193 protein-coding genes, 6 tRNA genes, 5 pseudogenes and 1 riboswitch (1 of these 205 cut by a window edge) are annotated in these 213,545 nt (G+C 63.2%); of the genes and pseudogenes, 113 read left to right on the top strand and 91 right to left on the bottom strand.

Translation table 11 applies throughout. The features are described from left to right. Nucleotides 1-331 precede the first annotated feature (331 nt). From AC19YT_RS01310 to recX, 5 genes are all read left to right on the top strand, one after another. Nucleotides 332-895 carry a glycoside hydrolase family 19 protein gene (locus AC19YT_RS01310; protein ID WP_500609585.1) on the top strand — a complete coding sequence of 188 codons (564 nt, stop codon included), beginning with the start codon at nucleotides 332-334 and terminating at the stop codon, nucleotides 893-895. Further along, nucleotides 877-1,413 (top strand): lysis system i-spanin subunit Rz, encoded by a 537-nt coding sequence (locus tag AC19YT_RS01305; RefSeq protein ID WP_500609584.1) that lies wholly within the window; start codon nucleotides 877-879, stop codon nucleotides 1,411-1,413. Before AC19YT_RS01310 ends, AC19YT_RS01305 begins: the two co-directional genes overlap by 19 nt. An 81-nt stretch (nucleotides 1,414-1,494) precedes the next feature. Continuing rightward, entirely contained in the window at nucleotides 1,495-1,995 is a 501-nt protein-coding gene (locus AC19YT_RS01300) for a CinA family protein (RefSeq protein WP_095108036.1), read from the top strand. Nucleotides 1,996-2,078: 83 nt separating this feature from the next. After that, entirely contained in the window at nucleotides 2,079-3,131 is a 1,053-nt protein-coding gene (gene recA, locus AC19YT_RS01295; RefSeq protein WP_095108037.1) for a recombinase RecA, read from the top strand. Nucleotides 3,132-3,139: 8 nt separating this feature from the next. Next, nucleotides 3,140-3,607 carry a recombination regulator RecX gene (recX, locus tag AC19YT_RS01290; RefSeq protein ID WP_500596771.1) on the top strand — a complete coding sequence of 156 codons (468 nt, stop codon included), beginning with the start codon at nucleotides 3,140-3,142 and terminating at the stop codon, nucleotides 3,605-3,607. Between the two features lie 5 nt (nucleotides 3,608-3,612). Here the strand turns inward: recX and AC19YT_RS01285 are convergent, their stop codons facing one another. Continuing rightward, nucleotides 3,613-4,731 (bottom strand): LOG family protein, encoded by a 1,119-nt coding sequence (locus AC19YT_RS01285; protein ID WP_500609583.1) that lies wholly within the window; start codon nucleotides 4,729-4,731, stop codon nucleotides 3,613-3,615. A 200-nt stretch (nucleotides 4,732-4,931) separates the two neighbouring features. Between AC19YT_RS01285 and AC19YT_RS01280 the strand changes: the two genes are divergently transcribed. Then, nucleotides 4,932-5,126 (top strand): hypothetical protein, encoded by a 195-nt coding sequence (locus tag AC19YT_RS01280; protein ID WP_095108040.1) that lies wholly within the window; start codon nucleotides 4,932-4,934, stop codon nucleotides 5,124-5,126. Here the strand turns inward: AC19YT_RS01280 and AC19YT_RS01275 are convergent, their stop codons facing one another. Beyond that, nucleotides 5,127-5,549: a quorum-sensing-regulated virulence factor family protein gene (locus tag AC19YT_RS01275; RefSeq protein ID WP_095108041.1), complete on the bottom strand. Its 423-nt coding sequence runs from the start codon at nucleotides 5,547-5,549 to the stop codon at nucleotides 5,127-5,129. It abuts the gene before it with no gap. 194 nt (nucleotides 5,550-5,743) lie between these two features. Between AC19YT_RS01275 and AC19YT_RS01270 the strand changes: the two genes are divergently transcribed. The 3 genes from AC19YT_RS01270 to AC19YT_RS01260 all read left to right on the top strand — a co-directional run bounded on the left by AC19YT_RS01270 (nucleotide 5,744) and on the right by AC19YT_RS01260 (nucleotide 7,779). Continuing rightward, a complete protein-coding gene (locus AC19YT_RS01270; protein WP_500609590.1) occupies nucleotides 5,744-6,520 on the top strand; it encodes a tRNA-uridine aminocarboxypropyltransferase in 777 nt (258 codons plus the stop codon). Nucleotides 6,521-6,691: 171 nt separating this feature from the next. Then, nucleotides 6,692-7,342: a response regulator transcription factor ErdR gene (erdR, locus tag AC19YT_RS01265; protein WP_095108042.1), complete on the top strand. Its 651-nt coding sequence runs from the start codon at nucleotides 6,692-6,694 to the stop codon at nucleotides 7,340-7,342. Between the two features lie 74 nt (nucleotides 7,343-7,416). Further along, the gene (locus AC19YT_RS01260; RefSeq protein ID WP_500609582.1) at nucleotides 7,417-7,779 is read left to right on the top strand and encodes a diacylglycerol kinase; all 363 of its coding nucleotides are present in this window, start codon (nucleotides 7,417-7,419) and stop codon (nucleotides 7,777-7,779) included. Between the two features lie 6 nt (nucleotides 7,780-7,785). Here AC19YT_RS01260 and AC19YT_RS01255 read toward each other — a convergent pair whose 3' ends face one another. Next, complete coding sequence (locus AC19YT_RS01255) at nucleotides 7,786-8,712, bottom strand: LysR family transcriptional regulator (RefSeq protein WP_095108044.1); 927 nt, start codon at nucleotides 8,710-8,712, stop codon at nucleotides 7,786-7,788. 122 nt (nucleotides 8,713-8,834) lie between these two features. Between AC19YT_RS01255 and fpr the strand changes: the two genes are divergently transcribed. Continuing rightward, nucleotides 8,835-9,614: a ferredoxin-NADP reductase gene (fpr, locus tag AC19YT_RS01250; protein ID WP_019827846.1), complete on the top strand. Its 780-nt coding sequence runs from the start codon at nucleotides 8,835-8,837 to the stop codon at nucleotides 9,612-9,614. Between the two features lie 63 nt (nucleotides 9,615-9,677). Here fpr and tsaA read toward each other — a convergent pair whose 3' ends face one another. The 6 genes from tsaA to rimO form a co-directional block, all read right to left on the bottom strand. Then, nucleotides 9,678-10,376, bottom strand: a complete 699-nt coding sequence (tsaA, locus tag AC19YT_RS01245) for a tRNA (N6-threonylcarbamoyladenosine(37)-N6)-methyltransferase TrmO (protein WP_095108045.1) — start codon at nucleotides 10,374-10,376, stop codon at nucleotides 9,678-9,680. A gap of 146 nt (nucleotides 10,377-10,522) precedes the next feature. Then, on the bottom strand, nucleotides 10,523-11,293 hold the full coding sequence (locus AC19YT_RS01240) for an SDR family oxidoreductase (RefSeq protein WP_095108046.1): 771 nt from the start codon (nucleotides 11,291-11,293) through the stop codon (nucleotides 10,523-10,525). A 132-nt stretch (nucleotides 11,294-11,425) separates the two neighbouring features. After that, nucleotides 11,426-11,887: a YehS family protein gene (locus tag AC19YT_RS01235; protein WP_095108047.1), complete on the bottom strand. Its 462-nt coding sequence runs from the start codon at nucleotides 11,885-11,887 to the stop codon at nucleotides 11,426-11,428. Nucleotides 11,888-11,964: 77 nt separating this feature from the next. Next, nucleotides 11,965-12,675, bottom strand: coding sequence for an rRNA pseudouridine synthase (locus AC19YT_RS01230; protein WP_095108048.1), 711 nt, complete (start codon nucleotides 12,673-12,675; stop codon nucleotides 11,965-11,967). Between the two features lie 93 nt (nucleotides 12,676-12,768). After that, on the bottom strand, nucleotides 12,769-13,242 hold the full coding sequence (locus AC19YT_RS01225; RefSeq protein WP_500609581.1) for a GNAT family N-acetyltransferase: 474 nt from the start codon (nucleotides 13,240-13,242) through the stop codon (nucleotides 12,769-12,771). 98 nt (nucleotides 13,243-13,340) lie between these two features. Continuing rightward, the gene (rimO, locus tag AC19YT_RS01220; protein WP_095108050.1) at nucleotides 13,341-14,678 is read right to left on the bottom strand and encodes a 30S ribosomal protein S12 methylthiotransferase RimO; all 1,338 of its coding nucleotides are present in this window, start codon (nucleotides 14,676-14,678) and stop codon (nucleotides 13,341-13,343) included. Nucleotides 14,679-15,045: 367 nt separating this feature from the next. Between rimO and AC19YT_RS01215 the strand changes: the two genes are divergently transcribed. After that, nucleotides 15,046-16,887, top strand: coding sequence for a potassium transporter Kup (locus AC19YT_RS01215; protein WP_371856227.1), 1,842 nt, complete (start codon nucleotides 15,046-15,048; stop codon nucleotides 16,885-16,887). A 65-nt stretch (nucleotides 16,888-16,952) separates the two neighbouring features. On the opposite strand, the gene AC19YT_RS01210 is transcribed toward AC19YT_RS01215, so the two are convergent. The 5 genes from AC19YT_RS01210 to AC19YT_RS01190 all read right to left on the bottom strand — a co-directional run bounded on the left by AC19YT_RS01210 (nucleotide 16,953) and on the right by AC19YT_RS01190 (nucleotide 21,680). Then, nucleotides 16,953-18,248, bottom strand: coding sequence for a virulence factor family protein (locus tag AC19YT_RS01210; RefSeq protein ID WP_500609580.1), 1,296 nt, complete (start codon nucleotides 18,246-18,248; stop codon nucleotides 16,953-16,955). Then, nucleotides 18,248-20,890, bottom strand: a complete 2,643-nt coding sequence (gene mprF, locus AC19YT_RS01205; RefSeq protein ID WP_500609579.1) for a bifunctional lysylphosphatidylglycerol flippase/synthetase MprF — start codon at nucleotides 20,888-20,890, stop codon at nucleotides 18,248-18,250. The genes AC19YT_RS01210 and mprF overlap by 1 nt, the downstream gene beginning before the upstream one ends. Nucleotides 20,891-21,164: 274 nt before the next feature. Then, nucleotides 21,165-21,241: transfer RNA gene (locus AC19YT_RS01200), tRNA-Met, on the bottom strand. 132 nt (nucleotides 21,242-21,373) lie between these two features. After that, nucleotides 21,374-21,450: transfer RNA gene (locus AC19YT_RS01195), tRNA-Met, on the bottom strand. A 153-nt stretch (nucleotides 21,451-21,603) separates the two neighbouring features. Further along, a tRNA-Met gene (locus tag AC19YT_RS01190) sits at nucleotides 21,604-21,680 on the bottom strand. A 300-nt stretch (nucleotides 21,681-21,980) separates the two neighbouring features. Between AC19YT_RS01190 and dinB the strand changes: the two genes are divergently transcribed. Then, nucleotides 21,981-23,042: a DNA polymerase IV gene (dinB, locus tag AC19YT_RS01185; RefSeq protein ID WP_095108054.1), complete on the top strand. Its 1,062-nt coding sequence runs from the start codon at nucleotides 21,981-21,983 to the stop codon at nucleotides 23,040-23,042. Between the two features lie 37 nt (nucleotides 23,043-23,079). Here dinB and AC19YT_RS01180 read toward each other — a convergent pair whose 3' ends face one another. The 4 genes from AC19YT_RS01180 to AC19YT_RS01165 form a co-directional block, all read right to left on the bottom strand. Further along, nucleotides 23,080-24,033 carry a hypothetical protein gene (locus tag AC19YT_RS01180; RefSeq protein WP_095108055.1) on the bottom strand — a complete coding sequence of 318 codons (954 nt, stop codon included), beginning with the start codon at nucleotides 24,031-24,033 and terminating at the stop codon, nucleotides 23,080-23,082. Between the two features lie 19 nt (nucleotides 24,034-24,052). Next, nucleotides 24,053-25,768, bottom strand: coding sequence for a proline--tRNA ligase (locus AC19YT_RS01175; RefSeq protein WP_500609578.1), 1,716 nt, complete (start codon nucleotides 25,766-25,768; stop codon nucleotides 24,053-24,055). A gap of 125 nt (nucleotides 25,769-25,893) precedes the next feature. After that, a complete protein-coding gene (locus AC19YT_RS01170; protein ID WP_500609577.1) occupies nucleotides 25,894-27,426 on the bottom strand; it encodes an AmpG family muropeptide MFS transporter in 1,533 nt (510 codons plus the stop codon). Between the two features lie 44 nt (nucleotides 27,427-27,470). Beyond that, the gene (locus tag AC19YT_RS01165; RefSeq protein ID WP_095108058.1) at nucleotides 27,471-27,815 is read right to left on the bottom strand and encodes an MGMT family protein; all 345 of its coding nucleotides are present in this window, start codon (nucleotides 27,813-27,815) and stop codon (nucleotides 27,471-27,473) included. A gap of 163 nt (nucleotides 27,816-27,978) precedes the next feature. On the opposite strand from AC19YT_RS01165, the gene AC19YT_RS01160 reads away from it, so the two are divergent. Continuing rightward, nucleotides 27,979-28,986, top strand: a complete 1,008-nt coding sequence (locus tag AC19YT_RS01160) for a DUF481 domain-containing protein (RefSeq protein WP_095108059.1) — start codon at nucleotides 27,979-27,981, stop codon at nucleotides 28,984-28,986. A 121-nt stretch (nucleotides 28,987-29,107) separates the two neighbouring features. Here the strand turns inward: AC19YT_RS01160 and AC19YT_RS01155 are convergent, their stop codons facing one another. Further along, on the bottom strand, nucleotides 29,108-29,317 hold the full coding sequence (locus tag AC19YT_RS01155) for a cold-shock protein (protein ID WP_014336857.1): 210 nt from the start codon (nucleotides 29,315-29,317) through the stop codon (nucleotides 29,108-29,110). Nucleotides 29,318-29,668: 351 nt separating this feature from the next. On the opposite strand from AC19YT_RS01155, the gene dcd reads away from it, so the two are divergent. Then, nucleotides 29,669-30,235 carry a dCTP deaminase gene (gene dcd / locus AC19YT_RS01150; RefSeq protein WP_095108060.1) on the top strand — a complete coding sequence of 189 codons (567 nt, stop codon included), beginning with the start codon at nucleotides 29,669-29,671 and terminating at the stop codon, nucleotides 30,233-30,235. Nucleotides 30,236-30,342: 107 nt separating this feature from the next. Further along, the gene (locus AC19YT_RS01145; protein WP_095108061.1) at nucleotides 30,343-30,552 is read left to right on the top strand and encodes a hypothetical protein; all 210 of its coding nucleotides are present in this window, start codon (nucleotides 30,343-30,345) and stop codon (nucleotides 30,550-30,552) included. Between the two features lie 8 nt (nucleotides 30,553-30,560). On the opposite strand, the gene AC19YT_RS01140 is transcribed toward AC19YT_RS01145, so the two are convergent. From AC19YT_RS01140 to AC19YT_RS01120, 5 genes are all read right to left on the bottom strand, one after another. Next, nucleotides 30,561-31,676: a succinylglutamate desuccinylase/aspartoacylase family protein gene (locus tag AC19YT_RS01140; protein ID WP_500609576.1), complete on the bottom strand. Its 1,116-nt coding sequence runs from the start codon at nucleotides 31,674-31,676 to the stop codon at nucleotides 30,561-30,563. A 101-nt stretch (nucleotides 31,677-31,777) separates the two neighbouring features. After that, nucleotides 31,778-34,210: a penicillin acylase family protein gene (locus tag AC19YT_RS01135; protein ID WP_500609575.1), complete on the bottom strand. Its 2,433-nt coding sequence runs from the start codon at nucleotides 34,208-34,210 to the stop codon at nucleotides 31,778-31,780. A 227-nt stretch (nucleotides 34,211-34,437) separates the two neighbouring features. Then, on the bottom strand, nucleotides 34,438-34,635 hold the full coding sequence (locus AC19YT_RS01130; protein WP_500596758.1) for an SEC-C metal-binding domain-containing protein: 198 nt from the start codon (nucleotides 34,633-34,635) through the stop codon (nucleotides 34,438-34,440). Between the two features lie 94 nt (nucleotides 34,636-34,729). Beyond that, nucleotides 34,730-35,206, bottom strand: coding sequence for a YchJ family protein (locus AC19YT_RS01125; protein WP_095108065.1), 477 nt, complete (start codon nucleotides 35,204-35,206; stop codon nucleotides 34,730-34,732). A 4-nt stretch (nucleotides 35,207-35,210) separates the two neighbouring features. After that, the gene (locus AC19YT_RS01120; RefSeq protein WP_500609574.1) at nucleotides 35,211-35,708 is read right to left on the bottom strand and encodes a DUF6231 family protein; all 498 of its coding nucleotides are present in this window, start codon (nucleotides 35,706-35,708) and stop codon (nucleotides 35,211-35,213) included. 443 nt (nucleotides 35,709-36,151) lie between these two features. On the opposite strand from AC19YT_RS01120, the gene AC19YT_RS01115 reads away from it, so the two are divergent. From AC19YT_RS01115 to AC19YT_RS01100, 4 genes are all read left to right on the top strand, one after another. Further along, on the top strand, nucleotides 36,152-36,847 hold the full coding sequence (locus AC19YT_RS01115; protein WP_500596754.1) for a PA1041 family peptidoglycan-binding anchor lipoprotein: 696 nt from the start codon (nucleotides 36,152-36,154) through the stop codon (nucleotides 36,845-36,847). Nucleotides 36,848-36,937: 90 nt separating this feature from the next. Next, on the top strand, nucleotides 36,938-37,663 hold the full coding sequence (locus AC19YT_RS01110; RefSeq protein ID WP_500609573.1) for a PA1041 family peptidoglycan-binding anchor lipoprotein: 726 nt from the start codon (nucleotides 36,938-36,940) through the stop codon (nucleotides 37,661-37,663). A 150-nt stretch (nucleotides 37,664-37,813) separates the two neighbouring features. Beyond that, nucleotides 37,814-38,092, top strand: coding sequence for a DUF1145 domain-containing protein (locus AC19YT_RS01105; protein ID WP_095108069.1), 279 nt, complete (start codon nucleotides 37,814-37,816; stop codon nucleotides 38,090-38,092). Then, nucleotides 38,085-38,843 carry a collagen-like protein gene (locus AC19YT_RS01100; protein WP_500609572.1) on the top strand — a complete coding sequence of 253 codons (759 nt, stop codon included), beginning with the start codon at nucleotides 38,085-38,087 and terminating at the stop codon, nucleotides 38,841-38,843. Before AC19YT_RS01105 ends, AC19YT_RS01100 begins: the two co-directional genes overlap by 8 nt. 4 nt (nucleotides 38,844-38,847) lie before the next feature. Here the strand turns inward: AC19YT_RS01100 and AC19YT_RS01095 are convergent, their stop codons facing one another. After that, entirely contained in the window at nucleotides 38,848-39,312 is a 465-nt protein-coding gene (locus AC19YT_RS01095; RefSeq protein WP_500609571.1) for a DUF2269 family protein, read from the bottom strand. A 99-nt stretch (nucleotides 39,313-39,411) separates the two neighbouring features. Here AC19YT_RS01095 and dinG point away from each other — a divergent pair, with 99 nt between their 5' ends. The 5 genes from dinG (at nucleotide 39,412) to pdxH (ending at nucleotide 46,947) form a co-directional block, all read left to right on the top strand. After that, complete coding sequence (gene dinG, locus AC19YT_RS01090; protein ID WP_095108072.1) at nucleotides 39,412-41,556, top strand: ATP-dependent DNA helicase DinG; 2,145 nt, start codon at nucleotides 39,412-39,414, stop codon at nucleotides 41,554-41,556. A gap of 88 nt (nucleotides 41,557-41,644) precedes the next feature. Continuing rightward, complete coding sequence (locus AC19YT_RS01085) at nucleotides 41,645-43,843, top strand: beta-galactosidase (protein WP_500609570.1); 2,199 nt, start codon at nucleotides 41,645-41,647, stop codon at nucleotides 43,841-43,843. 166 nt (nucleotides 43,844-44,009) lie between these two features. Then, nucleotides 44,010-45,155 carry a serine hydrolase domain-containing protein gene (locus AC19YT_RS01080; protein WP_500609569.1) on the top strand — a complete coding sequence of 382 codons (1,146 nt, stop codon included), beginning with the start codon at nucleotides 44,010-44,012 and terminating at the stop codon, nucleotides 45,153-45,155. 139 nt (nucleotides 45,156-45,294) lie between these two features. Next, complete coding sequence (locus AC19YT_RS01075) at nucleotides 45,295-46,275, top strand: OmpA family protein (RefSeq protein WP_095108188.1); 981 nt, start codon at nucleotides 45,295-45,297, stop codon at nucleotides 46,273-46,275. 24 nt (nucleotides 46,276-46,299) lie between these two features. Further along, nucleotides 46,300-46,947, top strand: coding sequence for a pyridoxamine 5'-phosphate oxidase (gene pdxH, locus AC19YT_RS01070; protein WP_095108074.1), 648 nt, complete (start codon nucleotides 46,300-46,302; stop codon nucleotides 46,945-46,947). A gap of 5 nt (nucleotides 46,948-46,952) precedes the next feature. On the opposite strand, the gene AC19YT_RS01065 is transcribed toward pdxH, so the two are convergent. Next, complete coding sequence (locus AC19YT_RS01065) at nucleotides 46,953-47,189, bottom strand: hypothetical protein (RefSeq protein WP_500596747.1); 237 nt, start codon at nucleotides 47,187-47,189, stop codon at nucleotides 46,953-46,955. A gap of 169 nt (nucleotides 47,190-47,358) precedes the next feature. Here AC19YT_RS01065 and AC19YT_RS01060 point away from each other — a divergent pair, with 169 nt between their 5' ends. Continuing rightward, nucleotides 47,359-47,823 carry an outer membrane lipoprotein gene (locus AC19YT_RS01060; RefSeq protein WP_095108076.1) on the top strand — a complete coding sequence of 155 codons (465 nt, stop codon included), beginning with the start codon at nucleotides 47,359-47,361 and terminating at the stop codon, nucleotides 47,821-47,823. Nucleotides 47,824-47,889: 66 nt separating this feature from the next. Here AC19YT_RS01060 and nhaA read toward each other — a convergent pair whose 3' ends face one another. Further along, the gene (gene nhaA, locus AC19YT_RS01055; RefSeq protein WP_500609568.1) at nucleotides 47,890-49,077 is read right to left on the bottom strand and encodes a Na+/H+ antiporter NhaA; all 1,188 of its coding nucleotides are present in this window, start codon (nucleotides 49,075-49,077) and stop codon (nucleotides 47,890-47,892) included. A 265-nt stretch (nucleotides 49,078-49,342) separates the two neighbouring features. On the opposite strand from nhaA, the gene AC19YT_RS01050 reads away from it, so the two are divergent. Beyond that, nucleotides 49,343-50,437 carry a PLP-dependent cysteine synthase family protein gene (locus AC19YT_RS01050; protein WP_095108078.1) on the top strand — a complete coding sequence of 365 codons (1,095 nt, stop codon included), beginning with the start codon at nucleotides 49,343-49,345 and terminating at the stop codon, nucleotides 50,435-50,437. A 110-nt stretch (nucleotides 50,438-50,547) separates the two neighbouring features. On the opposite strand, the gene AC19YT_RS01045 is transcribed toward AC19YT_RS01050, so the two are convergent. The 3 genes and pseudogenes from AC19YT_RS01045 to AC19YT_RS01035 all read right to left on the bottom strand — a co-directional run bounded on the left by AC19YT_RS01045 (nucleotide 50,548) and on the right by AC19YT_RS01035 (nucleotide 53,332). After that, the gene (locus AC19YT_RS01045) at nucleotides 50,548-52,161 is read right to left on the bottom strand and encodes an NAD(P)/FAD-dependent oxidoreductase (protein ID WP_500609567.1); all 1,614 of its coding nucleotides are present in this window, start codon (nucleotides 52,159-52,161) and stop codon (nucleotides 50,548-50,550) included. 111 nt (nucleotides 52,162-52,272) lie between these two features. Beyond that, a pseudogene (locus tag AC19YT_RS01040) lies at nucleotides 52,273-52,566 on the bottom strand (hypothetical protein); the annotation flags it as partial. Between the two features lie 163 nt (nucleotides 52,567-52,729). Next, on the bottom strand, nucleotides 52,730-53,332 hold the full coding sequence (locus AC19YT_RS01035; RefSeq protein ID WP_500596745.1) for a short chain dehydrogenase: 603 nt from the start codon (nucleotides 53,330-53,332) through the stop codon (nucleotides 52,730-52,732). Nucleotides 53,333-53,437: 105 nt separating this feature from the next. On the opposite strand from AC19YT_RS01035, the gene AC19YT_RS01030 reads away from it, so the two are divergent. Further along, complete coding sequence (locus tag AC19YT_RS01030; protein ID WP_095108082.1) at nucleotides 53,438-54,346, top strand: LysR family transcriptional regulator; 909 nt, start codon at nucleotides 53,438-53,440, stop codon at nucleotides 54,344-54,346. Here the strand turns inward: AC19YT_RS01030 and AC19YT_RS01025 are convergent. The 9 genes from AC19YT_RS01025 to AC19YT_RS00985 form a co-directional block, all read right to left on the bottom strand. After that, the gene (locus AC19YT_RS01025) at nucleotides 54,295-54,840 is read right to left on the bottom strand and encodes a DoxX family protein (RefSeq protein ID WP_500609566.1); all 546 of its coding nucleotides are present in this window, start codon (nucleotides 54,838-54,840) and stop codon (nucleotides 54,295-54,297) included. The genes AC19YT_RS01030 and AC19YT_RS01025 overlap by 52 nt on opposite strands. After that, a complete protein-coding gene (locus tag AC19YT_RS01020; RefSeq protein WP_500596743.1) occupies nucleotides 54,837-55,616 on the bottom strand; it encodes an HvfC/BufC family peptide modification chaperone in 780 nt (259 codons plus the stop codon). Before AC19YT_RS01020 ends, AC19YT_RS01025 begins: the two co-directional genes overlap by 4 nt. Continuing rightward, on the bottom strand, nucleotides 55,613-56,500 hold the full coding sequence (bufB, locus tag AC19YT_RS01015; protein ID WP_500596742.1) for an MNIO family bufferin maturase: 888 nt from the start codon (nucleotides 56,498-56,500) through the stop codon (nucleotides 55,613-55,615). Before bufB ends, AC19YT_RS01020 begins: the two co-directional genes overlap by 4 nt. Before the next feature lie 25 nt (nucleotides 56,501-56,525). Then, a complete protein-coding gene (locus AC19YT_RS01010; protein WP_500596740.1) occupies nucleotides 56,526-56,822 on the bottom strand; it encodes a BufA1 family periplasmic bufferin-type metallophore in 297 nt (98 codons plus the stop codon). Nucleotides 56,823-56,943: 121 nt separating this feature from the next. Then, nucleotides 56,944-57,645 carry an ABC transporter ATP-binding protein gene (locus AC19YT_RS01005; RefSeq protein WP_095108087.1) on the bottom strand — a complete coding sequence of 234 codons (702 nt, stop codon included), beginning with the start codon at nucleotides 57,643-57,645 and terminating at the stop codon, nucleotides 56,944-56,946. Continuing rightward, a complete protein-coding gene (gene livG / locus AC19YT_RS01000) occupies nucleotides 57,646-58,413 on the bottom strand; it encodes a high-affinity branched-chain amino acid ABC transporter ATP-binding protein LivG (RefSeq protein ID WP_095108088.1) in 768 nt (255 codons plus the stop codon). It lies immediately after the preceding gene. Beyond that, nucleotides 58,410-59,666, bottom strand: coding sequence for a high-affinity branched-chain amino acid ABC transporter permease LivM (locus tag AC19YT_RS00995; RefSeq protein ID WP_095108089.1), 1,257 nt, complete (start codon nucleotides 59,664-59,666; stop codon nucleotides 58,410-58,412). Before AC19YT_RS00995 ends, livG begins: the two co-directional genes overlap by 4 nt. Further along, nucleotides 59,663-60,586, bottom strand: coding sequence for a high-affinity branched-chain amino acid ABC transporter permease LivH (livH, locus tag AC19YT_RS00990; protein WP_095108090.1), 924 nt, complete (start codon nucleotides 60,584-60,586; stop codon nucleotides 59,663-59,665). Before livH ends, AC19YT_RS00995 begins: the two co-directional genes overlap by 4 nt. Nucleotides 60,587-60,818: 232 nt before the next feature. Beyond that, nucleotides 60,819-61,946, bottom strand: coding sequence for a branched-chain amino acid ABC transporter substrate-binding protein (locus AC19YT_RS00985; protein WP_500609565.1), 1,128 nt, complete (start codon nucleotides 61,944-61,946; stop codon nucleotides 60,819-60,821). Nucleotides 61,947-62,082: 136 nt separating this feature from the next. On the opposite strand from AC19YT_RS00985, the gene AC19YT_RS00980 reads away from it, so the two are divergent. Continuing rightward, nucleotides 62,083-62,589: a DUF2288 domain-containing protein gene (locus AC19YT_RS00980; RefSeq protein ID WP_256576541.1), complete on the top strand. Its 507-nt coding sequence runs from the start codon at nucleotides 62,083-62,085 to the stop codon at nucleotides 62,587-62,589. A gap of 291 nt (nucleotides 62,590-62,880) precedes the next feature. Here AC19YT_RS00980 and AC19YT_RS00975 read toward each other — a convergent pair whose 3' ends face one another. Beyond that, nucleotides 62,881-65,073 carry a hypothetical protein gene (locus tag AC19YT_RS00975; protein ID WP_095108092.1) on the bottom strand — a complete coding sequence of 731 codons (2,193 nt, stop codon included), beginning with the start codon at nucleotides 65,071-65,073 and terminating at the stop codon, nucleotides 62,881-62,883. 196 nt (nucleotides 65,074-65,269) lie between these two features. Here AC19YT_RS00975 and AC19YT_RS00970 point away from each other — a divergent pair, with 196 nt between their 5' ends. Continuing rightward, nucleotides 65,270-66,166 (top strand): NAD(P)-dependent oxidoreductase, encoded by an 897-nt coding sequence (locus AC19YT_RS00970; protein ID WP_500609564.1) that lies wholly within the window; start codon nucleotides 65,270-65,272, stop codon nucleotides 66,164-66,166. Here AC19YT_RS00970 and AC19YT_RS00965 read toward each other — a convergent pair. Further along, nucleotides 66,057-68,348, bottom strand: a complete 2,292-nt coding sequence (locus AC19YT_RS00965; RefSeq protein WP_095108094.1) for a putative bifunctional diguanylate cyclase/phosphodiesterase — start codon at nucleotides 68,346-68,348, stop codon at nucleotides 66,057-66,059. The two genes, AC19YT_RS00970 and AC19YT_RS00965, sit on opposite strands and share 110 nt — an antisense overlap. Before the next feature lie 341 nt (nucleotides 68,349-68,689). On the opposite strand from AC19YT_RS00965, the gene AC19YT_RS00960 reads away from it, so the two are divergent. After that, a complete protein-coding gene (locus tag AC19YT_RS00960) occupies nucleotides 68,690-70,108 on the top strand; it encodes a spinster family MFS transporter (RefSeq protein WP_095108095.1) in 1,419 nt (472 codons plus the stop codon). Nucleotides 70,109-70,195: 87 nt separating this feature from the next. Here AC19YT_RS00960 and rapA read toward each other — a convergent pair whose 3' ends face one another. Continuing rightward, a complete protein-coding gene (rapA, locus tag AC19YT_RS00955; protein WP_500596732.1) occupies nucleotides 70,196-73,042 on the bottom strand; it encodes an RNA polymerase-associated protein RapA in 2,847 nt (948 codons plus the stop codon). A 230-nt stretch (nucleotides 73,043-73,272) separates the two neighbouring features. Here rapA and AC19YT_RS00950 point away from each other — a divergent pair, with 230 nt between their 5' ends. From AC19YT_RS00950 to ccoM, 3 genes are all read left to right on the top strand, one after another. Further along, nucleotides 73,273-73,614: an aspartate-semialdehyde dehydrogenase gene (locus tag AC19YT_RS00950; protein ID WP_095108097.1), complete on the top strand. Its 342-nt coding sequence runs from the start codon at nucleotides 73,273-73,275 to the stop codon at nucleotides 73,612-73,614. Nucleotides 73,615-73,681: 67 nt separating this feature from the next. Continuing rightward, the gene (locus AC19YT_RS00945; protein ID WP_095108098.1) at nucleotides 73,682-73,843 is read left to right on the top strand and encodes a hypothetical protein; all 162 of its coding nucleotides are present in this window, start codon (nucleotides 73,682-73,684) and stop codon (nucleotides 73,841-73,843) included. Between the two features lie 144 nt (nucleotides 73,844-73,987). Further along, entirely contained in the window at nucleotides 73,988-74,104 is a 117-nt protein-coding gene (ccoM, locus tag AC19YT_RS00940; RefSeq protein ID WP_015634423.1) for a cytochrome c oxidase subunit CcoM, read from the top strand. A gap of 147 nt (nucleotides 74,105-74,251) precedes the next feature. On the opposite strand, the gene AC19YT_RS00935 is transcribed toward ccoM, so the two are convergent. Beyond that, nucleotides 74,252-75,727 (bottom strand): inorganic phosphate transporter, encoded by a 1,476-nt coding sequence (locus AC19YT_RS00935; RefSeq protein WP_095108099.1) that lies wholly within the window; start codon nucleotides 75,725-75,727, stop codon nucleotides 74,252-74,254. Nucleotides 75,728-76,101: 374 nt separating this feature from the next. Beyond that, a complete protein-coding gene (locus tag AC19YT_RS00930) occupies nucleotides 76,102-76,302 on the bottom strand; it encodes a hypothetical protein (RefSeq protein WP_095108100.1) in 201 nt (66 codons plus the stop codon). Nucleotides 76,303-76,946: 644 nt separating this feature from the next. Between AC19YT_RS00930 and pcaR the strand changes: the two genes are divergently transcribed. The 5 genes from pcaR (at nucleotide 76,947) to pcaD (ending at nucleotide 81,925) form a co-directional block, all read left to right on the top strand. Next, complete coding sequence (gene pcaR / locus AC19YT_RS00925) at nucleotides 76,947-77,789, top strand: pca regulon transcriptional regulator PcaR (protein ID WP_095108101.1); 843 nt, start codon at nucleotides 76,947-76,949, stop codon at nucleotides 77,787-77,789. A 163-nt stretch (nucleotides 77,790-77,952) separates the two neighbouring features. Beyond that, nucleotides 77,953-78,810: a CoA transferase subunit A gene (locus AC19YT_RS00920; RefSeq protein ID WP_500596730.1), complete on the top strand. Its 858-nt coding sequence runs from the start codon at nucleotides 77,953-77,955 to the stop codon at nucleotides 78,808-78,810. Then, complete coding sequence (locus tag AC19YT_RS00915; protein ID WP_095108103.1) at nucleotides 78,810-79,589, top strand: CoA-transferase subunit beta; 780 nt, start codon at nucleotides 78,810-78,812, stop codon at nucleotides 79,587-79,589. The genes AC19YT_RS00920 and AC19YT_RS00915 overlap by 1 nt, the downstream gene beginning before the upstream one ends. Continuing rightward, entirely contained in the window at nucleotides 79,586-80,791 is a 1,206-nt protein-coding gene (pcaF, locus tag AC19YT_RS00910) for a 3-oxoadipyl-CoA thiolase (protein WP_500596861.1), read from the top strand. Before AC19YT_RS00915 ends, pcaF begins: the two co-directional genes overlap by 4 nt. 342 nt (nucleotides 80,792-81,133) lie before the next feature. Continuing rightward, entirely contained in the window at nucleotides 81,134-81,925 is a 792-nt protein-coding gene (gene pcaD, locus AC19YT_RS00905; protein WP_095108106.1) for a 3-oxoadipate enol-lactonase, read from the top strand. A gap of 55 nt (nucleotides 81,926-81,980) precedes the next feature. Here the strand turns inward: pcaD and lptF are convergent, their stop codons facing one another. From lptF to AC19YT_RS00890, 3 genes are all read right to left on the bottom strand, one after another. After that, the gene (lptF, locus tag AC19YT_RS00900) at nucleotides 81,981-82,769 is read right to left on the bottom strand and encodes a lipotoxin F family OmpA-related lipoprotein LptF (protein WP_095108107.1); all 789 of its coding nucleotides are present in this window, start codon (nucleotides 82,767-82,769) and stop codon (nucleotides 81,981-81,983) included. A gap of 59 nt (nucleotides 82,770-82,828) precedes the next feature. Next, nucleotides 82,829-83,242, bottom strand: coding sequence for a DUF4398 domain-containing protein (locus AC19YT_RS00895; protein WP_095108108.1), 414 nt, complete (start codon nucleotides 83,240-83,242; stop codon nucleotides 82,829-82,831). Nucleotides 83,243-83,528: 286 nt separating this feature from the next. Then, nucleotides 83,529-83,873: a pilin assembly protein gene (locus AC19YT_RS00890; protein ID WP_095108109.1), complete on the bottom strand. Its 345-nt coding sequence runs from the start codon at nucleotides 83,871-83,873 to the stop codon at nucleotides 83,529-83,531. 212 nt (nucleotides 83,874-84,085) lie between these two features. On the opposite strand from AC19YT_RS00890, the gene ppc reads away from it, so the two are divergent. From ppc to AC19YT_RS00855, 7 genes are all read left to right on the top strand, one after another. After that, nucleotides 84,086-86,716: a phosphoenolpyruvate carboxylase gene (gene ppc, locus AC19YT_RS00885; RefSeq protein ID WP_500609563.1), complete on the top strand. Its 2,631-nt coding sequence runs from the start codon at nucleotides 84,086-84,088 to the stop codon at nucleotides 86,714-86,716. Between the two features lie 278 nt (nucleotides 86,717-86,994). After that, on the top strand, nucleotides 86,995-87,642 hold the full coding sequence (gene adk, locus AC19YT_RS00880; protein WP_095108111.1) for an adenylate kinase: 648 nt from the start codon (nucleotides 86,995-86,997) through the stop codon (nucleotides 87,640-87,642). An 89-nt stretch (nucleotides 87,643-87,731) separates the two neighbouring features. Further along, complete coding sequence (tsaB, locus tag AC19YT_RS00875; RefSeq protein ID WP_095108112.1) at nucleotides 87,732-88,406, top strand: tRNA (adenosine(37)-N6)-threonylcarbamoyltransferase complex dimerization subunit type 1 TsaB; 675 nt, start codon at nucleotides 87,732-87,734, stop codon at nucleotides 88,404-88,406. A 150-nt stretch (nucleotides 88,407-88,556) separates the two neighbouring features. Then, the gene (locus tag AC19YT_RS00870) at nucleotides 88,557-88,853 is read left to right on the top strand and encodes a hypothetical protein (protein ID WP_500596727.1); all 297 of its coding nucleotides are present in this window, start codon (nucleotides 88,557-88,559) and stop codon (nucleotides 88,851-88,853) included. After that, the gene (locus AC19YT_RS00865; RefSeq protein WP_500609589.1) at nucleotides 88,850-89,710 is read left to right on the top strand and encodes a DUF72 domain-containing protein; all 861 of its coding nucleotides are present in this window, start codon (nucleotides 88,850-88,852) and stop codon (nucleotides 89,708-89,710) included. Before AC19YT_RS00870 ends, AC19YT_RS00865 begins: the two co-directional genes overlap by 4 nt. 29 nt (nucleotides 89,711-89,739) lie before the next feature. After that, complete coding sequence (locus tag AC19YT_RS00860; RefSeq protein WP_500609588.1) at nucleotides 89,740-90,561, top strand: isocitrate lyase/PEP mutase family protein; 822 nt, start codon at nucleotides 89,740-89,742, stop codon at nucleotides 90,559-90,561. A gap of 6 nt (nucleotides 90,562-90,567) precedes the next feature. Then, nucleotides 90,568-91,263 carry an extensin-like domain-containing protein gene (locus AC19YT_RS00855; RefSeq protein ID WP_095108115.1) on the top strand — a complete coding sequence of 232 codons (696 nt, stop codon included), beginning with the start codon at nucleotides 90,568-90,570 and terminating at the stop codon, nucleotides 91,261-91,263. Between the two features lie 14 nt (nucleotides 91,264-91,277). Here AC19YT_RS00855 and AC19YT_RS00850 read toward each other — a convergent pair whose 3' ends face one another. After that, nucleotides 91,278-91,901: an energy transducer TonB gene (locus tag AC19YT_RS00850; RefSeq protein ID WP_500609562.1), complete on the bottom strand. Its 624-nt coding sequence runs from the start codon at nucleotides 91,899-91,901 to the stop codon at nucleotides 91,278-91,280. A 92-nt stretch (nucleotides 91,902-91,993) separates the two neighbouring features. On the opposite strand from AC19YT_RS00850, the gene AC19YT_RS00845 reads away from it, so the two are divergent. Continuing rightward, nucleotides 91,994-92,785 (top strand): class I SAM-dependent methyltransferase, encoded by a 792-nt coding sequence (locus AC19YT_RS00845; RefSeq protein WP_500609561.1) that lies wholly within the window; start codon nucleotides 91,994-91,996, stop codon nucleotides 92,783-92,785. 10 nt (nucleotides 92,786-92,795) lie between these two features. Here AC19YT_RS00845 and AC19YT_RS00840 read toward each other — a convergent pair whose 3' ends face one another. After that, entirely contained in the window at nucleotides 92,796-93,434 is a 639-nt protein-coding gene (locus AC19YT_RS00840; RefSeq protein WP_095108117.1) for a TetR/AcrR family transcriptional regulator, read from the bottom strand. 93 nt (nucleotides 93,435-93,527) lie between these two features. Between AC19YT_RS00840 and AC19YT_RS00835 the strand changes: the two genes are divergently transcribed. Together AC19YT_RS00835 and AC19YT_RS00830 are read left to right on the top strand one after the other, a co-directional pair. Beyond that, nucleotides 93,528-94,628, top strand: coding sequence for an efflux RND transporter periplasmic adaptor subunit (locus AC19YT_RS00835; protein ID WP_095108118.1), 1,101 nt, complete (start codon nucleotides 93,528-93,530; stop codon nucleotides 94,626-94,628). A gap of 6 nt (nucleotides 94,629-94,634) precedes the next feature. Next, nucleotides 94,635-97,706, top strand: a complete 3,072-nt coding sequence (locus tag AC19YT_RS00830) for an efflux RND transporter permease subunit (RefSeq protein WP_500609560.1) — start codon at nucleotides 94,635-94,637, stop codon at nucleotides 97,704-97,706. Between the two features lie 245 nt (nucleotides 97,707-97,951). Here AC19YT_RS00830 and AC19YT_RS00825 read toward each other — a convergent pair whose 3' ends face one another. From AC19YT_RS00825 to AC19YT_RS00810, 4 genes are all read right to left on the bottom strand, one after another. After that, the gene (locus AC19YT_RS00825) at nucleotides 97,952-98,641 is read right to left on the bottom strand and encodes a DUF4197 domain-containing protein (protein WP_095108120.1); all 690 of its coding nucleotides are present in this window, start codon (nucleotides 98,639-98,641) and stop codon (nucleotides 97,952-97,954) included. Nucleotides 98,642-98,668: 27 nt separating this feature from the next. After that, a complete protein-coding gene (locus AC19YT_RS00820) occupies nucleotides 98,669-99,067 on the bottom strand; it encodes a YbaY family lipoprotein (protein WP_095108121.1) in 399 nt (132 codons plus the stop codon). An 83-nt stretch (nucleotides 99,068-99,150) separates the two neighbouring features. After that, a complete protein-coding gene (gene plsB, locus AC19YT_RS00815; protein WP_500609559.1) occupies nucleotides 99,151-101,634 on the bottom strand; it encodes a glycerol-3-phosphate 1-O-acyltransferase PlsB in 2,484 nt (827 codons plus the stop codon). A 248-nt stretch (nucleotides 101,635-101,882) separates the two neighbouring features. Further along, nucleotides 101,883-102,260: a hypothetical protein gene (locus AC19YT_RS00810; RefSeq protein ID WP_095108123.1), complete on the bottom strand. Its 378-nt coding sequence runs from the start codon at nucleotides 102,258-102,260 to the stop codon at nucleotides 101,883-101,885. Nucleotides 102,261-102,461: 201 nt separating this feature from the next. On the opposite strand from AC19YT_RS00810, the gene AC19YT_RS00805 reads away from it, so the two are divergent. The 3 genes from AC19YT_RS00805 to def all read left to right on the top strand — a co-directional run bounded on the left by AC19YT_RS00805 (nucleotide 102,462) and on the right by def (nucleotide 104,332). Then, the gene (locus AC19YT_RS00805; protein ID WP_095108124.1) at nucleotides 102,462-102,653 is read left to right on the top strand and encodes a CsbD family protein; all 192 of its coding nucleotides are present in this window, start codon (nucleotides 102,462-102,464) and stop codon (nucleotides 102,651-102,653) included. A 192-nt stretch (nucleotides 102,654-102,845) separates the two neighbouring features. Beyond that, complete coding sequence (locus AC19YT_RS00800) at nucleotides 102,846-103,790, top strand: YihY/virulence factor BrkB family protein (RefSeq protein WP_095108125.1); 945 nt, start codon at nucleotides 102,846-102,848, stop codon at nucleotides 103,788-103,790. A 2-nt stretch (nucleotides 103,791-103,792) separates the two neighbouring features. After that, complete coding sequence (def, locus tag AC19YT_RS00795) at nucleotides 103,793-104,332, top strand: peptide deformylase (RefSeq protein ID WP_500609558.1); 540 nt, start codon at nucleotides 103,793-103,795, stop codon at nucleotides 104,330-104,332. Here the strand turns inward: def and AC19YT_RS00790 are convergent. Further along, the gene (locus tag AC19YT_RS00790) at nucleotides 104,286-104,732 is read right to left on the bottom strand and encodes a GNAT family N-acetyltransferase (RefSeq protein ID WP_500596720.1); all 447 of its coding nucleotides are present in this window, start codon (nucleotides 104,730-104,732) and stop codon (nucleotides 104,286-104,288) included. The two genes, def and AC19YT_RS00790, sit on opposite strands and share 47 nt — an antisense overlap. A gap of 305 nt (nucleotides 104,733-105,037) precedes the next feature. Between AC19YT_RS00790 and AC19YT_RS00785 the strand changes: the two genes are divergently transcribed. Next, nucleotides 105,038-105,232, top strand: a complete 195-nt coding sequence (locus tag AC19YT_RS00785) for a hypothetical protein (protein WP_500609557.1) — start codon at nucleotides 105,038-105,040, stop codon at nucleotides 105,230-105,232. A gap of 36 nt (nucleotides 105,233-105,268) precedes the next feature. Here the strand turns inward: AC19YT_RS00785 and AC19YT_RS00780 are convergent, their stop codons facing one another. Together AC19YT_RS00780 and AC19YT_RS00775 are read right to left on the bottom strand one after the other, a co-directional pair. After that, nucleotides 105,269-105,700: a hypothetical protein gene (locus AC19YT_RS00780; protein WP_500609556.1), complete on the bottom strand. Its 432-nt coding sequence runs from the start codon at nucleotides 105,698-105,700 to the stop codon at nucleotides 105,269-105,271. Nucleotides 105,701-105,837: 137 nt separating this feature from the next. Continuing rightward, a complete protein-coding gene (locus AC19YT_RS00775; protein WP_095108129.1) occupies nucleotides 105,838-106,269 on the bottom strand; it encodes a PACE efflux transporter in 432 nt (143 codons plus the stop codon). Nucleotides 106,270-106,400: 131 nt separating this feature from the next. On the opposite strand from AC19YT_RS00775, the gene AC19YT_RS00770 reads away from it, so the two are divergent. Continuing rightward, entirely contained in the window at nucleotides 106,401-107,288 is an 888-nt protein-coding gene (locus AC19YT_RS00770; RefSeq protein ID WP_500609555.1) for a LysR family transcriptional regulator, read from the top strand. A 56-nt stretch (nucleotides 107,289-107,344) separates the two neighbouring features. Here AC19YT_RS00770 and AC19YT_RS00765 read toward each other — a convergent pair whose 3' ends face one another. Beyond that, nucleotides 107,345-108,265 carry a LysR family transcriptional regulator gene (locus AC19YT_RS00765; protein WP_500596714.1) on the bottom strand — a complete coding sequence of 307 codons (921 nt, stop codon included), beginning with the start codon at nucleotides 108,263-108,265 and terminating at the stop codon, nucleotides 107,345-107,347. Between the two features lie 65 nt (nucleotides 108,266-108,330). Here AC19YT_RS00765 and AC19YT_RS00760 point away from each other — a divergent pair, with 65 nt between their 5' ends. Continuing rightward, nucleotides 108,331-108,951 (top strand): LysE family transporter, encoded by a 621-nt coding sequence (locus AC19YT_RS00760; protein ID WP_500609554.1) that lies wholly within the window; start codon nucleotides 108,331-108,333, stop codon nucleotides 108,949-108,951. On the opposite strand, the gene gntR is transcribed toward AC19YT_RS00760, so the two are convergent. Beyond that, the gene (gntR, locus tag AC19YT_RS00755) at nucleotides 108,948-109,979 is read right to left on the bottom strand and encodes an HTH-type transcriptional regulator GntR (RefSeq protein WP_500596712.1); all 1,032 of its coding nucleotides are present in this window, start codon (nucleotides 109,977-109,979) and stop codon (nucleotides 108,948-108,950) included. The genes AC19YT_RS00760 and gntR overlap by 4 nt on opposite strands. A gap of 203 nt (nucleotides 109,980-110,182) precedes the next feature. On the opposite strand from gntR, the gene AC19YT_RS00750 reads away from it, so the two are divergent. Both AC19YT_RS00750 and AC19YT_RS00745 read left to right on the top strand, forming a co-directional pair. Further along, nucleotides 110,183-110,716 carry a gluconokinase gene (locus AC19YT_RS00750; RefSeq protein ID WP_095108134.1) on the top strand — a complete coding sequence of 178 codons (534 nt, stop codon included), beginning with the start codon at nucleotides 110,183-110,185 and terminating at the stop codon, nucleotides 110,714-110,716. A gap of 83 nt (nucleotides 110,717-110,799) precedes the next feature. Continuing rightward, nucleotides 110,800-112,152, top strand: coding sequence for a GntP family permease (locus AC19YT_RS00745; protein ID WP_500609553.1), 1,353 nt, complete (start codon nucleotides 110,800-110,802; stop codon nucleotides 112,150-112,152). Between the two features lie 55 nt (nucleotides 112,153-112,207). Here AC19YT_RS00745 and alaC read toward each other — a convergent pair whose 3' ends face one another. Further along, a complete protein-coding gene (gene alaC, locus AC19YT_RS00740; RefSeq protein WP_095108136.1) occupies nucleotides 112,208-113,425 on the bottom strand; it encodes an alanine transaminase in 1,218 nt (405 codons plus the stop codon). 198 nt (nucleotides 113,426-113,623) lie between these two features. On the opposite strand from alaC, the gene AC19YT_RS00735 reads away from it, so the two are divergent. The 3 genes from AC19YT_RS00735 (at nucleotide 113,624) to AC19YT_RS00725 (ending at nucleotide 114,989) form a co-directional block, all read left to right on the top strand. Further along, the gene (locus AC19YT_RS00735; protein WP_500609552.1) at nucleotides 113,624-114,298 is read left to right on the top strand and encodes a LysE family translocator; all 675 of its coding nucleotides are present in this window, start codon (nucleotides 113,624-113,626) and stop codon (nucleotides 114,296-114,298) included. A 90-nt stretch (nucleotides 114,299-114,388) separates the two neighbouring features. Beyond that, entirely contained in the window at nucleotides 114,389-114,664 is a 276-nt protein-coding gene (locus AC19YT_RS00730) for a prevent-host-death protein (protein WP_095108138.1), read from the top strand. Continuing rightward, entirely contained in the window at nucleotides 114,648-114,989 is a 342-nt protein-coding gene (locus AC19YT_RS00725) for a type II toxin-antitoxin system RelE/ParE family toxin (RefSeq protein WP_500609551.1), read from the top strand. The genes AC19YT_RS00730 and AC19YT_RS00725 overlap by 17 nt, the downstream gene beginning before the upstream one ends. Nucleotides 114,990-115,048: 59 nt before the next feature. Here the strand turns inward: AC19YT_RS00725 and AC19YT_RS00720 are convergent. Next, nucleotides 115,049-115,531 (bottom strand): annotated as a pseudogene (locus AC19YT_RS00720) (GNAT family N-acetyltransferase); the annotation flags it as partial. Between the two features lie 107 nt (nucleotides 115,532-115,638). On the opposite strand from AC19YT_RS00720, the gene AC19YT_RS00715 reads away from it, so the two are divergent. Further along, complete coding sequence (locus AC19YT_RS00715; RefSeq protein WP_095108141.1) at nucleotides 115,639-115,851, top strand: hypothetical protein; 213 nt, start codon at nucleotides 115,639-115,641, stop codon at nucleotides 115,849-115,851. A gap of 6 nt (nucleotides 115,852-115,857) precedes the next feature. Here AC19YT_RS00715 and AC19YT_RS00710 read toward each other — a convergent pair. Then, a pseudogene (locus tag AC19YT_RS00710) lies at nucleotides 115,858-116,711 on the bottom strand (LysR family transcriptional regulator). Nucleotides 116,712-116,800: 89 nt separating this feature from the next. On the opposite strand from AC19YT_RS00710, the gene AC19YT_RS00705 reads away from it, so the two are divergent. Then, nucleotides 116,801-117,235: a multidrug/biocide efflux PACE transporter gene (locus AC19YT_RS00705; RefSeq protein ID WP_095108143.1), complete on the top strand. Its 435-nt coding sequence runs from the start codon at nucleotides 116,801-116,803 to the stop codon at nucleotides 117,233-117,235. A 47-nt stretch (nucleotides 117,236-117,282) separates the two neighbouring features. Here AC19YT_RS00705 and AC19YT_RS00700 read toward each other — a convergent pair whose 3' ends face one another. Next, nucleotides 117,283-118,899 (bottom strand): inorganic phosphate transporter, encoded by a 1,617-nt coding sequence (locus AC19YT_RS00700; RefSeq protein ID WP_500596706.1) that lies wholly within the window; start codon nucleotides 118,897-118,899, stop codon nucleotides 117,283-117,285. Between AC19YT_RS00700 and AC19YT_RS00695 the strand changes: the two are divergent. After that, nucleotides 118,898-119,872: pseudogene (locus tag AC19YT_RS00695) on the top strand (HAMP domain-containing protein); the annotation flags it as partial. The gene AC19YT_RS00700 and the pseudogene AC19YT_RS00695 sit on opposite strands and share 2 nt — an antisense overlap. A gap of 165 nt (nucleotides 119,873-120,037) precedes the next feature. Further along, complete coding sequence (locus AC19YT_RS00690; protein ID WP_500596858.1) at nucleotides 120,038-120,805, top strand: methyl-accepting chemotaxis protein; 768 nt, start codon at nucleotides 120,038-120,040, stop codon at nucleotides 120,803-120,805. 147 nt (nucleotides 120,806-120,952) lie between these two features. On the opposite strand, the gene AC19YT_RS00685 is transcribed toward AC19YT_RS00690, so the two are convergent. Continuing rightward, nucleotides 120,953-121,258 (bottom strand): PepSY domain-containing protein, encoded by a 306-nt coding sequence (locus AC19YT_RS00685; RefSeq protein ID WP_095108146.1) that lies wholly within the window; start codon nucleotides 121,256-121,258, stop codon nucleotides 120,953-120,955. Nucleotides 121,259-121,411: 153 nt separating this feature from the next. On the opposite strand from AC19YT_RS00685, the gene AC19YT_RS00680 reads away from it, so the two are divergent. Then, complete coding sequence (locus AC19YT_RS00680; protein WP_500609550.1) at nucleotides 121,412-122,299, top strand: sterol desaturase family protein; 888 nt, start codon at nucleotides 121,412-121,414, stop codon at nucleotides 122,297-122,299. A 1-nt stretch (nucleotide 122,300) separates the two neighbouring features. Here the strand turns inward: AC19YT_RS00680 and AC19YT_RS00675 are convergent, their stop codons facing one another. After that, nucleotides 122,301-123,005: a helix-turn-helix transcriptional regulator gene (locus tag AC19YT_RS00675; RefSeq protein WP_500609549.1), complete on the bottom strand. Its 705-nt coding sequence runs from the start codon at nucleotides 123,003-123,005 to the stop codon at nucleotides 122,301-122,303. Continuing rightward, nucleotides 122,995-124,119: a glycerophosphodiester phosphodiesterase gene (locus AC19YT_RS00670; RefSeq protein WP_500609548.1), complete on the bottom strand. Its 1,125-nt coding sequence runs from the start codon at nucleotides 124,117-124,119 to the stop codon at nucleotides 122,995-122,997. Before AC19YT_RS00670 ends, AC19YT_RS00675 begins: the two co-directional genes overlap by 11 nt. 325 nt (nucleotides 124,120-124,444) lie before the next feature. Here AC19YT_RS00670 and AC19YT_RS00665 point away from each other — a divergent pair, with 325 nt between their 5' ends. Next, complete coding sequence (locus AC19YT_RS00665; RefSeq protein ID WP_095108150.1) at nucleotides 124,445-124,780, top strand: DUF2025 family protein; 336 nt, start codon at nucleotides 124,445-124,447, stop codon at nucleotides 124,778-124,780. Here AC19YT_RS00665 and AC19YT_RS00660 read toward each other — a convergent pair. The 5 genes from AC19YT_RS00660 to AC19YT_RS00640 form a co-directional block, all read right to left on the bottom strand. Then, nucleotides 124,740-125,831 (bottom strand): diguanylate cyclase, encoded by a 1,092-nt coding sequence (locus AC19YT_RS00660; protein WP_500609547.1) that lies wholly within the window; start codon nucleotides 125,829-125,831, stop codon nucleotides 124,740-124,742. The genes AC19YT_RS00665 and AC19YT_RS00660 overlap by 41 nt on opposite strands. 192 nt (nucleotides 125,832-126,023) lie before the next feature. Next, nucleotides 126,024-126,341, bottom strand: a complete 318-nt coding sequence (locus AC19YT_RS00655; RefSeq protein ID WP_095108152.1) for a helix-turn-helix domain-containing protein — start codon at nucleotides 126,339-126,341, stop codon at nucleotides 126,024-126,026. Nucleotides 126,342-126,449: 108 nt separating this feature from the next. Further along, complete coding sequence (locus tag AC19YT_RS00650) at nucleotides 126,450-127,376, bottom strand: hypothetical protein (protein ID WP_500609546.1); 927 nt, start codon at nucleotides 127,374-127,376, stop codon at nucleotides 126,450-126,452. A gap of 197 nt (nucleotides 127,377-127,573) precedes the next feature. Beyond that, nucleotides 127,574-128,821, bottom strand: a complete 1,248-nt coding sequence (locus AC19YT_RS00645) for a ribonucleotide-diphosphate reductase subunit beta (RefSeq protein ID WP_095108154.1) — start codon at nucleotides 128,819-128,821, stop codon at nucleotides 127,574-127,576. A 704-nt stretch (nucleotides 128,822-129,525) separates the two neighbouring features. Further along, the gene (locus AC19YT_RS00640; RefSeq protein WP_095108155.1) at nucleotides 129,526-129,789 is read right to left on the bottom strand and encodes a DUF2790 domain-containing protein; all 264 of its coding nucleotides are present in this window, start codon (nucleotides 129,787-129,789) and stop codon (nucleotides 129,526-129,528) included. A gap of 415 nt (nucleotides 129,790-130,204) precedes the next feature. Here AC19YT_RS00640 and acs point away from each other — a divergent pair, with 415 nt between their 5' ends. After that, a complete protein-coding gene (gene acs, locus AC19YT_RS00635; protein WP_095108156.1) occupies nucleotides 130,205-132,160 on the top strand; it encodes an acetate--CoA ligase in 1,956 nt (651 codons plus the stop codon). An 11-nt stretch (nucleotides 132,161-132,171) separates the two neighbouring features. Here the strand turns inward: acs and AC19YT_RS00630 are convergent, their stop codons facing one another. Beyond that, nucleotides 132,172-132,621, bottom strand: a complete 450-nt coding sequence (locus AC19YT_RS00630; protein ID WP_141233955.1) for a hypothetical protein — start codon at nucleotides 132,619-132,621, stop codon at nucleotides 132,172-132,174. A gap of 134 nt (nucleotides 132,622-132,755) precedes the next feature. Between AC19YT_RS00630 and AC19YT_RS00625 the strand changes: the two genes are divergently transcribed. From AC19YT_RS00625 to argR, 6 genes are all read left to right on the top strand, one after another. Then, on the top strand, nucleotides 132,756-133,538 hold the full coding sequence (locus AC19YT_RS00625) for an ABC transporter substrate-binding protein (RefSeq protein ID WP_500609545.1): 783 nt from the start codon (nucleotides 132,756-132,758) through the stop codon (nucleotides 133,536-133,538). Nucleotides 133,539-133,629: 91 nt separating this feature from the next. Beyond that, nucleotides 133,630-134,319 carry an ABC transporter permease gene (locus AC19YT_RS00620; RefSeq protein WP_095108158.1) on the top strand — a complete coding sequence of 230 codons (690 nt, stop codon included), beginning with the start codon at nucleotides 133,630-133,632 and terminating at the stop codon, nucleotides 134,317-134,319. Next, the gene (locus tag AC19YT_RS00615) at nucleotides 134,316-135,014 is read left to right on the top strand and encodes an ABC transporter permease (protein ID WP_095108159.1); all 699 of its coding nucleotides are present in this window, start codon (nucleotides 134,316-134,318) and stop codon (nucleotides 135,012-135,014) included. The genes AC19YT_RS00620 and AC19YT_RS00615 overlap by 4 nt, the downstream gene beginning before the upstream one ends. A 2-nt stretch (nucleotides 135,015-135,016) precedes the next feature. Beyond that, nucleotides 135,017-136,129 (top strand): succinylglutamate desuccinylase/aspartoacylase family protein, encoded by a 1,113-nt coding sequence (locus AC19YT_RS00610; protein WP_500609544.1) that lies wholly within the window; start codon nucleotides 135,017-135,019, stop codon nucleotides 136,127-136,129. A gap of 27 nt (nucleotides 136,130-136,156) precedes the next feature. Next, nucleotides 136,157-136,921, top strand: a complete 765-nt coding sequence (locus AC19YT_RS00605) for an ABC transporter ATP-binding protein (protein ID WP_095108161.1) — start codon at nucleotides 136,157-136,159, stop codon at nucleotides 136,919-136,921. 102 nt (nucleotides 136,922-137,023) lie between these two features. After that, nucleotides 137,024-138,004, top strand: coding sequence for a transcriptional regulator ArgR (gene argR, locus AC19YT_RS00600; protein WP_095108162.1), 981 nt, complete (start codon nucleotides 137,024-137,026; stop codon nucleotides 138,002-138,004). Between the two features lie 91 nt (nucleotides 138,005-138,095). Here the strand turns inward: argR and AC19YT_RS00595 are convergent, their stop codons facing one another. Both AC19YT_RS00595 and AC19YT_RS00590 read right to left on the bottom strand, forming a co-directional pair. After that, nucleotides 138,096-144,008 carry a dermonecrotic toxin domain-containing protein gene (locus tag AC19YT_RS00595; protein WP_500609543.1) on the bottom strand — a complete coding sequence of 1,971 codons (5,913 nt, stop codon included), beginning with the start codon at nucleotides 144,006-144,008 and terminating at the stop codon, nucleotides 138,096-138,098. A gap of 98 nt (nucleotides 144,009-144,106) precedes the next feature. Continuing rightward, nucleotides 144,107-149,191 (bottom strand): dermonecrotic toxin domain-containing protein, encoded by a 5,085-nt coding sequence (locus AC19YT_RS00590; RefSeq protein ID WP_500609542.1) that lies wholly within the window; start codon nucleotides 149,189-149,191, stop codon nucleotides 144,107-144,109. Between the two features lie 309 nt (nucleotides 149,192-149,500). Between AC19YT_RS00590 and AC19YT_RS00585 the strand changes: the two genes are divergently transcribed. From AC19YT_RS00585 to astE, 7 genes are all read left to right on the top strand, one after another. Then, complete coding sequence (locus AC19YT_RS00585) at nucleotides 149,501-150,721, top strand: aspartate aminotransferase family protein (RefSeq protein WP_500609541.1); 1,221 nt, start codon at nucleotides 149,501-149,503, stop codon at nucleotides 150,719-150,721. A gap of 138 nt (nucleotides 150,722-150,859) precedes the next feature. Then, nucleotides 150,860-151,879 carry an arginine/ornithine succinyltransferase subunit alpha gene (aruF, locus tag AC19YT_RS00580; RefSeq protein ID WP_500609540.1) on the top strand — a complete coding sequence of 340 codons (1,020 nt, stop codon included), beginning with the start codon at nucleotides 150,860-150,862 and terminating at the stop codon, nucleotides 151,877-151,879. Nucleotides 151,880-151,940: 61 nt separating this feature from the next. Further along, the gene (gene astA, locus AC19YT_RS00575; RefSeq protein WP_095108167.1) at nucleotides 151,941-152,966 is read left to right on the top strand and encodes an arginine N-succinyltransferase; all 1,026 of its coding nucleotides are present in this window, start codon (nucleotides 151,941-151,943) and stop codon (nucleotides 152,964-152,966) included. Further along, a complete protein-coding gene (astD, locus tag AC19YT_RS00570; protein ID WP_500609587.1) occupies nucleotides 152,963-154,432 on the top strand; it encodes a succinylglutamate-semialdehyde dehydrogenase in 1,470 nt (489 codons plus the stop codon). The genes astA and astD overlap by 4 nt, the downstream gene beginning before the upstream one ends. Nucleotides 154,433-154,510: 78 nt before the next feature. After that, nucleotides 154,511-155,857, top strand: coding sequence for an N-succinylarginine dihydrolase (astB, locus tag AC19YT_RS00565; protein ID WP_095108169.1), 1,347 nt, complete (start codon nucleotides 154,511-154,513; stop codon nucleotides 155,855-155,857). Between the two features lie 60 nt (nucleotides 155,858-155,917). Further along, nucleotides 155,918-156,205 carry a topoisomerase II gene (locus AC19YT_RS00560; RefSeq protein ID WP_500609539.1) on the top strand — a complete coding sequence of 96 codons (288 nt, stop codon included), beginning with the start codon at nucleotides 155,918-155,920 and terminating at the stop codon, nucleotides 156,203-156,205. Between the two features lie 12 nt (nucleotides 156,206-156,217). Continuing rightward, nucleotides 156,218-157,225 (top strand): succinylglutamate desuccinylase, encoded by a 1,008-nt coding sequence (gene astE, locus AC19YT_RS00555; protein ID WP_500596687.1) that lies wholly within the window; start codon nucleotides 156,218-156,220, stop codon nucleotides 157,223-157,225. Nucleotides 157,226-157,298: 73 nt separating this feature from the next. On the opposite strand, the gene AC19YT_RS00550 is transcribed toward astE, so the two are convergent. Next, nucleotides 157,299-157,808, bottom strand: a complete 510-nt coding sequence (locus tag AC19YT_RS00550) for a 6,7-dimethyl-8-ribityllumazine synthase (protein WP_095108172.1) — start codon at nucleotides 157,806-157,808, stop codon at nucleotides 157,299-157,301. A gap of 116 nt (nucleotides 157,809-157,924) precedes the next feature. Further along, nucleotides 157,925-158,096: riboswitch (FMN riboswitch) on the bottom strand. Between the two features lie 317 nt (nucleotides 158,097-158,413). Here AC19YT_RS00550 and alaS point away from each other — a divergent pair. The 6 genes from alaS to AC19YT_RS00520 all read left to right on the top strand — a co-directional run bounded on the left by alaS (nucleotide 158,414) and on the right by AC19YT_RS00520 (nucleotide 163,223). After that, nucleotides 158,414-161,032 carry an alanine--tRNA ligase gene (alaS, locus tag AC19YT_RS00545; RefSeq protein WP_095108173.1) on the top strand — a complete coding sequence of 873 codons (2,619 nt, stop codon included), beginning with the start codon at nucleotides 158,414-158,416 and terminating at the stop codon, nucleotides 161,030-161,032. 88 nt (nucleotides 161,033-161,120) lie between these two features. Beyond that, nucleotides 161,121-162,362, top strand: a complete 1,242-nt coding sequence (locus AC19YT_RS00540; RefSeq protein ID WP_095108174.1) for an aspartate kinase — start codon at nucleotides 161,121-161,123, stop codon at nucleotides 162,360-162,362. A 187-nt stretch (nucleotides 162,363-162,549) separates the two neighbouring features. Next, nucleotides 162,550-162,738, top strand: coding sequence for a carbon storage regulator CsrA (gene csrA, locus AC19YT_RS00535; RefSeq protein ID WP_002554426.1), 189 nt, complete (start codon nucleotides 162,550-162,552; stop codon nucleotides 162,736-162,738). 62 nt (nucleotides 162,739-162,800) lie between these two features. Beyond that, nucleotides 162,801-162,891: transfer RNA gene (locus AC19YT_RS00530), tRNA-Ser, on the top strand. 106 nt (nucleotides 162,892-162,997) lie between these two features. Then, a tRNA-Arg gene (locus AC19YT_RS00525) sits at nucleotides 162,998-163,074 on the top strand. Nucleotides 163,075-163,146: 72 nt separating this feature from the next. After that, nucleotides 163,147-163,223, top strand: a tRNA-Arg gene (locus AC19YT_RS00520). A 283-nt stretch (nucleotides 163,224-163,506) separates the two neighbouring features. Here AC19YT_RS00520 and adeC read toward each other — a convergent pair. From adeC to emhA, 3 genes are read right to left on the bottom strand one after another with little or no spacing between them, the layout of a single operon-like run. Then, a complete protein-coding gene (gene adeC / locus AC19YT_RS00515) occupies nucleotides 163,507-164,967 on the bottom strand; it encodes an AdeC/AdeK/OprM family multidrug efflux complex outer membrane factor (protein WP_095108176.1) in 1,461 nt (486 codons plus the stop codon). Further along, nucleotides 164,967-168,113 carry an efflux RND transporter permease subunit EmhB gene (gene emhB / locus AC19YT_RS00510; RefSeq protein WP_095108177.1) on the bottom strand — a complete coding sequence of 1,049 codons (3,147 nt, stop codon included), beginning with the start codon at nucleotides 168,111-168,113 and terminating at the stop codon, nucleotides 164,967-164,969. Before emhB ends, adeC begins: the two co-directional genes overlap by 1 nt. A 3-nt stretch (nucleotides 168,114-168,116) precedes the next feature. After that, nucleotides 168,117-169,274: an efflux RND transporter periplasmic adaptor subunit EmhA gene (gene emhA, locus AC19YT_RS00505; protein ID WP_141233956.1), complete on the bottom strand. Its 1,158-nt coding sequence runs from the start codon at nucleotides 169,272-169,274 to the stop codon at nucleotides 168,117-168,119. Between the two features lie 266 nt (nucleotides 169,275-169,540). Between emhA and emhR the strand changes: the two genes are divergently transcribed. The 5 genes from emhR (at nucleotide 169,541) to AC19YT_RS00480 (ending at nucleotide 174,104) form a co-directional block, all read left to right on the top strand. Next, nucleotides 169,541-170,173, top strand: coding sequence for an efflux system transcriptional repressor EmhR (emhR, locus tag AC19YT_RS00500; protein WP_095108179.1), 633 nt, complete (start codon nucleotides 169,541-169,543; stop codon nucleotides 170,171-170,173). A 144-nt stretch (nucleotides 170,174-170,317) separates the two neighbouring features. After that, nucleotides 170,318-171,205: a DMT family transporter gene (locus AC19YT_RS00495; protein WP_095108180.1), complete on the top strand. Its 888-nt coding sequence runs from the start codon at nucleotides 170,318-170,320 to the stop codon at nucleotides 171,203-171,205. Nucleotides 171,206-171,479: 274 nt separating this feature from the next. Then, nucleotides 171,480-172,205 carry a T6SS effector phospholipase Tle3 domain-containing protein gene (locus tag AC19YT_RS00490; protein ID WP_500609538.1) on the top strand — a complete coding sequence of 242 codons (726 nt, stop codon included), beginning with the start codon at nucleotides 171,480-171,482 and terminating at the stop codon, nucleotides 172,203-172,205. Next, nucleotides 172,093-172,452: an effector protein Tle3 domain-containing protein gene (locus tag AC19YT_RS00485; protein WP_500609586.1), complete on the top strand. Its 360-nt coding sequence runs from the start codon at nucleotides 172,093-172,095 to the stop codon at nucleotides 172,450-172,452. The genes AC19YT_RS00490 and AC19YT_RS00485 overlap by 113 nt, the downstream gene beginning before the upstream one ends. Continuing rightward, complete coding sequence (locus tag AC19YT_RS00480; protein ID WP_500609537.1) at nucleotides 172,449-174,104, top strand: type VI lipase adapter Tla3 domain-containing protein; 1,656 nt, start codon at nucleotides 172,449-172,451, stop codon at nucleotides 174,102-174,104. Before AC19YT_RS00485 ends, AC19YT_RS00480 begins: the two co-directional genes overlap by 4 nt. 164 nt (nucleotides 174,105-174,268) lie before the next feature. Here the strand turns inward: AC19YT_RS00480 and AC19YT_RS00475 are convergent, their stop codons facing one another. The 3 genes from AC19YT_RS00475 to AC19YT_RS00465 are packed head-to-tail and all read right to left on the bottom strand — an operon-like array spanning nucleotide 174,269 to nucleotide 176,833. Next, nucleotides 174,269-175,318, bottom strand: a complete 1,050-nt coding sequence (locus AC19YT_RS00475) for an alkene reductase (RefSeq protein WP_095107038.1) — start codon at nucleotides 175,316-175,318, stop codon at nucleotides 174,269-174,271. A gap of 20 nt (nucleotides 175,319-175,338) precedes the next feature. Then, on the bottom strand, nucleotides 175,339-176,505 hold the full coding sequence (locus AC19YT_RS00470) for an MFS transporter (protein WP_500600279.1): 1,167 nt from the start codon (nucleotides 176,503-176,505) through the stop codon (nucleotides 175,339-175,341). A gap of 25 nt (nucleotides 176,506-176,530) precedes the next feature. Next, a complete protein-coding gene (locus tag AC19YT_RS00465; RefSeq protein WP_095107042.1) occupies nucleotides 176,531-176,833 on the bottom strand; it encodes an ArsR/SmtB family transcription factor in 303 nt (100 codons plus the stop codon). 152 nt (nucleotides 176,834-176,985) lie between these two features. On the opposite strand from AC19YT_RS00465, the gene AC19YT_RS00460 reads away from it, so the two are divergent. After that, nucleotides 176,986-177,564, top strand: coding sequence for an acyl carrier protein phosphodiesterase (locus AC19YT_RS00460; protein ID WP_500600278.1), 579 nt, complete (start codon nucleotides 176,986-176,988; stop codon nucleotides 177,562-177,564). Between the two features lie 130 nt (nucleotides 177,565-177,694). Here AC19YT_RS00460 and AC19YT_RS00455 read toward each other — a convergent pair whose 3' ends face one another. Then, the gene (locus AC19YT_RS00455) at nucleotides 177,695-178,486 is read right to left on the bottom strand and encodes a lysophospholipid acyltransferase family protein (RefSeq protein WP_500600277.1); all 792 of its coding nucleotides are present in this window, start codon (nucleotides 178,484-178,486) and stop codon (nucleotides 177,695-177,697) included. After that, nucleotides 178,486-179,241: an L-ornithine N(alpha)-acyltransferase gene (olsB, locus tag AC19YT_RS00450; protein WP_500609536.1), complete on the bottom strand. Its 756-nt coding sequence runs from the start codon at nucleotides 179,239-179,241 to the stop codon at nucleotides 178,486-178,488. The genes AC19YT_RS00455 and olsB overlap by 1 nt, the downstream gene beginning before the upstream one ends. A 155-nt stretch (nucleotides 179,242-179,396) precedes the next feature. Here olsB and AC19YT_RS00445 point away from each other — a divergent pair, with 155 nt between their 5' ends. The 5 genes from AC19YT_RS00445 to AC19YT_RS00425 all read left to right on the top strand — a co-directional run bounded on the left by AC19YT_RS00445 (nucleotide 179,397) and on the right by AC19YT_RS00425 (nucleotide 183,687). Further along, nucleotides 179,397-180,272 carry an acyl-CoA dehydrogenase middle domain-containing protein gene (locus AC19YT_RS00445; protein ID WP_500609535.1) on the top strand — a complete coding sequence of 292 codons (876 nt, stop codon included), beginning with the start codon at nucleotides 179,397-179,399 and terminating at the stop codon, nucleotides 180,270-180,272. 60 nt (nucleotides 180,273-180,332) lie between these two features. Continuing rightward, the gene (locus tag AC19YT_RS00440; RefSeq protein WP_500600275.1) at nucleotides 180,333-181,415 is read left to right on the top strand and encodes a serine hydrolase domain-containing protein; all 1,083 of its coding nucleotides are present in this window, start codon (nucleotides 180,333-180,335) and stop codon (nucleotides 181,413-181,415) included. Then, a complete protein-coding gene (locus tag AC19YT_RS00435; RefSeq protein ID WP_500609534.1) occupies nucleotides 181,412-181,741 on the top strand; it encodes an amidase in 330 nt (109 codons plus the stop codon). The genes AC19YT_RS00440 and AC19YT_RS00435 overlap by 4 nt, the downstream gene beginning before the upstream one ends. A gap of 196 nt (nucleotides 181,742-181,937) precedes the next feature. After that, the gene (locus tag AC19YT_RS00430) at nucleotides 181,938-182,528 is read left to right on the top strand and encodes a YceI family protein (RefSeq protein WP_500609533.1); all 591 of its coding nucleotides are present in this window, start codon (nucleotides 181,938-181,940) and stop codon (nucleotides 182,526-182,528) included. Between the two features lies 1 nt (nucleotide 182,529). Further along, complete coding sequence (locus tag AC19YT_RS00425; RefSeq protein ID WP_095107054.1) at nucleotides 182,530-183,687, top strand: phospholipase D-like domain-containing protein; 1,158 nt, start codon at nucleotides 182,530-182,532, stop codon at nucleotides 183,685-183,687. A gap of 153 nt (nucleotides 183,688-183,840) precedes the next feature. Here AC19YT_RS00425 and bglX read toward each other — a convergent pair whose 3' ends face one another. Continuing rightward, nucleotides 183,841-186,120 carry a beta-glucosidase BglX gene (gene bglX, locus AC19YT_RS00420; protein WP_095107056.1) on the bottom strand — a complete coding sequence of 760 codons (2,280 nt, stop codon included), beginning with the start codon at nucleotides 186,118-186,120 and terminating at the stop codon, nucleotides 183,841-183,843. A 242-nt stretch (nucleotides 186,121-186,362) separates the two neighbouring features. On the opposite strand from bglX, the gene AC19YT_RS00415 reads away from it, so the two are divergent. The 4 genes from AC19YT_RS00415 to AC19YT_RS00400 all read left to right on the top strand — a co-directional run bounded on the left by AC19YT_RS00415 (nucleotide 186,363) and on the right by AC19YT_RS00400 (nucleotide 189,673). Then, on the top strand, nucleotides 186,363-186,971 hold the full coding sequence (locus tag AC19YT_RS00415) for a LemA family protein (protein ID WP_095107058.1): 609 nt from the start codon (nucleotides 186,363-186,365) through the stop codon (nucleotides 186,969-186,971). 10 nt (nucleotides 186,972-186,981) lie between these two features. Next, nucleotides 186,982-187,713: a TPM domain-containing protein gene (locus AC19YT_RS00410; protein WP_500609532.1), complete on the top strand. Its 732-nt coding sequence runs from the start codon at nucleotides 186,982-186,984 to the stop codon at nucleotides 187,711-187,713. A gap of 28 nt (nucleotides 187,714-187,741) precedes the next feature. Beyond that, a complete protein-coding gene (locus tag AC19YT_RS00405; protein ID WP_095107062.1) occupies nucleotides 187,742-188,359 on the top strand; it encodes a TPM domain-containing protein in 618 nt (205 codons plus the stop codon). 99 nt (nucleotides 188,360-188,458) lie between these two features. Further along, a complete protein-coding gene (locus AC19YT_RS00400) occupies nucleotides 188,459-189,673 on the top strand; it encodes a class I SAM-dependent methyltransferase (protein WP_500609531.1) in 1,215 nt (404 codons plus the stop codon). Nucleotides 189,674-189,807: 134 nt separating this feature from the next. Here the strand turns inward: AC19YT_RS00400 and AC19YT_RS00395 are convergent, their stop codons facing one another. Beyond that, nucleotides 189,808-190,743 (bottom strand): DMT family transporter, encoded by a 936-nt coding sequence (locus AC19YT_RS00395; RefSeq protein ID WP_500609530.1) that lies wholly within the window; start codon nucleotides 190,741-190,743, stop codon nucleotides 189,808-189,810. Nucleotides 190,744-191,063: 320 nt separating this feature from the next. Here AC19YT_RS00395 and AC19YT_RS00390 point away from each other — a divergent pair, with 320 nt between their 5' ends. Continuing rightward, on the top strand, nucleotides 191,064-191,645 hold the full coding sequence (locus tag AC19YT_RS00390; protein WP_095107068.1) for a DJ-1/PfpI family protein: 582 nt from the start codon (nucleotides 191,064-191,066) through the stop codon (nucleotides 191,643-191,645). A 14-nt stretch (nucleotides 191,646-191,659) separates the two neighbouring features. Then, on the top strand, nucleotides 191,660-191,971 hold the full coding sequence (locus AC19YT_RS00385; RefSeq protein WP_095107070.1) for a ribbon-helix-helix domain-containing protein: 312 nt from the start codon (nucleotides 191,660-191,662) through the stop codon (nucleotides 191,969-191,971). On the opposite strand, the gene AC19YT_RS00380 is transcribed toward AC19YT_RS00385, so the two are convergent. The 7 genes and pseudogenes from AC19YT_RS00380 to AC19YT_RS00350 all read right to left on the bottom strand — a co-directional run bounded on the left by AC19YT_RS00380 (nucleotide 191,968) and on the right by AC19YT_RS00350 (nucleotide 201,482). Then, on the bottom strand, nucleotides 191,968-193,080 hold the full coding sequence (locus AC19YT_RS00380) for a hypothetical protein (protein WP_500609529.1): 1,113 nt from the start codon (nucleotides 193,078-193,080) through the stop codon (nucleotides 191,968-191,970). The two genes, AC19YT_RS00385 and AC19YT_RS00380, sit on opposite strands and share 4 nt — an antisense overlap. Further along, nucleotides 193,077-194,699, bottom strand: coding sequence for a hypothetical protein (locus tag AC19YT_RS00375; RefSeq protein WP_500609528.1), 1,623 nt, complete (start codon nucleotides 194,697-194,699; stop codon nucleotides 193,077-193,079). Before AC19YT_RS00375 ends, AC19YT_RS00380 begins: the two co-directional genes overlap by 4 nt. Before the next feature lie 197 nt (nucleotides 194,700-194,896). Further along, the gene (locus AC19YT_RS00370) at nucleotides 194,897-197,464 is read right to left on the bottom strand and encodes a TonB-dependent receptor (protein WP_500609527.1); all 2,568 of its coding nucleotides are present in this window, start codon (nucleotides 197,462-197,464) and stop codon (nucleotides 194,897-194,899) included. 119 nt (nucleotides 197,465-197,583) lie between these two features. Then, nucleotides 197,584-198,549 carry a FecR family protein gene (locus AC19YT_RS00365; protein ID WP_500609526.1) on the bottom strand — a complete coding sequence of 322 codons (966 nt, stop codon included), beginning with the start codon at nucleotides 198,547-198,549 and terminating at the stop codon, nucleotides 197,584-197,586. Beyond that, nucleotides 198,546-199,082 carry an RNA polymerase sigma factor gene (locus AC19YT_RS00360; protein ID WP_095107078.1) on the bottom strand — a complete coding sequence of 179 codons (537 nt, stop codon included), beginning with the start codon at nucleotides 199,080-199,082 and terminating at the stop codon, nucleotides 198,546-198,548. The genes AC19YT_RS00365 and AC19YT_RS00360 overlap by 4 nt, the downstream gene beginning before the upstream one ends. Before the next feature lie 199 nt (nucleotides 199,083-199,281). After that, nucleotides 199,282-200,856: pseudogene (locus tag AC19YT_RS00355) on the bottom strand (rhodanese homology domain-containing protein); the annotation flags it as partial. Then, a complete protein-coding gene (locus AC19YT_RS00350) occupies nucleotides 200,853-201,482 on the bottom strand; it encodes a cysteine dioxygenase family protein (RefSeq protein WP_095107083.1) in 630 nt (209 codons plus the stop codon). The gene AC19YT_RS00350 and the pseudogene AC19YT_RS00355, both read right to left, overlap by 4 nt. A 108-nt stretch (nucleotides 201,483-201,590) precedes the next feature. Here AC19YT_RS00350 and AC19YT_RS00345 point away from each other — a divergent pair, with 108 nt between their 5' ends. From AC19YT_RS00345 to AC19YT_RS00295, 11 genes are all read left to right on the top strand, one after another. Continuing rightward, entirely contained in the window at nucleotides 201,591-202,484 is an 894-nt protein-coding gene (locus AC19YT_RS00345; RefSeq protein ID WP_095107085.1) for a LysR family transcriptional regulator, read from the top strand. 269 nt (nucleotides 202,485-202,753) lie between these two features. Next, a complete protein-coding gene (locus AC19YT_RS00340; RefSeq protein ID WP_095107087.1) occupies nucleotides 202,754-203,575 on the top strand; it encodes an ABC transporter permease in 822 nt (273 codons plus the stop codon). Nucleotides 203,576-203,577: 2 nt separating this feature from the next. After that, the gene (locus AC19YT_RS00335) at nucleotides 203,578-204,351 is read left to right on the top strand and encodes an ABC transporter ATP-binding protein (RefSeq protein WP_095107089.1); all 774 of its coding nucleotides are present in this window, start codon (nucleotides 203,578-203,580) and stop codon (nucleotides 204,349-204,351) included. Continuing rightward, on the top strand, nucleotides 204,348-205,544 hold the full coding sequence (locus AC19YT_RS00330) for an acyl-CoA dehydrogenase family protein (protein ID WP_500609525.1): 1,197 nt from the start codon (nucleotides 204,348-204,350) through the stop codon (nucleotides 205,542-205,544). Before AC19YT_RS00335 ends, AC19YT_RS00330 begins: the two co-directional genes overlap by 4 nt. After that, a complete protein-coding gene (locus tag AC19YT_RS00325; protein ID WP_500609524.1) occupies nucleotides 205,541-206,488 on the top strand; it encodes a D-isomer specific 2-hydroxyacid dehydrogenase family protein in 948 nt (315 codons plus the stop codon). The genes AC19YT_RS00330 and AC19YT_RS00325 overlap by 4 nt, the downstream gene beginning before the upstream one ends. Next, complete coding sequence (locus tag AC19YT_RS00320; protein ID WP_095107094.1) at nucleotides 206,485-207,294, top strand: class II aldolase/adducin family protein; 810 nt, start codon at nucleotides 206,485-206,487, stop codon at nucleotides 207,292-207,294. The genes AC19YT_RS00325 and AC19YT_RS00320 overlap by 4 nt, the downstream gene beginning before the upstream one ends. A gap of 11 nt (nucleotides 207,295-207,305) precedes the next feature. Next, nucleotides 207,306-208,265 (top strand): ABC transporter substrate-binding protein, encoded by a 960-nt coding sequence (locus AC19YT_RS00315; protein WP_095107096.1) that lies wholly within the window; start codon nucleotides 207,306-207,308, stop codon nucleotides 208,263-208,265. Between the two features lie 133 nt (nucleotides 208,266-208,398). Beyond that, nucleotides 208,399-209,613, top strand: coding sequence for a dipeptidase (locus AC19YT_RS00310; protein WP_095107098.1), 1,215 nt, complete (start codon nucleotides 208,399-208,401; stop codon nucleotides 209,611-209,613). Nucleotides 209,614-209,776: 163 nt separating this feature from the next. After that, on the top strand, nucleotides 209,777-211,354 hold the full coding sequence (locus AC19YT_RS00305; RefSeq protein ID WP_095107100.1) for a flavin monoamine oxidase family protein: 1,578 nt from the start codon (nucleotides 209,777-209,779) through the stop codon (nucleotides 211,352-211,354). 90 nt (nucleotides 211,355-211,444) lie between these two features. Beyond that, complete coding sequence (locus AC19YT_RS00300; protein WP_095107102.1) at nucleotides 211,445-211,942, top strand: RidA family protein; 498 nt, start codon at nucleotides 211,445-211,447, stop codon at nucleotides 211,940-211,942. A gap of 25 nt (nucleotides 211,943-211,967) precedes the next feature. Beyond that, nucleotides 211,968-213,545, top strand: partial view of a TonB-dependent receptor plug domain-containing protein gene (locus AC19YT_RS00295; RefSeq protein WP_500609523.1) — the 5' portion only. Its footprint extends 882 nt past the window's final position; 1,578 of the gene's 2,460 nt are visible here — the first part of the coding sequence; the start codon lies at nucleotides 211,968-211,970; its stop codon lies off the right edge, out of view.

Raw genomic sequence — 213,545 nt, 5'->3', positions numbered from 1 at the left:
GCAAACGCTTCGACTTCAAATGCCCGATCGAGGTGATGGGCGAAGTGATGCAAGAAGCCGTGGTGATGCGGCATGATGCTCCCGCTTCAATTCAATAACCGTGTTGCACTCAGATCCTGCAACCGCCAAGCATGGTGGTATCGCTCGCCCTCAAAACATAGCTTATCCAGGGCGAATCAAGTTGATTTGATCTGCTGGCTAGTTTGGCGGCATGGAGGTGTTAGTTTGCAGTCGCTGAGTGAAAAGAAATCTGATGTTGCCGGCGGTTGTCATTATCTAATAACGAATGCAATGGTTAATCTATATTTCGGTTCTTTTGCAGGTTAATGATATGACGTTAACAGAACATCAACTCAATAAAATCCTCCCAAACGCCCGCACCCAAGCGGGCGTTTTCATTTCTGCCCTTAACGCCGCCATGCCTCATCACCAAATCACCACACCCAAACGCATCGCTGCATTTCTCGCGCAGGTGGGCCATGAGTCTGGCCAATTGCAGTACCTGCGTGAGTTGGGCAGTGAGCACTACCTGAGCAAGTACGACACCGGTTCGTTGGCAAGGCGCCTGGGTAATACGCCTGAGGCCGATGGAGATGGGCAGTGTTACCGCGGCCGCGGCCTCTTGCAAATCACCGGGCGCGCCAATTATCGGCAATGCAGCCTCGCGTTGTTTGGTGATGAGCGGTTGCTCCAGCAACCTCAATTGCTGGAGCAACCGCAGTGGGCCGCGGAGTCGGCGGGGTGGTTTTGGCAGCTTAATGGGCTCAATGAGCTGGCGGACCAGGATCAGTTCAACAGCATCACCCGGCGGATCAACGGCGGGTTGAATGGGCTGCAGGACCGTTTGCAGTTGTGGGCACGGGCGAGGGCGGTGTTATGCCAGCCTTCGGCCTGATGCCCAGGGGGTTCCAGGTGACGGGCGTCGTTGTGTTGCTGGCCGTGGTGGCGGGCGGTGCGGCGGCGGGTTCCTGGCAAATTCAGGCGTGGCGTTTTGGGCGGCAGTTGGCGGAGCAGGCCAGTGTGCACGCCCAGGCGCTGCAACAGCTATCCGTGGCGGCGGCGAGTGGGTTGCGGGCCGCCCAGGATCAACGTCTGGCGCTGGAGCAGCAGCTTCAGGCCAGTGACCAACAGCACTATCAGGAGTTAAGCGATGCACAAGGCAACCAGGCTCGCCTACGCGACCGTCTTGCCACTGCTGATCTGCGGCTGTCAGTCCTCCTCGACGGTGCGGGTTCAGCCGCTGGCGGTGCAGTGCCCGCCGCTACCGGCACCGGCGGCGTGGTTCATGGCGCCGCGCGCGCCCGACTTGACCCAGCGCATGCTCAGCGAATTATCGCCATCACCGACGCCGGCGATCAGGGACTGATTGCCCTACGCGCCTGCCAGGCCTATGTGCGGGCGATTGGGCGCTAACATTTTGAGCGCCTGGGCGGCTTGTCAGGGCAGGCGGCTCGTGTAGGGTGGTGGTTTCGCCAACCTGACCGGGAGACAGTCATGGACGAAATTACTCAGCTTGCCGCTGAACTGGGGCGGCGTTTGCAGGTGCTCAATGCCCACGTCAGCACCGCCGAGTCCTGTACCGGGGGCGGGATTGCCGAAGCGATCACGCGCATTGCCGGCAGTTCGGCGTGGTTCGAGGCCGGTTACGTGACCTATTCCAATCGCCAGAAAACCCGCCAGTTGGACGTGCCCGCGCCTTTGTTCGACCAGGTTGGGGCGGTGAGCCGCGAGGTGGTCGAGGCCATGGTGCGTGGCGCCCAGGCTAAAAGCGGGGCGCATTTTGCCGTGGCGGTCAGTGGTGTGGCGGGGCCGGACGGTGGCTCACCGCATAAACCGGTGGGCACCGTTTGGCTGGCTTGGGGCGTAGGAGAGGCGGTAGTGAGCGAGGTGCGGCACTTCCCCGGCAACCGCGACGATGTCCGCCGACAAACGGTGAAGGCCGCGCTAGAGGGCTTGTTGCTGCATGCCGAGGCAGAAATCTCAAAACAGGGGTAGGCGATCTTCAAACGCTGTGGAATAATACTGTCTACTTATACAGGTGTTGGCCGTCAGGCCTTATTGATTACGTGAGGACTTTAATGGACGACAACAAGAAGAAAGCCTTGGCTGCGGCCCTGGGTCAGATCGAACGTCAATTCGGCAAGGGTGCCGTAATGCGTATGGGCGATCACGACCGTCAGGCGATCCCGGCCATTTCCACTGGCTCTCTGGGTCTGGACATCGCGCTCGGCATCGGCGGCCTGCCAAAGGGCCGTATCGTTGAAATCTACGGCCCGGAATCTTCGGGTAAAACCACCCTGACCCTGTCCGTAATCGCCCAGGCCCAGAAGATGGGCGCGACCTGCGCCTTCGTCGACGCCGAGCACGCCCTGGATCCGGAATACGCCGGCAAACTGGGCGTCAACGTCGACGACCTGCTGGTGTCCCAGCCGGACACCGGCGAGCAGGCACTGGAAATCACCGACATGCTGGTGCGCTCCAATGCCATCGACGTCATCGTCATCGACTCCGTGGCGGCCCTGGTGCCAAAAGCCGAGATCGAAGGCGAGATGGGTGACATGCACGTTGGCCTGCAGGCTCGCTTGATGTCCCAGGCGCTGCGCAAGATCACCGGCAACATCAAGAACGCCAACTGCCTGGTGATCTTCATTAACCAGATCCGCATGAAGATCGGCGTGATGTTCGGCAGCCCGGAAACCACCACCGGTGGTAACGCGCTGAAGTTCTACGCTTCGGTGCGCCTGGACATCCGCCGTACCGGCGCGGTGAAGGAAGGTGATGAAGTTGTCGGCAGCGAAACCCGTGTCAAGGTCGTGAAGAACAAGGTGGCACCGCCGTTCCGCCAGGCTGAATTCCAGATTCTCTACGGCAAGGGTATCTACCTGAACGGCGAGATGATCGACCTGGGCGTGTTGCACGGCTTTGTCGAAAAATCCGGGGCCTGGTATGCCTATAACGGCACCAAGATCGGTCAGGGCAAGGCCAACTCGGCCAAGTTCCTGCAGGAGAACCCAGAGATTGCGGCCACACTTGAAAAACAGATCCGCGACAAGCTGCTGACCCCGACTGCAGACACCAAGGCTTCGCCGGTCAAGGAAGCTGTTGATGATCTGGCTGACGCCGATATCTGATTGATCCCATGACAGCCGTACTCGATACACCCGTCGCCGTACGGCGAACCGCAATGGACCTGCTCGCGCGACGCGAGCATGGTCGAGTCGAGCTGACGCGCAAGTTGCGTCAGCGCGGCGCCCCTCCTGAAATGATCGATGCCGCACTCGACCGCTTGACGCAAGAGGGCTTGCTGTCCGAATCGCGCTACCTCGAAAGCTTTGTCTCCTACCGTGCCCGCTCCGGATACGGCCCTCTGCGTATTCGTGAAGAGTTGAGCCAACGTGGCCTGCAACGAACCGATATCGAACTCGCCTTACGCGAAAGCGGTATCGATTGGCAGGCACAGTTGGAAGACACCTGGCGCCGGAAATTCGCCGGGCACTTGCCGATCGATGTCCGCGAGCGTGCCAAGCAAGGGCGGTTCCTGAGCTACCGGGGTTTTTCGATGGAGATGATCGGCCGCTTGTTCAGCGGCCGTGGCCTGGATGACTGAGCCGGTCAGGTGAGCTTGATCGGTTCACGGTTGCGCTGTGAAGCCTGCGGGGTGGCCTCGGCCCAGTTTTCCGGCAGGTTGATAAAGTCCACCAACTCGCGCAAGCGCCCGTGATTACGGGCGGTGAAGGTGAACGACAGTCGCGTCAGGTGGCTGAACTGCGCCTCATCCTGTTCTTCACCGGCGTAGCTGTGTTGATGAAAGCAATCGCTCAAACACAGGTCGGCAAAAGCTTGCTGGATGTGCTCCAGTGCCTGCTCGTTCAACGGGTGATTCATGCGGATGATGAACTGATGCTTCAGCCAGCGGCTGGAGTGGAAGTTACCGTAGAACTGCTGAATCTCCTGCACCGCTTCCTCGACGTTGTAGACCAGGCGCATCAGCTTCATGTCGCTGGGCAGGATGTAGTGGTTGGCCTCCAGTTCGTTGCGGATGAAATCCAGGGCACTTTCCCAGAAGCGCCCGCCCGGTGTGTCCAGCAGCACCACGGGAACCAGGGGGCTTTTGCCAGTCTGGATCAAGGTCAATACCTCCAATGCTTCATCCAGTGTGCCGAAGCCGCCCGGGCAGAGCACCAGTGCATCGGCTTCCTTGACGAAAAACAGCTTGCGGGTGAAGAAAAAATGGAACGGCAGCAGGTTGCCGGTGCCATCGACCGTGGGGTTGGCGTGCTGCTCGAAGGGCAGGGTGATGTTGAACCCCAGGCTGTGCTCCAAGCCTGCGCCCTCATGGGCTGCAGACATAATGCCGCCCCCGGCGCCGGTGATGACCATTAGGTCTGACCTCGCCAGCGCGGCGCCCAGCTCCCGGGCCATGGCGTAAAGCGGGTGCTCGGTGGCGGTTCGCGCAGAGCCGAACACAGTGACCTTGCGCCGCCCCTTGAACTGCTCCAGCACACGGAAGGCCTGTTCCAGTTCACGCAACGCCTGCAGGGTGATCTTGGCGTTCCAGCGGCTATGGTCTTGCTTGGCCATATGCAGGACGGTGAGGATCATGTCGCGATAAATCGCGATATTCGCGCTGTTGGGGGAAATCAGTTTGAGTTGTTCTTCGACCTGCTGGGCGAGCTCGCCCCCGTTGCCCTGAAGATCTCGGCTGAGGAGGTCATTCGATTGGTAAGGCATTCAACGTCTCCTTCTGCACAACGCCTGGTTTTGCCGATTCGATCATGGCCTCCGCTGGTCGTGCCTGGCAACCGCTCAATCGCAAGCCGTGGGCGCGGATCACCGCTGGTCAGAAGTGCCGGCATGCGGTGATGGCTCTGATTTACTCAACACAGGCATCACGACGCTGTTTGGCGTGGGCAAGCGCAGGGAGGCGAAACATGACCAGAATCATTCTGGAAATCGATACCGAGTTGTATCAGCTGTTGCAGGCGGCGGCGCGGGCCAATCATCGTAGCGTTGAGGATGAATGCCGGCGGCGCCTGGAGGGCCCCCGGCAGCACTCGCAGTATCTGCAAGCGCTGGTGGCGGAGCTGCGCGCCGATGATTTGCAGCGGCGCGCAATGGAGCAGTGATTACTTTTTCTTTTTGGCCGGTTGCAGGCAATCGGCTTCCTGGAAGCGTTCCGACGCAACCGGGCGGTTGGTCTTGACCTCCGTGAACTCGTAGCGCATCACCGCGCCCTTGGCCATCAGCTTGCGAAAGCCTGGGTTGTTGCACACGGTGGAGCCCAGTTGGAAGTACACGGCCTTGGGGTCTGCGCGCATTTTTTCGGCGTGGCTGCTTTGCACGCTCAGGTGGTTTATCAGCTCCTTGCCTTCCACGGTGTAGCCCTGGTCGAGGATGTCTTCGTTGATGGCCCGGGGCGTGCCGACGCTGCTTTGGGCGGCGACGCTTTGCAGCATTTTGCTCAGTTCGAGTTCTTTGAGTGAGGCGGCTTGCACGCCGAAGGATGACGCCAGCAGAACGGCAGCGGTAGGAACGATAAGGCGCAGCATGAAACTCTCCTGGTTCAGTGACTGGTGCTTCGACCAGCCACGTGACTGTGCGTTCAGTGGCGGCGAATTATAGGGGAGGCGGTGTGGACGGTACAGGTTTGAGCGTGTTGCTCTGGTAAACTGCGGTTACTTTTTTTGCCCGCCTGAGTGTTATTTGTGCCGATTCTCATTCCCCGCCGGAGTTGTCTGTGACCCTGCGCGCTGCTTCGCCCTTTGCCGTCAATGCCGTTGCGTGCCTGCGTGACGAGCGCGAGGAAGAGAGCACCAAGCCTTATCTGGCCCGCGGTTCCCGCGCGCCGCGCTGCCATGATTGCAGGGTGATCGAGAGCCATTGCCTGTGCGCCTGGCGCCCTCAGGTCCAGGCCCGCTCGGCGGTGTGCTTGATAATGACGGCCAAGGAAGTGTTCAAGCCGAGCAATACCGGGTGGTTGATCGCGGATGTGGTGCAAGACAACTTTGCCTTTATCTGGTCGCGTACCGAAACCAACCCCCAGTTGCTGGCGCTATTGGCCGACCCGCAGTGGCAACCGTACCTGGTGTTTCCCGGTGAGTATGTCGAGCCTGAGCGGGTCACTCATGAGGTTCAGGTCGATAGCCGCAAGCGGCCGCTGTTTATTCTGTTGGACGCAACCTGGACCGAGGCCCGCAAGATTTTCCGCAAGAGCCCGTATTTCGACGGCTTGCCGATCCTCAGCCTGCTGCCGGAAAAACTGTCGCGCTACCGCTTGCGCCGCTCCACCCGCAGTGAGCACCTGTGTACAGCCGAAGTGGCGGCTTTGTGCCTGGAACTGGCGGGCGATGGCCCCGCGTCCTCGGCGTTGGGCGCCTATTTTGACGTGTTCAGCCAGCATTACTTGGATGCCAAGCATCAATTACCCCTAGACGAGACCACTGCCGCCCACGCTGAACTGGCGCCCTTTGTCCCGCAAGGTGCTCTTACCATGCAGGCACGTAGTGGCACTGCGGCTTGACCCCATAGGCTGCGCTGGGCATGCTTGGCGCCGTTTAGGGCGCCCGCCCCGTTTGGCGGGCCTTTGGTTTGAGTTCGCCCTTCGGTGATGGCCAGCAGGTTGTCACCTTATGTTGTTTTGGCGAGGACCGAATCCATCGGTTCTCCCATAAAAAACAGGATCATTTGACTGATGGCCACATACGAAATCCTGATTGCCGATGACCACCCCCTCTTCCGTAGCGCACTGCACCAAGCGGTCACCTTGGGCCTTGGCCCTGAGGTCCGGTTAGTGGAAGTGGCGAGTATTGCCGAACTGGAAACCCGTCTGACCGAGAAGGCCGACTGGGACCTGGTGCTGCTGGACCTGAATATGCCGGGGGCCTACGGTTTTTCCGGGTTGGTGCTGTTGCGTGGCCAGTATCCGCAAATTCCGGTGGTGATGGTCTCGGCGCAGGAGGAAGCGTCGATCATGGTCAAGTCCCGCGAGTTCGGCGCCAGTGGCTTCATTCCCAAATCCAGCTCCATGGAAGCGATCCAGCAGGCCGTGCGCACGGTGCTGGACGGTGATGTGTCGTGGCCGCCCCAAGCGTTCGAGGATGTGGCTGTTTCCGATGAAGCCAAAGCCGCCAGTGCCGGGTTGGCCAGCCTGACGCCGCAGCAGTTCCGCGTGCTGACCATGGTCTGCGAAGGCTTGTTGAACAAACAGATCGCCTATGAGTTGAGCGTGTCGGAGGCCACCATCAAGGCCCACGTTACGGCGATTTTTCGCAAGCTGGGCGTGCGCACCCGCACCCAGGCGGCACTGTTGCTGCAACAGCTTGAGTCAATTTCCAGCCAGTAAGGCGTTGTGCCTTCACGCTTTTTTGACTTCCGTTGAACTAGTTTTCCCCTTCCTTTTTTCAGTTGCCTACTTCTATGTCGCCTTTCAAAGGTCAAACCGGTCTTAAACGCATTCTCAACGCTGGCGGCTATTCCCTTGATGGGTTGCGCGCCGCTTTTATCGGCGAAGCCGCCTTTCGCCAGTTGGTTTTGCTCAACGTGATCCTGATTCCCGTGAGTTTCCTGTTCCACGTCAGCCGCGTCGAGCGTGCCTTGCTGATCGCCGTGTGCCTGCTGGCGCTGATCGTCGAGTTGCTCAACTCGGCCGTGGAAGCGGCCATCGACCGCATCTCTCTGGACCTGCACCCCTTGTCGAAAAACGCCAAGGACATGGGCAGCGCCGCGCAATTCGTGGCGTTGAGCATGATTGCCGTGGTGTGGGCGGTGATTCTGCTCTGACCTCGCTCAGGGGATGCTGGGCAGCACGATTTCGTCGCTGCGCTGCACCCCGGCGGTGAAGGCGCGGCACAGTTCCAGGAATTCGCGCATGGCCGACGTCTGGTACTTCTGTTTATGCCAGATGAAGTAGAACTGCCGCGCCAGGTCCAGGTCCGGGGTTTCCACCGGTACCAGGCTGCCGCGGCGGAACGCATCGCGCAGGGCCAGGCGGGAAATGCAGCCGATGCCCAGGCCCGACTCCACCGCACGCTTGATCGCTTCGGTGTGTTCCAGTTCCAGGCGGATGTTCAGCGAGTTGCGGTGATGGCGCATGGCCTGGTCGAAGGTCAGGCGCGTGCCCGAACCCTGTTCCCGCAAGATCCACGCCTCATGGGTCAACTGCTCCATGCTCGCCTGGCCCTGGGCGGCGAGGGGGTGCTGAGGCGCGCAGAACACTACCAATTCATCCTCGACCCAGCTCTGCACTTCGATATCCGGGTGGCTACAGTCGCCCTCGATTAGACCCAGATCAATTTCATAGTGGGCAACTTGCTGCACGATATGGGCAGTGTTCTGTACATGGAGTTTCACCTGGCTCTCGGGATGGCGCTGCATGAAGCTGCCGATCAGCAGGGTGGCCAGGTAGTTGCCGATGGTTAGCGTGGCGCCGACCGCCAGTGAGCCGAAACCGGACTTGCCGTTGAGCAGGTCTTCGATTTCCTTGGCCTGGTCGAGCAGGGCCACGGCTTGGGGCAACAGTTGTTTGCCCAGGGCGTTGAGGCTCAGGCGTTTGCCGGCGCGGTCGAACAACTGGCAGCTGGATTGGCGTTCCAGTTCCGTGATCGAAGTGCTGGCCGCCGATTGCGACAGGGCGAGCAGGCCGGCAGCACGGGACACGCTCTCTTGCTGAGCGACGGCGACGAATACTTGAAGTTGACGGAGAGTAAATCGCATATCGATATAACCGATAACCCTTATCTTAATAATCCATTTAACAGATATTGTCACCGCCATTAGAATGCGATGCAATTGCGCACCCTGTCGGCGCAGGCAAAATCTCCAGGAGTCCCACGTACATGAGCAACATGAACCACGAGCGTGTCCTCAGTGTTCACCACTGGAACGACACTCTGTTCAGCTTCAAGTGCACCCGCGATCCGGGCCTGCGCTTCGAGAACGGTCAGTTCGTGATGATCGGCCTGCAACAGCCCAACGGCCGCCCGCTTATGCGCGCTTACTCGATTGCCAGCCCCAATTGGGAAGAGCATCTGGAATTCTTCAGCATCAAGGTGCCCGATGGCCCGCTGACGTCCCAGTTGCAGCACCTCAAGGAAGGCGACGAGATCATCATCAGCAAAAAGCCGACAGGCACGCTGGTGCTCGACGACTTGAAACCGGGCAAGCATTTGTACCTGCTCAGCACCGGCACCGGCCTGGCGCCGTTCATGAGCGTGATCCAGGACCCGGAAACCTACGAGCGTTTCGAGAAAGTGATCCTGTGCCACGGTGTGCGCTACGTCAATGAAGTCGCCTACCGCGAATTCATCACCGAGCACCTGCCGCAGAACGAGTTCTTCGGCGAAGCGCTGCGCGAAAAACTCATCTACTACCCCACCGTGACCCGCGAGCCGTTCGAGAACGAGGGGCGCCTGACCGACTTGATGCGCAGCGGCAAGCTGTTCAGCGATATCGGCCTGCCGCCGATCAACCCGCAGGACGACCGCGCCATGCTGTGCGGCAGCCCGAGCATGCTCGACGAAACCAGCGAAGTGCTCAACAGCTTCGGCCTGAAAGTCTCGCCGCGCATGCGCGAGCCCGGTGATTACCTGATCGAGCGTGCATTCGTCGAGAAGTAAGCCTGTTTAAAGCGGCTCCTGTGTGGGAGCGGGCTTGCCCGCTCCCACAGTCGTTTCTGGGGTTCAGGCGTGTGCGGGGATGACTTCCAGCACGCGGATCAACCCTGGTTGCGGGTAGTGCCAGCGCACATCCACGTCCCAGAACTGCGCCCCGTACTCGCGTTCCGGCGCCGGTGCCTGGTAGGCCGGGCGGGGGTCCTGGGCCAGACATTGCTCGATCAGTTCCACCAACGGCTCTGCAAGGCGCTGAGCGTGGCTGTGAGCCTGTTGCAGGGCCGAATCCTGCCACTGCACCGGGATCAATGCCGGCGCGGCGCTGGCGATGGTGTTGCTGGCAGCGGCGATGATGTCGGCGTAAGGCACGTAGGGCTTGATGTCCAGGACCGGCGTGCCGTCCAGTAGGTCGATACCGGATATCCACAGGCGCCCCGCCTCCACCTTGTCCAGCTTCACCACCGATTGGCCGATGCCGTTCGGGCGATGGGTGGCGCGCGTGGCGAACACCCCCATGGATTTGTTGCCACCCAGGCGTGGCGGGCGCACCTTGAGCCGTGGCTTGTCTTCCAGGGCTTGATGGAACAGGAACAGCAGCCACACATGGCTCACCTGTTCCAGCCCCTGCACCGCTTCGCCTTGATCGAAAGGCGCCACCAACTCCAAGACGCCCCGTGCCGCCGGTGCCAGTTGCGGTTGGCGGGGGATGGCGAATTTCTCCTTGAAGCAGGAGCGCACGAAGCCGATGGGGGAAACGCTGTAGGTCATGGTCTGGATCGAGGCGCAAGAGGGGCGGGCATGATAACCCGGGTAGGCGCCGGGGTGGTCGTTGGGGCGCTATCGCGAGCGGGTTCGCTCCCACCTCAGCGCAATCGCTTCCCTGTGGGGTTTGCCCGCGATAGCCGCGCGCTATCTCAGAGGCTAAACCCGCCATCCAAAGGAATGATGTTGCCGGTCATGTAGGCCCCGGCCGTACTCGCCAGGCTGATGGCGAGAGCGGCCATTTCCTCTTCTCGGCCCCAGCGTTTCATCGGGATCAGCGCGGTGTCTTCGGCCAGGGCCTGTTCATCGTTGCCGATGTGCTGGGTCATTTTGCTGGGGAAGCGCCCGGGGGCGATCACGTTGATGTTGATGTGCTGGCTCACCAGCTCCCGAGCGAGGAGGCGCGACAGTTGGTGCAGCGCGGCTTTGCTCGGGCCGTAGGCGTAGGCCTGTTCGCCGAAGGAAGAAATACCGGCCGCCGAGCCGATGTTGATGACCCGTGCTGGGTTCGCCGCGCAGCCGGCCTTGCGCAACAGTGGTAGCAATTGCTGGATGCAGGTGAACACGGACGTCACGTTCAGTTGCATGACCTTTTCCCAGCCCTTGGCCGGGTAGCTTTCCAGGGGCGCGCCCCACGTGGTGCCAGCGTTGTTGACCAGAATGTCGAGTTGGCCGATGCGCTCGCCCAGGGTGGCGGCCAGTTGCTGCACGCCTTCCTCCGTGGCCAGGTTGGCGGCGATGCCATGGCACGTACCGTGGGCGCTCAACTCAAGCGCGGTTTGTGCGCAGGCCTGGGCATCGCGAGCGCAGACATAGACGGTGGCGCCGGCTTCGACGAAGGCTTTGGCGATCATTTTGCCGATACCACGGGTGCCGCCGGTCACCAGGGCGGTGCGGCCTTGCAGGGAGAAGTAAGGGTGCATGGCGAATCCTGAGGGCTGAGGGGATGTCGCTACCCTAGCGGTCAGTGGCGCGCAGCGGAGCCATCATTGCTGGTGAGAATGGGCGGGCATGCCTGTGGGGCGGCCGTGGGTGGCCGCCCCACAGGGCAAGGGTCAGGGGCGGACGCGCAGGGTCAGGCCCTTGAGGAAGTTGCGCAGCAACTGGTCGCCACAGGTGCGGTAGTTGGTGTGGCCGAACTTGCGGAACAGCGCGCTCAGCTCGGGCTTGGACACCGGGAACTCCGAGGCCTTGAGGATCGCGTGCATGTCGTCTTCCTTGAGCTCGAAGGCCACACGCAGTTTTTTCAGGATGATGTTGTTGGTGACCGGCAGTTCGATGGGCAGCGGCGGGCGGCTCTCGTCCTTGCCGCGCTTGAAGATCACCAGGCCATCGAGGAAGTGGGCCATGACCTCGTCGGGGCAGAAGACGAAGCCTTCTTCCTCGTCTTTCTTGAGGTAGGTCACCAGGTCTTCCTTGCTGACGTCCATGCCGCCGAGCTTGATGAGTTCGACAACCTTGTTGTCGCTGATGTCGAGCATGTAGCGCACGCTGCGCAGTACGTCGTTATGAATCATGTGGGCAGTCCTGATCGATCGGTCGTGAGCGCCGCGTCTGGGCGCGGCGTCGAGATGTAGGGTGTTGCGCGAAGTCGTTAGAACTTCTCTTTGGCGGACAGGTAGCGCCATTGGCCCACCGGCACCTTGCCGATGGACACGCCGCCGATACGGATGCGGCGCATGGCGATGACCTTCAGGCCGACAGCCTGGCACAGCAGGGCGATGATTCCCGGTTGCGGGTTCTTCATGGCAAAGCGCAGGCGATTCTCGTTCTGCCAACTGGCCTTGACTGCCGGCAGCTCCTTGCCTTTATAGGTGAGGCCGTGGTTCAGGCGATTGAGGCCATGGGCTGCCATGTCGCCCTCGACCTCGACCACGTACTCCTGCTCGATCTTGCTGGCGTCGGCAGTGAGTTTGCGCAGGATTTTCCAGTCCTGGGTGAACACCAACAGGCCGCTGGCGTTGGCTTGCAGGTCGGCGCTGGCGTTCAGGCGCAGGAAGTGGCCCTTGAGCGGGCGCTTGCCGTAGCGGTGTTCTTCGCTCAGGGTTTCGGCGCCCAGGCTCTGCATCGCGGTTTCGGCGTCCACGCCCGCCGGGGCATGGAGCAGCAGGGTGACCGGCTCTGGCGCGGTGGCCTTGGCGTCCTTGTCCAGCTCGACTTTTTGCGTGTCGACCTTGAACTGCGGCTCGTCGATCACTTCGCCGTCCACGGTGACCCAGCCGCCCTCGATGAACAGCTCAGCCTCCCGACGGGAACAGCCGACGAGTTCGATGAGGCGTTTGGAGAGACGTATCGGGTCAGTCATGACAGGGCCGTAGTAAAAAAGGGGTGGGCATTGTACCTGCCTGGCGCCGGTTAATCGCGGGTCCATTTGCAGGGGCCGGTTTTTTGCGCCGGTTCAGCCGCGTCGGGCCGCAGCCTGGGCCGGGCGCAAGCGCATGTGTAGCAGCGGGTAGGGCTGGCCCATGCCGTCGTGCTCTGAGCGACCGACGGCTTCAAAACCTTGCTTGAGGTAGAAACCCAGGGCTTGCGGGTTCTGTTCGTTGACGTCCAGTTGATCGGCATTGAGGTGCTCGATGGCATAGCGCAGCAACTGCTTGCCCAGGCCCTGGCCACGCTGGGCTGGGTCGATGAAGAGCATTTCGATCTTGCCCGCCGCGATGCCGGCGAACCCGGTGATGTGCTGGCGTGCGTCCTTGGTGCAGATCAGCATCACCGCATCCAGGTAGCGGGTGCGCACCAGGTCCTTGAGCAGGCTGATGTAGCTCTCGGGCAGGAAGTTGTGGGTGGCGCGTACCGAGGCTTCCCACACCTGGGTCAACTCGTCGTAGTCGCTCTGTTTGGGGGTGTGGATGGCCGAGTGCTTGAGCATGCCGGCGGTTCCTTGTGCGGTGGTGGCGATGCCCAGAACGATAGCCGTAAAAAAGCCCCGCATCTTGTCACAGAGCAGGGCTTTTTCAGCTTCAGGCCTTAGATCTGTTCGGCCCAGAGGTCGTATTCGTCGGCGTCGGTGACCTTGCACCAGACTTTGTCGCCAGGCTTGAGGTTGCTGCCGTTGTCGATGAACACGTTGCCGTCGATTTCCGGGGCGTCGAAGAAGCAGCGGCCGACGGCGCCCTGTTCGTCAACTTCGTCCACCAGCACTTCGATCTCGCGGCCGATGCGCTGTTGCAGGCGCGCCGAGCTGATGGCCTGTTGATGGGCCATGAAGCGGTCCCAGCGATCCTGCTTGACGTCATCGGGCACGATGGCCGCGTCCAGGAGGTTGGCCGGGGCGCCTTCGACCGGCGAATACTGGAAGCAACCGACGCGGTCGAGCTGGGCTTCGGTCAGCCAGTCGAGCAGGTACTGGAAGTCTTCTTCGGTTTCGCCGGGGAAACCGACGATGAAGGTGGAACGGATGATGAGATCCGGGCAGATCACGCGCCAGTTCTTGATCCGCGCCAGGGTCTTGTCTTCAAAGGCTGGGCGTTTCATGGCCTTGAGCACTTTGGGGCTGGCGTGCTGGAACGGGATGTCCAGGTACGGCAGGATCTTGCCGGCGGCCATCAGGGGGATCAGTTCGTCCACGTGAGGGTAGGGGTAGACGTAGTGCAGGCGCACCCACACGCCGAGGCTGCTCAGGGCTTCGCACAGTTCGGTCATGCGGGTTTTCACCGGCGCGCCGTTCCAGAACCCGGTGCGGTACTTGACGTCCACGCCGTAGGCGCTGGTGTCCTGGGAAATCACCAGCAGTTCCTTGACCCCGGCCTTGACCAGGCGCTGGGCCTCGTCCAGCACGTCGCCCACCGGGCGGCTGACCAGTTTGCCGCGCATCGAGGGGATGATGCAGAAGCTGCAACTGTGGTTGCAGCCTTCGGAAATCTTCAGGTAGGCGTAGTGGCGCGGCGTCAGCTTGATGCCTTGCGGCGGCACCAGGTCGATCAGCGGGTTGTGGTCCTGGCGTGGTGGCACGGCGTCGTGCACCGCGTTGACCACTTGCTCGTACTGCTGCGGGCCGGTCACCGCGAGCACGCTGGGGTGCACGTTGCGGATATTGCCTTCTTCGACACCCATGCAACCGGTAACGATGACCTTGCCGTTTTCCTTGATGGCTTCACCGATCACTTCCAACGACTCGGCCTTGGCCGAATCGATGAAACCGCAGGTGTTGACGACTACCACGTCGGCGTCCTGGTAGGTGGACACGACGTCATAGCCCTCCATTCGCAACTGCGTGAGGATGCGCTCGGAGTCGACCAAGGCTTTTGGGCAACCCAAAGAGACGAAGCCAACCTTGGGATTGGCCGGCGCGGGGGTGGTGGACATGTCTAACCTCGGTATGGAATGACACAACCGGTCGGGCACGACGAGGTTGCGGGTGGGCGCTTGGCTGCGCCTCTGGTCAAAAAGTGCGCAATTCTAGCGATGGGAAACGCACTTGACCAGCTTTATGCAGGGAAAAACGACGAGTGCTGCGCTATGCTTCGCGCCGTCAAGACCGAGCGGATCCCGTAGGTCAATTGAGAATCTGTTACAACGCGTAAAACGCCCATGCTGCACGACAGGTCGCGCGGGTTTTTCAAGTGTAGGCGCGCTTTCCAATTAAGCCCCGGTGCGGTGGCAGGAGTGGTTGATGGGTCAGGCAAGTAGTCAGGTGGCGGATGCCGGGCATTCGCCCGCCAAGCCGTTGAGCATGCTGGTGGCGGCGGTCGGGGTGGTTTACGGCGATATCGGCACCAGCCCGTTGTACACCCTCAAAGAGGTGTTTTCCGGCGGGTACGGGGTACCGGTCAATCACGATGGGGTGCTGGGCATCCTGGCGCTGATTTTCTGGTCGCTGATCTGGGTAGTTTCGATCAAGTACATGCTGTTTGTGTTGCGCGCTGACAACCAGGGCGAGGGCGGCATCATGGCCCTGACCGCCCTGGCACGGCGGGCGGCGGCGGATCACCCGCGCCTGCGCACCCTGTTGGTGGTGTGCGGCTTGATCGGCGCTGCGCTGTTCTATGGCGACAGCATGATTACCCCGGCGATTTCCGTGCTTTCGGCCATTGAAGGGCTGGGCCTGGCCTTCGACGGCATCGACCATTGGGTGGTGCCGCTGTCGCTGGTGGTGCTGGTGGCGTTGTTCCTGATCCAGAGCCATGGCACGGCGCGCATCGGCATCCTGTTTGGCCCGGTGATGGTGACTTGGTTCCTGGTGCTGGGGGCGCTGGGCGTCTGGGGCATCGTCCATCAACCGGAAGTGCTCAAGGCGATGAACCCGGTGTGGGCTGTGCGCTTCTTTATGGTGCACCCGGGCATGGGCGTGGCGATCCTCGGCGCGGTGGTGCTGGCGCTGACCGGCGCTGAGGCGCTGTACGCCGACATGGGCCACTTCGGCCGCAAGCCGATTGCCCGTGCCTGGTTCATCCTGGTGCTGCCGGCGTTGGTGCTCAATTACTTCGGCCAGGGCGCGATGCTGCTGGCGGACCCGGAAGCGGCGCGCAACCCCTTCTACCTGCTGGCGCCGAGCTGGGCGCTGATCCCGCTGGTAGCGCTCTCGACCCTGGCCACGGTGATCGCCTCCCAAGCGGTGATTTCCGGGGCGTTCTCCCTGACCCGTCAAGCGATCCAACTCGGCTACATCCCGCGCATGCACATCCAACACACCTCCAGCGATGAGCAGGGGCAAATCTACATCGGCGCCGTCAACTGGGCGCTGATGGTCGGGGTGATCCTGCTGGTGCTGGGCTTCGAGTCGTCCGGCGCCCTGGCCTCGGCTTACGGCGTGGCGGTGACCGGCACCATGCTGATGACCACCATCCTGGTGTCGGCAGTGATGCTGCTGTTGTGGAAATGGCCACCGATCCTCGCGGTGCCGGTGTTACTGGGGTTCCTGCTGGTCGATGGCCTGTTCTTCGCTGCCAACGTGCCGAAAATCATTCAGGGCGGCGCCTTCCCGGTGCTGGCGGGCATCGTTTTGTTCGTGTTGATGACCACCTGGAAGCGTGGCAAGCAACTGCTGGTCGATCGCCTGGACGAAAGCGGGTTGCCGCTGCCGATCTTTATCAGCAGCATCCGCGTGCAGCCACCGCATCGGGTTCAGGGTACAGCGGTGTTTCTCACCGCCCGTCCGGACGCCGTGCCCCATGCCTTGCTACATAACCTGCTGCACAACCAGGTGCTGCACGAACAGGTGGTACTGCTGACGGTGGTCTATGAAGACATCCCCCGCGTACCGGCGTCGCGGCGCTTCGAAGTGGTGGCCCATGGCGAAGGCTTTTTCCGGGTCATTCTGCACTTTGGCTTCACCGACGAACCCGACGTACCCCAGGCCCTGAAGCTCTGCCACCTGCAAGACCTGGACTTCAGCCCCATGCGCACCACCTACTTCCTGAGCCGCGAAACGGTGATCGCCTCTAAGCTCGAAGGCATGGCCCGCTGGCGCGAAGCCTTGTTCGCCTTCATGTTGAAAAACGCCAACGGCAACCTGCGTTTCTTCAACCTGCCGGTAAACCGGGTGATCGAACTGGGTACCCAAGTCGAGATGTAAGCCTGCGCCACAAAAAAGCCCCCGTTGCCTTGCGGCAGCGGGGGCTTTTTTTGTGTGGGCTCAGCTTATTGTTCGGCGACTTTGCTGTCGTTCTGGCGTTTGTTGATGAGGTCCACCAAACGCTTGGCCAGGGCCGGGTAGTTTTCGTCGAAGTGATGGCCGCCGGGCAGTTTCACCACTTCGCCGACGACGCTCTTGTCGGTGCAGCCGCTTTCGTCGGCCTCTTCGCCACCGTAGATGCACACCACTTTGGCGGCGGGCAGCTTGGCCATTTCCGGGCCGGTGGCGGCTTCTTTGCCGGCGTTGCCGAGCCAGCCTTCGACTTCGATTTCAAAGCTGCCGGTGCGGGCGAAGGCCAGCAGGATAATGGCATCGACCCGTTGCTGCTCGGCCTCGGGCAAGCGGTTGTAGATGGCCGGCAGCACATCGGCACCGAAGGAGTAACCGGTGAGGACGAAGCGCTTGGTGCCCCATTTTTGCCGGTAGTGCTGCATCAGTTCGCTCAGGTCGGTGGCGCTTTGCTCGGGGCTCTTGTGCTGCCAGTAGTAGCGCAGGGTGTCGATGCCCACGACCGGGTAGCCGATCTTGGCCATTTCCCCGGCCACGTCCTTGTCCAGGTCGCGCCAGCCGCCGTCGCCGGAGAGGAATAGGGTCACGGTGTCGTTGTTCGCCTGGGCCGGGACTTCCACCACGGGGATGTTCAGGCCGCCATTGCCCTTGTCGGCGCCGATCAGGATTTTGCGCAGCTCGTTGTTCAGCACTTGGGTCAGGTTGATGTCGTAGTCGCTGATGCTGGTTTGCGCATTGGGCTGGTCGCGCACGAAGCCTGCGCTGGTGTCGTCGGGGTTGTCGTTCCACGCCGCGAGCCAATGGCCGTAGGCTGCTTTCCTGGGCAGCAGGTGGGTGCAGCCGGGTTTTTCCAGGGCCAGGTCCACCGAGACAGCCTGGGCCTTGTCGTCTTTCTGTTCCGCCAGCCAACGCCAGGCCAGCACCGCGCCCGGGCCGATACCGCTGACCAGGGTCGCCGGGCCGTGCAACTGGCGCAGCGCCGATTGCAGGGCGCGGCCCTGGTGGATGCAGTCGCTGGGCAGGATCACCTGGACGATCTGTGCACTGGCGCCACGGCTCAGGGCCAGCAACTGGGCGTCGCTGAGTGTCTGTTCGTCGGTCACCGCCACCACCACGTGGGCCCGTGGTGTGGTGCCGGGGGTGACACGGGTTATCGCGGCGCCATCGGCCGGCGCCAGGCGTTCCAGGCTCGGTTCGGGCGCCGGGCGGTTCCAATACCAGTAACCGAGCGCGGCGATCAGGGCCAGGGTCACCAGGGTGACCAATACATACCGCCAGAAGCGTAGAGTCATCAGCGTTTCACCAATCCAGTCAGGCCGCCCGCAATCAGGGCGGCAGTATCGGCCAGAGCCACCAGCGGATCGAGTCCGGCGGGGACAGCCATGTAACGCGGTTCCCAGTCCGGCTGGAACTTGTCCTTGAAGCGGCGCAGGCCTTGGAAGTTGTACAACTGCTCGCCACGGCGGAACACCATCGAACCCAGGCGCTGGGTCAGGGGCGCGCCGCGCCGCGGTTGCAGGCCCGACAGCGGCACCATGCCGAGGCTGAAACGGGCATAGCCGTGGTTTTTATAGTGCTGGATCAGACCCACCATCAAAAACTCCATGGTCAACTTGGGCGCGTCCGGGTGGGCGCGCATCAGGTCGAGGCTGGCCAGGTCATGGCTGTAGGTCTCCAGCAGGTTGGCAAAGGCCACCGGCCGTCCCTCGAAGCGGATCACCGCAACGCGAAAATGCTTGAGGTAGTCCTCGCTGAAACGCCCGAGGGAGAAACCTTTTTCACGCACGTTCTTGCCCGTCAGCCAGGCGTCGGAGATGACCTTGAGTTCGTCCATCGGCGCGTGGCCGGGTTCGTGGATCTCCAGGGATAAACCATCGCGGGTGCCGCGGTTCCAGGTGTAGCGCAGGTCCTTCATCTCCTTGCCTTTGGCTTCGAGGTCAAAACGCAGCAGGTCGACGCGGGCCTCTTCGCCCAACTTGATGGCGGTGAGGCCGATGTCCATGTAGTACGGCAGGTTCTCCGCGCGCACCTGGTAGAACACCGGGCGGGCATGGTGGATGTCGCACAGGTCACGGAACTGCCAGATCATCTCTGCCCGTTGCTGGGGCGGCCCGATGGGGTCGTACAGCGCCACCAGGCTGCGGCCGCGGCGGGCATACATCAGGAAAGCGTCGTCGTTGGGGTGGAACAGCAGCGCTTTGTCGCCGGTCAGGGCCAGGCCACCGTCGGGTTGGGCCGAGGCCATGAGGATCTTCCAGGCCTTGGACAGTTCCTCGCTGTTGGGCAGGTGGATCACCGGGCGGGCGGTGCGCAGCAGCCAGGTCAGCGACACCACCACCAGCACCACGGCGGCGCCCAGCAACGAGCGCAGGCCCCGGGGCGCATCGGCGTCGAGGGTGAACTGCCACCACAACTGATGGCTGTAGGGCACGTCCTGGTAGGCGAACAACAGCAGCCAGATCGACGCCCCCAGCACGCACACGCTGGCCACCAGGTACAGCGGTGAGAAGGGCACTTCGGTGAGGCGGCTGGGGCGGTAGAACGAACTGCGGAACACCGCCAGCAGGCACGCGGTGAGGGTCAGCAGGCTGGCCTCTTCCCAGTCGAAGCCCTTGAGCAGCGAGAGCAGGGCGCCCACCAGCAGCAACACGGTAGTCAGCATCCACGCCGCCGACAGGCGCCGGCGCAGGCCCTGGGCCAGCAATAGGCACAACACGCCCACCAGGCTGGCGCCAAAGTGCGAGGCGTCGATCAGGCGATGGGGAATCAGGAAGCCGATGTGCTCCAGGCGCGTGTCGATCTCGGGTGTCGCCCCGGAAAACAGCAGCACCACCCCCGAGAGGAACACCAGCACCGCAAGAATGGGCGCCGCCAGGCCGGAAGCGACCCGCAACGACTGGCGCGACTGGAACAACCGTTGGCCTTCATTGACCAGCAACAGCAAGCACGCCACCAACAGCGGCAGGATCACATAGATCAAGCGATACAGCAGCAGCGCGGCGGCCAGTGGCGCGGCGCCGAGTTGGTTGGCAAAGGCGGCCAGCAGGATCGCCTCGAACACCCCGACCCCGCCAGGCACATGGCTGAGCACGCCGGCGGCGAGGGCCAGCAGGTACACCAGCACGAAGGCGCCAAAGGGCGGGGCTTCGGGCAGCAGCAAGTACAGCACGGTAGCGGCAGCGGCCACGTCCAGCGCGGTGATAAGCAATTGCAAGAAGGTCAGGCGCCGCCCCGGCAGGCGCAGGGTACGGCGCCCGGCGCGTACCAGCAGGCTGTCTTTGAAGGGTTGCTCGGGCAGGCGACGGCGGTAGATACCCACGGCCAGCACCGCGCCGAGCAGCAGTACCGCGACGGCAATCGTGCCCAACAGCGCTTCGGGCAGGTGCAGCGCCGCCGAGGCGGCGGGCAGGTTGCTCAGGGTCGCCAGTGCGGCCAGCGGTGGCAGCGCGCAGCCCAGGGAAAGGCTGGCGAAGAGCGTCATGTGCGCCACGTCGGACGCCCCCAGGCCATGGCGCGCATACAGGCGATAGCGCACCGAACCCCCCGAAAGCAGGGACAGGCCAATGGCATTGCCGATGGCAAACGCGGTGAAACCGCCCAGGACCAGGGTGCGCGGCGGCAGGCTGACACCCGCATAACGGCTGGCGGACCATTCATAGCCGAGCAGGAAAACGAAACCGGCGGCTGTCGCGGCCAAGGCACCGAGCAGCGCCGGTTTGGGCACATTCAGGATCGAGTCGTGCAGCGCGTTGAGGTCCAGCGCGCTCAACAAATGGCGGCAGGCGATCAAGGCCATGGCGAACAGCAACAGCGTCACGGCCAGGCCGATGGGCTGGCGGTACTTGCTCAGCAAGTCCAGCCATTGCAGGCGTTTGGCAGCGATGGGTTGGGTTGCGGTGACGGTGTCTTGTGGATCGGACGAATGGGCGCGCATCAATCACCTCTTGGATGGTGCGCGACAGGATGGGGGCATCCGGCCAGGTAACCAATCCCTGGGGAAAAATTATTTCAGATAGTTACAACGGCAAATCCTGTTTCACCGCCCCCGCGCGGTGTAGGTGCCGGAGTGGAGCAGCGCAAGAGCATAGTCGCTAATGGGCGCAGGGTAGCGGCCCGGTGCCTGCTTTTCGCTGCAGGCTATTGTTCTGGAAGGAAATTTCTTACAGGCACAAAAAAGGCCACTCTTGCGAGTAGCCTTTTTCGATGTTTGGTTGCGGGAGCCGGATTTGAACCGACGACCTTCGGGTTATGAGCCCGACGAGCTACCAGACTGCTCCATCCCGCGTCTGTGGGCGGCATTGTACAGGCCAATCAAGATGTGTCAATCGCTAATCTGCCGGGCCGTGCAATCAGCACCTGACCTAAAAACCTGCGCGCACAAAAAAGGCCACTCTTGCGAGTAGCCTTTTTCGATGTTTGGTTGCGGGAGCCGGATTTGAACCGACGACCTTCGGGTTATGAGCCCGACGAGCTACCAGACTGCTCCATCCCGCGTCTGTGTGGCGGCATCCTACAGGCATACGCGCAGGTGTCAATCGTTAATGGCTTGGATGGACAACTTAGCTAAGCCTTTGATTGAAAAGGGTATCTACTCAAAAGCGACACGCACAAAAAAGGCCACTCTTGCGAGTAGCCTTTTTTGATGTTTGGTTGCGGGAGCCGGATTTGAACCGACGACCTTCGGGTTATGAGCCCGACGAGCTACCAGACTGCTCCATCCCGCGTCTGTGTGGCGGCATTCTACAGAGGAACGCTGGGCTGTCAACCGAAAACCTGGGGAAACCTCTTTGGCTTCAATCGCTTAGGACCCCGATCGAGAGGTCGTGAACCGCTGCAGGGGTTGCCAGGTATGGCTTTCAGCTCTATTGACGACTTTAATTCGATTGAGCAAATAAATTACTAGCGCTTCTTCCGCCACCTCAATCAGAAGAAGCAAAGTACTGGTGCTATATACAGTTCTCAGTGCGATACTACGCTTCCATTTATCTTGTAGTCCTTTTCCTCTTGGCCAAACCTGCCTTTATATGACGCAGCGCAAAATCATCCACGTCGATTGCGACTGTTTTTATGCCGCCATCGAAATGCGTGACAACCCGGCCCTGGCCGCCAAGCCGTTGGCGGTCGGCGGCCAGGCAGACCATCGGGGCGTGATCGCGACCTGCAACTACGAGGCGCGCGCTTATGGCGTACGTTCTGCCATGTCGTCCCGCCACGCTTTGCAACTGTGCCCGGACCTGGTCATCGTCAAGCCGCGCATGGACGCCTATAAAGCCGCGTCCAAGGAAATCCAGGGAATCTTTCGCGACTACACCGACCTCATTGAGCCGTTGTCGCTGGACGAGGCCTATCTTGATGTCTCCCAGTGCCCGCATTTCGATGGCAGCGCCACGCGCATCGCCCAGGACATCCGCCGGCGGGTGTCTAACCAGTTGCACATTACGGTGTCGGCGGGGGTGGCGCCGAACAAGTTCCTGGCGAAAATCGCCAGCGACTGGAAAAAGCCCAATGGGCTGTTCGTGATTACACCGGATCAGGTCGAGGATTTTGTCTCTGCGCTGCCCGTCAGCAAGTTGCACGGCGTGGGCAAAGTCACGGCGCAGAAACTGGCGCGCCTGGGCATCAGCACCTGCCTGGAGCTACGGGACTGGAACAAGTTAGCGCTGGTACGTGAATTCGGCAGTTTTGGTGAGCGGCTCTGGGGGTTAGCCCGTGGGATCGATGAGCGTTTGGTGCACAACGACAGCCGACGTCAGTCGGTCAGTGTTGAAAATACCTACGATGTAGATCTGCCAGATCTGGTCAGTTGCCTGGAAAAGCTCCCTGAACTGCTGGAAACCCTGGCCGGGCGCATGGCGCGGATCGACAGCAGCTACCGCCCGGGTAAGCCGTTCGTCAAAGTGAAGTTCCACGATTTCACGCAAACCACCCTGGAACAGGCGGGAGTAGGGCGGGATTTGCAGGGTTACACGCAGATGCTGACCCAGGCCTTCAAGCGCGGGGATAAGCCGGTGCGGTTGCTGGGCATTGGCGTGCGTCTACAGGATTTGCGCGGCGGGTTTGAACAGTTGGATCTGTTCGAGCGGTAAGGATGGCGCCGTCCCGGCCGCCATCGCTACTGGGGTATCAGTTAGCGCCAGGGTCGGCGACCAGGCGCCCGGCGTCCTTGGTCAGGGATTTGAGGAATTCACCCTGCAACTCGGGATCGTTGCGGGTCAGTTCGATCAGGCTCTGTTCCAGTTCGCTGGCTTCTTCTTCCAAGCCCAGCTCCGACAGGCGTTTGACCCGGTGCACCCATTGGCTCACCTCGTCATCCTCCAGGTCGTCGTAGATCAGGGCGTGAGCCTCCAGCAACTTGCCGCGCAACGTGCTGCTGATGGCCAGCGACGAGTCCGAATGCACGTCGTCCTGGGCATCTTCCACGCTGATCTGCAATTTGCCGATGTGGTTCAGGTCCTGCTCGGAGAAGGGGCTGTCCAGCAGGTTGAGGCGCAGGACGCCGTTGCGGTCGGTGCTCAGGTTGAAGGTCTGCTTGCCGGCCTTGACCTCTACCGGGCGTTCGCTCCAGGGCAGGCTCGAGTATTCCAGGCGTTTATCGCGCTGGGTTTCTTCGATGGCGGCCAGGTTCTGCTGGGCGCGGCCATGGGATGGCACGTTCATGGCCGGGTTGAGCCCGGCGAAACCGTAATTGATCCAGTCCCGCGTGACGCTGTCGGGCAGGTTGCCCAGGGCGATCACGTTGAGCACATTGGCGCCGATGCCCGCGACCACCGCGACCGCGCCCAACGGGATCTCGTAGACCTCTCGCCAGGGTTGGTACGGGGTGTAGCGGTCGTAGCGGCGGGTGACCTCGAATTCAGTGACCTCGAAGGTCTTCTGTTCGTGGATCCGCACGCGGCGCTGAGGCAGTTCGAGCACCTTAGGCTCGCCGACATCGATCTGCAGGCTGTGTTCGAGCAATTTGCGCTCGACACGTTCCTCGTGCTCGCTGCGTTGTGACATGTGATTGGCACAGCCGCTGACCAGCAGGGCGCCGCACAGGGCGGCACCACCGAGGCCTAAGGTGTTTCGCTTGAACATGACGTCTCTTGATCTGGTTTCAGCGGCGGATACGGGCCTGGAGGAACGACAGCACGTCAGCGACCGGCAGCGCTTGTGCCTCGGCTTCGGTGCGGCTCTTGTATTCCAGGTTGCCATCGGCGAGGCCGCGGTCACTGACCACGATCCGGTGGGGAATGCCGATCAGTTCCATGTCAGCGAACTTGATGCCGGGGCTGGTTTTCTTGTCGCGGTCGTCCAGCAGCACCTCGAAGCCGGCAGCCGTCAGTTCGGCGTAGAGCTTGTCGGTGGCTTCGCGCACCTGTTCGGTTTCGTAGCGCAGGGGCACCAGGGCGATCTGGAAAGGTGCGAGAGTATCGCTCCAGATGATGCCGTTTTCGTCGTTGTTCTGCTCGATGGCGGCAGCCACCACGCGAGAGACGCCGATGCCGTAGCAGCCCATGGACAGGGTCACAGGCTTGCCGTTTTCGCCCAGGACCTGGCACTTCATGGCTTCGCTGTACTTGGTGCCCAGTTGGAAAATATGCCCGACTTCGATGCCGCGCTTGATTTCCAAGGTGCCTTTGCCGTCCGGGCTTGGGTCGCCGGCGACCACGTTACGCAGGTCGGCCACGGTCGGAACCGGTAGGTCGCGTTCCCAGTTGACGCCGAAGTAGTGCTTGTCGTCGATGTTGGCGCCGACGCCGAAGTCACTCATCAGCTCCACCGAGCGGTCGATAATGATCGGCAGTGGCAGGTTCAGCGGGCCCAGGGAGCCAGCACCGGCGCCAATGGCGTCGCGCAGTTCGGCATCGCTGGCCATGACCAGAGGGTTGGCGACGCCAGGCTGGTTGGCGGCCTTGATTTCGTTGAGCTCGTGGTCGCCACGGATAATCAGCGCGATCAGCTTGCCGGCTTCTTGCGCGTGGACCACCAGGGTCTTGACGGTTTTTTCAATCGGCAGATTGAAGCCTTCGACCAGTTGGGCGATGGTCTTGGCGTTGGGCGTATCGACCAGGCGCAGCTCTTCGGTCGGCGCGGCGCGGGAGGTTTCCCGGGGCACGGCTTCGGCTTTCTCGATGTTCGCCGCGTAGTCGGAGCCATTGCTGAAGATGATGTCGTCTTCACCGGACTCGGCCAGCACGTGGAATTCGTGGGAGCCGGCGCCGCCGATGGAGCCGTTGTCAGCCTCGACCGCGCGGAATTTCAGGCCCAGGCGTGTGAACACGTTGCAGTACGCCTGGTGCATGCGGTCATAGGTGACTTGCAGTGAGGCGGGGTCGGCGTGGAAGGAGTAGGCGTCCTTCATGATGAACTCGCGGCCACGCATCAGGCCGAAGCGCGGGCGGATTTCGTCGCGGAACTTGGTCTGGATCTGGAACAGGTTGATTGGCAGCTGTTTGTAGCTGCTCAACTCGTTGCGGGCCAGGTCGGTGATGACTTCTTCATGGGTCGGGCCGGCGCAGAACTCGCGGCCATGGCGATCCTTGAAGCGCAGCAATTCCGGGCCGTACTCTTCCCAGCGCCCGGATTCCTGCCACAACTCGGCCGGTTGGGTACTCGGCATCAGCACTTCAAGGGAGCCGGCGGCGTTCATTTCTTCGCGAACGATGGCTTCAACCTTGCGCATGACCCGCAGCCCCATGGGCAACCAGGTGTACAGGCCAGAGGCCAGTTTGCGGATCATGCCGGCGCGCAGCATCAGCTGGTGGCTGATGACGACCGCGTCCGAAGGCGTTTCTTTCTGTGTGGCGAGCAAATATTGACTGGTGCGCATGGTAGGCCGTTGTCGGTTGCTGATGACGAGAAATGACTGGGCATTGTACGGGCGGTAACTGCTGGCGTACAGGCATCAGGTTGGCCAGGCCCTGTAGGCGTTTGCGCCCACGTGGCCCTGGGGTGTCAGCTTTGCTCTTGCGGGTTCAGGCGAATGCGGCGGTTTTCCTGGAACCAGTGCAGGGCGATCAACAGCAGGGTCGGCACGCCGAGCAGGGCGGTTATCAGGAAGAAGTCGTGGTAGCCGAACTTCTCCACCATCACCCCGGAATAGCCGCCGATCAGGCGTGGCAGCAAGAGCATGATCGAGCTGAGCAGGGCGTATTGGGTGGCGGAGAACTTGAGGTTGGTCAGGCTCGACAGGTAGGCGACGAAGGCGGAAGTGGCCAGGCCCGAGCTGAAGTTATCCAGCGAGATGGTCACCATCAGCATTTGCAGGTCCGGGCCCATGCCCGCGAGCATCAGGAACAGCAGGTTGGTGCCGGCCGAGGCGATGCCGCCGATCAGCAGGATCGGCAGGATGCCGAAGCGCACGATCAGCAGGCCGCCCATGCCGGCGCCTACCAGGGTCATAATCAGGCCGAAAATCTTGCTGACGCTGGCGATCTGATCCTTGGTGAAGCCCTGGTCGATGTAGAACACGTTGGCCATCACGCCCATGACCGTGTCGGACATGCGGTAGGTGGCGATCAGCCCCAGCAGCAGCAGGGCTTGCCAGCGGTAGCGCAGGATAAAGTCGTTGACCGGCGTCAGTACCGGCGCCAGGCCGCGTCGGCCCATGGCGGACAGGCACAGTGCGGTGAGGGTGCCGTAGAGGATGGCACGCAGGAATGCGCGGTCTTCCAACAGGAGGTCCAGCAGGCTGACGCCCTCGAATAACACGCTGGCGAAGTCGGTGTTATAGAGCTGAGTGCACAGGGCCGGCACCGACACCAGCAGCACGATCAGCACGAACACCGATGCCAGTTGATGCACGAAGCTGTAGCGCCCGGCCGACAGTTGGGTGCGCAAGGGCACCGGTGGCTCGCGCATAAAAAGCGTGGTGAGCAGGGCGGGCACCATCAGCGCGCCGAACAACACGTAAGTGCCGGTCCACGCCGAGTGCTTGTAGCTGAACCCGGTGGAGCCGAAGCCTTCGGCGAAAAACAGCGCGCCTGCGGTCGCCAGCAGCGCCGCGACCCGGTAACCGGACATATAAGCAGCGGCGAGGGCAGCCTGGCGGGTGTCGTCGGCGATCTCCAGGCGATAGGCGTCCACGGCGATATCCTGGGTCGCAGAGGCGAACGCCACGACCACGGCAATGGCGATCAACCAGGACAGGTGTTTTTGCGGGTCACAGAAACCCATGCCTACCAGGCCGAGGATCACCAACACCTGGGACAGGACGAGCCAAGAGCGCCGGCGCCCCAGTTTGCCCAGTAGTGGCAGGCGCCACTGGTCGAGCAGCGGCGACCACACCCATTTAAAGGCATAGGCCAGGCCGATAAGGCTGGCATAACCGATGGTTTCGCGCGCCACACCGGCTTCGCGCAACCAGACCGACAGCGTAGAAAACACCAGCATGTAAGGCAGGCCGGCAGCGAAACCAAGCAGCAACAACACGAGCGTCGAGGGGCTGGCATAGGCGGCAAGTGCGGCTCGCCAGGTTTTACGGGGCATGGGCTGGAGTCTGCCTCAAGAAGTACGGAAACAAAGCGCGCACTCTAACCGCTGTGCTCTACCGGGCGCCAGCCATGGCGCTGAATATCAACACGATTGTTCAGGATGCTGACACCTTCACTGCGTAAACGCGCACGTTGCTCGTCACCCGAGGCGGAGCCGGCGGGCAGGCTCAGACGTCCGCCCGCTGCCATTACGCGGTGCCAGGGCAGTTTGCTATCGCCGGGCAACTGGCTGAGGGTGCGGCCCACCCAGCGCGCCGCGCGACCCAGGCCTGCCAGTTCTGCCAACTGGCCATAGCTGACCACTTTGCCTTCGGGCACTTGGGCCAGCGTCAGGTAAAGCGCGGTGCGGCGCATCTGGGCCGGGCTTTCGGGCGTGTCACTCATTGTGGTGGTCCAGTAGGAGGTATGTCCGTATTAATGTAGGAAACGTCTCTGATTCTCGAATGGGAAGTGAACTCAACTCAAATACTCGGGTCAGTCCTTCCTAAGGCTTTATCCATGGGGATAATGCCGGTTTTTTCCGCGAACTCGAGCGTTGTCTTTGCTTATGCTGTCCAGATCCCTGCTGTGCCTCGCTGTCCTCAGTACCTCCACCCCTGTATTGGCCGATACCGTTTGGTTGAAAAATGGCGACCGCCTCAGTGGCAAGATCAAGGTGTTCGATGGCGGCAAATTGCTGATCCAAACCAAGTACGCCGGGGTCGTGGCTCTGGACTGGCATCAGGTCAAGACCCTGGAGAGCGATCAGGAGTTGTTGGTCAAGCAGGATGCCTATGTGGGCGAGAAGGCCAAGTCCTTGCACGCGGCCGAGGAGGGCATGGTGATCTTGGCCAACGGCGAGGCGCCGAAAACCGTCGAGCTGGCCAGTATCGAACAGATCATCAAGCCTAAACCTGTGATCGAGGATCTCGTCTGGAAGGGTAATGTCGATGTGGCGCTGGACTATCAGCGCGCCGAGAAAGACGTCGACGACTACGACGTCGACTTCAAGACCTCTGCTCGCCATGGCAAGTGGCGGCATATTGCCGAGGGCGAGTACAACCGGGTGTTTCAGAATGACGTGGTGACCACCGACAACTGGAGTGCCGAGTATGCGCTGGACCGCTTCCTCACCGAGCAGTGGTTCTGGCAGGGGCGTTTGACCTACAAGCGCGACAAAGTCGAAGACCTGGCACGCCAACGTACTGTCGGTACTGGCCCGGGTTACCAGTTCTGGGATGACGAGTTGGGGGCGTTCTCGCTGGGGTCGTTGGTCAACCGCACCGACTATGAGTATTCGGACGGTGGTAAGGACAACTTCTACTCCCTGGCCATGAAGTGGGACTACAACCGCTACCTGCTAGGCAAGAGCGTTGAGTTCTTCACTAATGGCGAAGTGGGCAAGCCCCTGGCTGGCGTCGCCGACTATGCGCTGGATGCCGAAGTGGGTCTGCGTTATCGGGTCACGGAATGGGCCTCGCTCAACCTCAAGGCCGAGAAGGACATCATCACCGGCACCAACGACAGTGATATGAGCAAGACCCGCTACACCGCCGGTTTCGGCGTGACCTGGTAAGGCTGGGTTTATCGGCGATAGCGATATTTACCGCGCTATCGCCGGCACATTCAGGTAAAACAGACGCCCACAAAAAAGCCCCGCTTTTAAGGGCGGGGCTTTTAGCTGTAATCAGTACAAGTTAGATAACTTGAACTTCTTCAGCTTGCATGCCTTTCTGACCGCGGGTAGCGACGAAAGAAACCTGTTGGCCTTCTTTCAGGCTTTTGAAGCCGTCGGATTGGATAGCTTTGAAGTGAACGAACAGGTCGTCACCGGATTGTGGAGTGATGAAGCCGAAGCCTTTTTCATCGTTGAACCACTTAACGGTACCAGTTTGGCGATTAGACATGGTGTATCTCCTTGGACAAAGTTAACTGCGACTCAGGAAAAGCCCTGGCCGAGACTGAGTGCAAAGAGCAGGAAAAATTCTTGGAGATGGTTGGATCGAAATTCAACATCGTGTAGAGATTCTCAGTGACACAAGCAGCACAGTGGCGCCACCTTAACCCTTTTTCCGGAACGTGCCAATGGTCTTTGTAAAGGTTTATGGGTTTTCGTGACTGAAGGTGACAGCCGGAGCCCGCGGGGCCCAGCTATTGTGGGAAAAGCGAGAAAAACATGCCGGTCTTTGAACCCTAAGGCGCGCCCCGGTAAGATGCCGGACAGATTTTCTCCACCTCGCTATTTCAGGACACCCGCCATGAGTATCAAATCGGACAAGTGGATTCGCCGCATGGCGCAAGAGCACGGCATGATCGAGCCCTTCGTAGAGCGTCAGGTACGCGGCGAAGGCGCTGACCGGGTGATTTCCTTCGGGGTGTCGAGCTACGGTTACGACGTGCGTTGTGCTGATGAATTCAAGGTGTTCACCAACATCAACTCGGCCACTGTCGATCCGAAGAACTTCGATGAAAAGAGCTTCGTCGACGTCAAGAGCGACGTGTGCATCATCCCGCCCAACTCCTTTGCCCTGGCCCGCACCGTGGAATTCTTCCGCATTCCGCGCAACGTGCTGACCATCTGCCTGGGCAAGAGCACCTACGCGCGCTGCGGCATTATCGTTAACGTCACGCCGCTGGAACCGGAGTGGGAAGGCCACGTGACCCTGGAGTTCTCTAATACCACCACGCTGCCGGCCAAGATCTACGCCAACGAAGGCGTGGCGCAGATGCTGTTTTTCGAGTCCGACGAGCAGTGTGAAACTTCCTACAAGGACCGTGGCGGCAAGTATCAGGGCCAGCTCGGCGTCACCCTGCCTCGGACCTGATCCGAGTATCTGACAAACCGTGGGAATTCCTGGGCGTACCTGCACTCTACAAGCAGTACCGCTCTGGTTCGCGCAAGGCGAGCCGGGCCATCGCCCAGGAGTCCCCCATGAAGATCGATCCGCAAATCAGTGCTGAACTGGCGAGGCTTTCGCCCAATCAAGTTGGCGTGCTGGCTTGGTCATTGCTGGCCCATCCACCCGTGAGCATGGCAGGTGGTATTCCCGGCCAGCCTGACCCCGATACCCCCAACGAACAGCCCACCGAGCCCGGTGAACCGACCCTGCCGGACGAGCCGCCACCGGCCCCAGTGGCCTGACGCATCCCTCAAGGTGCCAGCAGATAACCGCTGCGGTACGCGTTGGTGCCGGCGATGTGGGCGATGACCATGCCCGCCGTCGCCATGCGCCGTACCGTGCGGGCATAGAGCAACCCAGCGTTGGCGCAGTGGATAGGCGTGACGCTGTCGCCGATGGGGTCGATGATTTCTGCCACCAGTTGCCCAGCCTCCAGGTATTCGCCGGGCAGGGCAATGAACACCAGCAGGCCACCCACCGGGGTTTGCACCGGTTCCACGGCGGCCAGGGGCGTAGCCGGGTAGGGTAGCTCCGGCAACGGCGCAGGTTCGCCGCTGATGGCACCCTGGTGGGTCAGGTAGTCGATCACCGCCAAACAGTCGAGGCTGGCGAGGCCGTGGTTGACGTCGCCCTGGCCGCGCAATTCAACGGTCACCGCGATGGCGCCCAGGGGAATGGCGAAGCGCTCGCCAAAGCGTTCCTGCAACTGCAACCACACCAAACTGAAGCACTCGTCGAACGATTGCCCGCCCGAGTCGCTCGCCAGCAGGCTGGCCTCGGCGCCGATGTAGCGGGCCAGCGGTTCGATCTGCGCCCAGGCTTCGGGTGTGGTGTAGAGGTGGGCCACGGCTTCGTAGTCGCAATGCAGGTCTAACACGATGTCGGCGTCGCAGGCCAATAGTTGCAGGGTCAGGCGCTGGGATTGCAGTTGGGTACTGGCGATCTGCTGGGCCAGGGCCTCGCGCAGGGTGTCGCGGATCAGCCGCAGGTTGTGCCGTGGGTCATCGTTGAGGCGCTCCTCGACCCGGTTGCCGACCTCTTCGCCCAGGTCGGCGAAGTAGCGATTGAAGTTGTGCCCGCTCTCGAGCTCGTAACGGCCCAACGGCACGTCCATCAGCACTTGCGCCAGGCCGATGGGGTTGGCCACCGGCACCAGGACGATTTCGCTGCGCAGGCGGCCCTGCTTTTCCAGTTCGCCCAGGCGCTGCTTGAGGTGCCAGGCCAGCAGCATGCCGGGCAGTTCATCGGCGTGTAGGGACGCTTGAATATAGATTTTGCCGCCCCCCTCGGGCCCGAAGTGGAAGCTGTCGATCTGCCGCGCAGTGCCGGGCAGTGGGGCAAGCAGGTGCTGGATCTGGTGGCGCATATGCTCAAATTCCTCATGAATCGGCCTGGCGGTAGATGCCCAGGGGTCGAGTGGGTGTACGCCCTATGGGAGCAGGCTCCCACAGGTTGTTGCCTTTTCCCTTACTTGCCTGGCACCAACGTCAAGCGCGCCTTGCCGTAGGCACGCTCAAAATTCTGCGGTTGCAGCGGCAGGCTCTGGTACTGGCCCTTGAACCACGGGTCGAGGCCATTAAGGGCATTCGGGCTGGCCGGGTTGCCGGATTGGCCGCCCGCGTTCTGCACCATCAAGGGTTCCGGTTGGCCGAAATCGACGATAAAACGCACCGCCGACGCCCGCGTAGTGTTGAAGTCCTGGCCCCAGGCGTAGGCCGCAGCGTTCAGCGTATTGTGGTCGCCCCCCGCCGCGTGCGGGCCACGCACGGTTTGGCCGCTGGCGTTTTTCCACTCATAAGCGTGCAGCTTGCCCCACTGCCAGGCCTTGCGGTCGGCGCCCATGCGTTGTGTGCCGGCGTCGATGGCCGCCGCCAGGCTGCGGGCGAGGATCGCCGGTTTGTCTTCCGTGCCGGGGGTGCGGGTGTCGTCCCAGAAGGGGCTGTCTTCGCGGCCCAGCAAGTGGTCGGCCTGGGCTGGGTAAGACAGGCTGGCGCTGGCGACAAACGCCTGCCACGCCGGGCTGGATTCGGGGCCCAGTTCGTCGAGGAAGATCTGCCGTGCACTTTCTTGCAGAAACAGTTCGTAGATCGCCGCGTCGGTCGACACCGGGCTGAGCCGGCCGTCGAACGCCAGCAAGCGGCTCAATGCCTCCCGCGCCTTGGCGCGCTGGGCTTCGGGCAGGGCATCGATGGCGTGCTTGAGCGGCTGGGCCATGCCCGGCGCCTCGAAGACTTTTTTCAGCTTGGCGGCGAAGGGCGTGGTCTGGTCGTACTGCATGGCGATCAGGCTGCGGCTGTCATGCTTGCCCGTGCCCGCCAGGGCGGCGAGGCGCTCGCCCCGTTCCGGTGCACTCCAGGAGTTGGACAACTGCATGCCGTAACCCTGGGGGATGACCCGTTGGTTGGCCGCGCCGAGCCAGCCCTGGGCCGGGTCTTGGTCGTAGGGGTGCAGCATCGGGTCGGCGTAACCGTCCCAGTCGTAGCGCCCCTCCCAGCCTGGCGAGGGCACGAGGCCCTGGCCGTCGCGGCGGTTGGGGAAGCGCCCGGTGACCTGCCAGCCGATGTTGCTGGCATCGGCAAACACCATGTTCAGGGCGATGGCGCGGATTTCCCGGCTGGCGTCCGAGGCTTTCTCGACATTGGGCGCGCGGGACAGGTCGAAGAACGCGTCCAGGCTCTTGTCGTCCTTGAGGCTCGGGGCTTGCAGGGCCAAGCCGTAGCCGCCGACGCTATTGAGAAGGGCGCCGTGGCGGGTTTCGTAGAGGGGCTCGCGAATCGGCCGCTGGCCTTTGACGAAATAGGTTTCGTTGCGCACCGCCGCGTTCAGCCATTTGCCGTTGGCTTCGTAGGTAAGGTTGCTGCCCTGGCGGCGGATTTTTTCCAGGAACAGGTCCTGGTTGTCGCCCATCACCGCGCTCATGCTCCACGCCACTTTGCCGTTGAAGCCGCTGACGATCAGCGGCAACCCGGCCACGGTCATGCCGGCGGCCTGGTATTTGGGCGCGCGGATCTGCACCGGGGTCCAGAGCGACGGTACGGCCAGGGGCTGAACGCTGTCGCTGGCCAACAGGCTCTTGCCACTGCGCGAGCGCTGCGCGCCGATGGCCCAGTTGCTGGCGGCGGCGACATTGAGCAGGTTCATCGCCGCGAGGCGGGCGCTGGTCTGCTGCAACGCGGCCAGGCCCGGCACCTGGGTGGCGAGGTTGAGGCCCTTGAGTTTTTCCGCTTCGGCGAACGGCAGCATCTCATCCGGGTAGGACGGCGTGAGCCAGGCCAGTTTGTCTGCGCCGACCCTTTGCGCCAGCACCAGGGTGGCGAGTTCTTCGGGCAAGTTCGCCGATTGGCTGAAATTGAGCAGGGAAAAGATCAGTGCCGAGTCCTGGGGTTTCCAGTAGTCGGGCTTGTAGCCGCTGGCGGCGAGGTCCGGCGGCAGTTTGTCGCGGTAGCGGAACAGGTAGGCGTTGACGCCGCGCGCGTAGACCTCAAAGAAACGCTTGAGGCGTGGCGACGAGGCGTTATACAGCTCCTCGGCGCTCTTCTTGAGGTTGACCGCGCGCATCAGGCGATCGCCGTCGAGCACCTCGCTGCCGGCCATTTCCGCCAAGCGGCCCTGGGCCAGCAGGCGCATGGTGAGCATTTGCGTAAGGCGATCGCTGGCGTGCACGTAGCCAAGGGTGAACAGCGCATCGTGGAAGCTGTTGCTCTCGATCAGCGGCATGCCCACGGGCGTGCGGCGTACCGAAACGTTCTGTGCCAGCCCTTTGACCGCTTGCACGCCCGAGGCGGGCGGGAGGCTGTCCTGGGCGTTCCAGGACTGACATCCGGTCAGGCCCAGCGCACCGGCCACTGCTGCGGCAACGCCGAACCGGGGAATGAATTGAGTAAAGGCTGGCGAGGCCATGGCGGAACTCCTACGCGGGGTGGTGCGAATAAAGGCGCTACGTTAGTGAGCGGCAGGAGCCTGCGCAAGCAGGGGCGCAGGTTATTTCGTGGCGGGAGAATCAGGCCCAGCATGCGCCCGGTGGCAGCGAGCCGGCTCGCGATGGCGGCGGGCTCGGCCCCGCTGCGTCAACAGAGAGCCGCTCTCACGAGCCGGCTCGTTCCCACAGGGGAGAGGTGTTTAAGGCCTCACGCGCCGTGGCATTTTTTGAATTTCTTGCCGTTTCCGCAGGGGCAAGGGTCGTTGCGGCCGACGTCTTTGAGGGCGTTGCGCACCGGCTCCTGGTGGGCGTGGCCGCAGTTCGGGCCGTGGACGTGGCCATGCTCGTGTTGATGCTCGTGGTCGTGATTGCAATCAGGGCCGTGGACGTGAGGGGTTTGGGTCATGGGGGGTTACTCCGCAGGAAAAATCGGCGGCGATTATCGCGCCAATGTACGGCGCGTGCACGCTGGGCATGAGGAATAATCCGCCGCCGCGGTTTCAGGGTGTGAAATAGCTGGCGCAGCACTTCTTGAATTTCTGCCCGCTGGCACAGGGGCAGGCGTCGTTGCGCCCGGCCTTGAGCACTACGGTGGGGTCGATGAAGTACCAGCGCCCATTGTTTTGTACGAAAGAGGAACGTTCGCGGTGGCTGTGTTCGCCGCTGTCGTCGTGCCAGCGGGCGGTGAAGGTGACGAAGGCGTGTTCCGGTTGGCCGCCGAATACTTCGCGGCTTTCCACCTCCAGGCCCAGCCAGGTGCTGCCCGCGCTCCAGTCGGCCATGGCCTGGCGGTCCAGGCCTGCTTGCTGGGCAGGCAGGGTGGTGGCCACCAGGTAATCCACCAGGCCCAGCACGTAGGCGCTGTAGCGCGAGCGCATCAGGGCCTCGGCGCAGGGCGCGGGTTGGCCCGCGTGATAGTGGCCGCAGCAGGCGTCGAGCAGGGTGCCGCTGCCGCAAGGGCAAATCGAAGTACTCATCGTATTACCACCAATACTTGCCGAAGTTTTCCGGGTTTGCCCAGAATCGCGCGTTGAGCCAGTCGGGCACTTGCTTGTAGTCAAGCAGATCGTAGGTAAACAGGGTCAGCACCTGTGCCTCGCGCTCGAAACGCTCGCTGGCTTGCAGGGCCAGGGAGAAAAAGTCTGTCTCTTGCCAGCCGCAGGCCGAAAGGTCCGCCAGCACGGCGATGCGGCTGGCGTTGAGGTTGCGGATGCCACCCAGCAGGTTCAGGCCATCGCGCTTGGGCAGGTGTTCGAGGCAGTCGAGCACCAGGGCCAGGTCAAAGCGTTGGCCGGCCAGGTCGGCGGGCAATGGCCCGGGTTGAGCTTGGGCGATGGTGCAGTCGGGGTGGGCCTGGCGGAACGCGGCCAGGGCCGGGAAGTCGCCAGCGCCGACCAACAACAGGCGCTGCGGGGCGTAGCGGGCGAGCAAGGCCGCCAGGGCCTGCTGGGGCGTGCGCGAAGAAATACCTGCGGTCATTGAAGTTCCTCGGTCAGAGCGGGCAAGACTAGCGCGGCGCAGGGCCAGGGCCTAGGGGTAGGGGGCAAATAGCGGCCCGGGCTATACGCCTGTGGGAGCAACAGTCTTACCCCTGCCATTCGCCACCGCCACTGCGTGCCGCCATCGCGAGCAGGCTCGCTCCCACAGAGGAAAAATGAAAATCTCGCCCGCACCACCGTGCAACTGTAGGAGCGGGCCTTGCCCGTGATGAGGCAGGGGCAGGCGATGCACGTCTGGCGGCGGTATGCCGCCATCGCGAACAAGCGCTCCTACAAGGGGCGTCATCCACAGCGCTGGTCTCTAACCGGCACACCCCCGTGAACACGGGGTGAGGTCGTTGATGGCCTATTGCTGGCGGATATTAAAAGGGCAGTCTTTACTGCCTGAATCGGTTTTAAGCCGATCCCTCAGGAGAGCACTCGATGAGCATCATTCGCACAGCACTTCCCTTGGTTCTGCTAACCAGTGTGTTGACTGGTTGCGCAGGTTTGCAGAAAACCGACTGGCCAACCTGCGCCGCCGTTGGTGGTGTGGTGGGCGCGGGCCTGGGGGCGACGGAAAGCACGTCCTGGGCCGGCGGTGGCGCGCTGGTGGTGGGCGGCTTGGCGGCGGCCTATTGCTGGGTTCATGGCGATGGCGACGAGGACGGCGACGGCGTGCCGGACAGCCGCGACAAGTGCCCGGGCACGCCTAAAGGGGTGCAGGTCGATGCCAATGGTTGCCCGCCAGAACCGGTCGCGGTGGTGGTCGAGGAAGTGGTGGTGGTCAAGGAAGAAACCATCGTGATCCGCGATGTGCTGTTCGAGTTCGACTCGGCGCGCCTCACCAGCGCCGACAAAACCAAGCTCGACACCATCGCCACGCGCCTCAAGCAAGAAGCGCCGAGCGCCCAATTGCGGGTCAGCGGCCACACCGACAGCGTGGGCAGCGACGCCTATAACCAGAAACTCTCGGAAAAACGCGCCCATTCGGTAACCGAGTACCTGATCGGCGCGGGTGTGCCGCGCAGCAACTTTGTCTCGGTGGTCGGTGCCGGTGAGAGCCACCCGGTGGCGGATAACAAAACCGCCGACGGCCGTGCCTCGAACCGCCGCGTGGAAATCCAAATCAACCGCTAGAAGCCAATCAAACCGCGGCTTGTGTAGTCGCGGATGCGGGTCTTTACTCCTGTGTGACCGGTATGGGCCGGTAACACAGGAGCATTCAAAATGAGATTTTTCTCACGAGTCGCGTTACCGGTTCTTCTGCTGAGCAGCCTACTGACAGGTTGCGCAACCCACAGCGATGGCACAGCCCCCCTCAATCAACGCACCTGGCCGATTTGCAGCCTGCTCGGTGGCCTGGTGGGCGGCGGCTTGGGCGCGATAGAAAGCAGCGCCTGGGCGGGCGGCGGCGCGGCGTTGGGCGTCTTGGCCGGTGGCCTGATTTGCTATGCCCAGGATGGCGATGAAGACAGCGACGGTGTGTTCGACCGCCGCGACAGTTGCCCCGACACCCCGCAAAATACCGAAGTGGACAACCGCGGTTGCCCGGTCCCGCAGTACCCGGCCAGCGTCAAACCGGCCGAACCGGTGGCGCCGCAGAGTGAAGTCATCACCCTCAGCGACCAGGGCGATGTGCTGTTTGCCTTCGATTCCGCCGAGTTGACCTCCGCCGCCCGCGGCACCCTGACGGCATTGATGAGCAAGCTCAACAACGCCGACGTGGTGAGCATCAAGGTGGTTGGCCACACCGACAGCCAGGGCAGCGACGCCTATAACCAAAAACTCTCGGAGCGCCGCGCCAGCAGCGTCGCCGCGTTCCTCCTCAGTAATGGCCTGGCGCCAGAGAAACTCACCAGCCAAGGCCTGGGCGAGAGCCAGCCAGTGGCCGACAACAGCACTGAAGAAGGGCGTGCGCAAAACCGCCGCGTGGAATTGCAGATAGGCCGTTGACTGCTCTATAAAGGCAGGGCCGCCGGGCCGGGATGGGCCGGTGGCCCAATGCTCTATTCGAGAATTATTTGCATTAAGTGCTGGCAAATTTGCATCAGGCGCCGATACTGTGCGCGCCAATAAAACCGCTCAAATCAACAAGGGGGGCGCATGAAAGTGTTCTGGGGGCTGGGTAAATGCTTGACCTTAGTGTTCTGGCTGGTGGTGCTGTTCAACCTGCATCAACCGCTGATTAACCCGTTCGACGTACTGGTCAGCCTAGCGGGCAGCCTGTTGCTGCTGACCCATGTGTTGGAACTCGTGCTGTTCAATGGCAGCCTCAAAGGCCGCCGCCACCCTTGGCGTGACCGCTTGCAGATCTTGCTGGTGGGCATTTTCCATATCCAAACCCTTCCGGCCCCGGCCGTGACCGAGGCCCACCATGCGTAACCTGTGTTTGCTTGCCGCCCTTTGCAGCCCGTTGGCCTTCGCCCAGTCGGTGACGGTGCAACCCAACTCCCTACTGCGCCTGCCCAATACCACCAGCACCCTGCAATTGGAACGCCTGGACGTGGCGGACTACGCCACCCTGCTGATCCCGGCCAACGTGACCCAGGTCGAGGTGGGCCAGTTGCACCTGGGCCACGAAGCACGCATCGCTATCGTGCCCGCCGAGCAGGGCCTGCAACTGCGTGTGGCCCATGCGCAATTGGGCACCGGCAGCCAGATCACTTCGCGGGGGGCGCCGGGCAACTACCTTAAAGCGGCCAAACCGGGGCGCAACCTGGAGCTGCGCATTGATTCGCTCAAAGCCGAACAATTGTCGGTGGACGCCCGTGGCGGCGCCGGCGCGCCGGGCTATGCGGGCCTGGACGGCGCCAACGGCAAGGCCCCGGGTTGCACCTGGGGCCAGGCCGGGCGCGGGGCCGATGGCGACAACGGCGGCGATGGCCACCCCGGCGCGGCGGGCGCCCAGGTACGCCTAGCGCTGCCCCACGCTTACCCGCAGGCGCAAATCAAGGTGTTGGTGGACGGTGGCGCCGGCGGTTTGCCCGGCACGGCGGGTAAGCCGGGTGCCGGTGGCCAGTCCAAGGGCTGCATCGTCTACCGCGCCGACGGCGGCAAAAGCGGCCGCCCCGGCGCCGAAGGCCAACCCGGCCCGGCAGGTGAAGCCGGCTCGGTGACCCTGCAACGCCTGTAACGCCTCACAACCCCGGGCGTGCCGCCGCGATGGCCACCAGGCTCAACCCGACCAGCAGGTTGATTCCCACTAAGCGGCGGATCGAACCCAGGGTGGCGGCGCCCGCCGCCCAGTCCTCGGCCTGCACCGCTTGGCGCAACAACGGCAGTTGCAGGGCCTGGATGCGGATAAACAGCGCCGTCATCACCACGTACAGGCCCATCATCACCTGCACATAGCGCGGCGCGGTCTCGAAACCGTTGAAGCGCAAGTGCATCAGCCCCGTGCCGCTGATCGGCAACAGCACCACCGCCACCCACACCCACACGAAAAACCGGGGCAACACCTCGGCCCACAGCGTCAGGCGCGCTGGGCCTTGCAGCGCCTTAACGGCGGCGGGGCGCAAGACCATCCAGGCGAAAAACATACCGCCGACCCACACCAGCGCGGCCAGCACATGGAGGGTGTAAAGAAGGGCAAAGACTGTCATGGGGGTACTCCGTTCTGCGCGGGATTAATTAGCGGGGTATGATAGCGGCCGATCCGAACCACTGAAAATTTATCCAGCGTTTTGCGCGCCCAGACAACCATGATTAGCACCGAACTCAAAACCACGATCCAGGGCGCCTACTCGCGTTTTCTCGAAGCCAAGAGCCTCAAGCCGCGTTACGGCCAGCGCCTGATGATCGCCGAAGTGGCCAAGGTCCTGGGCGATATCGATACCGACGACGAAGGCCGGCGCAGTGGCGACCCGGCGGTGGTGGCGGTGGAGGCCGGCACCGGTACGGGCAAGACCGTGGCCTACAGCCTGGCCGCCATCCCCACCGCCAAGGCCGCGGGCAAGCGCCTGGTGATCGCCACCGCCACCGTGGCCCTGCAAGAGCAGATCGTCTACAAAGACCTGCCCGACCTGATGCGCAACAGTGGCCTGAATTTCACCTTCGCCCTGGCCAAGGGGCGCGGGCGTTACATGTGCCTGTCCAAGCTCGACATGTTGCTGCAAGAAGGCCACGCGCAAACCGCCACGGCCCAGCTGTTTGAAGAAGAAGGCTTCAGGATCGAGGTCGATGAGGCCAGCCAGAAGCTGTTTACCAGCATGATCGAAAAACTTGCCGGCAATAAATGGGACGGCGACCGCGACAGTTGGTCCACCGCCCTGGAAGACGCCGACTGGGCGCGCCTGACCACCGACCACAGCCAATGCACCAACCGCCACTGCCCCAACTTCGGCCAGTGCGCCTTTTATAAGGCCCGCGAAGGCATGGGCAAGGTTGACGTGATCGTCACCAACCACGACATGGTCCTGGCCGACCTGGCCCTGGGCGGCGGCGCCGTGCTGCCGGACCCGCGCGACACCCTCTACGTGTTCGACGAAGGCCACCACCTGCCCGACAAGGCCATCGGCCATTTCGCCCACTACACGCGCCTGCGCTCCACCGCCGACTGGCTGGAAACCACCGCCAAGAACCTCACCAAATTGCTCGCCCAACACCCGCTGCCCGGCGATTTAGGCAAGTTGATCGAGCAGGTGCCGGAGCTGGCGCGCGAGATCAAGACCCAGCAGCAGTTCATGTTCACCGCGTGCGAGCAGGTGGCCGACTTCAAACCCGGTGAAGACGTCGAGGGCCGCGAGCGCCCGCGCCACCGTTTTGTCGGCGGGGTGATCCCCGAGCACATGCGCGAAATGGGCATCGAGTTGAAGAAGGGGTTCTCGCGCCTCACTGACCTGTTCACCCGCCTCACCGACCTGCTCAAGGAAGGCATGGACGGCGAGGTCAACATCGGCATCGCCAGCAACCAGGCCGAGGAGTGGTACCCGCTGTTCGGCAGCCTGCTGTCGCGCTCGCAAGGCAACTGGGAGCTGTGGACCGCGTTCACCGTCGAAGACCCGGACGACAACCCGCCCATGGCGCGGTGGCTGACCCTGGCCGAAAGCGGTTCGCTGTTCGACATCGAGGTCAACGCCAGCCCCATCCTGGCCGCCGAGATGCTGCGCCGCAACCTGTGGAACGTGGCCTACGGCGCCCTGGTAACCTCGGCCACCCTGACCGCTCTGGGCACCTTCGAGCGTTTTCGCATGCGCGCCGGCCTACCGAAAAAAGCCGTCACCGCCGTAGTCCCCAGCCCCTTCCACCACGCCGACGCCGGCGTGCTGCGGGTGCCCGACCTGCGCGCCGACCCCCGCGACGCGGCCGCCCACACGGCGGCGATCATCCGCGACCTACCTGCGTTGGTGGAAGGCTCGCGTGGCACCCTGGTGCTGTTTTCCTCGCGCAAACAGATGCAGGACGTGTTCGATGGCCTGGAGCGCGACTGGCGCAAGCAGGTGTTTATCCAGGGCAACCTGTCCAAGCAGGAAACCCTGAACAAGCACAAGGCGCGGGTCGATGGCGGTGATTCCAGTGTGCTCTTCGGCCTGGCCAGTTTCGCCGAGGGCGTGGACTTGCCGGGCGCCTACTGCGAGCACGTGGTGATCGCCAAGATCCCGTTTTCCGTGCCGGACGACCCGGTGGAAGCGGCGCTGGCCGAATGGATCGAGGCCCGGGGCGGCAACCCGTTCATGGAAATTTCCGTGCCCGACGCCTCGCTCAAACTGGTCCAGGCCTGCGGGCGCCTGCTGCGCACCGAACAGGACCGGGGCACCATCACCCTGCTGGACCGGCGCCTGGTCACCCAGCGCTACGGCAAAGCCATCCTCAATGCGCTGCCGCCGTTTCGCCGGGAAATTTCCTGAAGTGGCGTGGGCCTTTGCGCCCACGCCCGTCTGATATCCACCTTCGCACGCTGGCCAAACCCTGGTCGTTAGGGAGAAACCCGTACCCATGATTCGCCGTTCGTTGCCCGCCGTATTTGCCCTGATGTTCGCCGCGCCCCTGTGGGCCGCCCCCCAGACCCTGTTCAACTTCGTGCGCCCCGCCGAAGTGGTACGGGTGCTGACCGAGGACACCCGCCTGCCGCAATCGAACGCCGAGCAAACGGCTGAAGGCGAGGTACTGCGCCGGGTGATCTTCAACCCCAGCCCCCGGCCAACCTTGCGCCTGGCCCCACAAACCGGCGCGTGGGACTGGTCCAGCGCCGAGGCCATGAGCCTGCGCCTGCAAAACGGCATGAACTGGGCGGTGACCCTGCACATCACCGTGCAAAGCAACGACGGCCGAACCTTGGTCAGCCGCATCGACCTGCCGGCCGGCCCGGCGCAGACCCTGCTGGTGCCCTTGCAGGCCACATCGCCCCTGGCTCGGGGCATGACGGCCGGGCCGCCGATGCCGATGACCGTGCAGGGCCAGCGCATCCTGCTGGCCAGCAGCGCCGGGGCCATCGACCGCAGCCAGGTGGTTTCGGTGGCGCTGTCGATGGACCAGCCCCGGGCGGCGCAGAGCCTGCTGCTGGAACGCTTCGGCACCCAGGACATGGGCGCGGTGGTCGAGGCGGCCTACGGCGCGGTAGTGGACGCCCATGGCCAATCCACCCGCGCACGCTGGCCGGAAAAAATCGCCAGCGACGAACAGCTCAAGACCCACGCCGCCCGCGAGCAGCAGCAACTCGACACCTGGCTCGCTCAGCGCCAGCAGGCCACCCTGGACCTGTATGGCGGTTCGATCGCCGTGCCGGCCTTCAGTGCCAGCGGCTTCTTTCGCACGCAAAAGCGCGGCGAGCGCTGGTACCTGGTGACGCCGTTGGGGCACGCCTTCTATTCCCTGGGGGTCAACGCCGTGGCGGCGGATGCCGGGCGCACCTACGTCGCCGGCCGCGAGGCGATGTTCAGCGCCTTGCCCGAAGCCGGCACGCCCCTGGCGGCCTACTACGGTGCAGGCGATAACCGTGGCGGCAACGGCGCGGATCAGGGCCGAGGGTTCAACCACGGGCGCTGGTTCGACTTTTATGGCGCCAACCTGCAACGCACCTACGGCCAACCCTGCCTCGATGAGGCCGCACCGTGCCCGCCGATGGCCTTCGACGAGCAACGCTGGGCCCGTCATACCCTCGACCGCTTGCAGGCCTGGGGCTTCAACACGGTGGGCAACTGGAGCGCGCCCGTGCTGGGCAACAGCGACCGCGTGCCCTACACCCTGGCGCTGTCCATCGTCGGCGATTACGCCAGCGTCAGCACCGGCAGCGACTGGTGGGGCGCCATGCCCGACCCCTTCGACCCTCGCTTTGCCATGGCCACCGAGCGCGCGGTGGCGATTGCTGCCCGCGATCACCGCCAGGACCCTTGGCTGATTGGCTACTTCGCTGACAACGAACTGGCCTGGGCCGGCCCCGGCGACACGCCCCAGGCGCGCTATGCCTTGGCATTGGGCACTTTGCGCCTGACCACCGACGCCCCGGCCAAGCGCGCCTTCCTCAAGCAATTGCGCGACAAGTACCGCAACCACGCCGGGTTGTCCCAGGCCTGGGGTATCGAATTGAGCGCGTGGGAACTGCTGGAAGACCCAGGCTTCGTGGCGCCGCTGCCCAGCGCCGAACACCCGCAGATCGAGGCCGACTATCAGCATTTTCAGCAGGTATTCGCCGACACCTACTTCAAGACCATCGCTGATTCGCTGCAATGGCACGCGCCCAATCACCTGCTGCTGGGCGGCCGGTTTGCCGTCAACACGCCCCAGGCCTTACAGGCCTGCGCCCGGTACTGCGACGTGTTGAGCCTCAACCTCTATACCCTCAAACCCCAGGACGGCCATGATTTTGTTGCCCTGCGGGCGCTGGACAAACCGGTGCTGATTAGCGAGTTCAACTTCGGCTCCCGGGACCGCGGGCCGTTCTGGGGCGGCATCACCGAACTTGCCCGCGAAGAAGACCGCGGCCCGGCCTACGCGCACTTTCTCCAGCAGGCCCTGGCCGAGCCGTCGATTGTCGGCGTGCACTGGTTCCAGTACCTGGACCAACCCGTTACCGGGCGCCTGCTGGACGGCGAAAACGGCCACTTCGGCCTGGTGGGCATCACCGACGTGCCGTTCCAGGGCTTTGTGCAGAGCGTGCGTAAAAGCAACCTGCAAGCAATCGAAACCCTACCGTAGCAAGCGCGCTTGCCCGGGCTGGGATGCGAAGCGCCCCGTTATGATTCATCCCCGGCACCATTGCGCAGCCGAACGCGGCCAAGCTCGCTCGCTACCGTTCCCAAAACCCTCCAAGGCTGGAACAATGCGGGCCACTTTGTAACGCGAAAAAACGGGGGAGCACCGGGTGCAGATTCAGGGTCATTACGAGCTTAAATTCGAAGCCGTGCGCGAAGCCTTCGCGGCGCTGTTCGACGATCCCCAGGAACGTGGCGCGGCGCTGTGCATCCAGGTCGGCGGGGAAACCGTGGCCGACCTCTGGGCCGGCACCGCCGACAAGGACGCCAGCGTGGCCTGGCACAGCGACACTATTGCCAACCTGTTCTCCTGCACCAAGACCTTCACCGCCGTCACCGCCTTGCAACTGGTGGCCGAAGGCAAGTTGCAGCTCGATGCCCCGGTGGCCCGCTACTGGCCCGAATTCGCGGCGGCGGGCAAGGAAGGCGTGACCCTGCGCCACCTGCTCAGCCACCGCGCGGGCCTGCCGGCGTTACGCGAGCTACTGCCGCCCGAGGCGCTGTATGACTGGAACACCATGGTCACGGCCCTGGCGGCAGAAGCGCCATGGTGGACCCCCGGCGAAGGCCATGGTTATGCCGCCATCACCTACGGCTGGCTGGTGGGCGAATTGCTGCGCCGCGCCGACGGCCGTGGCCCCGGCGAATCCATCGTGGCGCGGGTGGCACGGCCCTTGGGGCTGGATTTCCATGTTGGCCTGGCCGATGAAGAGTTCCACCGCGTCGCCCATATCGCCCGGGGCAAAGGCAACGTCGGCGACGCCGCGGCCCAGCGCCTGCTGCACGTGACGATGCGCGAACCCACGGCCATGACCACCCGGGCGTTCACCAACCCGCCGTCGATCCTCACCAGCACCAACAAACCCGAATGGCGGCGCATGCAGCAACCGGCCGCCAACGGCCACGGCAACGCCCGCAGCTTGGCGGGGTTCTACAGCGGCCTGCTCGACGGCAGCCTGCTGGAAGCCGACATGCTCGAAGAACTGACCCGCGAACACAGCCTGGGCGAAGACAAGACCCTGCTGACCCGCACCCGGTTCGGCCTGGGCTGCATGCTCGACCAACCGGATGTGCCCAACGCCACCTTCGGCCTCGGCCCACGGGCCTTCGGCCACCCGGGCGCGGGCGGCTCGGTGGGGTTCGCCGACCCGCAGCATGACGTGGCCTTTGGCTTCGTCACCAACACCCTGGGGCCCTATGTGCTGATGGACCCACGGGCGCAGAAACTGGTACGGGTACTGGCCGGCTGTCTGTAAGGGCAAACACGGCAGGAACCCTGTGCTATTTGTGTTTTCCAACGGGCTGTTTGTGCGTGGTGTGGGCGCCCGCTTGCTACAACAACAGCCGCAGTTCGGCCCGCTGCCGATTTTTTTCATCTCATTTTTTGGATTTTCAATGTCATCTCATAAATTCGTCGCGCTGGGGCTTTGCCTGGCGATCACCGGTTGCGCACAGACGCCTCAATCCGATTCCGATGGCGGCCACTGGTGGCAGTTCGGTTCTTCCGAAAAAGTCGCCGAGCAGCGCCCGGCCCCTGTGCCTGCCAAACCTGCGCCAGTGGTAGCCAAGGCCGAAACCGGCGGCAACTGGTGGTGGCCGTTTGGCGGCAAGGACAAAGCCGCGACCAAGGCCGTGCCCATGCCCGACCCAAAAATCACCCAGGCCTGGCTCGATGACTACGAACCGCGCCTGCGCACGGCCATCAAGGACAGCAACCTGGAGCTGGAGCGCCGGGAAAACGTGCTGGTGGTGACGGCGCCGGTGGACGGCTCGTTCAACCCGGATCGCCCGGCCATGCTGCTGCCCGTGACCCTCGGGCCGTTCACCCGGGTGGCGAAGATCCTCGAAGTGGACCCCAAGACCGCCGTGCTGGTGCTCGGCCACGCCGACACCTCGGGGGCTGCACCGGCGAACTTGAAGTTGAGCCAGGAGCGCGCCCAGTCGGTGGCCTCGATCTTCCGCCTCAGCGGCTTGCAGCGTGATCGCCTGAGCCTGCGCGGTATGGGCTCGGACGCCCCGCGCGCGGCCAATGACAGTGTCGAAGGGCGCGCCCTGAACCGCCGTGTGGAAATCCTCCTCACGCCGCAAGCCACCATGCTGGCCCTGCTGAGCAAGTACAACATGCCGGCGCCGGCCCCTGTGCGCCTGGTGGCCGTGCAGGACGTCAAGCCCGCCGCCAAGCCCGCCGTGGCCCCGGCCGTGGCAGCCAAGAAAGCCGTGCCGGCGAAAAAACCGGCCGCCACCAAAAAAGCGGCGGTCAAGGCCCCGGCCAAGAAGCAACCGGCCAAGACCCCAACGCCGGCGAAAAAACCTGTTCCGGCCAAGGCTGCCAGTACCGCGAAAAAAGTCGCGGCGGCCGATACCGTCAAAAAATAACGCTGCTCGAACAAGGAAAGCGCCATGACTCAAGCCCTGGCCGATATGCGCCGCGACTACATCCGCGATGGCCTCACCGAAGCCCAGGCGCCCGGTGAGCCGTTCGCACTGTTTCACCAATGGTTCGCCGAGGCGGTAAAAACCGAACAGCCGCCGGTGGAGGCCAATGCCATGACCCTGGCCACGGTCGACGAGGAGGGCCGCCCCCATTGCCGCATCCTGTTGCTCAAGGGCCTGGACGAGCAGGGCTTCACCTTCTTCACCAACTATGAAAGTGCCAAGGGCCGGCAACTGGTGGCGCGGCCGTTTGCGGCCATGACGTTTTTCTGGCCGACCCTGGAGCGCCAGGTACGAATCGAAGGGCGGGTGGTCAAGGTCACGGCGCAGGAGTCTGATGCCTATTACCAAGTGCGGCCGCTGGGCAGCCGCCTCGGTGCCTGGGCTTCACCCCAGAGCCGGGTGATTGCCGATCGCCAGGAACTCGAAGGCTTGCTCAAGGCCACCGAGGCGCGTTTCAGCGACAGCCAGCCCGATTGCCCGCAGCATTGGGGCGGCTATCGCCTGCTGCCCGAGCGCATCGAGTTTTGGCAGGGCCGGGCGAGCCGCTTGCATGATCGCCTCAACTACCGCGCGCAGGGCGGCGGCTGGCTGCGCGAACGACTGGCGCCCTGAGCAGTCTACTGCTCGCGGTACTGCGCCGCGCTGGCCTCTAGCCACTTTGGTAGGTCGCGGCGCTTGATCTTCTGGGCGTGGGCGTTGGCCAGTTGTTCCAGCATGAAGGCTTTTTTACGGGGGTCGTTGCCAGCCATGGACAGGGCCAGGTCGCGATCCACCCAGCGCTTGATCCGCACATAGAGCCACCAGTGAAAGTACAGCCCGGCCAGGGTGGTGGCGACGATGATGAAGTAATCCATGGAAATCCTTGGGTGTGCGGCGCAGTTTGTAGGAGTTGGCGCTACTGTTTGATGAAAGATCGGTTGCGCCTGTACGGCGCCTGAATGGAAACATGTTAATCCCCACGGCGCCGTGACAGGCGTCAAGCTGCGCAGTTTAATGAATACCTGTCCTTTTGGAGTTGATGCTATGCGCAAGTCTGTTCTGCTGGTTGCTACCTTTTCCACCCTGGCGATGCTGCTCACCGGTTGCCAGTCGAGCCTGACCGGCGACTCCTATTCGCGCGATGAAGCACGCCGCGTGCAGTCGATCCGCCTGGGCACCATTGAATCCCTGCGCCCGGTCAAGATCGAAGGCACCAAGACCCCTATCGGCGGTGCGGCAGGCGCAGTGATCGGCGGCGTTGGCGGTAGCGCCATCGGTGGCGGTCGCGGCAGCATTGTGGCCGCCGTGATCGGTGCCGTGGCCGGTGGCCTGCTGGGCTCGGCCACGGAAGAAGGCCTGACCCGCACCCAGGGCGTGGAAATCACCGTTCGCGAAGACGACGGCAGCATCCGCGCCTACGTGCAGCAGGTTCAGGAAAACGAGATTTTCCGCGTTGGCGAGCGGGTGCGTATCTCCACCGTGGGTGGCACCAGCCGCGTTTCCCACTGACCACGGGCCGCAAAAACAAAACCCCGATCAGGCGACTGATCGGGGTTTTGTGCTTTCAGGTTGGCGTTACTTGATAACGGCGCTGTTTTTGCCGCTGGCCATGGCGGTTACCGCGTAGCCCAGCAGGGCGGCGAGGATGGAGCCGGTGAGGATGCCCATGCGGTCCATGCCCGCGTATTCACTGGCCCCGGGGATAAAGGCCAGGGAACCGACGAACAGGCTCATGGTGAAGCCGATCCCGCACAGGATCGCCACGCCGAACACCTGGCCCCAGTTGGCGCCGGTGGGCAGGGCGGCGATGCCGATCTTCACGCTCAGCCAGGTCAGGCCGAACACCCCGACCGTCTTGCCCAGCAGCAAGCCCGCGGCGATGCCCATGGGCACGTGGTGGGTGAAGCTCTCCAGGTTCACGCCCGCCAAGGACACGCCGGCGTTGGCGAAGGCGAACAGCGGCAGGATGCCGAAGGCGACCCACGGATGCAGCGCATGCTCCAGGCCCAGCAATGGCGAGGGCTCGGCGTTTTTCGTGCGCAGCGGGATGCAGAAGGCCAGGGTCACGCCGGCCAGCGTCGCGTGTACGCCGCTCTTGAGTACGCAGACCCACAGGATCAGGCCGACGATCATGTACGGCCCGAGCTTGACCACCCCGAGGCGGTTCATTGCAATCAACGCCACCAGGCAGGCCGCGGCCAGCATCAGCGACAGGGTGGAGAGTTCGTGGGAGTAGAAAATCGCGATGACGATAATGGCGCCCAGGTCATCGATGATCGCCAGGGTCATCAGGAACAGCTTGAGGGACACCGGCACCCGCTTGCCCAGCAACGCCAGCACCCCCAGGGCGAAGGCGATGTCGGTGGCCATGGGGATCGCCCAGCCGCCGAGCGCCGCCGGGTTGTCCTTGTTGAGGAACCAGTAGATCAGCGCCGGTACCACCATGCCGCCAATGGCGGCTGCGCCGGGCAGCACCACTTGCGAGGGTTTGGACAGGGGGCCTTCCAGCAGCTCGCGTTTGACCTCCAGGCCAATGAGCAGGAAGAACAGGGCCATCAGGCCATCGTTGATCCACAGCAGCAGGGGCTTGGCGATTTGCAAGGCGCCGACCTGGGCGACCACGGGGGTCTCCAGCAGGCCGTTGTACAGCCACGACAGCGGTGAGTTGTTGATAATCAGAGCCAGGGCTGCAGCGGCGATCAATAACAGACCGCTGGCAGCTTCCAACTGAAAGAAACGCGTGAAAGTGCTACGCAGAGGCAAGGTCGCTCTCCATTCTGGAATTCAAAAGGTGGCACACCCTAACCCGTACCGATGGTTGTTAAAACAAAAGTTATATTCTTTTTTGTTATATGCGGACGGGGCAGTTGTGCCGCAGGGAGCCTAGCAGTTGCGGGGCGAATTGAGATGCAGCTGTACCTGTGCTTAATGTAGGAATATTCCTAATCTGTGTAGTCCTCATCAGCCAAGTGCTGTCAGTCACCTTCTAGCGCCCCCGTAAAGCGCTTGAGTTCACCGAGAAAACACCATGAACGACCCCCGGCAGTGGGCCCGTGAAGCCATTCGCATTATCGAGGCCGACTTCCAGCGTAGCGCCGACACTCACCTGATTCCGTTGCCGCTCCCCGGGTTCACGGGAATCGACCTGTATTTCAAGGACGAATCCAGCCACCCCACCGGCAGCCTCAAACATCGCCTGGCCCGCTCCCTGTTCTTGTATGCGCTGTGCAATGGCTGGCTCAAACCCGGCGCGCCGGTGATCGAGGCGTCCAGCGGTTCGACGGCGATTTCCGAGGCTTATTTCGCCCGTTTGCTGGGCTTGCCGTTTATTGCGGTGATGCCCGCCAGCACGTCCCAGGAAAAAATCGCGCAGATTGCCTTCTATGGCGGCCACAGTCATTTGGTCCAGGACCCTACGCAGATTTACGCCGAATCCGAGCGCTTGGCCCGGGAACACGATGGCCATTTCATCGATCAGTTCACCTACGCCGAGCGGGCGACGGACTGGCGGGCGAACAACAACATTGCCGAGTCGATCTTCCAGCAGATGCGTTTCGAGCGTTATCCGCTGCCCAGTTGGCTGATTTCCAGCCCCGGCACGGGCGGCACCACGGCCACCCTGGGGCGTTATGTGCGCTATCGCCAGCACTGCACCCGGGTGTTATGCGCCGACGCTGAACGCTCGGTTTTTTTCGACTATTACCAAAGCGGCGACGCCAGCCTGCGCCTCGATTGCGGTTCGCGGATCGAGGGGATCGGCCGGCCACGGGTCGAGGCGTCTTTTCTGCCCAAGGTCATCGACGCCATGGTCAAGGTGCCGGATGCGTTGTCCCTGGCGGCCATGCATTACCTGGCCGAGCGCCTGGGCCGACGGGTCGGAGGGTCCAGCGGCACTAACCTGGTGGGCGCGTTGATGGCCGCGCAGCAGATGGCGGCGGCGGGGGAGCAGGGTTCGATCGTGGCGATTCTGTGCGATGGCGGTGAGCGCTATGCCACCAGCTACTACGACCCACAATGGCTCAAGGCCCAGGGCTATGAGTTGAGCGGGTTGATCGCTACCGTGGCGGCCAGCGTCGAGCAAGGCGCGCCGCTGCCCGAGAGCGTGCTGCGCGCCAATCTCTAAACACTGTGGGAGCGAGCGTGCCCGCGATGAGGCCTCAGCGCCTCGAGTGACTGGCACGCCGCTATCGCGAGCAGGCTCGCGCCCACAAGGGCTTGCATTGGCTGGGGGCTTTAGGCCTCCAGCCCCAGCATGTCCCGCGCCACGGCTTCGGCGATGCGGATGCCGTCCACGCCCGCCGACAGAATCCCGCCCGCGTACCCCGCGCCTTCGCCAGCCGGGAACAGGCCCTTGACGTTCAGGCTCTGCATCGACGCGTCGCGGGTGATGCGCAACGGCGATGAAGTGCGGGTCTCGATGCCGGTCAACACCGCGTCGTACAGCGAGTAGCCCTTGATCTGCTTCTCAAAGGCCGGCAAGGCTTCGCGGATGGCTTCGATGGCGAACGCCGGCAGGGCCTGCGCCAGGTCACCCAGGGCAACCCCCGGCTTATAGGACGGCTCGACGCTGCCCAGGGCCGTGGACGGTTTGCCGACGATAAAGTCGCCCACCAATTGTGCCGGGGCTTCGTAGTTGCTGCCGCCGAGCACAAAGGCGTGGGATTCGAGGCGTTCCTGCAACTCGATGCCCGCCAGCGGGCCGCCGGGGAAATCCACCTCCGGAGTGATACCGACCACTATGCCGGAGTTGGCGTTGCGCTCGTTACGCGAGTATTGGCTCATGCCGTTGGTCACCACCCGGTTCGGCTCGGAGGTGGCGGCGACCACGGTGCCACCGGGGCACATGCAGAAGCTGTAGACCGAGCGGCCGTTCTTGGCGTGGTGCACCAGTTTGTAGTCGGCGGCGCCCAGTTTCGGATGGCCGGCGTATTTGCCCAGGCGCGCGGCATCGATCAGCGATTGCGGGTGCTCGATGCGAAAGCCCACGGAAAACGGCTTGGATTCCATGTACACGCCACGGCCGTGGAGCATGCGGAAGGTGTCGCGGGCGCTGTGGCCCAGGGCCAGGATCACGTGCCGCGAGTGCAGTTGTTCGCCGCTGGCCAACTCGACACCGGTCAACTGGCCGTCTTCGATCAGCACATCGGTGACGCGCTGCTGGAAGCGCACTTCACCGCCCAGGGCGATGATCTGTTGGCGCATGTTTTCCACCACGCCGGTGAGGCGGAAGGTGCCGATGTGGGGCTTGCTGACGTAAAGGATTTCGTCCGGCGCGCCGGCCTTGACGAACTCGTGCAGGACTTTACGGCCGTGGTGCTTGGGGTCCTTGATCTGGCTGTAGAGCTTGCCATCGGAGAACGTCCCCGCGCCGCCCTCGCCAAACTGCACGTTGGATTCGGGGTTGAGCACGTTCTTGCGCCACAGGCCCCAGGTGTCCTTGGTACGCTGGCGCACTTCGGTGCCGCGTTCGAGGATGATCGGCTTGAAGCCCATTTGCGCCAGCAGCAGGCCGGCGAAAATCCCGCAGGGGCCAAAGCCCACCACAATCGGGCGCTCACTCAGGCCTGCCGGGGCCTGGCCGACCACTTTGTAGCTGATGTCCGGCGCCACGTTGACGTTACGGTCATCGGCGAACTTGCGCAGCAGCGGTTCTTCATCGCGCACTTGCAGATCGACGGTGTAGATAAAGCACAGCTCGGACGACTTCTTGCGCGCATCGTAGCTGCGCTTGAACAGGGTGAAGTCGAGGAGGTCGTCACTGGCAATGCCCAGGCGCTGCACGATGGCAGGGCGCAGGTCTTCATCGGGATGGTCGATCGGCAGCTTGAGTTCGGTGATTCGTAACATGACAGTATCCGGTTCGCGAGGGCGCACAAACGCGCCAAAGGCGTTTCACAAACCGGCGATTATAGGCGCTAACGCCCCGTTGCCGGGAGGTTAAAACCGCAACCCGCTAAATCAGCCGCTGCGCGCTCCGTCAAAATACCCGCAACCGCGCTGCACCTGGCCGTTGATCCGCAGCTCGGCGCTCAAGGGCCGCACGGTTGAATCCCCTGCGTCGACACAGCGTTGCGGCGCGACCCACAGCTCGATGTGCTGGCCATTGGCGTCGCTGGTCAGGCTGAACCGCCCTTCACCGGCCTGTTCTTCCAGGTAAGGCAGCGCCAGGGGCGCCTGCCCGGCCCGTTCCAGCAGCAGGCCCTTGCCGTTGACCGTGACGCTCCACTGTGGCGCGTGGCCATTGGCGTGCAGGGTCTGGCCGGCGTTGGCGCTGGGGTCGGGTTGGCTTATCAGCCACGAACAACCGGAAAATAGCGGGAGCAGGGCAACAAACAGCAAGGAACGGGCGGCGCGCATCGGGGAGTCTCCAGACAAGTGCCGCCACGTTACTCAGGCTGATCCTTCATCACAAGGACTAGTAGCCAACATGAAAGGTCTGGCCAGTTTGTAGGCCTTCGACGCTTTTTGCGTAGGCCAGTGCTACATCGGCAGCGGGAACGGGTTTGTAGCCTCGGAAGTACGGGGCATAGCTGCCCATGGCTTCGACCAACACATTGGGGCTCACCGAGTTGACGCGCAGGCCCCGGGGCAATTCGATGGCCGCTGCGCGCACGAAGCTGTCCAGGGCGCCGTTGACCAAGGCCGCCGAGGCGCCGCTGCGGATCGGGTCCTGGCTGAGGATGCCGCTGGTGAACGTGAACGAGGCGCCGTCATTGGCGAATTCGCGGCCGATCAGCAGCAGGTTGACCTGGCCCATCAGTTTGTCTTGCAGGCCCAGGGCGAAGCTTTGGCTGCTCATTTCGGCCAGCGGTGCGAAGGTCACGTTGCCGGCGGCGCATACCAGGGCATCGAACTTGCCGGTTTTTTCAAAGAGGGCACGGATCGAGGCGCTGTCGCTGATATCCACTTGGAAATCGCCGCTGCTGCGGCCAATGCGGATGACTTCATGGCGTTGCGCGAGCTCTTTGTCGACCGCCGAACCGACAGTGCCATTGGCGCCAATCAATAGGATTTTCATCGGGATGTTTCCTCATTGGAGTGAATGAGGCCTGAGTCTAGAGTGGTTTTTAATCGGGAAAAGCGCGCTAATAGGCAACCTTTGGTTTTTTATTGGAAACAGTCCATGAGCGAAATGGATGACTTGGCGGCATTCGCCACCCTGATCGAGGCCGGTAGTTTCACCCTGGCGGCGCAGCGCCTGGGGTGCAGCAAGGGCCAGTTGTCCAAGCGCATCAGCCTGCTGGAGGCGCGTTTCGCGGTGGTGCTGGTGCAGCGCACCACCCGGCGCCTGAGCCTGACGGCGGCGGGCGCGGCGTTGCTGCCCCAGGCGCAGGCCCTGGTGGTGCAACTGGAGCGGGCACGCCAGGCCCTGGCACGGTTGAAGGATGATATGGCGGGGCCGATTCGGCTGACGGTGCCGGTGTCGTTGGGCGAGACGTTTTTCGATGGATTGCTGCTGGAGTTTTCCCGCCAGTACCCGCAGGTGCAGATCGAGTTGGAGCTCAACAATAGCTACCGCGACCTGTCCCGCGAAGGGTTCGACCTGGCGATCCGCTCCCAGGTGGGCAACGACGAACGACTGGTGGCCAGGCCCTTGCTGGCGTGGGAGGAAATGACCTGCGCCAGCCCTGCTTACCTTGAGCAGTTCGGTGAGCCGCAGACTCCGGCAGCCTTGGCCGAGCACCGCTGCCTGCTCAATAGCCACTACAGCGGCCGCGAAGAGTGGTTGTACCACCAGCAACATGAACTGCTGCGGGTGCGGGTCAGCGGGCCGTTTGCCAGCAATCACTACAACCTGCTGAAAAAAGCGGCCCTGGTGGGGGCGGGAGTCGCTCGCCTGCCTTCTTATATGCTGCACAGCGAGCTGGCGGATGGGCGCTTGTGCTGGTTGCTGCGTGACTACCAGACCCGTCGCACGCCCATGTACCTGGTGCACCCCTATCAGGGCGGCCTGCCCCGGCGCACCCAGGTGCTGGCCGATTACTTGATTGGCTGGTTCAAGCGTAGTGGCGAGGCACTGGACCGGTTGTAGCGCCGGGCGATGAGCGCGTCGAGGGCGATGGCGCCGGGGCCCCGGGCCATCAGGTAGAGCAGGACCGCGGCCCAGGTGCCGTGGGTGGCGTAGGCATCGGGATAGACGAAGAACTGGATGGTCAGGGTCATGGCCAACAGTGCCGCTGCCGAGAAGCGCGTGGCCAGGCCTAGCAGGATCAACACCGGGAACACATGTTCGGCCACCGTGGCCAGGTAAGCCGCCCACTCTGGGGGAAGGAGCGGTAAGCGGTACTCGTGGCGAAACAGGAACAGGGTGGAGTCGGCCAGCCGTGGTGTGGCGAATTGAAACTGCCCGCTGACCAGATCGACGACCAGGCCTTCGACCTTGGTTTGCCCGGATTTCCAGAACACAGCGGCGATGGAAAAGCGCGCGAGCAAGGCGATCAGGCTATGGGGGATTTTTTCCAGCAAGGCGATGCCGCGTTGCAGCAGGCAGGGCCGGGCATTGCAGGTGTTGGGGGGCGTATTCATGGTGAAACCCTTGGGTGGTGGTACAGCTCAGTGATGACGTTGTGGCCAATGAGCAAGGCGAGGCATTGGCTCAAGTCGAATTCGGGTGCGACGTTTTGGCCGCACGATGCGGCCCGGCCCAACGGCCAGCCACTTTGCGCGCCGCGGATGAAAGCGATTGAGCCTGGGTCTACGGCAAAGACTTCAACGTGTTGACCGTTGCGCAATACCAGGGCGTTTTGCCCTTCCAGTAGATCTAGGCCTGGCAGCAGGCCTTGCGGCTGCTGATGCGCAGCCCAGATTGCAACCACTGCGTAGCTGGAATTCAGGGTGCTGACCGAGGGATGCAGTTGAAGGTGCAACAGGTCTGGCGCTTGGCAATCGCTCAGTGCGGCACCTATCTGTTCGTGGAGCAGGGGCACCGCATCGGCGGCGTGATAGGCCTGTACCCGCAGCCGCTCCAGGCGCGCGATATCGGCGAGGTAAGGCACGCAGGAGGCGGGGCTGAAGCCTTCGATGAAGTGCGCCAGTTCATTGCCGTATTCAATCAGCCGGGGGTTGAGTGGTGGATGCTGGCGGATGAACTGGCGGGCCATGGCGCTGAAAAACTCATCGCCCACCAGTTGCGCGACGACCGGGTAGTGGTCGGTGAGCGCACCGATCAACGATCGCAGCACATTGTTGCGGTAAACCGCGAAGCGGCTCGCCGGATCGGCACCGTTGCGGCAGAACAGGCCGGGGGGGCAGTTTTTTTGTGGGTCCAGCAGTGCTTCGGCAAATAGGGTGTGAGTGTTCATGGGCCAGCCTGCATGACGTTGAGCAGCGCTTGCGCCTGGCGTGCCTCGGCGTGGAGCACGGCGAACGGTGGTACCCGGTTGTCCCGCTCGATCAGGGTGGCCACCGGGCCGCAGCGCTTGAGCACTTCGCGGTACAGCTCCCACACGGCGGCGTCGACAGGGGCGCCGTGGTCATCGATCAGCAGGCGTTCGCCCAGGCTGTCGGTGTCTTCGGCGAACCCGGCCAGGTGAATCTCGCCCACGGCCCACAATGGCAGTGCGTCGATATAGGCCAAGGGGTGGCGCTGGTGGTTGACGCTGCACACGTAGGCGTTGTTGAGGTCCAACAGCAAGCCACAGCCTGTGCGGTGCACCACTTCGCGGATAAACATCGCTTCATCCATGCTTGATTGGCGAAATTCCAGGTAGGTGGCCGGGTTTTCCAGGAGCATGGGGCGCTTGAGGGTGTTCTGCACCTGGTCGATGTGGTCGCAGACGCGGTGCAGGGTGGGTACGTCGTAGGCCAGGGGCAGTAGGTCGTTGAGAAACACCGGGCCATGGCTGGACCAGGCCAGGTGTTCGGAAAAGGCTTGGGGCTGATAGCGCTCGATCAATCCGGCCAGGCGCCCCAGATGTTCTCCATCCAGCGCCCCCTGGGTGCCGATCGATAGGCCAACGCCATGTAGCGACAGCGGATAGTGTTCGCGGATCAACCCCAGGTAGTGATGAAAGGGCCCGCCGGCCACCATGTAGTTTTCGGCGTGCACCTCGAAGAAGCCGATGTCTGGCTTGGTCTCCAGGACATCGCGAAAGTGTTCGCTTTTAAGCCCCAACCCGACACTGAGGGGCAGCTCGCCGTGGCGGGCCTGAGTGCGATGGCGCAGGGGCTGCGATGAGAGAGACATGTTCAACACTCAGGCCGGGAACGGATCAGGACTTGGCGGTGAAGGCTTCGGTCTGGCCCAACCCGGTAGGCGAGGTGGGGCTGGCGGTTTTAACGCAGGTGCCGGTGGGGACCAGTTTCCAGGCGTCGGCCTGGTAGTCGGTTTTCGAGGAGCCGGCGCAACTGGTTCCGGCGCCAGCGGCGCAGTCGTTCTGGCCTTTGAGGGCGACACCGAAGCATTTCTCCATGTCATTGGCTGCTTGGGCGGTGGTGGGTAGGGCGGCGAGGCTCAATGCCGTGCCGAGGGCCAGGGCGAGGGTGGTGGCGGAGAGGGAAGAGGTCATGGTGTTTCTCCAGAAGGTCGGGCAAGCGTGATTGCTTGCACATGCCTCTAGAGAAAAGCGGTGCGGGGATTGTTACAGCGCAAGAATAAAAAAGGGAGCGGGTGGGCCCGCTCCCGGTACATCAGCCGCCCAGGTAGGCTTCGCGCACTTTCGGGTCGGTCAACAAGGCCTCGCCGCTGCCCTGCATCACCACCCGGCCGTTTTCCAGCACGTAGGCACGGTCGGCGATCTTCAACGCCTGGTTGGCGTTTTGTTCCACCAGGAACACCGTCACGCCATCACGGCGCAGTTGTTCGATGATGTCGAAGATCTGCTGGATGATGATCGGCGCCAAGCCCAAGGACGGTTCGTCGAGCAGCAGCAGTTTGGGCTTGCTCATCAGCGCACGGCCGATGGCGAGCATTTGCTGTTCGCCGCCGGACATGGTGCCGCCGCGTTGGGTAAAGCGCTCTTTGAGGCGTGGGAAAAGGTGCAGGACCTTGTCCATCTGCTCCTGGTAATCGCCCTTGTCGGTGAAGAATCCGCCCATGGCGAGGTTCTCTTCCACGGTCAGGCGGGCAAATACCCGACGACCTTCCGGGACCACGGCGATGCTTTTACGCATGATGTGCGCCGAGTGTTGCCCGACCAGTTCCTCGCCCAGGTAGCGGATGCTACCGCTGTGGGCTTGGGGTGAACCGCAGAGGGTCATCAGCAAGGTGGACTTGCCCGCGCCGTTGGCGCCGATCAGGGTGACGATTTCACCCTGGCGGACTTCCACGTTGACGCTGTGCAGGGCCTGGATCTTGCCATAGAAGGTGGAAACGTTTTCGAACTGCAGCATTTACGCTTCCCCCAGGTAGGCTTTGATGACTTCAGGATTGTCGCGGATCTCGTGGGGCGTGCCGTTGGCCAGGGGCGTGCCCTGGTTGATGACGACAATGTGGTCGGAGATGCTCATGACCAGTTTCATGTCGTGTTCGATCAACAGCACGGTGGCGTTGTGCTCTTCGCGCAACACGCTTATCAACGCCTTGAGGTCTTCGGTTTCCTTGGGGTTAAGGCCAGCCGCCGGTTCGTCGAGCATGAGGATCCGCGGGCGGGTCATCATGCAGCGGGCGATTTCCAGGCGACGTTGCTGGCCATAAGCCAGGGTACCCGCCGGGCGGTTGGCGAATTCGGTCAGGTTGACCTTGTCCAGCCAATACGCGGCGTATTCCATGGCATCGGCTTCGCTCTTGCGGAACGCCGGGGTTTTGAACAGGCCCGCCAGGAAATTGGTGTTCAGGTGACGGTGCTGGGCGATCAGGAGGTTCTCGACCGCAGTCATGTCCTTGAACAGGCGCACGTTTTGGAAGGTGCGCACCACGCCCTTGCGGGCGATTTCATGGCCGGCCAGGCCCTGGATCGGCAGGCCGTCGAGCAGGATTTCACCGCCGCTGGGCTTGTAGAAACCGGTCAGGCAGTTGAACACGGTGGTCTTGCCGGCGCCGTTGGGGCCGATCAGCGCCACCACCTGTTTTTCCTTCACGGTCAGGGCCACGCCGTTGACCGCCAGCAAGCCGCCGAAGCGCATGCTCAAATTATCGACTTTCAGGATCTCGCGGCTCATTTGCGCAGCTCCATGTGAGGACGTTGCATGGGCAGCAGGCCTTGTGGACGCCAGATCATCATCAGCACCATCAGGGCGCCGAACATCAGCATGCGGTACTCGCTGAACTCACGCATCAGCTCGGGCAGCAGGATCATCACGATCGCGGCGAGGATCACGCCCAATTGCGAGCCCATACCGCCCAGCACCACGATGGCGAGGATGATCGCCGACTCGATGAAGGTGAAGGATTCCGGTGTGACCAGGCCCTGGCGCGCGGCGAAGAAGCTACCGGCGAACCCGGCGAATGCTGCACCGAGGGTGAAGGCCGAGAGCTTGATGACCGTAGGGTTGAGGCCCAAGGCACGGCAGGCGATTTCATCTTCGCGCAGCGCTTCCCAGGCGCGGCCGATCGGCATGCGCAGCAGGCGGTTAATCACGAACAGCGCCGCCAACGCCAGCAACAGGGCAACCAGGTACAGGAAGATCACCTTGTTGATCGAGTTGTAGGGCAGGCCGAAGTACTCGTGGAAGGTCTGCAGGCCTTCGGCGGCTTTACGCTCGAAGGTCAGGCCGAAGAAGGTCGGCTTCTCGATGTTGCTGATGCCATTCGGGCCGCCGGTGAGTTCGGTCATGTTGCGCAGCAACAGACGGATGATTTCACCAAAGCCCAGGGTCACGATGGCCAGGTAGTCACCGCGCAGGCGCAGTACCGGGAAACCCAGCAAGAAGCCAAACGTGGCGGCCATCATCCCGGCGATCGGCAGGCAGATCCAGAAGCTCAGGCCGAAGTAATGCGACAGCAGCGCATAACTGTAGGCGCCGACGGCGTAGAAGCCGACGTAGCCCAGGTCGAGCAGGCCCGCCAGGCCGACCACGATGTTCAGCCCCAGGCCGAGCATCACGTAGATCAGGATCAGGGTGGCGATGTCCACCGCCCCGCGTGAGCCGAAGAACGGCCAGACCAGTGCCACCAGCACCAGGCCCAGGATGATCCAGCGCTGGGTTGAGGGCAGGGTCAGGAAGTTGCTGGCCTTGGCCGGTACCAGCGGCATGTTGGGCGAGGCCTTCCAGGCTGCGCTGATCTGGCTGTGGAACAACACACGCAGGAACATCAGCAACGAGCACACGGCGATGGTTATCAGTGTGGCGGTGCTGGTGTTGTGCACTTCCAGGTTGATGCCGACGATGGTCAGCTTCAGACCGAGTACCGGGTAGGCCACGGCCCACACCAGCAGGGCGCTGAACAGCGCCGATTTAAGATTCCTAGTCATACCTTCTCAACCTCCGGACGGCCAAGGATGCCAGTCGGCCGGAACAACAGAACCAGTACCAATAAGCCGAAAGCCACGACGTCCTTGTATTGGTCGCCGAAGATATCGGCACCGAACGCTTCGGCCACCCCCAGCACCAAACCGCCGAGCATGGCGCCCGGGATGCTGCCGATGCCGCCCAGTACCGCGGCGGTGAAGGCCTTGAGGCCGACGAGGAAACCGGCGTTGGGGTTGATGACGCCGTATTGCATGCTCAGCAGTACCGCGGCCACGGCCGCCAGTGCAGCGCCGATCACGAAGGTCAGGGCGATGATGTTGTTGGTATTGATGCCCAACAGGTTGGCCATCCGGATGTCTTCGGCGCAGGCACGGCAAGCGCGACCCAGGCGTGAACGGGAGATGAACAGGGTGAGGCCGAGCATGGCGATCAACGTCACCACGAAGACCACGATTTGCATGTAGGAAATCAGCACTTCATGTGCGCCACCTGGCCCGATGGAGAAGTTGCCGGGGATCAGGTTGGGGATGGATTTGTCCTTGGAGTCTTGCGCCAACAGAACGGTGTTCTGCAGGAAAATCGACATGCCGATGGCGGAAATCAGCGGGATCAGACGGTTGCTGCCGCGCAAGGGGCGGTAGGCAACCCGTTCGATGCTGTAGCCGTAGGCACTGGTAACCACGATGCTCGCGATGAAGGCTGCGGTCATCAACAGCGGGACACTGTCGAGTCCCATCATGGTCAGCCCGGCGATGGCGATGAACGCCACGTAGGAACCGATCATGTACACCTCGCCGTGGGCGAAGTTAATCATTCCAATAATGCCGTAAACCATCGTGTAGCCGATGGCGATCATGGCATAGGTGCTGCCAACGGTCAGGCCGTTAACCAGCTGTTGGAAAAAGTGATAGATGTCAGGCATTACAGCGCTCCTAAAAACCTGATACGCATTTCACTGGTTGAGTCATCTTCCCGCTCCGGCCCCATGGATCTCGATCCATTTCGGGCGGCGGGTTACCAGCGAACCGCTGATGACGGTTTTGAGATTTTCAGGTGGGGAGACTTGCGGATCACGCAAGCGCGGCCCAGATACGTTCGTAAAACAAAGCCCACGGCACGCCGTGGGCTTTGTGGGCAGTCAACCAAATCCAGCCTTACTGAGGCGAAACTTCGGTTTTAGGTTTGCCGAAGTGCCACTCGTAGACGACGAATTTGAAGTCCTTGAGGTCGCCCTTGGCGTCGAAGCTCAGGTCGCCGGTCGGGGTCTTGAAAGTACCGGCGTGGATGGCTTCGGCCACTTTGGCCGGGTCTTCGCTCTTGGCGGCAACGATGCCACCGGCGATGACTTGAACAGCCGAGTAGGACGGGAATACGAACGGACCGCTCGGGTCTTCTTTCTTGGCCTTGAAGGCGTCGGCCAGGGCGACGTTGGCAGGGTCCTGGTCGAAAGACTTCGGCAGGGTGACCAGCAGGCCTTCGGACGCATCCTTGGCGATTTGCGAGATGGAGTCGTTACCCACGCCTTCCGGGCCCATGAACTTGGCTTTCAGGCCTTTTTCCTGGGACTGGCGCAGGATCAAGCCCAGCTCCGGGTGGTAGCCGCCGTAGTAGACGAAATCGACGTTGGCTTGCTTGAGCTTGGCGATCATGGACGAGAAGTCTTTGTCGCCGGCATTGATGCCTTCAAACACAGCGACCTTGATGTTCTTGCTTTCGAGGGTTTTTTTCACGGCGGTGGCGATGCCTTCACCGTACTGCTGCTTGTCGTGCAGTACGGCAACGATCTTCGGCTTCACGTGGTCGGCGATGTAGTTGCCGGCGGCCGGGCCCTGGGCGCTGTCCAGGCCGATGGTGCGGAAGATCATCTTGTAGCCACGAGCGGTGATGTCCGGGCTGGTGGCCGCCGGGGTAATCATGATGATGCCTTCGTCTTCGTAGATGTCCGAAGCCGGTTGGGCAGAGCTGGAGCACAGGTGGCCGATAACGTACTTGACGCCATCGTTGACGACTTTGTTGGCGACTGCCACGGCTTGTTTCGGGTCGCAGGCATCGTCGTATTCGACCGCTTGCAGTTGCTTGCCGTCGACGCCGCCCTTGGCGTTGATTTGCTCGATGGCCATTTTGGCGCCACTGAACTGCATGTCGCCGTATTGGGCTACAGGACCGGTTTTAGGGCCGGCAATACCAATCTTGATGGTGTCAGCTGCGAACGAATGGCTGGCGACCCCGGCCAGGACCATAGCGGCAAACAGTTTGGAAATCTGCTTAGTAGCCTTATTCATAGTGCTCCACTCTTACTGTTGTAATTTTTATAGTTCTGGCAGCCAAGGCTACAGAACCGGACAAGATAAATGGATATCTCTTCCGGAAATGCCCCCGGCAACTGTACCGGTACAGTGTAGAGCGCCGGTTGTTCGCTTGAAAAGCTGGCTGCTGGGGGCAAAACCTGAGGATGTCGCATTGCTGAAAGAAAAAGACATAATCACGCCGGTTTGCCGTGGGACTTTTGAGCTATGCCGGGGTTTTGCGAATTTTTCGATCGTTGACGCCTTTATCTCTGGGTTTTTCTGCCCGACCACCGACGTTATGATTGCGCCGATTTCCCTTCTGGACAGACCCATGATCGAAGAACCTAGCACCCTCTATGCCAAGCTGCTCGGCGAGACCGCACCTATTACCTGGAAGGAGCTCGAACCCTTCTTTGCCAAGGGTGCCCTATTGTGGGTCGACGGCTCCCTGGATTTGATCGAGGCCGCGCAGGCCATGGCGCAGAACGAAGCCGACAAAGTGGCTGCCTGGCTGGCCACTGAGACGCTGGGCAAGGTGTCTGCGTCGCGGGCGTTGGATCTGGTGACGCGTGATCCGCAGCTGTGGGCGGTGGTGGTTTCGCCCTGGATTATGGTCCAGGAAAGAGCAGAGGCTTGATGGGGCGCACCGAATGGGTGCGTCGGCAGGGCGGGAGAAAGTGTGTAGCCGAGTAGCGTGATGGCACGTTGCCGTAGAGAAACGCCACAGCGAGATTTGGCCGAGGGTGACGTTAACGTCACGGGAACAGTTTATCGGGCGGCCGTGAGGCTGCCTGATTGTTTCTGAATGTGAACAAAACCGGGCTTTTGCGGTGCCGCAAAGATCGCTATCGCGGGCGAGCCCGCTCCCACAGGCTGAAGCAAAAGCTGTGGGAGCGGGCTCGCCCGCGATGCTTTTAGACGTATTGAATCAAGCCGTCTTGCCCGTGTGGTTATTGAGCGAGATGACCTTGGTCTTGCCGATGCGGTGGCGATAGATCTCGCGCAGGTACTTGATGGCCTTTTTCACGCAATCGCGCGAGAGGCGGATGTCGTTGATCGAAACGAACTTCTCTTTATCGTTGATGAGCTCGCGGTACTTTTTCTCGTACATCGGCTTGATCGCGTACCAGTTGGTGTCGAGGATCTTGGCCGGGTTCTCGAATTCGTTGAGCAGGTCGTCGATCAGGCTTTCGTTGAATTCGTCGTGGATGATGAAGTCCAGGATCGAGTTGTCCAGGGTTTCATCGAAGCGGTACGGGTTGCGCGCAAAGCAGCGCTTGATGAAGGCCACGATCAGGGTCAGGAAGTCGTCCGACAGGCACGGGCTCTTGGCGATCAGGGTGGTCAGCGACAGGTTGGCCGATGCGCCGATCACCAGGGCATAGCGCTTGAGCGTGGTGTTGGGGAACAGGCTGTTGAGGTGGGTCTTGAGCCGGTTCAGGTCCATGTAGGACAGCTTGTAGTCCTTGGGCAGGGACACGATCGACACCACCGAGGAGCAGTTCTTGAAGAAGTGCAGGTCGTGCAACGCGGCCGCGTCGTAGCCCGAGTTCTTGTACTGCTCAAGCGAAGCGCGGTAGCGCTTGGACTCGATGGGCAACAGGCTGATGCCTTCGATCGCCTGGGTCACCTTGTTGAAGTGCGGCAGGTCGATGGAGCGGAAGAACAGGTCATCGATGTTCAGGCGCTGTGGCTCTTTCTCGAACACCTTGAACTTGTCGCTCGACGGCGCCGGGGTTTCTGGCACCACGGATTCGGCGTAGGCGATGGCCACCGGGCCGGCCAGGCTCATGAACAGGTCGTTGGCGTCCAGGCGAATGGTTTCGCCGATGTCGATACCGGCGCGACGGAAGTAGTTCTGGTCGTAGTCGGTGGTCACGGCCTGGGCGGTGAGGATGTTGAAGATCTGCTGCGAAATGTACTGGTTGGCGTGTTTTTCCATGGCATTGACGTCAATGTTCTGGATGTTGCCGTCATCGCTTTCTTCGGCGTAGCGCATGATGTCGTTGGAGATCAGCATCATCGCGTTCCAGGGGCGGATACGGCCCATGACGCTGGCTTCGCTGCTGTCTTCGTTGGCGAAGTTGTACGAAAAATCCCATTCTTCCGAAAGGTACTTGCACAGCAAGCGACCGGCATTGATGTGCAACGCTTCAGACATTTCGCTGCGATGATCGGAAATGTTCGGCAGCACGCAGATGCCGCTGGTGAAGATCGGCTCGAACACGAAGGAGTGGCCGCTTTTGCTGTCGTGCTCGTCCACCGGTTTGGTGTCGAACGTCTTGTTCATGTACGAGTGCTGCTGCGCCAGGCCGAACTCCGAGGCCATGCCCGAGCCCGTACCGCCGCCCGCGCTGAAGATCGAGAAGTACAGGCGCGACTGGTTGGCCTTGATGCCGCAGGAGTCGATCAAGTACGAGTGGATCATTTTCCAGTCGGGGCTGGAGAAGCGCTGGGTGTCCTTGTTCAGGATGATCTTGGCCAGGTACTGGCCCAGGATCGGCGCGTTACCGGCGCCGCCGGCATGGACTTCGGACAGGTCCATGATTTTCATTTTGCTGTAATCGCGCAGGAAGCCGCTTTTCTCGCCCTTGCGCGAAAAACGGATGCGCCCGGCGATGTCTTTGTCCAAGTCGCCCAGCATCACCAGTGGCTCGACCAGGAACACCGGTTTGGTGGCCTTGTACGGGCCCAGGCGCAGGTTGTTGCGGATCCACTGCGCGGGGCTGTAGCCCTTGTCGAGGTTCTTTTTGTCCGCGTAGGGGCGGTCTTCGTTATTGAATTCGTTGAGGTAGAACTTGCGCGCGTTGTACACCAGCTCCGCGACGTCCAGCGCAATGTTGGAGCCGCACCGGCCCAGGCCGATCAGGCACACCGAGGGGAATTCCTGGTCGTTGTGCTGCTCGCTGTCGCCTTCCAGGTGCGGTGGGCGCGGGAACACCATGTCGCGCAGGCCGTCGAGGTTGTCGAGGATGCGGTCAGTGTTGGTTTCGGTGAAATACAGGTACTGCTGGGTGGCAAGCGGGCGCGAGCTGACCAATGGCTTCGAAGCCGAGGGTTTATCCGGTGTAGTCACTGTCAGTTCGGATATTTCGTTGGCAGGGTTGTTTTTAGAAGTCATTGTGCGCCACGTGCTTGGACTGGTCGGCCTGAAGACGAGATGTCATCGGGCCATCACGGATAGGATGTCGCGACTTTATAGTGCGATTTGCGCCGCAGCGATAGGGTTTAACCTTAGATTCGCTAGGGGAAATCCTTTTGTGAGTCATGTTGAATCGGCCGTTTACCGGCGTTCTTTAATCTTGTAGGAGCGATTTATGAATGCGGCGTTACCTTCATTGGCCTTCGCGGGCATTGGCCTGATGGGCTTGCCGATGTGCCGCCGGCTGCTGGCAGCGGGCTTCGCGCTAACGGTGTGGAACCGCAACCCGGATAAATGTGCGCCACTGGTGGCAGCGGGGGCGCGGCAAGTGGCCGCACCTGCGCAACTGTGCGAGCACGCAGACGTGGTGATGCTGTGCCTGGCCGATACCGCGGTGGTGCAGGAAGTGGTGTTTGGCCTTGAAGGCGTGGCGGTTGGCGCGAAAACGGGGCAGTTGCTGGTGGATTTTTCCAGCCTGGAACCCACCGCCACGCGGGAAATGGCCGCCAGGCTTGAGGCCGAAACGGGCATGGGGTGGCTGGATGCGCCGGTATCGGGCGGTACTGCGGGCGCCGAGGCGGGCACCTTGGCGATCATGGCTGGCGGCGAGGCCGCGGACCTGGCGCGGGTGCGGCCGATCCTCCTGCACCTGGGCCAGCGCATCACCCACATGGGCGCGGTGGGGGCCGGGCAGGTGACCAAGGCCTGCAATCAGATGATCGTGGCGTGCAATGCCTTGGTGATCGCCGAAGTGGTGGCGCTGGCCGAACGCTCCGGGGTGGATGCCAGCCTGCTGGCCGAGGCCCTGGCCGGCGGTTTTGCCGACTCGCGGCCGCTCCAGATCCTCGCCCCGCAAATGGCCGAGAGCCGTTTCGAGCCGGTGAAGTGGCACGTGCGCACGTTGCTCAAGGATCTCGATGGCGCGGTTAAGTTTTCCCGCGAGCAAGGTTCAGCCACGCCGCTCAGCGGATTGGCTGCCCAGTTGATGCGTTTGCACAGTGGTCAGGGGTTTCGGGAGCAAGATCCTTCGACCCTGGTCCATCTGTACCGCGCGCCGCGCTCAGCAGGCTGAGGGTGGCCGGTGGCCGGTAGCGCTGCTGGTTGATCTCGCGCAGCACCTGGGGCAGGTCAGCCAGGGCAAGGGGATGGCTGAACAGGTAACCCTGGGCGAAATCGCAGCCGTAGTAGCTGAGGAAGTCGTACTGCGCCTCGGTCTCCACGCCCTCTGTGACCACCTGCAAATGCAGGGTGTGGGCCATGACGATAATGGCCTGGACGATTTCCTTGTCCGGGGTGGAGTGGGGAATGTCCTGAATGAACGAACGGTCGATTTTCAGGGTGTTGAGCGGCAAACGCTTGAGATACGCCAGGGATGAATAACCGGTGCCGAAGTCATCGATCGACAACGACACCCCGAGGGCGCGAATGTGCCGCAGCAGGTTGAGGGTGTTGGTGATGTTGCCCATCAGCGCGTTTTCGGTGACCTCCAGTTCCAGGCGTGACGGCGCCACGTCGGCGGAGCGCAGGGCGGTGTCGATCTCGCCGGGCAGTTCTTCGCGGGTCAGGTTCAGGGCCGAGCAGTTCACCGCTACTTTCAGCTCCGGGTAGCCCTGGCGGGACAGGTGGGCGAGGTCACGGCACGCGGTGCGCAGCACCCAACTGTCGAGCTCGGCGATCAGGCCGTTGGTTTCGGCGATACCGATAAATCGTTCGGGCACCAGCAAGCCGTGGACCGGGTGCTGCCAGCGCACCAGGGCCTCAACCTTGCTCACCTGGCCGGTCTTGAGGTTGAAGATTGGCTGGTAATAGAGCACTAGGTCATGGTCGTCGCGCAGGGCGTTGCGCAATTCCTCCTCCAGTTGCAGTTCCAGGGTGGCTTTGGTTTTCATGCTGGAACTGAAGAAATGCAGGCTGTTGCGCCCCGTGCCCTTGGATTGGTACAGCGCCAGGTCGGCGTTTTTCAGCAGCTCTTCGCTGGTTTTACCGTCGTCGGGGAACATGCTGATGCCAATGCTGGTGGTCATCACCATGCGCCGCCCGGCCAGCTCGATAGGGTCCTTCATCTTTTGCATGATGCGCTGGGCCATGTGCTGGGCTTCGTCGCGCGCATGCACGCTGATAAGGATGCAGAATTCGTCGCCACCAAAGCGCGCCACCACGTCTTCATGGCTACGGGTGGCGCTTTTGATATGGCTGGCCAGCACCTTGAGCAACGCGTCGCCGGCGTCGTGGCCGAGGCTGTCGTTGATGCGCTTGAAATGGTCGATATCGAGGAAGATCACCGCCAACATGCCGCCCAAGGTGGTTTTTTCGATGAGTTTCTCGGCGAAGATCTGATTGAAACCGCGGCGGTTTATCAGGTTGGTCAGGGCGTCGTAATGGGCCACATGCTGCAAGGACACCCGCGCCTGGTCCAGTTGGCTGAGCAAGGCGTTGACCCGACGCAGGTCGTGCTCCTTGCTTTGCAGCTTCTTGTCGGCCAGGGCCGCGCTGATGCTGCTGCCGATAATCAGCAGGGCGATCACGGCGATACTCAGGCCCAGTTGGGTGTGGTTGCTTTCGGCCGCCGGCAGTAGCGGCTGCTCGCCGGCCGGCAGCACCAGGCTCAGGGCCCACATGCCGGTCATGTGCATGCTCAGGATGCCCGCGCCCAGCACCAGGCTGGCGCCGTACTTGAGTAACTGGTGGAACATGCCGCTGCCGTTGCGCAGGTGCCGCGACAGCAGCAGGGCGGCGACACTGGCGCCGATTGCGATGAGGATCGACAGGCCAAACAGCAGCGGGTTGTAGTAGGGCGTAGCGTTGGAATGCAGGGCGGCCATGCCCACGTAATGCATGGTGGCGATGCCCAGGCCGATCCACACCGAGGCTTGCAGGTAGCGGCCCAGGCTCAACTGGGTGTGGCTGAGGGTGAGCATGGCCAGGTACGACGCGATCAAGGCGATCAGCAACGAGGCGAAAGTGATGGGCAGGGCGTAATGGATTTCGACCGGTGCCTGGAACGCCAGCATGCTGATGAAGTGGGTGGTCCAGATCCCGCCGGCCAGGCAAAGCGCCCCGACACAGCGCCAGAGGCTCTGGGACGCGGGTTTCTCCACATGGCTGAGGCGCTCGGCCATGTCCAGCACGGCGAAGCTGGCGGCGCATGCCACCACATACGCCAGAAGCAGCAGAAAGGGGTTGTGAGTGCAATCGAGAATGACTTGCCCGCTTTCCGGGAGCTGGGTAACGAATTGCAAACCAAGCCAATCCATAGCGTGTCCCGTTTGAGAGTCAGCCCGCGCCAGCGCGATCAATACTGGCCAATGGCTGGAGTATAGAAGGCCTTCTGACACTGCAAGCGGTAGTGGCATATTAGTGTCAATGATTTTGCGCTGGGCTCAAGATCGATTGGCAATAACCCCATTTGCCTTTGTAGCAAGCAGGCTCGCCCGCGCTCGGCCACGTAGCGGCCGCAAAAATCCATAGGGCTCCACACCGCCGGGGCGCGCTGCGCAGCCCGGCGCGGGGGCGCCCTCTTCTTACGCGAGGCCGGGCCATAGCGCGGTATCAGCTTTACGAATCATTACAGACAGCACCCGGCAGGCTGACTAGATTGCGGGTTCCGGGCTGCGGAGTTCATGGCAGTGCAGCTCCAATAACAACAAAAAAAAGAGACGCCCCCATGCAGAACTCGAAGCAAGCGTCGAATGCCTGGCGCATTCTGTTCCTGCTGTTCCTTGCGAACCTGTTCAACTTCTTCGACCGCACCATCCCGGCCATCATCATCGAGCCGATCCGGATGGAGTGGAGCCTGAGCGACTTCCAGATCGGCATCATCGGCACCGCTTTTACCATCGTCTACGCCATCGCCGGGCTACCGCTGGGGCGCATGGCCGACAACGGCTCGCGGGCCAAGTTGATGGGCTGGGGCCTGGCGGCCTGGAGCGGGCTGACGGCGGTCAATGGCCTGGTCGGCAGTTTCTGGACTTTCCTGCTGGTACGCATGGGCGTCGGCATCGGCGAAGCCAGCTACGCACCGGCGGCCAACTCGCTGATCGGCGACCTGTTTCCGGCCCATCGGCGGGCGCGGGCCATGGGCATTTTCATGCTGGGCTTGCCGTTGGGGCTGTTGCTGGCGTTTTTCACCATCGGCGCGATGGTCAAGGCATTCGATAGCTGGCGCGCACCGTTCTTCATTGCCGCGGTGCCGGGCCTGCTGCTGGCGGTGTTCATGTTCTTCATCAAGGAACCCAAGCGCGGCGCGGCGGAAACCGTGCAAGTGTCCCAGGAGCGGGTCGAGCGCCCGGTGCGTCGCGTACTGGCGATCCCGACCTTTCTGTGGCTGGTGCTGGCAGGCCTGACCTTCAACTTCGCCACCTACGCCTGCAACTCGTTCATGGTGCCGATGCTGCAACGCTACTTCCTGCTGCCCTTGCAGGAAGCGGCGGTGGCCACCGGGGTGATTGTCGGCCTGACCGGCTTGGTGGGCCTGACGCTGGGTGGCTGGGTGGCCGACAAAATCCACCAACGGGTGGCCAACGGCCGCCTGCTGTTCGCCGCCGCGAGTATGGTGATCTCCACCCTGGCCACTGCTTGGGCGCTGCACGCCGGGCGCGTCGAGATCGGCGTCTTCGTCGCGGTGTTCAGCGTGGGCTGGCTGTTCGCCTACAACTTCTATACCTGCGTCTACACCGCGATCCAGGACGTGGTCGAGCCGCGCCTGCGGGCCACGGCCATGGCGCTGTTCTTCGCCGGCCTGTACCTGCTGGGCGGCGGCTTGGGCCCGGTGGTGGTGGGCGCGCTGTCGGACCACTTCGCCCACACCGCGATGCTGGCCGCTGGCGCTGAGCAAATGAGCGAAGCCTTCAAGGCCGTGGGCCTGCACGACGCCATGTACCTGATCCCGGGGGCACTGTTGCTGACCATGGTGTTTTTGGTGCTGGCCTCGCGCTGCTTTGTGCGCGACGCCCAACGCATGAAGGAGGGCATGAGCGCTGCGCCGGTGATGGGGGCGAGGGCGGTAACGGCTTGAGTACGCGGCGTGTCAGCCGCCAGTAATAAATGAAAAAGGCCCGCATCACTGCGGGCCTTTTGTTTTTGCGCGGTACCGCGGTAGGGGTCAGCCGGCCACCAGCACCCGGATCGCTTCCAGGCGCAGGGCAGCCTTGTCGAGCATGGCCAGGCCTTGCTCGCGCAATTGGCGCAGGGCCACCAGCTCGCTGTCGCGCACGCTTGGGTTGACGGCTTGCAGCGCGGTCAGGCGTGCCAGTTCTTCGTCGGTATCGGCCGCCAGGCGACGTTGCGCCTCGGCGACGCGCTCGGCGTGGCGAGGGGTGATTTTCGCTTCGCCGGCGTTGATCCGTGGCGTCAACTGGTCGCGTTGGGCCTGGATGAACTTGTTGGCGCTGGCCCGTGGAACGCTTTCGAGTTGATCGTTCAGGGTCTCGAACGACACGCGCCCCGACAGGTCGTTGCCGTTGGTGTCCAGCAGGCAGCGCAGGGCCGCCGGTGGCAGGTAGCGGCCCAGCTGCAGGGCGCGCGGGGCGACCACTTCGCTGACGTAGAGCAGTTCCAGCAACACGGTGCCTGGCTTGAGCGCCTTGTTCTTGATGAGCGCGACGGCGGTGTTGCCCATCGAGCCGGACAGCACCAGGTCCATGCCGCCCTGCACCATGGGGTGTTCCCAGGTGATGAACTGCATGTCCTCGCGCGACAGCGCCTGGTTGCGGTCGTAAGTGATGGTCACGCCTTCGTCGTCGCCCAGGGGGAAGCTGGCGTCGAGCATTTTTTCGCTGGGCTTGAGGATCAGGGCGTTTTCCGAATGGTCTTCGCTGTCGATGCCGAAGGCGTCGAACAGGGTTTCCATGTAGATCGGCAGGGCGAACTGGTCGTCCTGCTCGAAAATCGCTTCCACCAGCGCCTCGCCTTCACCGGCGCCGCCGGAGTTGAGTTCCAGCAAGCGGTCGCGGCCGGTGTGCAGTTCGCTTTCCAGGGCTTCGCGAGCACCGCGGGCCTCGTCGATCAGCGCTTGCCACTGGCCATCATCGGCGTTTTCCAGCAGCGGCAGCAGGCGCGGGCCGAACTGATGCTGCAAGGCGTTGCCGGTAGGGCAGGTGTTGAGAAACGCGTTGAGGGCCTCGTGATACCACTGGAACAGGCGCTCTTGCGGGCTGGTTTCCAGGTACGGCACGTGCAGTTCGATGACGTGCTTCTGGCCGATCCGGTCGAGGCGGCCGATGCGTTGCTCCAGCAGGTCCGGGTGGGAAGGCAGGTCGAACAGCACCAAATGGTGGGCGAATTGGAAGTTGCGGCCTTCGCTGCCGATTTCCGAGCAGATCAGTACCTGGGCGCCGAATTCTTCATCCGCGAAGTACGCGGCGGCGCGGTCGCGCTCCAGGATGTTCATGCCTTCGTGGAACACCGTGGCCGGAATCCCGGAACGCACACGCAGGGCGTCTTCCAGGTCCATGGCGGTTTCGGCGTGGGCGCAGATCACCAGGACTTTGGTGCGCTTGAGCATTTTCAGGGTGTCGATCAACCACTCCACGCGGGGGTCGAAGCGCCACCAGCGTTCTTCTTCGCTGGCGTCCGGCTGGGCCTGGAAGCTGACTTCCGGGTACAGCTCGGCGTGTTCGCCCAGGGGCAGTTCCAGGTATTCGTCAGGGCAGGGCAGCGGGTACGGGTGCAGTTTGCGCTGGGGGAAGCCCTGCACGGCGGCGCGGGTGTTACGGAACAGCACGCGGCCGGTGCCGTGGCGGTCGAGCAGCTCGCGCACCAGGCGGGCGCTGGCTTCGGTGTCACCGTCATTGACGGCGGTGAGCAGCGCTTCGCCCTCGTTGCCGAGGAAGTCGTGGATGGTTTTGTGGGCGGCCGGGGAGAGGCGCCCCTGGTCCAGCAGCTCCTGCACGGCTTCGGCCACCGGGCGATAGTTCTCGCTTTCGGCGCGGAAGGCGTGGAGGTCGTGGAAGCGGTTGGGGTCCAGCAGGCGCAGGCGCGCGAAGTGGCTGTCCTGGCCCAGTTGCTCGGGGGTAGCGGTGAGCAGCAGGATGCCGGGGATGACTTCGGCCAGTTGCTCGACCAGTGCGTACTGCGGGCTGACCTGGTCTTCGTGCCACACCAGGTGGTGAGCTTCGTCGACCACCATCAGGTCCCAGCCGGCGGCGAACAGCGCGTCCTGGGCCTTCTCGTCGTCCACCAGCCATTCCAGGGCCACCAGGGCTAACTGAGTGTCCTCGAACGGGTTGCCGGCATCGCTTTCGATAAAGCGTTCTTCGTCGAACAGCGCCACTTGCAGGTTGAAGCGGCGGCGCATTTCCACCAGCCATTGGTGCTGCAGGTTCTCCGGCACCAGGATCAGCACGCGGCTGGCGCGGCCCGAGAGCAACTGGCGATGGATGACCAGGCCGGCCTCGATGGTTTTGCCCAGGCCCACTTCGTCGGCCAGCAGTACCCGTGGGGCGATTCGGTCGGCCACTTCACGGGCGATGTGCAATTGGTGCGCGATGGGTTGGGCGCGCACGCCCCCCAGGCCCCAGAGCGGCGACTGCAACTGGCGGCTGGTGTGTTCCAGGGTGTGGTAGCGCAGGGAGAACCACGCCAGCGGGTCGATCTGGCCGGCGAATAGACGGTCGCTGGCCAGGCGGAACTGGATGAAGTTCGACAGTTGGGTTTCCGGCAGGGTGACCACTTCGTTTTGCGCGTTGAGGCCGTGGTAGACCAGCAGCCCGTCGACATCATCGACTTCGCGCACGGTCATTTTCCAGCCTTCGAAATGAGTGACCGTATCGCCCGGGGAAAACCTCACACGGGTGAGGGGCGCATTCCGTAGCGCATACTGGCGAGTGTCGCCAGTGGCCGGGTAGAGCACGGTCAGCAAACGACCGTCCTGTGCCAGAACGGTGCCTAGACCTAGCTCGGCTTCGCTGTCACTGATCCAGCGTTGCCCCGGTTGATACTGCTGCGCCATGCTGCCTGACTCCCGCCATGAAAAAGCCGACTATTCTAGCGGAACGAGGCCTTGAGGCCAAAGGATTAGCGGCGTTTGGGCGTAGATAAGTCTCGTCGGGCCGTCGGCCCTTGCGGGTTGTTTGCAGCACATAAGGCACTTATCAGTGCCTATCCGGTCACAAGTTTGCGACCGGCGGCTCAAGTCGCCGACCGTGCAGCCGACAGCCTGCCCACAGGAGAACAACAATCATGCTGCCACCGATCTTGCCGTTGAGCGTCGTCCCCATCACCTCGCAACAGGACCCCGTGCGCGTCAAACCGGATATTCCGCCGGTTGTACCGGTGCAACCCGGCTCCAATGAAAGCACCATCGACCTGCAAAAACGCGATGCCGAACAGGCCGCCTTGCTCCTGCGTGAAGAACAGCAGCGCCGCCAGCAGCGCCAACAGCGCGAGCGCGAGGCCCAGCAAGACCCCGAGGAGCATTTGGCGATCCCGGGCGATGAACTCAACAGCGACAACACCGTGCCGGTGGCGCCCTTGATGGAAGAGCAACCGCGCCAAGGCCTGTGGGTGGACGTCGAGGTTTGATTTGCGCGCGCGGGCTCCTTACTCTGGCGCTTGCAACGCCCCTGAACCCGACTGCCAGGCGAGCCTCATGAGCCAAGACGACAACCTGATCGACCTCAATAGCGAACGCACCAAGCGTATCCATGACCTCAAGGAAAAACGCCTGAACGAAGTGCGCAACGCGTTCGAGCAGGCCATGCCGTTGGGCAAGGCGAAGAAAAAGCCGAAGAACAAACCGAAAAAACGCTGAAACCCCCCGTATTTGTTGATGCACGTCAGTTATTCCCCCTCCTTTGCGCGCTCTTGCGGGCGCCATTGATCCCGGTCAATTTTCTCCTCCCGCCGATTGGTTAACTTAGCTCCATCGCAACAAGGCGAGCGCAGGAGGCCAGTCATGTTTTTCGATAATGTGGTGATAGCCGGAGTGCTGACAGTCGGCCTCATGGTTCTGTTTTTTGCAGGGTTTGGATTCTTCATCTGGAAAGACGCAAATAAGCGCAAAAAGCCATAGGTCTTTTCAGTTACACGAGCACGCAAGGCATTTTGGGCAACTTCGGTTGCCCTTTTTTTTGCCCGCAAGAAAGTGCTGGTGGCGCCGACGACTATAAAAAAAGGTGCAACCCTTGCGGGTGCACCTTTTTTTGTCCTGCGCCTGGAATCAGCTGGCGAGGACTTTCGACGCTGCCCAGAACAAGCCGGCCGACAGGCCGACGGTGGCAGGCAGGGTCAGCACCCAGGCCAGCAGGATGGTTTTCACCGTGCCGCCTTGCAGGCCGCTTTTGTTGGCAACCATGGTGCCCGCCACGCCAGAAGACAGCACGTGGGTGGTCGATACCGGCAAGCTAAAGATGTTGGCCATGGCGATCATGCATGCCGTGGTGATCTGCGCCGACATGCCCTGGGCGTAGGTCATGCCCTGCTTGCCGATCTTCTCGCCGATGGTCAGCACCACGCGTTTCCAGCCGACCATGGTGCCTAGCCCCAGGGCCAGGGCGACGGCCAGGATGACCCAGAACGGCGCGTATTCGGTGGTGGCGGTCAAGTCCTTGCGCAGTTTGTCCAGGTCGGACTTCTCACGCGCGGCCAGGCCAGGCAGCTTGCCCACTTTCTTCGCGGTGTCGTCCAGGCAGAGCAGATTGCGACGCACTTCGATGCGGCTCTCGGAAGACAGCGAATGGTAGTCAGAAACCCCCTTGAGGGTGCCGAGCAGGGCGGCGATGGTCGGTTCGGTCTGCTGCGGGTTGCAGCGGAACTTCTCCGGCAGGTCATCCTTGATGTTCTTGCCCAGGGCCAGGAACTCACCCAGCGAATCGCTGTTGCGCTGGTAGAACTGGCTCAGGTGCAAGGTGGCGTCGCGGGTCCGCTCGATCTGGTAAGTGGTGCTGTTCAGGTCGAGGACGAACTGCGCCGGCACGATGCCTATCAGCACCAGCATAATCAGGCCGATGCCTTTCTGGCCGTCGTTGGAACCGTGCACGAAGCTCACGGCCATGGCCGAAATCACCAATACCAGGCGATTCCAGAACGGCGGGTGTTTCTTGTCGTCGAGTTTGCGGCGCTGGTCCGGGGTTTTGTGCATCTTGGACAGTGGACGCCACCATTTCAGGCCGATCAGCACCAGGGCCGCGACCAGGAAACCGGCCATGGGCGAGAACACCAGGGACGCGCCGATATCGATGGCTTTCTGCCAATTGACGCCATCGGCCAGGGGAATGTCGTTGATTAACGCATTCGCCAGGCCCACACCGAGGATCGAACCGATCAGCGTGTGGGAACTGGAGGCCGGGATACCGAAGTACCAGGTGCCCAGGTTCCAGGTGATCGCCGCGGCGAGCAACGAGAACACCATGGCGAGCCCGTGTCCGGTGTTCACATTGATGAGCAGCTCCACCGGCAACAGGTGGACGATGGCATAGGCCACGCCCACGCCGCCGAGCAGCACGCCCAGAAAATTGAACACACCGGAAAAGAACACGGCCAGGTGGGGTGGCATGGCTTTGGTGTAGATAACAGTGGCAACCGCGTTAGCGGTGTCATGAAAGCCGTTGATGAACTCGAAGGCGAGGACAAAGGCCAGGGCGAGCAAGAGGCTCACAAGCACCCAAGCATCTAGTCCGCTGAATAAATCGATCATGAAGGTTTTCTGACCCGGTCGTAAGGGGGCGCGATTATGCCAGAAAACCCTGGTAATCGATGCACTAGCTGCTCATCGGTAACATTCTTCAACGAAATATTTTGTAGGACGATTTTGCCGCTCGGGTTTTCTCAGGGTGAAGCAAGGGTTTGATTTTATTGAGAATGCCATGAGCAGGCAGCGTCTTCGCGGTTGTGCCAAAGGGTTGAAAGCACTGTACGAAATTTCAGCAAGAAGGCTGCCCGTGACTTTCTACCTCACCCGCGGGGCTAATGAGGTGCCGCTCGCGTATGCCGTGCGGGGTGACGGTTGACCGCCCGGCCGCAGGTTTTGCCGGCGACGTGGGACGGGGTCAGGAATAGCAGCAGTTGCCGCTAGGGCTCGTCCGCCTTGAGTTCCTTTTCCATTTTTTCCAGTTCTTGGGTAAAAGCCTGATCGAGAATGCTGGCGCGTTTACGCCAAGGTTTGCGTTCCGGTTCAGGTTGGGCGGCGTAGGTGGTGACTTCCCCGCCGTAAACTTCCTTGTAACGTTGTTCCTGGCGCTCAAGTTCTGCGCGCAGTTCTTCTTTCGTCACAGTATTACCTTTATCAAGTTGAGATTAATTCTGGCGATACGCCGGCAACTCTGCCATCGGTCAAGTCGGGCGCGGCGCATTAGCGCTCCACCGCAGTACCCTCGGTTGGCCAGGCAGCATCCATGTTGCGCGGGGCACGGCACTCGATCAAAACCACTGCCGTGAGACAGTGTATTTACCAGCAACTGCAAATACCGGGGGAACTGAATAAGTGCCGACGGTGACAGCAGGTAGCGCCGGTGGAACGGTAGCTACCTGCGGGAGTTGGATCCGGAAACCTGAATAAATCCCGGCGCCAGTGGCTGGCATTATAGCGGCCGGGTTGAATAACACTATCACCAGAAGTTAAAAGTCTTCAACTTGTGCGTTGCGTCGATGTGCGCAAGTTCCAGCTTGAACATCTAATCACGCGTCAACTCTAAGGCCTTGGCGGTTGCGCGAAGATTAAAACTGCCTCGATTGCGCACGGTAGTACCCGGTAGGCTTGACCTTTAAATAACGCTGGGTAAATAGTCTGAGCCTGGCCCTGGATGAATTGCGATTATCGGTCGTTGGTTCGATAATCGCCCGGTTCTACCCCACCTGCCGTAGCTTTTCCTTCTATATATAAGAAGCGCCAGTGCCGCCATGGCCGAGGACCAGCAATGAACGATCAATTGCGCAATGCCTTCACTTGCGTGGCGCCACCCATCGTCGCCTCGCCGGCCAAGCGTATCCAGGCGCTGACCGGCGACCCGGATTTCATGACCTCCCTGGCCCGTGGCCTGGCCGTGGTTCAGGCCTTTCAGGAGCGCAAGCGTCACCTGACCATCGCCCAGATCAGCCACCGTACGGAAATTCCCCGCGCCGCCGTGCGCCGCTGCCTGCACACCCTGATTAAACTCGGCTACGCCACCACCGACGGCCGTACCTATTCGCTGTTGCCCAAAGTGCTGACCCTGGGCCACGCCTATCTGTCGTCCACGCCCCTGGCCGTGTCGGCCCAGCCGTACCTGGACCGCATGAGCGAGCAAATGCACGAGGCCTGCAACATGGCCACCCTGGAAGGCGAGGACATTCTCTACATCGCCCGTTCCGCCACCACCCAGCGCCTGATTTCCGTCGATCTGTCGGTGGGCGGGCGCCTGCCGGCCTACTGCACCTCCATGGGGCGGATTCTGTTGGCAGCCCTGGACGATGTGTCGCTGCGCGACTACCTCGACCACGCCGACCTGCAAGCCAAGACCCGCCGCACTCTGCACACCCCCCAGGCCTTGCTCGAATGCCTGCAGCAGGTGCGCCAGCAGGGCTGGTGCATCGTTGACCAGGAACTGGAGCAAGGCCTGCGTTCCATCGCCGTGCCGGTGTATGACGCCTCCGGCCAGGTGTTGGCGGCGCTGAACATCAGCACCCACGCCGGGCGGGTCAGCCGCGATGACCTGCAACAACGCTTCCTCCCAGGCTTGCTGGAAGCGAGCCGCGACCTCAGCGCCCAACTGTTCGCCTGAGGTCGGCAGCAGACTTTGATAGCTAGACAATAATGCGTTCGATAATCGAACACTTAGTCGATTATCGGATTGTTTGGCATTTTTCCCCGGCTTAACCTTCAGGCATCGCGGCGCACCCTACGCGCCTTTGTGTCCATGTCGGTCAACCCCGGGAGCCCACTCCATGGCTGAAATCCTTTCGCTGCACGACGCGGTGAAGCAATTCGTCAATGACGGTGACACCGTCGCACTCGAAGGCTTCACTCACCTGATTCCTACGGCTGCGGGTCATGAAATCATTCGTCAGGGCAAGAAAGACCTGACGTTGGTACGCATGACGCCGGACCTGATCTACGACCAGTTGATCGGCGCCGGGTGCGCGCGCAAGTTGATTTTCTCCTGGGGTGGCAACCCCGGCGTCGGTTCCCTCCATCGCCTGCGCGATGCCGTGGAAAAACACTGGCCTCACGCCCTGGAAATCGAAGAACACAGCCACGCCGACCTGGCTAACGCCTACGTGGCTGGTGCCTCTGGCCTACCGTTCGCGGTACTGCGGGCCTACGCCGGTTCCGACTTGCCCAAGGTCAACCCGCTGATTAAGACCGTGACCTGCCCCTTCACTGGCGAAGTGTTGGCGGCAGTGCCGTCGGTGCGCCCCGACATCACCGTGATCCACGCCCAGAAAGCCGACCGCAAGGGCAACGTGCTGCTCTGGGGCATTCTCGGTGTGCAGAAGGAAGCGGCCCTGGCGGCCAAGCGCTGCATCGTTACCGTGGAAGAAATAGTTGATGACTTGAATGCGCCGATGAACGCCTGCGTATTGCCGACCTGGGCGTTGAGCGCGGTGTGCCACGTGCCGGGCGGCGCCCACCCGTCCTACGCCCACGGTTATACCCAACGCGATAACCGTTTCTACCAAGCGTGGGACCCTATCGCCCGCGACCGTGAGACTTTTACCGCGTGGATCAACGAATACATCCACGGCAGCGCTGACTTCAGCGAATTCCAGGCCAAACTGGCCGCCGCTTCGGAGGCTCACTAATGGCTTACTCCACCAATGAAATGATGACCGTCGCCGCTGCCCGTCGCCTGAAAAACGGCTCGGTGTGCTTCGTCGGCATCGGCTTGCCCTCCAAGGCTGCCAACCTCGCACGCCTGACCTCCTCGCCCGACGTGGTGCTGATCTACGAATCCGGCCCGATTGGCGCCAAACCCACGGTGCTGCCGTTGTCCATTGGTGACGGCGAACTGGCGGAAACCGCTGACACCGTCGTGCCGACCGGTGAGATTTTTCGCTATTGGTTGCAGGGCGGGCGCATTGACGTCGGTTTCCTCGGCGCCGCCCAGGTTGACCGCTTCGGCAACATCAACACCACGGTGGTGGGCGATTACCACCAGCCCAAGGTGCGCTTGCCGGGTGCCGGTGGTGCGCCGGAGATCGCCGGTTCGGCGAAGAGCGTACTGATTATCCTCAAGCAGTCCTCGCGCTCCTTTGTCGAGAAGCTCGACTTCATCACCTCGGTCGGCCACGGCGAAGGTGGCGATTCGCGCCAGCGCCTGGGCTTGCCGGGTGCCGGGCCGGTGGGGATCATCACTGACCTGTGCATCATGGAACCGGAGGCCGGCACCCACGAATTCGTCGTCACCGCGCTGCACCCGGGCGTGACCCGCGAGCAAGTGGTGGCCGCCACCGGTTGGCCGGTGCGCTTTGCCGAGCAGGTGGAACACACCGCCGCGCCCACCGAGGTGGAACTGACCGCCCTGCGCGACCTTGAAGCACGCACCGCCGTGGCCCATGGCCAGGCACCGGGAGAAGCCTGATGCGCGACGTTTTTATCTGCGATGCGATCCGCACCCCCATCGGCCGCTTCGGTGGCGGCCTGGCCGGCGTGCGCGCCGACGACCTGGCCGCCGTGCCGATCAAGGCGCTGCTTGAGCGCAACCCGTCGGTGGACTGGAGCGCGGTGGACGAGGTGTTCCTCGGTTGCGCCAACCAGGCCGGTGAGGACAACCGCAACGTGGCGCGCATGGCCCTGTTGCTGGCCGGCTTGCCTGAAACCATCCCGGGCGTGACCCTCAACCGCCTCTGTGCTTCGGGTATGGACGCCATCGGCACGGCGTTCCGCGCCATCGCCAGTGGCGAGATGGAGTTGGCGATTGCCGGCGGGGTGGAGTCCATGTCCCGCGCGCCGTTCGTCATGGGCAAGGCCGACGCCGCGTTCTCGCGCAACATGAAACTCGAAGACACCACCATCGGCTGGCGTTTCATCAACCCGTTGATGAAGGCCCAGTACGGTGTCGATGCGATGCCGCAGACCGCCGATAACGTGGCCGATGATTACGCGATCTCCCGCGCCGACCAGGATGCCTTTGCCCTGCGCAGCCAGCAACGCACCGCGGCGGCCCAGGCCCGGGGCTTTTTTGCCGAAGAAATCGTCGCCGTGCGCGTTGCCCATAAAAAGGGCGAAACGCTGGTCGAGCAGGACGAGCACCCGCGCGGTGACACGACCCTGGACACCCTGGCCAAGCTCAAACCGGTCAACGGCCCGGACAAAACCGTCACCGCCGGCAACGCTTCGGGGGTCAATGACGGCGCGGCGGCGCTGATCCTGGCCTCGGCCGAAGCGGTGAAAAAGCACGGCTTGACCGCGCGCGCACGGGTACTGGGCATGGCCAGCGCCGGTGTGGCGCCGCGGGTCATGGGTATCGGCCCGGTGCCAGCGGTGCGCAAACTGACCGAGCGCCTGGGCCTGGCGGTGAGTGATTTCGATGTGATCGAACTCAACGAAGCCTTCGCCAGCCAGGGCTTGGCAGTGTTGCGTGAGCTGGGCCTGGCCGACGACGCGCCTCAGGTCAACCCCAACGGCGGCGCCATCGCCCTCGGCCACCCACTGGGCATGAGCGGTGCGCGGTTGGTACTGACGGCACTGCACCAACTGGAACACAGCGGCGGCAAAAAAGCCCTGGCCACCATGTGCGTGGGCGTGGGGCAGGGGTTGGCATTGGCGATCGAGCGGGTCTGAGCCAGGCCCCGTAGTGGCAATGGTGGGGCGTGTTGTGGGCGCAGGCTGGGTCCGGGCGGCGATCCGACGATCGCGGTATGCCAGCCTCGATCAATGCTGCGATCAACCTTTTCACTCTGACCACACGCCCGAGCGGTTGGGCGAGCAGCCACTCTGGGGGCTTAAATTCCTGGGGATGGAGAACAGCGTTTACTGGGACGTCACGGCGATGATGGCGGTGGCGTTCCTGTTCAGCTTGCGCTTGCCCAAGCAAGCGGCGTATTTGCACCACGATCTTTGATTGACCACCACTCGCCGGTTCGGCGGGCGGTTCTTTTTGACTGTGCCTGGAAGGAGGCTGCTGTGGCTTTTGTTCAACTCGCCGAGGGCGAACTGCACTACCAACTCGATGGCCCGCAAGGTGCGCCCGTGCTGGTGTTGTCCAACTCCCTGGGCACCGACCTGCATATGTGGGACGCCCAGGTCCCGGCGTTCGCCGAGCATTTTCGCGTTCTGCGCCTCGACACCCGCGGCCATGGCCGGTCGCTGGTGACGCCGGGGCCCTACAGCATCGCGCAGTTGGGCGGCGATGTTCTGGCCTTGCTCGATGCCCTGGAGATCCGCCAGGCGCATTTCTGCGGCTTGTCCATGGGCGGCCTGATCGGCCAGTGGCTGGGCATCAATGCGGGTGAGCGGCTGGGCAAACTGGTGGTGTGCAACACGGCGGCGAAGATTGGCGAGCCGTCGGTGTGGAACCCGCGCATCGAAACGGTACTGCGTGACGGCGCGGCGGCGATGGTGGCCCTGCGTGATGCGTCGATTGCCCGCTGGTTTACCGCCGATTTCGCGCAGGCCCACCCCGAACAGGCCGGTAAGATCACCGACATGCTCGCCGCCACCTCGCCGCAAGGCTACGCGGCCAACTGCGCGGCGGTGCGCGATGCCGATTTGCGTGAGCAACTGGGCGCCATCAAGGTGCCGACCCTGGTTATCAGCGGCAGCGAAGACGCCGTCACGCCACCTTCAGGCGGCCACTTTATCCAGGCCCGTGTGGCGGGCGCCGAATACGCCGAGTTCTATGCCGCGCACCTGTCCAACGTGCAGGCCGGTGCTGCGTTCAGTGAGCGGGTGCTGCAATTTCTGCTGGCGCCTTGATCGCCAGGCGTAAAAAAACCGGGCCTTGGGCCCGGTTCTTACGCGTGAAACCTAATCAGTTGACGCTGACGGTCGAACGCGGTGCTACAGGTTGGTTGTCGTTGGAGATGGTGACTTCCACGCGACGGTTCATGGCGCGGCCCGAAACGCTGCTGTTTTCAGCAACCGGGTATTCCTTGCCATAACCCTGGGCCACGATGCGGGCCGGGTCGACACCCATTTTTACCAGGGCCATGCGCACCGAGTTGGCGCGACGCTCAGACAGCGACTGGTTGTACGCCGCGCTGCCGGTGCTGTCGGTGTAGCCTTCGACAATCACCTTGCGGTCCGGGTTTTCGGCCAGGAATTGCGCCAGTTTGTTGATGTTGACCAGGCCGCTGGATTTGAGCTCAGCCTTGTTGGTGGCAAACAGCACGTCGCCGAAGGTCACCAGGGTGCCGCGCTCGGTTTGCTTGGCGTTGAGGCTGTTCTGCAACTGCTTGATCTGCGCGTCACGGGCATCCAGGCGAGCCTGGGCGCGCTGGGCGGCGGAGTTCTTCAGGTTGGCTTCAGCGGTGCGCAGGTTGATGGTTTCCTTGGCAACCTCGACCCGTTGATTGGTCAGGTAGGCCAGTTGATCGACCTTGGCTTCATCTTCGCGGTCCTGGAAGGCTTTGTCGGCCTTGTCCAGCCATTCGCTGGCGTCCTTGGTTTCCAGGGCGGCGACTTTGCTCGCAGCCGGGTTGGCCTGCAGGGCGGAGTAGTTGGTGCGCGCCTGTTCCAGGTTGGCGTTGGGCTGCGTGGAGCACGCGGCCAAGCCAACGCTAAGGGCCAGAAGAGCTGGGATCATCAATTGTTTACGCATAATGGTTCGTCCTTTCTATCGATATAAGGGTGCAGGTTTCGCGTGGTGGATGCGGCGGCTTATTGCACGCTGCGCATGCCTTCCTGACGTAATTCCTGAACACCTTTCTGGGCATCCTGAACAGCGCGCTCAGCCTTGGCGGCCTGGGCTTTGCGCTCGGCGACGCGGGCGTCCCACTCGGCTTGTTCGGCCAGGCGCTTGGCTTCGTCGTACTTTTTGTCGTGCATGGCCAGTTCGGCCTGCTTGAGTTTGTCCTGGGCAGCTTTCATTTCCACGGCCGCGAACTCGGTGCCGCCAGCGGTGACTGCGCTGTTGACCGCAGACTGGGTGACGGCGTACTGCTCGCTCGGCGGGTTGCCAGCGCAACCGGCCAGAATGAAGGTGCTACCGATTGCCAGCGCGGCCAATTTGAGCCCGCGCAGATGGTTAAACGTGGTTTTGGCAGTGCTGGTCTTCATCGTCTTCAACTCCATTGGGTAACTCCTTAAAAACATCAAAAAATGCGTCCTGGACTGGTGCCGTCGCGGCAAATGGGCGAAGGGCTGCGGGCGTGAATTAAAACGACCGTTCCAGTCTTGGCGTACTGGCTGTGACCCGAGGCGTTTTTGAATAGTTCAGAGAAGATGGCCAATTGCCCGAAAATAAATTGATTGGGCACGCGAGGCTCTAGAACGGGAACTTTTGCCGCGCCCAGGGGTACTCCCAGCCCGGGAGGGGCGTGGGAGTAGCCAGAGGGGGTAGCCGAGGAGGCGAGGGCGGTCAGTGCTTGGGTTTGTCGGGGGCCGAAGCCAGCTCATGCAAATGACGACGGGACAGGGCGAGAAAACGCGGTGTGGGGCCGACATCTTCGTACAGCGGGTTGTCCTCCTCGTCGGTGGCCACTACCTGGGCGCCGCGCACGTAAGGGAAGCTCGCTTCGAGTTCTTCCAGGGCGGCGCCGATCAACTCGCCGAGCAGTTCTTCGGGGTGGCGCTTGGGGTACATCTCGGCAATGGCCGCCAGGCGTGCGGCGGCCTCGACGTCCAGGCGAATGGTGTAACCGGTGTCGGTCAGGCGGCCCTTGGCGTTTTCTTCCCAGTGCTGGGCCAGGTCTCGGATTTTCATGGCAACCTCAGTGATTGCCTGCTCGTGGCAGGCCGTAGTGAGTGGCAAGCCGCGATACGGCTCACAGTTGAGACTAGCCCTTGCCCACAAGGTTTAAAGAGTTTGTTGTAGCAAGCGGGCAAGCCCGCTTGCTACAAGGCTTGTAAGAACCCGGCAGCGGCGGCACTCTGGCGCCTTGTCCATCGCCCCCGAGCCTGCTGGAGAAACCGTAGATGACCGATATTGATGCGCGCCTGCGCGAAGACGTTCACCTGTTGGGTGAGCTGTTGGGCAACACCATCCGGGAACAGTACGGGGAAGGCTTTCTCGACAAGATCGAACAGATTCGTAAAAGCGCCAAGGCCGACCGCCGGGGCGCCGTGGACGCGCAACTGAGCGCCACCCTCGGCCAGTTGAGCGAAGACGAGTTGCTGCCCGTAGCGCGGGCGTTCAACCAGTTCCTCAACCTGGCCAACATTGCCGAGCAGTATCAGTTGATCCACCGGCGCGACGACTCGCAACCGGCGCCGTTCGAGGACCGGGTGCTGCCCGAACTGCTCGCCCGCCTGCTGGCCGAAGGCCATGGCGCCGAGGCCCTGGCCCGGCAATTGGGGCGCCTGGACATCGAACTGGTGCTCACCGCCCACCCCACGGAAGTGGCGCGCCGCACCCTGATCCAGAAGTACGACGCCATCGCCTCCCAATTGGCCGCCCAGGATCACCGCGACCTGACCCGCGCCGAGCGCGAGCAGATCCACCAGCGTTTGCAGCGGTTGATCGCCGAGGCCTGGTACACCGAAGAAATCCGCCGCACCCGGCCCACCCCGGTGGACGAAGCCAAGTGGGGCTTTGCGGTGATCGAGCATTCGCTGTGGCACGCCATCCCCAATTCCCTGCGCAAGGCCGACCAGGCGCTGTTCGCCGCCACGGGCCTGCATTTACCCCTCGAGGCGGCGCCGATCCGTTTCGCCTCGTGGATGGGCGGCGACCGCGACGGTAACCCCAACGTCACGGCACCGGTGACTCGCGAAGTGCTGTTACTGGCGCGTTGGATGGCGGCGGATTTGTTCCTGCGCGACATCGAACACCTGGCCGCCGAGTTGTCCATGCAGCAGGCCAGCGATGAGCTGCGTGCCCGCGTGGGCGACAGCGCCGAACCCTACCGGACCCTGCTCAAGCAACTGCGCGATCGCTTGCGCGCCACCCGGCAATGGGCCCAGGCCTCGCTGGCCGAGAACGCGCCGGCGCCGGCCGAGGTGCTGCACAGCAACCGCGACCTGCGTGAGCCGCTGTTGCTTTGCTACCAATCCCTGCACCAATGCGGTATGGGCGTGATCGCCGACGGCCCGCTGCTCGACTGCCTGCGCCGCGCGGTGACCTTTGGCCTGTTTTTGGTACGCCTGGACGTGCGCCAGGATTCCTCGCGGCACACCGCGGCCATGACGGAGATCACCGACTACCTGGGCCTGGGCCGCTACGGCGACTGGAGCGAAGACGACCGCATCGCCTTTTTGCTGCGTGAACTGAGCAACCGCCGGCCCTTGCTGCCCGGCCACTTCAAGCCGTCGGGCGAGACCGCCGAGGTGCTCGCCACCTGCCGGGAAATCGCCGCCGCGCCGGGGGCGTCCCTGGGCTCTTACGTGATTTCCATGGCCGGTGCGGCCTCTGATGTGTTGGCGGTGCAACTGCTGCTCAAGGAGGCCGGCGTACTGCGGCCGATGCGTGTGGTGCCGCTGTTCGAGACCCTGGCCGACCTGGACAACGCCGGGCCGGTGATCGAGAAACTGTTGCTGTTGCCGGGCTACCGCGCGCGCCTGCAAGGGCCGCAGGAAGTGATGATCGGTTACTCCGACTCGGCCAAGGACGCCGGCACCACCGCCGCGGCCTGGGCGCAATACCGGGCCCAGGAACGCCTGGTGGACATCTGCCGTGAGCAGCAAGTGGAACTGCTGTTGTTCCACGGCCGTGGCGGCACCGTCGGGCGTGGCGGCGGCCCGGCCCATGCGGCGATCCTGTCGCAGCCGCCGGGTTCGGTAGCGGGGCGTTTTCGCACCACCGAGCAGGGCGAGATGATCCGCTTCAAATTCGGCCTGCCGGACATCGCCGAGCAAAACCTCAACCTTTACCTGGCCGCCGTGCTGGAGGCGACCCTGCTGCCCCCTCCGCCGCCGCAGCCGGCCTGGCGCGGGCTGATGGACGAACTGGCCGCCGACGGCGTGGCCGCGTACCGCGCCGTGGTGCGCGAGAACCCGCAGTTTGTCGAGTATTTCCGCCAGTCCACCCCTGAGCAGGAACTGGGCCGTTTGCCTCTGGGCAGCCGCCCGGCCAAGCGCCGCGCCGGGGGCATTGAAAGCCTGCGGGCGATCCCGTGGATCTTCGGCTGGACCCAATCGCGCCTGATGCTGCCGGCGTGGCTGGGTTGGGAATCGGCCCTGAGCAAGGCCCTGGAGCGGGGCGAGGGCGAGTTGCTGGCACAGATGCGTGAACAGTGGCCGTTCTTTCGCACCCGCATCGACATGCTGGAGATGGTGTTGGCCAAGGCCGACGCGGATATCGCCCGCTCCTATGACGAGCGCCTGGTGGAGCCAGAGCTGCTGCCGTTGGGCGCGCATTTACGCGACCTATTGTCGCAGGCCTGCGCCGTGGTGCTGGGGCTGACCGGCCAGTCGCAACTCATGGCCCACAGCCCGGCGACGCTGGAATTCATCCGTTTGCGCAATACCTACCTGGACCCCTTGCACCTGCTGCAAGCTGAACTGCTGGCCCGTTCCCGGCAGCAGGAGACGGCCCAGGGCAGCCCCGTAGAACAGGCGCTGCTGGTGTCTGTAGCCGGAATCGCCGCCGGGTTGCGCAATACCGGCTGAGGAATCGGGAGTGGTGGTGGCGGGGCGCCCGGCGCGGGTTGCACGCCACTGCAACCGGCCATCGGCGGCGACTTCGTGGTCGGGTTGCGACTTGGCATACCCGCCCGCAAGAGCCACGGCGGCGGCGGTTCTTGCTACTTTCGGCGGCTTGTGTGGGCAGGGCCTGCTGTGTATCTTGAGCAGCCTTTGGCCGTTTGGGCGGCCACTACCCCCTTTTTCAGATTGGCCCCACGCGGCGAATCCGAGCGTTACTAAATAAAAAATTGAGGAGCACATCGATGCGCGTAATTCTGCTGGGAGCTCCCGGGGCCGGAAAAGGTACTCAGGCTAAGTTCATCACCGAAAAATTCAGCATTCCGCAGATCTCCACCGGCGACATGCTGCGTGCTGCGGTCAAGGCCGGCACCGAACTGGGCCTGATCGCCAAGAGCGTGATGGACAGCGGCGGCCTGGTGTCCGACGACCTCATCATCAACTTGGTCAAGGAACGCATCAGCCAGGCTGATTGCGCCAACGGTTTCTTGTTCGACGGCTTCCCGCGCACCATTCCCCAGGCTGAAGCCTTGGTGAAGGCTGGCGTCGAGCTGGACCACGTGGTGGAAATCGCCGTTGACGACGAAGAAATCGTCCAGCGCATCGCCGGTCGTCGTGTTCACGAGGCCAGCGGCCGCGTTTACCACACCATTTACAACCCGCCGAAAACCGAAGGCCAAGACGACGTTACCGGCGAGCCTTTGGTGCAGCGCAAGGACGACACCGAAGAAACCGTGCGTCATCGCCTCTCGGTCTACCATTCCCAGACCAAGCCGCTGGTGGAGTTCTACCAGAACCTGGCCGCCAGCCAGGGCAAACCCAAGTACAGCCACATCGCGGGCGTGGGTTCGGTCGAAGCCATCACCGGTAAAGTGCTTGAAGCACTGAGCTGATAAGCCTGATCGGCTTTATCGCCAACGGCCCGCTTGCGGGCCGTTGTTGTTTATACTGGCGCACTTTTTTCTCTGTGACGGAAACATCGATGAGCACCTTGCTGGCCCTGGACACCGCGACCGAAGCTTGCTCCGTCGCCTTGCTGCACGACGGCAAGGTGACGAGCCATTACGAGGTGATCCCGCGCCTGCATGCGCAAAAGCTGCTGCCGATGATCCAGCAATTGCTGGCCGAGGCGGGCACTACGCTGCAAGCGGTGGACGCCATCGCGTTCGGCCGCGGCCCTGGCGCCTTCACCGGTGTACGGATCGCCATAGGCGTGGTTCAGGGCCTGGCGTTCGCCTTGGAGCGCCCGGTGTTGCCGGTGTCCAACCTGGCGGTGCTGGCGCAGCGCGCCTTGCGCGAACACGGCGCCGTGCAAGTGGCGGCCGCCATCGACGCGCGCATGGACGAGGTGTACTGGGGTTGCTACCGCGCCATCGACGGCGAAATGCGCTTGGCCGGCAGCGAAGCGGTATTGCCACCGCAAGTGGCGGCATTGCCGGCTGACGCCAGTGGCGACTGGTTCGGCGCCGGCACCGGTTGGGGTTATGGCGAGCGCATTGGCGTCAGCCTGTGCGGCCAGGACGCGGCCATGCTGCCCCACGCCGAAGACCTGCTGACCCTGGCGCGTTTCGCCTGGGAACGGGGCGAAGCCGTCCCTGCCGACCAGGCCCAACCCGTGTACCTGCGCGACAAAGTGGCGACGCCCAAGGCCCGTTGAGCCGCGCAGCCCCGCCAATCGTCTGTTTTCCCGGCAATTTCCCTGCGGTTTTAAACCTTTTTGCCTTTCTGTGTTCTAGTTATCACTTGGGCATTTGCTTAGCGGCATGGGTGCCGCTAAATTGCCATCATTGATACCGGGCATGTGATTATGCGTATAGACGGCGTTTCATCCCAGGCGTACCCCATCAAACGCAAGCCGCGCAAGGCGAATGCGGTGGTGGACGAGGGTGTCGAAGACATCGTCGACGCCGAGATCGAACTGGCCGACACCCCAGTGTCGGTACGCGGTGAAGCCCGCACCGCCAACCTGCCCGCCCGCCAACAAGACATGATCTTCCCGCGCACCATGAGCAAAAGCGTGGCCACCGCCCTGGCCAGCTACCTGACCACCGCCGGTTTCGTCGATTGGGACATGGAAGTGCTGGGGCTCGACCTGCACATCTGATGCTGCCTTATTACCTCGGTTGCCCGTCCTGGAGCGAAAACGCCTGGCGCGAGTACCTGTACCCGCAAGATGCCCGCCCCGCACAGTTTCTCGAACTCTATAGCCAGGTCTTCAACGCGGTCGAAGGCAACACCACTTTCTATGCGCGCCCGGCCGCCAGCACCGTGCAACGCTGGGCCGAGACAATGCCCGCGCACTTTCGCTTCACCGCCAAGTTCCCCGGCAACATCAGCCACGGCGGCGACCTGCGCGAACAACTGAGCGCCGCCGAGACCTTCGTGCAACTGCTCGGCCCCTTGGGCGAGCGGGTGTCGCCGCTGTGGCTGCAATTGCCTGCCGCGTTTTCACCGCAGCGCCTGGGAGAATTGGCCGGATTCATTGATGGCCTTGAACGGCCCCTGGCGGTGGAAGTACGCCATCGCGACTTTTTCGCCAAGGGCGACGCCGAGCGCCAGCTCAATCGCTTGCTGCTGGACCGTGGCGTGGAGCGCATTTGCCTCGACCCGCGGGCACTGTTCAGTTGCACCAGCACCGCGCCTTCGGTCCTGCACGCCCAGGCGAAAAAACCCAAGGTGCCGCCGCGCCCGGCGGCGTTCACCCAGTTCCCGCAGGTACGCTTCATCGGCCATCCGCAGTTGGAAGCCAACGATCCGTTCCTGGTGCCTTGGGTGGAAAAAATCGCCACCTGGATCGAAGAAGGGCGCACGCCGTATATCTTCCTGCACACCGCCGACAACCTGCTGGCGGCCAAACTGGCCCAACGCTTTCATAGCCAGTTGATGGCACGGTTGCCTGGCATGCCCGCGCTGCCTGAGTTATACAGAGAACCCGCCGCGGAGCAGCTTGGCCTGCTCTGACGAACCCGTCGAAGGAGCTCGCCATGGACCTGCCTAACCAAACCCAACGCGCCCATGGGTTCAAGGCCCTGCATGAGGCGCACGGGGTGTTTGTGATCCCCAACCCCTGGGACGCTGGCTCGGCGAAAATGCTCGCCAGCCTCGGCTACCAGGCCCTGGCCACCACCAGCGCCGGGTATGCCTTTTCCCAGGCGCGCCCGGACGGCGGCTTGAGCCTGAACGACACCCTGGAGAACGTCCGCGCCATCGTCGCGGCCAGCCCCTTGCCGGTGGCGGTGGATTTGGAAAACGGTTTCGCCGACGCGCCCCAGGCTTGTGCTCAAGCCATTCTGGCGGCAAGCGAGGTGGGTGCGGTGGGCGGCTCCATCGAAGACGCCACCGGGCGTGCGGGTGATCCTATTTACCCCTTCGACCTGGCGGTGCAGCGTATCGACGCCTGTGTCACGGCGGCGCGCAGCCTGCCGTTCCCGTTTTTGCTGACGGCCCGTGCGGAAAACTTCCTGCATGGCCGCCCGGATCTGGACGACACCATCCGCCGCTTGCAGGCCTTTGCCGAGGCTGGCGCCGACGTGCTCTACGCCCCAGGCCTGCGCACCCCGCAAGAGGTACTGGCGGTGGTGCGCGCGGTGGCGCCCAAACCGGTCAACGTGCTGATGTCCGGGGCGCTCAAGCTCAGCGTGACGCAGTTGGCCGAGATGGGCGTCAAGCGCATCAGTGTCGGTTCGTCCATGGCCCTGGCGGCCTACGGCGCATTTATGGCCGCTGCCCGGGAGATCCAGGAACACGGCACCTTCACCTACACCGACCGCTGCCTGCCTTACGCCCAGGCCAATCAACTGTTCAAGGGCTGACAAACGGTGCGAGTACTGAAAATCCTGCTACTGGCGGTTGTACTGCTGGGCGCCGCGTTGCTGGCGCTGTGGGCAGGCCTGCTGCCGGTGCCGCCAGCCTGGAACCCCTGGGCGCCGCTGGATGTGCGGGCCGCGCCGAACCTGCTGACCCGCTTCAAGTTGCTGCGCCTGCGCGATGACCCGGCGCTGTGTGACCAGGTGCTCAAGGACGCGGGCCTGCGGGTGGCACGGCAAAGCGACAGCCCCGCCGCCACGTGCCCGTTGACCAACACGGTGCGGGTGCAGGGCGGCCCGGTGGCCCTGAGCAGCAGTTTCCTGGCCAGTTGCCCGTTGGCGGTGGCCTTTGCCCTGTTCGACCGCCATGCCCTGCAACCGGCGGCGCACGCGGTGTATGGCCAGAGCGTGGCGCGGGTCGATCACCTCGGCAGTTTCGCCTGCCGCAACATGTACCACCGCCAAACTGGCGCCCTCAGCCAACACGCCCGGGCCAATGCCCTGGATATCGCCGGGTTTCGCCTGGCGGACGGGCGCGCCATCAATGTGCTCAAGGATTGGCCGGGGGAGGGCGCCGACGCGCAGTTCTTGCGGCGGGTGCACGAAGGCGCGTGTGGCCTGTTCAGCGTGGTGCTCGGCCCCGATTACAACGCGGCCCATCGCAACCACTTCCATCTGGACGTGGGGCCGTGGTGGGTGTGCCGTTAAGGGCGTAGCGCAGGTCAGGCGGCGAGGCGCAGGTTGTTCAGAATCAGCGGGCGCGCCCAGCCGATGTCGTAGTTGAGTTGCTTCTGCTGCTCGGCCAGTTCTTCGGCGGCGAAGGCCGGCGCCGGTTTGTCCAGCAACTCCAGCTCGAACTCGGCAATCGGCAGTAACAGCGGCCGTGGCTGAGGCGCCGGGCCGGGTTCTGGAATCGGTTGGCCGGCGTTGAGGACAATAGGGCGCACCCAGCCACTGTCGAAATTCTGCTGTTGCTGTTGGGCGACGATTTCGTCGTCCGGGTAGGGCGGCGCGGGTTTGTCCAGCAGATCCACTTCAAACTCGGCAATGGGCAGGAACAGTGGCTCGGGCGGGCGGATTTCGGTGTCCTGCACGTCGCATTCGCGCTGGGTGAGGATGTGGCTGAGCAGGTCGGCGCCGGCGGTGGGTTCGAGGGGGCCCTCGATGTCCACCGGTTCCAGCGGCTTGATCGTATTCGTCGCGCTCCCTTGCTGCTCGGCCAGGGCCCGGGCAAAAAAATCTTGCCACAGGTGGCTGACGCCGCTCAGTGCTTGGGAGTTGCGTAGGCCGTAGTCGCCGTGGGGCGAGATAAAGCCTACGAATGTGCTGGGAATAATCTCTGACATTTGTCTCGGTCGACGTTCAGCTCTGGCAAAATGCCCGATAGTTTTGTTATCGGCCGTTTTTGCCGATCATTAATTTTTTGGGCGTGTTTTCCATGATTGAACAACCCGCGGCCTGCCGCATCATCGTCCAGGCACTGGACGAGGCGTTCGCCGAACAGGCCCGGCACTGGGCCGACCAACTGGATTTACCCCTGGCCCTGGAGGACGCCGAGTTCGCCTTGCAGGTTGGCGCCCAGGGTTTGCAACTGCAACAGCTGGGGCCAGACGCGCCGGGGCCGGTGCGGGTGGATTTCGTCGAGGGCGGCGCGGCCCATCGGCGTTTGTACGGCGGCGGCAGTGGGCAGATGATCGCCAAGGCCGTGGGTGTGGGCCAAGGCGTGCGCCCGCGGGTGCTGGACGCCACGGCGGGGCTGGGCAAGGACGCCTTCGTGCTGGCCAGCCTGGGCTGCGAGATGAGCCTGATCGAGCGCCAACCGTTGATCGGCGCCTTGCTGGAGGATGGCCTGGCCCGTGGCGCTGAGGATTTTGAGGTGGCGCCGATCGTTGCGCGCATGCGCCTGCTCAAGGGCAACTCGATCGACGTCATGGGCCACTGGGAAGGCGAGCCGCCCCAGGTGATCTACCTGGACCCGATGTTCCCGCACCGTGAGAAAACCGCCCTGGTGAAGAAGGAAATGCGCCTGTTCCGCCCCTTGGTGGGCGACGACCCGGACGCCCCGGCCCTGCTGGCCGCCGCGCTGGCCCTGGCCAGCCACCGGGTGGTAGTCAAGCGCCCGCGCAAAGCGCCGTGCATCGCGGGGCCCAAGCCGAGCCATTCGCTGGACGGCAAATCCAGCCGCTACGACATCTACCCGAAAAAAGCCCTCAAACCCCAGCTGTTGTAGCAAGCGGCCGTCAGTCGGGGCGGTAGGCGCGCATGAACAGCGCGACGACGTCCTGCACGTGGGCCTCGGCCGCCGCGCCGACCACTGGCCCGCCGCAGCCCAGCAGCAGGCGAAAGTTCGCCGCGCCCTTGAGCAGGCAGAAGAAGTGCTCGGCCGCGACCCGTGGGCTGGCGATGCGCAGGGCGCCGATCTGATCGACTTTGGTCAGCAGCCGTTCCATGCCGTTGAGCACCCGTTGCGGCCCTGCCTCGAAGAAAATCTGCGGCAACTGGGGGTCTTGGCTGCCCAGGGCCATGATGAGGCGGTGCAGGTTGACCGAATCCTCGCCGTTAATCAGTTGGTGAAAGCCGCGAGCGATGTTCAACAGCACCTGTTCGATGGGCGCGCCGTCGGGTAATTCGAAAAACAGCGTAGGCAACTGCTCTTCGCACTTGGACATGACGGCGCACGACAGCAGCGTCTCCTTGTCGTTGAAGTGGCTGTACACCGTGAGCTTCGACACACCGGCCTCTGCTGCCACCGCATCCATGCTGGTGTTGGCGTAGCCGTTGCTCAAAAACAGCTTTTTCGCCGCATCAAGGATGGCCTGGCGTTTGGCCAGGTCTTTGGGACGGCCGGGGCCGTTGGGGGCAGAAAGATTGTTCGACATTTTTCGCTTTATTACTGGACTGGTGAGTTTGCTATTAATAACATACCGGCAAGTATAATTATTCCTAGCACCATTAGCGAAAGGTCCTTCACCATGTTCCGCTATGTCCTGCCCCTTGCTTTGCCTGCCAGCCTGGCACTTTTTTTGTCTGCCTGCGGCCATGAAGAACCCGCACAAGTCGTGGTGCGCCCGGCCATGGTGGTTCAGCCAGAGCCTTCGGCCCAGGCCATGGACAGCTACCCCGGTGAGGTGAGGGCGCGCTACGAGCCGGACCTGGCGTTCCGCATCGGCGGCAAGGTCAGCCGACGGCTGGTAGATGAAGGCGAGCGGGTCAAGGCCAACCAGCCCCTGGCCGAACTCGACCCCCAGGACGTGCGCCTTCAACTGGAGGCCGCCCGCGCCCAGGTCGCGGCCGCCGAGGCCAACCTGAGCCTGGTGCGTGCCGAGCGCGACCGCTACAAGACCCTGATGGACCGGCAGATGGTCAGCCGCTCGCAATACGACAACGCCGAGAACCTCTACCGCTCCGGCGAGGCGCGCCTCAAGCAGATCAAGGCCGAATTCGACGTGTCCAACAACCAGGCCAGTTATGCGGTGCTGCGTGCGCCCCAGGACGGTGTGGTGGTGCGCCGCGCCGTGGAAGTCGGGCAAGTGGTGTCGGCCGGGCAAACGGTGTTCACCCTGGCCACCGATGGCGAGCGCGAAGTGCTGATTAGCCTGCCGGAGCAGAGTTTTGGCCGTTTCAAGGTCGGCCAGGACGTCTCGGTGCAGTTGTGGACCCAACCGGGCCAGGCGTTCGCCGGGCGCATCCGCGAGTTGTCGCCGTCGGCCGACCCCAAGTCGCGCACCTTCGCCGCGCGCATCACCTTCACCTCCGGCAAAGTCCCCGCCGAGTTGGGCCAGAGTGCCCGGGTGTCGATTCAGGGCGAAGGCGCGGTGCCACTCTCGGTGCCGCTGTCGGCGCTGACCGCAGAAAACGACCAGACCTACGTCTGGCGCGTGGACGCCAACAACGTACTCAAGCGCACCGCCGTGCGCGTCGGCCCGTTTGGCGAAAAAAGCGTGCCGGTGCTCGAAGGCCTGAACGCCAGCGATTGGGTGGTGGCAGCCGGGGTGCATGTGCTTCACGAGGGCCAGCAGGTGCGGCCCGTGGATCGCTCCAACCGCTCGGTTAACCTGGCGGCCAAGGAGTAGTCCTCGATGGGTTTCAATCTTTCCGCGTGGGCGTTGCGTAATCGCCAGATCGTACTGTTCCTGATGCTGTTGCTGGCGGTTGTTGGCGCCTTGTCCTACACCAAGTTGGGGCAAAGCGAAGACCCGCCGTTCACCTTCAAGGCCATGGTCATTCGTACCCAATGGCCCGGGGCCACGGCCGAGGAAGTTTCGCGCCAGGTTACCGAGCGCATTGAAAAGAAGCTGATGGAAACCGGCGAGTACGAGCGCATTGTCTCGTTCTCGCGCCCCGGCGAATCCCAGGTGACCTTCATGGCCCGCGACTCCATGCACTCGGTGCAGGTGCCGGAGCTGTGGTACCAGGTGCGCAAGAAGATCAGCGACATCCGCCACACCTTGCCGTCCGGTATCCAGGGGCCGTTTTTCAACGATGAATTCGGCACCACCTTTGGCAATATCTACGCCCTGACCGGCAGCGGTTTCGACTACGCGGTGCTCAAGGACTACGCCGACCGCATCCAGATCCAGCTGCAACGGGTCAAGGACATCGGCAAGGTCGAGCTGCTGGGCTTGCAGGACGAGAAGATCTGGATCGAGCTGTCCAACCTCAAACTCGCCACCCTCGGCCTGCCTTTGGCTGCGGTGCAGCAGGCCTTGCAGGAGCAGAACGCGGTGTCTACTGCCGGGTTTTTCGAGACCAGCAGCGAGCGTTTGCAGCTACGGGTGTCGGGGAATTTTCAGACGGTAGAAGAGATCAAGTCCTTCCCGATCCGCGTGGGTGATCGCACGTTCCGCATCTCCGATGTGGCGGATGTGCGTCGCGGTTTCAACGACCCGCCCGCGCCGCGCATGCGCTTCATGGGCGAAGACGCCATTGGCCTGGCCGTGGCCATGAAAGAGGGCGGCGATATCCTGGTGCTGGGCAAGGCGCTGGAAGTGGAGTTCGCCCGCGTCCAGAAAAACCTCCCCGCCGGCATGGAGTTGCGCAAGGTCTCCGACCAACCGGCAGCGGTGAAGACCGGCGTCGGCGAGTTCGTGCGGGTACTGGTGGAGGCCCTGGTGATCGTGCTGCTGGTGAGCTTCTTCTCCCTCGGCGTGCGTACCGGCATGGTGGTGGCCCTGGCGATTCCGCTGGTGTTGGCCATGACCTTTGCCAGCATGTATTACCTGGGCATCGGCCTGCACAAGATCTCCCTCGGTGCTCTGGTGCTGGCGTTGGGCCTGCTGGTGGACGACGCGATCATTGCTGTCGAGATGATGGCCATCAAGATGGAGCAGGGCTACGACCGCATCAAGGCCGCCAGCTACGCCTGGACCAGCACCGCGTTCCCCATGCTCACCGGCACCCTGATTACCGCGGCCGGGTTCCTGCCGATTGCCACCGCGCAGTCCGGCACCGGCGAGTACACCCGTTCGATTTTCCAGGTGGTGACCATCGCGCTGCTGGCCTCCTGGGTCGCGGCCGTGGTGTTCGTGCCGTACCTGGGTGAGAAGCTGCTGCCAGACCTGGCCAAGCTGCACGCCGCCAAGCACGGCACCACCGATGGCGCCACCGACCCTTACGGCACGCCGTTTTACCAGCGCGTGCGGCGGGTGGTGGAGTGGTGTGTGCGCCGGCGTAAAACGGTGATCGGCCTGACTATCGTGTTGTTCGTCGCCTCGGTGGTGCTGTTCCGCTTCGTGCCCCAGCAGTTCTTCCCGGCCTCCGGGCGGCTGGAGCTGATGGTCGACCTGAAACTGGCCGAGGGCGTGTCCCTGAGCAACACCGCCGAGCAGGTCAAGCGCCTGGAAGCCTTGCTCAAGGACCACGCCGGCATCGACAACTATGTGGCCTACGTGGGCACCGGTTCGCCGCGTTTCTACCTGCCCCTGGACCAACAACTGCCGGCGGCGAGCTTCGCCCAGTTCGTGGTGCTGGCCAAGACCATCGAAGACCGCGAAAGCCTGCGCACCTGGCTGATCGAGACCCTCAACGAGCAGTTCCCGATGATGCGCTCGCGGGTTACGCGCCTGGAAAACGGCCCGCCCGTGGGCTACCCGGTGCAGTTCCGGGTGACCGGCGAGCACATCGAAGAGGTGCGCGCCCTGGCCCGCAAAGTGGCGGCCAAGGTGCGCGAGAACCCCCATGTGGTCAACGTGCACCTGGATTGGGAAGAACCGAGCAAAGTGGTGTACCTCAACATCGACCAGGACCGCGCCCGCGCCCTGGGCGTGAGCACCGCCAACTTGGCCAAGTTCCTGCAAAGCTCGCTCACCGGGTCGGCCGTCAGCCAATACCGCGAAGACAACGAGTTGATCGAGATCCTGCTGCGCGGCACCGTTCACGAACGCACTGAGCTGTCGTTGCTGCCAAGCCTGGCGGTGCCCACCGATAACGGCAAAAGCGTGGCGCTGTCGCAGATCGCCACCCTGGAGTACGGCTTCGAGGAAGGCATCATCTGGCACCGCAACCGCTTGCCCAACGTCACGGTGCGCGCCGATATCTACGACAAAGAGCAACCGGCCACCCTGGTCAAGCAGATCCTGCCGACCCTGGAGCCGATCCGCGCCGAACTGCCAGATGGCTATTTGCTGGACGTGGGTGGCACGGTGGAAGACTCCACCCGTGGGCAGAACTCGGTGAAGGCCGGCGTGCCGCTGTTCATCGTGGTGGTGCTGACCCTGCTGATGCTGCAACTGCGCAGCTTCTCGCGCACCTTCATGGTGTTCTTGACCGCGCCATTGGGGTTGATCGGGGTGACGTTGTTCCTGATGGTGTTCCGCCAGCCGTTCGGCTTCGTGGCCATGTTGGGCACCATCGCGTTGTCGGGGATGATTATGCGTAACTCGGTGATCCTGGTGGACCAGATCGAGCAGGACATCAAGGCCGGGTTGCGCCCATGGCAAGCCATCATCGAAGCCACGGTGCGGCGTTTCCGCCCCATCGTGCTTACCGCCCTGGCGGCGGTGCTGGCGATGATCCCGCTGTCACGCAGCGTGTTCTTCGGGCCGATGGCAGTGGCCATCATGGGTGGCCTGATCGTCGCCACGGCCCTGACCCTGCTGTTTTTGCCAGCGCTGTATGCGGCGTGGTTCAGGGTCAAGAAGGAAGCCGCCTAAAGGCCGCAGGCCCTTGTGGTAGCCACCTCTGTGGGGCGGGCTTGCTCGCGATAGCGATCTGATAGCCGACAGGGATGTTGGCTGTGCTGCCGCCATCGCGGGCAGCGCCCGCCCCACAGTTGAACTGTGGGGCGGGTGGCTCTGTGGGAGAGAGCCTGCTCGCGATGGCGGCACGCAGTGGCGGTGACGAATGGTAGGGCTAAGACAGTTGCTCCCACAGTTGCCCCTTCATTTTCCTCAAGGCTTTACAGCGTCCCAAACACCTTCTTCGCCAAACTAGTGGCAGCGGCCGCCGGGTTTTGGCGGATGTTGGCTTCTTGCTTGCCGATCATCTCGAACAAGCCGTTGAGGGCCTGTTCGGTCACGTAGCCTTCGATATTCGCGCTCTTGGCGTCCAGCACGCCCAGGGTCGCGGCTTGCCCGGCAAAGGCGTTGTACTGCTGCGCCAGGCCCACTTTGTCGGTGGCTTGCTTGACGATGGGCAGGAACTTGGCGCGGATCTGCTCGCGGCTGGTCTTGCTCAGGTATTGGGTGGCCGAGTCTTCGCCGCCGCTGAGGATGCCCTTGGCGTCGTCCACGGTCATCTTCTTCACCGCGTCCACCAGCAGCGCCTGGGCCTGCGGCACGGCGGCTTCGGCGGCTTTGTTCATGCTGGTTTCCAGTTCGTCGACCTGGGCGCCCATGCCGAACTGCTTCATTTTCTTGGCGACCTTGCCCAGTTTGCCCGGCAGTTCGATTTTCACTTCGGGGTTATTGCTAAAGCCCCCGGGTGCGCCCAATTGCTTGACGGCGATTTGCGCGCCCTGGGTCAAGGCGTCCTTGAGCCCGCCAGTGGCGTCTTTTTGCGACAGGTCGCTCAGGGACAAGGCCAGCGCACTGGCGCTGACCAACAGGCCAGCACACAGGCCGGCAAAACGAAGGGAGGGACGGAGCATGGCGGTTTCCTTGGGCGGCAGGGGTGGTTAACGGACTTGATCGACGCGTACTTTCAATGGCTGCGGGTCTTGGCCATTGAGTTGCACGGCGTGGTGCTCGGTGGTGATGAACAGCAACTTGCCATCGGCCTCGATGCGGGCGCTGACCGAGTAGCGATGGCCGGGCTCCACCAGCAACGGATCGTAAGTGAGGTGGAACGGCAGCGGCACCTGGCCTTTGATCGGCCCGCTCTGCTGGTCGAGGACCCGCGCCGGGGCGTCGGCCAGGGACACGTCTTGCAGGCTGACACTGAGGGTGGCGTTAGGCGGCAGCGCGATGCGTTGCAGGTAGAAGACTTCGCCGTCGAGGCTGGCCTTGGCGGCCGGGGTCGGGCTCTGGCAGGCGCTGAGCAGCGCGGCGAGGGCAAGCAGGGAGAGTTTTTTCATCGCAGGGTTCCTTATCGTGGGCGCCTTACCAAACAGGCGCCTACGACAATCTAGCGGATTTGCGCCGCCAGGGGCCTACCGATTCACTCCAGCTCTGCCGCGTCCTCGCTGCGGTGCAGGGCCACCTGACGGATCGACAGGCGGATTTCCGCCGGCAATACGCGCTTGGCCGCGCCTTCGGCCAACTCGCCGAGCATGGGGTGGTAGCTGAGTTTGCCGGCCTCGTCGCGGCGCAGCACTCCTTGGTCGAGCAGGGTCTGGATGAAGTGGCGGAACAGGCTCTTGTCGAAGAATTCCGGGGCGTTAAGGCCATGCAGGATCGATAGGCGCTGGGCCATGACGGTGCACAGGTCTTCCAGTTCTTCGGCGCTGATGCTGTTCTGGCCGCTGTTGAGCAGCAACGAGATGGCCATATAGAAGCGTTGCAGGGTCTGGGCGATGCTCTTGGACAGCAGGGTCAGTAGCACGAAGTGCCGCGAACTCGGCGCCGGGCGCAGGTAGGCGTCTTTCTCGAAGCGCAGCAGGCCTTGCTCAACGAACGCCTCCAGCCATTGGTCGACCACCGCGTCCAGTTCTTCCAGCGACCACCGGATGAACAACTCCGATTGCAGGTACGGATACAGCGCACGGGTGTAGCGCAGGATCTGTTCGCGGCTCATGCGCGAGGTGCTCTGGAAGAAACTGGCGAGCAACGCCGGCAGGGCGAAGATGTGCAGCACGTTATTGCGGTAGTAGGTCATCAGGACGGCGTTCTGCTCGTCCAGGTAGTGGATTTTGCCCAGGGCGTCGCTCTGCTCGGCCAACAGGTTCATGCCCTTGACGTGCTCGATCAGCGCCCGCCCGTCGCCTTCGGGCAGCGTGGTGTGGGGCGAGTAGGGCACCCGGCGCAGCAGCGCCAGGTACAGGTCCAGCACCCGCGCCATCGCTCGGTCGTCCAGGGCCAGGCGCGTGGTGGAGAGCAGCGCCAGGGCCACCAGGTTGACCGGGTTGACCGCCGCCGCTTCGTTGAGGTGGCGCGCCACGCGCTCGCCGAGGCGATGGGTGGTTTCGCTCAGCCACGCCGGTTTGAACTGCGGGCCCAGGTCCTGGCTGCGCCAGCCCGGTTGTTCGCTGTCAAGGAACTGCGCCAGTTTGATCGGCTCGCCGAAGTTCACCGCCACTTGGCCAAAACGCTGCTTAAGGGCGCCAATCACCTTGAAAATGTCGAAGATCGACTCTTTTTTCTTGCTCGCACCGCGTAATTCGCCCAGGTACGTGCGGCCTTCGAGCACCCGCTCATAGCCGATGTACACCGGCACGAACACGATGGGCATGCGCGAGGAGCGCAGGAAGCTGCGCAGGGTAATGGCCAGCATGCCGGTTTTCGGTTGCAGCATGCGCCCGGTGCGCGAGCGCCCGCCCTCCACGAAGTATTCCACCGGGAAGCCTTTGGTGAACAACGTGTGCAGATATTCGTTGAACACCGAGGTATAGAGCGGATTGCCCTTGAACGTGCGGCGCATGAAAAACGCCCCGCCACGGCGCAGCAGGCTGCCGATCACCGGCATGTTGAGGTTGATCCCGGCGGCAATGTGCGGCGGGGTCAGGTCATTGCGAAACAGCAGGTAGGACAGCAGCAGGTAGTCGATATGGCTGCGGTGGCACGGTACGTAGATCACCTCATGCCCCGGCGCGATCTGCTGCACGCCCTCGATATTGTTGACCTTGATGCCGTCGTAGATTTTGTTCCAGAACCAGCTCAACACCACTTCCAGGAAGCGGATGGCGGTGAAGGTGTAGTCCGAGGCGATTTCGTTGCCGTAGCGCAAGGCCAGGGCCTTGGCTTTGTCGGGCGAGATGTTCTCGCGCTCGGCTTCGTCGAGGATCGCCTGTTTGACCAACGGCTGGTTGAGCAAGCCCTTGACCAGGTTGCGGCGGTGGGAAATGTCCGGGCCGATCACCGCGCTTTTGAGGTGGCGAAAGTGCACCCGCAAAATGCGCTGGGCCATGCGCACGGTGCGTTCGTGGCCCTTGTTGTGTTCGATCAGTTCGCGCAGGTGGATGGGCGCGGAGAACTGCACGCGGGTCTTGCGGCCCAGGATCATGATGCTCAGCAAGCGGCGCAGGCGCCCGGTGACCGCCCAACTGTCGGCGAACAGCAGCTTCCAAGGGCTGGACTCACTGCCCGGCGATTGCCCCCAGAACACACTGACCGGAATGATCTGCGCGTCTTCGGCGGCGTTCTGGGTCAGGGTGCTGACCAGCCGGGTGAGGGTCGGCGGCGCGCCGCGTTTGTCCTGGCGGCCCAGCCAGTCGGGCTCGGGCGTGAGGTAGAAAAACGCCGCCGGCTCCATCAGGTTGCCCACCGACACCGGCAATACCGGGCGCGGCAGGCCGGCCTTGGTGCACTCGGTATCGAGCACGGCCAGGTCGGTCAGCGAAGGGTTTTGCAGGACGTAGAACACCGGACGACTGCGGTCGAGGTTGAGGGTGAAGGACGACTGGTTGATCGTTTCCGAGCGCACCCAGAGGTACAACAGTCGGCGCAAGGTGCCAAACACAAGACGGCGGAACGGGGAGCGGGTCATACGGCTTCTGCATGAGTTAAAAAAAACCGAGCGGGCGCTCGGGCCGCTAGTGTGCCGTATCCGCGGAAAATCGGCAAAAAAGCGGCGAATGAGCGGGGAATATCGCGACAGGGCGGGCACAGCGCCCTGTGGGAGCGAGCTTGTTCGCGAGGGCGGTACATCTTTCAACACGGATGTTGGCTGGGTGGGCGTTATCGCCAGCAGGCTGGCTCCCGCAGTGGTGACTGTTGGCGGTGTTGTCGCGGGGCTTACTGAAGGAACTGCGCGAAATTCACCCCGGTACCCGCCGGGCGCACGTCTTCGAGGTAGGCGTCCTTGTCGGCGCTCAGTTCCAGGCTCACCGTGGATTTGCGCTTGCCTTCGTTGCGTACCACCAGGCCTTCCATTTTTTCGCGCAGGAACACAGTGGGCACTTTCAGGTGCAGCAACTGGTCGCTGGCGGGGCTGTGCAGCAGCAAGTGAATCCACTCGTATTGGCCGATGGCCAGGCGCGCCAGGGGTATATCGAACCACCAGATGTTCTTGTTGCGGTTCAACTCGGTGAAGTGGCAGTTGTTGACGCCCAGCACGGCACCGCCCAGTTCCTGGTTTCTGCGGGCAATGGCCTGCGCTTTATTGAGTTTCATGACATACCTGCACGGTTGGATCTTCGGCGCGTGGCCGCAAATAAGGTGCGCATTCTCGGGGGTTGCGCCGCAAACATAAAGCCCAACCTGCGCCGGGCCTTGAAAAGCCGCCGGGAAAATAAATGAAACTTGCCCAGAACGCTCCCGGTCAACCTTTACGCAAGCACTCGAATCACCCGGATAGTTACCAGGAGAATCACCATGAGTAGCACCAGCGATAAAGTCAAAGGCATGGCCAACGAAGCGGTCGGCAACGTCAAGCAAGGCGTGGGCAAGGCCACCGATAACGACAAACTGCGTGCCGAAGGCAAAGCCCAGGAATTGAAGGGCGAAGCGCAACAGGCTGTCGGCAAAACCAAGGACGCCATCAAGAAAGGCGTCGATAAGGCGTAAGTTGAAGTGCGTTTTAGTGTCACTGAGCGGCCATCCTTGGATGGCCGCTTTTGTAGGTGCAATGAACCGAAACTGTAGGCATGAGGTCAATTAGGCTACTTTGGTGTAGAACATCCGCTTTCAAAAACCACCCGAATAAACGCCCTTGAGTCGCCCCCGACTTCACACCTTTTTGCGGCGAAAGGAGACGCTATGATTTTCCCGGATTTGAAAGGCCTGCCCCTGCACCGCGTGATGCTGCGTACGGTCACGGAGTTCGTTGACGACGAAATGTCCACCTACGCCTCGGCGCTGGCCTATCAGATGCTGTTTTCCCTGTTCCCCTTCCTGCTGTTCCTGATCGCCCTGATCGGTTTCCTGCATTTACCGGATTTCTTCTCCTGGTTGCGCCTGCAATCGGAACTGGTGCTGCCGCCCCAGGCCCTGGAGCAGGTCAACCCGGTCATCGACCAACTCCAGCAATCGAAGGGCGGCCTGCTCTCGGTGGGTATCGTTATTGCCCTGTGGACCGCCTCGGCGGGCGTGCGCCTGATGATGAGCGCGATGAACGCCGCCTACGACGTGGTCGAGGGCCGGCCGATCTGGAAGCGCTTTCCGCTGTCGATTTTCTACACCGTAGGCATCGCCGGCATGCTGCTGGCCGCCGCCGCGCTGATGGTGCTAGGGCCGCAGGTGATGGCTTGGGTAGCCGGGCAGGTGGGCATGGAAGATTTCATCGTTACCCTCTGGACCGTGCTGCGTTGGCCGCTGATCGTGATTTTGCTGATGGTGGCCGTGGCGTTGATCTACTACGTGATGCCGGACGTACAGCAGGAATTTCGCTTCATCACCCCAGGTTCCGTGCTGGCGGTGGTGGTGTGGATCATCGCGTCCCTGGGCTTTGGCTACTACGTGAAAACCTTCGCTGACTACAACGCCATGTATGGCAGTATCGGCGCGATCATCGTATTGCTGCTGTACTTCTATATCTCCGCCGCGGTGCTGTTGCTGGGGGCGGAAATGAACGCAGTGATCGAGCACATGTCGGCCGATGGCAAAAATCCTGGTGAGAAGGACATGCCTGGGCACGGCGAAAAACAACACGTGTCGGGGCTGGGCCGGGACCACTCGCTCAAGCCGACCACAGACGAAGCCTGAAGATGATCCGTGAAATCCTGAAAATGGGCGACGAACGCCTGCTGCGCATCGCGCCACCCGTCCCGCCGCACATGTTCGACAGCGCCGAGTTGTGGCAACTGATCGACGACATGTTCCAGACCATGGAACACGTCGGCGGTGTTGGCCTGGCCGCGCCCCAGGTGGGCGTCAACCTGCAACTGGTGGTGTTCGGCTTCGAACACAGCGAGCGCTACCCGGACGCCGAGGCAGTGCCGCAGACCATCCTGATAAACCCGCTGATTACGCCCCTGGCGCCGCCCCTCGAAGAGGGTTTCGAGGGCTGCCTGTCGGTGCCCGGGCTGCGGGGTGCGGTGCAGCGCTACCAGCACATCCGCTACGAAGGCTTCGACCCCAAGGGCGAGCCGATCGTGCGCATGGCCTCGGGCTTTCACGCGCGGGTGGTGCAGCACGAGTGCGATCACCTGATCGGGCGCCTGTACCCGTCGCGCATCAGCGATTTCAGCAAGTTCGGCTTTATTGACGTGATGTTCCCGGACCTGCCGCACGGCACGCTGGAGTAGCTTGCAGCGCCACCAGCGCCTTGTTGCGCCGGTAGCGCGCCAACCGTTCGGCCAGGGCCTGGGGCAGGGCGCACTGGCTGCAAAACCCCAGTTTTTCGTAGAAGCCTTGCAAGTCCGGGTGGCAGAACAGCCACACCGGGCCGTCGAGCGGGGCGATAGCCTGTGCCACCAGGCCACTGGCGATCTGCCGGCCACGGTAGGCCGGGTCAACGAACAACCCGGTCAGCCAATGCCCCTGTGCCATCGGCCGCAGGTTCAATGCAGCGACGATTTGCGCCTCTTTCGCCACCCACGAAACCCCTTCGCGGCTACTGCGCATGGCGGTGTCGTGGCTGCGGTAAAACTTGTTGAGCAAGGGCAGGTGCAGGTCGGGCAATGCTTGGAAATTCAGCTCGGGCATGGTTTTAGAGGGCTTTTTCGGGGAACTGGGCAGTTAAATCGGGCAAATGGCATTCTGCCAGGCAATTGGTGTTATACCTCAACGTTACCTTCCCGTATGAGTGGAGCACGCATCATGGCCAAAGGCATGGATTCAAAGAAAGCCGCGAAAAAGAAACCGGCAAAAACCGCCGACGAAAAACGCGCCGATAAAAAAGCCAAGAAGGTCGGCGTTTTTGGCCACTGATAGATCCTCGCGCCAAGCCCGTTTGTCGGGCTTGGCCTTAGTTTGCCCAGGCAAACTTCCCTCGATAATGGCCGACTAGCTTGCGCCTGAGCAAAAGTGGCGAGGAGCTATGGCTGGAGGCCCGCTACAGGCCGGTGCTGGGCCCGGACCGGCAAGTGCACCGCGTGCTTAAAGTGGCCTCCAATATCAGCGAACGGATCAACCTGGAACACGAAAACCCAACGCCATCGGCCGCGCCCTGGCGGTCAGGTTGGCTGTGCCAGCCTCATCGCTGACGAGCCCACTCCCACGCAAGCCCTCCCCAGCAACCGCTACACCGCCGCCATGCCCTCACTCTTGAGCTTCATCTCTTGCTCGCTCGTGACCTTGGCGAACTCTATTTCTTCGGCCATGCGCTTGGCGATTTTCTGCTCGATATCGAACTGCACCGCCGGCGGCATGGCTTTGATCTCTTCTTCGGTGAGGTTCATTTCCAGGAGGAGCTTGGCCCGCAGGCGCTGTTCGGGCGTCTGGTGCATGTATTCGAGAAAATCCTTGAGGGCGTTGCTCTGCTTGCTGCCGTCGGTGGCGTGGGTGGCCGCTTCGGCTTTGGCGGTGGGCGGCACCTTGGTGGTGGCTGCGCTGTTCTGCACGCTGTGCAGCACGGCGTTGAACTGGGTGCTAGCCGCCGCCGAGGTGGCGGGGTCTTTGTCGGGGCGGATGCCCAGTTGCAGCACCGGGCTGGTCTGAACGTTGAGTGACATGATTCAAATCCTTGAACGATGGGAACGCCAAGGCCTGGAGCAAATTGCGTGCCTGCCCCGCAAAGCCCCGGTTTCATGGGGTTTTGCCGGGGCCGGGCGGTGAGGGTTTTCCCCTGGGCGGAAGGCTTTTGCCGCTGTCAGGCCGGGTCGGGCAGGGCCGAGGCGGGCAGGCCGAACACGCGGTCGAACAGCCAGTTGAAGGCAAAGGTGTAGCAGGGGATGAACAGAATCAGGGCCAGGTCCAGGAGGAAGGCGGCCCAGAGGCTGATGCCCATCCACCCGGCAATCAACGGGATCAGGAACACGATCAGCGTCAACTGGAACCCCACTGCGTGGGCGATGCGCCGCTTGACGGTGCGGGTGCGCGACGGCTGGCGGCTTTCCCAGCGCTCGAACAGGGTGGTGTAGATGAAGTTCCAGGCCACCGCGATGCTGGTGATGACCACCGCCAGCGGCCCGGTGCTGCTTGGCGAAGTGCCGGACAGCAGCGCCAGGCCGAGGGCGGAGAAGGTCATGCCGAACACCTCGAACAACGAGACATAGACCAGTTTGCGTTTGACGCCTTGCATGGGGGATTCCTTGTGCGCGTGATGGGGGCCAGGCTTTTTTGTGGGCAGGGCTGGCGCTGGGCGCAGAAGGTAGCTTCAATGCGGCTGATAGAAAAAGTCAGTAGCTTTCAGTTTTATTGATAGGTGGTGCCGTGAGTTTCAGCCCTTCGAGTATTGAATTGTTCCTTGCCGTGATCGAACGCGGCTCGTTTTCTGCCGCCGCCCGGGCCTTGGGCAAGGTGCCGTCGGCGGTGAGCATGGGTATCGCCAACCTGGAGGCCGAGTTGGGGTACGCCCTGTTTGACCGCAGCCACCGCGAACCCCAGCCCACGGCGCTGGCCAATGCCCTGGTGCCCCATGCGCGGTTGATCGCCGAGCAGCTCAAGCAACTGCAAGTGCACGCGTTGCAGTTGTCGTTGGGGTTGGAGAGCAAGTTATCCATCGGCGTGGTGGCGGATATTGGCCCTTCGCGATTGCTGGCGGCCATTAAGGTGATTGCCCAGCGCCATCCCTTGTTGGACATCGAAGTGCTGACCTCGCCCCAGGACGATGTCCTGCATTTGCTGCACAGCGGCCGCGTCAGTGTGTGCCTGGCCTTCGCCGGGTTGGCGGTGAACGTGTTGGAGCGTTTCCAGTTCATTGGCAGCGAGCAACTGGTGGCCACCATCGGCGCCGCCCACCCGGCGTTTGCCGGGGCGCATGGGCCGCTGTACCTGGAAGACCTGGTGAACGTGCGCCAGATCCTCGTCGCCAGCCGCGACCTGCCCCTGGCCGACGCCCGGCCGCTGGTGGCCGAGTCGTACTGGCGCACCGATAGCCTGGCAATGGCCCTGGACATGGTGGAAAGCGGCATCGGTTGGGGCAACTTCCCCCTCTCGGTGGTGGCGCCGCTGCTGGCCGCCGGGCGGCTCAAACGCCTGGATTTTCACAACACCGAAAACGGCCTGCTGCTGCCGTTGCACGTGGTGTGGCTGAAAAACCAACCCCTGGGCAAAGGCGCCGCTGCCTTCGTGCAACTGCTGACCCCACCGTTGTTGTAGCCAGCGGGCGAGCCCGCCTCCTATAAAAAAGGCAACGTCGTCGGTGTTTTCCACGCCTATAAGGCGCTTCTGAGCCACGCCAACAATGCCGTCATGGCGCCGTCGGGCTCCGGGGTTTGCCGGCGCAGGAGGTAGTAGGCGCTGCCATCGGGAACAAAGCCCCAGGGCGCCACCAGCAGGCCCGATTGCAGGTCGTCGCGCACCAGTTGCCACGGGGCAATTGCCAGGCCGAGCCCGGCCACGGCCGCTTGCAGGCTGAAGTAGAAATGCTCGAAGACTTGCTCCGCGGGCTCTGGCGTCGGGCTGGCGGTGGCTTCGAGCCAATGGCTCCAGGCCTGGGGCCGGGTGGCGCTGTGCAGGCGCGGGGCGTCGCGGGCCAGCCGGGGCTGGCCGTTGTGCAGGGGCGCCCAGTGCGCGGATCGGTCGGGGCGGCACACCGGGCCGACGCTTTCGTCGAACAGCCAATCGGCGTGGGCATCGGCGGGCCAAGGGAAATCCTGGCGGCGAATGGCCAGGTCGATACCGTCCTTGAACGAAAACGGCCCGCCCCCGGCCACCAGTTGCAGGCTGATGCCCGGGTGGGCGGCGTAGAACGCCGGAATCCGTGGGATCAGCCAACGCATCAGCAAGGTTGGCTCGCAGGACAGCACCAGCGGCGCGCTCGGGCTGGGGGTACGCAAGCGGCGGGCGGTGGTTTCCAGTTGATCGAAGGCGTTCTCCACCGTTTGCAGCAGTTCACGCCCGGCGTCAGTGAGAAACACTCGGTGGCTGCGGCGCTCGAACAGGGCCGTTTGTAGGTCGTCCTCCAAGGCCCGTACGGCGCGGCTGATGGCCCCGTGGGTGAGGTGCAGCGCGGCGGCGGCGCGGGTGAAACTCTCCAGGCGCGCGGCCATCTCGAAGCAACGCAGGGCGCTGAGGGGCGGCAGGCGGCGCTTGGCAGTCTGTGAGTTTTTATCACCGAGAGTGTCAGTTTTCATCGTTCGCCTGGCCGCCCTGTAGCCATTAAAGTGTGGCGCTGATTCTATACCCCGGAGCGCGGCCCATGACTGAACTGTTAGTTGTAATCACCATCACCGTGCTGGCGGTGCTCAGCCCCGGGCCGGACTTTGCCATGGTCACCCGCAACAGCCTGCTGCTGTCGCGGCGCCACGGGGTGATGACGGCGCTGGGGATTGGCTTGGGGGTGATGGTCCATGTCGCCTACACCGTGCTTGGCGTGGGCTTGGTGGTGCGCGAGTCGCTGCTGCTGTTCACCGCGTTGAAAGTGGCGGGGGCGTTGTACCTGATCTACCTGGGCGTGCAGATGCTGCGCGCCAAGCCCCAGGCCGACGCGGCGGGGCAACTTGGCGCGGTGCAGCAGTCGCTGTGCAAGGCCTTGCGCACCGGGTTTTTGACCAATGCGCTGAACCCCAAGACGATGATTTTCGTGGTCAGCCTGTACCTGCAAGTGCTGCAACCGAACACGCCGCTGGCGCTGCAACTGGGTTACGGCGCGATCATCGTCGCCGCGCACTGGCTGTGGTTCGTGGCGCTGGCGCTGTTTTTTTCCGCGCCGGCCATTCGCAACCGCTTGATGGGCTACAAGCGGCGCATCGACCAGGTGTTCGGTGGCGTGCTGGTGGTGTTCGGCACCTTGCTGGGGCTGATGAGCGTGCGCGGCTAGGTGCTTTCGCGCACTTTGAGTTCAAAACCCATGTCCTGCACCGGTTGCGCCACGCGGTTGCCGGCCATCAGCACCAGCATCTGCTCGGCGGCGCGCCGGCCGATGGCTTCGCGCGGGGTGCTGATGCTGCTCAGGCGCGGCACCATGTGGGCCGAGGCGGGCAGGTCGTTGAAGCCCAGGATCGCCACGCGCCCGGGCACTTCGATGCCGCTGCGCAGGGCTTCGAGCAGGGCGCCGTGGGCCAGGTCGTCGTTGCCGAAGAAGATCGCGTCCACTTGCGGTTGGCTGGCCATCAGGTGCAGGAACAGTTCGCCGCCCAGGCCCACCGAGGAGGGCCGCGGGGTCAGCACTTCCAAGTCCGGGTTGTATAGGCCGGCCTGCTGCAAGCCGCGGCGAAAGCCCTCGCCGCGCAGCAGGGTGCGTTGGTCCAGTTGCGCGCCGATGTAGGCCAGGTGTTTGCGCCCGCGGGCAATCAGGTGGGCGGCGGCGGTTTCGCCCGCGCTGACTTGGGAGAAACCCACGCAATTGACCCCGGCGCCGGCGTCCAACTCCATCATGTACACGCACGGCACCTGGCTGGCGTCGATCATGCGCCGGGCGCTTTCGGTGCGGTCGAAACCGGTGAGTAACAGGCCTCGGGGCTGATAGGCCATGTAGTTGCGCAGCAGGTTTTCCTCTTCGTCGCGGCAATAGTGGTAGTTGCCGATCAGCACCTCGAAGCCCTTGGGCCGCAGCACCTGGTGGATGGCTTCCAGGGTGTCGATGAACAGCAGGTTGGACAGCGACGGCACCAGCACCACCACCGAATGGCTCTGGGCCGAGGCCAGGGCGCGGGCGGCAGGGTTGACCACGTAGTTGAGGTCCAGGGCGGCTTGGCGCACCTTTTCCACCAGCGCCGGGGCCACGGTGCTGATGCCGCGCAGGGCGCGGGACGCGGTGATGGGGCTGACGCCGGCCAGGCGTGCGACTTCATTGAGGGTAGGGCGGCCCGTGGTGCGGGGGTTTTTATCGTTTTTAGGGGAGGTCATCAGGCGGCTTGCCAAACAAAATTCGAGGCACTAAGGTAGCGCTGTCTCGATGTGCCTGCAATTGGCATGAACCGTGGGTTGCCTGATCCCGTTCCTGTCGGTCGAGACCCCCCCATAAAAACGAGAGAAAGCGCCGATAGGGCCTGTTTTTGCACCCGCATCAAATTCGCAAAGATAGCGCTGTCTGCGTTCTGAGGTGTTCCATGAGTCAACCCGTTACTGCTTTGGTCATCATGGGGGTCGCCGGTTGCGGCAAGTCCAGCGTGAGCCAGGCCATTTGCACCCTCAGCGGCGCCACCGGCATCGAAGGCGACACCTTTCACCCGGCCGCGAACATCGAAAAGATGAGCGCCGGCATCCCCTTGGACGACAACGACCGCGCCGGTTGGCTCGATAGCCTGTGCGCAGAGCTGCGCCGTGCCCTCGCGGCGGGCGAGCACCCGGTGCTGACCTGTTCGGCCCTCAAGCGCAGCTACCGCGAACGCCTGCGCAGCGCCTCGCCGGGGTTGGGTTTCGTATTTTTAGAATTGAGTCGCGAAGTGGCCGCCGACCGCGTGGCCCATCGCCCGGGGCATTTCATGCCTGCCACCTTGATCGACAGCCAGTTCGCCACCCTCGAATCACCGGTGGGCGAGCCGCGCACCCTGGCCCTTGATGCCTCGACCCACAGCGTCGAGCAACTGGCGAGCCAGGCCACCCGGTGGTGGATCGAACACGGCCTCACGCCGCGCGCCTGAGGCGCGGGGCAAAAAGATAGCGCTGTCTGGCAACCCAACCTCCCACACCCGCTTTAATAACAACAACAAACAGGAGAAACCCCATGTTTGGTCTGTCCCACGAGACGTTCCTGCTGTTAGACGCAGTGGTTACGGTGATCGGCCTGATCGTGCTGATTACCCAGTTCAAGCTCCATCCCTTCATCGCCCTGATTATCGCCGCCGCGTTTCTGGGGCTGACGTCGGGCATGCCCATCGGCACCATCATCAAGGCCTTCCAGGACGGTTTTGGCGGCGTGCTGGGGTTTGTCGGCATCATCCTGGCGCTGGGCACCATGCTCGGCAAAATGATGGCCGAGTCGGGGGGCGCCGATCAGATCGCGCAAACCCTGATCCGCGCCTTCGGCAAGGAGCGGGTGCAGTGGGCGATGATGTTCGCGGCGTTTCTGGTGGGCATTCCGTTGTTCTTCGAGATCGGCTTTGTGCTGCTGATTCCCTTGGTGTGTATCGTGGCGCGGCGTACCGGCGTGTCGCTCATCAAGATCGGCATCCCGCTGCTGGCCGGCCTTTCGGCGGTGCATGGCCTGGTGCCACCGCACCCGGGGCCGCTGCTGGCCATCGGCGTGTTTGGCGCGGACATCGGCAAGACCATCCTCTATGGCCTGATTGTCGCGCTGCCCACGGCCATCATCGCCGGGCCGATCTACGGCACCTTTATCTCCAAGTACATTCCCGGCAACCCGTCCCAGGAGCTGGTGGACCAACTGGCCCGCGAGCCGGCGTCCGAGACGTTGCCAAGCTTCGCCATTACCTTGGTCACCGTGCTGCTGCCGGTGTTCTTGATGCTGCTCAAGACCTTCGCCGACGTGGCCTTTGCCGATGGCCACTGGTTGCGCACCTGGATGGACATGGTCGGCCACCCCATCTCGGCACTGCTGCTGGCGTTGCTGCTGTCGCTGTACACCTTCGGCCACCGCCAGGGCATTGGTTCCAAGCAGATCCTCAAGTTGCTCGACGCCAGCCTCGCGCCGACCGCGGCGATCATTCTTATCATCGGTGCCGGTGGCGGTTTCAAGCAGATGCTGGTGACCAGTGGGGTGGGTGACGTGATCGGCCATATGGCGGTGAACGCGCAAATCTCGCCGATCCTGCTGGCCTGGCTGGTGGCGGCGGTGATCCGCATCGCCACGGGTTCGGCGACGGTGGCGACCATTACCGGGGCGGGCATTGTGGTGCCGGTGGTGGGGATGATTCCGGGGGTGAACCGCGAGTTGCTGGTGCTGGCCACCGGCGCCGGTTCGTTGATTCTGTCCCACGTCAACGACGCGGGGTTTTGGCTGGTCAAGCAGTATTTCAATATGACCGTGGCCGAAACCTTCAAGACCTGGACCGCGATGGAAACCATCCTCTCGGTGGTGGCCTTGATCTTTATCCTGCTGCTGTCGTTGGTGGTCTAAGCAAGTGGCTGTTGGGGGAGCCGGGCCTGGCCCGGCTCCCCATCGTCGCCCAGGGTCAGCCGTTGGCTTTGTGCACCAGCCCATCGGCGCGCAGCATCGCCCGGATGCCGCGTACTGCCTGGCGGATGCGGTCCTGGTTTTCGATCAGGGCAAAGCGCACATGATCGTCGCCGTACTCGCCAAAACCCACCCCCGGCGAGACGCACACCTTGGCCTCGGCCAGGAGTTTCTTGGCGAACTCCAGCGAACCCAGGTGGGCGTAGGCTTCGGGGATCTTGGCCCAGACGTACATCGAGGCTTTGGGGTTCTCCACCATCCAGCCCAGTTCATGCAGGCCTTTTACCAGCACGTTGCGGCGCTGGCGGTACTGCTCGGCGATGTCCTTGACGCACTGCTGGTCGCCTTCGAGCGCGGCGATGGCCGCCACTTGCAGTGGGGTGAAGGTGCCGTAGTCGTGGTAGCTCTTGATCCGCGCCAGGGCGTTGACCAGTTCCGGGTTGCCGACCATGAAGCCCACGCGCCAACCCGCCATGTTGTAGCTCTTGGACAGGGTGAAAAACTCCACGGCGATGTCCTTGGCCCCCGGCACTTGCATGATCGACGGGGCTTTCCAGCCGTCGTAGACGATGTCGGCGTAGGCCAGGTCATGCACCACCAGTACGTCGTACTGCTTGGCAAGGGCCACCACGCGCTCGAAGAAATCCAGTTCCACGCACTGCGCGGTAGGGTTGGACGGAAAGCCCAGGATCATCATTTTCGGCTTGGGGATCGAGCCGCGAATGGCCCGCTCCAGCTCGGCGAAAAAGTCCACCCCTGGCACCAGCGGCACGGAGCGCACCTGGGCCCCGGCGATCACCGCGCCGTAGATGTGGATCGGGTAGCTGGGGTTGGGCACCAGCACGGTGTCGCCCTGGTCCAGGGTGGCCAGCATCAAGTGCGCCAGGCCTTCCTTGGAACCGATGGTGACGATGGCTTCGCTTTCCGGGTCGATATCGACCTCGTAGCGCTCCTTGTACCAGTTGGCAATCGCCCGGCGCAGGCGCGGGATGCCCTTGGACGTGGAGTAGCCGTGGGTGTCTTCGCGCTGGGCGACGGTCACCAGTTTTTCCACGATGTGGGGCGGCGTCGGGCCGTCGGGGTTGCCCATGCTGAAGTCGATGATGTCTTCGCCACGACGACGGGCGGCCATCTTCAGCTCGGCAGTGATGTTGAACACGTAAGGGGGGAGTCGATCTATGCGCGCAAAGCGGCGCGGCGAACCTGGTTCGGCCATTGTTGCCTCGAAGTACGTAAGCGCCCGGAACCGTCCGAGCGACGTTGGCCACTGCGGTGGCCTGGGCGGCACGATAAGGGCGATGATGGCCAATTGTCCAGAGTGGGCCGGCAAATATTTTGGTGGCTGTTTTCGCCCTGATTGGGCACATTGCCGGCCAGTTCCGGCGCCAATGCCACCGTTTTTCTGGAATCGACCATGGAATTTACCAGCGGCTTTTTGCTCAGCCTTTCCCTGTGCCTGGACATTGGCGTGGCCAATATCGCGATGATTACCCTGGCCATGCAGCGCGGCTATTTCCAGGGCTTTGCCCTGGGCCTGGGCACGTGCTTCGGCGATTTGATTTATGCCGTGCTGGCCCTGGCCGGCATGAGCGTGTTGCTGCAGTACGAAACGGTGCGCTGGGTGCTGTGGGTCGGTGGTTCGCTGCTGTTGCTGTACTTCGCGGCGAAGATGATCCATGCCGCCATCCACCACGAAGCGGCACTGGCCCAAACCGCTCAAGTGCCCGCCGGCTCCCATCGCCGCGAGTTCTTTCGCGGCATGTTCCTGGCCATGTCCTCGCCCAGCGCGATCCTCTGGTTCGCCGCCGTGGGTGGCACCCTGATCGCCCGCTCGGGTGGCGGCAGCCTGGCCAGCGCGGGCCTGTTCCTCGGCGGTTTCTTCAGCGCCGGGCTGCTGTGGAGCGCCGGTTTGTGCCTGGCCGCCACCCAAGGCGGCAAGCTGCTGGGGGACAAGCTATTGCGCTACTCCTACCTGGCTTCTGCGGCGATCTTCTGCTACTTCGCGGTGTACGTGATCGTTTCCGGGTACAACGAGTTTGTTGGCCAAACCGCCTCTTTCGAGGCCGCCCAGGGGGTGGGGCACGGTTGAAAACGGACGTGTTGTTGTGCCTGGTCTTTTTGTGGTCTAAATTGAGGCCTTGTTGAGCCCTGGTAGGCCGTGTGCCGAGGACGCATTCCCATGCGAGTTGAAACCATCAGTTTTGTGAAGAAAAACGCTGCCTCTCTGGATTTGTCCGAACCCATGCTGGTGACCCAGAACGGCGTACCGGCCTATGTGATCGAGTCTTACGAGGCGCGCAAGCGCAGGGATGAAGCCATCGCCCTGCTTAAGCTGCTTTCCTTCGCCTCGCGCGACAAAGAGCAAGGCAAGTTGATAAGCGGCGACACTTTGCTCGAACGCCTCGCCCAACGGCGTCAGTTGCTGCAAGAAAATGACGATGCCCAAGACCTATAACGTCCAGTTCGCGACGGCGGCCGAGCATGGCGTGATGTTGTTGGAGTACTACCTCACGCGCCAATGTGGCGCGCAAAAGGCCGCGCAATGGGTGGATGAACTGGTGCGCCAGATTGTCTCCACTCTCGCTACCCAAGCCCATACCTACAGCCTGTGCCAGCAGGCCGTATCCCTGGGGGTCACCCACTTCCACGAATACCTGCCCATGGGCCAGCGTGTGCTGTATGAAATTTATCCCAGTGAAGGCTTGGTGGTCGTGGCGTTGGTGTTGGGGCAACGCCAGAGCGTTGAGCAACAGTTGATCGATTACTGTCTGCTGCTCTGATCTGCAAGGCTCACTAAAGGGTTGCCAGAGGGCAACCCTTTTTCGTGGGGCGCGTCGGCATACACCCACCCCATCCGCCGCTCATAACCGATGCGGCCTTTGTACGCCTCGCCGCTATCGACCCAGCCGTGCTTGCTGTAGAGGGCGATGGCGGCGTTGTTGGTGGCGTCCACCGACAATTCCAGCGCGCGGATCTGGGGCCAGGCCTGGCGTGCGGCGGCAGGCAGGGCGCGCAGGCAGGCGCTGCCATGGCCGCGGCCCTGGGCGCGGCGGTCGACTTGCAGGGCGTGCAGGGTGGCGCTGTGTTCGTCGGCCCAGGCCGGTAAGGCGGGCGGGCGCTTGAGCAGCAGGAACGCCACCGGCACGTCATCGGCCAGCAGGGCGAAGCCCTTGACCCCGGGGCCGGGTTTGGACAGCAGGCTGTGCAGGGCGCCGTGGATGTCGCCGCTGAAGGGGATTTGCTCGGGATGGACCTCAATGGCTTGCACTTGCTGGCGTTGCAGGGCGTCGAGGTGTTCGTAGGGGACGAGTCGGGCAGTCATCGCGAGTCCTTGGGGCGAGTGAGCCGCGAAGTCTAGCGAGTTTCGCGCAGGCGATTATTTTTTTTCAGCGCCTGTCGATTGGCCGCCTACCGCGCGCACTGGCAGGCGTGCATGACGATGTGCCCCGAGCCGAGGACACGGACTGGCCGCAGATTGCCGCGCTGGATGAGGTGCTGCTGCGCAGACAGCCGTCACCGGTGATCGAACTCAACCGCACGGTGGCCGTGGCGCGCTGCGAGGGGCCGGCGGCGGGGCTGGTGTTGGTCGAGGCGATCCTCGCGCAGCGCCAGTTCATCGCGCGCCCACTCGCTCAGTTGTAGTGCGGCTCAGGCCAGCATTTTTTCCAGCAACCAACTGCCCGCCGGGCCTGGTGGGTGCAGGCGCGACCACAGCGCATCGACCGCCACCGGGCGTGGCCAGCCGCGCACGGTGAGCTCCACCAATTCGCCATTGCCCCAGCGCGTCACCAACCAGCGTGGCAGCGGCGCCCAGCCGAACCCGCGTTGGGCCATCTCCAGCAGCATCAGGTAACTGGGCGCCGACCACACGCGGCCCCCGGCGCGGGTTTCATAGGGGTTGACGATGGTGGCCAGGCGCAGCTCGCGGTGCTGGCGCAGGCTGTCCTGGTCGATGTGTGAGGCGCTGGCCAGGGCATGGCGGGGCTGACGAACAGGGCGATTTCGGTGCACTCGTCCACGGTGGCGCTGACCAGGTCGGGCGGGTACGCCGGTTGCAGCTCGGCGAAGGCGATGTGGGCGCGGCCACGTTGCACCAGCGCGATCAAGTCGTCGCATTCGGCGATCAGGCATTCGAGTTCCAGGTCCGGGTAGCGCTGCTCGAAATCAATCAACGAACGCTCGAAGCGGTCGGACTGGTAGGTGTCGGAAATCGCCACCGTGAGCTTGGCCTCCAGCCCCTGGGCCAATTGCCCGGCGCTGATGTGCAGGCGGCTGGTGGCGGCCAGGATGTCCTCGGCTCGTTGCAACAGCACATGGCCGGCGGGAGTCAGGCGCGGCTTGCGGCTGCTGCGGTCGAAGAGCACCAGGTTCAGGTCGATTTCCAGGCTGGCGACGGCGGCGCTGATGGTCGATTGGCTCTTGCCGAGTTTTCGCGCCGCCGCGGAAAACGAGCCTTCGCTGGCGGCCAGGACAAAGGCTTGCAGCACTTCTTGTGAGGCCATGAACTATCGCCTTGATCGATGGTTATTGATTATGAAGTATCGGTATGGGCGTGGATGATCGCAACCACATTCACCTCTGGAGGCCGACCATGAGCCCGCAAAAATCCCTTACCGAACGTTGTCTGCAAGCCTTGGGTTTCGAGCTGCTGGCCTTGGCCCTGTGTACGCCGCTGCTGGCCTGGCTGATGGACAAACCGATGCTCGACATGGGCGTGGCGACCCTGGCCATCAGCGTGCTGGCACTGATCTGGAACGTGATCTTCAACGGTCTATTCGAGCGCGTGCTCAAGCGCTGGAACCTGCGCAAAAGTGCTGGCACCCGGGTGGTGCATGCGCTGCTGTTCGAGGGGGGGCTGGTGGCGGTGGGCGTGCCGCTGATTGCCTGGTGGCTGGACATCAGCCTGCTGCAAGCGTTGATCCTGGATATGGGCGTGTTGTTGTTCTTTCTGCCCTACACCTATGTCTACCACTGGGTGTATGACCTGGTGCGTGAGCGGTTCGTACCCGCCCACACCGCGCAGTAAGTAGCAGGCAAGCGAGCCCGCTTGCTACAGGGGTTACGGTGCCAGCCTCAAAAAAACTGGGTAAACAGCCAATACAAACTCCCCGACAACAGGATCGCGGCCGGCAGGGTCAGTACCCACGCCATCAGTAGGTTGCGGATGGTGCGCATCTGCAGGCCGGCACCGTTGGCGACCATGGTCCCGGCCACGCCCGAGGACAACACGTGGGTGGTGGACACCGGCAAGCCGAACATATCGGCGGCGCCGATGGTCAGCATGGCCACGGTTTCCGCCGAGGCACCCTGTGCGTAGGTGAGGTGGGTCTTGCCGATTTTTTCGCCCACGGTCACCACGATGCGCTTCCAGCCGACCATGGTGCCCAGGCCCAGGGCGATGGCCACGGCGATTTTCACCCACAGCGGAATGAAGCGCGTGGCGTTGTCGATTTGCTGCTTGAACAGTTGCAGCTTGTCCTGGGTGTCGGCATCGAAGTGCCCAACCTGTTTTTTGTCCATCAGGCGAATGGTTTCACTGGCCAGGTACATGTCGTTGCGCACGTTGCCCATGGCCTCGGCCGGGACTTTGGACAGCGAACCATAACCCTTGACCTCGGCGCCGATATTGCCGGTCAGGGCGGCCAGGGCCGGGATCAGTTGCGCGCTGGCCTCCTTGCTGCGCACGTAATCGGACAGCACCTGCCGGGGGTCGGCGGGTGCGGCTTGCGGGGTATGGCGGCTCAAGGCCTGTTGGGTCACTTCGGCCACGGCGGCGAACTGCAACGCCTGGTCGGCGGGCATGGTGCGGTTCAGCGCATAGGCCATGGGCAAGGTGCCCACCAGGATCAACATGATGAGGCCCATGCCTTTTTGCCCGTCGTTGGAGCCGTGGGCGAAGGACACGCCGGTGCAGGTCAGGATCAGCATGGTGCGAATCCACCAGGGCGGTGGTGTGTTGCCCTTGGGCGCCTTGTACAACGCGCGGTTCTTCACGAACGCGCGCAGGGCCAACAGCAGCAGCGCGGCAAAGGCAAAGCCGATCAACGGCGAGAGCAACAAGGCATAGCCAACCTTGGTCGCTTGCGCCCAATCCACGCCGCTGGTGCCGTCGCGCCCGTGCATCAGGGCGTTGGCGATGCCGACGCCGATGATCGAGCCGATCAGGGTGTGGGACGACGACGCCGGCAAGCCCAGCCACCAGGTGCCCAGGTTCCACAGGATGGCGGCAATCAGCAGGGCGAAGATCATGGCAAAGCCTGATGAGGAGCCTACTTGCAGGATCAACTCCACCGGTAGCAGGGCGATGATGCCGAACGCCACCGCGCCGCTGGACAACAGCACCCCGAGGAAATTGAAAAAACCGGACCACACCACCGCCACTTGCGGCGGCAGGGAATGGGTGTAGATCACCGTGGCCACCGCGTTGGCGGTGTCGTGGAAGCCATTGACGAACTCAAAGCCCAGGGCGATCAGCAGCGCCACCCCCAGCAGCAGGAAGGGCGTCCAGGTGGTGACGGGGGTGTCCAGTTGATTGACGTCGTGCATCAGGCTGTAGGCGGTGAACAGCAACCCCAGGGCCAGTACGGCGCAAAAGACGACGACGGTCAGTGCGCTGGTTTTTTTCTCCAGTTGCGGTCGGGCGTCCTCGGTGCGGGCGGCTGAGGCGGCGGTGAGGGAGGGGGTGGCCATGGTGGTCAAGCCTGTGGCGAAAAGGAATGCCCGCCATGATCGTTGCCAATTGTTACGGCTGCTCTGCGTCAGGTCAGTGTTTTGCCGATTGGTAGCGCCATCGATCGGATTGGCAGCGCTCTACACCGCACGTTTGTCGCCCTCAAGAAAGCGCGTCGCGTGCCGATCATTGTTCTGCCAGCGGTTTGTTTTGGCTTCACGCTGGGCCTTGACAGGGACGTCGAAGCGTCATTCCTGCCGCTCGCGCGGCCTGCTTCATCCCTGTCATGAGAGTCATGCGATGTCTGTGCACAAATCCCTGAGGGCGCAAATCCTCGTGCTGCTGAGCTCCAGCCTGTTGGCCATGCTGCTGATCGCCCTGGCCTGTTTCCACTTTCTGTCCAATGGTGTGCAGAGCTACCGCCAGTTGATCGAGGGGCCGCTGCACACCTCGCAACTGATCGACGAAGCCAACCTGCAATTCAAGATTCAGGTCCAGGAATGGAAAAACGTACTGCTGCGCGGCAAGCAGCCAGCGGACCTGGACAAGTACTGGAAGCAGTTCGAGGATCGCCAGGGCGATGTGCAGAACATCCTCGCGCAATTGATCCGCGAGCCCGCCACCGACGCCCTGCTCAAGACCCGCCTCGAACACCTGCGCGAAGAGCATCGCCTGCTGGGCGAGGCCTACCGCAAGGGCCGCGATGCCTATGTGGCGGCCGGTGGCGACCCGGTGGCCGGGGACCTCGCGGTCAAGGGTGTGGACCGCGCCACCAGCGAGCAGATGAGCGCGTTGGTCAGCCAATTGCGCCAGCAGGGCGGGGCACAGTCGTTGCTTATCAGCACCGCGGCCGATCGCACCGTGTGGCTGGGGCTGGCGGTGATGCTGGTGTCGGGCCTGCTGATCGGTGTGTTCAGCCTGTGGTTGGTCAACCGCAACCTGGTGCAGCCGATCCGCCAATTGATCGAATACGTTGCCCAACTCAGCCAGGGGCGCTTTGCCGAGCGTGTGGCGAGCGACCGCCAGGACGAACTGGGTCGCCTCGCGGTGGCCGCCAATACCCTGCGTGATTTCCTCGCGCAAACCTTTGCCAGCTTGCAGCGCAATGCTGTGGACCTGGACGGCGCCAGCGGCGAGCTCAACGCCATCGCCGGGCAAATGGCCCAAGGCACCCAGGAGCAATTCGACCGCACCGACCAGGTGGCCACGGCCATGACCGAAATGTCCGCCACCGCCCAGGAAGTGGCGCGCCACGCGGTGGATGCCGCCCACGCCGCGGATGACGCCGACCACTCGGCCCAGCAGGGCGAGCAGGTGATGCAGCAGACCATCGCCACCATCACTCAGATGCGCGGTGAAATCGTCAACACCGCTACGGTGATCCGCCAACTGGAAAGCGACAGCGGGCGCATCGGCAAGGTGCTGGAAGTGATCCGCGCGATTGCCGAGCAAACCAACCTGCTGGCCCTCAATGCCGCCATCGAAGCCGCCCGCGCGGGCGAGGCCGGGCGCGGTTTTGCGGTGGTCGCCGACGAAGTGCGCAGCCTGGCGCAGCGCACGGCGGCGTCGATCGTGGAAATCAACCAAATCATCCAAACCGTGCAGAGCGGCGCGGTGGATGCGGCCCACGCCATTGAAAGCGGACAGTCGCGCAGCGAAGAAAGCGTCGCCCAAGTGACCCAGGCCGGGGTCATGCTCGAGCGCATCACCACGGCGGTAGAGGCGATCCGCGACATGAACCGCCAAATCGCCACCGCCGCCGAGGAACAGACCTCGGTGGCCGAGGACATCTCGCGCAACCTCAGCCAAATCACTGCCATCGCCAGCACCAACCAGGACAACGTGCAACGCACCGAAGCGGCCAGCCGCAACCTGCATGGGTTGTCCGGGCAGCTCAACGAACTGACCTCGCGCTTGAGTGCGTGATGGGTTGGTAGGGGCAGCAACTGTGTAGGCAGGCCCCGTGTGGGAGAGGGCCGGGCGGCGCTGCGCCTGCCCGCGATGGCTGCGTGCAAGCGGCCACACAAAAACGCCCCACGGCTTGAAGGCCGTGGGGCGTTTTGTGGCTGGGGATCAGTGGTCTTGTTGGTGGCGGATGACTTCGCCGGTTTTGGCGTTCAATTCCACATCCCATTTCTTACCATCGGCGGCCAGAACTTCCACTTCGTAGACGTAGGTGCCGTCTTTGCGCTGGTCCAGTTCGGTGTCAACGATCTGCCCAGCCTGTTTGGCCAGGGCTTTCTGGTTGAGTTGCTCCATGTCTTGGATGGTGTTGTTTTTGAGCAGGCCAGGAATTTGGTCAGGACGGACATCGGCTTGGGCCAGGCCAGCGGTCAGGGTCAGGGCGGTGGCGGCGAACAGAGCGGTCAACATTTTCATGGGGGCTTTCCTTGGGTTGATTCGTTTAAGTGGCCTCAGGTTAACGGCTCGAACTTAACTCAGCCTTAATTTCGTTTCCGCGTATTGCGCCGTTTGTTCAATCGCGCCGTTTTACCCCCTGGCATCGTAGGGCCTCGATCAATGGAGACTCTTATGAAACGTCTGTTTTGCGGGCTGTATGCCCCTGTGTTCGCGGTGGGTTTTATCGGTATGGCGTTGTGGCTGGCGGTGCAGCCAGGGTGGGCGTTGGTGTGGCTGGTGCCGCTTTTCGCGCTGGCCGTGGCGGTGTCGTTTGCCGCCGAGGCGTGGGCGCCCTACGAGCCCTGCTGGAATCAGGCCCAGGGTGATCGGCGCCGCGATGCGCTGCATGCGCTGGTCAACGAGGCCCTCAATGCCCTCGGCCTGCTGGCATTGCCGGCACTGGTGGCGCTACTGGCCATTGACGGCGTATGGCCCCACGGCTGGGCCTTGGGCTGGCAGTTGTTGTTGGCGATTGTGGTGGCCGATTGCGGCATCACCCTGGCCCATTACGCCAGCCATCGGAGTGCGTGGCTGTGGCGTTTGCACGCGGTGCATCACAGCGTGCAGCGCCTCTACGGCTTCAACGGGTTGATGAAGCACCCGCTGCACCAAGCCGTGGAGGCCAGCGCCGGGTTGTTGCCGTTGCTGGTGCTGGGGATTCCGTTGCCGGTGGCGACCTTGCTGGCGTTCGCCATTGCCATCCAGTTGCTGTTGCAGCATTCCAACGTCGATATGCGCCTGGGGCCGCTGCGCTGGGTGTTTGCCTGGGCGCCGGTGCATCGCTTCCACCACATGAAGTACGGTCGCGCCGGGGATGTGAATTTCGGCCTGTTCTTCAACCTCTGGGACTGGCTGCTGGGGACGGTGTTCTACACCCGCGATTACGCGATCAAACAGGGCGACCTGGGCATCGGCAGCCGCCCGGACTTCCCCGACGATTACCTGGGCCAGTTACTCGACCCGCTCAACCCCGGCCCCAGCGGCAAGGAGCCTGCCGTGCCTGCCGCGTTGCGCCACTGATTCAAGCCAATAGGCGCAATTCTATGCCGTGCAGCGCCTGGCCTGCGGTGACGCCAAACAGGCGTTTCATGGTGCGCGAGAAGTGCGCCGAATCGGCAAACCCGGCGCCGTGGGCGGCCTGGGTGATGTTGCGCCCGCCCAGGATCAGGGCCAGCGCCAGGCGCAGGCGCCGCCACAACACCAGGCGCCGCACCGGTAGGCCGACATGGCTGGCGAACAGCCGTTCCAATTGGCTCAGGGAGACGTGGGCCTCCCGCGCCAGCGCCGTGGCCGAGACCTTGGCGCTGAGCAGTTGGTCCAGCGCCTCCAAGGCCCTTTCGATGCGCGGGTCTTGCAGGGGCGTGCGCGGGCAGCTGTCGAGGGCGGCGATCAGGCTGTCTTGCTCAAGGGCCACGCCTTGTAGTGCTTGTTGCAGCACCTGAGCGTCGATCAACAAGGGCTCGGCATAGACCGCGAACACCATGCCGGGCGCGTCGAGGATGGCGTGTTCGCGCAGGGCCTCGATAAACACGCGATGGCCGCTATGCTCGACGCCGTCGAGGCTGACAGTGACCGGCCCTTGCGGCGCGAGGAGCAGTTGGTGCGCGTAGTGGGCATGGGGCGCGGTGTGCCCCACGCCGCCGCGGATCAAGCCGTAATCGTGGCCCAGCCACAACTGGCCGCGCCATTGGGTGCGCGGCGTTGGTTCGCCGGCTTCAGTAGCCATGGCGCTCAAGTAACTTGGTAGCGCTGGCGGGCGCGGGGCGTTGCAGGTACTCCAGCAGTGCGTCGGGGCGGTTGGTGAAGAGGCCATCGACGCCGGCGCCCAGTACGTGCTTGAAGTCCACGGCGGCGTCAACGGTGTAGGCATGCACCAGCAGGCCCTGGTCGTGGCTGTACTGGTTCATCCACGGCTGCACCAGGTCGGCGTAGCTCTGCGCGCCGCCGCCGGTGAGGGCCGCCGAAGGTCCGGTGCCGATGGCGCCCAGAGCCTTGGCATCGTCCACCCAGCGTTGGAATTCGGCTGTGCTGTGGGGTTGCTGTTGGGCGTAGAACGCGGCTTTGTCGGTGAGGCCGCTGGCGGCGAAGGTCTGCTCGGACTTGGCCTTGATGTACCCGTCGCCGACCCACAGCAGCAGGATTTTCGGCACCTGGGGCATTTCCTTGTGCAGCAGGGCCAGGCTGTTCTTGTCGAAGGTTTGCAGTACGACGCGGCCCTTGCCCTGGCCGACAGCCCCTTCGCCTTTGGCCTGTGTCGAGCCGCCGGGGCTGAGCCAGCCGCGTGCTTGCAGCGTGTTCTTGAGGTCGCGTTCCAACCCAGGAAATTGAGCGGGTTCCTTGGTTTCGATGTACAGGCCGGGTGTGTGTGCCGGGTTGCCCTGAGCGATGTCGATGATTTCATCCAGGGTCAGGATTGGCAGGCCGACGAAGGCCGGCCGGGCGCGCTGCGGGTAGGCGGTGTTGAACCAACTGCCGGCGTCCAGGGTTTTCAGTTCGGCCAGGGTGAAGGCGTTGGCGGGGCTGTCCTTGCGCTCGGGGAATTTTGTCGCGACGTCGGTGGTGCGTTGCAGGTTGTCGTCGTGCAGGGCAAACAGCACGCCGTCGTTGCTGCGTTGCAGGTCCAGTTCCAGGTAATCGGCGCCCAGGTCCCGGGCCAGCAGGTAGGCGGCTGCGGTGGATTCGGGTGCATCGAAGGACGCCCCGCGGTGGGCGATGACTGCCGGGTGCGGTATCCCGGCAGCGCTGGCCAGAGCGGCGGGGGCGGATGTGGCGTGGGCCGGATGGGATAGGCCCAGAAGCAGGGGCAGCAGCAGGGTGTTTTTGCGCAAGGTCACGGGCATGGTCGAGGTCCTCTCGTGAAGAACGATGGCAAAGGGCTTGGTGGGGCGCCTGGGGCAGGTTTTGCGTGGGAGCTGGCAAGCTGCTTCCACAGGAGGACACCTTTACTGCCCGGCACCTGGCCAAGGTCTCTCTTTTAACAACTGAGGCGCCAGGCTGCTATCGCGATACCGACATAAAGCGGCCCTTGTGGTTTTTTCAGCGCCTTTGTGGCGCGCTTTGCAGTAATCTTCGCCCACCAGTTTCCCCGTCAGAGGGAAACCCAAGCCCTGCCCTGCGTGTAAACCATCGATCACCTGTCCTGCGGGACCCGTAGTGAGGTTTACCATGCGTATCACTTCCGAACTTATCTGCCAGGCCGCCGACCAGCTCAACGGTTTTGTCGGCCTGAATCGCAAGACTGGGCGCTACATCGTGCGCTTTAGCGAAGATTCCTTCGGCATGGACGTCGCCGACGACGCCATCATCCCCGCCAGCGAGTTCGTCTGGGAGGTACTGGAGGGCCAGACCATGACCCTCAAGCGCGAGCAGATTCAACTGTTGCTGGACCAGAACATCGACGATCGCATCAACATCACCGAGCCTTTGCGCGTGTACATGCGCCGCCAGGACGTCCCGCAAATCACGGCGTTGCGCAGCCTGGTGCAACCGAGCCTGGGCTGACGGGCGGGGCGGGGTGGGCGGCAATGTCGATGCGGTTGCGGCCCCCTCTCTTGGCGGCGTACAGCGCCTTGTCCGCGGCATCGAGCCAGGTCGCTGCATCGCGAAAGCCAGGGGTGTAAGCGGCCAGGCCGATGCTCAGGCTGACGCGTAAGTCGGGCATCGCGGCATTGCGGTAGTGGCTGAGTACCTCGCGCAGGCGCTCCATGACCTCGGCAGCCGCTGCGTCAGTGGTGTCGGGCAGGATCACGCAGAACTCGTCACCCCCGTAACGCCCGCTCAGGTCATGCTCGCGCAGGTTGAGCTTGAGTTCGGCGCTCAATTGGCGCAGTACGCTATCGCCGACGATATGGCCGTGGTGGTCATTGATCGCCTTGAAGTGATCGATGTCGATCAGAGCGACGGTGGCGTGACAGCCTTGCTGCTGGCACTGGTGGAACTTGAGGTGCAAGAGGTCTTTCCAGGAACCGTGGTTGAGCAGGCCGGTCAGGCTGTCGGTACGGCTCAGGGCGCTGAGGGCGCGCTTGTGCTCCGACAGCTTGATCGCTAGGCGATAGCAGACCATGCCCAGGGCGATGGGGTAGAGGGTCAGCATCGGGATGCAGGCATAGACCTGTGCGGAACTGGCTTGCGTGGTGAACCCCAAGCCCAGTAGCCCCCAGGCCACCAGTATCCCCACCACCTGGGCCGCAGTGCCCCGCACGAGCAGGCGCAGGCCTCCTGCGGCAACGTTGTTCATGGTCATCATCGACAGGATGGTGATGCTGGGCAGCGGGTTGAACTGCATGGCCGCCACCCAGAAACCGCCGCTCAGGGAGTCGTAGAGCAGGTTGCGGCGTTCGGCCTGGTAGGGAAAGTGCGAGCGTGCCGACAACTGGTACGCCAGGTGCGGCCAAGCAAACCCCTGGAACAACAACAGCGCCCAGACCCACGCAGGCACCTGCAACGGGTAGAGCGCGGCGCCGACACTGAGGCTGCCGATGCCTAGGCCTACCGTCCTGGGCATGTAGATGCGCCGGGCAAATGACAGCCCCTTGCCTCGTTGTTTTTCCATAGGTCTTTGCACCAAAGCGTTTTCTGCACAGGTTGGAGTGTTGTGGGGCGGCTCGCCGTTTATCGGATAAAACGGGCGAGCATTGTCATTTATTCCAACCTGAATAATCAGTGTCCTTCCAAGCCATTTAGTGGCGATATGCCGCTAGGTAGAGGGGCACACGCTGGCAGAGCAAGCACCGGCGGCGCGGGGTCACTCGATCAAGGCGTAGTCGGGGCGCCCGATGGGGTTGGGCGTGGAGCCTTGGATGTTCATGCCCCGGCCCGGAGCGAACCCGGGAAAGAACACCAGGCCTTCGGTTTCAAGGCAAAAGGCCAGGGCCAGGCGGGTGACATCCAGCACCTGGCCCTGGGCCTCATAGCGGTTGATGGCGGCGACTGAAACCCCCGAGCGTTGCGATAACTGCTCCGGGCTCCAGCCCAGCAGTTCCCGCGCTTGCACACAGTGGAGTGGGGTGAACTGGTAAAGGGCCATGCGTTCAAGGGTGGTTTTCATTGCGAGAGAGGCCATGGTTTTCTCCGGATGGCGAGCGAGACGATACCAAAAAACAACTGTGTTTTTGTACAGTTGTTTCGCCAGCGGATCAAACGGATTTTTTGATGCGTATCGGCCCTGCCCTCAGGACCGCTCCAGGCCGGGCACCTCGCGGATAATCAAATGGTCCAGGTTGTCGATGTCGGCGCTGAACACGGCGAAGGTTTGTTGCGGGTTCTTTTTGCTGGGCACTTGCTTGAGTTGCGGAGTGACCCCGTAGAAGAAGCAATACAGTTCGCGCTGGCTGTCGATGGCGTACTTGATCTCTTCGAGGAACGCTTTGCGTTTGCGGTAACCCTCGATCAGCCGTTTGCTCAGGTAGATGTTCACCGAGTGGGGCTTCTTGTCGGCCCAGACCTTTTTTTCAAAGTCGATGCGAAAACTGCTGGTGTAGTCCTTGATCTCTTTGATCCGGCCCCAGTAGATCAAGCCCTTATTGTCTTGCAGGTATTCGACCTTCTTGAAGAATGTCCAATAAGTGGCCGTTTGCTCACCGATCTTCAAGGGCATGCGCTTGAGTAAATCCTTGTCGCCGATGTTCGACACAAAGCATTCCACCGGGTGGGCAAACACGCTGGTTTTATCAGGCGCGGGGCTGCGTTCCTGCGGCTCGGCAGGCCGCGGTGGTGGTGGGAGTGCGGCGGGCGGATTGGCCGGCGTGGGTGGGAGCGAATACTGGCGCCGGGTCAGCAGCAGCTCTGAGGGGAAATGCTCCTCGCGGTTTTCTTCCTCTGCTGCGCTGTTTTTGCGCTGGCCGTAGGGGCAGCCTTCGCGGTGCAGGGTGGCGGGCAGGTTCTTGAAGTGGGGTGTGCGCACATAGTTGACGTTGCGCGCGTTGAAGGTGCCGAGCACGTTGCTTTGGGGGAACGCGGCGCGGCAGGCATCGTCCGGGCACAGGAAGTGTTCGTGGGTGGAGTCGAAAGCCAGGGTTTCGTCGAAATTCAGCTCCCGCACGTCGTAGATCGACAACTTGTCCGCCAGGCTCAGGCAATACGCTTTATCGAATTTCATGGGCGCGGGGTCCTGTGGGGGGAATGAGGTGGGCGCTATAGTCGCCGGCCATTGGCGGCGGTGCAACTCCACAAGTTGCCTGGATAACAGCTACAGGTTTTGCCCAGGTATAAAAAAAGCCCCGCACGAGTGCGAGGCTTTTATACAACTTGCGTTACCGGCTTAGTTGGCCCGGTAGTGCCTGGTGAGTTGTGAAATCAATCCCAACTCAGTGCGCCGCCTGTTTGATACTCGGTTACCCGCGTCTCGAAGAAGTTCTTCTCTTTCTTCAAGTCCATGATTTCGCTCATCCATGGGAACGGGTTGGTGGTGTTTGGATATTCTTCTTTCAAACCGATCTGCGACAGGCGACGGTTGGCGATGAACTTGAGGTAGTCCTCCATCATGGCCGCGTTCATGCCCAGCACGCCGCGTGGCATGGTGTCGCGAGCGTATTCGATTTCCAGTTGGGTGCCTTGCAGGATCATCTGCGTGGCCTCTTCTTTCATCTCGGCATCCCACAGCTGTGGGTTTTCCAGCTTGATCTGGTTGATGACGTCGATGCCGAAGTTCAGGTGCATGGACTCGTCGCGCAGGATGTACTGGAACTGCTCGGCGACGCCGGTCATTTTGTTGCGACGGCCCATGGACAGGATCTGGGTAAAGCCGCAGTAGAAGAAGATGCCTTCCAGGACGCAGTAGTAGGCGACCAGGTTGCGCAGCAGCTCCTTGTCGGTATCGACAGTGCCGGTTTCGAACTTCGGATCGGAGATCGAACGGGTGTATTTGAGGCCCCAGGCAGCCTTCTTCGCCACCGATGGGATCTCGTGGTACATGTTGAAGATCTCGCCTTCATCCATGGCCAGCGATTCGATGCAGTACTGGTAGGCGTGGGTGTGGATCGCCTCTTCGAAGGCCTGGCGCAGGATGTACTGGCGGCATTCGGGGTTGGTGATGAGGCGGTACACGGCCAGTACCAGGTTGTTGGCAACCAGGGAGTCGGCGGTGGAGAAGAAGCCCAGGTTGCGCATCACGATGCGGCGCTCGTCGTCGGTCAGGCCTTCGGGGTCTTTCCAGAGGGCGATGTCGGCGGTCATGTTGACTTCTTGCGGCATCCAGTGGTTCGCGCAGCCGTCCAGGTACTTCTGCCAGGCCCAATCGTATTTGAAGGGCACCAGTTGGTTGAGGTCGGCGCGGCAGTTAATCATGCGTTTTTCGTCGACGGCCACGCGGGCGGAAGCGCCTTCGAGTTCAGCCAGGCCTTCGGCGATGTCGAGGTTGTCCAGGGCGGTTTTGGCACGGATGATCGCAGCGGAGTCGTTGGCGGTCACGGCACGGGCCTGGAGGGCTGCGGCACCGCCGGCGCTGTCGAGGCGGTCCATGGTGGCTTCGGCGGCGTGGCCGGCGTTGGCGCCCTTGGCGACTACTTCGCCGTCTTCTTTGTCAAATTCGTCCCAGCTCAGCATGACGTGTCGTCTCCTGCGTGAGGGCCAGATGCCCGTGTGAAAACTGTTGAGGTTGGTTTTTCACACGGCCTAACGGGCCGCGTTGGATCTTAAGGAATCGTTTTTTGCATCAGCTAACGCAGGCAAGAAAACAAGATGTTGTACGGGTATTCCGGGGCCTTGATGGGCGCAGGTGACAAAGGTCGCTTCTGCGTTGGCGCCGGACGCCTGTAAGGGAATATTGCAGGCCCGATTTAGGCCGCATTATAGGGACTTTTTCGTCGCTGTGCTGCGGCGAAATCACTCAGGCAGACCTCGGCGGACGGCGTTTTCCCGCGGGGGCAAGGGTTTATGGGGCTTTGCCCGCTGAAGTTTTTTTTTACGGGTTTTTCAAGCCGGCTGGGTGCCGATGGCGGGGCGGTTGTGCGGCAAAACGCGGGAAGTCAGGTAGGACGTGACTTACAGAGCGACGAGGGGGATTTGGCGGGCCAATTGTGTTCAGTTTTTGGATGAAATTGTGCGAGGTGTTTTTTGTGCAAAAAACAACCAAAAAACCGGTTTTTCACTACATCTTGTGTTTTTTGGCGCCTGGGTGCGGTTTGAAACACAACTGAGCCCGACCGAAATCGGGCTGTCAGGTTGCGGTCGGTCATCCCTGTACGGGGGTGATGGCCGCAGTGGCAGGCAAAGGTGGCGATAAGGGGCGCCATGCCTGACGGGAACCGTTAACCGTTAGAGCAACCGTTGCCCATGACGCTGTATTGCAGGATGTGCCGCTGGCCTTTGGAATCTTCATATTCCATGCGGGCCGGTACAACTTCGCAGACATTCGGTATTTCACTCATTGAAAGAACTTTGGCGATATCCAGATGGGTGGAGTAAGTGTATTCCACTACTGGAACTTCCTGGCTGCCAACTTGCGTTGGTGTCTCGTCAGCCATGGCGGTAGCGCAAAGACTGCTGAGGGCCAGAACTAATAACGCTTTCATTTCAGGTTTACCTTTCTTGGGTCGAGTGGGGTCACGCAACCTTTTGCGGGTTGCGTGTGGAACTTAAGTAAAAAGTATTTGGATTAACTGCCTTCGTGGGGGCTGCAACTGGGTTAATCACGTTGCCGGGTTGGCGAGGCTGATTTTAGGCGTGCGCCTGGCATTCATATAGCCGTGCTTTTGATAAAGACTTTTGACAGATTTTGTAACAATCCCCGGAAAAACCGCCCAGCGGGCGCATGCTGCGGTAAATCCAAGCTAAATACAGGGGGCCAGAAGCCGCGGGCTTGAGCCTCTGGCGGCTTGTTAGAGCGTTTTGTAGGGGTTTGTTACTACCATCGTCGAATGGTTCTATAGGGCTGGGCCGGCTAAAACAGGGTCATACAAAAACAACTATGTCACCGAGGTAAGAAAGATGAGTGCGGCTTCCCTGTATCCCGTTCGTCCCGAGGTTGCGGCCAATACGCTGACTGATGAGGCGACCTACAAGGCCATGTACCAGCAGTCGGTGGTCAACCCGGACGGCTTCTGGCGCGAGCAGGCCAAGCGCCTCGACTGGATCAAACCTTTCACCACGGTGAAACAGACTTCCTTCGATGACCACCACGTGGACATCAAATGGTTTGCCGACGGCACCCTGAACGTTTCCTACAACTGCCTGGACCGCCACCTCGCCGAACGCGGCGATCAGTTGGCGATCATCTGGGAGGGCGATGACCCTTCCGAACACCGCGAAATCACCTACCGCGAACTGCACGAAGAAGTCTGCAAGTTCGCCAACGCCCTGCGTGGCCAGGACGTGCACCGCGGCGACGTGGTGACCATCTATATGCCGATGATTCCCGAAGCCGTGGTCGCCATGCTGGCCTGCGCGCGTATCGGTGCGATCCACTCGGTGGTGTTCGGTGGCTTCTCGCCCGAAGCCCTGGCCGGGCGGATCATCGACTGCAAATCCAAAGTGGTGATTACCGCCGACGAAGGCATCCGTGCCGGCAAGAAGATCCCGCTCAAGAGCAACGTCGATGACGCGCTGACCAACCCGGAAACCAGCAGCATCCAGAAAGTCATCGTGTGCAAGCGCACCGCCGGTGACATCAAGTGGAACCAGCATCGCGACATCTGGTACGAAGACCTGATGAAAGTGGCGGGCAGCGTGTGCGCGCCGAAGGAAATGGGCGCTGAAGAGGCGCTGTTCATCCTTTACACCTCCGGTTCCACCGGTAAGCCCAAGGGCGTGCAGCACACCACCGCCGGCTACCTGCTTTACGCGGCCCTGACCCACGAGCGCGTGTTCGACTACCGCGCCGGCGAGGTCTACTGGTGCACCGCCGACGTCGGTTGGGTCACTGGCCACACCTACATCGTCTACGGCCCGTTGGCCAACGGCGCGACCACCGTGCTGTTCGAGGGCGTGCCGAACTACCCGGATATCACTCGCGTCGGCAAGATTGTCGATAAACATAAAGTCAACGTGCTCTACACCGCGCCGACCGCAATCCGCGCCATGATGGCCTCCGGCCAAGCGGCAATCGAAGGTGTCGATGGCAGCAGCCTGCGCCTACTGGGTTCGGTGGGCGAGCCGATCAACCCGGAAGCCTGGGACTGGTACTACAAGAACGTCGGCCAGTCGCGCTGCCCGATTGTCGATACCTGGTGGCAGACCGAGACTGGCGCCACCCTGATGAGCCCGCTGCCGGGTGCCCATGCCCTCAAGCCAGGTTCTGCGGCCCGTCCGTTCTTCGGCGTGGTGCCGGCGCTGGTGGATAACCTGGGCAACATCATCGAGGGCGCCGCCGAGGGCAACCTGGTGATCCTCGATTCGTGGCCAGGCCAGGCACGGACCCTGTACCGCGACCATGACCGTTTCGTTGACACCTACTTCAAGACCTTCCGTGGCATGTATTTCACCGGCGACGGTGCCCGTCGCGACGAAGATGGCTACTACTGGATCACCGGTCGCGTGGATGACGTGCTTAACGTATCCGGCCACCGCATGGGTACCGCGGAGATCGAGAGTGCGATGGTTGCGCACCCGAAAGTCGCCGAAGCCGCCGTGGTGGGTGTACCGCACGACATCAAGGGGCAGGGCATTTACGTCTACGTCACCCTCAATGGTGGCGAAGAGCCGAGCGAAGCGCTGCGCCTGGAATTGAAAAACTGGGTGCGTAAGGAAATCGGCCCGATTGCCTCACCGGACGTGATCCAGTGGGCGCCCGGCCTGCCGAAAACCCGTTCGGGGAAAATCATGCGGCGCATCCTGCGCAAGATTGCCACCGCCGAGTACGACGGCCTGGGGGATATCTCCACCCTGGCTGACCCGGGCGTGGTGCAACACCTGATCGACACCCACAAGACCATGAACGTCGCATAAGCGCGCCACGGTCACCCGAGCCCCTCCCGGTTTAGCCCCGGGCGGGGCTTTTTTGTGGATGCGTTTTTTGGTTTTGCGTGACGACTCTTACGTTTGGTGTAGGGCTTCTTGGTGCTATAGCCAATAAATATCTGTTTTATGGGTAGGATGATTCCTATCGTTACCGCTGAAGTCGGATGTGTAACCCTGCGCCCAAATACGGGGCGAACTGACACATCTTGCACCGAAAAAGCCCGATTCCGGCGGGCCGGGAAATAAGATGAAACGCTGCGCTTGCCGGAATAGAAGGGTTTGCGAATAATAGGCCCGCTATTTGCAGCATAGATCGGTTCAATATCTTTTGCTCTTGCACAAAACAAAAGAGCTGTCAATGAGCTTGGCCAGTTTTCTCGGTGCTTCTGTAAATTGTTGTCGCATTGAAGAAATATCGGCTGAGTACCTGTCGTTAGAATGCCGATCACTCGCTCGCCGTTGCTTGGGTTTAATGTGACTCAAGCGTCCTACGCCGCAGCAGCGCTTTTCAGGTTCCACCCATTCGCATATTTGGGCTATCGCTCACTTTGCCGTTTTCGCCCTTTACCGATGGAGTCCTAAGATGAAGAAACTCGTGCTTCTTGGCGCACTGGCACTGTCCGTGCTGTCCGTGCTGTCCCTGCCGACTTTTGCCGATGAAAAGCCTGTGAAAATCGGCATCGAAGCGGCTTACCCGCCGTTCGCCTCCAAAGCGCCGGATGGCAGCATCGTCGGTTTCGACTACGACATCGGCAATGCGCTGTGCGAAGAAATGAAGGTCAAGTGCGTCTGGGTCGAGCAGGAATTCGACGGCCTGATCCCCGCCCTCAAGGTGCGCAAGATCGACGCCATCCTGTCGTCCATGTCCATCACTGACGACCGCAAGAAATCCGTGGACTTCACCGGCAAGTACTACAACACCCCGGCGCGTCTGGTGATGAAGGAAGGCGCTGAGCTCAGCGACGCCTTGACTGAACTGAGCGGCAAGAAGATCGGCGTGCAGCGCGGTTCGATCCACGACCGTTTCGCCAAGGAAGTGCTGGCCCCTAAAGGCGCCACCATCGTTCCCTACGGCACCCAGAACGAAATCTACCTGGACGTGGCCGCCGGCCGCCTCGACGGCACCGTGGCCGACGCCACCTTGCTCAGCGACGGCTTCCTGAAAACCGACGCTGGCAAGGGCTTCGCCTTCGTGGGCCCGGCCTTCACCGACGCCAAGTACTTCGGCGACGGCATTGGCATCGCGGTCCGCAAGGGTGACGCACTGAAAGACAAGATCAGCGCCGCCATCCTGGCCATTCGCGAGAACGGCAAATACAAGCAAGTCCAGGACAAGTACTTCGATTTCGACATTTACGGCAAGTAAACCGTCGCAGCGACAAGTCCTAAATGGCGCAAGCAACAGGATTTCTGAGGTTTGCGCCATTTTTTCATCCCAACTTCCGAGGACCTGAATCATGTTGAAAGGCTACGGGGCTGTCATCCTCGATGGCGCATGGTTGACGCTTCAGCTCGCCTTGTCATCCATGGTTCTGGCCATTGTTCTGGGGCTGATCGGGGTCTCGCTACGCCTGTCGCCCGTGCGCTGGCTGGCCTGGCTGGGCGACCTGTATTCCACCGTGATCCGCGGCATTCCCGACCTGGTACTGATCCTGCTGATCTTCTACGGCGGCCAGGACCTGCTCAACCGCGTGGCGCCGCTGCTGGGTTTTGACGACTACATCGACCTCAATCCGTTGGCCGCCGGTATCGGCACCCTGGGTTTCATCTTTGGTGCGTACCTGTCGGAAACCTTTCGTGGTGCCTTTATGGCGATCCCCAAGGGGCAGGCCGAAGCGGGCCTGGCGTACGGTATGAGCAGCCTGCAGGTGTTTTTCCGGGTCATGGTGCCGCAGATGATTCGCCTGGCGATCCCCGGTTTCACCAACAACTGGCTGGTGCTGACCAAGGCCACCGCGCTGATTTCCGTGGTGGGCCTGCAAGACATGATGTTCAAGGCCAAGCAGGCGGCAGATGCCACCCGCGAGCCGTTCACCTTCTTCCTTGCAGTGGCGGCCATGTACCTGGTGATTACCAGTGTCTCGCTGCTGGCATTGCGTCACCTTGAGAAGCGCTACTCGGTAGGCGTAAGGGCGGCTGATCTATGATCTTCGACTACAACGTCATCTGGGAGGCACTGCCGCTGTACCTGGGCGGGCTGCTGACCACCTTGAAACTGCTGGGCATTTCGCTGTTCTTCGGCTTGCTGGCCGCCTTGCCCCTGGGCTTGATGCGCGTCTCCAAGCAGCCGGTGGTGAACATGACGGCGTGGCTCTTCACCTACGTGATCCGCGGCACGCCGATGTTGGTGCAGCTGTTCCTGATCTACTACGGCCTGGCCCAGTTCGAGGCGGTGCGCGAGAGTTTCCTCTGGCCCTGGCTGTCGAGCGCGACCTTCTGTGCGTGCCTGGCCTTCGCCATCAACACCAGCGCCTACACCGCCGAAATCATCGCCGGCAGCCTGCGGGCCACGCCCAATGGCGAGATCGAAGCGGCCAAGGCCATGGGCATGTCGCGCTACAAGCTGTACCGCCGCATCCTGCTGCCGTCGGCCCTGCGCCGGGCACTGCCGCAGTACAGCAACGAAGTCATCATGATGCTGCAGACCACCAGCCTGGCCTCCATCGTGACCCTGATTGACATCACCGGTGCGGCGCGTACGGTCAACGCCCAGTATTACCTGCCGTTCGAGGCCTACATCACCGCTGGCGTGTTCTACCTGTGCCTGACCTTCATCCTGGTGCGCCTGTTCAAACTGGCCGAGCACCGCTGGCTGGGCTACATGGCCCCACGTAAGGCCTGACCATGGAACGTATCGATCATCCATTGCCCTGGAGCCACTTGGGCAGCGAGCGCAGCCTGTCGGTGTTCCGTTTCGGCCAGGGCGAGCGCAAGGCCTACATCCAGGCCAGTTTGCACGCCGATGAACTGCCGGGCATGCGCACCGCGTGGGAGTTGAAAAAACGCCTCGGCGAGCTGGAGGCCCAAGGCCTGCTCAACGGCGTCATCGAACTGGTGCCGGTGGCCAACCCGCTGGGCCTGGGGCAACTGCTGCTCCACAACCACCAGGGCCGTTTCGAGGCCGGCAGCGGCAAGAACTTCAACCGTGATTTCGCCGAGTTGAGCGAGCCGGTGGCGCAACAGCTCGACGGGCACCTGGGCGATGACCCCCATGCCAACGTGCGGCTGATCCGCCAGGCCATGCTCGATAGCCTGGCGGCGCTGCCGCCGGCGGCGACGCAGTTGCAGGGCATGCAACGCCTGCTGCTGACCCACGCCTGTAGCGCCGACGTGGTGCTCGACCTGCATTGCGACGCCGAAGCTGCGCTGCATATGTACGCCTTGCCCCAGCATTGGCCGCAGTGGCGTTCCTTGTCCGCGCACCTGGGGGTAAAAGTCGGCTTGTTGGCCGAGGATTCGGGCGGTAATTCCTTCGATGAAGCCTGCTCGCTGCCGTGGCTGCGCTTGTCGCGGCGCTTCCCTGAAGCGCAGATTCCCCTGGCGTGCCTAGCCACTACGGTGGAGCTGGGCGGCCAGGCCGACACCACCCGCGAGCAGGCTTGCGCCCATGCCGAGGGCATCCTGGCATTTCTCGCCGAACAAGGCTTGATTGGCGGCCAGTGGCCTGCCGCCGCCCACCCGCACTGCGAAGGCATGCCCTTTGAAGGCACCCAATTGCTGTTCGCCCCGCACCCGGGTGTGGTGAGTTACCTGCGCCGGCCTGGGGAGTGGGTCGAGGTGGGCGATGAGATTTTCGAGGTCATCGACCCGCTGGCCGATCGGGTCAGCACCGTGTGCGCCGGCACATCCGGCGTGTTGTTCGCCGTTGAACGGCAACGTTATGCCCAACCCGGTTTATGGCTGGCCAAGGTGGCGGGGCGCGAAGCGCTGCGCCACGGGCGCTTGCTCAACGACTGACTGACTGTTTTTGTGAGAACCGACCGCATGTACAAACTTGAAGTCCAAGACCTGCATAAACGCTACGGCAGTCACGAAGTGCTCAAGGGCGTGTCCCTGAAAGCCGCCGCCGGCGATGTGATTAGCATCATCGGTTCCAGTGGCTCCGGCAAAAGTACCTTTTTGCGCTGTATCAACCTGTTGGAGCAGCCCCACGCGGGCAAGATCCTGCTCAATAACGAAGAGCTCAAACTGGTGGCCAACAAGGACGGTGCACTCAAGGCCGCCGACCCCAAGCAGTTGCAGCGCATGCGTTCGCGCCTGTCGATGGTGTTCCAGCACTTCAACCTGTGGTCCCACATGACCGCCATCGAAAACATCATGGAAGCGCCGGTGCATGTGTTGGGCGTGTCCAAGGCCGAGGCCCGGGAAAAAGCCGAGCACTACCTGAACAAGGTCGGCGTGGCCCACCGCAAGGACGCCTACCCGGGCCATATGTCCGGCGGCGAGCAGCAACGTGTGGCGATTGCCCGGGCGTTGGCGATGGAGCCTGAGGTGATGCTGTTCGACGAACCGACCTCGGCCCTGGACCCGGAGCTGGTGGGCGATGTGCTCAAGGTCATGCAGGCCCTGGCCCAGGAAGGCCGCACCATGGTGGTGGTGACCCACGAAATGGGCTTTGCCCGGGAAGTGTCTAACCAGTTGATCTTCCTGCACAAAGGCCTGGTGGAAGAAACCGGCGACCCGCGCGAAGTGTTGGTCAACCCGCAATCGGAGCGTCTGCAACAGTTCCTTTCGGGCAGCCTGAAGTAATAGTTCCTGTTGTGCACCCAATTAGGTCATGCTGCGCAGCGCGCGGCCACTGGCCTGGTTGGGTCGCCGTTTTAACCCTGTTTTCGTTTCGGATTGCCCGCCATGACTGCCCATCGAATTGGTTTCCTGATTTGGCCCAGCACTAAAGCCTTGACGCTGGCGCTGGCCGAGGAGGCCTTGCGCGTTGCTCAGCGGGTGCACCCGGATGTGGTTTACCAATTGTCGTTCTTGCAGGCCGAAGCCCCCGGCGAAGGTGCCTGGCAACTGCCGGGCGAGCCCTGGGCCGGCAAGCTCGAAGGCTTGCACAAGCTGTTTCTGTTGGCCGACGAACCGCCCGCCGCCCTGGTGCCTGCGCTCAGCGGCGCGCTCAAGCAACTGGTGCGTGCCGGGTGTGTGATCGGCGGTCTCTCTGCCGGTGTCTATCCCCTGGCGCAACTGGGCCTGCTCGACGGCTACCGTGCCGCCGTGCACTGGCGCTGGCAGGACGACTTTGCCGAGCGTTATCCCAAGGTCATTGCCACCAGCCATTTGTTCGACTGGGATCGCGATCGCCTGACCGCGTGTGGCGGCTTGTCGGTGCTCGACCTGCTGCTGGCGGTGCTGGCCCGCGACCACGGCGCGGAGTTGGCCGGGGCGGTGTCGGAAGAATTGGTGGTCGAACGTATCCGTGAAGGTGGCGAGCGCCAGCGCATCCCCTTGCAGAACCGCCTCGGCTCCAGCCATCCGAAGCTGACCCAGGCGGTTTTGCTGATGGAAGCCAACATTGAGGAGCCGCTTACCACCGACGAAATCGCCCAGCATGTGTGCGTGTCGCGGCGCCAGTTGGAGCGCATCTTCAAGCAATACCTCAACCGAGTGCCGAGCCAGTACTACCTGGAACTGCGCCTGAACAAGGCCCGGCAGATGTTGATGCAGACCAGTAAGTCGATCATCCAGATCGGCCTGTCCTGCGGCTTCTCCTCGGGGCCGCACTTCTCCAGCGCCTACCGCAACTTCTTCGGCGCTACGCCCCGGGAAGACCGCAACCAGCGGCGTAGCAGCAGCCCTTTTGAGCTGTCTTCGGTGCCTTCGGAGCGGGGTTAAGGCTACCGAGCCTGGCTTGCCAGCGATGGCCGCCCCAATATCGTTATCGCGAGCAAACTCGGTGCCTGCTGGGTTGTAAGGCCCTCGCGCCTCAAGCCTCTGACGGCCTCATCGGTTGCGGCGTCAGTGGGGTGCCATCGGCCGCCACCGTCGCTTCTTCCACATTCAGGCTGTTGCCGGTCAGCACATAGTACTGGCGCAAATACTCCAGGCTTTGCTCCGACAGCGGGTTGCCGCTCAGGTCGGAGTCATCGTCCAGCGGCGTAGGCAGTTCTAGGATGTCGGAGGGAATCTCGCGGATCAGGTTGTTGCGCAGGTTCAAGGCTCTCAACTGGCTAAGGCTGAACAGCCCCGGCGGGACTTCGGTCAGGCCCGTGTGGCCGAGGTAGAGGGTGGTGAGCTTGTGCATATGGCTCAGGTCGGGGGTGCGGCCCAGCGGGTTTTCCTCCAGGTCGAGGAACTCCAGGTTGCTCATGCCGCTTAACGCATCGGCGCTTGAGGCGCTGAGGTGGACATCGCAGTCATCCAGGCCCAGGACGATCAGCCTCGGTGTGTTCAGCACCACTTGCGGCACATCGCGCAGGGCGTAGCCGCTGATGCTCAAGCTGTTGAGGTGCGGGAAAGACTTGAGAAACGCACTGACGTCCATCCCGGATTTGTCCCCCACCAACTCCAGCTCGGTGATGGCCTCGAAACGGGCGCCTACCTGTGGCAGGTCGCCCATGACGTGGGTGTCGATCAACAGTCGCTGGGGGTTCATGGCGTCCTGGGGCGGTTCGCGGTGCCAGCAACGCTGCAATTGTGCCTTAAAAGACAGGCGCCGGACTTGTTCCGCGGCGCGGCTCTGTTCGTCCAGTGGGGTGCCGTGCAGAGGGTGCTGCAACGGTACGTCCAGCGCCCATTGCGAAAGATCGGCGTCGAGCGTTTGTGCTTCGGTTTCCAGGCGCGTCAGGTGCAGGGAGATGTCGTCCAGGGTACCCGGCAGTTGGAAAAGCACGCCGTTGATGTCGTCGTCCGCGAGCGTGGGGTAGAGCATGCGGGCGCGCGCTTGGTCCTGGGGCGGGGCGTCGGCCCCCAGGTGTACGCGGTTGGCCTGGCAGTAGCTTTTTATCTTCTCCAGGGTCGCTGCTGACAAGGGGTTGGCGCTAAGGTCCAGCCCTTGGGTGGCAGCGGCGGGCATGGCAAAGAGCTCGTCGGGCACTTGGGTGATGGCGTTGCGGTTCATCTTCAGGGTCAACCTGGGCAGGGCGTCTTGCAGCGTGGTGCTGATCTCGTTGAGCCCGGTATTTTGCAGGGAGAGCTCGATCAGATGAGGCATGCGCGCCACATCCGGCAGCAGGCCAATGGGGTTGTCGTCCAGATGCAGGCGTTGCAGATGCGGCAACCCGGCCAGGGCTTGCACCGATTGCGCAGTCAGTTCTATGGCGCCCTTGTTCAGGCTCAGCCCCCGTAACCGTGACAGTTGGAAAACACTGGGCGGGATGCTCCCCAGCAACAGGTTTTCCGTGTTCAGGCGCTCCAGGGCGGTGAAGTTGCCGAGCAGGTTGGCGATCTGCACGGCGGCGCCATCGCCTTTGAGCGTCAACGTCGAAACGTGCCCCAAGGCGGCGTGCAGTTCGGGCAATGGGCCCGTGGCCGAGAGGTCGAGGGCCAACTCGTGGGTGGGGGGAGAGCCCAGGCTGTCGGGGTCCAGCGCGGTTTCTCGGCGCCAGCAGGCCTGGAGTTCGTTCTTGAAGGCCAACCGCGCGGTGCGTGTTGCCTCGCTGGCGTTCGGGTCGCTGATCCAGGGGCTCAAGTCGTTTTCCAGTTGTGCGTACTCCACCTCCAGGCGCGCCAGCTCGATGGTCCCCATTTCCAGGTTACCGGGCAGGCTGTAGATAAAACGGTTGATGTCCTGATGGCCGAAGGTGGGATACAGGGCCTGGACCTGGGCTCGGTCGGCGGCGGGGGCGTCGGCTTCCCAGTATTGGCCGGTTCGATGGCAGTAGGCTTTGACTTGTTCCAGCGTCGCACGCGACAGCGGGTTGTTGCCCAGGTCGAAGCGCTCGCTGGTACGCGCTGGCAGGTCGAACAGTGCGGCGGGCAACTCTTCGATCCGGTTGTTGGAGAGGATTGCTGTTTGCAGGTGCGGGCGGTTGCTCAGGCCGGGCGGGAACTGGGCAATGCTGGTGCCCTCCAGGTCGATGTATTCCAGGTCTGGCATGTTTTCCACGCTAGGGGTCAGGTGTAAGGGGTTGCTGAACAGGTCCAGGGTTTTCAGGCGCGGCATGGCCGTCAGTCGGCGCTGGCTGTCGGCGGTGAGGGTGATGTTGCACTCACTGAGCACCAGCTCGTTGAGGGTGGTCATGTCGAAGACTGCGGGCGGCAGCTCGCCCAGGGGAATGCTGCGGATGGCCAAAAAGCGCAGCCGTGGAAACCCCTGCAAGAAGGCATTGAGGTTGCCCAGAGGCAGGTTGTTGCCTTCCAGGGTCAAGTGCGAGATGTACTCGAACCTTACGCTGAGCAGCGGCAACTCACTTTCCAGCGAAGTCCCCAGGTGCAGGGTGCGGCCATTGCGCGTGGGCGGTTCGTAGTAGTCGTCGAGCGCGGTTTCATGGCGCCAGGCGCGCCGCAGCTCCTGGCCCCAGAGCCGGCGGGTCTGGCGTTCGTAGGCATGTTGCTGTTGGCGCAGTTGCAGGTTGGGGCCGAGGGAGGGGCGGCGCACGTTGTTTTCCCACACGGCAATGTCCTGATCCAGGGTCAGGTATTCGTGTTGCAGGCTGGCCAGTGCCGACTGAGCTCCGCCGGGTACGCGGCGCAAATTGACGCTTAGGTCGCGGATCTGTTCCGGGGACCAGGCCGGGAACAACTGATGCACTTGCTGCTCCAGGGACGGGCCTTGGCTTGGCCCTGGCGTAGGTGCGGCACGGTAACCTTCCATTCCGCCGGGCAGGCGCATGAGGCGTGGGTCATAGGTCGGCTTGCGCACCGGTTCTGCGGCCAGCAGGGCGCGCAGGCGCGTACGGTCGATGGCGTGTCGGATGATGCCCTGCTTGAGCTGCGGGCCTTGGGCGATGTGGATTTTCAGGGCATCACGCGCGGCATCGGGCAAGGCCTGGAGAATTGCGGTGTACAGGTCGGTCTGGCCAAACAGCGGGCCCTTGGCGTCGGCTGGGATGTAGTGGCCGTCCTCGGTGGCGATCAACAGCCGCTGCACGGCCCCGTAAGGATTGCCGATGATCTCGCGGTTGCGGCCGCCGGCCGAGTATTGCTTGACTTGAATGCACACATCTGTGGGCCAGCCCGGCAGTTGCTGCAGAGAATGCAGCGCCAGCCTATCGGTGTCGGGGTTGTCCACACTCGCCAGGTAGAGCCCCTCGTAGGCGCGGCTGATGCGTACTTCAAGGCGTGCCCAGCGGGCGAGTTCGACCAGGTGCGTGGGCACGCGCCCGGCGTCGATTTGCTTGAGGTCAGCGGCGCTGGCGTTACTCAGCAGCTCCTCGGCGGCGCTTAGGGGCAGGCCCGGTGTGGTGTCGATAAGGGTCGTCAGCCTGGGGTCCTGGGTGTATTCCTGGGTGCGGTAACGTGAATCGAACAGCGATGTCCGTTTGCCCTGGGCCAGGCTGGCGAGCCGCTTGCGTAGCTTTTGCGTGCGCGCTTGCAGCGAGGTGGCTGGGTAGCCGAATTCCTCTTCCAGCAGCACCTTGCGCTCCGGTTCGCTCAGGCTTTGCAGGACGGTGGACAAAAACTCGCCATTGTCCAACTGAGCCTCGTGGATCTGTACCACGCTGGCGTCCGGGTCGCCGGCCAATTCCCAGGCGGTTTTTCCCTGGCCGTCGAGAAAGCGCAGGGTCTTGCTGCGCGGCAGCAGGCCATAGTGGCTGAGCAGCATGACCTGGGTCTGTTTATCGGCTAAGGCATACACCGCCGGGTCGTCGCTGTTGAGCTGGGCGATGAATTCCCCCAGGGCCTGGTCGATCACAAAACGCTTGTGGCTGTCTTTGAGCAGCGGCGGCATTGGCTCTTGATTGAGGTGCAGTTTGCGCAGTGCATCGGCGTCGGTGGCGCTGATGTGGCGCACTTGCGCCAGTTGGCTGTCGCTCAAGCCGTCCGCGTGGTAGCCCAGGCGCCGCATCAGGGTGCTGTCATTCCACGCCAGTGGGTTTTCCTCGGTGCCCAACCAGGCGCCTTCACCGTTGCCGCGGGCGAGGGGGCGGTAGGCTTCGGGGCGCAAGGGGTGGAGCAGGTGCGGACGGGCGCTGGCCGGGTCCGGTGCGACCACATAGTGCTTGCCGGCCAGGGGCAGCACCTGTTGCCCGCGCAAGGTGTGCAGGCCCTGGGTGTCGGGGCGCGAGTGCTTGGCCAGTTGCAGGTCATGGGCGTAAGGGCTGAGGTCCGGTTGCCACAAACGGGTCTTGCCGTCTGTCGAGGTGACCGGTTTGAGTCGGTCGAAAAACGCCCACAGCTGGGGCGAGAGCGTCTTGCGCAACACGTCTTCGGCCAGGGGCAGGCCTGTGGCGAACAAGCCGAGCTGAACCAGTTGCTCGGCGATCGACATCAGGTGTTCGAAGGCTTTGCTGCGTTGGCCTTCGGCCCAGTCGACAATGCCTTCGATGGTCTCGTCCAGCAGTTGGTAGGCGCTGTAGCCGAGCATCAACAGGCCCATGGGTGGGACAAAGGGCGTCGCGATGAACGCGGCGACCTCCAACAGGCCGCTGGCGATTTTCGTCACAGCGTCCCAGCGCCGCCAGCGTGCCTGCTGGTCAGCGCGGGCGGTGGCGACGGCGATGCTCTGGGCGTCGTTTATCAGGGCATTGAACTGAGCCTCATACAGATGCTTGAACAACTCGTCGTCGAACTTCACGGCCCTCAGTTGCAGGTTGGGGCGCTCGATAGGTTCTTCGCGCCATGTCGGCAGCGGGTCGCCCGGGGAATGGGGATGCCAGGTGATGGCGCTGAGACGGTTGTTGAGGTCGGCAAAAAAATGTGGGCGTATCGAATGCTCCACAAAACGGCTGAAAAACCTCTGGTACTGCGGTGTGCGCAAGCGGGCGAGCAGGTCTTGCATGAAGTCGGCGCTGGACGGGTAGTGCTTGAGCGGGTGCTGAGGGTCTTCAGGGATGTAGGCGATCACCGGCGCTACGCCCCGGCTGTGCTCAAGGTCCGGGGCGAACAGCACGATGCCGGTCATCCTCGCCGACATCAGGTACAGGTCGTGGCACAACAGGGGTTCGCAGCCTGCTTCCAGAGGGGGCGTGCCGTCGAGCAAGAAGTGCAGCGATGAATAGGTGCTGGCAGGAATGTCGTTTTTCATCAGTGCCATCTGCAGGGCGACCTTCAGGGCCGCCACTTGGCTGTCGCGCACTTTGCCGCGTAGGCGCGCGTCGGCCACGGGGTTATCCAGCCCCAGGTATTGCTTGAGGTAGCGCTGGTACTGGGCGCCGATGTCCAGCTCCCGGCACAGGCGGGCGAAGGTTGGCACACTGAGCCGCGCATTGATGGCCGAGAGGCTCTCGAACAGGCCGTTGGCGTCGGGGCGGCTGATGAACCGGGAGTTGGGGTCGTAGGCATCGGCCAGGGTCTCGGCCTGCTCGAAGTTGTGCAGCGCCGCATCGCGCAATGACAGGGTGCGCACTCGGCTGGCGTTGGCGGCGATCGAGAAGGCAGAAAGCGGCGCCGCCACGTAGAGGCGCAGGTAAATGGTCGCCACATCCTGCTCGATACCGAAGCGACTTTTCAGGGCCAGTTGCAGGCGCTCGCTGGCGAAGTCCTCGGGGCTTTGCAGGTCTTGCAGGGCCTTGTCGACCAGGTTCTGTGTGGTCCAGGCCTGGGCGATCAAGGGTTTGAGTTGCCGATGCTGCTCGCCCGAGGCACTGGCGTACCAGTCGGCAATAACCACTGGCGCGGCTTTGAGCGCGGCCTGCTTATGCGCTGAGGCCTCGCCCAGCCATTGGGGAATGGCGTTCTGAAGAATCTCGCGGTGCAGGTCGCGAAAGCGCACGGGGGGAAGGGGGGGAAGAGACATGAGGTCGTCCTTGTCAGGTAATGAATATGGGGAGTGGCAAGCGGCAGGCTCATCCGTGATGTCTTGCCGCTTGAAGCTCGCCGCTTGCCGCTAAAAACCTATTCCTCGATCGGCTGTACGACCGGGTCGACGATGACGCCGGCCGTGGGGTCGCCGTAGTTGGGGAACTGTTCGGTGCCCAGGTTGATTTCCATCGGGTTGCTCAGGTTGACGTTCAACTGCACGCCGGTCTGGCGGTAGTAGTGCTTGAGCCGTGTCAGGCTCTGTTCGGACAGAGGGTTGCGGCGCAAGTCAAAGTTCTCGCTGACCTGGGCGGGTATTTCGAAGAGGTCGTCAGGGATTTCGCTGATGTTGTTGTTGCTCAAGTCAGCTTTCTGCAAGCCCTCGATGGTCAGCAGGCCCTTGGGGATTTCGGTGGTGCCAGTGTTTTGCAGCGACAGCTCTATCAGTGCGCTCATTTTGCTCACGTCCAGCGTTTGGCCGAGGCGGTTGTGGCTCAGGTCCAGGTACTCCAACTGTTCAAGCTCGGCTAGCCAACCGGCAGTTTGTGGCGTAAGCCGCAGGGAGCAATGCACGATGTCCAGGGCCACGAGGTTGCCCAGCCTTGAAACGGCGCTCGGTACCACGTCCAGTTGGAGGTTGTGTAGGTACAGGTTGTCCAGGTTGGGAAAGAGGGCCAGGAAGCGATCGACTTCCAGCAGCAGGCCATTACTGTGCAACGAGAGGTAGGTGACGTGGCTGAAGTCCGCCGTGAGTGCGGGCAGTTCGCCCATGATCGATAGACTGGCGGAGAGCATGTGGCCGGGTACCAGGAGGTCTGTGTCCTCGCTGTCACGCTCGCTCAGGCGCCGCCAGCATATTTTGAGCTGATTAGAAAACTCCAGGCGCAGGGCCTGTTGTTGGGCAACTTCCGTGGCGCTCAACGCCCGCCCAAGGACCAAATGGTCGCCGGGCACCGCGACGGTCCAGGCTTGCAAGTCGTCCCCCAGTTTTTCGAACTCGGCCTCTAGGGCTGTCAATGCCTGGCGGGCTCCTTGAGTGTCGCCGGGCAGGCGATAGAAGAAGCGGCTGGCGTCGTTCTGGGTGAACTTGGGGTAAAGCGCTTGAACTCGTTGTATATCGGGCATCGCGGCCTCGACCCCGAAATTGTGCCCGGTGGCTTGAAAGTGTGCGCGGATACGCTGGCGCACGGCTTCGGGGTAAGGGTTGTTGCCCAACTCCAGTTCATCGGCGAACGTCAGGTGGTTGCTGAACAGCGCAGGCGGCAACTGCTGCAGGTTGTTGTTGCGAAGCCGTGCGCTAATCAGCCGTGTCCGGCTAAGCAAACCGTTGGGCAGTTCGCGGATGTGCGTACGGTTTAGATCCAGGTACTGGAGGTTGTCCATGGCGCTGACATCGGGGGACAGTTCAAGCGGGTTGCCGAACAGATCCAGGATCTCCAGCCCTGTCAGGGTCGCCAGTTGCCCGCGGGTGGCGGTGGTCAGTTGCAGTTGGCAATGGGTCAGCAGCAACTCCTTGAGCTGGGGCATGTGCCCGAGTGCGCCGGGCAGAGTGCCCAGCGCAATGCTATCGAGCTCCAGGCGATGCAGGTTGGGGAACCGCAGCAGTAACCCATGGGCCCCCAGCGTGGCATTGTTGCCTTTGAGCGCCAGCACCGTGAGGTGGCTGAAGTCGCAGGGGAGTTGCGGCAATTCGCCGATGAGGTCCTCCGAAAAACGCAGCTCCAAGTGCTGTTGGTCGTGGAGGAACTCATGCTGGACGTTTTGCCGCCAGGAGGCTTTGACCTTGGCCATGAAGCGGCGTCGGGTGAGTTGTTGCAGCACCCGTTCGCTGTCGCTGATGAGCTCGGCGGTGATGGGGTGTTTTTGGGGAGGGGTGACAACCCACTTGGCCAGCGTTGCGGTGAGTTCGGCAAACTCCTGCTCTAGGCGATCCAGGCTGGCCAGGGCGCCGGCCGAGGTGGATTGCAGGGCATGCAAGAAGGCCTGAGTACGCTGGCGGCCGAAACTGGGGAACAACCGTTTGGCTCGCATTTGCAAGGCCGTGTAGCCAACGCTCAGTTGGCCGTAGCCTTCCATGCCACCGGGTAGGCGCATCAAGTCCGGGTCGTATGCGGGTTTGCGGATGGGCTGCTGCTCCAGCAACTGGCCCAGGTTTTCGCGATCCAGCGCATGGTCGCGCAAGCTCTGGCGCAGACGCTCGCCCTGGCCGATGTGCAGGTCCAGGGCGCGGCGGTGCTCGTCCGGCAAGGCTTGCAAGATCGCATCGTGGAACTCGCTGGCGGCGTGCAGGGTCTGGCCCCGGTCGTCGTAAGCCTGGTAGCGGCCATCGTCCAGGCGCACCAAAACCTTCTGGACACTGGCCTGAGGGGGGCCGATACGATCGCTCAGGGCGCCGTCGAATGAATAATCGCGCACGCTGATGCTGGTGTCGGCCAGCCACCCGGGCAGGTTAGGCAACGAATGCAGTGCAAGGCGATGGCTGTCGGTGTTCTCGAATGACTTGAGGTACAACCCCTCGTAGGCGCGCGACACGCGAACCTGCAACAGGGCTGCACGGCTCGCTTCGCTCCAGGAGGCGGGTAAGCGGCCTTGGTCCAGCTCGGTCAGTTGCGCGGCGCTGGCGTTGTGCAGCAGTTCCTCGGCGACGGCGGTGGGCAGGCCGGGTGCGGCGGCGACCAGGGTCTGCACCCGTGGGTCGGTGGAATGCTCCACGCCCCGGTAGCGTGCTTCAAAAATTGAGGCGCGTTTGTTCTCGGCGGTCTGTGCCAGGGCCTTGCGCAACTGACGCGTGCGGGCCTGGAGGCTGAGGGTGGGGGCGCCGAAGTTTTCGCCGAACAACGCTTTGATTTGAGTGTCATCCAGCGCGCTCAGAACCGCTTGCAGGAAGTGGCCGTTGTTGAAGTGTTCAGTGCTGACCTGGATGACCGGCAACCCGCGATCGGCATTGAAAGTCCACAGGCTATTGCCGTCGGTGTCCACCACGCGCAGCGCCTTGGACTCGGGCCACAAGCCGTAGTTGGTCATCAGGTGCAGTTGGGACTGGATGTCGGCCTGGTGATAGAGCGCGGGGTCGTCGCTCTTGAGCTGCTCGATCAGCGCCTGGATGTCCTTGTCGATGTTAAGGCGCGTGAGCATGTCGGCGAGCAGGGGCGGGGCCGGCTCGTGCTCAACGTGCATCTTGCGCAGCACGTCTTCGTGATAGCCGCTAAAGCGCAGCAGTTCTTCGCTTTCGCTGGCGGTCAGGCGCGCGGCGTTGAGGCCCATGCGCCGCAGCACCGTGCCTCTGTCCCATTCCAGGGGCTGGTCCAGCTCGGTTTGCCAGGCCCCTTGGGCGTAATGGCGCAGTTTGGGGCGGTAGCCGTGGGGGCGTTGCGGGTGCGTGATGCGGTGCTCGCCGGTCAGCGGGTCATGCGTCACCGCGTAGGTTTTGCCCTCAAGGGTCAGCAGTTGCTTGCCCTCGGCCGCGTGCAGCCCGAGGCTGTCGGCCCGGGCACCGGGGGTGGGGCGCAGGGCGGTTTCATAGGGGGCGAGGTCGGGCTGCCAGTAGCGCAGCTTGCCGTCGCTGGCGGTTACTGTCTTGAGCCGGTCGATAAAGGCCTGCACTGGTGCCGGCAGGGCGTCGCGAAAGGCGTCGGCGGCAACCGCCCCGCCTACGCTCAGGGTGCCAAGCTGGATGATGGACTCCACCACCTCCATGAGATGCTCGAACGCCTGCTGCCTCTGGCCCTCGGCCCAGTCGACGACAGATTCGAAGGTGTCATCCAGCAACTGATAAGCCATGTAGGCGAGCATCACCTCGCCAAGGAGTGGCACGAACGGTGCCAGCAGCATCGAGGCTGCGTTGAGCACCGAACTGGCAATTTTCGTGAAGGTGTCCCACAAGGCCCAGCGCACTTGGCTGTCGACGGTTGCAGTGGGCACGGCGAGTACGCGGGCGTCGTTGAGGATCTTGTCCAGCTTGCTGTGATGCAGGTGCAGCCACAGGTCTTCGCGCACGGCGAGGGCCGACAGTTGCAGGTTCGGCCGCTCAATGGGTTCGGCGCGCCACGAGGGCAGTGGGCTGCCGGGCACATGGCGATGCCAGGTGACCCGGCTCAGGCGCTGTTGCAGGCCCGCAAAGAACGGCGGGCGGTCCTGCTGGGCGACGAAACGGCTGAAAAAATGCTGATAGTCGGGCTCACGTAGTTGGCGAACCAGTTCTTCGGTGAACGCCGCTGCGGACTCATATTCGCGGAGCGGGTGCGCCGGGTCGTCGGGAACGTAGGCCACGATTTTGAGCACTTGATCGTGCTGTTCAAAATCGGCACCGAACAGCACGATCCCGGTCAACCTGCTGGACATGATCGCCAGGTCGTGATGGCACAGAGGCTGACCATCGAGGGTGACGTCCGGCTGGCCGTCGAGGTAGCGGCGCAGGGCGTGAAAACTGTCCTGGCTGATTTCGTTTTGCATCCGTGCCAGGTGCAGCGCGGCCTTTAGTGCGGCTTTCTGGCTACGGCCGACGCTGGCGCGCAGGGTGGCGTCCAGCGTCGCATCGGTCACGCCCAGCTGGCGTTCCAGGTAGGCCTGGTAACGCTGACCAATGTCCAGCGCCCTGCACAGGCGGACGAACGCGGCGATCGGCAGGCGCTGCTTGATGCCTGGGAGAATGTCGTACTGGTTGAGCCGGTCGGGCTCACTGATGTAGTCGGAGTGGGCGTCGAACGCGTCTTCCTCGGCTTCGTCGGCTTCAAAGTTATGCAGGGCCGCCGCCAGCAGTGACACCGTCCAGGTACGCGTGGCGCCGGTTGGGATGGGGAAGGGCTCGGCGGTCGCCGGAATGTACAGTTGCAAGAAGGTGCGGCGAACGTCCAGATCCAGCCCGTGCTGGGCCTTGAGCGCGGCGATGAGCAGGGGTTCGGCGAAGGCGTTGATGTCCTGTACTTGGGCCAGTAGTTCGTCGACCTGGTTTTGCGCGCTCCAGTGGGCGTTGTTGAGTTGCTGCAACTGCTGGTGTTGGTCAGGCGTTGCGCTGGCGTGCCAGGGCGGCACCTGCGTGCGGGCACGGGCCAAGGCCTGGCGCCGGGCCGGCGGGGCATTGCGCAGCCAGTCGGGCACCGCATCCAGTAGTAAGTGGTAGTGGGATGGCGCGTGCAGGGGCGGGGCGCTGGTCCCGAGGTCCGGTGTGTGTGGGTGAGGCATTGTTCAATCCTTGTCGTGCCTGGAGGGGCGACTAGGAAAGCAAAGCGCTATCGGACAGGGGCGCTACATAGTTATCGGGAAGGCCTGCGCGCTTGAAATCAAATCCCCCGGCGCTGCCTATAAAGGCGGCGGGCAGTTTAAACTGCGCCTTTGCGACGCTATATGTCGCATTGCCGTAAACCCGGGGAAAACCGGGGTTCGCGCTATAAGAAGTTGTCGCTTGGCGGCAAGGCCGGGCTGAAAACTGTCCTTACAATCCCTTTCATCGCTCGCCAGTTCCAGGCGAGTGTTCCTTACCAGGAGACTCCGATGTCCGTTGAGCACGCTGCGGTACAACGCGCCGATTTCGATCAGCTTATGGTTCCCAACTACGCCCCTGCCGCGTTCATCCCCGTGCGTGGCCAAGGCTCGCGCGTGTGGGACCAGTCCGGCCGCGAGCTGATCGACTTCGCCGGCGGCATCGCGGTGAACGTCCTGGGCCACGCCCACCCGGCGCTGGTCGGTGCCTTGACTGAGCAGGCGAACAAGCTGTGGCACGTGTCCAACGTGTTTACCAACGAGCCGGCCCTGCGCCTGGCCCACAAGCTGATCGACGCGACCTTCGCCGAGCGCGTGTTCTTCTGCAACTCCGGCGCCGAAGCCAACGAAGCAGCCTTCAAGCTGGCGCGCCGCGTAGCCTTCGACAAGTTCGGCGCAGAAAAATACGAAATCATCGCCGCCCTCAATAGCTTCCACGGCCGCACCCTGTTCACCGTCAACGTCGGTGGCCAGTCCAAGTACTCCGACGGTTTCGGGCCGAAAATCACCGGTATCACCCACGTTCCGTTCAACGACCTGGCCGCCCTCAAAGCCGCCATCTCGGACAAGACCTGCGCCGTAGTGCTGGAGCCGATCCAGGGCGAAGGCGGCGTGCTCCCGGCCGAACTGGCTTACCTGCAAGGCGCCCGTGAACTGTGCACCGCCCATGACGCGCTGCTGGTATTCGACGAAGTGCAGACCGGCATGGGCCGCACCGGCGAGCTGTTCGCCTACCAATACTACGGCGTGACGCCGGACATCCTCACCAGCGCCAAGAGCCTGGGCGGCGGTTTCCCCATCGCCGCGATGCTGACCAGCGAAGCGCTGGCCAAGCACCTGGTGGTCGGCACCCACGGCACCACTTACGGCGGCAACCCGCTGGCATGCGCGGTGGCGGAAGCGGTGATCGACGTCATCAACACCCCGCAGGTGCTCGCTGGGGTCAAGGCCAAGCACGCGCAGTTCAAGGCGCGCCTGGAACAGATCGGCGAGCAATACGGCCTGTTCACCCAGGTCCGTGGCCTCGGCCTGCTGTTGGGCTGCGTGCTCAGCGATGCCTGGAAGGGTAAGGCCAAGGACATCTTCAACGCCGCCGAGCGTGATGGCCTGATGATCCTGCAAGCCGGCCCCGATGTGGTGCGCTTTGCCCCAAGCCTGGTGGTGGAAGAGGCCGACATCGAAGAAGGCCTGGCCCGCTTCGAGCGCGCCGTGCAAAAGCTCACGCAAGCCTGATAGACCTTTCGCTGCCCGGGCAACCGGGCAGCGAAACCCATTTTTTGTGCCGGGCTGCCACACCGTATCTGGGTTGAACCAGGTCCATGGCCCGGCATTTTTTCCTCTGTAGGTTTTTTCAAGTTAAGGAGTGACACCATGCTGGTGATGCGCCCCGCGCAAATGGCTGATCTGGGCGAGGTACAGCGTCTGGCCGCGGACAGCCCGATTGGTGTCACGTCCCTGCCGGATGATGTCGAACGCCTGAGCGACAAGATCGCGGCCAGCGAAGCCTCGTTCGCCGCCGAAGTCAGCTTCAACGGTGAAGAAAGCTACTTCTTCGTCCTCGAAGACAGCGCCACCGGCAAACTGGTGGGTTGCTCGGCCATCGTCGCCTCGGCCGGCTATTCCGAGCCGTTCTACAGCTTTCGCAACGAAACCTTCGTGCACGCCTCCCGCGAGCTGAAGATCCACAACAAGATCCACGTGCTCTCCCAGTGCCGCGACCTGACCGGCAACAGCCTGCTGACCAGTTTCTACGTGGTGCCCGAGCTGGTGGGTTCGCCCTGGTCGGAACTCAACTCCCGCGGGCGGCTGCTGTTCGTCGCCAGCCACCCGGAGCGCTTTGCCGATTCGGTGGTGACCGAAATCGTCGGCTACAGCGACGAGCACGGCGAGTCGCCGTTCTGGGACGCCATCGGGCGCAACTTTTTCGACCTCAACTACGCTGCCGCCGAGCGCCTGTGCGGGCTCAAGAGCCGCACCTTCCTCGCCGAACTGATGCCGCACTACCCGATCTACGTACCCTTGCTGCCCGACTCGGCCCAGGAGGCCATGGGCCAGGTGCACCCGCGGGCGCAGATCACCTTCGACATCTTGATGCGCGAAGGCTTCGAGACCGACCACTACATCGACATCTTCGACGGTGGCCCGACCCTGCATGCACGGGTGTCGAGCATCCGCTCCATCGCCCAGAGCCGTGTGGTGCCGGTGAAAATCGGCGAGACCGGCAAGGGCGGCACCCGGCCTTACCTGGTTTCCAACGGCCAGTTGCAGGACTACCGCGCGGTGTTGCTGGAGCTGGACTGGGCGCCGGGTAAACCCGTGACCCTGGATCTGCAAGCCGCCGAGGCCCTGGGCGTCGGCGAAGGTGCCAGCGTGCGCCTGGTGGCGGTTTAACGCCTTTACAGCAGCGAGTTTTACGGGTGGTCGCCAGCGACGGCCCGTTTGAGGAGAAAGCATGATCGTTCGTCCCGTACGCAGCAGCGACCTACCGGCGCTGATCGAGCTGGCCCGCAGCACCGGCACCGGCCTGACCACCTTGCCGGCCAACGAAGAACGCCTGGCCCACCGGGTCGGCTGGGCCGAGAAGACCTTTCGCGGCGAAGCCGAACGCGGCGACGCCGACTACCTGTTCGTGCTTGAAGACGATGACGGCCGGGTCGTGGGCATCTCCGCCATCGCGGGCGCCGTGGGTCTGCGCGAGCCCTGGTACAACTTCCGGGTCGGCCTGACGGTCAGCGCCTCTCAGGAACTGAAGATCTACCGCGAAATCCCCACCCTGTTCTTGGCCAACGACCTGACCGGCAACTCCGAGCTGTGCTCGCTGTTCCTGCACGCCGACTACCGCAGCGGCCTCAACGGCCGGATGCTGGCCAAGGCGCGGATGCTGTTCATCGCTGAGTTCCCGCAGTTGTTCGGCAATAAGATCATCGCTGAGATGCGCGGCATGTCCGACCCGGCCGGCCGCTCGCCGTTCTGGGAAAGCCTGGGCCGGCACTTCTTCAAGATGGAATTCAGCCAGGCCGATTACCTGACCGGCGTGGGCAACAAGGCGTTCATCGCCGAACTGATGCCTAAATTCCCGCTGTACACGTGCTTCCTCTCCGAAGATGCGCGCAACGTGATCGGCAAAGTGCACACCGACACCGAGCCGGCGCTGGCCATGCTCAAAAGCGAAGGCTTCAGCTACCAGGGCTACGTCGACATCTTCGACGCCGGCCCGGCGGTGGAGTGCGAGACCAGCAAGATCCGCGCAGTGCGCGACAGCCAGGCGCTGGTGCTGGCCATCGGTACCCCGGGCGACGACGCCACCCCTTTCCTGATTCACAACCGCAAGCGCGAGGACTGCCGCATCACCGCCGCCCCTGCGCGCTTTGCCGCGGGCACCCTGGTGGTTGACCCGCTGACCGCCAAACGCCTGAAACTCAACGCCGGCGACCAAGTGCGCGCCGTGCCGCTGTCCGCTGCCCGGGAGCCAAAATAATGAATTCGCTATACATCGCCGGCCGCTGGGTCGAAGGCCTGGGCCAGGCATTTGAATCCCTCAACCCGGTGAGCCAGGAAGTGCTGTGGTCCGGCAAGGGCGCCAGCGCCGAGCAGGTCGAGGTGGCCGTGCAAGCGGCCCGCGAGGCCTTCCCGGCCTGGGCCAGCCGTTCCCTGGACGAACGCATCAGCGTGCTCGAAGCTTTCGCCGCCAGCCTGAAAAACCACGGCGACGCGTTGGCCCGCTGCATCGGTGAGGAAACCGGCAAGCCGTTGTGGGAGTCGGCCACCGAAGTCACCAGCATGGTCAACAAAATTGCCATTTCGGTGCAGAGCTACCGCGAACGCACCGGCGAGAAGAGCGGCCCGCTGGGCGACGCCACCGCCGTGCTGCGCCACAAGCCCCACGGTGTGGTGGCGGTGTTCGGCCCCTACAACTTCCCCGGGCACCTGCCCAACGGCCATATTGTCCCGGCGCTGCTGGCGGGCAACAGCGTGCTGTTCAAACCCAGCGAACTGACGCCCAAGGTCGCTGAGTTGACGGTCAAATGCTGGGTCGAGGCTGGCCTGCCCGCCGGCGTGCTGAACCTCTTGCAAGGTGCCCGCGACACCGGCGTTGCCCTGGCGGCGAACCCGGGTATCGACGGCTTGTTCTTCACCGGCTCCAGCCGCACCGGCAACCACTTGCATGCGCAGTTCTCCGGGCGCCCGGACAAGATCCTGGCCCTGGAGATGGGCGGCAACAACCCGCTGGTGGTGGAGCAGGTCGCGGACCTGGACGCGGCGGTGTACACCATCATCCAGTCGGCATTCATTTCCGCCGGCCAACGCTGCACCTGCGCCCGCCGCCTACTGGTGCCGCAAGGCGCCTGGGGCGATAGCCTGTTGGCGCGCCTGGTGGCGGTCAGCGCGAGCATCGAGGTGGGGGCGTTCGACCAGCAACCGGCGCCGTTCATGGGCTCGGTGATTTCCTTGCAAGCGGCCCGCGCCCTGATGGACGCCCAGGCTCACCTGCTGGCCAACGGCGCCCAGGCGCTGCTGGCGATGACCCAGCCCCAGGCCGGCGCGGCGCTGCTGACGCCGGGCATCCTCGACGTCACGGCCGTGGCCGAGCGCCCCGACGAAGAGCTGTTTGGCCCGCTGCTGCAAGTGATCCGCTACGCTGACTTCGACGCGGCAATGGCCGAGGCCAACAACACCCAGTACGGCTTGGCCGCGGGCTTGCTGTCGGATTCCGAGGCGCGCTACCAGCAGTTTTGGCTGCAAAGCCGCGCCGGGATCGTCAACTGGAACAAGCAACTGACCGGCGCCGCCAGCAGCGCGCCGTTCGGTGGCGTCGGCGCCTCGGGCAACCACCGCGCCAGCGCCTACTACGCGGCCGACTACTGCGCGTACCCGGTAGCGTCCCTGGAAACCCCAAGCCTGGTGCTGCCCGCCACACTGACGCCGGGTGTGCGGTTGGTGTAACCCTGTTCCTGTGGCAGCGGGCTTGCTCGCTGCCATAGACAGGGCCCTATAAAAACAGATGTTCGTGGAGCCTCGCTGATGAAATCCTATGAAGTCAATTTTGATGGTCTAGTGGGGCCGACCCATAACTACGGCGGTTTGTCCTACGGCAACGTCGCATCCCAGAGCAACAGCCAGCAGGCCTCCAACCCCAAGGAAGCAGCGCTGCAAGGCCTGGCGAAAATGAAAGCGCTGATGGACATGGGCTTTGTGCAAGGCGTGCTCGCGCCGCAGGAGCGCCCCGACGTGGCCGCCCTGCGCAGCCTGGGTTTTGCCGGCACCGACGCGCAAGTGATCGAGCAGGCAGCCAAGCAGGCGATGCCGCTGCTGGTGGCCAGTTGCTCGGCCTCCAGCATGTGGGTGGCCAATGCCGCCACGGTCAGCCCCAGCGCCGATACCGCGGACGGCCGTGTGCACTTCACCGCCGCCAACCTCAACTGCAAGTACCACCGCAGCATCGAACACCCGACGACCAGCCGCGTCCTGGGGGCGATGTTCGCCGATCAGCAGCACTTCGCCCACCACGCGGCCTTGCCGGCGGTGGCGCAGTTCGGCGATGAAGGCGCGGCCAACCACACGCGGTTTTGCCGCGACTACGGCGAGGCCGGGGTGGAGTTTTTCGTGTTCGGCCGCAGTGCCTTCGACAACCGTTACCCGGCGCCGCAAAAGTACCCGGCGCGCCAGACCCTGGAAGCTTCCCAGGCTGTCGCACGCCTGCATGGCCTGAGCGATGCCGGCGTGGTCTACGCCCAGCAGAACCCGGCGGTGATCGATGCCGGCGTGTTCCACAACGACGTGATCGCAGTGGGCAACGGCGAGGCGTTGTTCTATCACGAGGACGCCTTCCTCCACACCGAGGCGATGCTCAAGGAACTGTCCGACAAACTGGCGGCCCGTGGTGGCCAGTTCAAGGCGATTTGCGTGCCGCGTTCCCAGGTCACGGTGGAGGACGCGGTGCGCTCCTACCTGTTCAACAGCCAGTTGCTGTCACGTGCCGACGGTTCGATGCTGCTGATCGTGCCCCAGGAATGCCAGAACAACGAACGCGTGTGGAACTACCTGCAAGGGCTGACCGCCGCTAACGGCCTGATTCGCGAGGTGAAAGTCTTCGACCTCAAGCAAAGCATGCAGAACGGCGGTGGCCCGGCGTGCCTGCGCCTGCGGGTGGCCCTCAACGAAACCGAGCTGGCGGCGGTCAACCCCGGCGTCATCATGACCGCGCCTTTGTACGGCTCCCTGACCCAATGGGTGCAGAAGCACTACCGCGACCGCATGAGCGAAACCGACCTGGCGGACCCGCAATTGTTGCTTGAATGCCGCACGGCACTGGATGAACTGACGCAAATCCTTAAACTGGGCGCGGTTTACCCTTTCCAGATCAATTGAAAACCGGCGTGCCAGCCCCCTCGGCACGCTGCGTTATCTCCCAAACGAGAGCCTAAAGACATGAGCGATACCCTGCAGCTGATCCTTGAAGACACCGACGGCACCCAACTGCAAACCTCTTGCACCCGCGTGGCGGTGGTGTGGCAGGGCAAGGAAATCTGGATCCAGCACGACGGCCGCGGCCAATTGCTGATTGGCGTCGACGTGGAAGAAGGCGACGCGGAATACGCCAACCTGCTGTTGCGCCCGCTGGCGACTAACCTGGTAAGCCTGCAACTGGAAATGGAACCGGCCGACGCTGGCGACGAAGACCATGTGCATGGCCCGGATTGCCAGCACGACCACTAAGGAAGTCGTTCTATGCTCGCCCTCGGCAAACTGCTTGAACTGACCCTCGCCGGTCGCGAACCGGCGCAAAAGACTCAACTGACTGTCGACGGTGTGCGTATGCGCTGGCTGAGCGAGGGCGCATTGGAAGTGCGGCCTCCCGAAGCCCGCGACAATGGCCTGGACCTGCTGTTATCGGCGGGCATCCACGGCAACGAGACGGCACCCATCGAGTTGCTCGACCGTCTGTTGCACGCCATCGCCCGGGGCGACCTCAAGCCCCGCGCACGCATTCTGTTCCTGTTCGGCAACCCCGAGGCCATGCGCCGCGGCGAGCGCTATATCGAGCAGGACGTCAATCGCCTCTTCAACGGCCGCCACGAACAAAGCAGTGGCAGTGAAGCCCTGCGTGCCTGCGAGCTGGAACGCCTGGCGAGCACCTTCTTCAGCCTGCCCGAGCGTGGCCGTTTGCATTACGACCTGCACACCGCCATCCGCGGTTCGAAGATCGAGCAGTTCGCCCTCTACCCCTGGAAGGAAGGCCGCACCCATTCGCGCCTGGAGCTGGCGCGCCTGCGCGCGGCCGGCATGCAGGCGGTGTTGTTGCAGAACAAACCGTCCATCGTGTTCAGCTCGTTTACCTACGACAAACTCGGCGCCGAAGCCTTCACCCTGGAACTGGGCAAGGCGCGGCCGTTCGGGCAGAACGAAGGCGTGGACGTCTCGCGCCTGGAAACACGCCTGCAGCAGATCATCGAAGGCACCGAGCCGCCGCTCGACGGCAACCTCGACGGCTTGCAGCTGTTCAGCGTGGCGCGGGAAATCATCAAGCACAGCGATCAATTCCAACTGAACCTGCCGGCCGATATCGAGAACTTCTCTGAGTTGGAACCCGGCTACGTGCTGGCCGAAGACATCGCCCAGATGCGCTGGGTGGTGGAGGAGGAAGGCGCGCGCATCATTTTTCCCAACCCCAAGGTCAAGAACGGCCTGCGCGCGGGCATCCTGATCGTACCCAACAACGCCGAAACGCTGCTGTAGCAAGCGGGCTTGCTACAGCAAAAAAGGGCAGGTCCGTTATGGGCCTGCCCTTTTTGTGGCGCTCGTGGTGGGGTTAAACCGCTACGGCACGCGGCTCGTTACGGCGCAAGGTGCGGATCTTGTGCAGCGTGTCGGCGCAGGTCTGCGCAGCTTCCTGGCCCTTGTGCACGAAGTGGTCGAAGAAGAACTTCTGGTGTTCTTCGCCCGCGTGGAAGTGGTGCGGGGTCAAGGACACCGAGAACACCGGCACCTCGGTTTCCAACTGCACCTGCATCAGGCCGCTGACCACGGATTGGGCGACGAACTCGTGGCGGTAGATACCGCCGTCCACCACCAGGGCTGCGGCGACGATGCCGGCATAGCGCCCGGACTTGGCCAGCAGCTTGGCGTGCAGCGGGATTTCAAAGGCGCCGCCGACTTCGAAGAAATCAATGTCACTTTCTTGATAGCCCTGCACCAGCATTTCGGCGACGAAGCCTTTGCGGCTCTGATCGACGATTTCCTTGTGCCAGCAGGCCTGGATAAAGGCGACGCGTTCGCCGTGATGGTGTTTGCTTTTGCTATCGATTGCGGTGGGTTGCATGTTCTGAACTCCTGTTTGTGTGAAAAACAGGGCGATATGAATCGAATGGGATTTCAAGGGTGCGCGCGACTTTTCCCTGCCTGGGCAGGATTTGTCTTACGGCCCTTGGGCGCCAATCCCGTTCTCTCTTCATCCGGACTATGACCGTCGGCCCCGGGATCACACCGGGTCTGCTGACCTTGGCACCACTCACCGCAACAGCCGTGGGTGCCGCCAAGCGCTCGCGGGCTATGCGCATTGCGCGCAATTACCGCCGGTGGGGAATTGCACCCCGCCCTGAGAACGTTGCCACCAGCTTTTTCTGGCAGCGGGCAGTTTTTACCATATATTTCCAACAGGTGCATGGGGCGAGGGTGATGATAATCATCGCTTTCTTCGCTCAATGGCGCCGATCAGGGCGGCTGTCACCGGCAAAAACCGGGGTTTTCCCTCGCTTTCGTCGATTTTTCACGTCATTGATCGTCCTGGCCGTCCAATTGCGCCTGTGTATCGTACAAACACGCTGTACCTGCTGATTAACGCCGATATAATGCGGCCCTTTGCCGTCGCTCCGTCCGATGACGTCGCGCACTGGCCTTTGGCCGCAGCCTCCGTGGAAGAACCTAATGAAAAGCGCAGAAATCCGTGAAGCCTTCCTTCGCTTCTTCGAAGAGCAAGGCCACACCCGTGTCGCCTCCAGCTCTTTGATTCCGGGCAACGACCCAACCCTGCTGTTCACCAACGCGGGGATGAACCAGTTCAAGGACTGCTTCCTGGGCCAGGAAAAGCGTGCGTATACCCGCGCCACCAGCAGCCAGAAGTGCGTGCGCGCCGGCGGCAAGAACAGCGACCTGGAAAACGTTGGTTATACCGCCCGTCACCACACCTTCTTCGAGATGCTGGGCAACTTCAGCTTCGGCGATTACTTCAAACGCGATGCCATCACCTACGCCTGGACCTTCCTCACCGGTGTGCTAGGCCTGCCCAAGGAAAAACTCTGGGTCACGGTCTACGCCACCGACGACGAAGCCTATGACATCTGGACCCAGCAGATTGGCGTCCCGGTCGAGCGCATGATCCGCATTGGCGACAACAAGGGCGCGCCTTACGCCTCCGACAACTTCTGGACCATGGGCGACACCGGCCCCTGCGGCCCGTGCACCGAGATCTTCTACGACCACGGCGCCGACATCTGGGGCGGCCCGCCCGGCTCGCCGGAAGAAGACGGCGACCGCTACATCGAGATCTGGAACAACGTGTTCATGCAGTTCAACCGCACCGCCGATGGCGTGTTGCACCCGCTGCCCGCGCCGTCGGTCGATACCGGCATGGGCCTGGAGCGGATCAGCGCGGTGCTGCAACACGTGCACTCCAACTACGAGATCGACCTGTTCAAGAACCTGCTCAGCGCCTCGGCCCAGGCCATTGGTTGCAGCAATGACGACCAGTCGTCCCTCAAAGTGGTGTCCGACCACATCCGTTCGTGCGGTTTCCTGATCGCCGATGGCGTGCTGCCGTCCAACGAAGGCCGCGGCTATGTGCTGCGCCGCATCATTCGTCGTGCCTGCCGCCACGGCAACAAGTTGGGCGCCACTGGCAGTTTCTTCTACAAGATCGTTGCCGCGCTGGTGGCCGAGATGGGCGAAGCCTTTCCGGAGCTCAAGCAGCAACAGGCCAACATCGAGCGCGTGCTCAAGGCCGAAGAAGAGCAGTTCTCCAAGACCCTGGAACACGGCCTGAAAATCCTCGAGCAGGACCTGGCTGAACTCAAAGGCTCCGTGGTGCCGGGCGACGTGGTGTTCAAGCTGTATGACACCTACGGGTTCCCGATGGACCTGACCGCCGACATCGCCCGCGAACGCGAGCTGACCATCGACGAGGCCGGGTTCGAGCGCGAGATGGAAGCCCAGCGTGTACGCGCCCGCTCCGCCAGCGCCTTTGGCCTGGACTACAACACCCTGGTCAAGGTTGACGTGGCCACCCAGTTCACTGGTTACACCGACACCTGTGGCGCAGCGAAAATCGTCGCGCTGTACAAGGACGGCCAGTCGGTTGACGTGCTCAGCGAAGGCGAGGAGGGCGTGATCGTCCTCGATCGCACGCCGTTCTACGCTGAATCCGGCGGCCAGGTGGGCGACTGCGGTTACCTGACCTCGGGCGCCGCGCGTTTCGATGTACGCGACACCACCAAGACTGGCGGTGCGTTCCTGCACCACGGCGTGATGAGCGCCGGCAGCCTGACCGTTGCCGCCCCCGTCGAAACCCAGGTGGATGCTGACGTGCGTCACGCCACGGCGCTCAACCACTCGGCCACCCACTTGCTCCACGCCGCGTTGCGCCAGGTATTGGGCGAGCACGTGCAGCAGAAGGGCTCGTTGGTCGACAGTCAGCGCCTGCGTTTTGACTTCAGCCACTTTGAAGCCATCAAGCCTGAACAGATCAAGGCCCTGGAAGAGATCGTCAACGCCGAGATTCGCAAGAACACCCCGGTCGAGACCGAAGAAACCGACATCGAAACCGCTAAGCAAAAAGGCGCCATGGCGCTGTTCGGCGAGAAGTACGGCGACGAAGTGCGCGTGCTGAGCATGGGCGGTAGCTTCTCGGTGGAGTTGTGCGGTGGTATCCACGCCAACCGTACCGGCGACATCGGCCTGCTCAAAATTATCAGTGAAGGCGGCGTGGCCTCTGGCGTGCGCCGTATCGAAGCGGTCACCGGCGCCCAGGCGCTGGCGTACTTGAACGCTGCCGAAGAGCAGCTCAAGGAAGCGGCCAGCCTGGTCAAGGGCAGCCGCGACAACCTGCTCGACAAACTGTCGGCGGTGCTGGAGCGCAACCGTGCGCTGGAAAAACAACTGGAGCAGTTGCAAGCCAAGGCCGCCAGCGCGGCCGGTGACGATCTGTCGGCGTCTGCCCTGGATATCAAAGGTGTGAAAGTGCTGGCCGTGCGCCTGGACGGTCAGGATGGCAAGGCGCTGTTGGCCCTTGTCGATCAGTTGAAGAACAAGCTCGGCCGCGCAGTGATCCTGCTCGGCAGTGTCCATGAGGAAAAGGTCGTTCTGGTTGCGGGCGTAACCAAAGACCTGACCGGTCAACTCAAGGCCGGTGATCTGATGAAGCAAGCGGCTGCGGCCGTGGGCGGCAAGGGCGGTGGTCGTCCAGATATGGCGCAAGGCGGCGGTACTGACGCCAGCGCCCTGGATGCGGCGCTGGCCTTGGCCGTGCCTTTCGTGGAACAGGCTATTTAAGGCAGCCGCCCGGTCTGTCGTCCCATGGCGGGCCGGGTAGTTGTCGAGTGATTATTGGGCGCCCTTCATGGGCAGAGGCGGCTTTGAAATGGCTTTGATCGTACAGAAATTTGGAGGCACCTCGGTCGGCACTATCGAGAGAATCGAGCAGGTCGCCGACAAGGTTAAGAAGTTTCGCGAAGCCGGCGATGACCTGGTGGTTGTGTTGTCCGCGATGAGCGGCGAAACCAATCGCCTGATCGATCTGGCCAAGCAGATCAGCGGTGAGGAGCAACCGGTTCCCCGCGAGCTGGATGTGATTGTCTCCACCGGTGAGCAAGTGACCATCGCGTTGCTGGCCATGGCGCTAATCAAGCGCGGTATCCCGGCGGTGTCGTACACCGGCAACCAGGTCCGGATCCTGACCGATAGCGCGCACAATAAAGCGCGTATCCTGCAAATCGATGACCAGAAGATCCGTGGTGACCTCAAGGCGGGTCGCGTGGTGGTGGTCGCCGGTTTCCAGGGTGTTGACGAGCACGGCAACATCACCACTCTGGGCCGTGGCGGCTCCGACACCACCGGTGTGGCGCTGGCGGCGGCCCTGAAGGCCGACGAGTGCCAGATCTACACCGATGTGGACGGTGTCTACACCACCGATCCGCGGGTGGTGGCCCAGGCCCAGCGCCTGGACAAGATCACCTTCGAAGAGATGCTGGAAATGGCCAGCCTCGGTTCCAAGGTGCTGCAGATCCGTGCGGTGGAGTTCGCCGGCAAGTACAACGTTCCGCTGCGCGTACTGCACAGCTTCAAGGAGGGTCCGGGCACCCTCATTACTATTGATGAAGAGGAATCCATGGAACAGCCGATCATTTCCGGCATCGCGTTCAATCGTGATGAAGCCAAGCTGACCATCCGTGGTGTGCCAGACACCCCCGGCGTGGCGTTCAAGATTCTCGGCCCGATCAGCGCCGCGAACATTGAAGTCGATATGATCGTGCAGAACGTGGCGCACGATAACACCACCGACTTCACCTTCACCGTGCACCGCAACGACTACCAGGCGGCCCAGACCGTGCTGGAGAACACTGCGCGCGAGATCGGTGCCCGTGAAGTGGTAGGCGACACCAAGATCGCCAAGGTGTCGATCGTCGGTGTCGGCATGCGTTCCCATGCGGGCGTTGCCAGCCGCATGTTCGAGTCGCTGGCCAAGGAAACTATCAACATCCAGATGATTTCGACCTCGGAAATCAAGGTTTCCGTGGTGATCGAAGAGAAATACCTGGAACTGGCCGTGCGCGCCCTGCACACGGCTTTCGAACTGGACGCACCGGCCCGACAGGGCGAGTGATGCGTTTCCCCAAAGGGCGCGGATGATCCGCGCCCTTTGTTTTTTTGAATAGCGCGACTCTGGCCTGTTCTTTTGCTCGCGCTAGTCAATACTTAGGCGTGTAGGGTTGCGACCATTCTGGTTGTAGGTCGAATGCCTTTTTTTTGCAGACTGTAGTCCCTGAAATGTAATGCGTGAGGAGAAAGGTATGCTGATTCTGACTCGTCGGTGCGCAGAAAGCCTGATTATTGGTGATGGCGAAATCACTGTGACCGTGCTCGGTGTCAAAGGCAATCAAGTGCGTATTGGTGTCAATGCCCCGAAAGAGGTGGCGGTTCACCGTGAGGAAATTTACCTGCGGATCAAGAAAGAGAAGGACGAAGAACCAAGCCATTAATTTTTATCGTTTTTTATGTTTGCAAACGGGGATAAAGCTGGTTAATATACGCCCCGTGTTGCGGAGAGCTGGCCGAGTGGCCGAAGGCGCTCCCCTGCTAAGGGAGTACACCTCAAAAGGGTGTCGGGGGTTCGAATCCCCCGTTCTCCGCCATTATTTTTTAGTACGTTGTAATCTGGCTTGTTCTGTAAGTTGTTGAATTTACTAGAAAAAGAGCTTTACAAAAAGATTTGACGGCCTATAATGCGCGGCAACAAATGCACTCGTAGCTCAGCTGGATAGAGTACTCGGCTACGAACCGAGCGGTCACAGGTTCGAATCCTGTCGAGTGCACCATTTAAGAGTTAGTTGCAGCAATGCAGGTGACTTGCTACAAGCCAGTTGTGATCTGGTCTAAAAACACAAATTGCACTCGTAGCTCAGCTGGATAGAGTACTCGGCTACGAACCGAGCGGTCACAGGTTCGAATCCTGTCGAGTGCACCAAACATGAAAAAGCCCCAGGCCTCGCGGTTTGGGGTTTTTTTTCGTCCCGGTTTTTTGGTGGTGCTGCCTTTGTTGGAGGCTGAGCAGGTAGGACGGTTTTGGGCGTGCGCTGTAGTGCTTGTCAGGGCTTGGCGGTGCGGCGGGCTGGCTGGGGCGGCGAAAGAGGGGGTAAGGCCCCTAGGAGAGGTGCTGGCGGCGCTGTGCGATGTACTGGCGTCGGCCAGCCGGGCAAAAAAAACCGCAGCCTTTTTGGGGCTGCGGATGGGGGCGGAGCGCGTTGTTATCAGAACAGCTTGAGCTTCGGTGCTTCTTCGGCCACTGGGGTGTTGGCCCCGGTCTGTTCGTTCCAGCCGCCACCTAAAGCCTTGTACAGATTGACTTCGCTGGTCAGCTGCGCCAAACGGTCGCTAATCAGCGCTTGTTGCGCGCTGAACAGGGAGCGTTGAGCGTCGAGGAACGTCAGGTTGCTGTCCACACCGATGCGGTAGCGTCGCTCAGCCAGACGGTAGTAGTCCTGGTTGGCGTTGACGAAGTCCTGTTGCGCCTGCAATTGCTGGTTGAAGGTCTGGCGTGCAGCCAAGCCATCGGAGACTTCCTGGAAGGCGGTCTGGATGGACTTCTCGTACTGCGCCACGGTGATGTCTTTCTGGATTTTCGAGTAATCCAGGCTGGCGCGCAGGGCGCCGGCGTTGAAGATCGGCAGGTTGATCTGCGGCTGGAACAGCCAGGTGCCCGAACCGCCCTTGAACAGCCCCGACAGATCCGGGCTCAGCGTGCCGGCATTGGCCGTCAGGCTGATACTGGGGAAGAACGCAGCCCGCGCGGCGCCAATGTTGGCGTTGGCGGCCTTGAGCTTGCGCTCGGCTTCGAGGATGTCCGGGCGACGTTGCAGCAGGTCGGACGGCAGGCCTGCTGGCAGTTCGCTCAGCAGGTCAGCCGACAGCGGCTGGCCCTGGCCCAGGTTGTCCGGTAGGCCGGTGCCCAGCAGCAGGGTCAGGCTGTTTTCGTCCTGGGCCACCTGGCGGGTGTAGCGCGCCAGTTGTACGCGGGCGTTTTCCACCGAGGTGCGCGACTGGCTCAGGTCCAGGGCCGAGGCCACGCCCACTTCATTGCTGCGCGAGGTGAGGCGGTAGCTTTCTTCGTATGCGGCCAGGGTGTCCTGGGTCAGCTTGAGCAGCTCCTTGTCGGCCTGCCAGGTCAGGTAGGCATTCGCCACGCTGGCCACCAGGCTGATCTGGGTGCTGCGCCGGGCTTCTTCGGTGGCGAAGTAGCTTTGCAGCGCTTGCTCGCTGAGGCTGCGCACGCGGCCGAACAGGTCCAGCTCATAGGCGCTGACGCCCACGGTGGCTGAGTATTGGCTGGTGATGGCCGACTCGCCGGTCTGCGACAGGCGCTCCGGCGTGCGTTGGCGGCTGCCGCTGCCGTTGGCGGACACGGCCGGGAACAGGTCGGCGCGCTGGATGCGGTACTGGGCCGCGTAGGCGTCGATGTTCAGGGCCGCGACGCGCAGGTCGCGGTTGTTCTGCAGGGCGGTCTGGATCAACTGCTGCAGCGCCGGGTCGTGGAAGAACTGGCGCCAGCCCTGCTCGGCGGCGGCCGTGTTGGCAGCCTGGGCCGGCGAATACGCCGGCCCTTGCGGGAACTGCCCGGCGACAGGCGCCTGGGGCTGCTGATAATCGGGTATCAGCGAGCAGCCACCGAGCACGAATGCGGCGACTGCCAGGGAGAGTAGCGACTTGCTCATTAGCCAGCCTCTTTAGGAGTTACAGGTGCGTCGTCCTGGTCCGCGTTTTTGCGGCGGCCCATCGAAGACACAGTGACGAAGAACAGTGGGACCCAGAAGATCGCCAGAACGGTGGCCGTAATCATGCCGCCGATCACGCCGGTGCCGATGGCGTGTTGGCTGCCTGAGCCGGCGCCGGTGGAGATCGCCAGGGGCACCACGCCCAGGACAAACGCCAGGGAAGTCATGATGATCGGCCGCAGTCGCATCCGGCAGGCCTCGATGGCCGCGTCGGTAAGGCTGCGCCCTTGTTCGTGCAGTTCCTTGGCGAACTCGACGATCAGAATGGCGTTTTTAGACGCCAGGCCGATGGTCGTCAACAAGCCCACTTGGAAGTACACGTCATTGGATAGCCCGCGCAGGCTGGTGGCCAGCAGCGCTCCGATGATCCCCAGGGGCACCACCAGCATGACCGCGATTGGAATCGACCAACTTTCGTACAGCGCCGCCAGGCACAGGAACACCATCAGCAGGGACAACGCATACAGCGCCGGCGCTTGCGAGCCGGACAAGCGTTCCTCATAGGACAGCCCCGTCCAGGAGATGCCCACCCCCGCCGGGAGTTTCGCCGCCAGGGCTTCGACTTCCGCCATCGCCTCACCGGTGCTGTAGCCAGGCGCCGGGGCGCCGAGCACTTCCATCGCTTCCACGCCGTTATAACGCGATAGCTTCGGTGCACCGTAGATCCACTCGCCCTTGGCGAAGGCCGAGAACGGAACCATGGTGCCGCTGGCGTTGCGCACGTACCACTTCTTGATGTCCTCGGGGCTCATGCGAGCGCCCGGCAGGCCCTGTATGTAGACCTTCTTCACCCGACCGCGGTCGATGAAGTCGTTGACATAGCTGCTGCCCAGGCCAATGGACAGGGTGCTGTTGATGTCAGTCAGGGAAACGCCCAGGGCACTGGCGCGCTCGTCATCGATGGTCAGTTGGTACTGCGGCTCGTCGTTCAGACCGTTAGGGCGGACTTGGGACAACACCTTGCTCTGGGCGGCCATGCCCAGAAACTGATTGCGCGCGGCCATCAGCTTGTCATGGCCGATACCGGCGCGGTCTTGCAGGAACACGTCGAAACCGGTGGCGTTACCCAGCTCCAGTACCGCGGGCGGGGCGAAGGCGAACACCATGGCATCGCGGAAACTGAAGAAGTGCTGCTGGGCGCGGTTGGCGAGGTTGAACACGCTGTTTTCCGCAGAACGCTGATCCCAGGGTTTGAGCATGATGAAGGCCATGCCCGAACTCTGGCCGCGGCCGGCGAAGTTGAAGCCGTTCACGGTAAACACCGAAGCCACGGCGGCGGATTCTTCCTTGAGCAGGTAGGCGCGCATTTCGTCGACCACCACTTGCGTGCGCTCGGCGCTGGAGCCGGCCGGAGTCTGCACCTGGGCGAACAGTACGCCCTGGTCTTCCTCGGGCAGGAACGCGGTCGGGATGCGGGTGAACAGCCAGACCATGCCGACGACGATCACCAGGTACGCGAGCAAATACGGCGCCTTGTGCTTGAGCATGTTGCCCACGCCGCGCTCGTAGCTGCGTACCCCACGGTCGAAGTTGCGGTTGAACCAGCCGAAGAAGCCGCGCTTGGGCGTGCCGTGCTCGCCCTTGGGAATGGCCTTGAGCATGGTGGCGCACAGGGCCGGGGTGAAGATCAGGGCGACCAGTACCGACAGGGCCATGGCCGAGACGATGGTGATCGAGAATTGCTTGTAGATCACACCGGTGGAACCGCTGAAAAACGCCATCGGCAGCAGTACCGCCGACAGTACCAGGGCAATACCGATCAGGGCGCCCTGGATCTGGCCCATGGATTTCTTGGTGGCTTCCTTGGGTGACAGGCCTTCCTCGCTCATCACCCGTTCGACGTTTTCGACAACCACGATGGCATCGTCCACCAGCAAGCCGATGGCCAGCACCATGCCGAACATGGTCAGGGTGTTGATGCTGAAACCGAACGCCGCGAGGATGCCGAAGGTGCCCAGCAGTACCACGGGCACGGTCATGGTGGTGATGACCGTGGCACGGAAGTTCTGCAGGAACAGGAACATCACCAGGAACACCAGCACGATCGCCTCGACCAGGGTTTCAACCACACCCTTGATCGATTCGGTCACCACAGGCGTGGTGTCGTACGGGAACACCACTTCCATCCCTTGCGGGAAGAACGGCTTGAGGCCGTCGATGGTGGTACGCAGTGCCTTAGCGGTGTCCAAGGCGTTGGCGCCGTTGGCCAGTTTGACCGCCAGGCCCGAGGCCGGTTTACCGTTGAACTGCGCGCTGATGCTGTAGTTTTCGCCGCCCAGGCCCACTTCGGCGACGTCGCCGAGGCGCACTTGCGAACCATCCTTGTTGACCTTGAGCAGGATGGCCTTGAACTGCTCGGCGGTTTGCAGGCGGGTCTTGCCGATGATGGTGGCGTTCAGTTGCTGGCCGGCGACGGCCGGCAGGCCGCCCAGTTGCCCGGACGACACCTGGACGTTCTGCGCCGCCACGGCGGTCTTCACGTCGGAGGGGGTCAGGTTGAAGTTGTTCAGTTTGGCCGGGTCGAGCCAGATACGCATGGCGTACTGGGCACCGAACACCTGGAAGTCACCCACGCCCGCGGTACGCGAGATCGGGTCCTGCATGTTGGACACGATGTAGTTGGACAGGTCGTCCTTGGACATGCTGCCGTCCTGGGAAACCACGCCAATCACCAGCAGGAAGTTCTTCACTGCCTTGGTCACGCGGATGCCCTGTTGCTGTACTTCCTGGGGCAACAGCGGTGTGGCCAGGTTCAGCTTGTTCTGCACCTGGACCTGGGCGGTGTCGGAGTTGGTGCCCTGCTCGAAGGTCGCGGTGATGGTCATGCTGCCGTCGGAGTTACTTTCCGAGGACACATAACGCAGGTTGTCGATCCCGTTGAGCTGCTGCTCGATCACCTGCACCACGGTGTCCTGCACGGTCTGCGCGGACGCACCCGGGTAGGTCACGGAGATGGCGATGGCCGGCGGCGCAATGCTGGGGTACTGGTTGATGGGCAGTTTCAGGATCGAAAGGGCACCGACCAGCATAATCACCAAGGCGATGACCCAGGCGAAGATTGGACGGTCGATAAAGAATTTCGACATGGTTTATTCCCCTTTGCTGCCGGCAGCGGTGTCTGCTGGCTGCGCAGGGGCTTTGGGGCTCTTGGCCACGTTGGTCGCCTCGCTGGCTTTGACTTCGATGCCCGGCTTGACGTACTGCAGGCCTTCGGTAATCAGGCGATCGCCGGCCTTGAGGCCGTCTTCGACCAACCATTGGCTGCCCACGGTGCGGCTGGCCTTGAGCTGGCGCAGTTCAACCTTGTTGTCGGGCCCGACCACCAGCGCGGTCGGCGTGCCCTTGAGGTCGCGGGTTACACCCTGCTGCGGTGCAAGGATCGCGGCGGTGTTCACGCCGGCCTGCAATTGCGCGTGGACGAACATGCCCGGCAGCAATGTGTGGTCGGGGTTGGGGAACACGGCGCGCAGGGTCACGGAGCCGGTGGTTTCGTCCACCGAGACTTCGGAGAACTCCAACTTGCCGTCCAGGCGATACTCGCTGCCGTCTTCCAGGGTCAGCTTGACCTTGGCCGCGTTGTCGCCGGCCTTTTGCAAGCGGCCGCTTTCCAGCTCACGGCGTAACTCCAAGAGCTCCACGGAGGACTGGGTGACATCGACGTAGATCGGGTCCAGTTGCTGGATCACGGCCATGGCGTTGGCCTGGCCGCTGCTGACCAGCGCGCCCTCGGTCACCGAGGAGCGGCCGACGCGACCGGAGATTGGCGCCAGCACCTTGGTGTAGCGCACGTTGATCTGCGCGGTTTGCAGGGCGGCTTCCGATTGCAGGCGGTTGGCCTGGGCGGTGTCGAACTCCTGGCGGCTGACGGCTTGCTCGGCGACCAGTTGCTTGTAGCGGTCGGCGATCGACTTGGTCGATTGCAGGTTCGCCTCGGCGCTTTTCAGGGTGGCCTCGTACACGGACGGGTCGATCTGGTACAGCTGTTGGCCGACCTTGACCTCGCCACCTTCCTTGAACAGGCGCTTGAGAATGATGCCATTGACTTGCGGGCGTACTTCCGCAATGCGGTACGCCGTGGTGCGCCCCGGGAGTTCCGAGGTCAGGGTAAAGGCTTGGGGTTGAAGGGTGACGACACCGACCTGAGGGGTTTGAGCGACGGGGGCCGCTTCTTCCTTTTTACATCCGCTGAGCAGCGATGCCAGGGCGACGGCAGTGACCAGAGCGGTAACAGCTGGCTTGAATTGCATGAAGATCCTCGGGTCAGGTACGCGTGTGCGCACAAGAAATGTGGAAAGGGCTGACAAGTGCGCTAGGTGGATAAGTAGCTTGCTATTGAATATACTTACGTTCATGGTTGTTTGTAAACACCTTGACACCACTGCCAAAGTGCTGACAAAGCAGGGCTAAAGGTAGCAATTGTAGGCCGGGGGACGCGTCCCGAGAGACGTCGCCCCACATTTATTCAGATGCCCTTCACGCATCGCCGCTGCATCCTGATTGAGGTTGTATTGCCATGGTCCGTCGTACCAAAGAGGAAGCCCAGGAAACCCGAAGCCAAATTCTCGAAGCTGCCGAGAAAGCCTTCTATGAAAGGGGTGTGGCCCGTACCACATTGGCCGATATCGCCACCCTCGCCGGGGTGACGCGCGGTGCCATCTACTGGCACTTCAGCAACAAGGCGGACCTGGTCCAGGCCATGCTGGACACCCTGCGCGAACCCCTCGACGAAATGGCCAGGGCGAGCGAGAGCGAAGAAGAATTGGACCCTCTGGGCTGCATGCGCAAGTTGCTGGTTCATTTGTTTCATCAAGTTGCACTGGACCCCAAGACTCGACGCATCAATGAGATTTTGTTCCACAAGTGCGAGTTCACCGATGAAATGTGCGACCTGCGCCAACAGCGCCGCGTGGCCGCCCTGGACTGCAACGTGCACATCGAACTGGCCCTGCGCAATGCCGTCAGCCGTGGCCAGATGCCCGCCGACCTGGACACCGCCCGCGCCGCCATCACCTTGCACGCCTATATCGACGGCATCCTCTATGAATGGCTGCTGGCCCCTGACAGCTTCCAGCTGCATGCCGAAGCCGAGCGCTGGGTCGAGACGGGCCTGGACATGCTGCGCCTGAGCCCCAGCCTGCGCAATTGAATCAACATGTGTCAATATCCCCGGCGAGTGCCCCTGCATTATTTACTCGCCCTGCAACAACGGGCTGCTTTTATATAGCGACTGCTGTTAGGTTGATAGGTAGCAAACTACGTATTTTGTAGGAATTTTGTTGCGAGTCTGTGAATGAGTGTGAGTAAGCCATTGTTCAAGGGCGCCGAACAGCCGATCAAAGCCATCGCCCTGATGCTGGCGGCGGTGTTCCTGTTCTCCAGCCACGACACCCTTTCCAAATACCTTTCCGGCTTCTACCCCATCGTCATGGTGGTGTGGATCCGCTACGTGGTGCACACCCTGCTGATGCTGGTGATCTTCGTGCCACGCACCGGGTTCAGCACGGTGGTGCGCACCAAGCGCCCGGGCCTGCAATTGCTGCGGGCCTTGTGCCTGATCGGCGTCAGCCTGCTGTTCACCACGGGCCTGCGCTACATCCCCCTGGCCGAAGCGACCTCGGTGGTGTTCCTCGCGCCGCTGCTGGTCACCGCGCTCTCGGTGCCCTTACTCGGCGAGCGGGTGACTCGGGCGCAATGGCTGGCGGTGCTGGCTGGGTTTATCGGCGTGTTGATCGTGGTGCGCCCGGGCGGGGCGCTGTTCACCCCGGCGATTCTCCTGCCCCTGGCCGCCGCCCTGTGCTTTGGTTTCTACCAACTGCTCACGCGCATGCTCAGCGGCATCGACAGCCCCACCACCAGCAACTTCCTCACCGGCATCCTCAACAGCCTGATAATGACGGCCATCCTGCCGTTTTTCTGGACCACTCCGACCCTGGTTCACGGCCTGTTCATGATCGGCCTGGGCACTTGCGGGATGTTCGGCCACATGCTCATGACCCAGGCCTTTCGCCACGCCGCCCCGGCCATGCTGGCGCCATTCAGCTATGGGCAGATCCTCTTCGCCGGTCTCTACGGCTACCTGATTTTCGACCACACCCCCGACCGCTTCGCGGTGGTGGGCATCACGGTGATCTGCCTCAGCGGCCTGGCCGTGGCCTGGGCGCAGCGCAAAAAAGACTGACCGCGGCCCACAAAGCCAAAAGCCTCGGCGCTCACACGCCGGGGCTTTTGGCTTTTGATTTTAGGTTCCCCGTGGGCGTTCTGTCTCTGCTCCAGGCTCCTGCCCTCACCCCACGGGCAGCATGAGCATTTTCGGATCGGTCCTACTCGTGCATGGCCCCTGTCCGACATGTGGTTTCACTTACCCCATGCTCATATTTGTGCGCTCAGGCGAACCGCTATCCCTTTCCCGTAGATGAGCGTCCGTCGCCCTCAGCCACACAAGGACGCCCCCGATGAGCAACCCCACCTACGCCGTAATCGCCGAACTGCGCACCCGGCTTGTGCCGAATCGGCCGAGCGATCGACTGATCGCCATCCCTCGGGATATGCCCGGTATTGTGATTTTTTTGCATGGCGTCAATGACCCCGGCGCCGCCTATGAGTCAGTGGAAACCGGGCTGATGCAAGGCTTGAACGAGCGCCTGCACCGCCCGGATTTGTGTGCAGGGCGGTATGGGGCGGACTTCGCGGCGGCGAAGGCGACCCCGGTGAAGGAGCGGCGCGGTAGCGCCGAGGAAGTCGCCGACGACCCCGACACCTACCTCTACAAACGCAGCACCGATAAAACCACCCGCAGTTGTTTCATCCCGTTCTACTGGGGGTATCGCGCCGCGCCCAACGAGATAAAACGCGACAAGAACGGCGCCCCGACCCAGCTGCGCACCCAGTATCAGGACGTTTTCGACAATCGCCTGGACCGCCACTTCGCCAAGGGCGGCGGGTTTTTCGCCAATGCCACCAACAACCTGCTGGAGATGTTCGGCGAGGGCTTCAGCAAAGATGCTCAGCCCGGTCGGTTATTTCTTGATCGAACGCGAAGAAACCCCCAACGAAATCCGCGCACGCCTGGCAGTCGACCCCAACGAATGGAGCAACAACAGTTATCACTCGGCGGTGTTGCGCAGCCCGGAAAACCACCGCTGGGTGACGGCGATGGATGTGGCGGTGGGGCAGGGTAAATGCTTGGACGATCCGCATATTCGTGAGGTGCTGATTGCGGTGGCGGATTGGCGGATGAGTAAGGAGCTGTTCAACGACGGGATAACACAAATGCCTGGCTGGCCAAAGCTCAGTGCCCAGGCGCGAGCCTTGGTCACTGCCAGCTACCTGTACTACGACGAAGGAACATTCCCCTCCCCGGAATTGGTGCCAATGACGCCGCCCCCACTGGTCAGAAGGCCCGGCCACACAGGAGGTCAATCATGAGCAGCCGACCGCGCTTAACGGTTTTCCTCTGGATCGGTCTGTTCCTGGCGCTCGGCTGGCTGACGTTCGTGACCTATCAAGCGATAACGTACTTAGAGACAGAAGAAATGACGATGAGAAACATTGCGCCACCCACCCTCGTTGGCCTGGCTGCCGTGTGCGGTGTCGTGGCGCTGCTGTATGGCGCGGTGTGGGGCGCCAAGGCCCTGATGCAGTGGGTCAATCCAAGGGGGGCGGTTACGCAACTGGCGCCACTGACCGCCGAGCAAATCGCGGAACGTGAACGGACCTATGCGCTGGAAATCAGGGCGGTGGGGTTAGCGGTGGATCAGGACTATCACTCCACGGTCTGGCGACTCATTCAGGAAAAGAACGATAACTTCAGTTCTATCTACTCACAGAAGGCCGAGGACTATCCTTACTCGGCGGGCACCCGACGTGATAACGCCAGACTTAACACCCGTGCCGCCTTCCGCCATTCCGCCCGCGATGCCGTGGCCTACTGGCCCTTGCCGACCTTTGCGCTTGGCCCTCTCAAACAACCCAAAGACAACGGCGCGGAAACGAACATTGTGAGCGGACGCAATGCTGCCACCCTCGGCGTAACCCTGTTTCTCTGGCAAGACGCGGACAACACCACCCACGCCCAACCCATGATCGAAAAAATCTTCCAACTTTTCGACGAACATCCGCAGGTGCCGCAAGCATTAATCGTCAGCGAGGATGGTGATGTGGTCCGTAGCGCTAACCGGGTAGCCGGAACGCCGGGGCTCCAGGATGGTCACTTCGTACCCAATGTTTACGAAAGCATGACCGGCCTGCTGGTATCGCGCTCGGATCGGGTCGATCAATACCTACGCCCGTTCGCCACCAACGAAGAAGAGGACAACCAGAACAAGCGCACCGATCTGGGCAAGTTATGGGCCTTCTACTGGAAGCATTCTTTTTTATTCGACGATATCTATGCGGCCAAGAAGCAGGCGGAAGGCGTGGAGAATGCGTATGGCCCCGGCACCATGCCAAGCGCCTACTGGCACGCCCAACTCCCGCAGCTGTGGCAAACCCTGAGCAATCGCGGCCCTGGCCATTTCACACCCACCCCTTGGCTGCCCGTGCGTTGGGCCGAACACCAGGTCAAGGAGTTCGACGCCGCGCCCATGCTCGGTTACCTGCACCGCCCGATCAAAGTGGCGATGAGCGACGAAACCGGCAAACGCCTCAAGCCCGCGCTACAGGTCAAAGCCTTGCAAGGCGCCTGGCTCAAAGCCCTGAAAACCTTGCCCGAAGGCGCTGCCCCGGTGCGGGTGTTCTACGACAGCACCGACAACATCGACGGCCTGATTGCCCTCAACAACACCCTGCACACCCTCAACACCGACGGCACCGGTATTGAGCTGGGCAATGTCGACGAAGGCTACGACCTGGGCCGTCGCCTGGGTAATACCGGGGTCAGCAGTGCGCTGGTGGCCATCAACCTGGCTACCATGGCCAGCTACCTCGATGGCGGCACCAGCGCGGTGGTCTACAACGGCAGCGACGGCAGCACCACCGTGCAAATGGTCCGCCCGCCCGACGCAGCCACCAAAGCCCGCAACGCGAAAACCCGCTGGGCCGACCCCTTCCTTTTCGGCGCACCGGGGGTGAGGCAATGAAAGCACCCCAACAGCAGTGGCGGGAGCAGTGGCGGGCACGATCCCGTGCTGCGATAGCGGCACCGCGAATCCCCGAGAGGCTCGCGCTGTTGCGCTAGGCCGAGGGTGCAAAAAAGGCCCGCGTCCAGAAGGGCGCGGGCCTTTTTAGTGAGCGGGCACCTGCGTTACAGCACCGGGTAGTCGATGTAGCCCACCGGGCCTTTGCCGTAGAAGGTTTCCGGGTGCGGCTCGTTGAGCGGTGCATCGGCTTTGAGGCGGGCCGGCAGGTCCGGGTTGGCGATGAACGGGATGCCGAAGGCGACCGCGTCAGCCTTGCCGCTGGCCAGCCAGGCGTTGGCGCTGGCCTTGGTGAAGCGTTCGTTGGCGATGTACGGGCCGCCGAAGGCTTGCTTGAGTTGCGGGCCGAGGCTGTCGGCGCCTTCCTTTTCCCGCGAGCAGATGAACGCGATGCCGCGTTTGCCCAGCTCCCGGGCCACGTAGGTGAAGGTTTCGCTGAGGTTGGCGTCGCCCATGTCGTGGGAATCGGCCCGCGGCGCCAGGTGCACGCCGACGCGGCCGGCGCCCCAGACTTCGATGGCGGCGTCGGTCACTTCCAGCAGCAGGCGCGCGCGGTTTTCCAGGGAGCCGCCGTAGCGATCGGTGCGCTGGTTGGTGCTGCTTTGCAGGAACTGGTCGAGCAGGTAGCCGTTCGCGCCGTGGATCTCCACGCCGTCAAAACCGGCGGCCTTGGCGTTTTCCGCACCCACGCGGTAGGCCTCGACAATGTCGGCCACTTCTTCGGTTTCCAGGGCGCGCGGGGTGGGGTAGTCCGCCAGTGGGCGCACCAGGCTGACGTGGCCCTTGGGTTGCAGCGCGCTTGGCGCCACCGGGGTTTCGCCGTTCAGGTACGAGGGATGGGAAATGCGCCCCACGTGCCACAGCTGCAGGAAGATTCGCCCGCCCGCGCCGTGGATGGCGCGGGTGACGTTGCTCCAGCCGCGCACCTGGTCGTTGGACCAGATGCCCGGGGTGTCCGGGTAACCCACGCCCAGGGGCGTGACCGAGGTGGCTTCACTGAGGATCAGGCCCGCGGAGGCACGTTGCACGTAGTACTCGGCCATCAGCGCGTTGGGCACCCGGCCCTCGTCAGCGCGGCAGCGGGTCAGGGGCGCCATGATGATGCGATTAGGCAGTTGGAGGTCGCCGAGGGTGATGGGGTCAAAAATAGTCGTCATGCCAATAATCCTCTGGGTAGTCAGTTAGTTGCGGGGGCCAGGTCAGCATTGCCGCCCTGACGGAAGGTAATGAGAGTCACCAGCAGCGCCAGGATCGCCAAGGCGCCGGCGGCCAGGGGCACGCGGGTCAGGCCCAAGCCGTGGGCGATCACGCTGCCGCCGACCCAGGCGCCGAGGGCATTGCCGACGTTGAACGCGCCGATGTTCAGGGTCGACACCAGGTTCGGCGCGGCCTTGCCGAAGGTCACCACGTTGATCTGCAGCGCCGGCACCGCGGCGAAGGAGGCCACGGCCCACAGGAACAGGGTGATCTCGGTAGGGATCAATGCCACGCTGGTCCAGCTCAGCACTGTGGACACCACGGCCATGGCCACGAATACGCCGATCAGGGTCGCCGCCAGGCGTTTGTCCGCCAGCTTGCCGCCGATGATATTGCCCAGGGTCAGGCCCAGGCCGATCAGCAGCAGGGTCCAGGTCACGCCCTTGGGCGAGACGCCGGTGACGTCCCCCAGCAGCGGCGCGACGTAGGTGAACAGGGTGAACATGGACGCCGAGAACAGCGCCGTCATGCTCAGCGACAGCCAGATCCCCGCACCCTTGAGGGCCGCCAGTTCGGCGCCCATGTCGAGTTTTTCCTCGTCGCGCTTGGCCGGCAGGAAGCGGATCAGGCCGATCAAGGCGATCACGCCAATCACCGTCACCGCCCAGAAGGTCGAGCGCCAGCCGTATTCCTGGCCCAGGGCGGTGCCCAGCGGCACGCCGAGGACGTTGGCCAGGGTCAGGCCGGTGAACATCAGCGCAACGGCCGACGCCCGCTTGTTGGCCGGCACCAGGTTGGCTGCCACCACCGAGCCGATACCGAAGAACGCACCATGGCACAGGGCTGTGACGACCCGGGCGAACATCAGCACGTTGTAGTCACTGGCCAGGGCGCAGAGCAAGTTGCCGATGATGAAGATGCCCATCAACGCCACCAGCGCAGCCTTGCGCGGCAGCCGAGCGGTGGCCAGGGCCATAAAGGGTGCACCGATGGCCACGCCCAGGGCGTAGCCGGTGACCAGCCACCCGGCGCCGGGGATCGACACGCCCAGGTCCGCCGCCACATCGGGCAGAAGGCCCATGATGACGAACTCGGTGGTGCCGATGGCGAAGGCGCTCAAGGCCAGGATGAGGAGCGAGAGGGGCATGGGTGAATCCTTGTGGAACTCTGGGTCAGAGCTCTTTGCTAATGGCGCGGATGAACGCTTGGATCACGTCCTCGTTGCGTTTGAAAAAGTGCCACTGGCCGGCTTTCTGGCTGGTAATCAGGCCGGCCCGTTGCAGGGTCGCCAGGTGTGCGGAGACGGTCGATTGCGACAGGCCGCAGCGTTGGTCGATCTGCCCGGCGCAAATGCCGTACTCGTGGTTGTGGGTCTGGTCGGGGAACTGGACCTTGGGGTCCTTGAGCCAGTTGAGAATGTCTCGCCGTACTGGGTGTGCCAGGGCTTTTATTATTTCGTCGAGGTCAATGTTCATGGCGGTGCTCGGGTGGGTAAAACGTTATATCGCGATGAGGCGAACTTTAAATCGGTATTTCGCGATATACCAATATGATTTTGATCTGACATCAGCATAAATCGGTATATCGAGTTATAACGATATGTAGGGCGCAGTGCTAAGCTGCGCCGATGAACTATCTCGCACATCTTCACCTCGGTGGCCAGCGCCCGGGGCAATTGCTGGGCAGCCTGTATGGCGATTTCGTCAAAGGGCAGTTGCGCGGGCATTACCCGCCGCAAATCGAAGCGGCCATTGCGCTGCACCGCCAGATCGACGTCTTCACCGACCGCCATGCCGTGGTGGGCCAGGCGCTGTCGCGCTTTACCGATACGCGGCGGCGCTATGCGGGGATTGTCTTGGACGTGTTTTTCGACCATTGCCTGGCCCGCGACTGGGCGCAGTACAGCGACGGGCCGTTGGAGCACTTCACGGCCGGGGTGTACCGGGTGCTGGCGGCCGAGCCGTGCCTGCCCGAGCGCTTGGCCCGGGTCGCGCCGCACATGATGGCCAACGACTGGCTGGGTTCGTACCGGGATTTCGCCGTGCTCGAGCAAGTCCTGCGCGGTATCGCCCGGCGCCTGTCACGGCCAGAGGAGTTGAACGCGGCGATGGCGGAACTGGAGCGCTTGTACGAGCCGTTGAGTGACGACTTTCGGCTGTTTTATCCGCAGTTGCAGGTGTTTTCCCACGGTCGCCTGGCGACCTGAAACCCCTGGGGAGTTCCCCCGTGGGAGCGAGCCTGCTCGCGATGGCGGCCAACCCGCCGATACGTTGGGTGGCTGTCACACCGCCATCACGGGCAGGCCCTCCACAGGTCGCCTCACCCCCCCCTATAGCTCACGCCGCAAACGCTGGGCGCACGGGCATCTGCTGGGGGTGGGGCAGGGCGCCAAACAGGGCTTTTTGCACTGCTTGCTGGGCCTCGAAGGCCAGGGCGGCGCGTTCTTTGCCCAGGCTGGGGATGGGTTTGAGCAGGTGGATTTCCACCTCGCCCTGATCGTTGGCGAACAGGCGCATCAGGTGCGAGAGCAAGTCATCGTCGCCAATGAACGGCGCCAGCGGGTCGAGCTGGCCGTGGCGCAAATAGCGGATCGCCACGGGTTGTACCGCGGTGGCGGTGTCGATGGCCGCCGACAGCAAGCGCCCATGGAACGTGCGCAGGGCACGGCCGTCGGTGGTGGTGCCTTCGGGGAACATCAGCAGCGGGTGCTGTTGCTCCAGGTGCCGGCTCATCTGCTTGCGGATCAACTGGCTGTCGCCCGAGCCGCGGCGGATAAACAGGCTGCCGGCCTTGGCCGCCAACCACCCGGCCACCGGCCAGGTGCGCACTTCGGCCTTGGACAGAAACGACAGCGGCGTGAGCATGCCCAGCAGCGGGATGTCGGTCCAGGACACATGGTTGCTCACCCACAGCAACGGTTGTGCCGGCACCTGGCCCAGCACCCGCACGCGAAAGGGCAGGGCGTTGCTCAGGCGCGCCATGAAAAACCGCGACCAGCGCTGGCGCCGCACCATGGAGTTGGCGATGCCCAGGCGCTCGAACAGGCCGAACAGCGTGGCCATGCTCAACCCCAGCGCCACCACCATCAGCACCCGGGCGATGCGCGCGTACACCCGCAACCGGCTCATCACACGGCCGCCTTGAAGTGGCGGGCGTAGCGCGGGCACAACTCGTCGCGCTTGAGCAGGATAAACACGTCGGCCACCTGGAAATCCTCGTCCCAGCACGGCTCGCCGCAGATCTTCGCGCCCAGGCGCATGTAGGCCTTGAGCAGCGGCGGCATCTGCGCGATGACATTGGCCGGCACGTCCAGGTGGGGCAACGGGTTTTTCGGTTCGGCCCGCAGGTGTTCGGTACACAGGTGGCGCTCGCGCAGGCGTTGCATGATCGCCTGGGCCTGCAGGCCACCGTCCTGCATGGGGATGCTGGCGCAGCCCATCAGGTAGCTGTAGCCGCCCTGGTTGAGCACTTCGGCCAATTCGCCCCAGAGCACGGCGATGGTGCCGCCGTTGCGGTACGCCGGGTCAACGCAGGTGCGGCCGATTTCCAGGATCGGGCCTTTGAGGTGGACCAAACCGTGCAGGCTGAACCCTTCTTCGCTGTAGAACCGCCCCAGGCTGCTGGCGGCCTGGTGGTCCAGCAGGCGCGTGGTCGCCACCAGGCGCCCGCTGTTGAGGTCGCGCACGCCGATGTGGGCGCAGTGCACATCGTAGTCATCCATGTCCAGGCCCAGCTCCGCGCCCTTGAGCTTGGCGTTGAACTCGCCACTGAACACGTTGAAGCGCAGGGCCTGGGCCTCGCGCAAGGCCTGGGCGCCGATCAGGCGCTCGGCTTGCAGGTGGCGTTCGGTGCCGGTGTCGGTGCTGCGTGCGAGTTGAGTCATTGCCGATCTCCGTACGGGCCACGGCCCCATCATGGGTGGCAGCCGAGCGACTTTCTTTGTGTCCAATTGTTGTGCAAAGTCAGGCTATGTAGCCCCGGTGTCATCGCCATGAAGCTTTGGTGATGCTTATGTGACAGCCCCTTGAGGACCCTTTCATGCCTTGGTCGACCCTGTTCAATGCGCCTGCGCGAATGCCCGCCCACCCTGACCTGGCGCAGGGTTACAGCGCAGTGCTGGAGCAAATCGGCAGCGTTGCGCCGTTTGAATTGGCGGTGCGCGGTGGCCATGGGGCGGCCACGCCCGGGTGGGCGTTCCTGCTCGGTTACCAGGCTGCGTTGCGCCTGTTGTGGCCCAGTGCACCGCCCACCCTGGGCGCTTTGTGTGCGACCGAACAGCGCAGCCTGCGCCCCAGCGACATGCACACCCGCCTCGACAACTTGCGCCTGAGCGGGCGCAAGGACTTCGTCACCGCCGGTGACGCGGCGGACTGGCTGCTGGTGTCGGCGCGCAGCGAAGCCTTGGGCGAACCTGCACGCCTGAACCTGGCCGTGGTGTACGCCGGGGAGGCCGGCGTGCGCGTGGAAAAACTGCCGCCCATGGCCCTGATGCCGGAGATCAGCCACGGCCGCCTGCACCTGGACAACGCCCACTGCGAACTGCTGGCCGGGGACGGCTGGGACGCCTACGTCAAACCCTTCCGCACCCTGGAAGACACCTACGTGCTCAGCGCCCTGTGCGCCTGGTTGTATGGCGTGGGCCAGGACTGCGCCTGGGCGCAACCCCTGCAACTGCGCCTGCTGGCGCTGTTGGCCGGGTGCGCCGAAGTCAGCCGCCACTGCCCCGACGAGCGCGCCGCCCATGTGCTGCTGGGCGGTGTGTTTGCCCAGTTCGAGGCCCTCAAGCCTGAGTTGGACGCGGCGTTGGCGGCGGGCCCGGCGCTGTGGGCGGGCCTGTGGCAGCGCGACCAGGGCTTGCTGCAACTGGCCGGCGCGGCGCGGGCCCAACGCCTGGCCAAAGCCCTGGCCGGATAAACGCGGCAACTGTCATGTGGCTCGGCTAGGCTTGGCCCACCCCTTCGCCGAGCCCTCGCCATGTTCAAAGGCCTGACCCTGCTGGTTGTGCTGTTGCTGACAAGCCTGGGCGCGCGCGCCGAAAACTGGCCGGGCGAGCAGTGGGACGCCGGCCCGCCCCTGGCCGGCCCGGCGCTCAAGGCCCTGGAAGACTACGCCTTCGCCCCTCGCGACGACGCCACCCGCGAGGGCATCCGCACCGACGCCTTAGTGGTGATCCGCGACGGCCAGGTCATCTACGAACGCTACGCCGCGCCCACCACCGCCGACACCCCGCACCTGACCTGGTCCATCAGCAAAAGCCTGCTGGCCACTCTGCTGGGCGTGGCCCATGGCGAAGGGCATTTTGCCCTCACCGACCCGGCGATGCGCTACTACCCAGCCCTGGCCGGCCACCCGGCCATCACCCTGGCCGACTTGCTGCACTGGGCCTCGGGCCTGGACTGGCAGGAAGACTACGAATACGCGCCGCTCAACTCCTCGGTGGTGGCCATGCTCTACACCCGCGGGCGGGCGGACATGGCCGCCTTCACCGCTGCGCACCCGGCCGCCAGTGCGCCGGGGCGGGCGTTCCGCTATTCCAGCGGCGACAGCAACCTGCTCTCGGCGGCGCTCAAAGGCATGCTCGGCGCGCGGTATGCGGACTATCCCTGGACCGCGCTGTTCGAGCCCCTGGGCATCCGCGGTGCCGTGTGGGAAACCGACGCCAGCGGCACTTTTGTTGCTTCGTCCTATGCCTACCTCACCGCCCGCGACCTGGCGCGCGTGGGCCTGCTGATGCTGCGCGACGGGCGCTGGGAGGGCCGCCAATTGCTACCGCGCCAGTGGGTCGCGTTCAGCCGCCAGCCCTTTGCCGGTTACCGCGCCGGCCAGGACGCCGCCGTGCCGGGCGGCCACTGGTGGCTCAACCGCGCGGTGGGCGGCGCCGACCGGCCCTGGCCCGCCGCCCCGGCCGACGCCTTCGCCGCCCTTGGCCACTGGGGCCAGGCGTTGTATGTGATCCCTGGCGCCAACCTGGTGATCGTGCGCTACGGCGACGACCGTGACGCCAGTTTCCGCCACAACGAACTGCTGGCCCGCATCCTCGCCGCGGTGCAGCCATGAACCGCCGCCCCTGGCTGCGCCGCCCCCCGTTCCTCGGCCTGCTGGGCCTGTTCCTGTTGGCCCTGCTGGCCTGGGCCTGGCAGGCACGCCAGGCCCTTGAGGCGTTTCCCGACATCCTGAGTGCTTACACCGCCAAGGAGTACTGCTCGTGCCGCTACGTGATGCAGCACCCGGCCGCTTACTGCCAAGGCTATGTGCGCCAGTACCTGCCGCTCAGCGGCTTGCGCGACGACCCGGCGACCAAGCAGGTAACCGCCAGCGGCCTGGGCCGAAGTCACGGTGCCGCGTGGTTGGGGGAGCGGGTGGGGTGTCGGTTGGTGGAGTGAGATGCCCCCAACCCCAGTTATGTAGCTACCCATGCAGCGACGGTAGTGGGTCAACCAACCAATGCGCTGGCAGGCAATCTGTGATCGTGGGGGCTGCCGCGCCGCGCCCACAAGGCCTATCGCCATCGATCAGCAGTTTGCAACGGCCCACGGGCCGGGTACTGTTCGCCTCACGTTTCCCGGTTCATGAGTGCCTATGTCCAGCCTTTCCCTGTGCAAAACCCTGTCGGCCGTGCTGTTGGCCTGTACCGCGCTGTCGGCCCAGGCCAATTGGTATTTGGATGGCGAATCTTCGCGTTTGTCGTTTATCACCAGAAAAAACACCCATATCTCCGAAGTTCAGCGCTTTTTGGTCCTGCATGGCAAGGTGGACGCCAAGGGCGCGGCGCAGTTGCAGGTGGAGATGGACTCCGTCCTCAGCGGCATTCCCCTGCGCGATGAGCGCATGCGCCGCGATCTGTTCGAGGTCAAGAGCTTCCCCCAGGCCCTGGTCAGTGCGCAGATCGACCTGCGCCCCATCAACGACCTGGCCCCCGGCGCCCAACTGGAATTGCGCCTGCCCCTGACCGTGACCCTGCACGGCAAGGCCCATAGCTATAACGCCGAGCTGCTGGCCACGCGCCTGGACGACCGGCGCTTTCAGGTCGTGACCCTGGAGCCGTTGGTGCTCAATGCCCGTGACTTCGACCTGCAACCGGGCCTGGAGGCCCTGCGCAAAGCGGCCGGGCTCAAGGCCATCAGTTTGTCGGTGCCGGTGGGTGCGGTGCTGATTTTCACGGCGCGCTGACATGAGCGGCGGGGTGTTCCCCTGGCGTGAAGGCAACCGCTTCGAGCTGTTGATCGACGGCCCGCAGTTTTTCCCGCGCATGCTGGTGGCCATCGCCCGCGCCGAGCAGCAGGTGGAACTGGAGCTGTACCTGGTGGAGGCGGGCGCCTGCGCTGAAGCCATGGTCCAGGCCCTGGTACAAGCCGCCGAGCGCGGTGTGCGGGTGCGTTGCCTGTTCGACGACTACGGCAGCCTGGCCTTCACCCTAGGGCTGCGTCGGCGCCTGACCGATGCCGGGGTCGAGTTGCGCTTCTACAACCGCCTCAGTTGGCGGCGCTGGGTGCGTAACCTGTACCGCGACCACCGCAAACTGCTGCTGGTGGACCAGGGCCTGGCGGTGGTCGGTGGCACGGGGGTGACGGATGAGTTCTGGATGCCCGGCGAAGACGTCAGCCAATGGCACGAAGTGATGGTGCAGATCAGCGGGCCGCTGGTGCTCGATTGGCAAATGCTGTTCGACCGCCAGTGGCTCGCCAACCGCCACCGCACGGCGTGGAAACCCACCTCGCACTTTGGCCTGCAACGCCTGCCCCGGGTGCCGCCCAGTGGTTCGGGCATGGGCCGGGTGGCCTACGCCGACGCCCGCCAGCACCGCGACATCCTCCAAGCCCTGGTGCGTGCCCTCAACAGCGGGCAACGGCGGATTTGGCTGGCCACGCCGTATTTTCTGCCTACCTGGAAAGTGCGCCGCTCCCTGCGCAAGGCTGCCGCCCGGGGCGTGGACGTGCGCCTGTTGCTCACCGGGCCGCGCACCGACCACCCCTCGGTGCGTTATGCCGGGCACCGCTACTACCCACGGCTGCTCAAGGCCGGGGTGCGGATTTTTGAATACCAGCCGTGTTTTTTGCACCTGAAAATGGTGCTGGTCGATGACTGGGTGAGCATTGGCTCATGCAACTTCGACCACTGGAACCTGCGCTTCAACCTGGAAGCCAACCTCGAAGCCCTCGACCCGGACCTGACCCGGGCCGTGGCGGCCAGTTTCGAGGCCGATTTCGCCCAAAGCGAAATCGTCAGCCTGCAGGATTGGCAGCGCCGCCCGTTGTGGCGGCGGGTCAAACAGCGGATATGGGGTTGGGTGGACCGAGTGGTGGTCAACTTGCTGGATAGGCGCGGCTGAGCCGGGCAGCGATTAATGCGAACAACTGTGGGAGCGGGCTCGCCCGCGATGGCGGATGACCGGCCAGCCCATCTGCTGGCTGACCCACCGCAACCGGGGGGGGCGTGCGGAGCGCCGCCCGGCCCGTTCCCACATCAGCCCCACCGTTTTCAGTCAGAGCAACTCAAAACTCTGCTGCTTCACATCCCGCGAGTTGAGGCCGATCTGCACGTTGAACTTGCCCGGTTCGGCGGCGTATTGCAGTTGGGTGTTGTAGAACTTCAAGTCGTCCTCGCTCAGGGTAAAGCGCAGCACCTTCTCTTCGCCGGCCTTGAGCATCAATTTCTGGAAGCCCTTGAGCTCCTTGACCGGGCGGATCATCGAGCCGGTGACGTCCTGCACGTACAACTGCACCACGGTTTCGCCATCGCGCCGGCCGGTGTTCTTGACCTTGATGGTGGCGTCCAGGGTGCCGCTTTTGTTCAGCGTGGTGGACGACAGCGCCATGTCACTGAGGCTGAAGTCGGTGTAGCTCAGGCCATAGCCGAACGGGTACAGCGGCCCGGTGGTGTCGTCGAAGTATTGGGAGGTGTAGTTGCCGGGTTTGCCCGGGGTGAACGGGCGGCCGATGCTCAGGTGGTTGTAGTAGGTGGGGATCTGGCCTACCGAGCGTGGGAAGGTCAGGGGCAGTTTGCCCGACGGGTTGTAGTCGCCGAACAGCACGTCGGCGATGGCGTTGCCGCCTTCGGTGCCGGCGAACCAGGTTTCCAGGATGGCGTCGGCCTGTTCCTTCTCGTCCACGATCGACAGCGGCCGGCCGTTCATCAGCACCAACACCAATGGCTTGCCGGTGGCCTTGAGGGCTTTAATCAGTTCGCGTTGGCTGGCCGGAATGTTCAGGTCGGTGCGGCTGGAGGATTCGTGGGACATGCCCCGCGACTCGCCCACCGCGGCCACCACCACATCGGCCTGCTGCGCGGCTTTCACCGCCTCGGCGATCAGTTGCGCGGCCGGGCGCGGGTCATCCACCACTTCCGGGGCGTCGAAGTTGAGGAAGTTCAGGTAGCCGAGCACCTTGGCATCGCCCGTGATGTTGGCGCCGCGGGCGTAGGTCAGGGTGGCTTGCTGGCCCATGGCCGCGCGCATGCCGTCGAACAGGGTCACCGATTGGTCCGGGCGCCCGGCGGCGGCCCAACTGCCCATCATGTCGATGGGCGCCTTGGCCAGCGGGCCGACCAGGGCGATTTTCGCGGTCTTGGCCAGCGGCAGGGTCTGGTTGCGGTTTTCCAGCAGCACCAGGCTGCGGCGCGCCACGTCGCGGGCTTCGCTGCGGTGCATGCGCTCAGGGGCGTAGAGGTCGGCCGGGTCTTGCTCGGCCTTGCCGATGCGCAGGTACGGGTCCTTGAACAGGCCCATGTCGTACTTGGCGCCCAGCACTTCGCGCACGGCGTTGTCGATGTCGCTCTGGGCGATGTCGCCGGCCTTGAGCAGCCCCGGCAGTTCCTTGCCGTACAGGCTGTCGTTCATGCTCATGTCGATGCCGGCCTTGATCGCCAGTTTCGCCGCCTCGCGGCCATCGCGGGCCACGCCGTGGTTGATGAGCTCGAACACTGCGCCATGGTCGCTCACGGTCAGGCCCTTGAAGCCCCATTCCTTGCGCAGCAGGTCTTGCATCAGCCAGGTATTGGAAGAGGCCGGCACGCCGTTGATGGAGTTGAGCGCGGTCATCACCCCGCCGGCACCGGCGTCGATGGCGGCGCGGTAGGGCGGCAGGTAGTCCTGGTACATCTTGACCAGGCTCATGTCGACGATGTTGTAGTCACGCCCGCCCTCGACCGCGCCGTACAGGGCGAAGTGCTTGACGCTGGCCATGATGCTGTCGGCCGCGCTCGGCGCCGGGCCCTGGAAGGCGCGGACCATCACCTGGGCGATGCGTGAAACCAGGTAGGTGTCTTCGCCAAAGCCTTCGGAGGTGCGGCCCCAGCGTGGGTCGCGGGACACATCGACCATCGGCGCGAACGTCAGGTCGATGCTGTCGGCGGCGGCTTCCTTGGCGCTGATGCGCCCGCTCAGGCCAATGGCGTCCATGTCCCAGGAGGCGGCCAGCGCCAGGGGGATCGGGAAAATCGTGCGGTGCCCGTGGATCACGTCATAGGCGAAGAACATCGGGATCTTCAGGCGGCTGCGCATCGCCGCGTCCTGCATCGGCCGGTTTTCCGGGCGGGTGATGGAGTTGAACGTGCCGCCGATGCGTCCGGCGGCGATTTCCTTGCGGATCAATTCGCGGGGCATTTCCGGGCCGATGCTGATAAGGCGCAACTGGCCGATCTTTTCGTCCAGGGTCATCTGCTTGAGCAGGTCACTGACGAACGCTTCCTTGTTATCGGCGGTGGCGGCCCACGCGCCAGGGCTGGCCAGGGCGATGGCCAGGCTCAGCAAACACAACTTCTTCATCAATATTGTTCTCGGGGTGCGAGCGGGCCTCGTTATAAAAAAACGCAGCCCGTTCGCCAAAAAATAGGGAGCGGCTATTGTTGTTCGGGTGTTGTGCAGGTAAATACCGCACACTCGGCAACGACTTTTCGCACAGGGCATCTTTTAGCTCAAAGGCTTGATGCTTGCCAGTAGCGGCGCAACATTAAAGTGCCAGGCACTGGCCAGCGCCGGTTCCAATTCTCCGAGGGAGCGTCACCACCATGAACACACCAAACGGTTATCGCGCAGGTTGGCAGCTGGCGGTCTTGCTGCTGGTCGGCACGCTGCTCAGCGGCTGCGGCATCAACACCATTCCCACCCTGGACGAGCAGGCCAAGGCCGCTTGGTCCCAGGTGCAGAACCAGTACCAGCGCCGCGCCGACCTGATCCCCAACCTGGTGGAAACGGTCAAGGGCTACGCCCAGCACGAACAGGAAACCCTCACCGCCGTGATCGAGGCGCGGGCCAAGGCCACGTCCATTCAGGTGGACGCCAGCACCCTGGACAACCCGGAAAAGCTCAAACAGTTCCAACAGGCCCAGGACCAACTCACCGGCGCCCTCAGCCGTTTGATGGTGGTGTCCGAGCGCTACCCGGACCTCAAGGCCAACCAGAACTTCCTGGCCCTGCAATCGCAACTCGAAGGCACCGAGAACCGCATCAGCGTGGCGCGGCGCGACTTCATCCTCGCGGTGCAGAAGTACAACACCGAGCTGCGCACCTTCCCTGGCCGCTTGTGGCACAGCGTGATGTACAGCGACCTGCCGATCCGCGAGAACTTCGAGGCCACCAGCCCCGACGCCGACAAAGCCCCGCAAGTGAAGTTCTAAGGAACCTGCCATGCGCCTGTTGAACATCGGCCTGTCGCTGCTCTGGGCCTTGGCCCTCACGGCCCAGGCCGAACTCAAGTTCCCCGAACTCAGCGGGCGGGTGGTCGATACCGCGAACCTGATCGAGCCCGCTGTGCGCCAGCAACTGGCCCAGCAACTGGCCGCCCACGAGCAGACCACCGGTGAGCAAGTGGTGGTGGTCACCCTGCCTGACCTGCAAGGCACCAGCATCGACGACTTCGGTTACCAGTTGGGGCGCCACTGGGGCATCGGCCAGAAAGACAAGAACAACGGCGCGCTGTTGATCGTCGCCCGCGACGAGCGCAAGTTGCGCATCGAAGTCGGCTATGGCCTGGAAGAGCGCCTCACCGACGCGCAATCCTCGATCATCCTCAACCAGGTCATCACCCCAGCCTTCAAGAACGGCCAGTTCAGCAAGGGCATCAGCGACGGCGTCGCCGCGATGCTGTTGGTGCTGGGCGGCAGCCCCCTGGATGAGCCGGTGGCCGGGCCCAGCACGCGCCATTCGGGCATTTTGCTGTTCGGGCTGCTGATCCTGGTGGTGTTCGTGATGCTCGGCGGGGGTGGCGGGCGCGGGCGTGGGCGCGGTGGCCCCGGCGCAATAGTCGGCGGTATTCTCGGCGGCTTGGCCAGCGGCGGTTTCGGCGGCGGCGGGGGCGGCGGAGGCTTTGGCGGTGGCGGCGGCAGCTTCGGCGGCGGCGGTGCATCGGGCGGCTGGTGACAACAACCCTGAACAGGCAGTGCTAACCATGGCTTTATTGAGTGAATACGAACAACGGCAAGTGGCCCAGGCCATTGCCCGGGTCGAGCGGCAAACCGACGCCGAACTGGTCACTGTGCTGGCGGCGCGGGCCGACGACTACGCCTACATCCCGCTGCTGTGGGCCAGCCTGTTGGCGCTGGTGGTGCCGGGCGTGGTGCATTACGCCAGCGGCTGGATGAACATGCACAGCCTGCTGCTGACCCAATGGGTGAGTTTTGTGGTGCTGTGCCTGGTGTTTCGCTTGCCGGCCCTGACCAGCTACCTGATCCCCCGCTCGGTGCGCCACTGGCGCGCCTCGAACCTGGCGCGGCGCCAGTTCCTGGAGCAGAACCTGCACCACACCGTGGGCAGCACCGGGGTGCTGATTTTTGTCAGCGAGGCCGAGCGCTACGTGGAAATCCTGGTGGACGAAGGCATCTCCCGGCGCCTCGATAACCAGGCCTGGGAAACCATCGTCAGCACCTTCACCGCCCAAGTGAAGCAAGGCCAGACCCTGGCGGGCTTCATCGCCTGCATCGAAGCCTGCGGCGAACTGCTCAAGGAACACGTGCCGCTGACCCACGAACGCAACGAATTGCCCAACCGCTTGGTGGTGCTGGCCTGAGTGTGTGGGCCGTGGGGTAAATAACTGCGTGTCCCCAAGGCCCAACCCCCCTAAAATGCGCGCCACTTTCCGATTCGCACTCGCCGAGGCGCCTTGCTTATGTCCGTTCCTGCCACCCCCGCCAGCGGCGATCACCACGCTCAATTTCTCGACCTGTTGCGCGCCAGCCTGGCCGAGAACGGCTTTATCAAACTGGTGCTGGCCAAACACGTGGGCAGCGAGGTGGAGCTGCAACGCCTCACCGTCAAGCAGGTGACGGTCAAGGAGCAGGCGTGCCTGTGCTTCGTGTACCGCTACAAAACCCGCGACATCACCAAGAACTTGGCCCTGGACGAAGGCGTGGCGCTGATCGCCGGGCTGTTGCCGGCTACCTTCAAAAACGCGCATTTGCTGACCCTGAGCGACGAAGCCCAGCTCGAATACAGCAAAAAGGGCAAGAGTTCGCTGTTCAAGAGCAAGCCCCAGCAACTGCGGGAAGTGCCCTCGGCCGAACACGACCGGGAGAAACACCGCTTCCTCGACCTGAGCCGGCCGTTCCTCGCCGACCTGGGCGTGACCAACGCCCGCGGCGAACTGATCCCGGCCATGTCGCGCAAGTGGAAGCAGATCAACAAGTTCATCGAAGTGTTCAGCCACGCCCTCACCGCATCCCCCCTGGCCTTGGACAAACCGGTGCGCGTGGCGGATTTCGGCTCGGGCAAGGGCTACCTGACCTTCGCCATCCACGACTACCTGCGCAACACCCTGCAGGCCGACGGCCAAGTCACCGGCGTAGAACTGCGCCAAGACCTGGTGACCCTGTGCAACGCCGCCGCCGCGCGCCTGCAACACCCCGGGCTGGCGTTCAAATGCGGCGACGTGCGCAGCGTCGCGCCCAGCGAACTGGACGTGATGATCGCCCTGCACGCCTGCGACATCGCCACCGACTACGCCATCCACACCGGCATCCGCTCGGGCGCGGCGATCATCCTCTGCTCGCCGTGCTGCCATAAACAGCTGCGCCTGCAAATCCACAGCCCGGCGCTGCTCAAGCCGATGCTGCAATACGGCCTGCACCTGGGCCAACAGGCCGAAATGCTCACCGACAGCCTGCGTGCGCTGTTCCTCGAAGCCTGCGGCTACGAGACCAAGGTGTTTGAATTCATCTCCTTGGAACACACCAACAAAAACAAAATGATCCTCGCCATCAAACGCCCCGAACCCGTGGACCCGGCGGCCCTGCTGGTGAAAATCCAAGCCCTCAAGGCTTTCTACAACATCAGCGAGCATTGCCTGGAAACCTTGCTGCGCGCCGATGGCTACTTGCCCGAGTAAGCTCCCCCTTATGGGAAGGGGGTTATAGGAGCGCTGGCCTATGTGGGAGCGGGCTTGCCCGCGATGGCGCCCTCAAGCCCGCCATCGCGGGCAGAGCCCGCTCCCACAGTTGAACTGTGGTGTGGGTGGGTTTTTCATTTTTTCCGCTGTGGGAGCGAGCTTGCTCGCGATGGCGGCACGTTGCCCTTGCTGGCCGGCGCGGCCTGCACCCCGGTCCTGCGCCCCAGCATCACCGTGGCGATCACCCCGGCGGCAAACAGCCAGGTGATCGGCGCCACCTGTTCGCCAAAAAACAGCGCCGAAAAAGCGATGGTGAAGAAAATCTGCAGCAACTGGATCTGGCTGACCCGGGCGATGCCGCCCATGGCCAGCCCCGCGTACCAGGCGAAAAAGCCGAGAAACTGGGAAAACAGCGACACATAGCCAAACGCCCACCAAGCCTTGGCCGACACCGGGCCCTGGTGTTGCAGCGCCAGGTACGCCACCGGGCCGATCAGCAGCGGGGTGGACAGCACCAGCGCCCAGCAGATCACCTGCCAGCCGCCCATCTCCCGCGCCAGGCGCCCGCCCTCGGCGTAACCCAAGCCGCCCACGGCAATGGCGCCGAGCATCAGCAAGTCCCCGGCCTGGATGCTGCCGGCGCCGCTTATGAGCGCATAACCCAGCACCAGCGCACTGCCCAGGGCCGCGCAGGCCCAGAAAGCTTTCGACGGCCGCTCGTGGGACAGCCACGCCGCATACAGCGCCACACACAGCGGCTGCAAACCGTTGACCAGCGCACCGTGGGAGGCGGGCAGGGTCTGCATGGCCCAGGCCGACAGCACGGGAAACCCCAGAATCACCCCGGCGATCACCAGGCACAGGCCTTTGACCTGCGCCCAGGTCGGCCACTTCTCCCGGCGCCACATCAACAGCGCCGCCGCCGGCACCGCCGCGAACAGCGCCCGGCCCAGGCCGTTGAGCAACGGGTGGATTTCCTGCACCACGATGCGGGTGAAAGGCAGGGTCAGGCTGAAGATAATCACGCCCAGCAGGCCCAGGGCCATGCCGGTGTTTTCGCGGGAAGTCATAGGGGCAACCGGAATCAAAAGGTGGCGGGTGGCCTCCATCTAGCCATAAACCACCGCGGTTACGCTGTTACAGCTGGGGGCGAAGTGGGGCGTACAGTTTGTACTCCCCAACGCCAAGGCACCCCGTAGCAAGCGGGCTTGCCGGATCGGTGGTGCTGCTTGCACAAACCCCAGGGCTGCTGCGCACCCCAACGCGGGCAAGCCCGCTTGCTACACTCGGCCGCCGCCGCGCAGGCCCGGTGTAGTAGGCGGTTATTACCCACGCCGGCCAATTGGGGCTAGGGTGAATACTTCCTGTACTTACCCCGAGGAACCCCGTCATGGCCGCGAAGAAAATCCTGATGCTGGTCGGCGATTACGTCGAAGACTACGAAGTGATGGTGCCGTTCCAGGCACTTTCGATGGTGGGCCATACCGTGCACGCGGTGTGCCCGGACAAAACCGCCGGGCAGACCGTGCGCACGGCGATCCATGATTTCGAGGGCGACCAGACCTACAGCGAAAAACCCGGCCACTTGTTTGCCCTCAATTTCGATTTCGCCCAGGTCGCGGCGGCCGACTACGACGCCCTGCTGGTGCCCGGCGGCCGGGCGCCGGAGTACCTACGCCTGAACGACCAAGTGCTGCAACTGGTGCGTGATTTCGACCGGGCCGGCAAGCCGATTGCGGCGGTGTGCCATGGTGCGCAACTGCTGGCGGCAGCGGGCATTCTGGCGGGCCGCGAATGCAGCGCCTACCCGGCCTGCGCCCCGGAAGTGCGCCTGGCCGGCGGCACTTACATCGACATTCCCGTGACGGCGGGCCACGTGCAAGGCAACCTGGCCACCGCCCCGGCCTGGCCGGCCCACCCGCAATGGCTGGCCGGTTTCCTCGGGTTGCTGGGCACCACCATCACGCTGTAAAGGAGGTTTTTGCCATGTGCGAGCTGTACGTCAAGGCCGATCCGATGCTCTACGAGTCACGCTCGCGCTCCCTGCGCATCCGCGGCGTGGTCACCACCCTGCGCCTGGAAAACCAGTTCTGGGACATCCTCGCCCAAATCGCCCAGGCCGATGGCATGAGCACCAACCAGTTGATCGCCAAGCTCTATGAAGAGGTGATGGACTACCGTGGCGAGGTGGTCAATTTCGCCTCGTTCCTGCGGGTCAGTTGCACCCGTTACCTGAGCCAGCCGCGTACTCAGGCACCGGCGCAGTTGGCCCTGGTGCGCAGCCCGGCTTGGGCTTAAAGCAACGTTGGCCTGGACTGATCCGGGCTCCAGAGCCAGAAGGTGTAGCCGTAGTCGCCTTCCAGCTTGGGAAAAATCGCGCCATCACGGAAATACTGCCGCGAACCTTCACGGGCGGGGCTGAACCACCAACCGGCGTGGGGGCACGGCTCACCGCTGGCTTTGCGCGGCGGGTGCTGCGGCTCGCTGCCCGGCGCGTCGGCCATGGCGTCGGGGTCGCTGTCTTCAAACTCGCCTTCGAGAAGTTCGACGAAGTACCACTTGCAGGGGCGTTCGGTGAAAGAGTGAACTTGTACTCGGGTACGAGCGTAGAAGTACGACTCTTTAAAGACGCCTTTATAGGGCGATTGCTCAATGAACCTTGCAAGTCCGTTTTCATCGCCCCATAAGCCTGCGCGTCCCAAGGTTTTCAAAGCGTCCAGGCCTATATCATTGAATGTTTTGCATTCTTCCAGCGTTTTCCACATACCTTCACCGCCTCCGGTCCAGGCAAATTGCAGGGCACCGAGAGGATCATCCTGAGAGACATAGACACCGGTACGTGGCGGAACTTTCCCGGTTTCACCTTCAATATCCATATGCACTTTAAATTTCGGCAAGCGCGCAAAGTGCCCTTTAACTTGCTGCCAAATAACCCAAAAAATCACATCGTTCCAGCCCCGTTCCATGACACCGTCAATCTTAAAACCGTAGGAAAACACCTCGTTGGCCCGCTCGCGAAAAGCTTTCTCCTGTTCTGCAGTGGCCCATTGCATTGAAAACTCACCCAGCATATGGGCGCATTGATTGGTTCCCGTGATGCCGTAGCACTGGTCGGCGCGCTTGGCCATATCCCACATGGTGTTTTCCCTGTACTCGATCAAGGCTGGAAAACCGCCGGTGCTCCAGTTGGCTGCCGTATCGCGTACACCCCAACGTTCGCTGACCATCAGGGGGTCGAGAATCGAACGGCGCTCTAAAAGCATCTCGGCCATGACGATCAACTCGTCGATCTTGGGCAACAAAGCGTCCAGGTAACTTTGTGACGAGTAGTAATAGAGCATCGCCGCTTGGCGTTTTTGCCAGAGAGACAGGTGATAAGTCGGGGTCATCGGATAAAGCGGGTTCATTTTTTAAACTCCGTTACTTGGCCGGGCAAGTTGGGCAGACCGAGGCGCACATTGCTGAGTTGGGTATCAAAGTCGGTCATGCCCCAGGCGGTATCAAAGGGGCCGCTGATGGCGGGGTGATTGATTTTTTCGCGCAGGCACTCATAGAACTCCTGTTCTTGTGGCGACAGGTTCTTGTAACGCTCGTAGTTCATGTCCGGCGCAGGTTCCATGCGACCGGTCTGGCGATCTACGCGGTAGTAGGTCAGGGTGTCGAAGGCTTCAGCGGTGCTTTCGCCGGCGCTGTTGCGGATGAACTTGGCATCGAACTTGATTTGCTCCCAGCCGCCCTCTAGATAGCGATCCGGCAAACCAGCCTTGGGCGCTTTGACCTGGGACGCCGCGGGGCCTTTCCAGACCTTGAGGGTTTCCCCGGCCTTGAGTTCGTACACCACGAACTGGCCGTTGACGTTCCAGTCCGGCCACACCGCCAGGTACTTGCGCCAGGCAGACTTGGGGTTGGCTGAGTCCATGATTTGCTTGAACACGGCTTCCGTGACCCAGTCCTGGGCGCTGGCAACACTGCCGGGGCCTATGATGCGGTAAAGGCGTAGGGGGCCTTTGAGTTCAGCCGCCACCATGCCTTCGGCGAAGGTTCTCATCTGCTTGTCATCAAGGCGCGGAAAGCCCAGGGCGGCTCTTTTGTTTACCTCGTCTATGTAAAGGTCCGGGTTCAACGGCTTAAACAGCCCCGGCTTCCCCCGACTCAACCACCCCGGCAACGGCTTCGCATCCCGCATCAATTTCACCGCCCGCGCCTCGGGCAATCCGCCGTGAAAGTGCACATTCACCGTGTTCAAGATCGCCCGATGCTGCATCAGGTCTTCCATTTCCAACCGGCGGATCACGATGTCGAGGGCGTCGCGTATCGGTTGCAGCGCTTTGCCGATATGGGCATTGGCCTGTAGGCGCACGGCCTTGACCATGTTCAGGGTTTGCTCGGCCTTGGCGGCGGCCCCGGGGACGTATTTGACTTTGCCCAGTAGGGTGTTGAGCAGGGCAATGCCCCGGTCGAAGGCGTGCAGTAACCTCAAGACGTCTATTTGGTTGCGCACCTTTTTGATGGCGTCGGCCAGTGTCTGGAACACCTGGCCCCATTTCATGCCACGCCAGTACTTCACCACTTCCTTTTTACGCAGCAGGGTGATGACCCAGGTCATCGCCTCGTCCACGGCCTGCTCCACGGCATGGCCCCCCGAGCGGCGGATGAACAGGAAGAAGATTTTCAGCACGCCTTTAACCAGGGAACCGAGCACCGGAAACAGGCCGATCAGGGTCAGGCACAGGCCGACCCAGGCCCAAGTGTTGCTGTGGTCTTTTTGCAGTTCGCGGCAGTTGGCGACCAAGTCGCGCATGTCGCAGACCTGGTCCACCAAGGGCACCATGGAGACCGCCGCGTCGAAGGCGATTTGCCCGGTGCTGCGGTCTTGGTTGAAATCCCCCTGGATCGCCTCCCACACCCAGAGGGCGGTATCGACACTGGCGTCGAAGAGTTTTTCCGGGGCGCCGGTGATGTACGCCAGGGCGACGCGCATGTTGTCGGCGGGAACAGTGGTTTCTGGGGGAGAGGATGGCGGCATGGCACGCACTCGCGCAGGACAAAACGCGATGCTAGCGAGGCAATTTATTGCGCGAAATCAGACCAAACGGACGCGATTGGTGGGAATCGGCCTACGACAATTCGTAACCCTGGCCGTGCCCGCGCAAACGGGCCCTTATGCGCTGAGCACGCTTGCGAAAGCACGCTGGGCCCTTTCCCACCGGGGCAAAGCCCTGCTTAGAAAAACCGCGTCACGCTGACCTTGGCGTTGCGCCCCAGGCTGGCGGCGTTCTCGCCGCTCAGGGGTGGGCGGTAGTCGCGGTTGAACATGTTGTCGAGGGTGAAGTGGACTTCGGTGCCCTTGAGGTACGCCTGCTGCGGTTTCCAGTGGGCGAAGAGGCCGTGCACGTTGTAGCGCTTGTTTTCGTAGTGGCGCCAGTAGAAGTCACCGATATCGCTGGCCGGGCCGCTGGCGTAGGAGTCATAGGGGGTGCGGTCGGTTTGGCGTACCCATTGGCCCTGCCAGCCGACTTGCGCGTCCCACGACGGGATCTTCACCCCCAGGCTCGCCACCCATTTGCGCGGTGGAATGTCCCGCGCCCACACGTTCGGGCCCCAGGGGTTGGTGTAGGCGCCCTGGTGCTTGCCGGTGATCCACGAATACGACAGCGTGCCGAACAGGTAGGTCGAGTCGTAGAAGCTCTCGAACTCGAAGCCCTTGATGGTCACGTCACCGATGTTGCGGTACACCGGCATCGTTTCCACGCCCGGGCAGCCGCCCTTGCCGATGCTCAGGCCGTTTTCCAGCTGCGCCGCGCAGGCGATGCCGGTGGCCTTGAGGATTTCGTCCTTGATGGTGTTGTGGAACACCGTGGTGCGCAGTTGCACGCTGTCGCTGTCGGTCAGCAGCCTGTCGTAGTTGTGGATAGTGCCGGCGCGCAGGGCGGTGATGCGCTCGGGGTCGAGGTGGCGGCTGGTGGCCGAGCGGCTGCTGCCGGCGGCCTGCACTTCGTATTGCTCGTCGATCACCGGGGCGCGCCAGGTTTTGCTGTAGTCGGCGAACAGGGCCAGGTTCGGCGTGGCCTTCCAGAAGGCCGAGAGGCGCGGCGACCAACCGGTGTAGGTCTTGTTGCCGTAGTCGTGGCCGTCTTTGGGGTTGGGGCTGTTGTAGAACGGCGCGTCGTTGCGCTCGCCCCGGTTGCGCACGTGGTCGTAGCGCAGTGATGGGGTCAGGGTGAAGTCACCCAGGGTCACGGCGTCCTGGATATAGAAGGCGTTGTTGTCCACTTTGCCGTGGGGCATGAAGCCCGGTTGGTAGTGGCCGTAGTTGTACTTGGCGGTGCCGTAGGTGTTGCCCGGCATCCACATGTCCACTTCGCGCTCGTGCTTGCGGATCTGCACGCCGGTGGTCAGGGCATGTTCCAGGGGGCCAGTGGCGAACAGTGCGACGTTGCTGATTTCGACGAGGCGGTCTTCGTAGCCCACGGTGATTTCACGCCCGCCCGTGACCGGTTGGAAGTAGGCGTTGGGGCCGCGTTTGTCGTGCTGGTCGGTGGTGGAGTCCGAGTAGCTGACCTTGAGGTCGATCAGCGGGTTGTCCAGCGGTTGGTAGTGGTACTTGGCTACCCAGGTGGTGTCCACGGTGTTGCGCTGGGCCAGGTAGTAACTCAGGGCACCTTCGTAGCCCAAGCGGTCTATCAGGCGTTGGCTGGGCGGTGCTGGGTAACTTTTGGCCGAGAAGGGCGCCCAGATGTCGCTGTCCGAACGCGAGTAGCTGAACCCCAGGCTGTGCTCGTCGGTGACCTGCATGTTGAGCTTGTACAGCACCCCTTCCAGGTCCTGGGCGGTGTTGGGCTGGCGCTTGGGGTTGATCGGGTATTCGTGTTGCGGGTCGGGCTGGGCGCTGGCCAGTTTCATGTCGTCGCCGTCGCGCTTGGTCCAGTAGGCCAGGGCGTCGAAGCGGCCGTCATCGCTGCGCCCGAACACCGCCGAGGTGTAGGCCTGCTGGTGGTCGTTGCTGCTGTAGCCGTACTTGACCATGGCGCCGCTGTTGCGGCCCTCTTGCAGCAGGTCGGGGGCGTCCTTGGTTTCCATGTGCACGGTGCCGCCGAAGCCGCCGTTGCCGGTCAGGGGCGAGTGCGGGCCTTTTTCCACTTCGATGCGGCGGATCAGCTCCGGTTCGATGAAGATTGCGCCTTGCTGGTAGCGCTCAAAGCCACTTTTGGTCGCGCCGTCTACGGTCATCGGCACGTCTTCGGCGTCGCCCAGGCCCCAGATGTTGATGGTTTGCCCGCCGGGTTTGAGCGAGCCGCCCAGGGTCACGCCGGGCAGGGTGGCGATCAGGCTGGGGATGTTGTTGGCCTGGTGGCGGTCCATTTCCGCCTGGTTCAGGGTCGAGCGCCCGACGGTGGCGGCATTCACTTGCTGGCCGTCGCCGATCACGCTCAGGGCGCCGAGCTTGATGCTCTCGCTGCTGGTGGTGCCGGTTTCGTTGGGGCGCACGACGTACGTTTGGCCGACCATGACGAGGCTGAAGTCGCTGCCCTGGAGCAAGCGGCGGATGGCGTCCTGGGGGCTCAGGTCACCCTCCAGCGCCGGAGCCTGGGCGTTGCGCAGCAAGGCTTCGTCGAACAACAGCTGGATGCGCGCCTGCTTGGCCACCTGGCTGAGCGAGGCGGCCAGCGGTTGGGCCGGCAGGTGCAGGTTGATCGACTCGGCCTGGGCTTGCAGGCTGAACGCCAGGCAGGTGGCGAGCACGGTTGGGCGCAGGCAGAGGCGCTGGAAATGATCTGGCACGCGAAACATTAAATCCCCCCGGTGTGGCCAAAACGGCCAAAAAGGCCTGCGCACAGCACGCAGACGGGAGGAAGACGGGGCAGGCGAAGAAACCCTCACATGCGAATGCAAAATATTCTCATAAGGGCTTATTGGCGCGCCTCGATGCGCAGGCGACCGCCGCCCAGGGCCACGGTGTTCACCGGGATCAGCGCCGGTAGGGCCATCAGCAGGGCGTCGGGGTTCTTGACGTCGAGGTTGCCGGACACCTTGTAGCGCCCCAGCGCAGCATCGGCCAACTCCACCGGCACGGCGCGGTAGAGGTTCAACTCATCCACCAGGCTGGCCAGTTCGCGGTTGCGAAAGGCCAGGTGGCCGCTGCGCCAGTCCGCCACCTGCTCGGGGGCCAGGTTGTGCTGGCTCAGGGTGGCGGTGGCCAGGTCGTAGCGGGCCTGTTGCCCGGCGCTCAGTAGGGTGGGTTCGGCGCTTTTGGGGGCGGGGGTGAACGCCACCTGCCCGTGGGCGACGCTGACCACCAATTGCCGTTGGCCGCGGCGCACGTCGAACCCGGTGCCGACCACCCGCACACGGGCCTCGCCCGAGTGCACCCACAGCGGCCGCTCCTTGTCGGCGGCCACTTCCAGATACACCTGGCCTTGCTCCAGGTAAACGTTGCGCTGCTGGGCGCTGAACTCGATGTGCAGGCGTGTGTTGGCGTTGACGAACAAGGTGCTGCCATCGGGCAATTCGAAGGTACGCGGGCCGCTCGCCTGGGCGGCGATCTGCTGCTGGTGCAGGGCCAGCGGCGCGCCGAGGTTGAAGGCCAGTAGGCCACACACCAGCACCGCCGCCACCGCCAGCGCGGGGCGCCAGGGCAGGGGTTTGCGCGCCGTTAGCGGGCGCGGTTTGGCCTGTTGCTGGAGCTCGGCCAGGTCGACCCACAGTTGCTCGAACTCATGGTAGGCGCGGGCGTGGGCTGGCTCGTCGAGCCACCTGGCAAAGGCTTTGCGCGTGGCGCGGTCGGGGGCATTGCGGTTGCGCGCGAACCAATGGGCTGCCTGGGCATCGACGCTGTCGGCGTCGAGGGCGTTTTCTAGGCCGCGAAGGCGGGTCATTCTGGCTGCTCCTTGCCATGTTCCGGTTGTAGGCGCTGTTTGCAGTGCAACAGGGCAAAGGCGATGTGCTTTTCCACCATGCTGACGGAAATGCCCATGCGCGCGGCGATCTGTGCCTGGCTCAAGCCCTCGAAGCGATGCAGCATAAGGGCTTCGCGGCGCCGCGGCGAGAGTTCGGCAAGTACCGCCTTGAGCTGTTCGAGCCGTTGCAGGCGTTGGGTCGCGGCCATGGGGTCGGTGCTCTCGTCCGCCAGGGGCTGTGCATCCGCCGGGGCTTGGCCGTGCACCAAGTGGCGCACCTTCTGCCGGCGCCAATGGTCGCGCAGCAGGTTGCGCGCCATCTGGAACAAAAAGGCCCGGGGCTGCTCGACCTTGGCCCGGTCGCGGTAGTCGAGCCATTGGGCGAACACGTCCTGGGTCATGTCCGCCGCGTCATTGGCGTTGTCGGTGCGCTTGCGCAGGAAATGCAGGATGTCGGCATAAAACCCGCGAAAGGACTCGGCCGACAGCGGGTCGGGTTTGAAGCCAGACATGGATATCCTTCTTGACCAGGCACGGAGGGCGGAAAAGTCGCGAATGAAATCGAGAATTATTTCTATTTGCCTATAGGTAAATTCGCTGGGCGGTGAGGGTGCCTGAGAATTTTTGGCAGCAGGCCTATTGTGGAAGGGAGGCTGACCCCGCCCCCCCCACACACATACCCTGCGCGTTCAGCCCCGCGCTCAAATCACAAAAAAAACCATGGGTGGCGTCACGCCCCAGTTGCTCCACCAAGCCGTATTCCCAATCCAGGTAAGCCTGCATGGCCTCGCGGGGGTTGTCGGTGCCCTCGTACGGGCGGCGGTAGCGGTCGATGCGCGGCGCGGCTAATTGCTGTCGGCTTTCTTCCACGGGCAGGCCGGCGGCGATCCACGCGGCGGTGCCGCCCTCAAGGACGAACACCGGGCGTTCGGTCAGGGCCTGCAGTTCGGCCACCACGAAGCGCGCCAGCAGGCTGCTGCCGCAGGTCAGCACGTAGCGCTCGGCCACGGGGATGTGTTCCAGGGCCTGGGCCAGTTGGCTGCGCAAGGCCCACCACGCGCCAGGGATGTGGCGCTTGACGTAGTTGGCGCTGCTGGTGAAGTCCAGCACCTGGGTGCCGGGGGTGTGCAGCCAGTGGGCCAAGGTTTGCGGGCTGACCGTGTCGGCCCCGGGCTGGGGCGGCAAGGGTGTGTGCCAGGCGCCCCGCTCGCTGAAATCGGCGTGTTGCAAGCCGTCGAGCACCGCCACGTCCCAGCCCATTTGCGCCAGCCACGAGGCGCTCATGTTGGCGCGTACGCCGTCGTCGTCCACCAGCACCAACCGCGCGCCGCGCACGCTGGCGATGTGGTCGGTTTCCTGCACCAGTTGCCCGCCGGGGGCGGGGCGCGAGCCGGGCAGGTGGGCGTTTTCGAACTCCTCGGGGGGGCGTACATCCAGCAGGTAGGTGGTGCGCCGCGCCTCGGCCTGCCACTGGTGCAGATCAGCGAGGTGGGCACGGGTTACACCGGCGCGGTCGGCCACGGCGCGGGCCGAGGCCTGGGCCAGTTGCCGGTTGGCCGCGCTGACCTCGCCAAAGCGGCGCTGCTGCTCGTGCTCCAGGGCCTGCCCGGCAAGGGTCCAGCCGATGGTGCCGTTGCGCAGCGCCGCCACTTCGTTGGGAATGCCGGCGTTGACCAGCGATTGGGCGCCAATGATGCTGCGGGTGCGCCCGGCGCAGTTGACGATCACCCGGGTCTGCGGGTTGGGCGCCAGTTCGCGCACCCGCAGCACCAGTTCGGCGCCGGGCACGCTGGTGCTGCCGGGGATGCTCATGGTCTGGTATTCGTCGAAGCGCCGGGCGTCCAGCACCACCAGATCGGCGCGGGCATCGAGCAGCCCTTGCACCGCTTCGGCCGACAGCGACGGCGTGTGGCGCTCGGCGTCCACCAGTTCGCCAAAGGACTTGCTCGGCACATTGACGTCCTTGAACACCTCGCCGCCGTCCCGTTGCCAACCGGCGAGCCCGCCGTCGAGCAGGGCGACATCGCTGTAGCCCAGGTCCAGCAAGCGCTGCGCAGCCACTTGCGCCAGGCCCTCGCCGTTGTCGTAGACGGTGATCGGCGTATTGCGCCGGGGGATGCGCGCGTAGCTTTCCAGCTCCAGTTTGCCCAGGGGGATGTTGGCGGCGAACAGCGGGTGGGCCTCGGCGTAGGGCGCTTCTTCGCGCACATCGAGCAGGGCCAGTTCCTCGCGCGCCAGCAGGGCGCGGCGGATATCAGCGTGGGTACGACGGGCAGGGCGGGTCATGGCCGGGGCTCCAGGGACAGGTCCCAAAGGTTGGGCAACAGGCGATTGCTGTAGCCGGAGATAAAGGGTTTTTCGCTGCCATCGAGGCTGTACACCGCGCGCTCTACCGCGCCGATGTTGGCGCCATACACGTGGATGCTGATGGACACACGGTCGGCGTAGGCATTGGCCACCTGGTGGATATCGCCAATGCGCGGCGACACCGCTTCCACCTGCCCGGGCGCCAGGCGCACCGGCTCGCCGGCGGCGCTCAGGCTGCCATCGGCGTCACGGGCAAAAGCCTGGGAATACTCGGCACCGCGCAGCATGCCGATCAGCCCCCAAACCCGATGGTCGTGCACCGGCGTGCGCTGCCCCGGCCCCCAGACGAAGCTGACGATGCTAAAGCGCTGGCGTGAATCGGCGTGCAGCAAAAACTGCTGGTAGCGCTGCGGGTCGGGTTGGGCGAAGGCTTCGGGCAGCCAGTCGTCGTGGCTCACCAGTTGCGCCAGCAGCGGGGCGGCGGCGTGCAGCTGTTGCGCTTCGCTGGCCGGTTGTTCCAGCAGGTGCGCGAGTTGCTCGATGAACAGGCGCAAGCGCGCCAGGTTCGGTGGGTTGGGGTCAAGGGCTGGGGCATTTCGGGGCATTGAGCTCCCTCCGTGGAAACAACGTAAAACAACGCGGACTACACGAGCGAGCTAAAAGGTATTATTCTTTCTGCACATTTTTCCAGTCATTTATTATGCGAAAAAAGAATGAAGATAGATGATCTCAACGCGTTCGTTGCCGTGATCCGCTGCCAGACCATCAGCCAGGCTGCCGATTCCCTGCAACTGACCCAGCCGGCCATCACCCGCCGCGTGCAGAACTTCGAGGAAGCCCTGGGGGTGGAGTTGCTCGACCGCAACACCAAGCCCCTCAAACCCACCAGCATGGGGCTGCGGGTGTACGCCCAATGCCTGGAAGTGCTGCGTGCCATCGACGCCTTGAGCGAACTGGTGGCCAGCGACGGCGCGCCCAGCGGCGCCTTGCGCATCGGCGTGCCGCAAACCATCGGCGATGTGGTGCTGCTCGATGCCCTCAGCCAGCTCAAGACCCTCTACCCGCAACTGCACACCTCGGTCGCCACGGGCTGGGGCAGCCACTTGCTGGGCAAGGTCGAAAACGGCGAACTGGACGTGGTGGCGGCACTGTTCCCGGCTGGCAAGGTATTCCCCGAAGGCGTGGTGGGGCGCTCCCTGGGCAGCATGAATCTGGTGGTGGTTGCGGCCAAAGGCGAGGTGCGCAAGCGCAGCTACAAACTGGCCGACTGCTACCAGCGCGGCTGGGTGCTCAACCCCGACGGCTGCGGCTTTCGCGCCGGCCTGCAACGGGCCTTGAGCGCCCAGGGGCTGTCGTTGCAGATCAACCTGGAAACCTTCGGCACCGAACTGCAACTGGGCCTGATCGCCAACGGCCTGGGCTTTGGCCTGGTGCCCCTGCCGCTTTTGGAGAACAGCAGTCACCGCGACAAACTCGACATCGTTCCGGTGGCGGATTTCAAACCGGTGATCGACCTGTGGCTGATCCACCCGCGCTTTTTGGGCAACCTGCAAGAGCCGGTGGGCCTGTTCGGCGAAATGGTTGCGGCGCGGGTGGGCAAGCACTGACAAAAGAGGGGGCTGTTGCGGGGGCTGCCTTGGCGGACTGCTTGCAAAAAACCGCACTCCCCTCAGTTGTGTCGTTCCCCCTGCCGCCAGGCCGCCATCGCGGGCAAGGCCCGCTCCCACAGATGCGCGCCTCTATGTCTTGTTGGTTCGCATAATAGAATCTAATGTTGATGCGCAATTTCTATATTAGGTTAGAACCAAAGCGAATTTCACGGACGTTTTTTATGTAGTTAGGATGGGGCTCACTGCGCTGAATCAAGGACGTTGCCATGCCCGCGCCCCTCGTTGCTGCCTCTTTCGCCCGTTGCACCCGCATCGCCCATTGGCGCGGCTGGCGCGAGGGTGGGGCGCGGTTGCTCAGCCCCTTGCTGCTGTTGCTGGCCTGGGAAGTGGCCGCGCGCACCGGGCTGTTGCCGCCACGGGTGCTGGCCGCGCCGAGTGCCATTGGCGGCACCTTGTGGCAGATGCTCGCCAGTGGCGAGTTGGGCGGCCACTTGCTGGTGTCGTTGCGCCGCGCCCTCAGTGGCCTGGCGATTGGCGTGGGCTGCGGCACGCTGCTGGCGCTGCTGGCCGGGTTGTCGCGCCGCGGTGAGCTGGTGGTCGATTCGCCCATGCAGATGCTGCGCACCCTGCCGTTTTTGGCCATCGTGCCGCTGTTCATCCTCTGGTTCGGCGTGGGCGAGACGCCCAAGATCGCCCTGATTGCCCTGGGCACCACTTTCCCGATTTACCTGACCCTGTTTTCCGGCATCCGCAGCCTCGACCCCAAATTGTTGGAGGCGGCGCACTTGCTCGGCCTTTCGCGCGGGGAGCAGATCATCCATGTGGTGCTGCCCGGCGCCTTGCCGGCGTTTTTCGTTGGCCTGCGCTATGCCTTCGGCATCAGTTGGCTGGGCCTGGTGGTGGTCGAGCAGATCAACGCCAACGCCGGTATCGGTTACCTGGTCAACGATGCGCGGGACTTCATGCGCACCGACGTCATTGTCATCTGCCTGCTGATCTACAGCGTGCTGGGCCTGGCTATCGACAGCCTGGTGCGTGTGCTCGAACGCTTCGCCCTGGCCTGGCGGCCGACCTTTATCAGGACCTGACCATGAGCGTGCCCCTAAACCCCATCCCCCGCGCCGCCGTCGAGTGCCGCCGCGTGACCCGGCGTTTCGCCGGCCAAGCCGTGCTCGATGGGCTGGACCTGGACATCGCCCCCGGCGAATTCGTCGCCCTGTTGGGCAGCAGCGGGTCGGGCAAGACCACCCTGCTGCGCGCCCTTGCCGGGCTGGACGCGGTGGACGAAGGCCAGTTGCGCGTGCCCCAGGCGTTGGCGGCGGTGTTCCAGGAGCCGCGCCTGATGCCCTGGAAGCGCGCCTGGCGCAACGTCGCCCTCGGGGTGCGCGGTGGCGAGGCCAAGGCGCGGGCGCTGGCGGCCCTGGCCGAAGTGGGCTTGCAGCACCGCCTTAATGCCTGGCCCGCCACCTTGTCTGGCGGCGAGGCCCAGCGCGTGGCCCTGGCCCGGGCGCTGGTGCGCGAGCCGCAGTTGCTGTTGCTCGATGAGCCGTTCGCCGCGTTGGACGCCCTGACCCGCATCCGCATGCATCAACTGATTATCAGCCTGTGGCGCGCCCACACCCCGGCGGTGCTGCTGGTCACCCATGACGTCGACGAAGCGCTGCTGCTGGCCGACCGCGTGGTGGTGCTGGCCCATGGGCGCATCGCCGAACACATGCCGATCCGTTTGCCGCGCCCGCGCCAGGTCGCCCACCCGGGTTTCCAGGCCTTGCGCGAACGTTTGCTGAGCCTGCTGGGGGTGGCCACCGACCACCCGCCCGCAGCCTTGCACCCCCAGCCCCTGAGCAGGACCGCCCACCCATGAGTGCATCCACCGTACAGCGCCCGCAACCGCCCCTGGCCGACCTCGACGGCCCGGCCTTCGCCGATGTGCTGGCCACCCTGAGTCGCGAATTCGCCGCCAGTGCCGCCCACTACGATTGCCACAGCGCCTTCCCCCACGCCAACCTGCAACGCCTGCACGAGCATGGCCTGCTGGCGCTGACCGTGCCCCGGCGCCTGGGCGGCAGCGGCGCCACCCTCGACCAGGCGCGGCGGGTTATCAGCGCCGTGGCCCGGGGCGAGCCGTCCACCGCCCTGGTGCTGGTGATGCAATACCTGCAACACAGCCGCTTGCAGCACAACCATGCCTGGCCGCTGCACCTGCGCGAACAACTGGCCCACGAGGCGGTGCACGATGGCGCGCTGATAAACGCCCTGCGGGTCGAGCCCGACCTCGGCACCCCGGCCCGTGGCGGTTTGCCCGCCACCGTGGCGCGGCGGGTGGAGGGCGGCTGGCGCCTGAGCGGGCGCAAGATCTACTCCACCGGCATCCCCGGCCTGACCTGGCTGTCGGTGTGGGCGCGCAGCGACGAGGCCGAGCCCCGCGTCGGCACTTGGCTGGTGCACCGCAACACCCCCGGCATCGTTGTCGAAGAGACCTGGGATCACCTGGGCATGCGCGCCACCGGCAGCCACGACGTGGTGTTCGACGAGGTGTTCGTGCCCCTGGAATACGCCGTCGATATCCAACCGGCCCATGTGCCGCGCCCCAGCGAGTTGGACAGCGATGGCCTGCTGTGGCTCGCCGTGTTGCTCTCGGCGATCTACGACGGCGTAGCCCGTGCCGCCCGCGATTGGCTGGTGGGTTGGCTGGCCGAACGGGTGCCGGCCAACCTCGGCGCGCCGCTGTCGAGCCTGCCGCGTTTTCATGAACTGCTGGGGCGCATCGACGCGCTGCTGCTGGCCAACCGCGTGCTGCTGGAGGCCGCCGCCCAAGGCCGGGTCGCCGCCAGCGAAGCGACGCAAATCAAATACCTGGTCACCAGCAACGCCATCAGCGCCGTCGAGTTGGGCATCGAAGCCATCGGCAACCCTGGGCTGGCGCGGGGCAACCCGATCGAGCGGCATTACCGCGACGTGCTGTGCAGCCGCATCCATACCCCACAAAACGACGCCATCCTTGGCGCCGTGGGCCGCGCCGCGTTCGCCTTGCCCAGCCGTGGGGGGCAGGCATGAGCCGCGTCGCCAGCCAACTGGGCGCCGCGTTCAACCAGCAACTGCGCCAGTGGCTGCCGGGAATACAGGTGCTGGAGGTGCCCCGGGGCTTGCCCCGCCCGTTGCCGGCGGATGTGCGGGTGCTGCTGGCCGCGCCCCATGGCGAGTGGCTCGAGGCAGCGGGGCCGCCAGCGGGTTGGCCCTTTGCCCTGGAGTTGGTGCAACTGGTGACCTCGGGCCTGGATTTTTTCCCGCCGTGGCTGTTTCGCAGCGTGGCGGTGGCCAGCGCCCGGGGCACCAGCGCGGCGACCCTGGCCGAGTTCGCCCTGGCGACAATTTTCGCCGCCGCCAAGCAGCTACCGCAGGTGTGGATCGACGGCCCGCAGCACTGGCAGCAAAGCCCCTTGGCTTCAGTCAGCGGCAGCACCCTGGGGTTGTTCGGCTTTGGCCGTATCGCCCAGGCGCTGGCGCCCAAGGCCCAGGCCCTGGGCATGCAGGTGCTTGCCCTGCGTCACAGCGCCCAGCCCTTCGAGGTGCCGGGGGTAGAGGGGGTGGCGGATGTGCATGAACTCTTCGCCCGCGCCGATCACCTGCTGCTGGCGGCGCCGCTTACCGAGCGCACGCGGCACGTCATCGGCCCTTCGGTGCTGGCCTCGGCCAAGCCCGGCCTGCACTTGATAAACCTCGCGCGCGGGGCGCTGATCGACCAAGCAGCGCTGCTCCAGGCCCTGGACAGCGGGCGCATTGCCCTGGCCAGCCTGGACGTCAGCGACCCCGAACCGTTGCCCGCCGGGCACCCGCTCTACCGCCACCCCCGGGTGCGGCTGTCGCCCCACACCTCGGCCAATTGCCCCGAGGTGTACCGCCAGATCGCCCTGCTGCTGGGGCGCAACCTCGCGCACCTGGCCCATGGCCGCGCCCTGGAAAATGCCGTGTCCATTGCCATTGAGGAAGCACAGCCATGACCGCACCTCTTCGCCCGGCGGTGTACGACCTGCCGCGCCAAGGCCACACCGTGGCGCGCTGGGAACACCCGCCGCAACAGCCCACCGCCGCCCTTGAACGCCTGGCGCGCAAGCAGAGCCTGGCGGCGGCGTTCCGTGTGTTCGCCCGCCAGGGCTTCGACATGGGGGGCGCCGGCCATATCACCGTGCGCGACCCGCAGTGGCCGGACCATTTCTGGGTCAACCCGGTGGGCGTTTACTTTGGCCACTTGCGGGTGTCGGACCTGCTGCTGGTCAACCCTCACGGCGAAATCGTCGAAGGCGAGGGCGCGTTGAACCTGGCGGCGTTCGCCATCCACGCCGCCCTGCATGAGGCGCGCCCCGATGTGGTGGCCGCCGCCCATGCCCATTCGTTGCATGGCAAGGCCTGGTCGAGCCTGGGGCGCCTGCTCGACCCACTGACCCAGGACGCCTGCGCCTTCTACGAAAAACACGCGCTGTTCGACCACTTCAGCGGCGTCGTGCTGCAGGCCAGCGAAGGCGCGCGCATCGCCCAGGTGCTGGCCGGGCACCACGCGCTGATCCTGCAAAACCATGGCCTGCTCACCGTGGGGCAAACCGTGGAAGCGGCGGCGTGGCGCTTTATCGCCCTGGACAACGCCGCCCACACGCAATTGCTTGCGGAAGCGGCGGGCACGCCCCGGCCAATTCCCCATGCGGTGGCGCAGCACACGGCGCGCCAGGTGGGTACCGAGTTCGGTGGCTGGTTCAGCTTTCAACCCTATCGCCAGCAAATCCTGCGCAGCGAAGCGGACTTTCTCGATTAAGGATCAGCGCCATGCAACGTCGTCGTTTTCTGCAATGGGCCGGTGTCGCCGGGTTGGCCGCCGGCCTGCCGCGCCTGGGCCTGGCCGCGCCGGACTTGGCGGGGGTCACCCTCAACGTCGCCACCTATAAAGGCGCGGCACCGACCTTCTTCCCCGAGGCCGGCATCGGCGCGGCGCCGTACCGGGTCAAGTACGCCGAATTCACTGGCGGTAACCTCAGCTTCGAGGCGTTGGTCAGCGGCACCCTGGACCTGTCGCCCATGAGCGAGATCCCGCCGATCTTCGGCATCAAGAACCACGCGCCGGTGAAGCTGATCGCGGTACTCACCGGCGACGTCAACAACCAGGCCTTCGTGGTGCCCAAGGGCTCGGCGGTGCAGTCGGTGGCCCAGCTCAAGGGCCTGCGGGTGGGTTACATCCGTTCCACCAGTTCCCACTACTTTCTGCTCAAGGCCCTCAAGGAACAGGGCTTGAGCTTTGCCGACATCGTGCCCATGGCTCTGACCCCGCAGGACGGCTTCGCCGCACTGCAAAACGGTGCGTTGGATGCCTGGGTGACCTTCGGCTACTTCATCCAACTGGCCGAACTGCGCAGCGGCGCGCGCGTGCTCAAGACCGGCCAGGGCTACCTGTCGGGCAACTACGTGATCGCCGCCAACCAGGCCAGCATCGCTGACCCGCTCAAACACGCGGCCATCACCGATTACGTGCTGCGCGAGTACCGCGCCTGGCAATGGATCGCTGCCCACCCCGAAGAATGGGCGAGCAAAAGCGCGAAAGTCCTCGGCATGCCCCGCGAGGTGTTCCTCGCCCAATACCGCGCGCAAAGCGGCCCGCGCCTGCTGCAACCGGTGGATGACGCGGCCATCGCCTCGCAGCAGGACGTGGCGGATTTGTTTTTCGAAGCGGGGGTGCTGCCCAACAAGCTGGATGTGTCGGGGTTGTGGGACCGCAGCTTTCGCTGGGGCTGACCACTGCCGTGAAATCCTGTAGGCGCCTGGTTTGCCAGCAATGGCGGTTCTAAGGGCGCCATCGCTGGCAGTCAGGCTCCTGCAAGGCAATGTGCTGTGCCCACAGCATCCCATTCACCCAGGAGGGCATTGCATGCCTTTAGCCCGCAGTACCCTTGCCTTGCTTTGCCTGTTCAGCCCCGCACTTTGGGCGCAGGAGCCGGCGCTGCAACTGCACCAACGCCTGACCGTGCTTGACAGCCACCTCGACACTCCCATGCAACTGGCGCGGCCGGGCTGGGATATCGCCCAGCGCCATCGCTATGGCGATGACCTGTCCCAGGTCGACCTGCCGCGCATGCGCGAGGGAGGCCTGGATGGCGGTTTTTGGGCGGTGTTCACCCCCCAGGGGCCGTTGACCGCCGAGGGCCGCACCCTGGCCAGCGAGCACGGCTTGGCGGTTATCACGCGTATCCGCGACATGATCGCCGCTCACCCCCAGGAGTTCGCCCTGGCCCTGGCCGCCGAGGATGTGCCCGCCATCGTCGCCCGTGGCCAGCGGGTGGTGTTTATCAGCCTGGAAAACGCCGAACCCCTGGCCGCCGACCCCACGCGGCTGGCCACTTACCAGCGCCTGGGCCTGCGCATGCTGGGGCTGGTGCACTCGGCCAACAACAGCTTCGCCGACTCGGCCACGGCATTGGCGCACTGGCACGGCTTGAGCCCGGCCGGGCGTGAGTTGGTGCAAGAGGCCAATCGCCTGGGGATTGTGCTGGACGTGTCCCACGCCTCGGACGCGGTGTTCGACCAGGTGCTGGCCCTGTCCACGGCCCCGATCATCGCTTCCCATTCCAGCAGCCGCGCCGTCACCGCCCACCCGCGCAACCTCGACGATGGCCGCTTGCGCGCCTTGGCGGCGAAGGGCGGGGTGGTGCAGGTCAACGCCTTTGCCAGCGACTTGCTCGACAACCCGCCCGCCCCGGCGCGCAACAAGGCCCTGGCGCCGCTGTACCGCGAGTTCCGGTTGGCGGCCAGCATGGCCCCGGCCGAGGTGGCCGACCTGGCGGCGCGCATCCGCGCGGTCGAGGCGCAATACCCAGAGCGCCGCGCCACCCTGGACGACTTCATGGCCCACTTGCTGCACATCCTCGATGTCGTCGGCCCCGACCACGTTGGCATCGGCGCCGACTGGGACGGCGGTGGCGGGGTGCAGGGCCTGGAGGACGTAACGCAACTGCCGCGCATTACCGAACGCTTGTTGGCGGCGGGCTATGGCGAGGCAGACCTGGCGAAGATCTGGGGCGCCAATTTGCTGCGGGTCGTGGCCGAGGCGGCGGCGCGCGCGGCTCATGCAAACAACGCAGAATAATCCGCTGTAAATATGAAACTAATTAATATTTGCATATGCTTAAAATGTATTTCTCTTATTAAATAACGCCCCCTAGGATGGCTTCCCATAGACCCAAGTTGCTGAACGCAGCGCCGGGCTATAACCGAATGCACTATCCATCCGCCAGGCAGGGAGCGCTTGCATGCCGTTGACCAGAAGACAATTGATCGCCCGTGTGGCCGCCGTGGGCGGCTTGCAGGCCGCTTCGGCGGTAATGGGTTTGCTGGGGGTCAATGGCGCGGCCCTGGCCGCAGCGGAAAACTACGCCTCCCTGCCCACCGCCAGTGTGGGTAAGGGCGCCAGTGTGGTGGTGATCGGCGCCGGCATCGGTGGCCTGGTCAGCGCTTATGAACTGCAAAAGGCCGGGTTCAACGTCACCCTGCTCGAAGCCCGCGACCGGGTGGGCGGGCGCAACTGGACGGTGCGCGGCGGCGACCGGGTGGCCTACACCGACGGCAGCGCCCAGGTCGCCCAGTTCGATGATGGCTTTTACCTCAACGCCGGCCCCGGGCGCATCCCCAGCCACCACCAATTGATGCTCGGCTACTGCCGCGAACTGGGGGTGGAGCTGGAAGTGCTGGTCAACACCAGCCGCAATGCCCTGGTGCGCCCGGACCTGAGCCAGCCGCCAATCCAGATCCGCCAAGCGGTGAACGACAGCCGTGGGCATTTTTCCGAATTGCTGGCCAAAGCCGTCAACCGCAACGCCCTGGACCAGGAGTTGAGCGCCGCCGACCGCAGCCACCTGCTGAGCTTCCTGAAAACCTGGGGCGATTTGTCCGACAAGCTTCAATACCTGGGCTCGGCCCGCTCCGGCTACAAAGTCTGGCCCGGCGCCGGCGATCAACGGGCGCAGAAGAACGACCCGCTGCCCCTGCAAACCCTGCTCAACCCGGCCCTGACCACGGCGCTGATGATCGACGAATACCCGGAATTCTCTCCCACTATGTTCCAACCCGTGGGCGGCATGGACCGCATCCCCAAGGCCTTCGCCCAACGCCTGCAAGGGGTGGTGCGCCTGGGTGCCGAGGTGCGCTCGCTGCATAACCACGCCGATTTTGTTGAGGTCGGCTACCGCGACCTGAAAAGCGGCAGCGAGCAGCGCATCCGCGCCGATTACGTGATTAGCGCTTTGCCCCTGCCGCTGCTGGCCAAGGTCGACAGCAACCTCAGCGCACCGGTGCGCAAGGCCCTTGGCGCGGTGCAGTTCGGCTACGCGAATAAAGTGGCCTGGCAGGCGCCGCGCTTTTGGGAACGCGACTACCAGATCTACGGCGGCCTGTCGTTCATCAACCAGGAAGCCTCCGGGCTGTGGTACCCCAGCGGCGGTTTCAACCAGGCTCAGGGCGTGTTGGTGGCGGCGTACAACAACGGCGAAACCGCGCGCAAATTCGGCGAAAAGAGCCTGGCCGAGCAGATCGAGATTTCCCGCCAGGCCGTGGAGCTGCTGCACCCCGGCCACGCCCGGGAGCTGGGCAAACCCCTGGCGGTGGCCTGGAGCAAAATTCCTTATGCCCTAGGCCCGTGGCTCAACCATGAAGTGGCCGAGCCCGACTACAGCCTGCTCAACCAGGCCCAGGGCCGGGTGTACCTGACCAGCGATGGCCTGGCCCACAGCGGCATCGGTATCTGGCAGGAATCCGCCGCCGCCGCGGCGCGGCGCGTGGTGCGCCAGTTGTTCGAGCGCTCGCAAGCCTCGCCCGTCAAGCAAACGGCCTGAAAAAGCCGCGCTTTCATTCACATAGCGACATTGATACGCCAGGTAGCGGACCTCCGAGGCTGGCCATAAAAAACCTTGGAGTGCCTGTACATGTCTTTGAACAAAACCGTAGTGGGGATGGGGATCCTGTTGGCCGCCAGCAGCGCCTGGGCCGCGGGGATTGAACGCGTGCCCTCGACTTACCCGAACTCGCCGATCCTGCAATCGGTGACCTTGCCCGCCAACACCGAGGTCACCTACCTCTCCGGCCTGCTGCCCGACCCGGTGGACGCCAAGGCGCCCAAGGACCAGGTGCGCGCCGCCGGCAACACCGAGGCCCAGGCCCGGGTGGTGCTGCGCAAGGTGGAAACGGTGCTGGCCAGCCAGGGCTTGAAACTGGCGGATGTGGTGCAACTGCGGGTGTACCTGGTGGGCGACCCGGCCCTGGGCGGCAAGCTGGATTTCGAGGGCCTGCAAGTGGCCTTTCGCGAGTTTTTCGGCAACGCCCAACAACCGCTGAAACCGGCGCGCACCACGGTGCAAGTGGCGGGGCTGGTATTGCCCGGCGCCCTGATCGAAATCGAAGCCGTTGCCGCCAAGGCCCCTTGAACGCTGCCAGAAAAGGATTCCCGCCATGCCTTCACACTTCTCTAAAACCCTGTTCGGCGCGGGCCTGGGCCTGCTCTGGGCCAGCCCCGCACCGTTTGTTTTCGCCGCCGACCAGGCCCTGGGCACGGTGGTGGTCACCGGGGTGCGCGGCAGCCAGCAGCGCACCGTCACCGACAGCCCGGCGCCCATCGATGTGATCGACAGCGAGCAACTGCGCACCATCGGCCAGAACGGCCTCAAGGAAATGCTCGCGCGCCTGTTGCCGTCCTTTAACGTGCCTACCATCAACGGTGGCGGCACGGCGTTTCTGGTGCGCGGGGTGAGCATGCGTGGCCTGAGCGGCGACCAGGTGCTGGTGCTGATTAACGGCAAGCGCCGCCACAACTCGGCGCTGATAAACAACGGCGCGCGGGTGGGCAACGCCTCGGTGCCGGTGGACCTGGACCTGATCCCCACCGCCTCCATCGAGCGCATCGAAGTACTGCGCGACGGCGCGGCGGCGCAGTACGGTTCGGACGCGATCGCCGGGGTCATCAACATCATCCTCAAGCGCAACGCCGAAGGCCTGAGCGCCGACACCACCCTGGGCCAGTATTACGATGGCGACGGCACCACCGGCCACGAAGCGATCAACTGGGGCACGGGGCTGGGGGAAAACGGCGGGTTTTTCAACCTGTCCTTCGACGGTAAGGTGCAAGAGCCTTACGAGCGTTCCGCCGCCGCTGATGGCCAGTTGTACTTCAAGCAACCCGACGGCTCCCCCGACCCGCGGGAAAACAACCGCCAGGGCTGGGGCGGCGAATATGGCCTGGGCCGCGACCGCACCGCCAGCGTGGCTTACAACGCCGAACTGCCGTTGCAGGGCGACCTCAAGCTGTACTCCTTTTCCACCCTCAGCTACCGCAACAGCAACAAGGACCTGGGCCACCGCAAACCCACCGACATCACCAGCCTGGCCGGCGTGCCGAACGCACCGTACCCCAATGGCGGCCAGGCGCGGCGCGAGATCCACGAGACCGATTTCCAGATCGCCGGCGGCGCCAAAGGCCTGTTGGCCGAGTGGGGCTGGGACCTGAGCAGCACCTACGGCAAAGACCGCGCCGTGCTCGACACCGCCAACAACCTGAACATCTCCAACGGCCCCTACGGCCAGCACGACTTCCACCTGGGCAACCTGATTTTCGACCAGTGGACCAATAACCTGGATTTCAGCCGCGCCCTCGATATCGGCTGGAGCAGCCCGCTGGAAACCGCGTTCGGCCTGGAATACCGCTGGGAAAAATACGCCCTCGAAGCCGGCGAGGAAAATGCCTACAACTACGGCAGCTATGTGCCGGATGTGGGCAAATTCGCCGGGGTGCACCCCGACCCGGGGCTGTTCTCGGTCAACGGCACCACGCCTGAGGACGCCTACGACCTACAGCGCCACAGCGAAGCGGCCTACGTCGACCTGGGCCTGAACATCACCCCCAACTGGTATGTCGGCGCCGCCGGGCGCTACGAGAAGTACAACCAGGGCGTGGGCGACACCACCAGCGGCAAACTCACCACCCGCTATGAATTCAGCCCCGGCTACGCGGTGCGGGCGGCGGTGAGCAATGGC

This window comes from Pseudomonas sp. MF08875, assembly GCF_059862525.1.
This window is presented reverse-complemented; position numbering and strand designations above follow the sequence as displayed.

Bases quoted from the DNA above. Each gene is read 5' to 3' on its own strand.
- AC19YT_RS01310 (WP_500609585.1), top strand. From the start codon at position 332: ATGACGTTAACAGAACATCAACTCAATAAAATCCTCCCAAACGCCCGC.
- AC19YT_RS00655 (WP_095108152.1), bottom strand. From the start codon at position 126,341: ATGGCCTCTCTCGCAATGAAAACCACCCTTGAACGCATGGCCCTTTAC.
- AC19YT_RS01305 (WP_500609584.1), top strand. From the start codon at position 877: ATGCCAGCCTTCGGCCTGATGCCCAGGGGGTTCCAGGTGACGGGCGTC.
- AC19YT_RS01095 (WP_500609571.1), bottom strand. From the start codon at position 39,312: ATGACAGTCTTTGCCCTTCTTTACACCCTCCATGTGCTGGCCGCGCTG.
- AC19YT_RS01230 (WP_095108048.1), bottom strand. From the start codon at position 12,675: ATGACTGACCCGATACGTCTCTCCAAACGCCTCATCGAACTCGTCGGC.
- lptF (WP_095108107.1), bottom strand. From the start codon at position 82,769: ATGCGTAAACAATTGATGATCCCAGCTCTTCTGGCCCTTAGCGTTGGC.
- AC19YT_RS01075 (WP_095108188.1), top strand. From the start codon at position 45,295: ATGTCATCTCATAAATTCGTCGCGCTGGGGCTTTGCCTGGCGATCACC.
- AC19YT_RS00470 (WP_500600279.1), bottom strand. From the start codon at position 176,505: ATGCCCCTCTCGCTCCTCATCCTGGCCTTGAGCGCCTTCGCCATCGGC.
- AC19YT_RS00725 (WP_500609551.1), top strand. From the start codon at position 114,648: ATGCCCAAGACCTATAACGTCCAGTTCGCGACGGCGGCCGAGCATGGC.
- AC19YT_RS00670 (WP_500609548.1), bottom strand. From the start codon at position 124,119: ATGCCCGTGACCTTGCGCAAAAACACCCTGCTGCTGCCCCTGCTTCTG.
- AC19YT_RS01020 (WP_500596743.1), bottom strand. From the start codon at position 55,616: ATGAACACTCACACCCTATTTGCCGAAGCACTGCTGGACCCACAAAAA.
- AC19YT_RS00550 (WP_095108172.1), bottom strand. From the start codon at position 157,808: ATGCAACCCACCGCAATCGATAGCAAAAGCAAACACCATCACGGCGAA.
- AC19YT_RS00890 (WP_095108109.1), bottom strand. From the start codon at position 83,873: ATGAAAATCCGAGACCTGGCCCAGCACTGGGAAGAAAACGCCAAGGGC.
- AC19YT_RS00675 (WP_500609549.1), bottom strand. From the start codon at position 123,005: ATGGCTACTGAAGCCGGCGAACCAACGCCGCGCACCCAATGGCGCGGC.
- AC19YT_RS01225 (WP_500609581.1), bottom strand. From the start codon at position 13,242: ATGCTCAAGCACTCGGCCATCCACACCCCCAAACAGAGCGACTACGAC.
- AC19YT_RS00650 (WP_500609546.1), bottom strand. From the start codon at position 127,376: ATGAAATTCGATAAAGCGTATTGCCTGAGCCTGGCGGACAAGTTGTCG.
- csrA (WP_002554426.1), top strand. From the start codon at position 162,550: ATGCTGATTCTGACTCGTCGGTGCGCAGAAAGCCTGATTATTGGTGAT.
- AC19YT_RS00895 (WP_095108108.1), bottom strand. From the start codon at position 83,242: ATGGAGTTGAAGACGATGAAGACCAGCACTGCCAAAACCACGTTTAAC.
- AC19YT_RS01155 (WP_014336857.1), bottom strand. From the start codon at position 29,317: ATGTCTAATCGCCAAACTGGTACCGTTAAGTGGTTCAACGATGAAAAA.
- AC19YT_RS01180 (WP_095108055.1), bottom strand. From the start codon at position 24,033: ATGTTCAAGCGAAACACCTTAGGCCTCGGTGGTGCCGCCCTGTGCGGC.
- AC19YT_RS00300 (WP_095107102.1), top strand. From the start codon at position 211,445: ATGTCTTTGAACAAAACCGTAGTGGGGATGGGGATCCTGTTGGCCGCC.
- AC19YT_RS00365 (WP_500609526.1), bottom strand. From the start codon at position 198,549: ATGACCCGCCTTCGCGGCCTAGAAAACGCCCTCGACGCCGACAGCGTC.
- AC19YT_RS00330 (WP_500609525.1), top strand. From the start codon at position 204,348: ATGAGTGCATCCACCGTACAGCGCCCGCAACCGCCCCTGGCCGACCTC.
- AC19YT_RS00870 (WP_500596727.1), top strand. From the start codon at position 88,557: ATGCGTATAGACGGCGTTTCATCCCAGGCGTACCCCATCAAACGCAAG.
- AC19YT_RS00410 (WP_500609532.1), top strand. From the start codon at position 186,982: ATGCGCCTGTTGAACATCGGCCTGTCGCTGCTCTGGGCCTTGGCCCTC.
- erdR (WP_095108042.1), top strand. From the start codon at position 6,692: ATGGCCACATACGAAATCCTGATTGCCGATGACCACCCCCTCTTCCGT.
- emhB (WP_095108177.1), bottom strand. From the start codon at position 168,113: ATGTCGAAATTCTTTATCGACCGTCCAATCTTCGCCTGGGTCATCGCC.
- AC19YT_RS01215 (WP_371856227.1), top strand. From the start codon at position 15,046: ATGCTGGTGGCGGCGGTCGGGGTGGTTTACGGCGATATCGGCACCAGC.
- AC19YT_RS00335 (WP_095107089.1), top strand. From the start codon at position 203,578: ATGAGCGTGCCCCTAAACCCCATCCCCCGCGCCGCCGTCGAGTGCCGC.
- AC19YT_RS00475 (WP_095107038.1), bottom strand. From the start codon at position 175,318: ATGACGACTATTTTTGACCCCATCACCCTCGGCGACCTCCAACTGCCT.
- AC19YT_RS00340 (WP_095107087.1), top strand. From the start codon at position 202,754: ATGCCCGCGCCCCTCGTTGCTGCCTCTTTCGCCCGTTGCACCCGCATC.
- astB (WP_095108169.1), top strand. From the start codon at position 154,511: ATGAAATCCTATGAAGTCAATTTTGATGGTCTAGTGGGGCCGACCCAT.
- AC19YT_RS00415 (WP_095107058.1), top strand. From the start codon at position 186,363: ATGAACACACCAAACGGTTATCGCGCAGGTTGGCAGCTGGCGGTCTTG.
- AC19YT_RS00455 (WP_500600277.1), bottom strand. From the start codon at position 178,486: ATGAGCCGGTTGCGGGTGTACGCGCGCATCGCCCGGGTGCTGATGGTG.
- AC19YT_RS00775 (WP_095108129.1), bottom strand. From the start codon at position 106,269: ATGCAAGGCGTCAAACGCAAACTGGTCTATGTCTCGTTGTTCGAGGTG.
- AC19YT_RS00680 (WP_500609550.1), top strand. From the start codon at position 121,412: ATGAAACGTCTGTTTTGCGGGCTGTATGCCCCTGTGTTCGCGGTGGGT.
- AC19YT_RS00430 (WP_500609533.1), top strand. From the start codon at position 181,938: ATGTCCAGCCTTTCCCTGTGCAAAACCCTGTCGGCCGTGCTGTTGGCC.
- AC19YT_RS00375 (WP_500609528.1), bottom strand. From the start codon at position 194,699: ATGCCGCCATCCTCTCCCCCAGAAACCACTGTTCCCGCCGACAACATG.
- livH (WP_095108090.1), bottom strand. From the start codon at position 60,586: ATGCCTGACATCTATCACTTTTTCCAACAGCTGGTTAACGGCCTGACC.
- AC19YT_RS00805 (WP_095108124.1), top strand. From the start codon at position 102,462: ATGAGTAGCACCAGCGATAAAGTCAAAGGCATGGCCAACGAAGCGGTC.
- AC19YT_RS01030 (WP_095108082.1), top strand. From the start codon at position 53,438: ATGAGCGAAATGGATGACTTGGCGGCATTCGCCACCCTGATCGAGGCC.
- AC19YT_RS00490 (WP_500609538.1), top strand. From the start codon at position 171,480: ATGAGCAACCCCACCTACGCCGTAATCGCCGAACTGCGCACCCGGCTT.
- AC19YT_RS00975 (WP_095108092.1), bottom strand. From the start codon at position 65,073: ATGACTTCTAAAAACAACCCTGCCAACGAAATATCCGAACTGACAGTG.
- AC19YT_RS00390 (WP_095107068.1), top strand. From the start codon at position 191,064: ATGGCCGCGAAGAAAATCCTGATGCTGGTCGGCGATTACGTCGAAGAC.
- AC19YT_RS00760 (WP_500609554.1), top strand. From the start codon at position 108,331: ATGACTGAACTGTTAGTTGTAATCACCATCACCGTGCTGGCGGTGCTC.
- rapA (WP_500596732.1), bottom strand. From the start codon at position 73,042: ATGGCGCAGCAGTATCAACCGGGGCAACGCTGGATCAGTGACAGCGAA.
- plsB (WP_500609559.1), bottom strand. From the start codon at position 101,634: ATGACCCGCTCCCCGTTCCGCCGTCTTGTGTTTGGCACCTTGCGCCGA.
- AC19YT_RS00315 (WP_095107096.1), top strand. From the start codon at position 207,306: ATGCAACGTCGTCGTTTTCTGCAATGGGCCGGTGTCGCCGGGTTGGCC.
- AC19YT_RS00800 (WP_095108125.1), top strand. From the start codon at position 102,846: ATGATTTTCCCGGATTTGAAAGGCCTGCCCCTGCACCGCGTGATGCTG.
- dcd (WP_095108060.1), top strand. From the start codon at position 29,669: ATGAGTATCAAATCGGACAAGTGGATTCGCCGCATGGCGCAAGAGCAC.
- AC19YT_RS00730 (WP_095108138.1), top strand. From the start codon at position 114,389: ATGCGAGTTGAAACCATCAGTTTTGTGAAGAAAAACGCTGCCTCTCTG.
- AC19YT_RS01280 (WP_095108040.1), top strand. From the start codon at position 4,932: ATGACCAGAATCATTCTGGAAATCGATACCGAGTTGTATCAGCTGTTG.
- tsaB (WP_095108112.1), top strand. From the start codon at position 87,732: ATGAGCACCTTGCTGGCCCTGGACACCGCGACCGAAGCTTGCTCCGTC.
- rimO (WP_095108050.1), bottom strand. From the start codon at position 14,678: ATGTCCACCACCCCCGCGCCGGCCAATCCCAAGGTTGGCTTCGTCTCT.
- AC19YT_RS01115 (WP_500596754.1), top strand. From the start codon at position 36,152: ATGAGCATCATTCGCACAGCACTTCCCTTGGTTCTGCTAACCAGTGTG.
- AC19YT_RS00840 (WP_095108117.1), bottom strand. From the start codon at position 93,434: ATGTCGAACAATCTTTCTGCCCCCAACGGCCCCGGCCGTCCCAAAGAC.
- pdxH (WP_095108074.1), top strand. From the start codon at position 46,300: ATGACTCAAGCCCTGGCCGATATGCGCCGCGACTACATCCGCGATGGC.
- AC19YT_RS00540 (WP_095108174.1), top strand. From the start codon at position 161,121: ATGGCTTTGATCGTACAGAAATTTGGAGGCACCTCGGTCGGCACTATC.
- AC19YT_RS00850 (WP_500609562.1), bottom strand. From the start codon at position 91,901: ATGTCAGAGATTATTCCCAGCACATTCGTAGGCTTTATCTCGCCCCAC.
- AC19YT_RS01025 (WP_500609566.1), bottom strand. From the start codon at position 54,840: ATGAATACGCCCCCCAACACCTGCAATGCCCGGCCCTGCCTGCTGCAA.
- astA (WP_095108167.1), top strand. From the start codon at position 151,941: ATGATCGTTCGTCCCGTACGCAGCAGCGACCTACCGGCGCTGATCGAG.
- AC19YT_RS00615 (WP_095108159.1), top strand. From the start codon at position 134,316: ATGATCTTCGACTACAACGTCATCTGGGAGGCACTGCCGCTGTACCTG.
- AC19YT_RS00790 (WP_500596720.1), bottom strand. From the start codon at position 104,732: ATGCCCGAGCTGAATTTCCAAGCATTGCCCGACCTGCACCTGCCCTTG.
- dinB (WP_095108054.1), top strand. From the start codon at position 21,981: ATGACGCAGCGCAAAATCATCCACGTCGATTGCGACTGTTTTTATGCC.
- fpr (WP_019827846.1), top strand. From the start codon at position 8,835: ATGAGCAACATGAACCACGAGCGTGTCCTCAGTGTTCACCACTGGAAC.
- AC19YT_RS00825 (WP_095108120.1), bottom strand. From the start codon at position 98,641: ATGCTCCGTCCCTCCCTTCGTTTTGCCGGCCTGTGTGCTGGCCTGTTG.
- pcaR (WP_095108101.1), top strand. From the start codon at position 76,947: ATGAACGATCAATTGCGCAATGCCTTCACTTGCGTGGCGCCACCCATC.
- recX (WP_500596771.1), top strand. From the start codon at position 3,140: ATGACAGCCGTACTCGATACACCCGTCGCCGTACGGCGAACCGCAATG.
- adeC (WP_095108176.1), bottom strand. From the start codon at position 164,967: ATGAGCAAGTCGCTACTCTCCCTGGCAGTCGCCGCATTCGTGCTCGGT.
- AC19YT_RS00425 (WP_095107054.1), top strand. From the start codon at position 182,530: ATGAGCGGCGGGGTGTTCCCCTGGCGTGAAGGCAACCGCTTCGAGCTG.
- AC19YT_RS00935 (WP_095108099.1), bottom strand. From the start codon at position 75,727: ATGATCGATTTATTCAGCGGACTAGATGCTTGGGTGCTTGTGAGCCTC.
- aruF (WP_500609540.1), top strand. From the start codon at position 150,860: ATGCTGGTGATGCGCCCCGCGCAAATGGCTGATCTGGGCGAGGTACAG.
- AC19YT_RS00495 (WP_095108180.1), top strand. From the start codon at position 170,318: ATGAGTGTGAGTAAGCCATTGTTCAAGGGCGCCGAACAGCCGATCAAA.
- AC19YT_RS00480 (WP_500609537.1), top strand. From the start codon at position 172,449: ATGAGCAGCCGACCGCGCTTAACGGTTTTCCTCTGGATCGGTCTGTTC.
- AC19YT_RS00465 (WP_095107042.1), bottom strand. From the start codon at position 176,833: ATGAACATTGACCTCGACGAAATAATAAAAGCCCTGGCACACCCAGTA.
- dinG (WP_095108072.1), top strand. From the start codon at position 39,412: ATGATTAGCACCGAACTCAAAACCACGATCCAGGGCGCCTACTCGCGT.
- AC19YT_RS00830 (WP_500609560.1), top strand. From the start codon at position 94,635: ATGGGTTTCAATCTTTCCGCGTGGGCGTTGCGTAATCGCCAGATCGTA.
- AC19YT_RS00640 (WP_095108155.1), bottom strand. From the start codon at position 129,789: ATGAAAGCGTTATTAGTTCTGGCCCTCAGCAGTCTTTGCGCTACCGCC.
- adk (WP_095108111.1), top strand. From the start codon at position 86,995: ATGCGCGTAATTCTGCTGGGAGCTCCCGGGGCCGGAAAAGGTACTCAG.
- AC19YT_RS00380 (WP_500609529.1), bottom strand. From the start codon at position 193,080: ATGAACCCGCTTTATCCGATGACCCCGACTTATCACCTGTCTCTCTGG.
- AC19YT_RS00395 (WP_500609530.1), bottom strand. From the start codon at position 190,743: ATGACTTCCCGCGAAAACACCGGCATGGCCCTGGGCCTGCTGGGCGTG.
- AC19YT_RS00920 (WP_500596730.1), top strand. From the start codon at position 77,953: ATGGCTGAAATCCTTTCGCTGCACGACGCGGTGAAGCAATTCGTCAAT.
- AC19YT_RS01060 (WP_095108076.1), top strand. From the start codon at position 47,359: ATGCGCAAGTCTGTTCTGCTGGTTGCTACCTTTTCCACCCTGGCGATG.
- AC19YT_RS00985 (WP_500609565.1), bottom strand. From the start codon at position 61,946: ATGAATAAGGCTACTAAGCAGATTTCCAAACTGTTTGCCGCTATGGTC.
- AC19YT_RS00625 (WP_500609545.1), top strand. From the start codon at position 132,756: ATGAAGAAACTCGTGCTTCTTGGCGCACTGGCACTGTCCGTGCTGTCC.
- AC19YT_RS00325 (WP_500609524.1), top strand. From the start codon at position 205,541: ATGAGCCGCGTCGCCAGCCAACTGGGCGCCGCGTTCAACCAGCAACTG.
- gntR (WP_500596712.1), bottom strand. From the start codon at position 109,979: ATGACCTCCCCTAAAAACGATAAAAACCCCCGCACCACGGGCCGCCCT.
- AC19YT_RS00605 (WP_095108161.1), top strand. From the start codon at position 136,157: ATGTACAAACTTGAAGTCCAAGACCTGCATAAACGCTACGGCAGTCAC.
- recA (WP_095108037.1), top strand. From the start codon at position 2,079: ATGGACGACAACAAGAAGAAAGCCTTGGCTGCGGCCCTGGGTCAGATC.
- ppc (WP_500609563.1), top strand. From the start codon at position 84,086: ATGACCGATATTGATGCGCGCCTGCGCGAAGACGTTCACCTGTTGGGT.
- bufB (WP_500596742.1), bottom strand. From the start codon at position 56,500: ATGTCTCTCTCATCGCAGCCCCTGCGCCATCGCACTCAGGCCCGCCAC.
- AC19YT_RS01010 (WP_500596740.1), bottom strand. From the start codon at position 56,822: ATGACCTCTTCCCTCTCCGCCACCACCCTCGCCCTGGCCCTCGGCACG.
- AC19YT_RS01210 (WP_500609580.1), bottom strand. From the start codon at position 18,248: ATGACTCTACGCTTCTGGCGGTATGTATTGGTCACCCTGGTGACCCTG.
- AC19YT_RS01100 (WP_500609572.1), top strand. From the start codon at position 38,085: ATGCGTAACCTGTGTTTGCTTGCCGCCCTTTGCAGCCCGTTGGCCTTC.
- AC19YT_RS00765 (WP_500596714.1), bottom strand. From the start codon at position 108,265: ATGAAAACTGACACTCTCGGTGATAAAAACTCACAGACTGCCAAGCGC.
- AC19YT_RS01085 (WP_500609570.1), top strand. From the start codon at position 41,645: ATGATTCGCCGTTCGTTGCCCGCCGTATTTGCCCTGATGTTCGCCGCG.
- AC19YT_RS00320 (WP_095107094.1), top strand. From the start codon at position 206,485: ATGACCGCACCTCTTCGCCCGGCGGTGTACGACCTGCCGCGCCAAGGC.
- AC19YT_RS00995 (WP_095108089.1), bottom strand. From the start codon at position 59,666: ATGACTAGGAATCTTAAATCGGCGCTGTTCAGCGCCCTGCTGGTGTGG.
- AC19YT_RS00845 (WP_500609561.1), top strand. From the start codon at position 91,994: ATGATTGAACAACCCGCGGCCTGCCGCATCATCGTCCAGGCACTGGAC.
- AC19YT_RS01130 (WP_500596758.1), bottom strand. From the start codon at position 34,635: ATGACCCAAACCCCTCACGTCCACGGCCCTGATTGCAATCACGACCAC.
- AC19YT_RS01005 (WP_095108087.1), bottom strand. From the start codon at position 57,645: ATGCTGCAGTTCGAAAACGTTTCCACCTTCTATGGCAAGATCCAGGCC.
- AC19YT_RS00435 (WP_500609534.1), top strand. From the start codon at position 181,412: ATGAACCGCCGCCCCTGGCTGCGCCGCCCCCCGTTCCTCGGCCTGCTG.
- AC19YT_RS00400 (WP_500609531.1), top strand. From the start codon at position 188,459: ATGTCCGTTCCTGCCACCCCCGCCAGCGGCGATCACCACGCTCAATTT.
- AC19YT_RS01275 (WP_095108041.1), bottom strand. From the start codon at position 5,549: ATGCTGCGCCTTATCGTTCCTACCGCTGCCGTTCTGCTGGCGTCATCC.
- AC19YT_RS01120 (WP_500609574.1), bottom strand. From the start codon at position 35,708: ATGACCGCAGGTATTTCTTCGCGCACGCCCCAGCAGGCCCTGGCGGCC.
- AC19YT_RS01285 (WP_500609583.1), bottom strand. From the start codon at position 4,731: ATGCCTTACCAATCGAATGACCTCCTCAGCCGAGATCTTCAGGGCAAC.
- AC19YT_RS01235 (WP_095108047.1), bottom strand. From the start codon at position 11,887: ATGATTCATAACGACGTACTGCGCAGCGTGCGCTACATGCTCGACATC.
- AC19YT_RS00460 (WP_500600278.1), top strand. From the start codon at position 176,986: ATGAACTATCTCGCACATCTTCACCTCGGTGGCCAGCGCCCGGGGCAA.
- AC19YT_RS00385 (WP_095107070.1), top strand. From the start codon at position 191,660: ATGTGCGAGCTGTACGTCAAGGCCGATCCGATGCTCTACGAGTCACGC.
- AC19YT_RS00970 (WP_500609564.1), top strand. From the start codon at position 65,270: ATGAATGCGGCGTTACCTTCATTGGCCTTCGCGGGCATTGGCCTGATG.
- AC19YT_RS00440 (WP_500600275.1), top strand. From the start codon at position 180,333: ATGTTCAAAGGCCTGACCCTGCTGGTTGTGCTGTTGCTGACAAGCCTG.
- AC19YT_RS01140 (WP_500609576.1), bottom strand. From the start codon at position 31,676: ATGCGCCACCAGATCCAGCACCTGCTTGCCCCACTGCCCGGCACTGCG.
- AC19YT_RS00620 (WP_095108158.1), top strand. From the start codon at position 133,630: ATGTTGAAAGGCTACGGGGCTGTCATCCTCGATGGCGCATGGTTGACG.
- astE (WP_500596687.1), top strand. From the start codon at position 156,218: ATGCTCGCCCTCGGCAAACTGCTTGAACTGACCCTCGCCGGTCGCGAA.
- AC19YT_RS00735 (WP_500609552.1), top strand. From the start codon at position 113,624: ATGGAATTTACCAGCGGCTTTTTGCTCAGCCTTTCCCTGTGCCTGGAC.
- AC19YT_RS00345 (WP_095107085.1), top strand. From the start codon at position 201,591: ATGAAGATAGATGATCTCAACGCGTTCGTTGCCGTGATCCGCTGCCAG.
- AC19YT_RS00915 (WP_095108103.1), top strand. From the start codon at position 78,810: ATGGCTTACTCCACCAATGAAATGATGACCGTCGCCGCTGCCCGTCGC.
- AC19YT_RS00310 (WP_095107098.1), top strand. From the start codon at position 208,399: ATGCCTTTAGCCCGCAGTACCCTTGCCTTGCTTTGCCTGTTCAGCCCC.
- AC19YT_RS01035 (WP_500596745.1), bottom strand. From the start codon at position 53,332: ATGAAAATCCTATTGATTGGCGCCAATGGCACTGTCGGTTCGGCGGTC.
- AC19YT_RS00750 (WP_095108134.1), top strand. From the start codon at position 110,183: ATGAGTCAACCCGTTACTGCTTTGGTCATCATGGGGGTCGCCGGTTGC.
- AC19YT_RS00700 (WP_500596706.1), bottom strand. From the start codon at position 118,899: ATGGCCACCCCCTCCCTCACCGCCGCCTCAGCCGCCCGCACCGAGGAC.
- AC19YT_RS00305 (WP_095107100.1), top strand. From the start codon at position 209,777: ATGCCGTTGACCAGAAGACAATTGATCGCCCGTGTGGCCGCCGTGGGC.
- AC19YT_RS00610 (WP_500609544.1), top strand. From the start codon at position 135,017: ATGGAACGTATCGATCATCCATTGCCCTGGAGCCACTTGGGCAGCGAG.
- AC19YT_RS00590 (WP_500609542.1), bottom strand. From the start codon at position 149,191: ATGCCTCACCCACACACACCGGACCTCGGGACCAGCGCCCCGCCCCTG.
- emhA (WP_141233956.1), bottom strand. From the start codon at position 169,274: ATGCAATTCAAGCCAGCTGTTACCGCTCTGGTCACTGCCGTCGCCCTG.
- AC19YT_RS01170 (WP_500609577.1), bottom strand. From the start codon at position 27,426: ATGCCCCGTAAAACCTGGCGAGCCGCACTTGCCGCCTATGCCAGCCCC.
- AC19YT_RS01135 (WP_500609575.1), bottom strand. From the start codon at position 34,210: ATGGCCTCGCCAGCCTTTACTCAATTCATTCCCCGGTTCGGCGTTGCC.
- AC19YT_RS01300 (WP_095108036.1), top strand. From the start codon at position 1,495: ATGGACGAAATTACTCAGCTTGCCGCTGAACTGGGGCGGCGTTTGCAG.
- ccoM (WP_015634423.1), top strand. From the start codon at position 73,988: ATGTTTTTCGATAATGTGGTGATAGCCGGAGTGCTGACAGTCGGCCTC.
- alaS (WP_095108173.1), top strand. From the start codon at position 158,414: ATGAAAAGCGCAGAAATCCGTGAAGCCTTCCTTCGCTTCTTCGAAGAG.
- AC19YT_RS01260 (WP_500609582.1), top strand. From the start codon at position 7,417: ATGTCGCCTTTCAAAGGTCAAACCGGTCTTAAACGCATTCTCAACGCT.
- AC19YT_RS00645 (WP_095108154.1), bottom strand. From the start codon at position 128,821: ATGCTGAGCTGGGACGAATTTGACAAAGAAGACGGCGAAGTAGTCGCC.
- AC19YT_RS00820 (WP_095108121.1), bottom strand. From the start codon at position 99,067: ATGAAAAAACTCTCCCTGCTTGCCCTCGCCGCGCTGCTCAGCGCCTGC.
- AC19YT_RS00660 (WP_500609547.1), bottom strand. From the start codon at position 125,831: ATGGAAAAACAACGAGGCAAGGGGCTGTCATTTGCCCGGCGCATCTAC.
- AC19YT_RS00405 (WP_095107062.1), top strand. From the start codon at position 187,742: ATGGCTTTATTGAGTGAATACGAACAACGGCAAGTGGCCCAGGCCATT.
- argR (WP_095108162.1), top strand. From the start codon at position 137,024: ATGACTGCCCATCGAATTGGTTTCCTGATTTGGCCCAGCACTAAAGCC.
- AC19YT_RS00585 (WP_500609541.1), top strand. From the start codon at position 149,501: ATGTCCGTTGAGCACGCTGCGGTACAACGCGCCGATTTCGATCAGCTT.
- def (WP_500609558.1), top strand. From the start codon at position 103,793: ATGATCCGTGAAATCCTGAAAATGGGCGACGAACGCCTGCTGCGCATC.
- tsaA (WP_095108045.1), bottom strand. From the start codon at position 10,376: ATGACCTACAGCGTTTCCCCCATCGGCTTCGTGCGCTCCTGCTTCAAG.
- bglX (WP_095107056.1), bottom strand. From the start codon at position 186,120: ATGAAGAAGTTGTGTTTGCTGAGCCTGGCCATCGCCCTGGCCAGCCCT.
- AC19YT_RS00945 (WP_095108098.1), top strand. From the start codon at position 73,682: ATGAGCCAAGACGACAACCTGATCGACCTCAATAGCGAACGCACCAAG.
- AC19YT_RS00745 (WP_500609553.1), top strand. From the start codon at position 110,800: ATGTTTGGTCTGTCCCACGAGACGTTCCTGCTGTTAGACGCAGTGGTT.
- AC19YT_RS00665 (WP_095108150.1), top strand. From the start codon at position 124,445: ATGCGTATCACTTCCGAACTTATCTGCCAGGCCGCCGACCAGCTCAAC.
- AC19YT_RS00350 (WP_095107083.1), bottom strand. From the start codon at position 201,482: ATGCCCCGAAATGCCCCAGCCCTTGACCCCAACCCACCGAACCTGGCG.
- AC19YT_RS01065 (WP_500596747.1), bottom strand. From the start codon at position 47,189: ATGGATTACTTCATCATCGTCGCCACCACCCTGGCCGGGCTGTACTTT.
- AC19YT_RS00595 (WP_500609543.1), bottom strand. From the start codon at position 144,008: ATGTCTCTTCCCCCCCTTCCCCCCGTGCGCTTTCGCGACCTGCACCGC.
- AC19YT_RS00685 (WP_095108146.1), bottom strand. From the start codon at position 121,258: ATGAAAATGTTGACCGCTCTGTTCGCCGCCACCGCCCTGACCCTGACC.
- livG (WP_095108088.1), bottom strand. From the start codon at position 58,413: ATGAGCCGCGAGATCCTGAAAGTCGATAATTTGAGCATGCGCTTCGGC.
- acs (WP_095108156.1), top strand. From the start codon at position 130,205: ATGAGTGCGGCTTCCCTGTATCCCGTTCGTCCCGAGGTTGCGGCCAAT.
- AC19YT_RS01125 (WP_095108065.1), bottom strand. From the start codon at position 35,206: ATGAGTACTTCGATTTGCCCTTGCGGCAGCGGCACCCTGCTCGACGCC.
- AC19YT_RS00370 (WP_500609527.1), bottom strand. From the start codon at position 197,464: ATGTTTCGCGTGCCAGATCATTTCCAGCGCCTCTGCCTGCGCCCAACC.
- AC19YT_RS00835 (WP_095108118.1), top strand. From the start codon at position 93,528: ATGTTCCGCTATGTCCTGCCCCTTGCTTTGCCTGCCAGCCTGGCACTT.
- AC19YT_RS00965 (WP_095108094.1), bottom strand. From the start codon at position 68,348: ATGGATTGGCTTGGTTTGCAATTCGTTACCCAGCTCCCGGAAAGCGGG.
- AC19YT_RS00690 (WP_500596858.1), top strand. From the start codon at position 120,038: ATGGCCCAAGGCACCCAGGAGCAATTCGACCGCACCGACCAGGTGGCC.
- AC19YT_RS01045 (WP_500609567.1), bottom strand. From the start codon at position 52,161: ATGTTACGAATCACCGAACTCAAGCTGCCGATCGACCATCCCGATGAA.
- AC19YT_RS01165 (WP_095108058.1), bottom strand. From the start codon at position 27,815: ATGAGTGACACGCCCGAAAGCCCGGCCCAGATGCGCCGCACCGCGCTT.
- AC19YT_RS00950 (WP_095108097.1), top strand. From the start codon at position 73,273: ATGCTGCCACCGATCTTGCCGTTGAGCGTCGTCCCCATCACCTCGCAA.
- AC19YT_RS01175 (WP_500609578.1), bottom strand. From the start codon at position 25,768: ATGCGCACCAGTCAATATTTGCTCGCCACACAGAAAGAAACGCCTTCG.
- AC19YT_RS00560 (WP_500609539.1), top strand. From the start codon at position 155,918: ATGAGCGATACCCTGCAGCTGATCCTTGAAGACACCGACGGCACCCAA.
- AC19YT_RS01105 (WP_095108069.1), top strand. From the start codon at position 37,814: ATGAAAGTGTTCTGGGGGCTGGGTAAATGCTTGACCTTAGTGTTCTGG.
- AC19YT_RS00445 (WP_500609535.1), top strand. From the start codon at position 179,397: ATGCCTTGGTCGACCCTGTTCAATGCGCCTGCGCGAATGCCCGCCCAC.
- AC19YT_RS01240 (WP_095108046.1), bottom strand. From the start codon at position 11,293: ATGCACCCTTACTTCTCCCTGCAAGGCCGCACCGCCCTGGTGACCGGC.
- AC19YT_RS01160 (WP_095108059.1), top strand. From the start codon at position 27,979: ATGCTGTCCAGATCCCTGCTGTGCCTCGCTGTCCTCAGTACCTCCACC.
- AC19YT_RS00810 (WP_095108123.1), bottom strand. From the start codon at position 102,260: ATGAAACTCAATAAAGCGCAGGCCATTGCCCGCAGAAACCAGGAACTG.
- AC19YT_RS01255 (WP_095108044.1), bottom strand. From the start codon at position 8,712: ATGCGATTTACTCTCCGTCAACTTCAAGTATTCGTCGCCGTCGCTCAG.
- AC19YT_RS00360 (WP_095107078.1), bottom strand. From the start codon at position 199,082: ATGTCTGGCTTCAAACCCGACCCGCTGTCGGCCGAGTCCTTTCGCGGG.
- mprF (WP_500609579.1), bottom strand. From the start codon at position 20,890: ATGCGCGCCCATTCGTCCGATCCACAAGACACCGTCACCGCAACCCAA.
- AC19YT_RS01050 (WP_095108078.1), top strand. From the start codon at position 49,343: ATGAACGACCCCCGGCAGTGGGCCCGTGAAGCCATTCGCATTATCGAG.
- AC19YT_RS00780 (WP_500609556.1), bottom strand. From the start codon at position 105,700: ATGTCACTCAACGTTCAGACCAGCCCGGTGCTGCAACTGGGCATCCGC.
- alaC (WP_095108136.1), bottom strand. From the start codon at position 113,425: ATGGCCGAACCAGGTTCGCCGCGCCGCTTTGCGCGCATAGATCGACTC.
- olsB (WP_500609536.1), bottom strand. From the start codon at position 179,241: ATGACTCAACTCGCACGCAGCACCGACACCGGCACCGAACGCCACCTG.
- AC19YT_RS01110 (WP_500609573.1), top strand. From the start codon at position 36,938: ATGAGATTTTTCTCACGAGTCGCGTTACCGGTTCTTCTGCTGAGCAGC.
- AC19YT_RS00705 (WP_095108143.1), top strand. From the start codon at position 116,801: ATGAGCCCGCAAAAATCCCTTACCGAACGTTGTCTGCAAGCCTTGGGT.
- emhR (WP_095108179.1), top strand. From the start codon at position 169,541: ATGGTCCGTCGTACCAAAGAGGAAGCCCAGGAAACCCGAAGCCAAATT.
- AC19YT_RS01145 (WP_095108061.1), top strand. From the start codon at position 30,343: ATGAAGATCGATCCGCAAATCAGTGCTGAACTGGCGAGGCTTTCGCCC.